This window comes from Streptosporangium sp. NPDC049248, assembly GCF_040678965.1.
Classification (GTDB): domain Bacteria; phylum Actinomycetota; class Actinomycetes; order Streptosporangiales; family Streptosporangiaceae; genus Streptosporangium; species Streptosporangium fukuiense.
The window spans coordinates 1206-231891 of sequence record NZ_JBFAQY010000009.1 but is presented as its reverse complement, the minus strand read 5'-3'; the positions used below and the strand labels follow the sequence as shown (position 1 = coordinate 231891).

Annotated in this window: 204 protein-coding genes and 1 pseudogene (1 of these 205 running past the window's edge); 69 read left to right on the top strand and 136 right to left on the bottom strand. The window is 70.5% G+C overall.

Annotated elements, in window-relative coordinates; translation table 11 throughout:
- The 4 genes from dop to AB0K21_RS19265 form a co-directional block, all read right to left on the bottom strand.
- Positions 1–903, bottom strand: the 5' portion of a protein-coding gene (gene dop / locus AB0K21_RS19280; protein ID WP_343961180.1) for a depupylase/deamidase Dop. It extends 612 nt beyond the left edge of the window; 903 of the gene's 1515 nt are visible here — the first part of the coding sequence; the start codon lies at positions 901–903; its stop codon lies beyond the left edge, outside the window.
- Between the two features lie 87 nt (positions 904–990).
- Positions 991–2148: an acyltransferase gene (locus AB0K21_RS19275; RefSeq protein ID WP_364151536.1), complete on the bottom strand. Its 1158-nt coding sequence runs from the start codon at positions 2146–2148 to the stop codon at positions 991–993.
- 285 nt (positions 2149–2433) lie between these two features.
- A complete protein-coding gene (gene arc / locus AB0K21_RS19270) occupies positions 2434–4197 on the bottom strand; it encodes a proteasome ATPase (RefSeq protein WP_030904572.1) in 1764 nt (587 codons plus the stop codon).
- A 205-nt stretch (positions 4198–4402) separates the two neighbouring features.
- On the bottom strand, positions 4403–5272 hold the full coding sequence (locus AB0K21_RS19265; protein ID WP_350919231.1) for a tRNA (adenine-N1)-methyltransferase: 870 nt from the start codon (positions 5270–5272) through the stop codon (positions 4403–4405).
- A gap of 159 nt (positions 5273–5431) precedes the next feature.
- On the opposite strand from AB0K21_RS19265, the gene AB0K21_RS19260 reads away from it, so the two are divergent.
- Complete coding sequence (locus tag AB0K21_RS19260) at positions 5432–6538, top strand: GNAT family N-acetyltransferase (protein WP_364151531.1); 1107 nt, start codon at positions 5432–5434, stop codon at positions 6536–6538.
- Positions 6539–6547: 9 nt separating this feature from the next.
- Here the strand turns inward: AB0K21_RS19260 and AB0K21_RS19255 are convergent, their stop codons facing one another.
- Both AB0K21_RS19255 and AB0K21_RS19250 read right to left on the bottom strand, forming a co-directional pair.
- A complete protein-coding gene (locus AB0K21_RS19255; RefSeq protein ID WP_343961171.1) occupies positions 6548–7771 on the bottom strand; it encodes an aminotransferase class III-fold pyridoxal phosphate-dependent enzyme in 1224 nt (407 codons plus the stop codon).
- Positions 7772–7838: 67 nt separating this feature from the next.
- Entirely contained in the window at positions 7839–8753 is a 915-nt protein-coding gene (locus AB0K21_RS19250; RefSeq protein WP_343961169.1) for a PfkB family carbohydrate kinase, read from the bottom strand.
- An 84-nt stretch (positions 8754–8837) separates the two neighbouring features.
- On the opposite strand from AB0K21_RS19250, the gene AB0K21_RS19245 reads away from it, so the two are divergent.
- Positions 8838–9437, top strand: coding sequence for a TetR family transcriptional regulator C-terminal domain-containing protein (locus tag AB0K21_RS19245; RefSeq protein ID WP_343961167.1), 600 nt, complete (start codon positions 8838–8840; stop codon positions 9435–9437).
- Between the two features lie 78 nt (positions 9438–9515).
- Here the strand turns inward: AB0K21_RS19245 and AB0K21_RS19240 are convergent, their stop codons facing one another.
- Positions 9516–10304 (bottom strand): serine/threonine-protein kinase, encoded by a 789-nt coding sequence (locus AB0K21_RS19240; protein ID WP_343961165.1) that lies wholly within the window; start codon positions 10302–10304, stop codon positions 9516–9518.
- A 119-nt stretch (positions 10305–10423) separates the two neighbouring features.
- On the opposite strand from AB0K21_RS19240, the gene AB0K21_RS19235 reads away from it, so the two are divergent.
- On the top strand, positions 10424–12415 hold the full coding sequence (locus AB0K21_RS19235) for a cation:proton antiporter (protein WP_364151526.1): 1992 nt from the start codon (positions 10424–10426) through the stop codon (positions 12413–12415).
- 75 nt (positions 12416–12490) lie between these two features.
- On the opposite strand, the gene AB0K21_RS19230 is transcribed toward AB0K21_RS19235, so the two are convergent.
- From AB0K21_RS19230 to AB0K21_RS19215, 4 genes are all read right to left on the bottom strand, one after another.
- On the bottom strand, positions 12491–13924 hold the full coding sequence (locus AB0K21_RS19230; protein WP_343961161.1) for an FHA domain-containing protein: 1434 nt from the start codon (positions 13922–13924) through the stop codon (positions 12491–12493).
- Complete coding sequence (locus AB0K21_RS19225) at positions 13921–14358, bottom strand: hypothetical protein (RefSeq protein ID WP_343961159.1); 438 nt, start codon at positions 14356–14358, stop codon at positions 13921–13923. Before AB0K21_RS19225 ends, AB0K21_RS19230 begins: the two co-directional genes overlap by 4 nt.
- A 13-nt stretch (positions 14359–14371) precedes the next feature.
- Positions 14372–15907 (bottom strand): hypothetical protein, encoded by a 1536-nt coding sequence (locus AB0K21_RS19220; protein WP_343961157.1) that lies wholly within the window; start codon positions 15905–15907, stop codon positions 14372–14374.
- A gap of 158 nt (positions 15908–16065) precedes the next feature.
- Positions 16066–17154 (bottom strand): site-2 protease family protein, encoded by a 1089-nt coding sequence (locus AB0K21_RS19215; RefSeq protein ID WP_364151635.1) that lies wholly within the window; start codon positions 17152–17154, stop codon positions 16066–16068.
- Between the two features lie 179 nt (positions 17155–17333).
- Between AB0K21_RS19215 and AB0K21_RS19210 the strand changes: the two genes are divergently transcribed.
- From AB0K21_RS19210 to AB0K21_RS19200, 3 genes are all read left to right on the top strand, one after another.
- Positions 17334–18212, top strand: coding sequence for a RecB family exonuclease (locus AB0K21_RS19210; RefSeq protein ID WP_343961155.1), 879 nt, complete (start codon positions 17334–17336; stop codon positions 18210–18212).
- Positions 18213–18680: 468 nt separating this feature from the next.
- On the top strand, positions 18681–19883 hold the full coding sequence (locus AB0K21_RS19205) for a sensor histidine kinase (RefSeq protein ID WP_343961153.1): 1203 nt from the start codon (positions 18681–18683) through the stop codon (positions 19881–19883).
- Positions 19883–20563, top strand: coding sequence for a response regulator transcription factor (locus tag AB0K21_RS19200; protein ID WP_343961151.1), 681 nt, complete (start codon positions 19883–19885; stop codon positions 20561–20563). Before AB0K21_RS19205 ends, AB0K21_RS19200 begins: the two co-directional genes overlap by 1 nt.
- Positions 20564–20643: 80 nt before the next feature.
- Here AB0K21_RS19200 and AB0K21_RS19195 read toward each other — a convergent pair whose 3' ends face one another.
- The 8 genes from AB0K21_RS19195 to metH all read right to left on the bottom strand — a co-directional run bounded on the left by AB0K21_RS19195 (position 20644) and on the right by metH (position 31808).
- Positions 20644–21660 (bottom strand): dipeptide ABC transporter ATP-binding protein, encoded by a 1017-nt coding sequence (locus tag AB0K21_RS19195; protein ID WP_343961148.1) that lies wholly within the window; start codon positions 21658–21660, stop codon positions 20644–20646.
- Positions 21661–21716: 56 nt separating this feature from the next.
- On the bottom strand, positions 21717–22754 hold the full coding sequence (locus AB0K21_RS19190) for an ABC transporter ATP-binding protein (RefSeq protein ID WP_364151519.1): 1038 nt from the start codon (positions 22752–22754) through the stop codon (positions 21717–21719).
- Positions 22751–23764, bottom strand: a complete 1014-nt coding sequence (locus AB0K21_RS19185) for an ABC transporter permease (protein ID WP_343961143.1) — start codon at positions 23762–23764, stop codon at positions 22751–22753. The genes AB0K21_RS19190 and AB0K21_RS19185 overlap by 4 nt, the downstream gene beginning before the upstream one ends.
- A gap of 77 nt (positions 23765–23841) precedes the next feature.
- Entirely contained in the window at positions 23842–25605 is a 1764-nt protein-coding gene (locus AB0K21_RS19180; RefSeq protein WP_343961141.1) for an ABC transporter substrate-binding protein, read from the bottom strand.
- A gap of 45 nt (positions 25606–25650) precedes the next feature.
- Positions 25651–26652 (bottom strand): ABC transporter permease, encoded by a 1002-nt coding sequence (locus AB0K21_RS19175; protein ID WP_343961139.1) that lies wholly within the window; start codon positions 26650–26652, stop codon positions 25651–25653.
- Between the two features lie 266 nt (positions 26653–26918).
- Positions 26919–27464, bottom strand: a complete 546-nt coding sequence (locus AB0K21_RS19170; protein WP_343961137.1) for a cellulose synthase — start codon at positions 27462–27464, stop codon at positions 26919–26921.
- Between the two features lie 202 nt (positions 27465–27666).
- Positions 27667–28317 carry an HAD family phosphatase gene (locus AB0K21_RS19165; RefSeq protein WP_343961135.1) on the bottom strand — a complete coding sequence of 217 codons (651 nt, stop codon included), beginning with the start codon at positions 28315–28317 and terminating at the stop codon, positions 27667–27669.
- Between the two features lie 26 nt (positions 28318–28343).
- Positions 28344–31808: a methionine synthase gene (metH, locus tag AB0K21_RS19160; RefSeq protein WP_343961133.1), complete on the bottom strand. Its 3465-nt coding sequence runs from the start codon at positions 31806–31808 to the stop codon at positions 28344–28346.
- Positions 31809–31902: 94 nt separating this feature from the next.
- On the opposite strand from metH, the gene AB0K21_RS19155 reads away from it, so the two are divergent.
- Together AB0K21_RS19155 and AB0K21_RS19150 are read left to right on the top strand one after the other, a co-directional pair.
- On the top strand, positions 31903–32361 hold the full coding sequence (locus AB0K21_RS19155) for a universal stress protein (RefSeq protein WP_343961131.1): 459 nt from the start codon (positions 31903–31905) through the stop codon (positions 32359–32361).
- A gap of 65 nt (positions 32362–32426) precedes the next feature.
- A complete protein-coding gene (locus AB0K21_RS19150; protein ID WP_030904623.1) occupies positions 32427–33281 on the top strand; it encodes a PAC2 family protein in 855 nt (284 codons plus the stop codon).
- Between the two features lie 15 nt (positions 33282–33296).
- On the opposite strand, the gene AB0K21_RS19145 is transcribed toward AB0K21_RS19150, so the two are convergent.
- From AB0K21_RS19145 to AB0K21_RS19115, 7 genes are all read right to left on the bottom strand, one after another.
- Entirely contained in the window at positions 33297–34046 is a 750-nt protein-coding gene (locus AB0K21_RS19145) for a CbiX/SirB N-terminal domain-containing protein (protein WP_364151509.1), read from the bottom strand.
- Entirely contained in the window at positions 34043–35212 is a 1170-nt protein-coding gene (locus AB0K21_RS19140) for a uroporphyrinogen-III synthase (RefSeq protein WP_343961124.1), read from the bottom strand. The genes AB0K21_RS19145 and AB0K21_RS19140 overlap by 4 nt, the downstream gene beginning before the upstream one ends.
- Positions 35213–35267: 55 nt before the next feature.
- Positions 35268–35621: a nitrite reductase small subunit NirD gene (gene nirD / locus AB0K21_RS19135; RefSeq protein WP_343961121.1), complete on the bottom strand. Its 354-nt coding sequence runs from the start codon at positions 35619–35621 to the stop codon at positions 35268–35270.
- 91 nt (positions 35622–35712) lie between these two features.
- Positions 35713–38160 (bottom strand): nitrite reductase large subunit NirB, encoded by a 2448-nt coding sequence (nirB, locus tag AB0K21_RS19130; protein ID WP_364151504.1) that lies wholly within the window; start codon positions 38158–38160, stop codon positions 35713–35715.
- A 119-nt stretch (positions 38161–38279) separates the two neighbouring features.
- Positions 38280–39683, bottom strand: coding sequence for an FAD-dependent oxidoreductase (locus AB0K21_RS19125; protein WP_364151501.1), 1404 nt, complete (start codon positions 39681–39683; stop codon positions 38280–38282).
- A complete protein-coding gene (locus AB0K21_RS19120) occupies positions 39680–41761 on the bottom strand; it encodes a molybdopterin oxidoreductase family protein (protein WP_364151498.1) in 2082 nt (693 codons plus the stop codon). The genes AB0K21_RS19125 and AB0K21_RS19120 overlap by 4 nt, the downstream gene beginning before the upstream one ends.
- 167 nt (positions 41762–41928) lie before the next feature.
- Positions 41929–43248, bottom strand: a complete 1320-nt coding sequence (locus AB0K21_RS19115; RefSeq protein WP_364151495.1) for an MFS transporter — start codon at positions 43246–43248, stop codon at positions 41929–41931.
- A gap of 465 nt (positions 43249–43713) precedes the next feature.
- On the opposite strand from AB0K21_RS19115, the gene def reads away from it, so the two are divergent.
- Positions 43714–44190 (top strand): peptide deformylase, encoded by a 477-nt coding sequence (def, locus tag AB0K21_RS19110; RefSeq protein WP_343961111.1) that lies wholly within the window; start codon positions 43714–43716, stop codon positions 44188–44190.
- Positions 44191–44403: 213 nt separating this feature from the next.
- Positions 44404–44607 carry a cold-shock protein gene (locus tag AB0K21_RS19105; protein ID WP_030904638.1) on the top strand — a complete coding sequence of 68 codons (204 nt, stop codon included), beginning with the start codon at positions 44404–44406 and terminating at the stop codon, positions 44605–44607.
- Between the two features lie 214 nt (positions 44608–44821).
- Here the strand turns inward: AB0K21_RS19105 and mshC are convergent, their stop codons facing one another.
- The 5 genes from mshC to AB0K21_RS19080 all read right to left on the bottom strand — a co-directional run bounded on the left by mshC (position 44822) and on the right by AB0K21_RS19080 (position 48997).
- On the bottom strand, positions 44822–46045 hold the full coding sequence (gene mshC, locus AB0K21_RS19100; protein ID WP_343961108.1) for a cysteine--1-D-myo-inosityl 2-amino-2-deoxy-alpha-D-glucopyranoside ligase: 1224 nt from the start codon (positions 46043–46045) through the stop codon (positions 44822–44824).
- A gap of 90 nt (positions 46046–46135) precedes the next feature.
- Positions 46136–46864, bottom strand: coding sequence for an NRDE family protein (locus AB0K21_RS19095; RefSeq protein WP_343961106.1), 729 nt, complete (start codon positions 46862–46864; stop codon positions 46136–46138).
- Between the two features lie 91 nt (positions 46865–46955).
- Positions 46956–47717, bottom strand: coding sequence for an SCO1664 family protein (locus tag AB0K21_RS19090; RefSeq protein WP_343961103.1), 762 nt, complete (start codon positions 47715–47717; stop codon positions 46956–46958).
- The gene (locus AB0K21_RS19085; RefSeq protein WP_343961101.1) at positions 47714–48286 is read right to left on the bottom strand and encodes a DUF3090 domain-containing protein; all 573 of its coding nucleotides are present in this window, start codon (positions 48284–48286) and stop codon (positions 47714–47716) included. The genes AB0K21_RS19090 and AB0K21_RS19085 overlap by 4 nt, the downstream gene beginning before the upstream one ends.
- A gap of 9 nt (positions 48287–48295) precedes the next feature.
- Positions 48296–48997 (bottom strand): histidine phosphatase family protein, encoded by a 702-nt coding sequence (locus AB0K21_RS19080; RefSeq protein WP_364151488.1) that lies wholly within the window; start codon positions 48995–48997, stop codon positions 48296–48298.
- Between the two features lie 65 nt (positions 48998–49062).
- On the opposite strand from AB0K21_RS19080, the gene AB0K21_RS19075 reads away from it, so the two are divergent.
- On the top strand, positions 49063–50007 hold the full coding sequence (locus AB0K21_RS19075) for an aldo/keto reductase (RefSeq protein WP_030904644.1): 945 nt from the start codon (positions 49063–49065) through the stop codon (positions 50005–50007).
- Between the two features lie 175 nt (positions 50008–50182).
- Positions 50183–51064, top strand: coding sequence for a hypothetical protein (locus tag AB0K21_RS19070; RefSeq protein ID WP_343961096.1), 882 nt, complete (start codon positions 50183–50185; stop codon positions 51062–51064).
- A 221-nt stretch (positions 51065–51285) separates the two neighbouring features.
- Here AB0K21_RS19070 and fabI read toward each other — a convergent pair whose 3' ends face one another.
- On the bottom strand, positions 51286–52050 hold the full coding sequence (fabI, locus tag AB0K21_RS19065; RefSeq protein ID WP_343961094.1) for an enoyl-ACP reductase FabI: 765 nt from the start codon (positions 52048–52050) through the stop codon (positions 51286–51288).
- Position 52051: 1 nt separating this feature from the next.
- Complete coding sequence (locus AB0K21_RS19060) at positions 52052–52756, bottom strand: beta-ketoacyl-ACP reductase (protein ID WP_030904652.1); 705 nt, start codon at positions 52754–52756, stop codon at positions 52052–52054.
- Between the two features lie 76 nt (positions 52757–52832).
- Between AB0K21_RS19060 and AB0K21_RS19055 the strand changes: the two genes are divergently transcribed.
- On the top strand, positions 52833–54332 hold the full coding sequence (locus AB0K21_RS19055; RefSeq protein WP_364151483.1) for a TldD/PmbA family protein: 1500 nt from the start codon (positions 52833–52835) through the stop codon (positions 54330–54332).
- Positions 54333–54394: 62 nt separating this feature from the next.
- Positions 54395–55762: a TldD/PmbA family protein gene (locus tag AB0K21_RS19050; RefSeq protein ID WP_364151480.1), complete on the top strand. Its 1368-nt coding sequence runs from the start codon at positions 54395–54397 to the stop codon at positions 55760–55762.
- Positions 55763–55828: 66 nt separating this feature from the next.
- Here AB0K21_RS19050 and AB0K21_RS19045 read toward each other — a convergent pair whose 3' ends face one another.
- Positions 55829–56041, bottom strand: coding sequence for a dodecin (locus AB0K21_RS19045; protein WP_343961087.1), 213 nt, complete (start codon positions 56039–56041; stop codon positions 55829–55831).
- Between the two features lie 75 nt (positions 56042–56116).
- On the opposite strand from AB0K21_RS19045, the gene AB0K21_RS19040 reads away from it, so the two are divergent.
- Positions 56117–56428 carry a DUF3099 domain-containing protein gene (locus AB0K21_RS19040; protein ID WP_343961085.1) on the top strand — a complete coding sequence of 104 codons (312 nt, stop codon included), beginning with the start codon at positions 56117–56119 and terminating at the stop codon, positions 56426–56428.
- Between the two features lie 196 nt (positions 56429–56624).
- Here the strand turns inward: AB0K21_RS19040 and AB0K21_RS19035 are convergent, their stop codons facing one another.
- The 13 genes from AB0K21_RS19035 to AB0K21_RS18975 all read right to left on the bottom strand — a co-directional run bounded on the left by AB0K21_RS19035 (position 56625) and on the right by AB0K21_RS18975 (position 69827).
- A complete protein-coding gene (locus AB0K21_RS19035) occupies positions 56625–56873 on the bottom strand; it encodes a DUF6457 domain-containing protein (protein ID WP_364151632.1) in 249 nt (82 codons plus the stop codon).
- Positions 56874–56892: 19 nt separating this feature from the next.
- Complete coding sequence (locus AB0K21_RS19030; RefSeq protein ID WP_343961083.1) at positions 56893–57498, bottom strand: molybdenum cofactor guanylyltransferase; 606 nt, start codon at positions 57496–57498, stop codon at positions 56893–56895.
- Positions 57495–58484: a GTP 3',8-cyclase MoaA gene (gene moaA / locus AB0K21_RS19025; RefSeq protein ID WP_343961081.1), complete on the bottom strand. Its 990-nt coding sequence runs from the start codon at positions 58482–58484 to the stop codon at positions 57495–57497. The genes AB0K21_RS19030 and moaA overlap by 4 nt, the downstream gene beginning before the upstream one ends.
- Before the next feature lie 216 nt (positions 58485–58700).
- Positions 58701–59888 carry an RtcB family protein gene (locus AB0K21_RS19020; RefSeq protein WP_364151474.1) on the bottom strand — a complete coding sequence of 396 codons (1188 nt, stop codon included), beginning with the start codon at positions 59886–59888 and terminating at the stop codon, positions 58701–58703.
- A 267-nt stretch (positions 59889–60155) separates the two neighbouring features.
- Entirely contained in the window at positions 60156–60887 is a 732-nt protein-coding gene (locus AB0K21_RS19015; RefSeq protein WP_364151471.1) for an aspartate/glutamate racemase family protein, read from the bottom strand.
- A 137-nt stretch (positions 60888–61024) separates the two neighbouring features.
- On the bottom strand, positions 61025–62350 hold the full coding sequence (locus tag AB0K21_RS19010) for an FAD-dependent oxidoreductase (protein WP_343978224.1): 1326 nt from the start codon (positions 62348–62350) through the stop codon (positions 61025–61027).
- A 37-nt stretch (positions 62351–62387) separates the two neighbouring features.
- Complete coding sequence (locus AB0K21_RS19005; RefSeq protein ID WP_343978227.1) at positions 62388–63263, bottom strand: family 3 encapsulin nanocompartment shell protein; 876 nt, start codon at positions 63261–63263, stop codon at positions 62388–62390.
- Between the two features lie 27 nt (positions 63264–63290).
- Positions 63291–64142, bottom strand: a complete 852-nt coding sequence (locus AB0K21_RS19000; protein WP_343978230.1) for a methyltransferase domain-containing protein — start codon at positions 64140–64142, stop codon at positions 63291–63293.
- A gap of 37 nt (positions 64143–64179) precedes the next feature.
- Positions 64180–65007: an SDR family oxidoreductase gene (locus AB0K21_RS18995; protein ID WP_343978233.1), complete on the bottom strand. Its 828-nt coding sequence runs from the start codon at positions 65005–65007 to the stop codon at positions 64180–64182.
- 42 nt (positions 65008–65049) lie between these two features.
- Positions 65050–66060 (bottom strand): sulfotransferase, encoded by a 1011-nt coding sequence (locus tag AB0K21_RS18990; protein WP_343978236.1) that lies wholly within the window; start codon positions 66058–66060, stop codon positions 65050–65052.
- A complete protein-coding gene (locus AB0K21_RS18985) occupies positions 66057–67238 on the bottom strand; it encodes an MFS transporter (protein WP_343978239.1) in 1182 nt (393 codons plus the stop codon). The genes AB0K21_RS18990 and AB0K21_RS18985 overlap by 4 nt, the downstream gene beginning before the upstream one ends.
- Before the next feature lie 2 nt (positions 67239–67240).
- Positions 67241–68650, bottom strand: coding sequence for an aminotransferase class I/II-fold pyridoxal phosphate-dependent enzyme (locus AB0K21_RS18980; RefSeq protein ID WP_364151464.1), 1410 nt, complete (start codon positions 68648–68650; stop codon positions 67241–67243).
- A 607-nt stretch (positions 68651–69257) separates the two neighbouring features.
- Positions 69258–69827 carry a PadR family transcriptional regulator gene (locus AB0K21_RS18975; protein WP_364151461.1) on the bottom strand — a complete coding sequence of 190 codons (570 nt, stop codon included), beginning with the start codon at positions 69825–69827 and terminating at the stop codon, positions 69258–69260.
- A gap of 53 nt (positions 69828–69880) precedes the next feature.
- On the opposite strand from AB0K21_RS18975, the gene AB0K21_RS18970 reads away from it, so the two are divergent.
- Positions 69881–71062 (top strand): FAD-dependent monooxygenase, encoded by a 1182-nt coding sequence (locus AB0K21_RS18970; RefSeq protein ID WP_364151458.1) that lies wholly within the window; start codon positions 69881–69883, stop codon positions 71060–71062.
- Between the two features lie 42 nt (positions 71063–71104).
- Here the strand turns inward: AB0K21_RS18970 and AB0K21_RS18965 are convergent, their stop codons facing one another.
- Positions 71105–71971 (bottom strand): UbiA family prenyltransferase, encoded by an 867-nt coding sequence (locus AB0K21_RS18965; RefSeq protein ID WP_364151455.1) that lies wholly within the window; start codon positions 71969–71971, stop codon positions 71105–71107.
- 196 nt (positions 71972–72167) lie between these two features.
- Between AB0K21_RS18965 and AB0K21_RS18960 the strand changes: the two genes are divergently transcribed.
- Genes AB0K21_RS18960 through AB0K21_RS18950 form a run of 3 tightly spaced genes read left to right on the top strand, consistent with a single transcriptional unit; the run spans position 72168 to position 75002 of the window.
- On the top strand, positions 72168–73406 hold the full coding sequence (locus tag AB0K21_RS18960) for a 3-oxoacyl-[acyl-carrier-protein] synthase III C-terminal domain-containing protein (RefSeq protein WP_364151452.1): 1239 nt from the start codon (positions 72168–72170) through the stop codon (positions 73404–73406).
- A gap of 7 nt (positions 73407–73413) precedes the next feature.
- Positions 73414–73992, top strand: a complete 579-nt coding sequence (locus AB0K21_RS18955) for an isoprenylcysteine carboxylmethyltransferase family protein (protein ID WP_364151449.1) — start codon at positions 73414–73416, stop codon at positions 73990–73992.
- Positions 73989–75002 (top strand): NAD(P)/FAD-dependent oxidoreductase, encoded by a 1014-nt coding sequence (locus AB0K21_RS18950; RefSeq protein ID WP_364151446.1) that lies wholly within the window; start codon positions 73989–73991, stop codon positions 75000–75002. The genes AB0K21_RS18955 and AB0K21_RS18950 overlap by 4 nt, the downstream gene beginning before the upstream one ends.
- A gap of 95 nt (positions 75003–75097) precedes the next feature.
- Here AB0K21_RS18950 and AB0K21_RS18945 read toward each other — a convergent pair whose 3' ends face one another.
- Together AB0K21_RS18945 and AB0K21_RS18940 are read right to left on the bottom strand one after the other, a co-directional pair.
- Positions 75098–75934, bottom strand: coding sequence for a hypothetical protein (locus AB0K21_RS18945; RefSeq protein WP_364151443.1), 837 nt, complete (start codon positions 75932–75934; stop codon positions 75098–75100).
- Between the two features lie 120 nt (positions 75935–76054).
- Positions 76055–77890: an AMP-dependent synthetase/ligase gene (locus AB0K21_RS18940; protein WP_343978267.1), complete on the bottom strand. Its 1836-nt coding sequence runs from the start codon at positions 77888–77890 to the stop codon at positions 76055–76057.
- A 180-nt stretch (positions 77891–78070) separates the two neighbouring features.
- On the opposite strand from AB0K21_RS18940, the gene AB0K21_RS18935 reads away from it, so the two are divergent.
- Entirely contained in the window at positions 78071–79570 is a 1500-nt protein-coding gene (locus tag AB0K21_RS18935) for a peptide MFS transporter (RefSeq protein ID WP_343978270.1), read from the top strand.
- 38 nt (positions 79571–79608) lie between these two features.
- A complete protein-coding gene (locus tag AB0K21_RS18930; RefSeq protein ID WP_343978273.1) occupies positions 79609–80220 on the top strand; it encodes a trimeric intracellular cation channel family protein in 612 nt (203 codons plus the stop codon).
- A 17-nt stretch (positions 80221–80237) separates the two neighbouring features.
- On the opposite strand, the gene AB0K21_RS18925 is transcribed toward AB0K21_RS18930, so the two are convergent.
- Positions 80238–81686 carry a PLP-dependent aminotransferase family protein gene (locus tag AB0K21_RS18925; RefSeq protein ID WP_343978276.1) on the bottom strand — a complete coding sequence of 483 codons (1449 nt, stop codon included), beginning with the start codon at positions 81684–81686 and terminating at the stop codon, positions 80238–80240.
- A 63-nt stretch (positions 81687–81749) separates the two neighbouring features.
- Here AB0K21_RS18925 and AB0K21_RS18920 point away from each other — a divergent pair, with 63 nt between their 5' ends.
- From AB0K21_RS18920 to AB0K21_RS18895, 6 genes are all read left to right on the top strand, one after another.
- Positions 81750–82394 (top strand): hypothetical protein, encoded by a 645-nt coding sequence (locus AB0K21_RS18920; RefSeq protein ID WP_343978279.1) that lies wholly within the window; start codon positions 81750–81752, stop codon positions 82392–82394.
- Positions 82395–82403: 9 nt separating this feature from the next.
- A complete protein-coding gene (locus AB0K21_RS18915) occupies positions 82404–84164 on the top strand; it encodes a glycoside hydrolase family 15 protein (RefSeq protein WP_343978282.1) in 1761 nt (586 codons plus the stop codon).
- A 162-nt stretch (positions 84165–84326) separates the two neighbouring features.
- A complete protein-coding gene (locus AB0K21_RS18910) occupies positions 84327–84581 on the top strand; it encodes a hypothetical protein (RefSeq protein ID WP_343978285.1) in 255 nt (84 codons plus the stop codon).
- Positions 84582–84684: 103 nt separating this feature from the next.
- On the top strand, positions 84685–85530 hold the full coding sequence (grpE, locus tag AB0K21_RS18905; RefSeq protein ID WP_343978288.1) for a nucleotide exchange factor GrpE: 846 nt from the start codon (positions 84685–84687) through the stop codon (positions 85528–85530).
- 70 nt (positions 85531–85600) lie between these two features.
- Complete coding sequence (locus AB0K21_RS18900; protein WP_364151437.1) at positions 85601–87430, top strand: dynamin family protein; 1830 nt, start codon at positions 85601–85603, stop codon at positions 87428–87430.
- A 64-nt stretch (positions 87431–87494) separates the two neighbouring features.
- Positions 87495–89420, top strand: a complete 1926-nt coding sequence (locus AB0K21_RS18895; RefSeq protein ID WP_364151434.1) for a dynamin family protein — start codon at positions 87495–87497, stop codon at positions 89418–89420.
- An 81-nt stretch (positions 89421–89501) separates the two neighbouring features.
- Here the strand turns inward: AB0K21_RS18895 and AB0K21_RS18890 are convergent, their stop codons facing one another.
- From AB0K21_RS18890 to AB0K21_RS18880, 3 genes are all read right to left on the bottom strand, one after another.
- The gene (locus tag AB0K21_RS18890) at positions 89502–92189 is read right to left on the bottom strand and encodes an Hsp70 family protein (RefSeq protein ID WP_364151431.1); all 2688 of its coding nucleotides are present in this window, start codon (positions 92187–92189) and stop codon (positions 89502–89504) included.
- A gap of 204 nt (positions 92190–92393) precedes the next feature.
- Positions 92394–93338 carry a hypothetical protein gene (locus AB0K21_RS18885; protein ID WP_343972324.1) on the bottom strand — a complete coding sequence of 315 codons (945 nt, stop codon included), beginning with the start codon at positions 93336–93338 and terminating at the stop codon, positions 92394–92396.
- A gap of 39 nt (positions 93339–93377) precedes the next feature.
- Positions 93378–94304: an LD-carboxypeptidase gene (locus tag AB0K21_RS18880; protein ID WP_343972322.1), complete on the bottom strand. Its 927-nt coding sequence runs from the start codon at positions 94302–94304 to the stop codon at positions 93378–93380.
- A gap of 30 nt (positions 94305–94334) precedes the next feature.
- On the opposite strand from AB0K21_RS18880, the gene AB0K21_RS18875 reads away from it, so the two are divergent.
- On the top strand, positions 94335–95225 hold the full coding sequence (locus tag AB0K21_RS18875; RefSeq protein WP_343972320.1) for a sulfotransferase: 891 nt from the start codon (positions 94335–94337) through the stop codon (positions 95223–95225).
- 30 nt (positions 95226–95255) lie between these two features.
- Here the strand turns inward: AB0K21_RS18875 and AB0K21_RS18870 are convergent, their stop codons facing one another.
- The 6 genes from AB0K21_RS18870 to AB0K21_RS18845 form a co-directional block, all read right to left on the bottom strand.
- On the bottom strand, positions 95256–95588 hold the full coding sequence (locus tag AB0K21_RS18870; RefSeq protein WP_343972318.1) for a transposase: 333 nt from the start codon (positions 95586–95588) through the stop codon (positions 95256–95258).
- 70 nt (positions 95589–95658) lie between these two features.
- Complete coding sequence (locus tag AB0K21_RS18865; RefSeq protein ID WP_343972315.1) at positions 95659–97533, bottom strand: ABC transporter ATP-binding protein; 1875 nt, start codon at positions 97531–97533, stop codon at positions 95659–95661.
- A gap of 232 nt (positions 97534–97765) precedes the next feature.
- Positions 97766–98569 carry an enoyl-CoA hydratase/isomerase family protein gene (locus AB0K21_RS18860; RefSeq protein ID WP_343972312.1) on the bottom strand — a complete coding sequence of 268 codons (804 nt, stop codon included), beginning with the start codon at positions 98567–98569 and terminating at the stop codon, positions 97766–97768.
- A 135-nt stretch (positions 98570–98704) separates the two neighbouring features.
- Positions 98705–98920, bottom strand: a complete 216-nt coding sequence (locus tag AB0K21_RS18855; protein ID WP_030904785.1) for a helix-turn-helix domain-containing protein — start codon at positions 98918–98920, stop codon at positions 98705–98707.
- A gap of 114 nt (positions 98921–99034) precedes the next feature.
- A complete protein-coding gene (locus AB0K21_RS18850) occupies positions 99035–100633 on the bottom strand; it encodes an ABC-F family ATP-binding cassette domain-containing protein (protein ID WP_343972296.1) in 1599 nt (532 codons plus the stop codon).
- Positions 100634–100809: 176 nt separating this feature from the next.
- Positions 100810–101466, bottom strand: a complete 657-nt coding sequence (locus AB0K21_RS18845; RefSeq protein WP_364151423.1) for an acVLRF1 family peptidyl-tRNA hydrolase — start codon at positions 101464–101466, stop codon at positions 100810–100812.
- Positions 101467–101597: 131 nt separating this feature from the next.
- On the opposite strand from AB0K21_RS18845, the gene AB0K21_RS18840 reads away from it, so the two are divergent.
- A complete protein-coding gene (locus AB0K21_RS18840) occupies positions 101598–102701 on the top strand; it encodes an EAL domain-containing protein (protein WP_364151420.1) in 1104 nt (367 codons plus the stop codon).
- Between the two features lie 210 nt (positions 102702–102911).
- Positions 102912–103754, top strand: coding sequence for a siderophore-interacting protein (locus AB0K21_RS18835; RefSeq protein ID WP_343972286.1), 843 nt, complete (start codon positions 102912–102914; stop codon positions 103752–103754).
- Positions 103755–103761: 7 nt separating this feature from the next.
- Here the strand turns inward: AB0K21_RS18835 and AB0K21_RS18830 are convergent, their stop codons facing one another.
- From AB0K21_RS18830 to AB0K21_RS18775, 12 genes are all read right to left on the bottom strand, one after another.
- Complete coding sequence (locus AB0K21_RS18830) at positions 103762–104367, bottom strand: response regulator transcription factor (RefSeq protein WP_364151416.1); 606 nt, start codon at positions 104365–104367, stop codon at positions 103762–103764.
- Complete coding sequence (locus tag AB0K21_RS18825) at positions 104364–105521, bottom strand: sensor histidine kinase (RefSeq protein WP_364151413.1); 1158 nt, start codon at positions 105519–105521, stop codon at positions 104364–104366. The genes AB0K21_RS18830 and AB0K21_RS18825 overlap by 4 nt, the downstream gene beginning before the upstream one ends.
- Positions 105518–106252, bottom strand: a complete 735-nt coding sequence (locus AB0K21_RS18820; protein WP_343972277.1) for an ABC transporter permease — start codon at positions 106250–106252, stop codon at positions 105518–105520. The genes AB0K21_RS18825 and AB0K21_RS18820 overlap by 4 nt, the downstream gene beginning before the upstream one ends.
- A complete protein-coding gene (locus AB0K21_RS18815) occupies positions 106252–107136 on the bottom strand; it encodes an ABC transporter ATP-binding protein (RefSeq protein ID WP_343972274.1) in 885 nt (294 codons plus the stop codon). The genes AB0K21_RS18820 and AB0K21_RS18815 overlap by 1 nt, the downstream gene beginning before the upstream one ends.
- Positions 107137–107239: 103 nt before the next feature.
- The gene (gene hisG / locus AB0K21_RS18810) at positions 107240–108085 is read right to left on the bottom strand and encodes an ATP phosphoribosyltransferase (RefSeq protein WP_343972271.1); all 846 of its coding nucleotides are present in this window, start codon (positions 108083–108085) and stop codon (positions 107240–107242) included.
- Positions 108086–108145: 60 nt separating this feature from the next.
- On the bottom strand, positions 108146–108409 hold the full coding sequence (locus AB0K21_RS18805) for a phosphoribosyl-ATP diphosphatase (RefSeq protein ID WP_030904803.1): 264 nt from the start codon (positions 108407–108409) through the stop codon (positions 108146–108148).
- Between the two features lie 110 nt (positions 108410–108519).
- The gene (locus AB0K21_RS18800; RefSeq protein WP_364151407.1) at positions 108520–110946 is read right to left on the bottom strand and encodes a glycoside hydrolase family 2 protein; all 2427 of its coding nucleotides are present in this window, start codon (positions 110944–110946) and stop codon (positions 108520–108522) included.
- Positions 110943–111827, bottom strand: a complete 885-nt coding sequence (locus AB0K21_RS18795; protein ID WP_343972336.1) for an ATP-binding cassette domain-containing protein — start codon at positions 111825–111827, stop codon at positions 110943–110945. The genes AB0K21_RS18800 and AB0K21_RS18795 overlap by 4 nt, the downstream gene beginning before the upstream one ends.
- Complete coding sequence (locus tag AB0K21_RS18790; RefSeq protein WP_364151404.1) at positions 111827–112768, bottom strand: ABC transporter ATP-binding protein; 942 nt, start codon at positions 112766–112768, stop codon at positions 111827–111829. The genes AB0K21_RS18795 and AB0K21_RS18790 overlap by 1 nt, the downstream gene beginning before the upstream one ends.
- Positions 112769–113629 (bottom strand): ABC transporter permease, encoded by an 861-nt coding sequence (locus tag AB0K21_RS18785; RefSeq protein WP_364151401.1) that lies wholly within the window; start codon positions 113627–113629, stop codon positions 112769–112771.
- Between the two features lie 46 nt (positions 113630–113675).
- Complete coding sequence (locus AB0K21_RS18780) at positions 113676–114671, bottom strand: ABC transporter permease (RefSeq protein ID WP_343972257.1); 996 nt, start codon at positions 114669–114671, stop codon at positions 113676–113678.
- Between the two features lie 73 nt (positions 114672–114744).
- Positions 114745–116517: an ABC transporter substrate-binding protein gene (locus tag AB0K21_RS18775; RefSeq protein WP_343972254.1), complete on the bottom strand. Its 1773-nt coding sequence runs from the start codon at positions 116515–116517 to the stop codon at positions 114745–114747.
- 154 nt (positions 116518–116671) lie between these two features.
- Between AB0K21_RS18775 and AB0K21_RS18770 the strand changes: the two genes are divergently transcribed.
- The gene (locus AB0K21_RS18770) at positions 116672–117691 is read left to right on the top strand and encodes a LacI family DNA-binding transcriptional regulator (RefSeq protein ID WP_343972251.1); all 1020 of its coding nucleotides are present in this window, start codon (positions 116672–116674) and stop codon (positions 117689–117691) included.
- Positions 117692–117779: 88 nt separating this feature from the next.
- Here the strand turns inward: AB0K21_RS18770 and AB0K21_RS18765 are convergent, their stop codons facing one another.
- From AB0K21_RS18765 to AB0K21_RS18720, 10 genes are all read right to left on the bottom strand, one after another.
- Positions 117780–119507: a DEAD/DEAH box helicase gene (locus AB0K21_RS18765; protein ID WP_364151395.1), complete on the bottom strand. Its 1728-nt coding sequence runs from the start codon at positions 119505–119507 to the stop codon at positions 117780–117782.
- 366 nt (positions 119508–119873) lie between these two features.
- Complete coding sequence (locus AB0K21_RS18760) at positions 119874–120248, bottom strand: metal-sulfur cluster assembly factor (RefSeq protein ID WP_343981579.1); 375 nt, start codon at positions 120246–120248, stop codon at positions 119874–119876.
- A complete protein-coding gene (sufU, locus tag AB0K21_RS18755) occupies positions 120245–120682 on the bottom strand; it encodes a Fe-S cluster assembly sulfur transfer protein SufU (protein WP_343981582.1) in 438 nt (145 codons plus the stop codon). The genes AB0K21_RS18760 and sufU overlap by 4 nt, the downstream gene beginning before the upstream one ends.
- Positions 120683–120800: 118 nt before the next feature.
- Complete coding sequence (locus tag AB0K21_RS18750) at positions 120801–122063, bottom strand: cysteine desulfurase (protein WP_364151390.1); 1263 nt, start codon at positions 122061–122063, stop codon at positions 120801–120803.
- Positions 122063–122800, bottom strand: a complete 738-nt coding sequence (gene sufC, locus AB0K21_RS18745) for a Fe-S cluster assembly ATPase SufC (RefSeq protein WP_343981635.1) — start codon at positions 122798–122800, stop codon at positions 122063–122065. Before sufC ends, AB0K21_RS18750 begins: the two co-directional genes overlap by 1 nt.
- 38 nt (positions 122801–122838) lie before the next feature.
- The gene (locus AB0K21_RS18740) at positions 122839–123156 is read right to left on the bottom strand and encodes a non-heme iron oxygenase ferredoxin subunit (RefSeq protein WP_343981588.1); all 318 of its coding nucleotides are present in this window, start codon (positions 123154–123156) and stop codon (positions 122839–122841) included.
- On the bottom strand, positions 123153–124274 hold the full coding sequence (gene sufD / locus AB0K21_RS18735; protein WP_343981591.1) for a Fe-S cluster assembly protein SufD: 1122 nt from the start codon (positions 124272–124274) through the stop codon (positions 123153–123155). Before sufD ends, AB0K21_RS18740 begins: the two co-directional genes overlap by 4 nt.
- Positions 124274–125686 (bottom strand): Fe-S cluster assembly protein SufB, encoded by a 1413-nt coding sequence (sufB, locus tag AB0K21_RS18730; RefSeq protein WP_343981594.1) that lies wholly within the window; start codon positions 125684–125686, stop codon positions 124274–124276. Before sufB ends, sufD begins: the two co-directional genes overlap by 1 nt.
- Positions 125683–126474 carry a metalloregulator ArsR/SmtB family transcription factor gene (locus tag AB0K21_RS18725; RefSeq protein ID WP_343981638.1) on the bottom strand — a complete coding sequence of 264 codons (792 nt, stop codon included), beginning with the start codon at positions 126472–126474 and terminating at the stop codon, positions 125683–125685. Before AB0K21_RS18725 ends, sufB begins: the two co-directional genes overlap by 4 nt.
- 104 nt (positions 126475–126578) lie before the next feature.
- Positions 126579–127811, bottom strand: coding sequence for a multidrug effflux MFS transporter (locus AB0K21_RS18720; RefSeq protein ID WP_343981598.1), 1233 nt, complete (start codon positions 127809–127811; stop codon positions 126579–126581).
- Positions 127812–128057: 246 nt separating this feature from the next.
- Here AB0K21_RS18720 and AB0K21_RS18715 point away from each other — a divergent pair, with 246 nt between their 5' ends.
- From AB0K21_RS18715 to AB0K21_RS18705, 3 genes are all read left to right on the top strand, one after another.
- A complete protein-coding gene (locus AB0K21_RS18715; protein ID WP_343981601.1) occupies positions 128058–128966 on the top strand; it encodes an ABC transporter ATP-binding protein in 909 nt (302 codons plus the stop codon).
- Positions 128967–128995: 29 nt separating this feature from the next.
- The gene (locus tag AB0K21_RS18710; RefSeq protein ID WP_343981604.1) at positions 128996–129805 is read left to right on the top strand and encodes an ABC transporter permease; all 810 of its coding nucleotides are present in this window, start codon (positions 128996–128998) and stop codon (positions 129803–129805) included.
- Between the two features lie 132 nt (positions 129806–129937).
- Positions 129938–130840: a DMT family transporter gene (locus AB0K21_RS18705; RefSeq protein ID WP_343981607.1), complete on the top strand. Its 903-nt coding sequence runs from the start codon at positions 129938–129940 to the stop codon at positions 130838–130840.
- Positions 130841–130849: 9 nt separating this feature from the next.
- On the opposite strand, the gene AB0K21_RS18700 is transcribed toward AB0K21_RS18705, so the two are convergent.
- From AB0K21_RS18700 to AB0K21_RS18650, 11 genes are all read right to left on the bottom strand, one after another.
- On the bottom strand, positions 130850–131542 hold the full coding sequence (locus AB0K21_RS18700; RefSeq protein ID WP_343981610.1) for a GntR family transcriptional regulator: 693 nt from the start codon (positions 131540–131542) through the stop codon (positions 130850–130852).
- A gap of 104 nt (positions 131543–131646) precedes the next feature.
- Positions 131647–132390 (bottom strand): ABC transporter ATP-binding protein, encoded by a 744-nt coding sequence (locus AB0K21_RS18695; protein ID WP_343981613.1) that lies wholly within the window; start codon positions 132388–132390, stop codon positions 131647–131649.
- The gene (locus tag AB0K21_RS18690) at positions 132383–133264 is read right to left on the bottom strand and encodes an ABC transporter ATP-binding protein (RefSeq protein WP_343981616.1); all 882 of its coding nucleotides are present in this window, start codon (positions 133262–133264) and stop codon (positions 132383–132385) included. The genes AB0K21_RS18695 and AB0K21_RS18690 overlap by 8 nt, the downstream gene beginning before the upstream one ends.
- Positions 133261–134223: a branched-chain amino acid ABC transporter permease gene (locus tag AB0K21_RS18685; RefSeq protein WP_343981619.1), complete on the bottom strand. Its 963-nt coding sequence runs from the start codon at positions 134221–134223 to the stop codon at positions 133261–133263. Before AB0K21_RS18685 ends, AB0K21_RS18690 begins: the two co-directional genes overlap by 4 nt.
- On the bottom strand, positions 134220–135113 hold the full coding sequence (locus AB0K21_RS18680) for a branched-chain amino acid ABC transporter permease (RefSeq protein ID WP_030904884.1): 894 nt from the start codon (positions 135111–135113) through the stop codon (positions 134220–134222). Before AB0K21_RS18680 ends, AB0K21_RS18685 begins: the two co-directional genes overlap by 4 nt.
- Positions 135110–136285 (bottom strand): branched-chain amino acid ABC transporter substrate-binding protein, encoded by a 1176-nt coding sequence (locus AB0K21_RS18675; protein WP_343981623.1) that lies wholly within the window; start codon positions 136283–136285, stop codon positions 135110–135112. Before AB0K21_RS18675 ends, AB0K21_RS18680 begins: the two co-directional genes overlap by 4 nt.
- A 273-nt stretch (positions 136286–136558) precedes the next feature.
- Positions 136559–137560: a proline racemase family protein gene (locus tag AB0K21_RS18670; protein ID WP_343981626.1), complete on the bottom strand. Its 1002-nt coding sequence runs from the start codon at positions 137558–137560 to the stop codon at positions 136559–136561.
- A 36-nt stretch (positions 137561–137596) separates the two neighbouring features.
- Positions 137597–138490, bottom strand: a complete 894-nt coding sequence (locus tag AB0K21_RS18665; protein WP_364151377.1) for a dihydrodipicolinate synthase family protein — start codon at positions 138488–138490, stop codon at positions 137597–137599.
- On the bottom strand, positions 138475–139914 hold the full coding sequence (locus AB0K21_RS18660; RefSeq protein ID WP_364151374.1) for an FAD/NAD(P)-binding oxidoreductase: 1440 nt from the start codon (positions 139912–139914) through the stop codon (positions 138475–138477). Before AB0K21_RS18660 ends, AB0K21_RS18665 begins: the two co-directional genes overlap by 16 nt.
- Positions 139915–139921: 7 nt before the next feature.
- On the bottom strand, positions 139922–140245 hold the full coding sequence (locus AB0K21_RS18655) for a (2Fe-2S)-binding protein (protein ID WP_364151371.1): 324 nt from the start codon (positions 140243–140245) through the stop codon (positions 139922–139924).
- 13 nt (positions 140246–140258) lie between these two features.
- Complete coding sequence (locus AB0K21_RS18650; protein WP_364151368.1) at positions 140259–141434, bottom strand: FAD-dependent oxidoreductase; 1176 nt, start codon at positions 141432–141434, stop codon at positions 140259–140261.
- A gap of 284 nt (positions 141435–141718) precedes the next feature.
- On the opposite strand from AB0K21_RS18650, the gene AB0K21_RS18645 reads away from it, so the two are divergent.
- Complete coding sequence (locus tag AB0K21_RS18645; RefSeq protein ID WP_364151365.1) at positions 141719–142711, top strand: COX15/CtaA family protein; 993 nt, start codon at positions 141719–141721, stop codon at positions 142709–142711.
- 79 nt (positions 142712–142790) lie between these two features.
- Positions 142791–143471 carry an ElyC/SanA/YdcF family protein gene (locus AB0K21_RS18640; RefSeq protein WP_343973741.1) on the top strand — a complete coding sequence of 227 codons (681 nt, stop codon included), beginning with the start codon at positions 142791–142793 and terminating at the stop codon, positions 143469–143471.
- Here AB0K21_RS18640 and AB0K21_RS18635 read toward each other — a convergent pair.
- Positions 143459–144754 carry a PrsW family intramembrane metalloprotease gene (locus tag AB0K21_RS18635; RefSeq protein ID WP_343973738.1) on the bottom strand — a complete coding sequence of 432 codons (1296 nt, stop codon included), beginning with the start codon at positions 144752–144754 and terminating at the stop codon, positions 143459–143461. The genes AB0K21_RS18640 and AB0K21_RS18635 overlap by 13 nt on opposite strands.
- Before the next feature lie 312 nt (positions 144755–145066).
- Complete coding sequence (locus tag AB0K21_RS18630) at positions 145067–146020, bottom strand: heme o synthase (protein ID WP_343973735.1); 954 nt, start codon at positions 146018–146020, stop codon at positions 145067–145069.
- A gap of 606 nt (positions 146021–146626) precedes the next feature.
- On the opposite strand from AB0K21_RS18630, the gene tkt reads away from it, so the two are divergent.
- Genes tkt through pgl form a run of 6 tightly spaced genes read left to right on the top strand, consistent with a single transcriptional unit; the run spans position 146627 to position 154881 of the window.
- Positions 146627–148723 carry a transketolase gene (gene tkt, locus AB0K21_RS18625; RefSeq protein ID WP_364151360.1) on the top strand — a complete coding sequence of 699 codons (2097 nt, stop codon included), beginning with the start codon at positions 146627–146629 and terminating at the stop codon, positions 148721–148723.
- Between the two features lie 2 nt (positions 148724–148725).
- Complete coding sequence (gene tal, locus AB0K21_RS18620) at positions 148726–149829, top strand: transaldolase (RefSeq protein WP_343973729.1); 1104 nt, start codon at positions 148726–148728, stop codon at positions 149827–149829.
- 8 nt (positions 149830–149837) lie between these two features.
- On the top strand, positions 149838–151469 hold the full coding sequence (locus tag AB0K21_RS18615) for a glucose-6-phosphate isomerase (protein WP_364151356.1): 1632 nt from the start codon (positions 149838–149840) through the stop codon (positions 151467–151469).
- Positions 151470–151488: 19 nt separating this feature from the next.
- Entirely contained in the window at positions 151489–153141 is a 1653-nt protein-coding gene (gene zwf, locus AB0K21_RS18610) for a glucose-6-phosphate dehydrogenase (protein WP_343973726.1), read from the top strand.
- Complete coding sequence (locus AB0K21_RS18605) at positions 153142–154053, top strand: glucose-6-phosphate dehydrogenase assembly protein OpcA (RefSeq protein WP_343973723.1); 912 nt, start codon at positions 153142–153144, stop codon at positions 154051–154053. It begins immediately after the preceding gene.
- A gap of 54 nt (positions 154054–154107) precedes the next feature.
- Complete coding sequence (pgl, locus tag AB0K21_RS18600) at positions 154108–154881, top strand: 6-phosphogluconolactonase (RefSeq protein ID WP_343973720.1); 774 nt, start codon at positions 154108–154110, stop codon at positions 154879–154881.
- A gap of 144 nt (positions 154882–155025) precedes the next feature.
- Here the strand turns inward: pgl and add are convergent, their stop codons facing one another.
- Complete coding sequence (add, locus tag AB0K21_RS18595) at positions 155026–156060, bottom strand: adenosine deaminase (RefSeq protein WP_343973717.1); 1035 nt, start codon at positions 156058–156060, stop codon at positions 155026–155028.
- A 188-nt stretch (positions 156061–156248) separates the two neighbouring features.
- On the opposite strand from add, the pseudogene AB0K21_RS18590 reads away from it, so the two are divergent.
- Positions 156249–156686 (top strand): annotated as a pseudogene (locus tag AB0K21_RS18590) (Clp protease N-terminal domain-containing protein); the annotation flags it as partial.
- A 265-nt stretch (positions 156687–156951) separates the two neighbouring features.
- On the opposite strand, the gene AB0K21_RS18585 reads toward AB0K21_RS18590, so the two are convergent.
- A complete protein-coding gene (locus AB0K21_RS18585; RefSeq protein WP_343973714.1) occupies positions 156952–157983 on the bottom strand; it encodes a GNAT family N-acetyltransferase in 1032 nt (343 codons plus the stop codon).
- 177 nt (positions 157984–158160) lie between these two features.
- Here AB0K21_RS18585 and AB0K21_RS18580 point away from each other — a divergent pair, with 177 nt between their 5' ends.
- From AB0K21_RS18580 to AB0K21_RS18560, 5 genes are all read left to right on the top strand, one after another.
- Entirely contained in the window at positions 158161–159561 is a 1401-nt protein-coding gene (locus AB0K21_RS18580; RefSeq protein ID WP_343973711.1) for an FAD-binding oxidoreductase, read from the top strand.
- A gap of 122 nt (positions 159562–159683) precedes the next feature.
- Positions 159684–161297 carry an amidohydrolase gene (locus AB0K21_RS18575; protein ID WP_343973708.1) on the top strand — a complete coding sequence of 538 codons (1614 nt, stop codon included), beginning with the start codon at positions 159684–159686 and terminating at the stop codon, positions 161295–161297.
- A 477-nt stretch (positions 161298–161774) separates the two neighbouring features.
- A complete protein-coding gene (locus tag AB0K21_RS18570) occupies positions 161775–163232 on the top strand; it encodes a DHA2 family efflux MFS transporter permease subunit (RefSeq protein WP_364151348.1) in 1458 nt (485 codons plus the stop codon).
- A 147-nt stretch (positions 163233–163379) separates the two neighbouring features.
- Positions 163380–164186 (top strand): MBL fold metallo-hydrolase, encoded by an 807-nt coding sequence (locus AB0K21_RS18565; protein ID WP_343973701.1) that lies wholly within the window; start codon positions 163380–163382, stop codon positions 164184–164186.
- 124 nt (positions 164187–164310) lie between these two features.
- Entirely contained in the window at positions 164311–165564 is a 1254-nt protein-coding gene (locus AB0K21_RS18560) for an MFS transporter (RefSeq protein ID WP_364151344.1), read from the top strand.
- Between the two features lie 107 nt (positions 165565–165671).
- On the opposite strand, the gene AB0K21_RS18555 is transcribed toward AB0K21_RS18560, so the two are convergent.
- Both AB0K21_RS18555 and AB0K21_RS18550 read right to left on the bottom strand, forming a co-directional pair.
- The gene (locus tag AB0K21_RS18555) at positions 165672–167627 is read right to left on the bottom strand and encodes a Xaa-Pro dipeptidyl-peptidase (RefSeq protein WP_364151341.1); all 1956 of its coding nucleotides are present in this window, start codon (positions 167625–167627) and stop codon (positions 165672–165674) included.
- 342 nt (positions 167628–167969) lie between these two features.
- A complete protein-coding gene (locus AB0K21_RS18550; protein WP_343973692.1) occupies positions 167970–168413 on the bottom strand; it encodes a hypothetical protein in 444 nt (147 codons plus the stop codon).
- Positions 168414–168611: 198 nt separating this feature from the next.
- On the opposite strand from AB0K21_RS18550, the gene AB0K21_RS18545 reads away from it, so the two are divergent.
- Positions 168612–171476 (top strand): BTAD domain-containing putative transcriptional regulator, encoded by a 2865-nt coding sequence (locus tag AB0K21_RS18545; protein ID WP_364151337.1) that lies wholly within the window; start codon positions 168612–168614, stop codon positions 171474–171476.
- Positions 171477–171589: 113 nt separating this feature from the next.
- On the opposite strand, the gene AB0K21_RS18540 is transcribed toward AB0K21_RS18545, so the two are convergent.
- Positions 171590–172330, bottom strand: a complete 741-nt coding sequence (locus AB0K21_RS18540) for an SDR family oxidoreductase (RefSeq protein ID WP_364151334.1) — start codon at positions 172328–172330, stop codon at positions 171590–171592.
- Between the two features lie 82 nt (positions 172331–172412).
- On the opposite strand from AB0K21_RS18540, the gene AB0K21_RS18535 reads away from it, so the two are divergent.
- Positions 172413–173021 (top strand): TetR/AcrR family transcriptional regulator, encoded by a 609-nt coding sequence (locus tag AB0K21_RS18535; protein ID WP_343978788.1) that lies wholly within the window; start codon positions 172413–172415, stop codon positions 173019–173021.
- Between the two features lie 158 nt (positions 173022–173179).
- Here the strand turns inward: AB0K21_RS18535 and AB0K21_RS18530 are convergent, their stop codons facing one another.
- Complete coding sequence (locus AB0K21_RS18530; protein ID WP_364151330.1) at positions 173180–173899, bottom strand: tyrosine-protein phosphatase; 720 nt, start codon at positions 173897–173899, stop codon at positions 173180–173182.
- A 463-nt stretch (positions 173900–174362) separates the two neighbouring features.
- Here AB0K21_RS18530 and paaN point away from each other — a divergent pair, with 463 nt between their 5' ends.
- Positions 174363–176051, top strand: coding sequence for a phenylacetic acid degradation protein PaaN (paaN, locus tag AB0K21_RS18525; protein WP_364151327.1), 1689 nt, complete (start codon positions 174363–174365; stop codon positions 176049–176051).
- Positions 176052–176072: 21 nt separating this feature from the next.
- On the opposite strand, the gene AB0K21_RS18520 is transcribed toward paaN, so the two are convergent.
- On the bottom strand, positions 176073–177050 hold the full coding sequence (locus AB0K21_RS18520) for a helix-turn-helix domain-containing protein (RefSeq protein WP_364151324.1): 978 nt from the start codon (positions 177048–177050) through the stop codon (positions 176073–176075).
- A gap of 103 nt (positions 177051–177153) precedes the next feature.
- On the opposite strand from AB0K21_RS18520, the gene AB0K21_RS18515 reads away from it, so the two are divergent.
- From AB0K21_RS18515 to AB0K21_RS18505, 3 genes are read left to right on the top strand one after another with little or no spacing between them, the layout of a single operon-like run.
- Positions 177154–178635 (top strand): carotenoid oxygenase family protein, encoded by a 1482-nt coding sequence (locus tag AB0K21_RS18515; protein ID WP_364151321.1) that lies wholly within the window; start codon positions 177154–177156, stop codon positions 178633–178635.
- The gene (locus tag AB0K21_RS18510; RefSeq protein ID WP_364151318.1) at positions 178632–179837 is read left to right on the top strand and encodes an acetyl-CoA C-acyltransferase; all 1206 of its coding nucleotides are present in this window, start codon (positions 178632–178634) and stop codon (positions 179835–179837) included. The genes AB0K21_RS18515 and AB0K21_RS18510 overlap by 4 nt, the downstream gene beginning before the upstream one ends.
- Positions 179834–180844, top strand: coding sequence for an LLM class F420-dependent oxidoreductase (locus tag AB0K21_RS18505; RefSeq protein WP_364151315.1), 1011 nt, complete (start codon positions 179834–179836; stop codon positions 180842–180844). The genes AB0K21_RS18510 and AB0K21_RS18505 overlap by 4 nt, the downstream gene beginning before the upstream one ends.
- A gap of 114 nt (positions 180845–180958) precedes the next feature.
- Here the strand turns inward: AB0K21_RS18505 and AB0K21_RS18500 are convergent, their stop codons facing one another.
- The 3 genes from AB0K21_RS18500 to AB0K21_RS18490 all read right to left on the bottom strand — a co-directional run bounded on the left by AB0K21_RS18500 (position 180959) and on the right by AB0K21_RS18490 (position 185461).
- A complete protein-coding gene (locus tag AB0K21_RS18500) occupies positions 180959–182194 on the bottom strand; it encodes an acetyl-CoA acetyltransferase (protein ID WP_364151312.1) in 1236 nt (411 codons plus the stop codon).
- Positions 182194–183891, bottom strand: a complete 1698-nt coding sequence (locus AB0K21_RS18495) for a class I adenylate-forming enzyme family protein (protein WP_364151309.1) — start codon at positions 183889–183891, stop codon at positions 182194–182196. Before AB0K21_RS18495 ends, AB0K21_RS18500 begins: the two co-directional genes overlap by 1 nt.
- A 427-nt stretch (positions 183892–184318) precedes the next feature.
- Complete coding sequence (locus AB0K21_RS18490) at positions 184319–185461, bottom strand: ROK family transcriptional regulator (protein ID WP_343969057.1); 1143 nt, start codon at positions 185459–185461, stop codon at positions 184319–184321.
- A gap of 105 nt (positions 185462–185566) precedes the next feature.
- Between AB0K21_RS18490 and AB0K21_RS18485 the strand changes: the two genes are divergently transcribed.
- The 7 genes from AB0K21_RS18485 to AB0K21_RS18455 all read left to right on the top strand — a co-directional run bounded on the left by AB0K21_RS18485 (position 185567) and on the right by AB0K21_RS18455 (position 191701).
- Positions 185567–186295 (top strand): amino acid ABC transporter ATP-binding protein, encoded by a 729-nt coding sequence (locus AB0K21_RS18485; protein WP_343969055.1) that lies wholly within the window; start codon positions 185567–185569, stop codon positions 186293–186295.
- A gap of 21 nt (positions 186296–186316) precedes the next feature.
- Positions 186317–187234, top strand: a complete 918-nt coding sequence (locus tag AB0K21_RS18480) for a glutamate ABC transporter substrate-binding protein (RefSeq protein WP_343969053.1) — start codon at positions 186317–186319, stop codon at positions 187232–187234.
- Complete coding sequence (locus AB0K21_RS18475) at positions 187234–187878, top strand: amino acid ABC transporter permease (RefSeq protein WP_343969051.1); 645 nt, start codon at positions 187234–187236, stop codon at positions 187876–187878. Before AB0K21_RS18480 ends, AB0K21_RS18475 begins: the two co-directional genes overlap by 1 nt.
- A gap of 94 nt (positions 187879–187972) precedes the next feature.
- The gene (locus tag AB0K21_RS18470) at positions 187973–188800 is read left to right on the top strand and encodes an amino acid ABC transporter permease (RefSeq protein ID WP_364151303.1); all 828 of its coding nucleotides are present in this window, start codon (positions 187973–187975) and stop codon (positions 188798–188800) included.
- Entirely contained in the window at positions 188793–189743 is a 951-nt protein-coding gene (locus AB0K21_RS18465; RefSeq protein WP_364151300.1) for an asparaginase, read from the top strand. The genes AB0K21_RS18470 and AB0K21_RS18465 overlap by 8 nt, the downstream gene beginning before the upstream one ends.
- The gene (locus AB0K21_RS18460; protein WP_343969045.1) at positions 189740–190486 is read left to right on the top strand and encodes a copper homeostasis protein CutC; all 747 of its coding nucleotides are present in this window, start codon (positions 189740–189742) and stop codon (positions 190484–190486) included. The genes AB0K21_RS18465 and AB0K21_RS18460 overlap by 4 nt, the downstream gene beginning before the upstream one ends.
- 693 nt (positions 190487–191179) lie before the next feature.
- Positions 191180–191701 (top strand): SPW repeat protein, encoded by a 522-nt coding sequence (locus AB0K21_RS18455; protein WP_343969043.1) that lies wholly within the window; start codon positions 191180–191182, stop codon positions 191699–191701.
- Between the two features lie 265 nt (positions 191702–191966).
- Here the strand turns inward: AB0K21_RS18455 and AB0K21_RS18450 are convergent, their stop codons facing one another.
- Complete coding sequence (locus tag AB0K21_RS18450; RefSeq protein ID WP_364151295.1) at positions 191967–192443, bottom strand: hypothetical protein; 477 nt, start codon at positions 192441–192443, stop codon at positions 191967–191969.
- Between the two features lie 15 nt (positions 192444–192458).
- On the opposite strand from AB0K21_RS18450, the gene AB0K21_RS18445 reads away from it, so the two are divergent.
- A complete protein-coding gene (locus AB0K21_RS18445) occupies positions 192459–192596 on the top strand; it encodes a hypothetical protein (RefSeq protein WP_343969039.1) in 138 nt (45 codons plus the stop codon).
- A gap of 88 nt (positions 192597–192684) precedes the next feature.
- Here AB0K21_RS18445 and AB0K21_RS18440 read toward each other — a convergent pair whose 3' ends face one another.
- Positions 192685–192927 (bottom strand): DUF6343 family protein, encoded by a 243-nt coding sequence (locus AB0K21_RS18440; protein WP_364151291.1) that lies wholly within the window; start codon positions 192925–192927, stop codon positions 192685–192687.
- Positions 192928–193273: 346 nt separating this feature from the next.
- Positions 193274–194185, bottom strand: coding sequence for a hypothetical protein (locus tag AB0K21_RS18435; protein ID WP_364151288.1), 912 nt, complete (start codon positions 194183–194185; stop codon positions 193274–193276).
- A gap of 141 nt (positions 194186–194326) precedes the next feature.
- Here AB0K21_RS18435 and AB0K21_RS18430 point away from each other — a divergent pair, with 141 nt between their 5' ends.
- Entirely contained in the window at positions 194327–195325 is a 999-nt protein-coding gene (locus tag AB0K21_RS18430) for a dihydroxyacetone kinase subunit DhaK (protein ID WP_343969033.1), read from the top strand.
- Between the two features lie 140 nt (positions 195326–195465).
- Positions 195466–196083 carry a dihydroxyacetone kinase subunit DhaL gene (gene dhaL / locus AB0K21_RS18425; RefSeq protein WP_343969031.1) on the top strand — a complete coding sequence of 206 codons (618 nt, stop codon included), beginning with the start codon at positions 195466–195468 and terminating at the stop codon, positions 196081–196083.
- 150 nt (positions 196084–196233) lie between these two features.
- Here dhaL and AB0K21_RS18420 read toward each other — a convergent pair whose 3' ends face one another.
- From AB0K21_RS18420 to gap, 5 genes are all read right to left on the bottom strand, one after another.
- Positions 196234–196581: an RNA polymerase-binding protein RbpA gene (locus AB0K21_RS18420; protein WP_012892502.1), complete on the bottom strand. Its 348-nt coding sequence runs from the start codon at positions 196579–196581 to the stop codon at positions 196234–196236.
- A 77-nt stretch (positions 196582–196658) separates the two neighbouring features.
- Positions 196659–196889 (bottom strand): preprotein translocase subunit SecG, encoded by a 231-nt coding sequence (gene secG / locus AB0K21_RS18415; RefSeq protein WP_030905020.1) that lies wholly within the window; start codon positions 196887–196889, stop codon positions 196659–196661.
- A 132-nt stretch (positions 196890–197021) separates the two neighbouring features.
- A complete protein-coding gene (gene tpiA / locus AB0K21_RS18410; protein ID WP_343969018.1) occupies positions 197022–197807 on the bottom strand; it encodes a triose-phosphate isomerase in 786 nt (261 codons plus the stop codon).
- Between the two features lie 7 nt (positions 197808–197814).
- Positions 197815–199002: a phosphoglycerate kinase gene (locus AB0K21_RS18405; protein ID WP_343969016.1), complete on the bottom strand. Its 1188-nt coding sequence runs from the start codon at positions 199000–199002 to the stop codon at positions 197815–197817.
- Positions 199002–200006 carry a type I glyceraldehyde-3-phosphate dehydrogenase gene (gene gap, locus AB0K21_RS18400; protein WP_030905029.1) on the bottom strand — a complete coding sequence of 335 codons (1005 nt, stop codon included), beginning with the start codon at positions 200004–200006 and terminating at the stop codon, positions 199002–199004. Before gap ends, AB0K21_RS18405 begins: the two co-directional genes overlap by 1 nt.
- Before the next feature lie 216 nt (positions 200007–200222).
- On the opposite strand from gap, the gene AB0K21_RS18395 reads away from it, so the two are divergent.
- Positions 200223–200729, top strand: coding sequence for a hypothetical protein (locus tag AB0K21_RS18395; protein WP_343969014.1), 507 nt, complete (start codon positions 200223–200225; stop codon positions 200727–200729).
- A gap of 86 nt (positions 200730–200815) precedes the next feature.
- On the opposite strand, the gene whiA is transcribed toward AB0K21_RS18395, so the two are convergent.
- The 8 genes from whiA to uvrA all read right to left on the bottom strand — a co-directional run bounded on the left by whiA (position 200816) and on the right by uvrA (position 210382).
- Positions 200816–201796 carry a DNA-binding protein WhiA gene (gene whiA, locus AB0K21_RS18390; RefSeq protein ID WP_030905033.1) on the bottom strand — a complete coding sequence of 327 codons (981 nt, stop codon included), beginning with the start codon at positions 201794–201796 and terminating at the stop codon, positions 200816–200818.
- A 93-nt stretch (positions 201797–201889) separates the two neighbouring features.
- Positions 201890–202825, bottom strand: a complete 936-nt coding sequence (yvcK, locus tag AB0K21_RS18385) for a uridine diphosphate-N-acetylglucosamine-binding protein YvcK (protein ID WP_343969065.1) — start codon at positions 202823–202825, stop codon at positions 201890–201892.
- Positions 202826–202851: 26 nt separating this feature from the next.
- Entirely contained in the window at positions 202852–203301 is a 450-nt protein-coding gene (locus AB0K21_RS18380) for an RRXRR domain-containing protein (protein ID WP_364151279.1), read from the bottom strand.
- Positions 203302–203403: 102 nt separating this feature from the next.
- Complete coding sequence (gene rapZ, locus AB0K21_RS18375; RefSeq protein WP_343969009.1) at positions 203404–204276, bottom strand: RNase adapter RapZ; 873 nt, start codon at positions 204274–204276, stop codon at positions 203404–203406.
- Complete coding sequence (gene uvrC / locus AB0K21_RS18370) at positions 204273–206219, bottom strand: excinuclease ABC subunit UvrC (RefSeq protein ID WP_343969063.1); 1947 nt, start codon at positions 206217–206219, stop codon at positions 204273–204275. The genes rapZ and uvrC overlap by 4 nt, the downstream gene beginning before the upstream one ends.
- A gap of 145 nt (positions 206220–206364) precedes the next feature.
- The gene (locus AB0K21_RS18365) at positions 206365–206817 is read right to left on the bottom strand and encodes a Rieske (2Fe-2S) protein (RefSeq protein ID WP_343969007.1); all 453 of its coding nucleotides are present in this window, start codon (positions 206815–206817) and stop codon (positions 206365–206367) included.
- A gap of 210 nt (positions 206818–207027) precedes the next feature.
- Entirely contained in the window at positions 207028–207453 is a 426-nt protein-coding gene (locus tag AB0K21_RS18360; RefSeq protein ID WP_364151275.1) for a Rieske (2Fe-2S) protein, read from the bottom strand.
- Between the two features lie 88 nt (positions 207454–207541).
- A complete protein-coding gene (uvrA, locus tag AB0K21_RS18355) occupies positions 207542–210382 on the bottom strand; it encodes an excinuclease ABC subunit UvrA (protein ID WP_343969003.1) in 2841 nt (946 codons plus the stop codon).
- Between the two features lie 270 nt (positions 210383–210652).
- On the opposite strand from uvrA, the gene AB0K21_RS18350 reads away from it, so the two are divergent.
- Complete coding sequence (locus tag AB0K21_RS18350) at positions 210653–211294, top strand: MBL fold metallo-hydrolase (protein ID WP_364151271.1); 642 nt, start codon at positions 210653–210655, stop codon at positions 211292–211294.
- Positions 211295–211381: 87 nt separating this feature from the next.
- On the opposite strand, the gene pssA is transcribed toward AB0K21_RS18350, so the two are convergent.
- From pssA to AB0K21_RS18290, 12 genes are all read right to left on the bottom strand, one after another.
- Positions 211382–212215 carry a CDP-diacylglycerol--serine O-phosphatidyltransferase gene (gene pssA, locus AB0K21_RS18345; RefSeq protein WP_343968999.1) on the bottom strand — a complete coding sequence of 278 codons (834 nt, stop codon included), beginning with the start codon at positions 212213–212215 and terminating at the stop codon, positions 211382–211384.
- Positions 212202–212849: a phosphatidylserine decarboxylase gene (locus AB0K21_RS18340; RefSeq protein WP_343968997.1), complete on the bottom strand. Its 648-nt coding sequence runs from the start codon at positions 212847–212849 to the stop codon at positions 212202–212204. Before AB0K21_RS18340 ends, pssA begins: the two co-directional genes overlap by 14 nt.
- 128 nt (positions 212850–212977) lie before the next feature.
- Positions 212978–213967, bottom strand: a complete 990-nt coding sequence (locus tag AB0K21_RS18335; RefSeq protein ID WP_343968995.1) for a TerC family protein — start codon at positions 213965–213967, stop codon at positions 212978–212980.
- Positions 213968–214278: 311 nt separating this feature from the next.
- A complete protein-coding gene (locus AB0K21_RS18330) occupies positions 214279–215394 on the bottom strand; it encodes a glycosyltransferase family 4 protein (RefSeq protein ID WP_364151266.1) in 1116 nt (371 codons plus the stop codon).
- A complete protein-coding gene (locus tag AB0K21_RS18325; RefSeq protein ID WP_343968991.1) occupies positions 215387–217036 on the bottom strand; it encodes a lipid II flippase MurJ in 1650 nt (549 codons plus the stop codon). The genes AB0K21_RS18330 and AB0K21_RS18325 overlap by 8 nt, the downstream gene beginning before the upstream one ends.
- Positions 217033–217899 (bottom strand): hypothetical protein, encoded by an 867-nt coding sequence (locus AB0K21_RS18320; protein ID WP_343968989.1) that lies wholly within the window; start codon positions 217897–217899, stop codon positions 217033–217035. The genes AB0K21_RS18325 and AB0K21_RS18320 overlap by 4 nt, the downstream gene beginning before the upstream one ends.
- A gap of 4 nt (positions 217900–217903) precedes the next feature.
- Positions 217904–218878, bottom strand: a complete 975-nt coding sequence (locus tag AB0K21_RS18315; RefSeq protein ID WP_343968987.1) for a copper transporter — start codon at positions 218876–218878, stop codon at positions 217904–217906.
- On the bottom strand, positions 218875–220086 hold the full coding sequence (gene steA, locus AB0K21_RS18310) for a putative cytokinetic ring protein SteA (protein ID WP_343968985.1): 1212 nt from the start codon (positions 220084–220086) through the stop codon (positions 218875–218877). The genes AB0K21_RS18315 and steA overlap by 4 nt, the downstream gene beginning before the upstream one ends.
- Positions 220087–220242: 156 nt before the next feature.
- Positions 220243–221955 carry a DNA repair protein RecN gene (recN, locus tag AB0K21_RS18305; RefSeq protein WP_364151260.1) on the bottom strand — a complete coding sequence of 571 codons (1713 nt, stop codon included), beginning with the start codon at positions 221953–221955 and terminating at the stop codon, positions 220243–220245.
- A gap of 90 nt (positions 221956–222045) precedes the next feature.
- The gene (locus AB0K21_RS18300; protein WP_343968981.1) at positions 222046–222951 is read right to left on the bottom strand and encodes an NAD kinase; all 906 of its coding nucleotides are present in this window, start codon (positions 222949–222951) and stop codon (positions 222046–222048) included.
- Positions 222952–223081: 130 nt separating this feature from the next.
- Positions 223082–223900, bottom strand: coding sequence for a TlyA family RNA methyltransferase (locus AB0K21_RS18295; RefSeq protein ID WP_343968979.1), 819 nt, complete (start codon positions 223898–223900; stop codon positions 223082–223084).
- The gene (locus AB0K21_RS18290; protein WP_343968977.1) at positions 223897–224070 is read right to left on the bottom strand and encodes a hypothetical protein; all 174 of its coding nucleotides are present in this window, start codon (positions 224068–224070) and stop codon (positions 223897–223899) included. Before AB0K21_RS18290 ends, AB0K21_RS18295 begins: the two co-directional genes overlap by 4 nt.
- Before the next feature lie 437 nt (positions 224071–224507).
- Between AB0K21_RS18290 and AB0K21_RS18285 the strand changes: the two genes are divergently transcribed.
- Positions 224508–224855, top strand: coding sequence for an SCP2 sterol-binding domain-containing protein (locus AB0K21_RS18285; protein ID WP_030905074.1), 348 nt, complete (start codon positions 224508–224510; stop codon positions 224853–224855).
- Positions 224856–224911: 56 nt separating this feature from the next.
- Here the strand turns inward: AB0K21_RS18285 and AB0K21_RS18280 are convergent, their stop codons facing one another.
- Complete coding sequence (locus tag AB0K21_RS18280) at positions 224912–225919, bottom strand: HAD-IIA family hydrolase (protein ID WP_343968974.1); 1008 nt, start codon at positions 225917–225919, stop codon at positions 224912–224914.
- Between the two features lie 50 nt (positions 225920–225969).
- On the bottom strand, positions 225970–226401 hold the full coding sequence (locus tag AB0K21_RS18275) for a tetratricopeptide repeat protein (RefSeq protein ID WP_343968972.1): 432 nt from the start codon (positions 226399–226401) through the stop codon (positions 225970–225972).
- Positions 226402–226522: 121 nt separating this feature from the next.
- On the opposite strand from AB0K21_RS18275, the gene AB0K21_RS18270 reads away from it, so the two are divergent.
- Together AB0K21_RS18270 and AB0K21_RS18265 are read left to right on the top strand one after the other, a co-directional pair.
- Positions 226523–227854, top strand: coding sequence for a DUF1015 domain-containing protein (locus AB0K21_RS18270; protein ID WP_343968970.1), 1332 nt, complete (start codon positions 226523–226525; stop codon positions 227852–227854).
- A gap of 143 nt (positions 227855–227997) precedes the next feature.
- Positions 227998–228924, top strand: a complete 927-nt coding sequence (locus AB0K21_RS18265) for an MBL fold metallo-hydrolase (RefSeq protein WP_343968968.1) — start codon at positions 227998–228000, stop codon at positions 228922–228924.
- Positions 228925–229023: 99 nt separating this feature from the next.
- Here AB0K21_RS18265 and AB0K21_RS18260 read toward each other — a convergent pair whose 3' ends face one another.
- Positions 229024–230082, bottom strand: coding sequence for a hypothetical protein (locus tag AB0K21_RS18260; RefSeq protein WP_364151251.1), 1059 nt, complete (start codon positions 230080–230082; stop codon positions 229024–229026).
- Positions 230083–230686 lie beyond the last annotated feature (604 nt).

The following is a 230686-nucleotide window of genomic DNA, read 5'->3' as shown; positions in this document are numbered from 1 at the left end:
GATCTCGTACTTGAGCGTCGGGTCGTGCGACACCGCGCGCAGCGCCTGGACCGGGTTGTCCACGGTGAGGTCGCGGGTGAAGTACCCGTCCTCGATCATGGCCAGGACGAGCGCGGTGGATCCCAGTTTCAGGTAGGTCGAGATCTCCGACATGTTGGCGTCACCGATGATGACGTGCAGGCGGCGGTACTTCTCCGGGTCGGCGTGCGGCTCGTCCCGGGTGTTGATGATCGGCCGCTTGAGCGTCGTCTCCAGGCCCACCTCGACCTCGAAGAAGTCGGCCCGCTGGCTGATCTGGAAGCCCTCACCCCGGGAGTCCTGGCCGATGCCGACCTTGCCCGCGCCGGTGACGACCTGCCGGGAGACGAAGAACGGCGTCAGGTGCCTGACGATGTCGGCGAACGAGGTCGCCCGGCGCATGAGGTAGTTCTCGTGGCAGCCGTAGGAGGCGCCCTTGTTGTCGGTGTTGTTCTTGTAAAGCTGGATCGGGGCGTTGGCCGGCATCGCCGAGGCGCGAACCGCCGCGTCGTGCATCACCCGCTCGCCTGCCTTGTCCCAGATCACCGCCGCCCGAGGGTTGGTGCACTCGGGAGTGGAGTATTCGGGGTGGGCATGGTCCACGTACAACCGGGCCCCGTTGGTGAGGATCACGTTCGCCAGGCCGAGGTCCTCGTCGGTCAGCTGGCTCTGGTCGGCCACCTCCCGCGCGAGGTCGAACCCCCGCGCGTCGCGCAACGGATTCTCCTCCTCGAAGTCCCATCGCGCGCGCCGTGCTCTGGCCGCCGAGGCCGCCAGATAGGCGTTCACGACCTGAGAGGAGGTCACCATCGCGTTGGCCCCCGGCTGTCCGGGCACGGAGATGCCGTATTCGGTCTCGATGCCCATCACCCGCCGTACCGTCATGCGCACCCTCTGTTCATCAGGGACTGTTTCTCTCCGAGGTATCTATTCCCGACCCTAGACCCTTCACTATGCCCGGTGGTCGGACAGTTATGGCACCGAAGCCTTTTCGCCCGTTGCGAGGGGGATCGAGGAGAACCCGGGAGGCTGTGCGGGCGACGCCTGTCCGGCCTTCCCGCGCCTTCTCGACTTGACGAACTCCTGGAGGGGACGCTCGGCCACCCGGTACACCAGGTAGGAGAACGCCATCGCGGCCAGCACGGTGACCAGGGCGGTCAGCGGCGGTGGCAGCGTGTCCCGCAGGGCCGGGACGATCAGGACGGCGGCCGCGGTGTGGAAGAGGTAGAGCGGGTAGGTGAGCGCTCCCAGGACCACCAGGCCGCGCCAGCGCAGCCGGCGCAGCCAGCCGAGCGCCACCATCGCCATGAGTACGTAGAAGCCGACCACCGTGGCGACGACGGCCCAGTCGGGCACGGGCATCGCGGCGTAGCCGACCTTCTCCACCCGCCCGGCCACCCGATCGAGTGCCGCGCTGACGGCCAGGCCGCCGCTGATCCCGGCCAGACACCACAGGACCAGCCTGGGACCGAATCTGGTCATCAGGAAGAACGCCATGCCACCGACGAAGTAGGCCGCGTACTTGGGCATGATCACGAGTTCGACCCACGCCTCATCGCTTCCCGCGAAGAAACCCGCGGCCAGGAGCCAGACGCCCATGAAGGCCAGGCAGCGGTTGAGCGTGACCCCGGTGATCACCAGGATCGAGATCAGCACGTAGAAGCGGAGCTCCACCCAGAGCGACCAGTAGACACCGTTGGCGTCATAGACGCCGAAAGCCCGCTGAAGCATGGTGAGATTGACCCCGTACTCGCCGAGGCTGAGTTTGGGGTCCAGGGCCGTGGCCGCGGTCAGTCCGTAGACCGCGGCGGTTACCACCACGCTGACCCAGTAGGCGGGAAAGAGCCGCACCAGCCGGGAGAGGGCGAACGCCCCCAGCCCCCGGCCCCAGATGCTCATCAGGATCACGAAACCGCTGATCATGAAGAACAGCTCGACACCGAGGATGCCGAGCCCGGAGATCGTGGAGATCGCCGGGAACAACTTGGCGGGACGGTCGCCCCACACCGAGGCGAAGGCGATGAAGTAGTGGAAGGCGAGCACCGCCATGGCGGCGGCGAAGCGCAGGAGGTCGAGTTCGGCGAGGCGGCCGCTTCCCCGAAGCGCCTCGCGAGACCCCGTGCCGGTCACCTGGCGGCCGGGCCGGAATGTTCACGCACGCCACTTGGACGGCGCTTCGATCATTCGGGTTCCCTGTGACGGCCGTTGATTTCCGATCGCTTTCGGGGCGGGTGTGACCGGAGATACGGATGGGGACGGATCCGCACCGCCGAATATGAATAGCGAAGGGTTAAAAAAAGCGACAAAATTCTTTAAAGCCGCAAAACATCGCAAAACTGGACAAAAACCTGGCGAGACGCTGACGGCGCGGCCTCCCGAGGGAGGCCGCGCCGTCGATCGGCACGCGTGCCGCCGTTACAGGTACTGACCGGTGTTGGCCACCGTGTCGATGGAACGCCCGGCCTCGGTGCCCTGCTTGCCCGTCACGAGGGTGCGGATGTAGACGATCCGCTCGCCCTTCTTGCCGGAGATGCGGGCCCAGTCGTCGGGGTTGGTGGTGTTGGGCAGGTCCTCGTTCTCGGAGAACTCGTCCACGCAGGCCGCCAGCAGATGCTGGATCCGCAGACCCTTCTGCCCGGTCTCCAGGAACTGCTTGATCGCCATCTTCTTGCCGCGGTCGACGATGTTCTGGATCATCGCGCCGGAGTTGAAGTCCTTGAAGTACAGGACCTCCTTGTCCCCGTTGGCGTAGGTCACCTCAAGGAAGCGGTTCTCCTCGCTCTCGGTGTACATCCGCTCGACGACCCGCTGGATCATCCCGAAGATGGTCTCCTGGCGGTTCCCGCCGTGCTCGGAGAGGTCCTCGGAGTGGAGCGGGAGCTCCGCGATGAGGTACTTCGAGAAGATGTCCCTGGCCGCCTCGGCGTCCGGCCGTTCAATCTTGATCTTGACGTCCAGGCGGCCGGGCCGCAGGATCGCCGGGTCGATCATGTCCTCGCGGTTGGAGGCGCCGATCACGATGACGTTCTCCAGGCCCTCGACGCCGTCGATCTCCGACAGGAGCTGGGGAACGATGGTGTTCTCGACGTCGGAGGAGACGCCCGAGCCTCGGGTCCGGAAGATCGAGTCCATCTCGTCGAAGAACACGATCACCGGGGTGCCCTCGGAGGCCTTCTCCCGGGCCCGCTGGAAGACCAGGCGGATGTGCCGCTCGGTCTCACCGACGTACTTGTTGAGAAGCTCGGGCCCCTTGATGTTGAGGAAGAAGCTCTTTCCGGACTGGCCGGTCTTCTCCGCGACCTGCTTGGCCAGGGAGTTGGCGACGGCCTTGGCGATGAGCGTCTTGCCACAGCCGGGCGGTCCGTAAAGCAGGACGCCCTTGGGCGGGCGGAGCTTGTGCTCACGGAAGAGGTCGGCGTGCAGGTACGGGAGCTCGATGGCGTCCCGGATCTGCTCGATCTGCCGCATCAGCCCGCCGATCTCCTCGTAGGAGATGTCGGGCACCTCCTCCAGGACGAGCTCCTCGACTTCGGACTTGGGGATGCGCTCGTAGACGTAGCCGGAACGGGGTTCGAGCAACAGGGAGTCGCCTGCCCGGATCGGCTGGCCCACCAGCGACTCGGCGAGCTTCACCACCCGCTCCTCGTCGGCATGCGAGATCACCAAGGCGCGCTGGCCGTCCTCAAGAAGCTCCTTGAGCATCACGATCTCGCCGAGCTCCTCGAAACCGAGGGCCTCGACCACGTTGAGCGCCTCGTTGAGCATGACCTCCTGGCCGCGCTTCAGCGAGTCGACGTCCACCGCCGGACTGACGTTCACCCTGAGTTTGCGACCCCCGGTGAAAACCTCCACCGTGCCGTCTTCTCTGGTTTCGAGGAACACGCCGAACCCGGATGGCGGCTGCGCCAACCGGTCTACTTCCTCCTTCAAGGCGACGATCTGGTCTCTGGCCTCCTTGAGGGTGGCCACCAGACGCTCGTTCTGGCCGGTTACGGCCGCGAGGTTCGCCTGCAAGTCATGGAGACGCTCTTCAAGGATCCTGGCCTGCCGGGGAGACTCCGTCAGCTTCCGACGCAACACGGTGATCTCCTCCTGCAGGAAGGAGACCTGTGTTGTGAGGTCAGCGACCTCCCGTTCGCGCTGCGCGGCTCGAGCCTCAGCGTCGTCGCGAGCTGCCACGGCGTCACCTCCTTCCCAGTCGAGACCGACTACTCGAAACCCTACCCATCTAAGGGCTGTCCCTTACCTGGCTGAGCAGTGTTCGTATGACTACATTAAGTGCGCGATGATTAATCCCTTTTGGTGCTTTTAGTACTAGAAGCATAAGAACACGAAGGTCCGCTCCCCTGTCACTCCCTCACGGACCGTCGTGGCCGAATCGTCATCATGTGGCGGAAGACGTGGACTCCTCACCCTGTGCACCCTTCGCCGGACGTCTACGTCGAGGTGGCGGCGTCACCCCGTCGGCCATGCGACGGGCCGTGACCAGGAAGCCGGTGTGGCCGACCATTCTGTGGTCGGGCCGCACAGCCAGCCCCTCGACATGCCAGTCACGAACCAGGGTCTCCCACGCATGGGGCTCGGTGAAACTCCCGTGCTCCCGGAGAGTTTCGACCGTACGCGACAGCTGGGTCGTGGTCGCGACATAACAGCAGATCACACCGCCAGGAGTGAGCGCCTTGGCCGCGGCGTCCACACATTCCCACGGGGCGAGCATGTCGAGGATGATCCGGTCGACGTCACTCTCGTCGAGGTCGGCGACGAAGTCGCCGACCACCAGGCGCCACTGCGACATCGGGCCGCCGTAGAACTTCTCCACGTTCTTGGTGGCGATCTCGGCGAAGTCCTGGCGCCGCTCGTAGGAGGTGACGGTGCCCTCGGAGCCCACCGCGCGCAGCAGGAAGCAGGTGAGCGCGCCGGAGCCGACCCCCGCCTCCACCACCCGGGCACCCGGGAAGATGTCGGCCATGGCCACGATCTGCGCCGAGTCCTTGGGGTAGATGACCGCCGCGCCGCGCGGCATGGAGAGCGTGTAGTCCTGCAGCAGGTGCCTGAACGCCAGATACTGGGTGCCCCCGGACGAACGCACCACCGAGCCCTCGGGCCGGCCGATCAGCTCACTGTGCGGGATCCCGCCCTTGTGCGTGTGGAACACGCCGTCTTCCTTCAGCGTCACCGTGTGACGCTTGTTCTTGGGGTCGGTGAGCTGAACCTGATCCCCGGCCTGAAACGGCCCATGCCTGCGAAAACCCATGACCGCAAGGTTAACGGCGCGCGACCGCGGCCGATCCCGCCTCGATCCGGGAGCGGCGGCCGAGTAGGGGGAAACGGACACTGCTGTCCGTAACAGACGGAGAGCTACGATCCGTAAAATAGTTAGCCCCGCTATAGGAGAACTGGTAGCTGTTGTCGCATGTTTCCCCAAGTTGTGGTTCCGGCAGGCCCCGTCGTGCTGAGGCCGCTCTCCCCCGCCGACACCGAAGCGATCGTCCGCGCCTGCGCGGACCCGGAGATCGTCCGGTTCCTCCCCCTGGTGCCCGTGCCCTACACCCGGGACGACGCGCTCCAGTACCTGGAGATGGCCGAGGAGGACTGGAAGGGCGGGGGAGCCGCGTTCGCCATCGCGGACGCGGAGACGGGCGAGTGGCTGGGCAACATCGGCCTCAAGCCCTCCCGCCTGCGGAGCACCAACGAGATCGGCTACCTGGTCGCCCCATGGACGCGGGGCCGGGGGGTGGCCACGGCCGCCACCGCCGCGCTGGCCGGATGGGCCTTCGGCCACGGGGTGGAACGCGTCGAACTCCTCGCCGACGTGGAGAACCTGGCCAGCCAGCGGGTGGCCCTGGCCGCCGGCTTCCAGCGCGAGGGCGTGCGACGCGGGGCCGAGCAGCAGCGTGACGGCACCCGCCGCGACCTGGTGTCCTTCGCACGCCTGCGGGGCGACTCCGGCGAGCGCGTGGCACCGCTCCTGCCGGACTTCCCCGGCGGCTCACTGACCGACGGGGTCGTACGGCTGCGGCCGCTCACTCCCGCCGACGCCGCCGACTACCTGGCGCTGCGCAACCTGCCCGACGTCGTGAGGTACAGCGTCCCGCCCGAGCCCCACAGCGCCGAGGACGTCGCGGAGCGGTGCCGCGCGGCGGGCGCGAACCAGCTGGCCGGCCGGGGGGTCGAGGCGGTGATCGCGGACGCCGCGACGGGCGCGTTCGCCGGGGAGATCCAGCTCTCCAACGTGATCCCGCCACTGGGGCAGGCCATGACGGGCTACAGCCTGCTGCCGGCGTTCCGCGGCAGGGGTTTCACCACCAGGGCGGTGAACCTGCTGGTCGACTGGACCTTCGAGCACACCTCCCTGAGCCGGGTCATCGCGGGCACCTCCCCCGCCAACATCGCCTCGCAGCGCGTGCTGGAGCGCGCGGGCTTCACCCGCGAGGCACTGCTGCACGGGCTGCTGCCCGGCCCCGACGGCACCCGCCTGGACGACCTGCAGTGGTACCGGCTGCGGGACGCCCCACGCTAGGGGCCGCGTTCAGTCGGCGCCGAAGTGGGCCCTGAGCCTGGCGTAGGCGGCGTCGGTGCCCTGCAGCACCCGGTCGATGTCGGCGTCGGTGTGGGCCGCGGACAGGAACCAGTTGTGCCACGGGTGGAGGTAGACGCCCTCCTGCAGGCAGGCCGCCGCCCAGAACATGCCCTTGTCCAGGGTCGCGTCCCCCTCGAAGGAGAGCCAGGGGATCTGCACCGGGCCGGTCTGGTTGACCGTGAAGCCATGGGAGGCGGCCTGGGCGGCGAGGCCCTCACGCAGGCGGGTGCCCGCGCGCTCCATCAGGGCGATGCCGTCGATGTCGCGCAGCGTCTCGATGGTGGCCTTGGCCGCGGCCATCGGAGCGGCGTTGAACCAGAAGGAACCCGTGGAGTAGAGCGTCTGGGCGGGTCCCCGCAGGGCGTCCACACCGGTGACGGCGGCGATCGGGTGGCCGTTGGCCATGGCCTTGCTGAAGGCGTACAGGTCGGGGCGCACGCCCAGCGGCTCCCAGGAGCCGCCGAGGTCGATCCGCCAGCCACCGCGCACGTCGTCGATCACCAGGGCGGCGCCGATCCGGTCGGCCAGCGCCCGCACCCCCCGGGCGAACTCCGCGGCGACGAGTTCCTGGTCCTCGAACGAGTCGTGCTTGAACGGCGTCACGATGATCGCGGCGACGTCGCCCTCCGCCTGCGCCGCGGCGGCCTCGACGCTGGCGAGGTCGTTGTAGGTGAACTCGACCAGGTCCGCGCGCTCGCTGGGGGTGGTCCCCGCCGTACTGGGCGTGCACCACGGGTCGGCCCCGTGGTAGGCGCCGTGCGCCATGAGGACCTTGGTCCTGCCGGTGGCGGCACGGGCCACCATCAGGGCCTGGGTGGTGGCATCGGTGCCGTTCTTGGAGAACATCACCCAGTCGGCCTGTGGGACGGTGTCCACCAGGAGTTCGGCGAGCTCCACATAGACGGGGCCGGGGCCGTTGAGGCAGTCGCCCACGGCGAGCTGGGCCGTGACGGCGGCCTCGACCGCGGGGTGGCGGTGGCCGAGCACGACGGGACCCCAGGAGCACATGAGGTCGACGTACTCGCGCCCGTCGGCGTCCCGCTGGCGGCAACCCTCGCCGCCGACGAAGAACTGCGGGTAGGCGGGGCCGTGCAGGGCCGCGTTGAGGTGGCCGTACATGCCGCCGGGGACGACCTTGGCGGCCCGCTCCCTGAGTCTGGCGTCGATGGACATGCGGCGTCCTTTCAGATCCGGATCGGTTCGTGCGCTTCGCTGCCGTGCCCGGCCGCGAGCGGCGGGATCACTTCTCCTCACGTAGTGCGCGCGCCCCGTCCAGGCCGGCGTCCGACCCCAGGCCTCCCGCGACGCGGGCGGCCAGCTCGGTGCCGAGCCGTGCCGCGCCGGCCACGTCGCGGCCGTCGACCAGACCGGCGATGAACCCGGCGCAGTAGGCGTCACCGCACCCCGTGGTGTCGACCACTTCGACGTCGAGGGCGGGAACGCGGGTGACGCCCTCCGCCTCGGCGATCAGACTTCCGTCCGCACCGAGCGTGACCAGGACCGCCGAGGGCCCCTCCCCCAGCAGGGCCAGCGCGGCCTCCTCCGCACTGCCCGCACCGCTCATCAGCAGTGCCTGCTCCTCGTTGGGCAGAAGGTAGTCGACGTGCGGGAGAAAGCTCCGAACCCCCTGCATGAGGTCCGGCATATTAGACAGAAGGTCCATTGTGATGATCGTGCCCGCCGCGCGCGCCTCGTCGAGCAGCGCGAAGAAGGCGGGGTCGTACAGACCCCAGGTCACGTCCATGCCCCCCAGGTGCACGACGCGCGCGCCGAGGATCCGCTCGCGTCCGACGTCGGTGACCGCTAGGCCCAGGTTTGCTCCGGGGACGTGGAAGGACGGGCGCCCGCCGTCCGGGCGGATGGGCAGGATCGAGGCGGCTGTCTGCTCTCCCTGTCTGCGGACCACCCCGGTCACGTCGACGCCGCGCCGCCCCATCATCATGACGAGCAGGTCTCCGAGCTCGTCGTCGCCGACCGCCCCCACCGAGGCCACCGGGACACCGAGTGCGGCCAGGTCGACGGCGGTCGCGGCCGCGGCACCCGCGGCCGTGACGCGGATCTGCTCCAGCAGGTGGGTGTCCTGCCCGGCGGGAATCGACTCCACCGGCCTGGCGAGCACGTCCACGATGTGCACCCCGAGGGCTACGACGGTCATAGCGAGTCCTCCTCATGTCTTCAGCGGATAATAGACGGGCGACCGACTACAATGTCAACGGATTCCGTTCGGGAGGGAACCGAGTTGCCAAAGATCGTCGATCATGGAGAGCGCCGCGAGGAGGTCATCGAGGCCGCTCGCCGCATCATCCTGCGCGAGGGCATCGAGGCCGCCACGACCAGGGCGATCGCCAAGGAGGCCGGCTACTCCAACGGCGTGCTGACCCACTACTTCGCCGACAAGGACGACATCATGCTGTCGGCGCTGCGCTCCTCGCACCGGCGCATCGTGGAGCGCCTGCGCGGCAAGCTGGCCGGCCTCACCGGGCTGGCCGCGCTACGCGAGCTCCTCCTCGACAACCTGCCACTGGACGAGGAGCGCACCCGGGAGAGCGGGCTGGAGGTCGGCTTCTGGGGTCGCAGCATGACCAGCCCGGCGATGCTGGAGGCGCAACGCGCCGAGGCCGAGGAACTGCGCTACCTGGTGCGCAGCCTGCTCGGCGCCGCGGTCGCCGGTGGGGAGATCTCCACCACCGAAGACCTCGACGACGTGACCGAGCGGCTACTCGCCCTGGTCGACGGGCTGAGTGTGCACCGCCTGCTCTACCCGGACAGGCTCGGCACCGCGCGCCTGGAGCGGGTGCTCAACGCCGAACTGGACCGCCTGCGTCCCACCGGCGCGTAGCGCCCGGCCCCGTGCCCGCTCGGCTCCCGGCAGGTACGCTCAGGGAGCCGAGGCCCCGGTCCGGGGCGCGGGCGGAGCTCAGGCCAGCAGGGTGTAAAGCCGGTCGGCCACCCCTCGCGCGGTGGGCCGCTTGGCCACGTCACCGAGGCATGCCTGGACCAGATCCGACAGCTCGGGCTCCAACCCCGGATCGATCGACGGCGGCGTGCTGTACACCTTTCGCAGGGTCAGCAGCGGGTCGTGGGTGGGCAGTTCCCCGTAAAGCCCGACGCCGCTCACCGCCCAGTGCAGCGTCGCGCCCAGCGACCACACGTCGCCCGCGGGGGTGGGCGTCTCCCCCTGCAGCAGCGTGGGGTCGGTGAACTCCACCGAACCGATGTCCCCCATCCCGGTCACCGTCACGCCCGGCGTCAGCACCTGCGACAGGCCCAGGTCGGAGAGCTTGCCCCCGTCGTCGGCGAGCAGCACGTTGCCGGGGCGGATGTCGCGGTGGACGATGCCCTCCTCGTGCAGTGCCTGCGCCGCGTGGGCGACGCAGGCGATCGAGCGCAGCACCCGCTCACGCGACGGCCGCTCCGCGGGATGCGCCAGCGAGCCGTCCGGCAGGTACTCCATCGAGTAATAGAACACCCCGCCCTGCTGACCGGCGTCGTAGAGCCGCACCAGATACGGGGAGCGCACCGCGGCGAACGCCTTCAACTCTCTCGTGGCCCGGCGGAAGGCGTCCTTCCCCGTACCCCCCACCACCTTCACCGCGACCAGATCCACCTCGATGGGTAACCGCTCGGGCCTTTTCGCCAAGTAGAACTCACCGTGATTACCGGCTCCCAGCGACCGGATGAACTCGTAATCGGCGATGCCTTCCACAACGGTCTCCCTCCATGCCTGCGCAACGTTCGCGACGACATCCCACACACGGTAACGTCGCCTTCGCCATTCTCGGGGCTTTTCTTTGCATACGGAAAGCGTGCTCGCAAGTGCTGCACATGGATCTGCTCCTGCTCGACCTTGTCATCGTCCTCGCGGCCGCGCGGCTCTTCGGAGCGCTGGCCAGATGGCTCGGCCAACCTCCGGTCATCGGCGAGATCGTGGCCGGCATCCTGCTGGGACCCACCCTGCTGGGCCCCCTGATCGGCGACGAACTGTTCGGCTCCGAGATGCGGCCCCCGTTACAGGCCCTGGCCAACGTCGGCCTGGTGCTGTTCATGTTCGTCGTCGGCCTGGAACTGGACCAGAAGCTGGTCAGGGGCAAGGGACGGATCGCGGTGACGGTGGCGCTCGGCTCGACCGTGGTGCCGTTCGTCCTGGGCTGCGTGCTCGCGCTGGCCATCGCGGGTGAGCACGTGGGAGGCGACAAGACCCTGCCGTTCGTGCTGTTCATGGGCGCGGCGATGGCCGCCACCGCCTTCCCGGTGCTGGCGCGGGTCCTCACCGACCGGGGAATGCAGCGGATCACGCTCGGCGGCCTCGCCCTGGCCTCGGCGGCCGTCATCGACGTGCTCGCCTGGACCGTCCTGGCGGTGGTGGTGGGCATCGCGGGGGCCGGAGAGTCCGAGGGGCAGTGGAAGGTCCTGCTCGCCCTGCCGTACGCACTGGTGATGTTCCTGGTCGTCAAGCCCCTGCTGGCTCGGCTGGTGCCCGCGTACGAGAAGGCCGGGCGGCTGACGCCCGGCCTGCTCTCCCTGGTGCTCCTCGGCCTGATCGGATCGGCCTGGGCCACCGAGTGGATGCACGTCCACTTCATCTTCGGCGCGTTCGTGTTCGGCGCGGTGATGCCCCGCGAGGGGGCGGAACGGCTCAACCACGAGATCCTGGAGCGGCTGGAACAGCTCGCCGTGCTGCTGCTGTTGCCGATGTTCTTCGTGGTGGCGGGACTCAACGTCAACCTGCGCGAACTCGACCTGTCCAGCCTCGGCACGCTTTCCGCGATCCTGGTCGTCGCGATCGGCGGCAAGCTGCTCGGCTCCTACGCCGCCGCGCGGACCCAGCGGCTGCCCAACCGGCAGTCTTGGGCACTGGCCTCCCTGCTCAACACCCGAGGGCTCACCGAGATCGTCATCCTCACCGTCGGCCTGCAGAAGGGCGTGCTCGACGACGAGCTCTACTCGCTGATGGTGGTCATGGCCCTCGTCACGACCGCGATGACCGGTCCGCTGGTGCGCAGGATCTACCCCGACAGGCGGGTGGCCCGCGACATCGCCGAGGCCGAACGTGCCGCCCTCGGCGTGACCGCCGCCCACCGGATACTGGTGATCGTGCCCGATCCACCCGCCGAGCAGGCCCCGTTGGTCGGCCTGGCCACCACCCTGGCCCTGTCCAGATCGCCGTCCGAGGTGGTCCTGGGCCACCTGCGCCCCTACCCGGCAGGCCGCCTGGAGGTCGGCAGCGGCCTCTCCTCGGAGCTGGCCGAGCTGGCCGAGACCCTCCACGATCTGGAGGCGCTGGCCGGCAGTGCCCGCGAGCGCGGCTCGGAGACCAGGGTGGTGAGCCGGTTCAGCGCGGATGTGGCAGGTGAGTCGCCGGAGCTGGCCGCCGGCGCCCGAGCCGACCTGCTGGTGCTGCCCGCCGGTGTCCCCGGCTATGCCGCCGTGCGTGACGGCGCGGTCTGCCGCGTGGTGACCGTGTCCTTGCCCGTGCCGGAACAGTCCGAGCCCGGTTCCGAGCCGGGGCCGGTCGCGGTACGTCACGGCTCCGGTGACGACGCGGCCGCGCACGTGGCGCTCACCCTCGCGATGCTGTGGAACCGGCCACTGGTCGTCACCGGCGGGAACCGGGCCTCAGCCCTGGCCCAGCGGCTGTCCAAGCTCGGCGTCGCGGCCGCCGCGGGTGCGATCCCCGGGAACGCACTGGTCGTGGCCGCCGACACCGGGACCGCCCCGGAGGGCGCGCACCTGCTGGTCCGCGCCGAGCAGGATCCCGACCCGGTCGACTGGGCCGAGGCCGTCTCCGCCCTGCGCGCCCCGGCCCCGCGGCTCTGAGCGCGAGCGACACGGCAAAGAGCCGGGTGGTACGGGCCGTGGCCGCACCACCCGGAAACCACCCGGAAGGCGTTCTCAGCTGTTGCGGTGTGACTCGTAGCGCATGGTGCGTGAGACGCCGATCCGCACGGTGGTGCCGGGCATGATGGTAACCGGCTCGTTCGGCGGGATGTCGTAGAAGTTGGGGTCACCGGGCGGCTGGATCTGGGTGCCGTTGACAGATCCCAGATCGACCAGGTTGACGTCCCAGCCGTCCAGCGCCACCCGCAGATGCCGGCGGGAGACCGAACCGTCGGGGCTGGTGACCTTGGCCGGACGCACAGAGCCGTCGGCCACCTCGGGTGCCCGCTCAGGGTCGCGGCCCACCAGATAGTCGGTGTCGAGCCGCAGCGTGAGGCCGTCGTCCAGGAGCAGGACCCCCAGCGGCGGGCGCGGTCCCTTGTAGGGAACGAGGGTGCGCTGGACCAGTGCGATACCGCAGACCGCACAGTAGGGCACGCGAGGGTCGTTGAAGTGGTCGTTCTTGCAGTCGACCCCGTAGACCAGCGGCCGCGCCTCGGGTTCGGCCCCGGAGCTCGGCGCGGGCCCCGGCGGCTCGGCCGCGCCGGGCGTCAGCAACTCGTACTCGAACGGCTGGTCGCGGACGTCGACGGGATCCCCGCCCATCCCGCTGGCCCTGGCCGTGTCGATGTCCTCGTGACGGACCTCTTCATGGTGGACCATCGCGGGGGCGGGTCCGGTGGAGGGCATCTGCCCCTGCGGTGAGGCCCCGGGAGGCGGCTCGGAGTGCCACGCCTGCGGCTGCGGCTCCATCGGCGGCGGGGCGGTGACCGGCGGATAGGGATCCGCCGGTCCCATCGGATAGGGCTCGGCCGGGCCCAGCGGGTAGGGCGCCGGCGGGGCGCCCTCCGGTGGGGCCGACCGCTCGGGGGGCGCGGGCATCGGGGTGGGCGCGGGAGCCACGGGCTCCATCCGGGGCGCCTGGTGGACCTGTGACGCGGCGGGCTCCATCCGCGGCATGGCCTGCGGGGCGGCCCCCACCTCCGTCAGGTCGCACCAGACGCCGCCCGCGACGATCACTCCGGCGTCCAGCCGGGACAGCGGGTGCGCGGCCCCGGCGTCGGGCAGGCTCAGCTCCACCCGGGTCACCGGGCCGGGAACCAAGCGGTCGGACCAGGTGAGCGCGTCGCGCCCGGCGAGCTGGATCTCACCGGCCGCGCCGGTCACCGCCGCGAATGCCGGACCGCTGACCAGGACGGCCACTCCCCCGTTGACCGGACCGGCGACGGCACACGCCACCGGCTCGCCTATCACGACGGCGAGGATCTGGGCGACACGGCGGGCCAGCGACCGGCCGTCGCCGCCCGAGGCCGCGGTCTCCCGCAGCGCCCCCAGCAGATCCTCAACGACGGCCTCGGCCGCGTCGCACACCAGCAGCAGGCCGCCCACATAGGCCACCAGCCCGTTGCCCGGAAGCGGACGCACCACTCCGAAGCCCTGGTCGGTCACAGAACTCTCCCTCCCCGGAAACGCCACCGGATGAACGGCACCCGCATGGGACCGTTCGTCACCAGCCAGATGCATACCCAGACGACGGTGAAGTGCGTCCAGAAGGCGGCCGGCGGGACCGGATCGATAACATCGACTGCACCGGACCGTAGCAAAAAGTACAGCACAAGGCCTTCGGGCACGAGCGTCAGCAGCCCGAAGAGGGTCGGCCAGTCCTTCTCCCATCTGAACTGCATCAGGAAGTGATATATCAGCTCCCAGACGATCCCCAGCACGCCTACCGCCGCGAGGACCAGAAAACCGTTGAGGTAGCGCTCGGAGAGCGGCCCGGAGGAGCCGGGAAGCACCGGCACGATCAGCAGGGTGATGATCGCGCCAACGGTGGCGAGCATGAAGAGGCGCGTCTGAATACGGCCCCACAGAGTCGGAACCACGGGGGACTACTCCTTACACCGACGAGTTGAAGGCCCACTTGAACCACTGCGAGGTCGAGCGCAGCGGTCCCATCTTCTTGACGAACCCTCGCCTTGCCAGGTCGTCGGCTATCTCCTGAGCCGCGATCTGCAGGCCGAGGAAGGTGTCGACGCCCGGGAAGTAACCTCCGAGCGTGGCCGATCCCGAGGCGTAGAGGGCGCCGTCACCGTTGGCCGTCCCCTTCACCTCGAAGTGGCGCTCCACCTCGAGCCTGCCCACCGGATTGCGGAACGCCCCGCCGTGCTGGAGCAGGTCCGCGAAGATCCGATGCTCGGCGATGTCGGCCTCCAGGCCGGTGCAGTCGATGATGTAGTCGGAGACCGGCTCGCGGACGATGCCGTCACTGCTGCGCACGTAGCTGACCAGCCGCCCGTCCTGGCCGTGCTCCACACGGTCGACGGTGCCCTGCACGGGGTGGTAGTAGCCGCCACTGCGCCCCGCACGCATCTGCTCCTGCCAGCGCCGCCGGTAGGGGGTGTTGGTGCCGCCCATCTGCTTGTACTTCTTCGCCCGGTCGGCACCCTCGAGCTTGCGCATCTGCGCCTTGAGCTGACCGCCCCACACCGACTTGGGGTAGTTGAAGCCCTGGTAGGCCCAGCCGTCCCCGCCCTTGCGGCGTGACCAGATGTGCGGACCGTGGGAGCCGCTGACGAACGTGCGGAAGATGTGGATGATCTGGGTCTGCAGGCCGTACCGCTCCCGGTCGTCGAACAGCCGCTGGAGCACCCGGGAGGCGACGATGCCGCCGCCGCGAATGACCACGGTGCCCGGCCTGGTCTTCAGGAACTCGTAGACCTGCTCGTGCGGCTCGTAGGCGTTGACGACGTGCTGGTAGTCACCGTGCTTGGTCCGGAACTCCTGCAGGTCGGGCAGGAACTTCAGGCCCGGGTAGCCGATCGCGATGTGCACGAAGCGCGAACGGAAGATGATGCGCTTGGTCGCCGCCGCGCCGTCCGGCGGGGTGACCACCGTGAAGTAGCCGCCCCCGGCCCGGCGGCGGACCATCCGCACCTGTCCCTTGACCAGCATGTCCCAGTAGTTGATGCGTTTGGCCTCACGCTCCAGGTTCTCGAAGACCGTGCCCGCGCGCGGGGTCCAGTAGTCGTTCAGGAGCGGCTCGGTGAGGATCTGCCACAGGTACGACGGTTTCTTCTCCTTCCACGCCTCTTCCAGGGCGTAGGAGGGGAACCCCCACAGATTGTCCGGGCGGGAGGAGGAGTCGGAGCGGATCCGCTCCCCACGGGGGATCTGCGAGCACCTGGTGAGGAACTCGTAGGTCTGCCATGGGTGGTCGATATTGGAGACCACCCGCATCTGCGAGGTGGGGACGCCGTAAATCCTCAGATAGTCGAGCGTCACGAAGGAGCCCATGCCGCCACCGACCGTGAGGAACGGGATGTCGTACATGGGTATGCCCGCGGCGGCGACCATCTGGTCGGTCCACTCGGACGCGCCGAGAAGATCCGGCGTCAGATCGCCGGCCGGAGCCGGCGTGTGGGGGGGTGCCAATTGACGTCCCTTAAGCTACATGGCCAGCCAGTTCACTAGCCAAAACCCTAGTCCTGGTACGAGCCGAAAACGAGTAGGACAAACAGGGATGATTCTCCCTGGCCGTCCCGTCTTCGGCGAGTATTCAGTGAGACGCCTGCAAGTGACATGTGGTTCGCTTAAACTCCGCTGAACACTCGATTCACGTCAGACGTCGCGAGCACGCCGAAGATCTCGCCACCGCGCTCCACCAGGAGATACTCACCCGCCGGGGACTCGCGCATGGCGTCGATCAACGGCTCCCCCTCCAGGTCTGCGGCCAGTACCAGCGACGGTTCGAGGCTGCGCGAGAGCGAGCCCGTCGTCACCCAGGGGCGGCGGCTCTCCGGGGTGGCCTCCACCGCGACCTCGTTGACGATGCCCGTGGGGTGGCCCTCGTGGTCGACGACCACCATCGCCCCCGCCTGTGCCTCCGCCGCCCGGCGCAGGGCCTCGGCCAGCGGCACGTCACCGGTGACCGCGATGGCCCTCCTGGCCAGGGCACGGGCGTTGACCTTGGGGATGCGGGCGCGCACCCGGGCGCCGCGCAGCGCCTGGGTGGCACCGAACCAGATGAAGGCGGCCAGCAGCACCGACCAGGCGAACGTCATGTCCGGCGCCGACCCGGTCGCCAGCGCCAGCCCGATGGGGATCGCGACCAGGGCCACGGCCAGCCCCCGGCCCGCCCAGGCCGCGGCCACCGTGCCCGTACCGGGCTTGCGGGTGATTTTCCAGACGCCCGCGCGGAGCATACGCCCCCCGTCGAGCGGCAACCCCGGCAGCATGTTGAAGACACCGACGATCAGGTTGGCGAACCAGAGCTGGAAGACCAGGACGCCGGGGATCGTGCCGGGGTCGATGATCCGGGAGGCGGCGAAACCGAGCGCGGCCAGGCCGAGCGAGAGCAGGGGGCCCGCGAAGGCCACCATGAACTCCCTGCCGGGCGTCTCCGGCTCGCGTTCGATCTCCGAGACGCCGCCGAGCAGGTAGAGCGTGATGCGCCGGACCGGCAGGCCGTACATCCTGGCGACCACGCAGTGCGCCAGCTCGTGCAGGAGCACCGAGACGTAGAGCAGCACCGCGAAGACGAACGCGACGACGTACGTGATCGGGACGCTCAACTCGGGCAGCCAGAAGGCCACCACGCCCTGGAACGAGTAGGTGATGAACGCCGCCACGATGAGCCAGGTCGGCGAGACGTAGACCGGAATGCCGAACGGCCGGCCCATCCGCAGCCCTGAACTGTCCCGGCGTGGGCTGTCGCTGCTCACCGCTGGCTCACCACTCCTCGTTCAACCCGTGTTCAATCCACCCTCAAGCCTCGATGGTACGCGCCGCCGGCCCACTGGCAGACGCCACGAGGGCACCTCGGGCACAAACTGTCGTCACTGTGACCTACAGTGCGGTCATGTCGCTGACCGAGCCCACGATCATCGGAGCCCTGTCGCCGTCGCGGGCGGGTGACTTCATGACGTGCCCGCTGCTCTACCGTTTCCGGGTGGTCGACAGGCTCCCCGAACCTCCGTCGCCGGCCGCCGTGCGCGGCACGATGGTCCATTCCGTGCTGGAACGGCTGTACGACCTGCCCGCCCCCGGTCGTACGGTCGCCGCGGCCCAGGACCTGCTGGAGCCACAGTGGCACCGGCTGCAACAGGAGGATCCTTCGTATGCCGACATGTTCACCGGTGACGACGACCGCGCCGAGTGGCTGGCCCAGGCCCGCGTCATGCTGGAAAGTTACTTCGCCCTTGAGGACCCCACCTGCCTGGAGCCCGCCGAACGGGAACTCTACGTGGAGGCGGTGCTCGGCAGCGGCCTGATGCTGCGGGGCTACATCGACAGGCTGGACGTGGCACCCGGCGGCGAGGTCCGCGTCGTCGACTACAAGACCGGCAGCGCCCCGGGGCCCGCCTTCGAGGCCAAGGCGCTGTTCCAGATGAAGTTCTACGCGCTGGTGCTGTGGCGGCTGCGCGGCTCGGTGCCCCGCCTGCTCCAGCTGATGTATCTGGGAGGTGGCGGCGAGGTCCTGCGCTACGCACCCGACGAGGCCGACCTGCTGGCCACCGAGAGGAAGGTCCAGGCCCTGTGGCAGGCCATCGAGCGGGCGCTGGAGACGGGTGAGTGGCGTGCCAGGCCCAGCAGACTGTGCGGCTGGTGCAGCTACAAGGACCTGTGCCCGGAGTTCGGCGGCACTCCCCCGCCGGTGCCCGAGCGCCAGCCCGGCGACACCGTCCGCAGCAACCGCCGCCCCGCCAAGACCTCAAGGGCCGCCACCGACGAGCTGTAGCGGCTGTGTCGATCGCGCCACCGCGCGTCACGGCGAGGACGTCTAGGCCCGCCCCAGGAAGACCCCGCCGGGACGCGCCGGCGCTGCTCCCTCCCGAGGGACACCCGTGAGGCCGCGCCGGGGACTGGGCCGAGGAGCGAAGCGGATGAGCGACGAGGGAAGGACCCGGATCCCAGCGGCCGAACCGCGACGCGCAGCGTCGCCAATGGCCCGTGAGGCCGCGCCGGGGACTGGACCGAGGAGGGCGGGGTCGTGAGGAACGAACGGCCCCGACCGACGAGGGAAGGACCCGGACAAGAGCGGCCGCACCGCGACGCGCAGCGTCGCCGGTAGCAGGGAAGGACCCGGACAAGAGCGGCCGAACCGCGACGCGCCAGCGTCGCAATTGAACACTGTCCTACGTGGGGATGAGGAGGATATCCGCCTGTGGCAGGGTGGCCGGGCAGGAAGGGCACCTAAGTTGGTTGTGTGCGCAACACCATCGGTAGCCTGCGGGCCTGGTTCCGCGAGCATCCGCTGATCCCTGATCTGTTCCTCGGGGGGGCGCTGGCGGCCGCCGCAGTTCCCTTCGCCCACGTCTCCCAGGTTTTCGGCGACCCGGCCCGGCTCGGGGGGCCGGACGCGATGAGCCTCGGACTGATCGTGACCGGTTGCCTGTCGGTGGCGCTGCGCCGCCACTGGCCTTTCCTGCTGCTCTGTCTGGTCTGCCTGATCGAGATCACGCTGGCCGCGGCGGAACGGAACCCCTCCCTGCTCTGGCTCGCCGCCCTGGTGCTGGTCTACACGATCGCCGTCCGGCGCGGCCTGGCGGTCAGCCTCTGCGCTCCCGCGCTGGCCCTGACCGGCCACTTCCTGTCCGCGGCGGTCGGTGGCGGGCTTGGCGAGTGGAGTACCCACCTGCTGATGGTCGTCTTCGCCGTCTCCCTGTGGATCGCCGGCCGGAACGTGCGACTACGCCGGGCCTACCAGGCGGAGCTGCACGACCGGGCACGGCGCATGGAGCATATCCGGGAGGTCGACACCCGGGCGGCCAGGGCCGAGGAGCGCTCCCGCATCGCCCGTGAGCTGCACGACGTGGTGGCCCATCACGTGAGCGTGATGACCGTCCAGGCAGCCGCGGCACGCCGGGTGCTGGCCGGGAACCCCGAGGGGGCCCGGGAGGCCCTGTCCGCGATCGAGGAGCTGGGCCGGACCGCGATGTCGGAGATGCGCAGCCTCGTGGGCGTGCTCAGGACCGACGCGGCGCCCGCCGAGCGCAGTCCGCAGCCGGGGATGCGGGAGATTCCCGCCCTGGTCGACCAGATGCGCGAGGCGGGGCTGCCGACACAGCTGTGGATCGAGGACGAGCGCGGGACCACGGGGGCGCTGCCGCCCGGGGTCGACCTGGCCGCGTACCGGCTGGTGCAGGAGGCCCTGACCAACAGCCTGCGGCACGCGGGGCCGCGGGCACGAGCCTGGGTGACGGTGCGGCACGAGTCAGGTGAGCTGGCCGTGCGGGTCACCGACGACGGCCTCGGCCAGGAAGCGGGTGAACCGAGCGAGAGGGTCACCGGTCACGGCCTGGTGGGCATCCGCGAGCGCGTTGCCCTCTATGGTGGACTTCTGAGGATCGGCCCACGTCCCGAGGGCGGATTCGAGGTTGATGCCCGGTTCCCCCTCAAGGACACATGATGACGATCAGAGTGCTGCTGGTGGACGACCAGCCACTCCTGCGCACCGGTTTCCGCCTGATCCTCGAGGCCGAACCCGACCTCACCGTGGTCGGCGAGGCGGGGGACGGCAAGACCGCGCAGGACCAGTCGCGGGCACTGCTGCCCGACGTGGTGCTGATGGACATCCGGATGCCGGGCGTGGACGGCATCGAGGCGACCCGCCGGATCGTACGGGAGGCCGCCGGAGGTGCGCACGTGCCCCGGGTGTTGGTGCTGACGACCTTCGACCTGGACGAGTACATCGTGGAGGCGCTGCGTGCCGGAGCCAGCGGCTTCCTGCTGAAGGACGTCCCGCCGGAGGAACTGGTGCAGGCCATCCGGGTGGTGGCGGCCGGCGACGCCATCGTCGCACCGAGCATCACCAGGCGGCTGCTGGACAGGTTCGGCGCACACCTGCCGGCCCACCGGCAGTCCACCCCCACTCGCCTGGAGCGGCTGACCGAGCGTGAGCTGGAGGTGCTCAAGCTGATCGCCAAGGGCATGTCCAACGCGGAGATCGCCGCCGAACTGGTGGTGAGCGAGACGACGGTCAAGACCCACGTCGGCAACGTGCTCACCAAGCTGAGCCTGCGCGACCGCGTCCAGGCCGTCGTCCTCGCCTACGAGACCGGCCTGATCACCCCCGGCTCGCCTCCCTGACCCGATACCCGGCGCGAACGGGCCCGTCCGCGCACCGGCCGGTCACCACGGCGAGTGCGCGGGCCCGGGCCGGGGATCGATCAGTCCGAGACGGCCTGCAGAGGCGGCTGCTCCTTGGGGGCGTTCTCCGGGAAGTGACAGGCCACCTGGTGGCCCGCCGCCAGCTCTGTCAGCGGCGGTTCCACGGTCTTGCAGATCTCCTGGGCCTTCCAGCACCGGGTGTGGAAGCGGCAGGCGGGCGGCGGGTTGAGCGGGCTGGGCACGTCGCCCTGGAGGCGGATGCGCTCGCGCCCCTCACGCCGCTTGACGTCCGGGATGGGGACCGCGGACATCAGCGCGGTGGTGTAGGGGTGCATGGGCGACTCGTACAGGTTCTTACGATCCGCCAGCTCGACGATCTTGCCGAGATACATGACCGCGACCCGGTCGCTGATGTGCCGGACCACCGACAGGTCGTGCGCGATGACCACGTAGGTCAGGTCGAGCTCGTTCTGCAGGTCCTCCAGCAGGTTGACGACCTGGGCCTGGATCGACACGTCCAGCGCGGACACCGGCTCGTCGGCGACGATGAGCTTGGGCTTGAGCGCGAGCGTACGGGCGATGCCGATGCGCTGGCGCTGGCCACCGGAGAACTCGTGCGGGTAACGGTTGTAGTGCTCGGGGTTGAGACCGACCAGGGCGAGGATGTCCTGGACTTCCTTCTTGATCCCCTGTTCGGTCTTGATCCCCTGGATACGGAACGGCGCGCCGACGATGGCACCGACCGTGTGTCGGGGGTTGAGCGAGGAGTAGGGGTCCTGGAAGATGATCTGCACGTCGCGCCGGAGTGGCCGGATCTTGGACTGCGACATGTGAGTGATGTCGTGGCCCTCGAAGACCACCTTCCCGCCGGTCGGCTCGATGAGCCTGGTGATCATGCGACCCGTCGTGGTCTTGCCACAGCCGGACTCGCCCACCAGGCCGAGGGTCTCCCCCTTGAGGACGTCGAAGCTGATCCCGTCGACCGCTTTGACCGCACCGACCTGGCGTTTGAGCAGGCCCTTGGTGACGGGGAAGTGCTTCTCCAGCCCTTGCACTGACAGAATTGGCTCGGTCACAGACTTTCCGTTCGTCGAACGCGCGTCCGGAGCAACAGGCTTGTCGGCTCGCTCGCTCACGAGGGCTCCAGGTTCACTTTGATCTCGTTCTCCCAGATGTCCCGCCTGACCTCGTGGGACAGGTGGCACCGGACCAGATGGCCGCCGTCGCTCTCGAGCAGCTCGGGCACCTCGGTGCTCGACCTTCCGTCGGTGCGGTCGGCATAGGCGCAGCGCGGGTGGAAGGCACACCCGGTGGGCACGTTGATCAGCGAGGGAGGACTGCCCTTGATCGGCAGCAGCCGTTCGGTCCGTTCCCGGTCCAGGCGGGGCATCGATCCCAGCAGGCCCCACGTGTAGGGATGTTCGGGCCGCTCGAAGATGTCCTCCGCGGTGCCGTACTCGATGCCCTTTCCGCCGTACATCACCAGGATGTCGTCCGACAGCTCCGCGACGACACCCAGGTCATGGGTGATGACGATCAGCGCGGCGTTGAAGTCACGCTGCAGGTCGCGCATCAGGTCCAGGATCTGCGCCTGGACCGTCACATCGAGAGCCGTGGTCGGCTCGTCCGCGATCAGCAGTTCCGGGTCGCAGGAGAGCGCCATGGCGATCATCGCACGCTGGCGCATGCCGCCGGAGAACTCGTGCGGATAGCTGTCGACGCGCTTTTCCGGCTGCGGGATGCCCACCCGGCCCAGCATGTCGATGGCGTGCTTGCGCGCGACCTTCTTGCTGACCTGGTTGTGGATCCGGTAGGCCTCCACGATCTGCGCGCCCACCGTGTAGAAGGGGTGCATCGCCGAGAGCGGATCCTGGAAGATCATCGCCATCTTCTTGCCGCGCAATGTCCGGACGTGATCCGCGGAGGCGGTGACGAGTTCCTCGCCGTCCAGCCAGATCTCACCGGAGATCTTCGCCCGGCCGCCCTTGTGCAGGCCGAGGATGCCCAGCGAGGTGACGCTCTTGCCGGATCCGGACTCGCCCACGATCCCGAGCGTCTTGCCGCGCTCCAACTGGAAGGAGAGCCCGTCGACGGACTTGACCAGACCGTCGTCCGTCGGAAAGTGGATCCGCAGGTCCCTCAGTTCGAGAAAGCTCGACGGAGCGCTCATCCCAGCCTCACCCTCGGGTCGACCACCGCGTACAGCAGGTCGACGATCAGACTGGCCAGCACGACGAAGAGCGCCGCGACCATGGTGACACCCATGATCTTCGGAAGGTCGTTCGTCACGATGGCCTGAACGGCGTAGTCGCCGATGCCCTTCAGCGAGAACGTGCTCTCGGTGAGCACCGCGCCACCGAGCAGCAGGCCGAGGTCCAGGCCGAAGATCGTCAGGATGGGGGTCAGTGCGGCGCGCAGGCCGTGTTTGAGGACCACCCTGGACTCCTGCATGCCCTTGGCCCTGGCCGTGCGAATGTAGTCCTCGCTCATGGTCTCCAGCATTCCCGCCCTGGTCAGACGTGCGTAGGAGGCGGCATAGAGGAATGCGAGGGTGATCCATGGCAGCAGGAGATTGTAGGCCCATTCCACCGGATTCTCCAGGAACGGCGTGAAACTGCCGCCCGGCGCGGTGATGCCCAACCCGTAGCTGAAGATGACAAGGGAGACGATACCGGTGAAGAAGATAGGCAGGGAGACCCCGGCGAGCGCGATGCTCATCGCCGCCCGGTCGAAGATCGTGCCTTTTCGCAGTGCGGACAGCACACCTGTCGCGACACCGCCGAGTAGCCAGATGACCGACGCGCCCAGGGCGAGCGAGAGGGTCACCGGGATGCGATCCACCAGGTCGGGCCAGACCGGCTGCCTCTTGATGAAGGAGTAGCCGAAACAGGGAGCGGGGCACTTCTCGATGGCGGCGCCGGTGTCGAACTCCGAGCCGACGAAGACGCCTGAGATCCAGCGGCCGTACTGCACGGGAATCGGGTCGTTGAACCCGAGTTTTTCCGCCGTGACCGCGATCATCTCCGCATTGGCGGATCTGCCCATGTAACGGCTGGCGAAGTCCTCAGCCGTGGCGCCCGCGATACGGGGAACCACGAAGAAGATCGAGAACGTGACCATGCTCACGATGACGAGCATGAGCACCGCGCCGATCAGGCGCCGGATGATGTAAGTGACCACAGTCCCCCCGGCTCCAGGGGCCGGCCTTGTGGGCCGGCCCCTTCAAGCCTCGACTAGCTGAACAGGATTTCCGACGGTTACTGGACGCCCAGGTTCAGGTAGTCGTACATGTCGAACGCACCGGTGACGAAGACGTTCGTCGCACCCAGGGGACGGACGAGGACGCCCTTGGACCAGACCGAGGGCAGCACATAGGCCTGCTCCATGACCCTCTGGTCGATCTCGCCCCAGAGCGCGTCACGCTTGGCGACATCGGTCTCCGCGAAGATCTGGTCGATCTTCGCGTCGATTTCCTTGTCCTTGATGCTGATGTTGTAGTTACCACCCGACTCACGGATGGTGCGGCTGTCGACGATCTGCGACATGAAGCCGAAACCGTCGTTCCAGTCGGCGCCCCAGCCGTTGGTGGCCAGGCCGATGCCGTTCTTCTTCACGAAGTCCGGCTTGCCGGCGTAGAGCGCGAAGTAGTCACCGGTGGGGTAACCCTTGAGCTCCAGCTTGATGCCGACCTTGGCCAGCGCCTGCTGGAGCGACTCGGCGGTCGCCTTCTCCTTGGGACGGTCGGCGCGGTAGGCCATGATGGTCTCGAAGCCGTCAGGCTTGCCACAGGCGGCGAGTGCGGCCTTGGCCTTCTCCACGTCGCCGGTGCCGGTCGGGTAGAGGTCCAGCTTCTTCCAGCCGCCGATCGACGGCGGCATCAGGCCGGTCGCGATGTCACCGCCGGCGAACTCGCCGCCGTAGGCGTTCTGCAGACCCACCCGGTCGGCGCCGTAGATGACCGCCTTGCGGCACTCCACGTTGTCCAGCGGGGCCACGTCGGAGACGATCGAGGTGTACCAGGTGCGGGCGCCGGTGGGGTTGTCCGCCCGGGCCTTCAGCGCCGGGTCGCCCAGCACGCGACCGAGCGCGGCGGGCTGGACGCCCGAGCCGGCGAGGTCGATGTGCAGGTCGCCGGAGAGGATCCGGTTGTCCAGGTCGTCGGCGTTGACGCCGAGGGAGATCTCGTAGCTCTCCGGCAGCGCCTTGCGGATCGGGTCGGTCGCCGGGTCCCAGTGCTCGTTGCGGACCAGGGTGTACTGCTTGCCGGCCTCGACCTTGTCGAACTTGTAGGGACCGGAGGCGACCGGGTGCTCGCGGTACTTGACGCCGGTGTCCTTGTCCTTGGGGACCGGGATCGTGCCGGGCAGGGCCGCGAAGTTGTCGAAGCCGCCGTAGGCCTTCTTCAGGTGGAAGATGATCGTCTGGTCGTCCGGCGTCTCGATCGCGGAGTCGGTGTTGACGTCCGGGGTCTTGTAGACGCTCTTGAAGTCCTTCGGCAGGTCCAGCCAGTCGTTGAAGTACGTCGGGCCGTTGACCAGCGTCGTCTTGTCCATGGAGCGCAGGACCGCGTACTTGACGTCCTTGGACGTGATCGGGGTGCCGTCCTCGAACTTCAGACCGGCGCGGAGCTTGTAGGTCCAGGTCTTGCCGCCGTCGCTGGACTCGCCCAGGCTCTCGGCCAGGTCGGGAGAGAGCTTGCGGCCCTCGGCGCCGGGGGCCGGGGTGTAGGTCACCAGCGAACGACCGTAGATCCTGACAAGGTTCCAGGAGAGGGCGTAGTAGGTGTCACCGGGGTCGATCGAGTCCCAGTCCTCGGAGATCGCCATCTTCAGGACGCCCCCCTTCTTGTCAGAAGGGTTGAACACCGCCTCGAGTCCGGCGTTGAACGCGTCCGCGGCCGCCGGCGCGGCCGACGAACCATCGGCCGGCTTCGTCTCGCTGCCGCCGCCGCCACAGGCGGAGAGCCCCAGAGAGAGAGCGGCACCCGCGGCCGCGAAGGCCAGTGCGGATCTCTTGTTCATTTACTTGCACCCCTTGTTAATTCCAGGAGAACGGGAGGTTGAGGGTCAGCGGGACGATTTCGGGTCGAGGGCATCGCGCAGCCCGTCGCCGAAGAGATTGAAGGCCAGCACCGTGATGAAAATCGCCATACCGGGGAAGAACATGAAATGCGGCACGTTGTAGAACTTCACCGCCTGCGAGAGCATGCCCCCCCAGGTCGCCGTGGGCGCCTGGATACCGACTCCCAGGAACGAGAGCGCCGCCTCGAACAGGACATTCGTCGGAATGAGCAACGTCGCGTAGATGAGGATCGGCGCGATCAGATTCGGCAGGATCTCACGGAACAGGATGTACGGCCCGCGGGCCCCCAGGCTGCGGGCCGCGTCGACGAATTCACGTTCCCGCAGTGACAGCGTCTGACCGCGAATGATCCTGCCGATGTACGGCCAGTTGAAGAAACCGATCACGAAGATCAGCAGGCCGATGCGCAGCGCGTCGCCCTTCACCCCGAGGCTCTGCTCGAACTGGCCGAGGACACCGACCAGGGCCATCGCGAAGACAAGGAGGGGGAAGGCGAGGAAGACGTCCATCGTGCGGCTGATCAGCGTGTCGACCCAGCCGCCGAAGTAACCGGCCATGACCCCCATGACGGTGCCGATGACCACCGAGAGCAGGGTGGCGAGAACCGCGATCAGCAGCGAGATCCGCGCTCCGTAGATGACCCTGCTGAAAAGGTCACGACCGTTGACCGGCTCCACCCCGAACAGGAACTCCCCGCTGATGCCCGTGCCGCCCTTGGGCGTCATGGTGGAGGTGTCGATCATCTCCTGGTGGAACTCGTTCGGCGGATGGCCGAGCAGACCCACGATCAGCGGAGCGAAGATCGCAACGACGATCAGCAGAACGACCACGCCGGCACCGACGAGCGCGACCTTGTCGCGCTTCAGGTGCATCCACGCGATCTGCCCGAGCGAGCGGCCCTGGATCGCCTTCACGCCCGCTCCCGCGAGCACTGCCTCCGGTGAGACCTCGGTGGTCTTACCGGGGGCGTCGAGCGGTGCGGTCATACAGTTGGCCCCCTGGATCCCAGACGACGTTGTCCGTCAACGCGTTTCCCGGGTCGGGTAGCGCGCCGTAAGTCTACGGGCCAGTAGTTCGTGGCCCCGTGCGCAGAATCTATGGGCTGAACTGCGCTGACCAGCCCTCTGGGGCGCTATGTGGCTTAACTGTGATTCACGTGAAATTCATTCGTTCTGATCTTGGAGCTAATGTCCGGAAGCCGTTCCGCTTCTGTCTTGGATTCGTGACACGGGAATGAGTCGATTACCCAGCGTCACCCGATCCCGCGACGCTTGAGGATGTCCTCGATATCGGAGAAGTCGTCGTCGGCGGCCGGCTTCGCGGCGGGCCTGGCCGCGGCTGCCCCGGAGGCGGGCGCGGGCGCGGCCTTGCGCTTGGGCAACGGCTGCGTGGCGGCCGTCGCGGCCCCGTCCCGCCCGCCAGGGCCAGCGGCTGCCACAGCGGGCGCGGTGGGCGCAGCGGACACCGGGGGTGCCGAGGATGCGGCGGCCCTGAGGCGGCGGCCACGCATGAACCCGGAGACCAGGAAGAGCAGCACGGCGAGTCCGGTCACCGCCACCCCGGACCACACCACGGGGTTGAACACCAGACCTGTGAGGAAACCGATGATCGCCGTGCCGATCTGCCACAGGGTGGGAAGCGCACCGGTCAGGAAGGCTGCGACGGGTAGCAGTGACCAGGCCGCGGCACGCAGTCCCGCTGCGACGCCACGGCGCCGCATCAGCAGGAAACTCAGCACCAGCCCCACGCCGGTGACCCCGGCGCAGAGCGGCAACCACGCGATCTGATTGAACGACACAGCGGACCGCCCCTCATGTTGACCTATCCGACATCCATCCTGGCACGTCGGATCGGGACGGGCCCTCCTTCTCAAGGAGGGATCACCCCCTAGGGGGATACGGTCAGGATCGTATGAAAGATCAGGGGGATCCCCCACCACGTACTCTCACGAAAGGAACGTACCGGCATCTGTCATGCCGTCCGCCGGATGACAGGGCCGCTCAGAGAGAAGCTGCGGACAGTGAGCGCAGGATCTCCACATCGATCTCGTGCAGCGACCCGACGACAAGACGGCCGGGCGCGCCGGGAATCGGCAGCACGCTCGGCACCGCCACCACCCGGCAGCCCGCCGAGGTAGCCGATGTCACCCCGTTCGGGGAATCCTCCAGCGCGACACAGCGGGCCGGGTCCACGCCCAGCAGGCGGGCCGCCGTCAGGTAGGGCTCGGGATCGGGCTTGGTCCTCGCGACGTCGTCACCGGTGACCACGTGGTCGAAGTGGTGCCTGCCGATGCTCCGCAGGCACGCCTCGGCGATCGGCCGCGCCGAGGAGGTGACCAGGGCGGCGGCCAAGCCCTCCCCGTGCACCCCCGCCAGTAGTTCGGCGGCGCCCGGCATCATCTCCACACCACCGGCGAGCCTGGAGATCATGCCTTCCATCATCCAGTTCTCCACCTCCTCGGGGGCGGCGCTGCCGCCGGAGACCTGGAGCATGTACGCCGCGGCCACCGACATCGAGCCGCCCACCATGTTCTCCTGGTGGGCGACCCCCCACTCGCCGCCGAGCCGCTCCATCACCTCGGTCTCGACCTGAAACCAGATCTTCTCGCTGTCGACGAGAAGCCCGTCCATGTCGAAGAGAACCGCTTCCATACCCTTGTAGCCCTTCCGGCAGACGGTCACACGTTGAAGTAGTTGGCCTCAGGGTGATGGACGATCAGCGCGGACGTCGACTGCTCGGGGTGGAGCTGGAACTCCTCGGACAGTTCGACACCGATCCTGGAGGGGTCGAGCAACCCCATCAGCTGGACCTGATCCTCCAGGTTGGGACAGGCCGGGTAGCCGAAGGAGTAGCGGCAGCCCATGACGTTGACCTTGAGCATGTCCTCCAGGGACTCGTCACCGCCGATGCCCAGTTCGGTGCGCACCCGCGCGTGCCAGTACTCGGCCAGGGCCTCGGTCAGCTGCACCGACAGGCCGTGCAGCTCCAGGTAGTCGCGGTAGGCGTCCTTGGCGAACAGCTCGGCCGCCGCCTCGGAGACCCGGTTGCCCATCGTCGCGACCTGGAAGGCGACGACGTCGACCTCGCCGGAGTCCTTGGAGCGGAAGAAGTCGGACAGGCACAGGTGCCGGTCGCGGCGCTGGCGCGGGAAGGTGAACCGGGTGCGCTCGTTGCCCCCCTCGTCCAGGATGATCAGCGAGTCGCCGTCGCTGACGCACGGGAAGTAGCCGTAGACGACCGCCGCCTCCAGCAGGCCCTCGGTCTGCATCCGCTCCAGCCACATCCGCAGGCGCGGCCTGCCCTCGGTCTCGACCAGCTCCTCGTAGGAGGGCCCGTCACCGCCTCGGGCGGCCTTGAGACCCCACTGCCCCATGAACGTCGCCCGCTCGTCAAGGAACGCGGCGTACTCCGCGAGCGGTACGCCCTTGATGACGCGCTCGCCGAGGAAGGGCGCCGTCGGCACCGCGTTGCCGACGGCCACGTCGGAGCGGGCCGGCAGCTCCTCCGTCGGCGTTCTGACCAGCGTGGCCCCGGTCTTGACCCGGCGCTCGCGCAGCGGTGGCAGGCTCGCGCCCTTCTCCCCGCGCTTGACCGCCATGAAGGCGTCCATCAGGCGCAGTCCCTCGAAGGCGTCGCGGGCATAGCGGACCTCACCCTGGAACAGTTCCGCGAGGTCCTGCTCGACGTAGGCACGGGTCAGCGCGGCCCCGCCGAGCAACACGGGGAACCTGTCGGAGATGCCCCTGGAGTTCATCTCCTCCAGGTTCTCCTTCATGACGACCGTGGACTTCACCAGCAGCCCGGACATGCCGATGACGTCGGCCCTCTTCTCCTCCGCGGCCTCCAGGATGACCGACACCGGCTGCTTGATGCCGAGGTTGACGACCTCGTAGCCGTTGTTGGAGAGGATGATGTCGACCAGGTTCTTACCGATGTCGTGCACGTCGCCCTTGACCGTGGCGAGCACGATGCGGCCCTTGGTCTCACCCTCGACCCGGTCCATGTGCGGCTCCAGGTAGGCGACCGAGGTCTTCATCACCTCGGCCGACTGGAGCACGAACGGCAGCTGCATCTGGCCGGAGCCGAACAGCTCGCCGACGGTCTTCATGCCGTCGAGCAGCACGTCGTTGACGATCTCCAGGGCGGGGCGCTGGGCGAGGGCCTCGTCGAGGTCGGCCTCCAGGCCCTTGCGCTCGCCGTCGACGATCCGGCGCTTGAGCCGCTCCCACAGCGGCAGCGCGGCGAGTTCCTCGGCCTTGCTCGCTTTGAGAGCCGCGGCGTCGACGCCCTCGAACAGCTCCATGAACCGCTGCAGCGGGTCGTACCCCTCCCTGCGCCGGTCGTAGACCATGTCCAGGGCGACCTGGCGCTGCTCCTCGGGGATGCGCGCCATCGGCAGGATCTTGGAGGCGTGCACGATCGCCGCGTCGAGGCCGGCGTTGACGCACTCGTTGAGGAAGACCGAGTTGAGCACGATGCGGGCAGCGGGGTTGAGACCGAACGACACGTTCGACAAGCCCAGGACCGTCTGCACCCCGGGGTGGTGTCGCTTGATCTCCTTGATCGCCTCGATCGACTCCAGCGCGTCGCGCCTGGTCTCCTCCTGGCCGGTGGCGATGGGGAAGGTGAGCACGTCGACGAGGATGTCCTCGACGTTCATGCCCCACTTCGTGGTCAGGTCCTCGATGAGGCGCAGCGCGATCCGGACCTTCCAGTCGGCGGTGCGCGCCTGGCCCTCCTCGTCGATGGTCAGGGCCACCACGGCCGCGCCGTACTCGCGGACCAGCTTCATGTTCCGGTGGAAGCGCGACTCGACGCCGTCGCCCTCCTCGTAGTTGACCGAGTTGACGACCGCGCGCCCGCCGAGCATCTGCAGCCCGGCCTCCAGCACGGCGGGCTCGGTGGAGTCGAGGACGATCGGCAGCGTGGAGGCGGTGGCGAAGCGGAAGGCCAGCTCCTTCATGTCGGCCACGCCGTCGCGCCCCACGTAGTCGACGCAGAGGTCGAGCATGTGCGCGCCGTCGCGGGCCTGCGCCCGCGCGATCTCCACGCACTCCTCCCAGTCCTGGGCGAGCATCGCCTCCCGGAAGGCCTTGGAACCGACGGCGTTGGTGCGCTCGCCGATGGCCATGTACGAGATGTCCTGGCGGAAGGGGACGCTCTGGTAGAGGGAGGCGGCACCGGCCTCGGGGCGGGGCCGGCGCGAGGCCGTCTGGAGCCCGCGTACCCTCTCGACGACCCGGCGCAGGTGCTCGGGCGTGGTGCCGCAGCAGCCGCCGACGAGGGAGAGGCCGTAGTCGCGGGTGAAGTTCTCGTGCGCCGAGGCCAGCTCCTCGGGGGTCAGCGGGTAGTAGGCGCCATCGGAGGTCAGCACGGGCAGTCCGGCGTTGGGCATACACGAGAGGCGGACCCGGGCGTGGCGGGCCAGGTAGCGGAGGTGCTCGCTCATCTCGGCCGGACCGGTCGCGCAGTTCAGGCCGATCACGTCGACGCCGAGCGGCTCGATCGCGGTCAGTGCCGCGCCGATCTCCGAGCCCAGCAGCATCGCGCCGTTGGTCTCGATGGTCACCTGGGCGATGATCGGCACGTCCCGGCCGGCGTCGGCGATGGCCCGGCGTGCGCCGATCACCGCCGCCTTGACCTGGAGCAGGTCCTGGGAGGTCTCGATGATCAGGGCGTCGGCGCCACCGCCGACCAGCCCCGCGGCGTTGTCGTAGTAGGCGTCGCGCAGCACGGCGTACGGCTTGTGCCCGAGAGTCGGGAGCTTGGTGCCGGGGCCGATGGAGCCGAGCACGAAACGCGGCCGCTCGGGGGTGGACCAGGCGTCGGCCGCCTGCCGGGCGACGCGGGCACCGGCCTCCGAGTACTCGAAGACCCGCTCGGAGATGTCGTATTCACCGAGAGCCGAAAGGTTGGCCCCGAAGGTGTTGGTCTCGACACAGTCGACCCCCACCTCGAAGTAGGCCTCGTGCACGGCACGGACGATGTCGGGGCGGGTGACATTGAGCACCTCGTTGCAGCCCTCGTGACCCTGGAAGTCGTCCATGGTGACGTCGTGGGCCTGCAGCATCGTCCCCATGGCCCCGTCGGCGACCATTACGCGCTCGGCCAGGACTTCACGGAAAGACGGGGTGCTTGTCATGAGACAAGAGTACTGGGATCCACATGGCCGTTATTGTTGTCGACAGCAATTGAACTTCTTGTCCAATTAATACGGTCACCCCTGTGAGGTACCGATGGCGACCTACCGCACCATCCTTGTCGGCACCGACGGCTCCGCCTCCTCCCTCGGCGCGGTCTCCTCGGCCGCCTCCCTCGCCGCGGCCACCGGCGCCGACCTGATCCTGGCCTGCGCCTACTCCCCCATGCGCGAACGCGACCGCAACGCCGCCGCCGACGTCCTCGGCGACCTCTCCTACAAGGTGACCGGCTCCACCCCGGCGGACGACGCCCTGCGCGCCGCCCGGGAGCGCGCGGTCGCCGCAGGCGCCCGGGCGATCGAACTGGCCGCCGAGGAGGGCGACGCGGTGGACGTGCTGGTCTCGCTCGCAGGCAGGCGCGGGGCCGATCTCGTGGTCGTCGGCAACCGGGGACTCAACAGCCTGGCGGGGCGGCTGCTCGGCTCGGTGCCGTCCGGCGTGTCCCAGCGCGCGGGCTGCGACGTCCTGATCGTCCACACCACATCCGGAAGGTGACGTGAAGGCCCCCTCACGGCATAGGCTTAGCCGGATAGGACGGTGCGGTGAGAAGGAGGGGGCGCGTGATCGAGATCGAAGGTCTGCCCGAGCTCGTCGACCCGGTGATGATCGCCGCGTTCGAGGGGTGGAACGACGCGGGCGAGGCCTCGAGCGGAGTGATCGCGCACCTCGAGGGCGAGTGGAAGGCGACCCCGCTGGTCTCCCTGGACCCCGAGGAGTACTACGACTTCCAGGTGACCCGCCCGATCGTCGAGATGGGCGAGGGGCTGACACGCTCCATCACCTGGCCGACCACGAAGCTGTCGGTGGCCAGACCACCGGGCGTCGACCGCGACGTGGTGCTGCTCCGCGGCATCGAGCCCAACATGCGCTGGCGCGCTTTCTGCGAGGAGATCGTCCTAGTCTGCCGGGAGCTGGGGGTCGAGCTGGCGGTTCTACTCGGCGCGCTGCTCAACGACTCGCCGCACACCCGTCCGGTGCCGATCGTGGGCTCGGCGACCGACGAGGGGCTGGCCAGGGCGATCAACCTGGAGCTGAGCCGCTACGAGGGACCGACCGGCATCGTCGGCGTGCTCCAGCAGTCCCTGGGCGCGGCCGGGCTGCACGCCGTGTCGCTGTGGGCCTCGGTGCCGCACTACGTGGCCCAGCCCCCCAACCCGAAGGCCACCATGGCACTGCTCAGCCGGATGGAGGATCTGCTCGACATCCCGATGCCGCTGGGCGAGCTGGCCGAGGAGGCCCGGGCCTGGGAGCACGGCGTCGACGAGCTGGCCTCTCAGGACAGCGAGGTCGCCGAGTACGTCAAGGAGCTGGAGGAGCGCAAGGACGCCGCCGAGCTGCCCGAGGCCAGCGGTGACGCCATCGCCGCCGAGTTCGAGCGCTACCTGCGCCGGCGCGACCGCGACTCCGACGGCTGAGCCCGCGGCCGGCGGTCACCGCCGGCCGTTCCGCTCCTTCAGGACCGGGTGCGCGGAGACCAGGCGCCTCCGGTCCGAGTCCGAGGTCACCGGCGCCTGGCACGCCTGGTCGAACCGGGCCCACACCAGCGCGGCCAGGTCGGCGTCCACCCCCAGGGGGGCGGCGACCAGGTCGGCACCGGACGCCTCCAGGCGGTCCTGGAAGAAGCCCGGGGCCAGGAGGTAGGAGGCGAGCGCGATCCGCGGCGCGGGTCCTGAACGCAGCCGCTCCAGGGCCTCGGCGATCGATGGGGCGCCCGTGGCTGCGAAGGCCGCGGTGACCGGGCGGGAGATCCGGACCGAAAGCAGCCGGGCCGCCGCCCGCACGTCGGCCAGCGCCGCGGGGTCGGACGACCCCGCGGCTCCCAGGATCACCGAGTCCGCCGCCCTCAGCCCCGCGGCGGCCAGCCGTCTGGCGAGCACGGCCGCGAGCAGCGGATGCGGCCCCAGCGGGGCCGTCACCGTGGCGTCCGGCCTGGCCGCGGCCACCACCGCGGGCAGGTCGATGTGAACGTGGTAGCCGCCCGCCAGCAGCAGCGGGACCACCACGAGGGGGCCGGGCACCTCGACAAGCACGTCGGCCAGCGGGGGTGAGCTGATCTCCAGGAACGCCTGCTCGACGCGCGTTCCCCGGCGGCCCTCGCGTACCAGGTCGCGCAGTCCGGCCAGGGTCTCCTCCCCCCGCGCGCTGCGCGTCCCGTGCCCGGCGAGGATCAGCGTCGTCACAGACCTTCGCCCCGGTCGCAGGCCAGGCGGTAACCGCGTTTGACGACCGTCTCGACGATTCCCGAGGGGCCGAGCGCCCGGCGCAGGCGGGTGATGGCCATCTCGACCGCGTGCTCGGCCGAGTCGCGCGACGGGCCGCCGGGAAGCACTGTCCGCAGGTCGGAGCGGGCCACCACGTGCCCAGGTTTGTCGGCCAGGCGCTTGAGCACCGCCATCGGCGCCGGCGGCAGCGGCTTCAGCTCGCCGTCCACCACGACGGCGTGGCCGCGGATCTCCAGCCGGTGGCCGCCCGCGACCAGGCGGGTGACGCTGTGTTCGGGCAGGTGCCTGGCGAGGGTACGGGCCAGCGTGCCCAGGCGGGAGCGCTCGGGTTGCACGGTGGGCACCCCGCGCGCCTCCAGGGGCCCGGCGGTGACCGAGCCCACGCAGGCGGCGACGACCGGCCCCGCGAAGGCCGCGATCAGTGCGTCCTCCAGGCCGTCCGCGCGGGCCGAGTTGAGCATGGCCAGCACGGCCGGGGCACTGGTGAAGGCCACCGCGTCCACCCCGCCGGAGATCGCCTGGCTGACCAGGCGGCGCAGCGGCGACACGTCCCGGTAGGGCAGCCACCGGTAGACCGGCACCTCGATGACCTCCGCGCCGGCTTCGCGCAGTGCGACCACGAAGTCGGTCAGCGGCTCCCCGTGCAACTGCACGGCGATGCGGCGACCGCGCAGGTCCTGGGCCAGGAGGTGCTGCTTGACCTCCTCGCACGACTCCGTGGACGGGGTCCAGTGGTCGTTCAGCCCGGCGGCCCTGACCGCGCCGCGGGCCTTGGGCCCGCGGGTCAGCAGCCGCGCGGAGGCCAGGTGCTCGGCGAGGTCGCCCGCCAGCCCCCAGCCCTCGGCGGCGGCCATCCATCCCCGGAAGCCGACCCCGGTGGTGACCACCACGTCGTCGATCGGGGCGGAAAGGCCGGCGCGCGTCGCGGCCAGCAGGTCGGCGTCCTCGGCCAGGGGTACCAGGCGGATCGCGGGAGCGCGCACCACCCTGGCGCCCCTGCGTTCCAGCAGCGCGCAGAACTCCTCGCGCCGCCGGGTGGCGGTGACCCCGATCGTGAACCCGGCCAGCGCGTCGGGCGCGGTCTCGGGAGAGTCGGCGGGGCTGTCCAGAACGGCGATGCTCATCTGTCGTTCACCACTCCTCGCTTGATCTTCTTCAGGTGTCCGGCCGCCTGCGGGCTCACCCCGTGCCCACCTCCACCGTTTCGCCGGTGAGGCGGACCGGGTAGGTGGGCACGGCCGTCGCGGGGTCGTCCAGGCACACCCCCGTCACAAGGGAGAAAGCCTGCTTGTGCATGGGGGAGGCCACCACGGGCTCGCCGGCCCTGGTGCCCATGATCCCGCGGGACAGGACGTGGGCGCCGCTGAACGGGTCGCGGTTGCCGATCGCGAACAGGGTGCCGTCGAAGGCACGGAACAGCGCGATCTGGCGACCGCCGACGAGCGCGCACACGCCGCGCTCGGGCAGCAGATCGGTGTAGGAGCAGACCGGCGTCCAGCCGGCCTGCTCCAGCTCTTCGCTCAGGACGGTCATCGGTGAGTGCCTCTCCTCGGGGTGTCGGCGGTGGCGGGCCGGAACGGGCCTCCCAACGCGCCGCGGGGGATGTGGGACATGGGGCGGCCGGTCAGGAACGGACCGCCTCCAGTGGGATGAGGACCGGTTTCACCTGGTCACGCTGGGGTTCGAAGGCGATCGAGGGGTCCGGCGTCCCGGGGGCGTTGATGAAGGAGACGAACCGCCGTAGCTTCTCCGGGTCCTCGATCGTGGCGCGCCACTCGTCGGTGTAGCCGGCCACGTGCCGCTCCATCTGCGCCTCCAGGTCGGCACAGATCCCGAGGGAGTCCTCCAGGACGACCTCCCTGACGTAGGCCGTCCCCTGTGCCTCCAGCCAGGCGGAGGTGCGCTGCAGGCGGTCGGCGGTACGGATGTAGAACATCAGGAACCGGTCGATGACCCGGACCAGTTCCTCGGTGCCCAGATCGGAGGCGAACAGGTCGGCGTGGCGCGGGCTGAAGCCGCCGTTGCCGCCCACGTAGAGGTTCCAGCCACGCTCGGTGGCGATGACGCCGAAGTCCTTGCCCCTGGCCTCGGCGCACTCGCGGGCGCAGCCGGAGACCGCCGACTTCAGCTTGTGCGGCGAGCGCAGCCCCCGATAGCGCAGCTCCAGCGCGATGGCCAGGCCGACGGCGTCCTGCACGCCGTACCGGCACCAGGTCGACCCCACGCAGGACTTCACGGTGCGCAGCGCCTTGCCGTAGGCGTGCCCGGACTCGAAGCCCGCGTCCACCAGGCGCTTCCAGATCAGCGGAAGTTGCTCGACCCGGGCACCGAACAGGTCGATCCGCTGCCCGCCAGTGATCTTGGTGTACAGGCCGAAGTCGCGGGCCACCTCGCCGATCACGATGAGCCCGTCCGGGGTGATCTCCCCACCGGGGACGCGCGGCACCACCGAGTAGGTGCCGTTGCGCTGGATGTTGGCCAGGAAGTGATCGTTGGTGTCCTGCAGGGCGGCCTGCTCTCCGTCGAGGATGTGGCCGCCGCCGAGCGAGGCGAGGATCGAGGCGACCACCGGCTTGCACACGTCACAACCGCGCCCGGTGCCGTGCTCGGCGATCAGCCGGGAGAAGGTCGTGATGGCGCGCACCCGGACGATGTCGAACAGCTCCGCCCTGCTGTACGCGAAGTGCTCGCACAGAGCCTTGGAGGGTTCGACACCCGATTTGACGAGGATCTGGTTGAGCATCGGGACGCAGCTGCCGCAGGTGGTGCCCGCGCGGGTGCACCCCTTGATCCCGGCCACGTCGGTGAGGCCGTGGTCGGCTATGGCGGCGCGCACCTGGCCCTTGGTGACGTTGTTGCAGGAGCAGACCTGCGCGTCGTCGGGAAGCTCCACGCTCGCCGGGCCGCCGCTGAACAACAGCTCGCTCGGCGATCCCGGCAGATCACGGCCGACGAAGGGCTTCAGGGTGTTGTACGGGGTGGCGTCGCCGACGCAGATCCCGCCGAGCAGGGTACGCGCGTCGTCGCTGACGAACAGCTTCTGGTAGACCCCGCCCACCGGATCCATGAAGGTCACGTCCAGCGCGCCGTCCATGGCGCCGAACTGGGCGACCTCCACACCGAGCAGTTTGAGCTTGGTGGAGAGATCCGCCCGGGTGAAGGCCGCCCCGCCGCCGAGGATGCGGTCGGCGGCGACCTCCGCCATCGTGAAGCACGGGCCGACCAGCCCGTAGACCATGCCCTCGTGCGACGCGCACTCGCCGATCGCGTAGATCGCCGGGTCGGCGGTGCGCATCCGGTCGTCCACAACGATCCCGCCGCGCCCGCCGACCTCAAGGCCGGCCTGCCTGGCCAGCTCGTCACGGGGCCTGACCCCGGCGGAGAAGACCACGATCTGCGCCTCGACGGTCTCCCCGTCCGGCTTGACCAGGCCCGCCACCCGCCCGTCCGGGCCCGCGACGATCTCCTGCACCCCCGCCTCGGTGTGCACCCTCAGACCGAGCGCCTCCACGTGACCGCGCAGGACCGCGCCGCCGCCCTCGTCGACCTGCCGGGGCATGAGCCAGCCGCCCATCTCCACCACGTGCGTCGACAGGCCCAGACCACGCAGGGCGTCGGCGGCCTCCAGCCCCAGCAACCCACCGCCGACCACGACGCCGCTCGTGGCGGCCGAGGCGGCCTCCCTGATCGCGTCGAGATCGTCGATCGTGCGGTAGGTGAAGCAGCCGTCCAGTTCCCCGCCCGGTACCGGCGGTACGAACGGGCTGGACCCGGTGGCCAGCACCAGCATGTCGTACGGCTCGCGACGGCCGTCCGCGGTGGTGACCTCCCTCTTCCGCCTGTCGATGTCGACGACCCTGGACGACAGGCGCAGCACGACCTCCTCCGGTACCGGGTAGGTGAGATCCTCGACGCTTCTGCCCGCCAGGTAGGAGGTCAGCGCCACCCGGTCGTAGGCCGCTCGGGGCTCCTCCCCCAGCACCGTGATCCGGCCCGCGAACCCCTTGGCGACCAGGGCCTCGACCAGCCGGTGCGATGTCGGTCCGTTTCCCACCACGACAAGTCGTGACATGATCGCGCTCGTCCTTCCGTCCGCTCCGTCTGCCCGTCCCCGATGGATCGCTCCGCTCACCGGGCGGGGCGGCTCCGTGTCCGCCCGGCGCCCGGCCGTTCCCCCGCCTCCAGCGCCGGTCACGCCGAGACCCCTTCCTGCTCGCAGAGCCAGCCGACGATGCCCTCGACCGCGTCGCGGCAGCCACCGCAGCCGGTGGTGGCGCGGGTGGCGGCGGCCACGGCCGTGACGTCCCTGGCGCCCGACTCCCAGCAGGCCCTGATCTGTCCCTTGGTCACGTCGTTGCACTGGCAGACCTTCGCCGCGTCCGGCATCCTGACCGGGCTCTCGGCGACCACGTTGCCCTGCAGCCCGGGGAAGAGCAGGCCGACCCGGTCTCCCGGCAGCGGCCCTCCCCGGTCGAACAACTGGGTGAGGTTGCCCACCGCCGACGTCTCACCGAGGAGGATCACGCCGACCAGGCGGCCGTCTCGGATGACGAGCTTGCGGTAGGTGCCCGCCGCCCGGTGGCTGAACCGCACGACCTCTGCGTCGTCCTCGGTCAGATGCGTCTCGCCCATCGCGGCCAGCTCCACGCTCCTGGCCTTCAACCGGGTCACCAGCCGCGATCCCCGGTATCGGGCGGCCTTGTCGGCCCCCGTGACGATGTCGGCGACCACCGCGGCCTGCTCCCAGGCCGGCGCGACCAGCCCGTAGACCCTGCCCCGGTGCTCGGCGCACTCGCCGATCGCGAAGATCGACGGATCGTCGGTGCGCATCTCGTCGTCGACGACGATCCCGCGCGCCACCTCCAGCCCGGCCTCGCGAGCCAACCCGGTCACCGGGCGGACCCCGCAGGCGAGCACCACCAGATCGGCCTCGACCGTCTCGTCTCCCGCGAGCCGCACACCGCCGTCGAGGATCTCCTCGACCACGACGCCGGTCCTGGTCCTCACCCCCAGCCCGCCCAGGGTCTGGCCGAGCACCAGCCCGGCCTCGGCGTCCAGCTGACGGTCCATCAGGTGCCCGGCCAGGTGCAGCAGCGTCACCGGCAGCCCGCGCCCGGCCAGGCCGCGCGCCGCCTCGACTCCGAGCAGACCACCTCCGATCACCACGGCGTGCCGCGCCGCGCCGGCGGCCCGCAGGATCCTCCTGCAGTCGTCCATCGTGCGGAACGCGACGGCCCTGTCCGCGCCCGGTACCGGCGGCACGACCGCCTCGCTGCCCGTCGCCAGCACGAGGACGTCGTACGGCTCGCGCCTGCCCGTGGCGGTGAGCACGGCCCGGTTCTCACGGTCCACGGCGGTCACCTCGACCCCGGGCAGCGCCGTCACCGAATGGTCGGCGTACCAGGCCGGGTCGAGTAGTCGCACCTGGTAGGGCGGCATCGTCCCGGCCACGACGTTCGACAGCAGCACGCGGTTGTAGGGCTGCGACTCCTCGGCCCCGAACACGGTCAGCCCGACGTACCGGTCACGGGCCCGGATCTCGCTCACCAGACGGGCGCCCGCCATCCCGTTGCCCACGACCACGATCCGGGTCATCCGGCACGCTCCACTCTGACCGCGCAGACCTTGAACTCCGGCATCCTCGACACCGGGTCCAGCGCGGGGTTGGTGAGCAGGTTGACGCCCGGCCAGTGGAACGGCATGAACACGGTGTCCTGCCGGATCGCCGGGTTGACCCTGGCCGGCGCCTCGGTCGCGCCACGCCGGCTGACCACCCGCAGCGTCTCCCCCGGGGCCACACCCAGGTGCTCGGCGAGGTCGGGATGGAGTTCCACGAACGCCTCGGGTGCCGCCATGTTCAGTGTGGCGATCCGCCGGGTCTGCGCACCGCTCTGGTAGTGCGCGAGCACCCGTCCCGTCGTGAGGTGGAGCGGATATTCCGGGTCGACCTCCTCCTCGGGCGGACGGTGCTCGACCGGTACGAACCGGGCGCGCCCGTCGGGCGTGGCGAAGCCGTCCAGGAAAGGCCGGGGAGTACCCGGGTGATCCTCGGCCGGGCAGGGCCAGAACACCCCGGTCTCGGCGGCGATCCGCTCATAGGTGATGCCGGCGTAGTCGGCGGTCCCGCCCGCCGAGGCCCTGCGGAGCTCGTCGAAGACCTCGCGCGGATCGGTGGGGAAACCCTCGGCTCCGGCTGTCCCGCGCAGTCTCGTGGCGAGCCCCCGGAGAATCTCAAGGTCGCTCCGCACCCCTGACGGCGGAGCGGCCGCTTGGCGGCGGAGCAGTACCCGGCCTTCCAGATTCGTCATGGTGCCGCTCTCCTCGGCCCACTGGGTGGTGGGCAGCACGACGTCGGCCATCGCGGCCGTCTCCGACAGGACCAGGTCCGAGACCACGAGCAGGTCCAGTGAGCCGAGCCGCTCGGCGACGTGCCCGGCACGCGGCGCGGAGACCAGCGGGTTGGAGCCGAACAGCAGCAGTGCCCGGGGGCCGCCGCCGGTGCCGAGCGCGTCCAGCAGTTCGTAGCCGGAGCGGCCGGGCCCCGGCAGGTCACCGGGGTCGACGCCCCACACGGCGGCGACGTGGGCACGGGCCGCCGGATCATCGATCCTGCGGTAGCCGGGAAGCTGGTCGGCCTTCTGTCCGTGCTCACGGCCTCCCTGTCCGTTGCCCTGCCCGGTGACACAGCCGTAACCCGACCCCTCGCGCCCTGGCAGCCCGAGGGCGAGCGCGAGGTTGACGAACGCGCTGACGGTGTCGGTGCCCTTGGCGTGCTGCTCGGCGCCGCGCCCGGTGAGGATCACCGCCCGGTTCGCGCCCACGAGGATCGCGACCGCGGCGCGCATCCGGGCGACCGGCACACCGGTGATCCGTTCCACTCGCTCGGGCCACCAGGCCGCGACCGAGGTGCGGACCGCGTCGAACCCGCTCGTCCTGGCGGCCACGTAGTCCTCGTCGACATCACCTTCGGCGACCACGATGTGCAGCAGGCCCAGGGCCAGCGCCAGGTCGGTGCCGGGGGTCGGCTGCAGGTGCAGGTCGGCCTGCCGGGCGGTCGCGGTGACCCGCGGGTCGATGACGATCAGCCGGCCGCCCGCCGCGCGCATCGCGGCGAGGTGACGGACGAACGGCGGCATGGTCTCGGCCATGTTCCCGCCCGCGATCAGGACCGCGTCGGCGCGGGCGAGATCGGTGATCGGGAAGGGCAGGCCGCGGTCCATCCCGAAGGCCCGGTTGGTGGCCGCGGCGGCCGAGGACATGCAGAACCGGCCGTTGTAGTCGATCTGGCTGGTCCGCAACACCACCCGGGCGAACTTGCCGAGCTGGTACGCCTTCTCGTTGGTGAGGCCGCCGCCGCCGAACACGGCCACGCCGTCGGGGCCGTGTTCGGCCTGGACGGCGCGTATCCGGTCGGCGACAAAGCCGAGCGCCTCGTCCCAGCCGACCTTCTCGCCGCGCAACAGCGGGGCGGTCAGCCGCTCGCCGGTGAGGAGCTCACCGGCGGTCCAGCCCTTCTGACACAGTCCTCCCGCATTGGCCGGGACGTCATGACGCGGAGTGATCGTGACGGTCTCGTCCACCGCGACGTTCATGCCGCACTGCAGAGCGCAGTAGGGGCAGTGCGTCGCCGTCCCACCCTTCACAGGTGTCTGGGGGGAAAGTGAGACCGGCATGGATCCGATGGTGCTTTCAGGCGGTTTCACCGCGAGGTCTCCCCTGTTACCGATGTGCTACAAGCCACTAACCGCGTTCACATTCGCAATGAGGTGGGTGTGAGTCATCCGTCGGCCAGGCCGGTGCCGGGTGTGAGCAGGGCGGGCGCCGGGCCTGGCCGCGGCGCTCACACCCGGGCCGCCGCCAGGCTCGGCGCACCGCCCGCGGCGCGCAGGTAACAGGCCCAGGTGATGGCCGCGCACACCAGGTAGAAGCAGGCGAAGGAGGCCAGCGCGGCTCCCGCCCCGCCGGTCGCGGCGATGGAGCTACCGAATCCGCGGTTGATGAAGAACCCGCCGAAGGCACCGATCGCGGAGATGATTCCGATGGCCGCGGAGGCGTCCCGCCTCCCGGCGGCCACGGCGGCGTCGTAGGCGGCCGTGCCCGGGATCACGCCCGCGAGCGCCTTGGCCCGGAAGATCGCCGGAATCATCCGGTAGGTGGAGCCGTTGCCGATGCCGGTGGTGGCGACCAGGAGCATGTAGGCGCAGAAGAACAGCGCGAAGCCGCGCTGGGACAGCCCCTGCCAGACCAGCACCGCCGAGCCCGCCATCGCGGCGAAGTTGACGAACGTCACCCGCGCCCCGCCGAGCCGGTCCGACAGCCAGCCGCCCGCCGGGCGGACCAGGGAGCCGAGCAGCGGTCCGAGGAAGGCCAGCCAGACCAGCGAGGCCTGCTCGGGAAACTGGCTCTTGATGAGCAGCGGAAACGCGGTGGAGTAGCCGATGAAGGAGCCGAACGTACCGATGTACAGGACCGACATGATCCAGGTCTGGACCCGGCCGACGACCTTCAGCTGGTCCGCGGGACTGGCCTTGGCCGAGGTCAGGTTGTCCATGAAGAAGTAGGCGCCCACCGCCGCGGCCAGGATGAAGGGGATCCAGAACAGCCCCGCGGCGGCCAGCCCGAACGCCCCGATCACCAACGGCATGAGGAGCTGGACGGAACTGACCCCGATGTTGCCGCCGGCCGCGTTGAGCCCGAGTGCGACCCCCTGCCTGTCCCGAGGGTAGAAGTGGGTGATGTTGGCCATGCTGGAGGCGAAGTTGCCGCCGCCCAGCCCCGCCGTGGCCGCGATGAGCAGGAACACCCAGTAGGGGGTAGCGGGATCGCCGACCGCGACGGCCAGCAGCACCGCGGGCACGAGCAGGAGCAGAGCGCTGACCACCGTGAAGTTCCGGCCGCCGAACCTGGCCGGGGCGAAGGTGTACGGGATGCGCAGCGCCGAGCCGACCAGGTTGGGCAGGGCGACGATCCAGAAGAGCTGGTCGGTGGAGAAGTCGTAGGAGCCGAGTTGCACGGCCACGATGCTCCAGACGGTCCACAGCGTGAACCCGAGGTGCTCGGCGAAGATGGAGAAGAGCAGGTTCCGCCTGGCCACCTTCCGGCCGTGCTTCTGCCAGAAATCCGGATCGTCGGGCCGCCAGTCACTGATCCAGGGCCTCATCGTCTGTCCTCCTGTGGTTTCGGGGGGCTTCGATCCCCGAAACTAGAAGGGCGGCGTTACGCACATTCACCGTCTGTGATGGTGCGCCGGTTACGCGTGACTAACCCTGGAAATACGCAATGCACACGCCGCACACTCGCAACATTCCGGAAACCCGGGGAGTGTGGGGCCGGCGACCGTTCCGTCACGCTCCGGCGTCATCAGGGTAGCGGTGCGGCCGGCTCCTGGGGTGCTGATCGCACTGACGATCGCGCTGCCCAGAGGCGCGGGGAGACGCCGAGCGCTCGTGGAGCCGAGGTGGGACCGGGCCTGGCGACCGGCCTGAAGCGGGAGAACGCTCATGCCGTGAGGCGCGGGCCGGTCGGAGCGCTCACCGAGGCGCATTCACCGGCAACGGCGATGGTTGAGCCGGTGCGGCAACGGGAACCGTCACCGGTGCCGATTCATCCGCCTCCGGGAGTGCGCGTGGCCGTCCAGCCGATCCGACTGTTCGACGATCCCGTGCTGCGCACGGTGGCCGAGCCGGTGACCACCTTCGACCGCGCGTTGCGCGTCCTGGTGAAGTCACTCCAGGCCACGATGCGCGCCGGCACGGGCCGCGCGGGGCTCGCCGCCCCGCAGATCGGCGTCCCGCTCAGGGTCGTCGTCTACGAGTTGGACGGCAAGTCCGGCCACCTGGTCAACCCGCGCCTGGAGCTGTCCGAGCGGAGGATCGTGGCCGACGAGGCGTGCCTGTCCGCCCCCGGCCACTGGTGGCCGCTGGAACGCTCCTACATGGTCACGGCCCGCGGCCGCGACATGTTCGGCAAGCCCGTCACCGTCCGGGCCCTGGGCATGCTGGCCCGCGTCCTCCAGCACGAGGCCGACCACCTCGACGGCACCCTCTTCATCGACCGCCTCCCCGAGGAGGAGCGGGAACGCTTCCTCGCTTCGATCTCTTGACTTGCACACCTCACAAATGTCCGATAGAGTGTTGTGGTTGCAGTCGTAATTCTCAACCTAGCCTTATCATCTCAAGTGCTTATGAGAAGTCCGCCGACAGCGGACGTTACAGTTTCTCCGGATGGTTTCCGCGGGTGCATGGTAGGGTCCGCAACGCAGCCCCGTGCCGCCGACCTGGTGGTTCGGTGAGGCTCCCAATGAGGAGAAGTAGTTTTGTCTGAGGGCACCGTTAAGTGGTTCAACGCCGAAAAGGGCTTCGGATTCATCGCACCGGATGACGGCACCGCCGATGTCTTCGTGCACTACTCGGCTATCAACTCCAGCGGCTACCGCAGCCTGGAGGAGAACCAGCGTGTCAGCTTCGTCACCACGCAGGGCCAGAAGGGCCCGCAGGCCGACAAGGTCGAGCTCATCTGACCTGGTTTGACCTCAAAGGCTTCGGGCTGAGCCCGCACCGCGCAAGCGGTGCGGGCTCAGTCGTTTTCCGGCCCCGCTCCCCCGCCGGGGAGTGCTCTTCGGGCGGCCGCCCGAAGAGCACCGGTCTCGAAGCGGGCAGGGCGGCTCTCAACGCGGCCGAGAGCCCCGGCCGGCGCCGGAGCGGGTTATGAGACACCCCGCCCTCAAGGGCCCTTCAGAGCGCGACTCCGAGCAGCGTGTCCGCGATCCGCCTGACAAGGAGCGGCGCGTCCGGGTCCCTGCCGCCCTCCGACAGGGCACGCTCGGCCCAGTCGTCGATGACCGCCAGGGCGCCGGGAGCATCCAGGTCGTCGGCCATCCGGGCGCGGACCCTGTCGAGCACGACATCGGCGTCGGGGCCGGTCTGCAGGCCCGCCGCCGAACGCCAGCGCGCCAGCCGAACCTCCGCCGAGGCAAGCTGGTCGGAGGTCCACTCCCAGTCGGCGCGGTAGTGGTGCGCCAGCAGGGCCAGCCGGATGGCCATCGGATCGGTCTCCCGGCGCAGACGGGAGACGAAGATCAGGTTGCCCTTCGACTTGGACATCTTCTCGCCGTCCAGGGCGACCATGCCCGCGTGCACGTAGGCCTTGGCGAAAGGCCACTCGCCACACGCCACGTGGCCCTCGTGGGCGCCGCACTCGTGGTGCGGGAAGATCAGGTCGGAGCCGCCACCGGCGACGTCGAAGCCACTGGACAGGTTCGCCAGGGCGATCGCGGTGCACTCGATGTGCCAGCCGGGCCTTCCCTGGCCGAAGGGCGAGGGCCAGGACGGCTCCCCCGGGCGCTCCGCACGCCAGAGCAGCCAGTCGAGCGGGTGCTTCTTGCCTGGACGGTCCGGATCCCCTCCGCGCTCGCCGAACAGGGCGAGCATCTGCTCCTCCGGATAACCGGAGACGGCGCCGAACTTGGGGGCCGCGGCCATGTCGAAGTAGACGTCACCCTCCAGGTCGTAGGTGGCGCCCTTGTCACGCAGCAACTCGATCAGGGCCGCGACCTGGTCGATCACCTCGGTCACGGCGACGTAGTCGCGCGGCGGGAGGATGCGCAACGCCTCCATGTCCGACCGGAACAGCTCGATCTCGCGCTCGGCGAGGTCACGCCAGTCGATGCCGGTCTGCTCCGCCCGCTCCAGCAGGGGGTCGTCGACATCCGTGGCGTTCTGGGTGAAGTGCACCTCGTGCCCGGCATCCCGCCAGGCCCGGTTGACCAGGTCGAAGGCGAGGTAGGTGTTGGCGTGGCCCAGATGGGTGGCGTCGTAGGGCGTGATGCCGCAGACGTACATCCGTGCCATGGGACCCGGCTTGGTGGGGACGACATCTCGCACGGCGGTGTCGAAAAGCCGCAGCGGGACACCGGCACCGGGAAGCCGAGGAACCTTCGGCGCAGACCACGATCTCATAAAGTGAGCCTATCGAGCAGACAGACCACCCCGATCAGCTCGGGGTGGCGGATACAGAGGCATTCGTCTCAACTCCGCGAAGCGCCCAGATCATTCCGTGAGAACTTCGCGGAAGGCACCCGGATCACTGGGGGCGGCGGTGAAGTCGTAGCGGACGCCGTCCGGCGCCAGGGCGAGCAGGGTGACGGAGAGAGAGCCGAAGATCCGCCCGTCGGGCAGCTCATGATGAATGATCATGGCCCGGGGGTCCTCAGGGGGGATCCCCGCCCCGGTGGCGAGTTCCCGCCACTCCTCCCAGGGCCCGTCGAGCTCCGCGGGACGGCCGGCCTTGGCGAACAGAGGGCGGAAGAACGCGACGCGCTCGTTCTCCACGCCGCGTTCCCAGCCGCTGTTGACGATCATGTGGGTTCCCGGAGGAAGGACGTCTCGCTTCAGCGCGATCCCGTCCCAGTGCCACAGGCAGGCCCCGGTGGGGTCGGCGTGCAGCAGGTGGAAGGGGTCATAGCGGTCAAGGTCGCCCTCCACCGGCCGGCCTCCGGCGGCCGCCAGGAGCGGAAGGTCGCCGCGTGAGCGGCGCGTCCCCTCCGAGGCGAGCACGCCGTGCCCGTTGAGAAGGGCCCCGACCCTCCTGCCCCGGGGGTCGACGGCCAGCCAGGTGCCGCCGCCCTGGAGATCTCGACCGCCGATCAGGCCGGGCCGGTCCTTGCGCCAGTGTTCCGCCGGCGGAACCCAGGGGCGGCCGGTGAACTCATCACGCACCCCGACCACGATCAGGGGGATCTCGGCACTCGGATCGATGCTGATGACAACCGTGCACATGCCCGGAGGCTACGCCTCCGCCGCGAGCGGGCGCGGAGCGGGGTCCTTCACCGGCAAGGGGTCCGAGGTCACGGCACCGTCACCCGGAAACTCAGATCGGCGGCCACGGGATCGCCGGCCACTCCTTGGAGGGGAGGGGGTGCAGGCCGGTGTCGAGAAGCCTGCGGACCCGCGACCAGGTCGCCTCGACCTCGGGGAGGGTGAGGAGTTCCCGGAGGCGGCGGCCGAGCCGCCCCTGCTCCAGGTCGCGTTCGAGGCGGGTCAGGACGTTCATGGCCTCGCGGGACAGGGGCTTGCCGCGCCACTGCCAGAGCACGGTGCGGAGCTTGTCCTCCGCGGAGAAGGAGACCCCGTGATCGACCCCGTAGACATGGCCGTCGGCGAGCGGCAGGAGGTGGCCCCCCTTGCGGTCGGCGTTGTTGACGACGGCGTCGAAGACCGCCATCCGCCGCAGCGATGGCTGGCGACTGCGGATCAGCACCATCAGGTCGATCTCGGGGTCGGTGTCGATCCAGAGCTGGCACATTCCCGGGCCGAACGGGCCGTCCCGGTAGACGGTGGGCGGCACGATCCGCCAGCCGATCGCCGCGGAGACCTCGTAGGCGGCGACCTCGCGGGCGGCCAGGGTCCCGTCAGGGAAGTCCCAGAGCGGGCGCTCCCCCCGCACCGGCTTGTACACACAGGCCGCCGCGAGCCCGCCGAGTTGGACCGAGCAGTAAAGCGTCATGTTGGTCGCCTCGACCAGGCGACCCGCCACATCCAGCCGTCCGTCACGGAGCAGACGCATCGCGGTCTCGTCATCCAGCCCCGCGGCCGGCGCCGTGCTCAGCGTCGGCTCGCTCTCAGCGCTCATTCGCCTCCTCCACCAGATGAAGCGCTACTACCCCGGTAACCGTTGAGCCGCACACAAATATGCCCTTCGGCATCGAGAGGCTGGGCACAGAGCGGGCAGGGCGGACGCCCGGCGGCGACGAGCGCCATGGCCCGCTTGGTGAAGGCCCTGGCGGCGCTTGGGCTGATGTGCACGCGCAGCACTGTGAGATCGGCGGACGAGGACGGCTCGAACTCCTCCTCGACCTCGGCCTCCTGTGCCTCGATGACCACCTGGTCGGCCTCGGGGTCCCAGGCCAGGGCCATGGTGCCGACGCGGAAGTCCTCACTGATCGGCATGTCGAGAGGGGCGTTGTCGGCCAGCGTGGCCGGAGCGACGGCGGGCACCGGGACACCGGCCTCGCCGCGCCGCAACACCTCGTCGAGCAGTTGGTCGAGGCGGTCGGCCAGCGCGGCCACCTGGAACTTCTCCAGCGCCACGGTGGTCAGCCTGCCCTGTCCCCGCGCCTGCAGGAAGAAGGTTCGTGATCCCGGTTGCCCCACGGCACCGGCCACGAATCTCTCGGGTGGATCGTAGTCGAAGACCGGCATAGCCCGACCTTACGTGGTCCCGGATCCGCCGCCGACTGCGGCATCACTCCCGGTGGGATTTTCTCCCCCGTCCTCGCCTTCCGAACCCTCCGCGGGACGCAATCCGGCCGTATCTCCACCCGTGTCGTTGAGCCTGAGCACGAAGGGGCGCAAGGGGGTGTAGCGAATGACGGTGAGCGAGGCCGGATCAGCGGTTATCCGTTGGAACTGGTCCAGATGCAGGCCCATGGCGTCGGCCACGATGGCCTTGATCACGTCTCCGTGGCTGCAGACGAGGTAGACCGCCTTCGGGCCCAGCCGCTCGTTCCATTCCCTGACCGCCGCCACGGCGCGATACTGGACGGCCGGCAGGGACTCTCCCCCGGGGAACGTCACCGCGCTCGGATGGGCCTGCACCACCGGCCAGAGGGGATCCTTGACGAGTTCGGCGATCGGGCGGCCCGTCCAGTCACCGTAACGGCACTCGCCGAAGCGCTCATCGGTCAGCACCTCCGCCCCCTGCCGCCCCTCGGCCACCGCCTGCGCGGTCTCCTGACAGCGTTCCAGCGGGCTGGAGACGATCGCGTCGAGCTCCAGCGAGGTCAGCCGGGCGGCGAGGGCCTTCGCCTGGGCCTGCCCCGCGTCGCTGAGGTGAACATCCGGGGTCCATCCCGCGAGGACCGGACCGGTGAGGTGGGTAAGGCCGTGTCTGGCCAGCAACAAGGTCGTCACACGGGCAAGTCTTGCAGCCCTCACTCCACTACTTTTAAGTGGCCGAGCGGTAATCTGGCCGGATCATGGAGCAGCGCTATGTGGGCCGGAGCGGCTTGTCGGTGTCCCGCCTGGGACTGGGGACGATGACGTGGGGGCGTGACACCGGCGCCGAGGAGGCCGCGGCGCAGCTCCGCATGTTCGCCGAGGCCGGCGGCACGCTCATCGACACCGCCGACGTCTACACGGGGGGCGACGCCGAACGGCTGCTCGGGCGGCTGCTACGCGACTCGGTGCCGCGTTCGGAGCTGGTGCTGTCCACCAAGGCCGTGCTCACCCCGGCCGGGCGCAGACCCCGCGACGCCTCAAGGAAGCACCTGGTCGCCGCGATCGACGCCTCCCTGACCCGCCTGGGGGTCAACGAGGTCGACCTGTGGCAGCTGCACGCCTTCGATCCCGACGTCCCGCTGGAGGAGACCCTGGCCGCCGTGGACGCGATCGTGTCCTCAGGGCGGGCCGCGTACGCCGGGGTGTGCGACTACTCGGGCTGGCAGCTGGCGACCGCCGCGGTGGGGCAACGGGCGGTTCCGGGGCGGGTGCCGATCGTCGCGGCCCAGGTCGAGTACTCGCTCCTGGCCAGGGAGGCCGAGCGCGAGCTGATCCCCGCCGCCGAGCATGTCGGCGCCGGGGTGCTCGCCTGGTCGCCGCTCGGGCGCGGGGTCCTCACCGGCAAGTACCGCACGGGCATCCCCGCCGACTCTCGGGCCGCGACCCCGCACTTCGCCGATTTCGTCACGCCCTACCTCGACGAGCGGTGCCGCCGGGTCGTGGAGTCGGTGACGACCGCCGCCGAGGGACTTGGCGTCTCGCCGCTGTCGGTGGCCCTGTCGTGGGTACGCGACCAGCCGGGAGTGGCCTCCGCCATCGTCGGCGCCCGGACCCACGCGCAACTGTCCGGGGTGCTCCAGGCCGAGGATCTGTCGTTGCCCGTGGAGATAAGGGAAGCACTCGACGACGTGTCGGCCGACTGAGACGCTCAGGACGGAAACCGAACGAGAATTCGCCTCGCGTATCACTAGTCGATACCGAATAGCAACTTTCCGTGAAAAAACCGGGCCTCCCCACAAGACTGTCAAGCAGGTGGCGGGGGCACCCGGATGTCGGCAGCACATCACGGCCGACATCCGACCGGGGGAAGGGAGACGAGTGCGAACCGCGATGTCGGCAGGCGCGCTGGCGCTGGTGCTGGGCAGCGGGATCCCGGCGGTCTCGTCGATGGACACCGCCTGGACGGACACCGTCACGCGGGTGGACGACTGCGATCACGGAGGGCTGCTGGGCACCGTGACGGGCGGGATCTGCCGGACCGTGGACAACGTGGTGAGCGGCATCACGGGCGACACCTCCCCGCTCTCCCCCCTGCTGTCCCCGCTCTCATCCTCGACCGCCGGCGACGACACCGCCGACACCACGCCCCAGACCCCCGCCGCGGAGAAGGAGACACCGGCCCCGGCCACCTCGTCCGCCAAGGCCCGCCCCACAGAGGACGAGGAGGCCTCCTCCGGCGACGGGCCGCGCCCCGAGGATCCCGCCGGTACCTGCCGGCCCACGCCGGCCTCCCCCGAGTGCTCGGACCCGTCGGAGAGTTCCCCCTCTCAGGAGGCTGCCCGGCCCGAACCGTCGCCGAGCCCTTCGCGCGACCACGGCCACCGGCCCGCGCGGAAGGAACCGGTGCCGGTGCCGACCGGCCGGACGCGACAGCCCTCGCGGTCGCTGTATCCGGAGGCCGACACGCCCGCGACCGACGTGGACGCACCGGTGACCTCCGAACCGTCACCCGTGGTCGACGCCGAGGCGCCCCGGGTGGAACTGCTCTGGCCGGCCCCGCTGATGCAGGAGTTACAGCGGCAGATGTCGAACGAACGGCCGGTGACGCCCAGCCGGCCATCCGACAAGGCGGGCACCGTGCTCACCACCGCGCTGCTCATTCTGGCCATCCTCGCGGTCCGCCTGCTGTACAGCAGGCGGAAGGTCAAGGAGTCGATCCCCTTCGAGCCGGTGCCGCCGGGCCATCACCGGGTGGCCTAGGCCCTGCCCTGTGGATCTTGCCGTGGCGAGGATCGGTCAGGTGGTGTCTCGCAAGGCGGAGGAGGGAGCCGCAGCGTGTTGCGGTGACCGACGACAACGCGGCGAGGCGCCACCTGACCGACCGCAGTAGGCAAAAGATCGCAGGACAGGGCCCAGACCCCTGCTCCCCGGATCTTCCGCCCACCTCGGTCACCGGCGCCACCTGGCCCGCGGGACAGGATCTAGGCTCCGATGGCGTGCACGCCGCCGTCGACATGGACGATCTCACCGGTCGTGGCGGGGAACCAGTCAGACAGCAGGGCGACACACGCCTTGGCCGCCGGAATCGGGTCGTTGATGTCCCAGCCGATCGGTGCCTTGGCGGGCCAGCTGTCCTCGAACTCCCCGAAGCCGGGGATGCTCTTGGCGGCCATGGTCCGGAGCGGACCCGCCGCGACAAGGTTGACCCGGATGCCGTGCTTGCCCAGATCACGGGCCAGGTAGCGGGAGCAGGACTCCAGGCCGGCCTTGGCCACCCCCATCCAGTCGTACACCGGCCAGGCCTTGGTGGCGTCGAAGTCCAGGCCGACGATCGCGCCGCCCTCCTTCATGAGTGGGAGCGCGGCCACCGCGAGCGACTTGAACGAGTAGGTGGAGACCTGGACGGCGGTCGCCACGTCCTCCCACGAGGTGTTCAGGAAGTTGCCGCCCAGGGCGGTCTGAGGGGCGAAACCGATGGCGTGCACCACCCCGTCCAGGCCCCCGAGGTGTTCGCCGACCCGGTCGGCCAGGGAGTCGAGGTGCTCGGTGCTGGTGACGTCGAGCTCCAGCACCGGCGGCGGCTCCGGCAGGCGCTTGGCGATGCGCTCGACCAGGCTGAGCCGGCCGAAACCGGTGAGCACGATCTGGGCGCCCTCCTGCTGGGCCAGTTTGGCCACCGAGAAGGCGATGGAGGAGTCGGTGAGCACCCCGGTGACGAGAAGCCGCTTGCCTTCGAGAATTCCCACGTCAGTGCCCCATTCCAAGGCCACCGTCAACGGGGATGACAGCCCCCGTGATGTAGGCGGCGTCCTCGCCGGCCAGGAATCTGACCACGCGTGCGATCTCCTCAGGGCTGGCGTAGCGGCCCAGGGGGATGTTCTTTCTGATCTGCTCTTGGTACGACTCGTCGAGCTCGGCCGTCATGTCGGTCTCCACGAAACCGGGGGCGACCACGTTGACCGTGATGTTGCGCGAGCCCAGTTCCCTGGCCGCCGACCGGGCGAAACCGATCATCCCCGCCTTGGAGGCGGCGTAGTTGCTCTGCCCCGCGGAGCCGAGCATGGCCACCACCGAGGAGATCAGCACGATACGCCCGCGCTTGAGCCGCAGCATGCCGCGGGTGGCGCGCTTGGCGACCCGGTAGGCGCCGGTCAGATTGGCGTCGATGACATCGGTGAAGGTCTCCTCCTTCATCATCGGCAGCAGCGTGTCCTTGGTGATGCCCGCGTTGGCGACGAGCACCTCGACCGGGCCGTACTCGGCCTCGACCTTCGCGAACGCGGCGTCCACGTCGGCCGTGCTGGTCACGTCGCAGCGCACGCCGAACAACCCCTCGGGGGGCTGCCCGGAACGGTAGGTCACGGCGACGGCGTCGCCTGCCTGGGCGAGTTCGCGGGCGATCGCGAGGCCGATGCCGCGATTGCCGCCGGTTACGAGAACAGATCGAGCCATGGTCAGACGGTATCGGCTACTTGGGGGTAACCCTCTTGTCCGGGAAGGACAAGATCACGGGGTTAGGATCGTTGACATGCGCCAGATCGACTCCGACTTTCTCGCCCTGCCGCTGCGGCGGCTGGCGGACGCGGCCCTGCGGCACGCCCGGGACCTGGGCGCCGAGCACGCCGACTTCCGGCTGGAACGCATCCGCGGAGAGACCGTACGCCTGTCCGACGCCGCGCTTGAGGGCTCCATCGACGCCGACACCCTCGGCTATGCCGTACGGGTCGTCAAGAACGGCACCTGGGGCTTCGCCGGGGGCGTCGAGCTCACCCCCGAGGCGGCCGTCCGCGTCGCCGAACAGGCGGTGGAGGTCGCGCTCGTCTCGGCGGCGATCAACCGTGAGCCCGTCGAGCTGGCGCCCGAGCCGGTTCACTCCGACGCCACCTGGGTCTCCTCCTACGAACTCGACCCGTTCGAGGTGCCGATGCGCGACAAGGCGGAGCTGCTCGCCGACTGGTCGCGCGGCCTGCTGGCGGATCCCAGGGTGGACCACGTCCAGGCGTCGCTGATGCAGGTCAAGGAGCAGAAGTTCTACGCCGACACGGCCGGGACCTCCACCACGCAGCAGCGGGTGCGCGTCCACCCCCAGCTGGAGGCGACGCGGGTGCTGGACGGCCGCTTCGACTCGATGCGGACGCTCGCCCCACCCGCGGGCCGGGGGTACGAGTACCTCACCGGCACCGGCTGGGACTTCCCCGGTGAGCTGGCGCGCGTTCCCGAACTCCTTGAAGAGAAGCTCAAGGCCCCCTCCGTCGAGGCGGGCCCCTACGACCTGGTGATCGACCCGTCGAACCTGTGGCTGACGATCCACGAGTCGGTCGGGCACGCCACCGAACTCGACCGCGCCCTCGGCTACGAGGCGGCGTACGCAGGGACGAGCTTCGCCACCTTCGACCAGCTCGGCAAGCTGGTGTACGGCTCGCAGGTGATGAACGTGGTCGGCGACCGCACCGTCGAGCACGGCCTGGCCACGATCGGCTACGACGACGAGGGCGTGGCGACCAGGGAGTTCGACATCGTCTCCGGCGGCGTACTGGTCGGCTACCAGCTCGACCGGCGGATGGCGCTGCTGAAGGGCCTGGGCGCCTCCAACGGCTGTGCCTTCGCCGACTCCCCCGGCAACACCCCGATCCAGCGCATGGCGAACGTGTCGCTGCGACCGGCGCCCGACGGCCCCACCACCGAGGAGCTGATCTCCGGCGTCGATCGGGGCATCTACGTGGTGGGCGACAAGAGCTGGTCCATCGACATGCAGCGTTACAACTTCCAGTTCACCGGTCAGCGGTTTTACCTGATCAAGAACGGCAGGCTCGCCGGACAGTTGCGCGACGTCGCCTACCAGGCCACCACCACCGACTTCTGGCGGTCGATGGCGGCGGTCGGCGGGCCGCAGACGTACGTGCTCGGCGGGGCGTTCAACTGCGGCAAGGGGCAACCGGGCCAGGTCGCCCCGGTCAGCCACGGCTGCCCGTCGGCGCTCTTCCGCGGCGTGCGCGTCCTCAACACCGCCCAGGAGAGTGGCAGTTGAGCGCGTACGGCGAGCGGGCGGATGAAGGCGGCGGCCGGGCAGGCCGGCAGGAGAGGAGCGGCATGAGCCCCCAGGAGATGATCGAGAAGGCTCTTGAGCTCTCCACGGCCGACGAGGTCGTTGTGATCGTGGACGAGGAGTCGAGCGCCAACCTGCGTTTCGCGGGCAACACCCTCACCACCAACGGCGTGTCCCGCTCCGCGCAGCTCACCGTGATCTCGATCGTGGGCCGGGGGGTGGGCGTGGTGTCACGGGCGGCGGTCCGCCCCGAGCAACTCGACGACGTCGTGGCGGCCGCCGACCACGCCGCGGAGGACGCCCAGCCGTCCGAGGACGCCCGGCCGCTGCTGGAGGGCACCCGGTCCGACGGCTGGGACGACCCGGCCGAACCGACCTCGATAGGGGTCTTCGGCGCCTTCGCCCCCGCCCTGGGAGAGGCCTTCGTCGCGGCCGAGGCGAGCGGGCGCAGGCTGTACGGATTCGCCGAGCACACGGTCACGACGACCTTCGTGGGCACCTCCACCGGCACCAGGCTGCGGCACACCCAGCCCACCGGCCGCCTGGAGCTCAACGCCAAGTCCTTGGACATGAAGCGCTCGGCGTGGACGGGCGTGTCCACCCGCGACTTCTCCGACGTCGACGTGGCGGCCCTTGACTCCGTGCTGGCCCGGCGGCTTGAGTGGGCGAAGAACCGCGTCGACCTGCCCGCGGGCCGGTACGAGACGCTGCTGCCGCCGACGGCCGTGGCCGATCTGATGATCTACCTGTACTGGACGGCCGGAGCCCGCGACGCCCTGGAGGGGCGCACCGTCTTCTCCAGGCCCGGCGGCGGCACCCGCGTCGGCGAGGTCCTCTCCGAGTCGCCGATCCGCCTGTACGCCGACCCCGCCGCGCCGGGCGTCGAGTGCCCGCCGTTCGTGGTGGCGCACACCTCCAGCCGGGAGAGCTCGGTGTTCGACAACGGGCTGCCGCTGGCGGCCACCGACTGGATCTCCGACGGCAGGCTGGCCAACCTGCTGCAGACCCGGCACTCCGCCGAGCTGACCGGGCTGCCGGTGACCCCGGCCATCGACAACCTGATCATGCGAGGCCCCGAAGGCGGCCGGTCGCTGGAGGAGATGATCGCCTCCACCGAGCGCGGCCTGCTGCTCACCTGCCTGTGGTACATCCGCGAGGTCGACCCGCAGACGTTGCTGCTGACCGGCCTGACCCGCGACGGCGTCTACCTGGTGGAGAACGGCGAGGTCGTGGGCGAGGTGAACAACTTCCGTTTCAACGAGAGCCCGGTGGACCTGCTCCGCCGCCTCACCGAGATCGGCGCCTCCGAGCAGACCCTGCCGCGCGAGTGGAGCGACTACTTCAACCGCGCGATCATGCCGGCGATCCGGGTGCCCGATTTCAACATGTCGACGGTCAGCCAGGCCAGCTAGGCCCTGCCCGGCTGATCGTGCCGTGCCGAGGAGGGGGCCTTCGCCGGAGGCCCGCCGCGGGCGGGCTCAGTCGTCCTCCAGCCGGAATCCGACCTTCATCCCGACCTGGAAGTGGCCGACCTCCCCCTCCTCGATGTGCCCTCTGATCTCGGTCACCTCGAACCAGTCGAGGTGACGCAGGGTCTGGGAGGCACGGCGGACTCCGTTGCGCACGGCCGCCTCGATGCTCTCCCCCGAAGTGCCGACTATCTCGGTCACCCGGTACGTTCGATCTGTCATCTCATGCTTCTTCCCGGAAAGCGATGATTACATGACCGTTCGCCATCAGCCGATATGGGGCCTAGATTGGGAATCGTGAAGGGATGGCACAAGCGCCCGGTGGTTCATCAGGTGACGGATGCCCGGCCCTCCCTGAGTGCCGACATCGGCAAGCGCGAGAAGAGCTACTTCATCAAGATGGGGATCCGGCTGATCTGCCTGATCCTCGCCTTCACCGTGCCCGCTCCGCTACCCGTCCGACTACTGCTCTTCGCCGGTGCGATCTTTTTACCATACATTGCCGTGATCGGGGCCAACGCGCCGCCACGTGGGACGACGGGAGCCCCTGACGTGGAAGATTCCGGACAGAGCGAGATTCCACGCCACCGACGCGAGATCGGGTCGTGACTAAGTCTTGACGCACTCTAAGGGTTGTAGGTGTACGCTTTAGCCAAGTGCCCTGGTCCCCCGTCGGGGCACTGGTGCCGGCGTTCCGGGCCCCCGTCGGAACGCCGATGAAGCGACGCCGGGTGGTTTGCCCCCGTAACCACCCGGCGTCGCCCTTTTCTTATGACTTTTACTTGCTCTCACCTTTTCCCTGGCATTATTTCTCACCCTGTGTATCGGTTGTCCGCTCCCAGTTACGCGCCAGCGCGGTCAGCCTTTCCACGGCATCCGGCGGCGCCGCGCCCGCCCCCAACGCCACGCCGAGCAGATAGGCCGTCAGCGGCGCGGCCGGCCGGGCCACTCCGTGCGCGACCTCCTTCGTCAGGTCGAGCACCTCGTCACGGTCGACCGTCGCGGGATCGATGCCCAACTCCCGGCAGACCAGCGCGGTCCACTCCGTCAGCACGTTCAACTCTCACTCCTTCTCAGCGGTAGCGCCCGTCCTGAGCCTGCGCCCGCGCCCGCTGTAGGTCGTCCATGGTGTCGCAATCGAACCACGGCTGCCCGGCGAGACGAAGCGTGGCCGGGTCAAGCGGGGCCAGCAGCCCGTGCAGCGACCGCCCCTCGTAACGGGCGAGCGCCCGCACCAGGCTCGCCGTATGCCAGGCCCCGGCGAGCCACTGCTCGCGACCACCGTCGTCGACGAGCACCGCTCCCGCCCGCGTCCCCTCCAGGTACGCCATCGTCCCCGTTCCCGCGCCTGCCGCGTCCAGCAGCGCGGACACGTGCTCGGCGGTCAGGAACGGGAGGTCGGCGGCCAGCAGCACCACCCACGGCGCGGTCACCTCGGCCAGCCCCGCCCGCAGCGCCGGAACGGGACCGCCTCCGGGCGGATCCTCACGGCGGAAGATCGCGTGTGGCAACCCGGGGCGGGGCGGCCCGACGACGACCAGCCTGCCGGCGCCGGGTACGGCGGCCGCCACCGACTCGACCAGCGGGCGGCCCGAGACGTGCAGGGCGGGCTTGTCCCGGCCGCCGAGCCGTCTCGCGAGACCGCCCGCCAGGACGCAGGCGTCGTGGCGGGCGGTCATCCGCCGATGGCGGACATCGGGCGGGACGGCTGCAGGAAGGTCGGGTCGTCGATGCCGTGACCGGCCTTCTTGATCCGGACCGCGGACCGCCAGCGCTCGACGATCTCGTCGTCGCTCGCCCCCGAGCGCATCGCGCTCCTCAGGTCGGACTCGTCGGTGGCGAACAGGCAGTTGCGGATCTGGCCGTCGGCGGTGAGCCGCACCCGGTCGCAGGCACCGCAGAACGGGCGGGTGACCGAGCCGATGACGCCGACCCTGGCCGGGCCCCCCTCGACGAGGAACAGTTCCGCGGGAGCGCTACCGCGTTCCACCGGGTCGGCGTCGGTCAGGTCGAAGGCGGCCTGGAGCCGGACGAGGATCTCGTCAGCCGTGATCATGTTCTCCCGGCGCCAGCCGTGCTGGGCGTCCAGCGGCATCTGCTCGATGAACCGCAGCTCGTACTCCCGCTCCAGGCAGTAGCGCAGCAGCGGCACGGCCTCGTGGTCGTTGATCCCGCGCATCAGCACGGCGTTGACCTTGACGGGGCGCAGGCCGGAGGCGTGAGCCGCCTCCAGGCCCGCGAGGACGTCGGCCAGCCGGTCACGGTGGGCGAGCTTCTTGAAGGTCTCGCGGTCGAGGGTGTCGAGGGAGACGTTGACCCGGTGCAGGCCGGCGGCGGCCAGGGAGGCGGCCAGCCGGCTCAGCCCGATCCCGTTGGTGGTCAGCGAGACCTGCGGGGTGGGGCCGAGCGCGGTGGTGCGGGTCACGATGTCGACCAGTTCGCGACGGAGCAGGGGCTCGCCCCCGGTGTAGCGGACCTCGGTGATGCCCAGCCGCTCCACCCCGATGGTGACCAACCGGACGATCTCGTCGGCGGTCAGCAGTTCGGGGTTGGGCAACCATTCCAGGCCCTCGGGCGGCATGCAGTAGGAACAGCGCAGGTTGCAGCGGTCCGTGAGGGACACCCGCAGATCGGTCGCCACACGACCGAACGAATCCTGCAACACGGGGCGCCACCTCCCAGTCGGTCACTTGTCGAACAGGGGGCCAGCCTATGGCCGGCCCCCCACCCGACCCTAAACGGGCCTCGACCACTCCAACATCACCACGAGAGGGTTGATTCCTTGGGGTGTTGCCGGGTCTGTCCGGACGATCCGGTCCCTGAGGTCCCCATGTCCTCGCGTCCTTCGAAACGGCGCACATCCTGGTCGCGGACCGACCGCTCAGCCCTTGATACAGACCAGCTGCCGCAGGTGCGCGACCACCTCGACCAGGTCGGTCTGCGCGGCCATGACCGACTGGATGTCCTTGTAGGCACCGGGGATCTCGTCGATCACCCCGCTGTCCTTGCGGCACTCGACGCCGGCGGTCTGCGCCTTGAAGTCCTCCAGGGTGAAGGTCTTCTTCGCCTTGGTCCGGCTCATCCGGCGACCCGCGCCGTGCGAGGCCGAGTTGAACGCGTCGGGGTTCCCCAGACCCTTCACGATGTAGGTGCCGGTCGCCATCGAGCCGGGGATGATGCCGAACTCACCGGATCCCGCGCGGATCGCCCCCTTTCGGGTGACGAGCACGTCCACACCGTCATAGCGCTCCTCCGCCACGTAGTTGTGGTGGCAGGAGATCGGCTGCTCGAAGGTGATGCCCGCCAGGTGGCGCCGGAGCACGTCGCAGACCAGGGCCATCATGAGCGCCCGGTTGCGCCGCGCGTAGTCCTGCGCCCAGAACAGATCGCGCCGGTAGGCGTCCATCTGCGGGGTGCCCCCGACGAACACCGCCAGATTGCGGTCCGGCAGGTCCTGGTTGTGCGGCAGGTCCCGGGCCTGCCCGATGTGGTGCTCGGCCAACTCCTTGCCGATGTTGCGCGATCCGGAGTGCAGCACCACCCAGACCACGCCCTCGTCGTCGGCGCAGACCTCCAGGAAGTGGTTACCCCCGCCCAGGGTGCCCATCTGCACCTCGGCCCGCTCCCTCCTCTGGCGTACCGCCGGGGCCAGCGTGTCGAAGTCCTTCCAGAAGCCCGCCCAGTCGGCGGCCCTGAACCCGGGCAGCCCGGTCGGGTCGACCGGCCGCTTGTGGTGCCCGAAGCCGACCGGCACCGCCTGCTCCAACTTCGAACGCAGGTAGGCCAGATTGTCGGGAAGGCTCTCCACCCGGTAGGAGGTCCGCACCGCGGTCATGCCGCACCCGATGTCGACCCCGACCGCCGCGGGCGAGACCGCGTCACGCATCGCGATGACCGACCCCACCGTCGCGCCCATCCCGTGATGCACGTCCGGCATCACCGCGACCCCCTGCACCCACGGCAGGTTCGCCACATTACGCAGCTGCTGCATCACGTTCGGCTCGACCTCGGCCGGGTCGGCCCACATGCGGATCGGCGCACGCCCGCCCATCACCTCGTTGTACGACATCTCCACATCGCCTCCTCCCGGTCACATCCCGAACGAGATCAATAACGCCAGAACCCCCTACCTCCCCGCAACTCAATAACCATACGAACAGGGCATCCGGAAGGGCTCCCCGGGGAGCCGGGCGGCACCCACGTCTCGGCCGGCCAGCCGGCCCGCCCGCGCCCATCGGACGCGGTGAACCGGACCGCCCCTGAGCCCTGGTCCTCGAAAACAGCCGGGCAGGGCACGGGTGTTCCCCGGTGACCGTCGCCGACGGGGGACGGGGCACTAGACCGTGCCGGAGGCGCCGAAGGGGCGGCGGGTCAGGCTCCGGTGGACCATTTCGGTGAGGGTCACGATGTCGAAGACCGGTATGCCGAGGTGTTCCTGGATCTGGTGGGCATAGGGCACCACGTCGGTGCATTCGATGACGAGCGCCCCCATGTCGGGGTTCTCCTTCGCCAGCTGTTCGACCTGGCCCAGCACCTCGCGGCCCAGGCGGTCTGCGTCGAGGTCCGGGCGCCGGGCTTCGAGCATGACCTCGCGGAACTCCGGCTGGTCCTCCAGGCCGGCGACGCAGACCGGGACGTGCTCGGCGCCGACGGCCGCCAGGTGACGCCGGGTGAGAGAGGGCTTCTTGGCGACCAGCAGCCCGACCTTCTGATCCGAGCGGATCATGCGGTGCACCATGGGCAGTTGGATCAGGCTTGAGGCGTGCAGCGGGACGTTGACCGCGTCGGCCAGCTGCCTCTGGAAGATGACGAGAAAGCCGCAGGCACCGGTGATGGCGACCGCGCCCCGCGCTTCGAGCTCCTGAGCGGCCTGGATGAACGGGTCGAGCAGGCGCGGGTCGGCCTGGGTCACCACGCGTTCGGCGGTCGCGCCGTCCACGACCCGGTAGATGACGGGGAAGTCGAAGGTGGCCCGGTTGCGGATGTGCCCCGGGACCTTGGTGAAGTTGGTGTCGCAGCACAGGACGCCGATCGCGACGTCATGCTCCGTTTCCGCTCCGGTGGCCATGGCGGTTCTCTCCCGTCGGATGTCGCGGTCGTATCGTCTGGCGGCGGGGCCCGGGCCGGTCACGGCGCGAGGTCCGGTGTCCCGTCGCCGCGAACGGGGGGCGGGACGCGCCCCGGCGTGAAGGGCGGGGACACCTCTCATCGCCCGGGACGCGGGCGGCGGCGCGAGGGCCCGCCACCATAGCGGCCGGGGCGCAGCGGGGTGAGGTCCATCTCGGGTCGCTCCCCGGCGACGAGCTGGGCGATCAGCCTTCCGCTGACCGGTGCGAGGCCCATGCCGATGTGGCCGTGACCGCACGCGACGGAGAGGTTGCGGTAGGGGGCGGCACGCCCCAGGAAGGGGAGACCGTCCGGGCTGCAGGGACGAAACCCACTCCAGGTCTCGAGAGTCTCGGTGCTCTCCATCTTCGGGAGGTACACCTGGACGGTTCGCAGGATGCCGTCCACCCGGCTGCGGGAGATCGCGGTGTCCATGCCTGACAGCTCCAGGGTTCCGCCGAAGCGGAGGCGGTCACCGAGCGGTACGAGCGCGACCTTGCCCTCGCCCAGCAGGACCGGCAGCCGGGGCGCGTTGCCCGGTGCCCTGACCGTGACGGAGTAGCCCTTGGCGGGCTGGAGCTTGAGCCCGATGTCCAGCCCGCGGGCGCATTCCGCCGACCAGGTCCCGGCGGCGATGACCGTCTCGCGAGGGCTGAAGTCCCCGTGGACCGTCCTGACCCGCCTGACCTCGGCTCCCGCGACCTCGAAACCGACGACCCCGGTGTGCTCGTGTATCTCCACGCCCATGTCGCCGAGCCTCCGGGCGAGACCGGTGACGAAGTCGGGGACACGCAGGTAGGCGCCCTCCTCGTTGTACAGGGCGCCGTGGATGTCGAACTCGGCGTCCGGTTCGAGCGCGCGCAGCTCCCCCGGGCCGAGGACGCGCAGCGGCACGCCGCTCGCGACCGTTCCCGGCACCGCCCGGCAGGCCTTCTCGAATCCCTGCCGTGTCCGGTACGCGAGCAGCATGCCCTGGGCCGTGAAGGTGGAGGCCAGGCCATCCGACGCGCAGAGCTCGCGGAGGATCCCGAGGCTCCGCTTCTTCATGTCGACCAGCACCCGGAAACCGGCCTTCGCGTCGCGCTCGTTGCAGGCGCGGCGAAAGTGCCAGAGCCACGACATCAGCTCGGGGTCCGGGCGCGGTCTGATGTAGAAGGGACTTTCCGGGTTCAGCAGCCAGCGCAGTCCCTGGGCCATCACGCCGGGCTCGGCGAGGGGAAGCGCGCCCTGCGTGCCGACGAAGCCGGTGTTTCCATACGAACAGGACTGGAGGCCGCCGACCGGCCCGCGTTCCACGACGGTCACGCTGTTGCCCGCGCGACGCAGGTAGTAGGCGCAGAACAGGCCGACGACGCCGCCGCCGATGACGAGGACGTCAGGGTCGTACCGGAGGGGGGCCGGGTTCGGGGAGGGCATCGTCGGCATCTGCTGTCCTTTACGGCGGCGCGATCACGGGGCGCGACTACAGGGTCACGATGAAGAAGTTGGTCAGCAGGTTGATCACGACCCGCTCGTAGATCTCGGCCATGAGCGCGATGCCGGGCTCGGCGAAGGTTCCCGGGGGCGGCTCGGCGAAGCGGATCACCGAGCGCCCCGCGTCGAACAGCTGGGCGCCGTGCCCGAAGTCGCCGACGATGGCGGTTCCCGGATCGACCAGGCGCGTCCGCACGATGAAGACGCCGTTCTGCTCCAGATCGTCCATCAGGCGGCCCTGCCCCATGAACCTGTAGTAGTCGACGGGATTGATGATGAGGCCGTCGGCGGTGCCTCCCATCTGCTCCGCCTCGTTGCACGCCGCGAGGATCGTCGAGCCGAACGGCCCCTTCGAGGTCATGCGGATGACCCCCGGGATGTTCAGCAACCCGCCCCTGCCTCGGATGATCGTGTGGTTCTCGGCCGTGCCGAGACGGACGATCAGCCGGTAGTTGATGAACGACTCGAAGGTCTCGGGGTCCTCCCACAGGTCCGGTGGGACCTGTACCCACGCGGTGGTGGGATAGAGCTCGGGGATCGGCGACCGGTGGAAGCGGTTGGCCGCCTCGCGCCTCAGGTCGGCCTCGGTGACCTGAGGGTCGCCGGGAAGGGGCGGGCTCTCGTGCCAGTAGAACCGCCGGGGATCCCTGGAGAGGTCGACGACCTTGAGCATGTTGCGCGCCGGGTAGCGCGGTTTGCGCCGCGAACTCGTCAGCGAGTCGGTGATCGTCACGTCGTACTCCACGGAGGCTTCGAGTCCCTTGGCGGCGCAGGCCTCGACGAACAGCCGGCCCGGCGACATCTGCTTCCTCCGCTCGGCGACGACTTCCGCCATCGTCGACTTCATGCCTTCTGTGCGTTGCATGGCTTCCTCGCTACTGGTGGTCCGGCGCTAGGGCGTGGCGTTGCCGGGCTTGCGGGTGACGAACATCCCCCAGCCGAACTCGCCGTCGTCGATGGCGATCTGGATCTCCGCGCAGGACTCGGAGAAGGCCAGCATCCAGTCGCGCGCCGAGGCGTCCGGCGTCGCCTCGGCGCGCTCGCGGGCGATCCTGCCCAGCACGCGGTAGGTCTGCCGGATGTGGCTCTCCAGGTTGCGGGCGAGGAGGATCTCGAATCCGGCCTCTTCCAGAGCGGCCTGGTAGCCGACGAAGGAGTAGCCGCCGTTCCATCTCACCCGGTCGTAGACGTGCTTGCGGGCGCGCTCGCCGATCTCCTTCTTGGGCTGGAGGAAGTCGGAGAAGGCGAAGACGCCCCCGGGGCGCAGGACGCGGTGGATTTCGAGGTGACTGCGCGGCTTATCCGGTACGAGGCAGAGCGCGTCCTGGCTGACGACGTGGCTGAAGGTGCCGGTCTCGTACGGCATCCGGGTGACCGATCCCTGGCGGAACTCGATGTCGAGCCCGTTCTCGGCGGTCAGGGCCTCCCGCGCGAACCTGATGCGCTCGGCGCTCAGGTCGAGTCCCCCGCAGCGGCAGCCGAACCTCCTGGCGAGGTGGATCGGGAAGTTGCCGCAGCCGCAGCCGACGTCGAGCACGAACGACGAGCCGTCGATTCCGGCGTCCGCCGCCAGGATGTCGGACGTCCGCTCGGCGGCGGCACGGTAGTCGTCGTCGGCGTCGCCCGCGAAGTAGCCGGTGTGCAGGACTCCGTCACCGTCCCAGAAACTCAGGTAGGTCTGAAGGGTTTGGTCGAAGAAGTCACTGACGTCCCTCTCGGTGTAGACGTGGCCGGTCGTTGACATCACGGGGTCCTTCCTTCGGCTGAGATGGCCTGGGTCGTCATGTGTAGGTGTCCTTGCGCGCGGACGTGAGGTGCTCCGGCTCCGGCCCCACCACGCTGGCGCCGCCGTCGATCAGGTGGAGCGCGCCGGTGACGAACGAGGCCCGCTCTCCGGCGAGGAAGGCCGCGACGGCGGCGAACTCGGCCGGGTCCCCGACGCGGCCCAGGGCGTTGTGCCGGCCCATGGCACGCAGCCGGGCTTCGACGTCGCCGTCCTCGGCCAGCTTCGCCGCCGCCCGCTCCACCGGCGGGGTACGGGTCGTGCCGGGTGCCAGCACGTTGACGGTGATGCCGTCGCGGCCGACCTCGGAGGCGAGGGACTGGGCGAAGCGCACGATGGCGGCGCGGGTCACCCCGGAGAGCGCCAGCTGGGCTATCGGGACGCTCGCCGTCTCCGAGGCCACGAAGAGCAACCGGCCCCACCGGGCGGCCCTCAGGTGCGGCAGCGCCGCGAGGGCCAGGGTCAGCGCCGGGGAGAGCACCTTGTCGATGGCCGCCTGGTATTCGGCCTGCTCGAACTGCGAGGCGGTGCCGATCGGCGGGCTGCCACCGCCGACGAGCACGATGTGAAGGACGCCGAAGTCGGCGGCGACCTCGTCGACCCAGCGGCGCGCCGCCTCCCCGTCCGTGATGTCGACGCTCGTGGCGTGGACCCGGCCGCGCGCCACCTCCTTGAGGCCGCGTTCGGCCTCCGCGAGCCGGTCGCGGTCGCGTGCGCCGATCGCGACGTGCGCGCCTTCCCTGGCCAGCTCCATGGCGGTGGCGAGGCCGAGGCCGCTGGATCCGCCGGCGACGAGCGCGACCTTGTTCTCAAGCCCCAGTTCCAAACGTCCTCCTCCTTGCCGTACGGGCTGTTCGGCATCCGGCCCCTAGCGCTCCCCGGTCGCCCGCGGCGGCGCGGTGCCGGCCCGCCGTGAACCGGTGGGAGGCGTGCCGCCGTAGCGGTAGCCATAGCGCCGGAACAGCGGCCATGACAGCGTCGCCGCGGCCAGCCTGGCGGGCAGCGGCAGATCGGTCCGCCAGGAGTCGTCCCGGTCCCTGATGACGGTGGTGCCGGTGTGGAAACGGTCGGGATTGCCGGTGACCGTGTGGTTGGTACGGAGCTCGATCGTCTGGCCCCGCATCGGGTTGGCGGCCGGGTCCTCGCCGCAGAGCCGCAGCAGCGCGCCGATCGTTCTCACCGGGTCGGCGATGAACTCCTCGTAGCGCAGGAACATCGACCGGTCCCGATGGCGGCGGACGATCGCCTGCGAGGCCACGTTGAAACCGTGCCAGTAGGCGGTGCTCTTCCTGGACGACATGACGTAGCAGTACTGCTTCTCCCGGCTCCACGACTGGGCGACCGCCCTGGGGTCGCGTACGAGATGGACGTAGTACGGCGTCACCCCGTCGAGGTGCGGCAGCAGGGCCGCCTCACCGGGGATCTTGGTGGTGTCCACGAGGACGCGGGCGCCGGTCAGTTCGGCGACGGCGTGGTAGGTCCGCGTCATCAGGGCGGCGTGCTCGCGGATCTCCTCGGAGTGCAGCCCGCGGTCGAGCACGCGCCAGGTGTGCCTCGTCCGTACGCAGGCCAGCTGGCGGCGGATGACGGCGTCCGCGTGGGCCTGCGCGGAGACCCCGGCCGGCCGCCCGAGCGGGAGGATCCTCGACCAGATGTGGCATTCGGTCAGCGGCCTGCCGCAGCCGCACGAGCTGTTCGCTCCCCTGCCCGCCGCGTTCTTCCACAGGAAGTGCAGTTCCCCGACGTGGAAGACCTCCGGGATCTCGTTGAGGATGTTGCCGATGATGGTGCTGCCGTTGCGGCACCATCCGGTGATACAGAGGATCTTGAGAGGTGTCTTCGAGAGGTTCGATCCGTTGATGACGTGCTCCTGACTCAACTCACGGCCGCCGGCTGCGCGTCCTGCCCGCGGACACAGAGCGCCACGGCCACGGCCGACATCGCGCAGACGGCGCCGACGACGAACACCGCGGGGTAGCCGAAACCGGCGGCGACCATTCCGATCAGCGGCCCCCAGACGGCCAGGCCCAGGTCCCAGAAGGAGGTGTAGGCGCCGATCGCGGCCCCCTGCCTCGACGGGTCGGTGCGGTTCATCACCATCAGGGCGAGCGACGGGTGCAGCAGCGAGAACCCGGCGCCCATGACCAGGCTGCCGAACACGGCGACGGGCAGGTTCGGCGCCAGGGCGATGATCGCAAGACCGGTGGCCTCGCCGATGCCGGACCAGATGGCGACCCTGCGCGGTCCGAGCCGGTCCGGTAGATGGCCGATGAACAACCTGGTGCCGGCGTAGACGGCGCTGAAGCCGCTGAGCACCACGACACCCGACTGGACGCCGCGGGCCTGGAGGTGCAGGACGACGAAGGCGGCGAGGCCCGCGTACCCCGCGGCGGCGAGTCCGAGGGCCAGCCCCGGCAGCAGCACCGGGCGTGGCAGCAGGGTGTGCCCACCGCTCTGCCGCACCTCGCCCGGCTGCCCCGCGCGTGCGGGGGCGGGAACCACGCTGATCAGTAGGAGGGCGACCAGCGCGGCGGCGGCACTGAAGCCCCACACCGCGCCGTAGCCGAAGTTCAGCAACAGCGCGCCCAGGAAGGTCCCCACCGAGATCCCGCCCCACATGCTGACGCCGTAGAGCCCGATCAACTGCCCGCGGCGGTCGTGCGGCGCGAGCGAGACGACCCAGACGGCGCCGGCGGTGAAGAGCGACGCCTCGCCGACGCCGGCCAGCAGGCGGACGGCGACCAGGCCGCTCAGGCCGAGCGGCAGGAAGTAGAGCAGGCCGCCGACGGCGATGACCAGCGCGCCTGCCCGCATGACGAGGCGATGGCCGTACCGGTCGGCCAGGTGGCCGGAGACGGGTCTCACCAGCAGGGCCGTGAGCGCCGTCGCCATGACCACCAGCCCGACGGCGAAATCGCCGGCGCCGAAGCTCTCCCTGACGAAACCCGGCAGCACCGGGATCGCCGCGGTGAGGCCCAGGTAACCGCAGAAGAGCCCTCCGAAGACCCCGGCGAGGGCGAGGCGGGGCATCGTGCTCTTCTCCGTGGAGGCTTCCATCGCTACTGCCCGACGGGCGCGGTGTCGGCCAGCCCGGTGACCGGATCCGCCGGCCGGGCGGAGTCCTGGTCGGCGGAGGCGTACCCGCCGGCCAGGGGGGTCCGCGGGTCGCGGGCCGACGCGACGGCCGCCGCCACCTTGCGGACCGCCCTGATCAGGTGATCGCAGTCCTGTGCCGAGAGGTTGGAGGACAGCGGGATGTCCACCGCCTGCTCCAGGTATCGCGTGGTGTTCGGCAGCAACGCCTTGATCTCCTCGACGCCCCTGGCGCCGAACATGAACCGCCAGTTCCAGAAGACCCGCACGTTGGTGTCCTCGTCGGAGCCGAGGTTGCGCGCGTCGACGCCCTCGCAGCAGAGCGCGCGGGCGAACCATTTCGCGTCCACGCCGGGAACGCGGAAGATGAACGCCTCTCCTAGATAGGCGCCGGGGGCCACGGGCTGGCGGATCGCGATCTGGGGGAGGTCGGAAAGGGCGGCGGCCACGTAGGCGTAGTTGCCACGGAAGCGTTCCAGGCGCATCGGCAGCCGGGTCATCTCGGCACACAGCAGGGCCGCGCGGATCTCGTCCATGCGGAAACTGAACAGCGGCAGGTCGAGATCGGTGGCGATCGGTGTCTCGCCGTCCGGGAAATGCCGCCGGAAGCGTCCCTCGTAGGCGCCGGAGAGCACGACGGCGCGGGCGAAGAGCACGCTGTCGTCGGTGGCCAGGAAACCGCCCTCGCCGCAGTTGAGCGACTTGTCGGACTGGGTGCTGAAGGCGCCCGCGAGGCCGAAGGTACCGAGTTTTCTGCCTTTCAGTTCCGCGCCGAGAGCCGGGACCGCGTCCTCGAACACCGGCACGCCCACGTCGGCGGCGAAGCGCGTCACCGCCTCCATGTCGGCGGCGAAGCCGCGCATGTGGACCACCAGGATTCCCTTGATCTCGGGTGTCCAGCGGCGCCGGAGATCGTCGACATCCATGTGCAGGTTCTCGTCCACCTCCACCAGGATGGGCGTGCATCCGGCGAGCACGATGGCGCTGGGGGTGGCCACGAAGGTGAAGCCGGGACAGGCGATCAGCGAGCCCGGCGGGATCCCCGCCGCCATGATGGCGAGCGCGAGCGCGGTGGTGCCGCTGGACACGGCCAGCGCGTGCTTGCTGCCGAAATAGCGGCACAGTTCCTCCTCGAACCTGCCGCATTCGGTGTCCTGCTGGGATCGGTAGTCGTAGCGGAAGTAGAGATGGCTGCGGATGGCGCGTAACGCCGCTTCCTCGTCCTCGGAATGGACGAAGACGGCCCCCTTGTCGTAGGTCGGCCAGGGGGTGCACCGGACGGGGTCACCGCCGTTCACGGCGAGCCGCCCGTCCTCGGTCTGTCCGGTCTCCGGCAACGGCCGGACCGGCACCGGACCCTCCTTGTTTCTGTTCACCGTCGAGCTCCTTGTTACTGGCTGGCTGCTTTTCTCGTCGATGTTCTCCGGGCAGGCGTAATCGCCACCACCGGCGCGGTGGTGGCGGCGTCGAAGGTGTCGGCGGTGAAACTTGTCCGTCGCTCCCCGCTGCGGCCACGGGGCTGGAGCGAACCGGAAACGGCGCTGTTGGTGGGCCGGGAAACTACGGGAGGTCGATTCTCCCGAGGGTCAGCCCGGTGAGTCCGAGGGGCTTATTGATCACATTGTCGGCCAAGGAAAACCTTTTGAATGTTCCCTAAATGTCCGGAGGGTGTCAATGGGGGAGAATGCCATGAGACCAATAATGACTAATCGACCCCGGAACAGAAAAACCCACAAAACCTATAATAAAACTCGAAAACCGGGAATGAATGTCACCGCCAAGCGGAGACATTTCCCATTTCCACTCCCGCCCGGCGTTCGACATCCCGGTTTCGGCCGACACCTTACCTGTGTTCGAGAAAAAACTTTTCGAGTGACGGCGATGATGTCGCAGCATTTTCCACACAGCCGGATCAATACCCGCCACTCATCCGAAAGGCTTTTCGGGCCATGCGGCCATCCCCCGGCGTTCACCGAGCCGGCGTCAGAGGCGGAAGTCCCAGTCGATCAGGCCCGCGCGCAGGTCGTCGGCGAGGCCTCGGACATAGGTGAGTTCGGTGTTGAGCACGGCCCGCTGGTACTCGGCCTCCACCAGGAAGAGGCGGGGAAGGAACTTCGCCCCCTCGGTCAGGTCGCGGTCCACCTCCGACAGTCGCGCCTCCAGGGAGACCAGCCGCTCGTCGAGCGCCGCACGGACCTCGTCGGGCGGCAGCACGGGCATGAAGGCGAGTGCGGCGGGAAACTCCGGGAACTCGCGGGCCCGCACGGAGAGCATCGTCCGCATCCACCGCCGCAGCGTGTCACGGCCCGCGTCGGTGGGCTCGTAGACGGTCCGCTCGGGCCGGTTCTCCTCTCGCGAGGTCTCGCGGACCGCGATGAGCCCGTCGCGGAGCAGCCTGTCGATGGTCTGGTAGACGCTGTTGCGCTGCGCGACGTTGACGACGTCGTCCTTGTGCCGCTCCTTGATCATCCGTTGCATCTGGTACGCGTGCATCGGCGCCTCACAGACCAGCGAGAGCAGCGCCATGGCCAGGGGGGATCGCCTCGTAGACATGGGCACATCGTAACGGCCTACCCAGCAATAGTTATTCTATGTATAGTCATTTTATGACTAAAAAAGCTCTGATAGCCGGCGGAGGCATCGCCGGCCCGGTGACGGCGATGGCCCTGCGGCGCGCCGGCATCGACAGCGAGGTTTTCGAGGCGTACGACCGAGGTTCCGATGGCGTGGGCGCCTTCCTCACGCTCGCGGTCAACGGGCTGGAGGCCCTGCGCCCCCTCGACCTGCACGATCTCGTCGGCGACCTGGGCATGGACTCCTCACGGATGCTGATGCTCAACGGGCGCGGCAGGCCACTCGCCGCCACCCGGCAGCCCAGCCGGACGCTGAAGCGCGCCGATCTCTATCGGGTGCTGCGCGACGAGGCCGTACGGCGCGGCGTGCGGATCCACTACGGCAGGCGCCTCACCGACGCCTCGATCACCGAGACCGGGGTGCGCGCGGCCTTCGCCGACGGCAGCACGGCTGAAGGCGATCTGCTGATCGGCGCCGACGGGCTCCACTCGCGCACTCGCGCGATCATCGACGCCGGGGCACCTCGCGCCCGGCACGTCGGCCTGCTGAACACCGGCGGTTTCGCGCGCGGCGTCGAGGTGCCCGGCGAGCCGGGAACGAGCCACTTCGTCTTCGGCAGGAGATGCTTCTTCGGCTACCTGATCCATCCGGACGGCGAGGTGTGGTGGTTCGCCAACCCGCCGAGTCCCAGGGAGCCGACGCCGGAGGAACTCGCGGCGATCACCCCGGCGCGGTGGCGCGCCAGGCTGACGGAACTGTTCGGCGACGACACCGGACCGATGCTCGACATCATCGGCGCGACCGACCACATCATGCCCGGCTGGAACACCTACGACTTCCCGACCGTGCCGAAGTGGTTCAACGAGCGCATGGTGATCCTGGGGGACGCCGCGCACGCGACCTCGCCCTCCTCCGGCCAGGGGGCGTCCATGGCGATCGAGGACGCCGTGGTGCTGGCCAAATGCCTGCGAGACGTCCCCGGCACCCGCGACGCGTTCGCCGCCTTCGAGGCGGCACGACGAAAGCGGGTGGAGCGGATCGTGGAGCAGGGCAGACGTAACGGGAGCGGCAAGGCGCAGGGAGCCGTCGGCGCCTTCTTCCGCGATCTCGCACTACCGGTGATCATGCGGCGGCTGGACAGGAGGAACGCGCTGGCCTGGATGTACGACCACCGGATCTCCTGGAACGAGCCGGCGTCCGCGGCGTCCGGCTGACCGGCGGGCGACCGGCAGACGACCGGCAGACGACCGGCAGGGTCAGGACGCGGTGATGGCGGTTCCGCGGGCCAGCAGCAGGACGACGGCGACCGCGGCGACGGCCACGGCCACGGCGAAGGGGACGCGCGGCGAGTTACGGCCCAGCGCCACCCCGCAGGCGGTGAGGGCTCCGGCCACCGCCAGCGCCGTCCAACCCCCCGTGCCCGGCGACCCGGTGGGGCCGAAGACGAGCAGGGCGGTCGCGGCCAGCAGCGGCAGCGGGATCAGGACGCGGACGCGGGCGACACCGAGCCGCTGCGGCCAGCCCCGGACCCCACCGGCGAGGTCCGCGGGGATGTCGGGGAGCACGTTGGCCAGGTGCGCTCCGCAGCCGAGCAGCGCCGCGGCCAGGACCGCCCACCAGGCGGGCCACGGATGTCCCGGCAGGCCCAGGGTCACGAACCCGGGAAGCGCGCCGAAGCCCACCAGGTACGGCAGCCAGGAGAGCACGGTCGCCTTGAGTCCGAGGTCGTAGGCCCAGGCCGCGGCGACACCGACGAGGTGGACCGCGCCTGCCGCCGGCCCCGAGGCCAGGGAGAGCGGCACGCAGAGCGCCAGGGCCGCGATCGCGGCGACCCACACCGTGCGGACGTTCACCGCGCCGCCGGCGACGGGCTTGCCGGTACGACCCGCGGCGGCGTCCCGCGCCGCGTCCACCGCGTCGTTGCACCAGCCGATCGAGAGCTGTCCGGTCAGCACCGCCGCGGCCACCAGGACGCACCCGGCCGCGCCACGCCCGCTCAGCGCGGCCAGCACGGTCACCAGGACGGTGACCGCCATGCTCGGCCCGGGGTGGCAGGCCAGCAGCAGCCCCCGCACGGCCGGCGCCGCCCCTGTCCCCGGGCACATCGGCCGGCTCGTCGTCACGGATCGATCGTAGGCCGAGAGGTCCGGGGAACCGGGTAGCGAACATCCCAAAAAAGCGGACATCACTCCAGGAAGCAGACAACTTTACGAGGCGGGATGCTCCGGGAAACGGACACCGAGGCTGTCGCGACGCATGTCACAGATCCAGCTGGGCAAAAGGCAGATGTCCGCTGTTCGCGAGCCGGGGGTCTGTTTTATGACGCGAATCGTCGCTGTCCGCGGCGCGCTCCCGCCGAACCGGCACCCCCAGGCAGAGATCACCGAGGCGTTCGCGCGGGTGTGCCTGCCCGAGGGGGCCAACCGCCGGCTGCTCGACCGGCTGCACACCTCCGCGCGGGTGGAGTCACGGCACCTGACGCTACCGCTCGAGCAGTACGCCAAACTGGACGGCTTCGGGGCGGCCAACGACATCTTCGTGGAGACGGCCGTGGAACTGGGCACCGAGGCGCTGGGCGGCGCGCTGGAGGAGGCCGGGGTCCTCCCCGAGGAGGTGGACATGATCCTCTTCACCTCGGTGACCGGCGTCGCGGCCCCCTCGGTGGACGCCAGGGTGGCCGGGCGGCTGGGGCTACGCCCGGACGTCAAGCGGATCCCCGTCTTCGGACTGGGCTGTGTCGCGGGGGCGGCCGGCATCGCCCGGCTCCACGACTACCTGCACGGCTGGCCCGAGCAGCTGGCGGTGCTGCTCTCGGTCGAACTGTGCTCCCTCACCCTGCAGCGCGGCGATGCCTCCGTCGCCAACATGGTGGCGAGCGCCCTGTTCGGTGACGGGGCGACGGCCGTGGTGGCCTGCGGTGACGAGTGGCGGCCCCGGTGTACCGGCTCGCCCGTGACCTCCAGGGCCGGCGCGGTGAGCGGCGCCGCCGCGACGACACGGCCCGTGGGACCCGCGGGGTCCTCCCCTGCGGCGAGCGCTCCCGCGGCCGCCTGGCCCGCGGGTCCCGCCGGCTCCTCCCCCTCCGGCGGCGAGCCGGCCTCCCACCGGCCCTGCGGACGGGCGGCTCCGGCGGTGGTGGCCTCGCGCAGCCATCTGTATCCCGGCTCCGAGCACGTGATGGGCTGGCAGGTCGGCGACACCGGTTTCCGCGTGGTGCTCGACGCGAGTGTTCCCGAGGTGGTGCGCACCTACCTGGCCGACGACGTGCGCGACTTCCTCGCCGACCACGACCTGAGCAGCGAGGAGGTGACGGCGTGGGTCTGCCACCCGGGCGGTCCCAAGGTCCTGGAGGCGGTGGCCGAGACGCTGCGGCTTCCCGAGGACGCGCTGGACCTCACCTGGCGCTCGCTCGCCGCGATCGGAAACCTCTCCTCCTCCTCGGTCCTGCACGTCCTGCGGGACACGCTCGCCCTGCGGCCGCCGCCGCCCGGCACTCCGGGGGTGCTCCTGGCGATGGGGCCGGGCTTCTGCTCCGAACTCGTACTGCTGCGCTGGTAGGAGCCCGATGTCCTGGCATCTGTCGTCCTGGTACCTGCTGCTGGTGCTGCTCGTCGGCCTTGAGCGGGTCGCCGAACTGATCGTCGCCCGCCGTAACGCGCGCTGGAGCACGGCGCGCGGCGGGGTGACGTACGGGCGGGGCCACTACCCGTGGATGGTCGCCCTGCACACCGCTCTGCTGGCCGGGTGCCTGCTGGAGGCGGGTCTGGCCGGCCGGCCCTTCGTGCCCGCGCTCGGCTGGCCGATGCTCGCCCTGGTGGTCGCCGCGCAGGGTCTGCGCTGGTGGTGCGTGGTCTCGCTGGGCCCTCAGTGGAACACCCAGGTGATCGTGGTGCCGGGCCTGCCGCTGGTGGAGCGGGGGCCCTACCGGCTGCGGCCGCTCCGCCACCCCAACTACGTGGCGGTGGCCGTCGAGGGGGCGGCGTTGCCGCTGGTGTACGGCGGGTGGGTCGCCGCGCTGACGTTCACGGTGCTCAACGCCGCGCTGATGAGGGTGCGGATCCGCTGTGAGGAGGACGCTCTGGCCTCGCTCTCCGCGACGGCACCGGCCGGCGCGCCGCCCGCCACCGGGCGGGCGCCGACATGATCGACATCCTGATCGCGGGCGGGGGGCCCGCCGGGCTGGCCACCGCCATCCACGCCGCTCTGGCCGGGATGGAGGCCGTCGTCGTCGAGCCCAGGGCCGTACCGGTGGACAAGGCGTGCGGCGAGGGGCTGATGCCCACCGGGGTCGCGGCCCTGCGGTCGCTGGGGGTACGGGCCGAGGGCAGGCCGCTGCGCGGCATCCGCTACCTGGACGGCCGTCACGAGGCGGAGGCGGCGTTCCGCGACGGATCGGGCCTGGGCGTGCGGCGGACCGCGCTGCACACCGCGCTGTCCCTGCGGGCGCGGGAACTGGGCGTGCGGATCGTTCCCGGCAAGGTGGACGGCGTGCGGCAGGACTGCCGTCTCGTCGAGGCGGCGGGGTTGCGAGCCCGCTGGCTAGTGGCCGCGGACGGCCTGCACTCCCCGCTGCGCGCCCTGCTCGGACTGGAACTGCCCTGCCGCGGGCCGCGCAGGTACGGGCTTCGGCGGCACTACCCGGTCGCGCCGTGGACGGACTTCGTCGAGGTCCACTGGGCGGCGGACGGCGAGGCGTACGTGACGCCGGTGGGCGAGAACCTGGTGGGCGTCGCCGTGCTGAGCTCTCGGCGGCGCGGCTATCCGGAGCACCTGGCGGACTTCCCCTCGCTCCTGGAGCGGCTGGAGGGGCCCGCCGCGACCCCGGTGCGCGGGGCGGGGCCACTGCGCCAGCGGGTCCGCGCCCGGGTGGCGGGGCGGGTGCTGCTGGTCGGCGACGCGGCCGGCTACGTCGACGCGCTCACCGGGGAGGGGGTGTCGCTCGCGCTGACGTCCGCGCGGTTGCTGGTCGACTGCCTGAGGGCCGGCGTCCCCGGGGCGTACGAGGCCGCCTGGCTGCGGCTGTCGCGACGGCACCGGCTGCTCACCGGGGCGCTGGTGGGCAGCCGCCGTTACCGGGCGGCGGGGCGGTTGATCGTCCCGGCCGCCCGGCGGCTGCCCGCCCTGTTCGGCGCGGCGGTGCATGCCCTGGCCTGACCCGGCCGGCGGGCTCCACACCGCTCCGTTCCCGGACGGAGGGCATGGACGGACGCCGCGGACGCGCGGCCGTCGGGGCGGCAGGTGACCTCACATCAGCGTGGCGAGACCTTGTGAACGACCCCCAGCCTGGGGGCGTAGTGCGTGGTGCCCTCGAACCTGAGCCGCCACTCACCGCCGGTGCGCCCCTCCACCACCCTGGTGAAGCGTCCGTGGGAGTCGGTCGTGGCACCGGCCGCCTTCGTCCAGTCGGCGCCCTTACCGGCCCGGTGCATGATCGCGACGGGCTGGCCGGGGAAGGGGGCGTAGTCGAGGTGCCCCTGAGGGTCGACCCGGTTCAGCGCGCCCGTCACGCGCACCCCCGAGCCTCCCGGTGCCACCTGGACTCCGCCGAACCTGGTCAGCCGCTTCAGCAGGAAACCCGTATGTCCGGTGACCTCGGCGCCGTCGGCGCCCCTCGCGGTCACCGAGACGGTCCAGGGGCCGGCCGGATACCAGCGGCTCAGGCTCCTCTCCGGCGCGAACCGCCAGGTCTCCCACCCCTCCCCCGGACGGAACCAGGTCATCCCCGCCGTGTCCGGGGCGAGACGGGCGGACACGGTCGGGCCGGGGACGGGGCCGGGCGCGAGGGCGGGGCCCCTGCCGGGACCGCCGCCCGGGCGGGACGCGGTGACGGGGAAGGACGTTCCCTTCGAAGCGGGGATCGCCCCCGGCTCGACCTTGATCGTCACCCCCGCGGGGCCGGTGACGCCTCGGGCCACCACCTCTATCACCATGCGTACCGTGTCCGCGGGCCCGACCACGGGATTCGCGGGACGCAGGGTCACCGAGCGGATCGTCAGGTCCTCGGCGGCGGCCGCCGGAGCTCCTGCCGGTACCGGCAGGGCCACGGTCCCCGCCGCCAGGGATGCGAGAAGGACTCTCAACGTCATGACCAGGAGGCTAGGAGTCCACCGGTAACAGGCAGGTAGAGGACACACGCCCCGTTGGGCAAAGCGGCGCCCACCCGCCGGCGCCGGAGACCGAGGTCCGGATCCGGCGCCGGCGGGCGGTCAGTCCTCGTACATGCCGTCGATGATCTCGGCGTACTTGGCGTGGATGATGCGGCGCTTGAGCTTCAGGCTCGGGGTGAGCTCCGCGGTCTCGGCGGTCCACTCCACCGGCAGCAGACGCCAGCGCTTGACCTGCTGGACACGGGCCAGTTTCTCGTTGGCGGCGGCGATGGCGCCCTCGACGGCCTTGAGGACGTCGGGGTGCTCGGCGAGGTCGGCCAGGGTGGTGAACGTGATGCCGTTGGCCTGCGCCCAGCCGGGGGCCACCTCGCCGTCGAGGGTGAGGATCGCCACCGGGTAGGGCCTGCGGTCGCCGTAGGCGAGGGCCTGGCCGATGAGCGGGTGCTCCTTGAGGTAGTTCTCGATGTTGGCCGGGGAGATGTTCTCGCCTCCCGCGGTGATGATGAGCTCCTTCTTGCGGTCGAGGATGCTGACGAAGCCGTCGGCGTCGATGGAGCCCACGTCGCCGGTGTGCAGCCAGCCGTCGGCGTCGATCAGCTCGGCGGTGGCCTCCGGCCGCCCCAGGTAGCCGTGGGTGTTGGCCGGGCTGCGGGTGATGATCTCGCCGTCCTCGGCGATGCGGACCTCGACGCCGGGACCCGCCTGGCCGACGGTGCCGAGCTTGAAGCTGTCGGGGGCGTTGGCGGTGAAGGCGCCGGTCGTCTCGGTCATCCCGTACACGTCCAGGACCCGCAGGCCGAGACCGGCGAAGAAGCGCTGGACCTCCAGCGGCATGGGCGCGGCAGCGGTGGCGAGCCAGCCCGCGTTGTCGAAGCCGATCATCGACCGGATGATCGACAGCAGCGCCGCGTCGGCCTGCTCGTAGGCGGCCAGGACCTCGGGCGAGGGGGTACGCCCGTACTGGTTGGCCTCGATGTAGGCGAGCCCGGCGGCCATCGCGTTGCGCACGCCCTCCTGCTGCTCCTCGGGCTGGGTGGCCAGCAGCGCCTGCAGGCGGGCCATCATCTTCTCCCACACGCGCGGGACGCCGAAGAACAGCACCGGCTTGACCTGGCCGAGGGTCGCGCCGAGCTGGGCGAGGTCGGTGCAGAAGTGGGTGTGGGAGAGCTTGAAGAGCGGCAGGTAGAGGCTGAGCACCCGCTCGGCGATGTGCGCGTAGGTGAGGTAGGAGATCTGGGTGCCCTTGCTGGGCAGGTCGGCCATCCGGTTGGTGGCCACGACCTCGAAGAACACGTTGGAGTGGGTCAGCGGCACACCCTTGGGGTTGCCGGTGGTGCCCGAGGTGTACAAGACCGTGAGGACGTCGTCGGCGGTCACCGCCTGCCAGCGGGCGTCGACGGCGGCGGGGTCGGCCGCGAGCCGGTCGCGGCCGAGGGCCAGGAAGTCGTCCCAGGAGACGAACCGGTCACCGGCCGGGGCCCCCTCCAGCACGATCACCTTGCGCAACTCGGGAAGGTCGTCAAGGACCGGCTCCCACCTGGCCAGCTCCGCAGGTCCGCCGAGCACCGCGATCTTCGCCTTGACGTCGCCGGCGACGAAGGCCACCTGCTCGGGGGTGAAGGTCGAGTAGACCGAGCACGACACCGCGCCGGCGTGCACCGCGCCCAGGTCCGCCAGCACGTGCTCACTGCGGTTCACCATCATGAGCGCGACCGCCTCGCCGGGTTCCAGCCCGAAGGCGGCGAACCCGGCGGCGATCTCCAGAACTCGCTGCCGGGCCTCGGAGTAGGTCAGGGTGGACCAGCCCCCCTCGACCGGGTCGGAGTACGCCGGGGCGTCGGGGTCGCCCTCGGCCGCCTCCTTCAGCTGACCACAGACCGTACGGCCCGCGATCTCCCTCTCGATGGCCGCCCGCTCCTCAAGCACACCGGTCATACAGAGCCTCCTGAAAGTGCTTACTTGCACGAGTGGCATGCATCGCACCACACGCCGTTCCTCCCGGACAAGACCCTGAAAGGGAGAAGAAACATCACAATGCGCAGTTGCCTTCGGCATCCCCACGGAGAGCACACGTAGAGTTGTCACTTGATCACACTGTGACATTCTGGGGGGCGCATGCCATCGGGGAGACGTGCCCGCGAGAAGACCTTCTTCGGGCACCCGCGCGGCCTGGCGACACTGTTCGGCACCGAGATATGGGAGCGCTTCAGCTGGTACGGCCTGCGGGCCATCCTCGCCACCTTCATGGCCGCCTCCCCCGCCATCGGCGGCCTGGGCCTGAGCCAGCAGACCGCCCAGGCGGTCGTCGGCATCTACGGCGCGCTCATCTATCTCGTCGCCCTGCCCGGCGGCTGGATCGCCGACCGGGTGCTCGGCGCCCGCAGGGCGGTGTTGTGGGGCGCCTCCGTCATCATGTGCGGCCACATCAGCATGGCCGTCCCCGTCGAGACCGGCGCCTTCGTCGCGCTCGGACTGCTCCTCATCATCGCCGGGACCGGGCTGATGAAGCCGAACATCTCCACGATGGTCGGCAAGCTCTACCCGCAGGACGACGACGCGCGCAGGGACGCCGGGTTCTCGATCTTCTACATGAGCATCAACATAGGCGCCTTCATCGCCCCCCTCGTCGTCGGCTGGCTCGCCTCGGGCAACCGCTGGCACCTGGGCTTCGGCGCGGCGGCGGTCGGCATGGCCCTGGGCCTCGCCCAGTACGTGCTGGGCAGGCGGCACCTGAAGGGGGTGGGCGAGCGGCCGGGACACCGGCTGACCCCGCGCGAGCGCAGGCACTTCGGCCTCGCGGCGGCCGTCGCCGCCCTCGTGACCTGTGGCGGCCTGGCCGTCTGGACGGCGTCGGGCACCTTCGACCTCGACACCTTCGCACTCGTGATGACGCTGTTCATCGTGGCCGTGCCGGTGTTCTACTTCGGCTACATCCTGCTGGGCAGCCACAACCTGACCGATGACGAGCACTCCCGGATGAAGGCCTACATCTGGCTGTTCATCGCCGCCGCCATCTTCTGGATGATCTACGACCTGGCGCCGACCGTGCTGCTGTTCTTCGCCCAGAACAAGACGGATTTGTCACTGTTCGGCATCCGGATCACCCCGGCCACCACGCAGTCGTTCAACCCGCTGTTCATCATGATCTTCGTGCCGCTCTTCGCGGCGCTCTGGGTCAGGCTGGGCAACCGGGTGACCGCTCCGCACAAGTTCTCGGTGGGACTGTTCATCAACGGCCTGAGCTTCATGATCATGGCCCTGGCCGCCAAGCTGGCCGAGAGCGGGAGGATCACGGTCTGGTGGCTGGTGCTGGTCTACCTCGTCCAGGTCTTCGGCGAGCTGTCGCTGAGCCCGGTCGGCCTCTCGGTCACCACCAAGCTCGCCCCCGAGGCGTTCAAGAGCCAGATGCTGGGACTGTGGTTCATCTCCATCTCGGTGGGCGATGCCGTGGGCGGGCAGACGGGGCGGCTGAGGAACCACATGTCGGAGCCCGCGTACTTCCTGACCCTCGCGCTGATCGCCGTCGTGGCGTCGCTGGTGCTGCTCGCGTTCGCCGGCAGGCTCCATACGATGATGCGCGAGCACCGGCCGCCGAACACCGCCCCGCCCCCCTAACGGAAATCCTATATATCCGGTCATGGGATGATTTATCTGTGAATAATGTCCTCGATCTCATCGGGATCTTCGTCTTCGCTCTCTCCGGTGCCCTGGTGGGCGTGCGCAGGCGACTCGACGTGGTGGGCATGGCCGTGCTGGCCGAGATGACCGCGCTGGGCGGCGGAATCGCACGCGACCTGATCCTGAACGTGCGGCCCGCCGCCTTCTCCAGCATCGGCTACGTGGTCGTGCCGGTACTGGCCACGGTGATCGTGTTCTTCTGGCACCCGCAGGTGGAGCGGGTGATGCCCGCGGTGAACGTGCTGGACGCCGCGGGCCTCGGCCTGTTCTGCGCGGTCGGCACCGAGAAGGCGATGTACTTCGGCCTCACCCCCCTGCACGCGGCCCTGCTCGGGATCATCACCGCGGTCGGCGGCGGCATCCTGCGCGACGTCCTCGCCGGGCAGATCCCCACCCTGCTGTACGACCGCCAGCTGTACGCGGTGCCCGCCATGCTCGGCTCGGCGGTCATGGCGCTGCTCTACACCCTGAACCTGCACGGCTGGCCGGCCACGCTGGCCGCCGCCCTGCTGGCCTTCGGGCTGCGCATCGTGGCCATGCGGCTGAAACTGCGGGCCCCGCTGGCCAGGGGCGTCACCTCCGAGTAAGCCCTCCCGGAGCGGACTCAGAGGGCGGGGGTGAGAGGCTCGGCGGGCCGGGTGCCGTACACCCCCCTGAGCCTGGCCTCGGCGATGCGCCGCACCGCCTCGGCGAGGACCCGGGGCGGCTGGGTGAAGGGCAGGCGCAGCCGCCCCTCCAGCGTGCCGTCCACGCCGAACCACTGTCCGGGGGCCAGCCGGACCCCCTGGCAGGCCGCCGCGTCGGCCAGCGAGGTGGCCGAGGGGTCCGGCAGCCGCACCCAGAGCGAGCCGCCGCCCCTGGGCGGAACGAAGCTCCAGTCGGGCATCCGCGCCGCCAGCTCGGCCACCAGGGCGTCCCTGGAGGCGCCGAGGAGACGGGCGCGCTCGGCCCTGGCCCCCTCTATGTCCTCGAACAACCTGGCCACCACCAGCTGTTCGAAGAGCGGGCTGGCGATGTCGATGGAGGCGCGGAGCACGGCAAGGCGGCGGACCCTGGCGGCGGTGGTACGGATCCAGCCGATGCGCAGCCCGCCCCACCACAACTTGGACGCCGAGCCGATGGTGATCACCCTCCCGTCGATGTCGAAGGCCGCCAGCGGCGTGGCCCGGGCCTCCTCGTCGAGCGCCAGCTCACACCAGCTCTCGTCGACCACCAGAACCGTGCCGTGGCGCCGCGCCGCACCGGCCAGGGCCGCTCGCGCCGCGTCGTCCATCAGGTGCCCCGTCGGGTTCTGGAAGTCGGGGATCACGTACGCGAGGCGGGCGGCCGACTGGCGCATCGCAGAGGTCAGCAGGTCCAGGTGGCGCCAGCCCTCGTCGGGAATGCCGACTCCGACGATCCTGGCCCCGCGCATCCTGGCCAGGTCGATGGCGTGCGGGTAGGTGGGCGACTCCAGCAGCACCGGGTCCCCGCGCGAGAGCAGCATCGTGGTCACCAGGTGGATGGCCTGCTGGGCTCCGGTGGTCACCAGGATCTGCTCCGGCCGGGTGGCCACCCCCCGCGCGCTGTAGCGGGCGGCGATCGCCTGGCGCAGCGGGGCGATCCCGAGCGGGTCGTAGCCCGTCCCGAGCGTGTAGCGAGGGTACTGGCCGGTGACGGCGGTGATCGCCTCGGGCAGTGTCGAGATCGCGCTCGGGGCCGCGGTGTGCATCGGCAGCAGCCCGTCGTCCTCGGCGGCGATCCACGGGTTGTCCGCGCCCAGCGAGCCCGCGTCGGGCAGCGCCGTCCAGCTCCCCGCCCCCTGCCTGCTCTCCAGGTACCCCTGCTCGCGAAGGAGGTCGTAGGCCGCGGTCACGGTGGTGCGGCTGACGCCCAGCGCCTCGGCCAGGTGGCGCTCGGCGGGCATCCGTACCCGCACCGGCAGCCGCCCGTCGAGGACCAGCGACCGCACGCTCTGGGCCAGCACCCGGTAGTACGGCCTGGCGCCGGGGCCGATCGCCAGGAGACGGGCGAGCTGGGGGCCACTGAGATATCGATCCACCCCAACCACCATAAGGCCACTTTCCACGATTGGCCCTTTTGTCCGGAAGTGGTGGCCCCGACGATTGGGACCATCATGAGCGAACTCTCCCTGCCCACTCTCGGCTCCCTTCCCAACCGGCTCACCCGTCTGTACGCGGGCCTGGCTCTCTACGGCGTCGGCGTCGGCCTGCAGATCGAATCCCAGCTGGGCGGCAGCCCCTGGGACGTGTTCCACCAGGGACTCTCCCTCCACCTGGGCCTGTCGGTCGGCAGCTGGATCATCATCGTGGGCGCCCTGGTCATGCTGCTGTGGATTCCGCTGCGGCAGAAGCCGGGGCTGGGCACCCTCAGCAACGTCGTCCTGCTCGGGCTGTTCGCCGACGCGGCCATATGGCTGGCCCCGACCCCGGACGCGCTCACCGCGCGCTGGGCGTACCTGCTGCTCGGCGTCGTCGCCACCGCGGCGGCCACCGGCCTCTACATCGGCGCCGGTCTCGGCCCCGGACCGCGCGACGGCCTGATGACCGGCCTGAACCGGCTGGGCCTGTCCATCCGCTCGGCCCGCACCGTCATCGAGGTCACCGTGCTGGCCGCGGGCTGGCTGCTCGGCGGGACCGTGGGAGTGGGAACGCTGGTGTTCGCCCTCGCCATCGGTCCGCTGACCCAGTTCTTCATGCCGCGGACCCGTCCGGGAGCGCGGTTGCGCTCTCAGCCCCCGGAGAGCGCGCCGAAGCGTTAGCTTCAAGGCATGTGGATCGAGGACTACGCTCTCATCGGCGACATGCAGTCAGCGGCCCTGATCGGCAGGGACGGCTCCATCGACTGGCTCTGCCTGCCGCGCTTCGACTCGCCCTCGTGCTTCGCGGCACTGCTCGGCACTCCCGGGAACGGCCACTGGTGGATCGGCCCCGCGGACGCCGGGCGGCCCCACGCCACCCGGCGCCGCTACCGGGGCGAGACCCTCATCCTGGAGAGCGAGTGGGACACCCCCGGCGGCACGGTCCGGGTGACCGACTACATGCCCACCCGACACACCAACCCCGACCTGGTGAGGATCGTGGAGGGCGTGTCGGGGACGGTGGAGATGGCCACCGAGATCCGCATCCGCTTCGACTACGGCCGGATCGTGCCCTGGGTACGCCGCAGCGACGGCCTCCTGCAGGCGGTCGGCGGACCCGACTCCGTGTGGCTGCACTCCCCCGTCCCGCTCCAGGGCGGCGACTACGCCCACAAGGCGACGTTCGAGGTCTCCGCGGGAGACAGCATGGCGTTCATCTTCACCTGGCACCCCTCACACGAGCCCCGGCCCGAGGAGATCGACCCGTACGAGCAGCTGGCCGCGACCGAGGAGCTGTGGGCCGAGTGGGTCGAGCGGTGCGGCTACCAGGGACCGTGGCGCGAGGCCGTGGTCCGCTCGCTCATCACGCTCAAGGCGCTCACCTACGCCCCCACCGGCGGCATCGTCGCCGCCCCCACCACCTCACTGCCCGAGGACCTCGGTGGCGTGCGCAACTGGGACTACCGCTACTGCTGGCTGCGCGACGCCACCATGACCCTGGACGCCCTCATCGGCTCCGGCTACCTGGACGAGGCCCGCGCGTGGCGGTCCTGGCTGCTGCGGGCCATCGCGGGCCGCGGTCAGGACCTGCAGATCATGTACGGCGTCGCCGGGGAGCGCCGGCTCACCGAGCTCGAGCTCGACTGGCTGCCCGGCTACGAGGACTCCCGCCCGGTCAGGATCGGCAACGGCGCCGTCGACCAGCTCCAGCTGGACGTCTACGGCGAGGTCCTGAACTCCCTGTACCTGTCTCGCGTCTCGGGCCTGGAGTCCGACCATCGGGCCTGGACCATCCAGTTCGAGCTGATCTCCTACGTCGAGGAGCACTGGGACGAGCCGGACGAGGGACTGTGGGAGGTCCGTGGCCCACGCCGGCACTTCGTGCACTCCAAGGTCATGTGCTGGGTCGCCCTCGACCGGGCCATCAAGCACATGGAGACCTTCGGCAAGCCCGGCCCGCTGGCACGCTGGAGGGAACTGCGCGACCGCGTCCACGCCGAGGTCTGCGACAAGGGCTTCGACCCGGTGCGCGGCACCTTCACCCAGTCCTACGGCTCGCCCGAACTGGACGCGGCCCTGCTGCTGATCCCGATCGTCGGCTTCCTGCCGCCGGAGGACCCGCGCGTGATCGGGACGGTGGAGGCGATCCAGCGCGAACTGATGGCCGACGGCTTCGTGCTGCGCTATCCGGTCTCGGCCGACAACGAGGTGGACGGCCTGCCCGGCGGCGAAGGGGCGTTCCTGGCGTGCAGCTTCTGGCTGGCCGAGGTCCTGGCGATGATCGGCCGCAAGGACGAGGCGGTCGAGCTGTTCGAGCACCTGCTGTCGCTCCGCAACGACGTCGGCCTGCTCGCCGAGGAGTACGACCCCCGCTACGGCCGGATGGTCGGCAACTTCCCACAGGCCTTCAGTCACGTGCCGCTGATCCACACCGCCCGCGCGCTCAGCTGAGACGACGGCACCCAACCGTCCGTTTTGTGCCCTTTAGTCCCTATAGGGCGGCCAAGCCGACAAATTTCTTAAAAAACATCAAGAAATCTGGGATTCGGCTGCAACAATCCGGTGCGAGCGTGACTCTCATCCGCTGTAACACCACCGGAAAGGAACGAACCAATGAGCGATTTCGACGTGACCACCACGGACCTGGTCGACTACGACGGCGACGGAGGGACCGACGCCCAGCTGATCGACACCGACGGTGACGGCCTCGCCGACGAGGAGCGCTACGACACCGACGGCGACGGCGTCACCGACGTCGTCTACCTCGACCACGACGGTGACGGCTACATCGACGAGACCCGGGTCGACCTGAACGGCGACGGGGTCGCCGACTACACCGAGTACTCGGGTCCCTTCCCGACCGTCTGACGGAAAGAGCCGGCGTGAGCCCGCGTGACCTCACCGGGAGGGGGACCCGGATCCAGGTCACAAGGGCCGCCGACGAGAAAGGCGATCGATGAGGGACCGACGCGTGTTCCTTCACCTGCTGTTGCTGGCCTGGCCGGCACTGACCGGCTGCGGCGCGGTGGCGGGACTCCGAGGGGAGACCGTCGGCACGCCCTCGGCATCCCTGCGAGGCGACCGTGTCGGCTCCCTGCGCCCTGAGGAGACGGGATCCATCACGGTGGGAACACCGATCGGGTTCCTCCCGCTGCCCCTGGTGCTCGCGGCGGCGGCGGTCACCCTGGCCGCGGCGGCCACGGGCCTTTACCTGTGGCACCGCAACCGCCGCCCCGCCCGGGCGCCCGTGCCGGGCACCTGGCAGACGGCCTCGTACGGGACACCGTGGCAGGGAACGCGGCCACCGGTGACACAGCCTCCGTTCCCCGCGGGCCAGGAGGGCCCGGTGCCGGAGCGACCCGCCGCCGACCATGCCGTCCCACCGGCGGATCCACCCGCCGGCCCCTCGGACGACCCGCTGTCCGAGGCACTGGCCCAGGTCTCCGGGAGCGGGATCAGCCCGGCGCTCACCCAGCAGGTGGAAAGGCTCTTCGCCGAGGGCCATCCCGGGCGTGAGGCCCTGGTCGGGGCCTGCGTGGGCTACCGGGACCAGCTCGCGGAACGCCACCCCCGGCTGGCCGGGACACTGCTGGAGGCGCTGAACCGGGCCGGCGTCCAGGAGATCGTCGCGGACGGGCAGCGCTTCGACCCGCGCCTGCACGAGGCGTTCGGCACCGCGCCGGCCGACAACCCCGAACTGCACGACGTCGTCGCCGAGACCGTCAGGCGAGGGTACGCCGACGGCGGACAGGTGATCCGCGTACCGCAGGTCGTCGTCTACCGCCACGCCTCACCGGACTCCGGGGCGGAGCGGTGAGCGGCTCGGCACCCGGCGGAAGCAGCGCGGCGGGTCGCGAGAACGTACCGGACGTCCAGGGCGGTGACGCGTGAGCACCGGACCCGCGGACCTGCTGCGCCACCTGTGCGACACCACCTCGGCCAGGCTTTCCGGCGCGGAGCTGCGCGAACGGGTGGCGCAGGTGCGCGCCGGCCTCGACGCACCACTGCGGGTCGCCGTGGCGGGCGCGGTCAGCAGCGGCAAGTCGACGCTGGTGAACGCGCTGCTCGGCCTGCCCGTCGCCCCGGTGGACGCCGGTGAGTGCACCTTCGTCGTCACCCAGTACGAGTACGGCGAGGACGACGGCCGCATCACGATCGAGCTCCTTGACGGCGGCGTGGCCCACTCCCGGCTGTTGCCCGGCCACCGGCTCCCCTCGGAGCTCGGCGTCGACGTGGCCCGGATCCGGCGCCTGCGGGTCTCTCTGGACCTGCCGTCGCTGCGCACCATCACCATCATCGACACCCCCGGCATGAACACGGTGACGGCCGCCAACGAGCGGGCGGCCAGGAGCATGCTGTTCGGTTCCGGCGACGAGGACGACCGCGCGCAAGCGATGATCTACGTGCTGCGCTACGTCCAGAAATTCGACGACACCACCCTCGCGGAGTTTCGCGGGCTGACCGATGCCTGCGGCATGAGCTGCGTCAACACCCTCGCCGTGCTCGGCCAGGTCGACCGGCGCGGCGACGAGGGCGACCCGTGGCCGACCGCCAGGCGGCTGGCCGCCAAGGGGTACGAGGACCTGCGCACCTCCGTCTTCGACGTGGTCCCGGTGATCGGCCTGCTGGCCGAGACCGCGCGTGCCCTCCCGCTGGGCGGCGAGGAGGTGGCGGCCCTGGAGACGCTGGCCGGACTCGACGAGGACGACCTGGAGGACTACCTCCTGGACCTGGACGACTTCCGCTCCGCGCCCGAGATACCCGTGCCGGCCGAGGTGCGCCACCGGCTGGTGGAGCGGCTGCACCGCTACGGCATCACCAGCGCGGTCGAGGCGGTGCGCGCGGCCGGCCCCCTCTCCCCCGAGGCGCTCACCTCCCACCTGCTGGAACGCTCCGGCTACTCCTCGGCGGGGCGGGCCGCCACCGGCTCCGTGGCCGCGGGCATCGCCCACTTCGCCCGCCGCGCCGACCAGCTGAAGGCACTCGACGCGCTGACCCGGCTCCGCGCGCTCGCCAGGACGCCGACGATGGGGGCCGACCGCGCCACCCTGGACGCGCTGGCGGCCCAGCTCGACGAGAACCGGCCGATCGCGACCTCCCTGGGCGGCCTGCGGATCTTCACCGCCGCCGAGGCGCTCGGCCGCGGAACACTGGTCCTGAACGAGGAGATGACCGCCGAGCTGCTGCGCCTGGCCCGCCACGACGGGCCCGCCGAGCAGCTCGGCCTGCCCGCGACGGCCTCCCCGGAGCAGATCGCCGCCGCCGCCACCGCGGCGTCGATGCGCTGGCGCACGCTCGCCATGATGAGCGAGGGACGCGCCGGCGGGCACCGGGCCAGGGACGTGCTGACCGTCCTGGAGGACCTCGTCTCGGCGGCGCTGGAGGAACAGGCGCCCCCCGGCGGCGACGGGGGCGGCGAGAAGCTCCCGCCGGTCCGCGTGGACCCCGCCGCGATCGAGACGCTGCGGGCCTCCCCCATGGTCCCGGCCGACGACCGGCGGGCGCTGGAGCTGCTGCTCTCCGGAGCCGAGCTGGCCACCCAGCTCGGGGCGCCCCCCGGGACCCCGCGCGCCGAGATCGCCGGCTACGCCGCCGCCCTGAGCGCCCGGTTCCGCACCCTCACCCACCGGCCGCTCCCCCTGCGGCAGCGACGGGCGGCCGAGACCCTCTGCGAGGCCTACGAGACCATCTGGTCGCACCACGCGGACGGTTCCTGAGGCGGGATACCGCCGGCAGAGCGGCACCGGCCCATCCATCCATCCCCGACAGGAGAAAAGGAACATGACGACCCCCGACCCGACCGGCCCCGTGGCCAGGCTGCTGCGCTACGCCAACGAGGTCCACGCGCTGGCCGGGCAGTGCGGCAGGCAGGACCTCGCGGAGGTGCTGGCCGCGTGCGCGGGCCGCTGGAAGGACGAGTGCACCGACATCGTCGTCGCCGGGGCGCAGAAACGCGGCAAAAGCCGTCTGCTCAACACACTGGTGGGCCACCCCGACCTGCTCCCGGTCGACGCCGACGTCGCCACCAACTGCTTTCTGTCGCTGCGGCGCGGCCCCCGGCTGGCCGCCGTCGTCCACCGCAGCACCGACTCGGGGCCGCTGCAGACACCGATCACCATCGAGTCGATCCCCGACTACGCCTCGATGCGCGGTGACGCGGGCAAGCGCCGCGACGTGGTGAGTGTGGACATCACCCTCGACAATCCCCTGCTCGACGGGTTGCGGCTGCTCGACACCCCCGGCGTGGACAGCCTGACGGTGGGGCACCGGCAGGTGACCGTGGCCATGCTCCAGCGGGCCGACGCGCTGCTGTTCGCGCTCAGCGCGCAGGACCAGCCGGTGCTCAGGCACGAGCTGGAGTTCCTCGCGGAGGCCGCCGAGCGGGTCCAGGCGATCGTGTTCGTGCTGACCAAGGTGGAGGATTCGACCAACTGGCGAAACCTCCAGGAGGAGAACAAGAGCCGCCTGAGGACGTTCGTCACCGAGGCGATCGCCGCCGACCCCGCCAGGGCCGCGACACTGGCCCCGCTCCTGGAGGCACCGTGGATCCCGGTGAGCGCCAAGCTCGCCGAGGCCGCCGAGGCCAAAAGGCGCGAGGGACGCGAGGAGCGGGCGAACACGCTGCGGGCGCGCAGCGGCATGGACGCGCTGGAGCGGCACCTGCGCGCCTTCGCCGAGGGCAGGGAGTCGGCGCGGGGCGCCACGGTGGTCGCCGCCGCCCTGTCGGTGCTGGGCTCGCTGACGACCAGCGCCAAGGACGACGTCGCCGCGGGCTCCGACGACGACGGCGACGTCGCCGCCCGGCTCGCCGAGGTGGACGCCGACCTGGCGGCCCTGGCCGAACTGTCCGCGCGGCGCAGGGCGGGCATGGTGGCCAACACCTTCATCGGACGCGAGGTGGGGGGCATCGTGGGCGCGCGGGTGGCCGAGATCCGCCAGCCGTACGAGAACACGATCGCCACGCTGAAGAAGCAGGCCCAGATCGACCAGTACATGGCGGAGCTGCCGGTGAGCGTCCAGCGTTCCCTGGAGGCCGCCTGGTCGCAGATCGTCTACGACGTGGAGAGGCTGGCCAGGACCACGCTGGACGCCTTCGCCCGCGATCTCGGCCTCGACCCGGTCGAGCTGACCGCCGACAGGCAGGCCATGCCCAACCTGTCGCAGGTCCAGGTCAAAGGCGACATGGCCGCCGAGGCCCCGGAAAGCGTGGACATCATCCGGGACGTGCTGCCCTCGGCCTCGATCGGGCTGTCCCTGGGCGGCTTCGCCACGGCCCTGCTCGGCCCGGTGGGCTTCATCCTGGTCGCCCCGGCCATCGGCGCGGCCATCTTCATGGGGCGGCGCTCGATGGAGAAGGTGCAGCGCAGCCAGGCGGCGATCAGAGGGGCGCTGCGCGACCAGTTCGCCGTGGTCACCAGGGAGATGACACTCGACCTGGAGCGGATGGTGGCCACCTGGCGGGTGAGCGTCGAGCAGGCCGCCGACGACACCCTGGCCCGGCGGCGCAGGGAGCTGGAGACCAGGCGCGCCGAGCTGAAGTCCGCCTCCGCCCGCTCGGCCGCCGACCGCCTCAAGGCCCGCAAGTCGGGCCAGGAGCGGATCGCCGCGATCGGCACCCTCACCACGCGCGGCCACGAACTCCGCAAGGAACTGGCCGGTGCGGTGGCCGCCCTGGGCACCGAGCAGCCGGTCCCGGCGGGAACCTGACCGGACGGCGGCGCCGGTCACTCCGAGCCGGCACTCTCATGTCCGTTCTCGCCCCTGGCCGAGGCCAGGGGCGAGAACGGGTCAGAGCGGCAGGTGCACCAGGGTCGCGGGCCGGTCGCGGGCGGCGCCGGTGGCGTCGTCGGGGCGGTGCAGGCAGAGCAGGCCCGTGGCGACCCGGGCGACCGGTTCGAACATCCCCGGCGTGCGATGCACCTCCCGCGCTCCGCCCGGGGTGATGTGCAGCAGCCTGCTGCGGCCCGCGTCCTGCATGGTCATCCACATCGAGTCGCCGTCGGCGACCAGCCTCGGCCGCTCCCAGCGGTGGCGGGAGGTGAGGTGGCCCGCCAGGGTCGCCGACTGCTTGCCCATCAGGAACTCCAGCGTCTGGGAACGCTGGTCGAAGATCCCGACCGACCAGCCCCTGGCGGGACTCACCTGGTCGGTGCCGACCGCGTAGATCTCGTTGCCCGCGGAGAACCAGCGCAGCGCGCCGCCCCGGGGACGCGGCATGACCAGCCTGGTCCTGCCGTCCGCCGTGTCGGCCTCCAGCCCCGCCGAGCCGGAGGTGAACCACCTGCCCCGGTGCAGGACCACCTGGTGCAGCCAGCCGCGCCCCGGCTCGCGCACCGTCGGGCGCACCACGCCGCCGGGGTCGACCAGGCACAGCACCTGCCACGGCCGAAAGTCCTGGTGCCGATTCTGGAACATCGGCTTGTTGCTGCTGAACTGCCCGAGCACCACGGTGCAGCCCGGCGCGCCCACCGAGGAGGACGGCTCGGTGCCGCTGGGCGCCTCCTGATCGAGCAGCCGGCGCAGCCTGTTGTCCTCGTTCAGGAACCACTGGGCGTAGGGGCCCAGCTCGCGCGGCTGGGGGGCCTGGAAGGCGAAACCGCCGCCCAGGTCGAGCTCGATCATGGCCAGCTGGCCGGTCTCCCCCCAGGGCAGGCCCATCGAGGCGTCGACACCGACGACCTGGCGGGAGTGGAAGAAGACCCACGCCGTACGGCCGTGGGCGATCACCGTGGGGTTTCCCCACATCTGCAGCGGGTGGGTGGCGCGGATGGCGAGGTCGCGGGTGAGCGCGCGGACCAGCACCTGCGCGGGCCCGACCTGCTCCACCGCCACGACCCCCTCACTGGAGGCGGCCCACTCCACAAGCCTGCCGAAGCCGAGCTCCCGGTCGTAGCGGCCCTCGATCCCGTCCAGCCTGCGCAGCAGGTGGCCCTGCTCGAAGGCCTGGTGGACGAAGACCTGACCCGTCTCGACGCGCGCCTCCAGCACGCCGTCCATCACCTTCTCGATCCCCTGGACGCTGGGCCCGTCGCCGCCCGCCGCGCCCCCGCGGCCCGCGGACCGGCCGCCGGGCCCCCGGTGCCCTCCGGTGGCACCGCCCTCGGGACCGGTGAGCACCCGGTGGCCTCCGGTGGCACCGCCCTCGGGACCGGTGAAGGCCCGGTGTCCACCGGTCGGAACGACCGCCGGCGCACCGGGCGTGTGGTGGCCCACGGCCGCTGCGGCCGCCACCGGGCCCGCAGGACTCGCCACCGGGCCGGTGAAGGCCCGCTGCCCCGTGCCGGCGACGCCGGGAGCACCGGGAGCACTGGACGCCTGTCCCGGGCCGGAAAGGCCCGCCGCGCCGGGCTCGTGGTGCTCGACCTTGAGCTTCCAGGCCAACTGCGCGGCGCCGTAGGCGACCACGATCTTCGGGTCGTCGTAGGTCCGCACCCGGTCGCCGAAGCGCTCGCGTACCGCCTTCTGCACCAGCGGCATCCGGCTGGGGCCGCCGGTCATGAACACCGCGGCCAGTTCGCCGGCCTCGACCCCCGCGCCGCGGATCGTCTCGTCCAGGATGTCGACCGTCCTGACGATCTCCTCACCGATGAGGTCCTCCAGGTCGGCCCTGGTGATGTGCACGTCCTCGTTGATGCCGACCACGTAGTGCGAGGAGGTGTCGAACTTCGACAGCGTCTCCTTGGCCTCCCTGGCCATCTTGAGCAGGTCCGCGGCGTAGCTGACGTAGCGGCGCTCGGGGTTGGTGGTCACCTGCTGCCACCAGTCGGCGTCGAGCCGCTCGATCTGGGCTCCGAGGAACGCGAAGACCTGTTCGTCGAACCCCTCGCCGCCGATCTCGTCGCTGCCGCCCGGCTCGCCGACGACCGCGAAGTCACCGCCGTCCACGGTGAGCACCGCGGCGTCGAACGTGCCGCCGCCGAGGTCGTAGACGGCCAGCCGCGATCCGCCGTCCGCCCGCCCGGCGGAGGCGAAGTAGCGGGCCGAGGCGACGGGCTCGTCGATGAGCACGATCCGCACGCCGCTGACGACCTTCCTGGCCGCCGCCAGCAGCACCGCCTTACGGTCGGCGTCCCAGGCCACCGGATGGGTCAGCGCGATGCAGTCGGGATCGGCGCCGTCGAAGCGCCGCCGTCCCTCGCTGACGAACAGCTCCAGCAGCGCCGCCATGGTGTCGGCGACGTCCACCGGGACACCGCCGAGCAGCATCCGGCCCCGGCCGACGTAGCGCTTGGGGTTACGCTCGACCCGCTCGGGGCTGATCGCGATGCCCCGCTGGGCGATCCTGCCCGCCACGAGCGTCCCCCGCTCGTCCAGCATGACGGCGGAGGGGATACGCCGCTCTCCCTCGACCTCCAGGACGTCGAAGCGCCCTTCGGCCGCTATCACCCCGGCGGAGAAACTCGTCCCCAGATCGACACCGAGGCACCACTGCGCCATGTCCCACTCCTCGTAGATCCAGACCTCATCATGCCCCATCTCGCGACCACGGTCAGGGCGCGGGCGGGGGCACGGGCCGATCCGGGAAGGGAGCGGCGGCCACCGAGGTGGGCGTGGAGGGGCGGGACACATCCTCTCGCGTTCGCGGTCGCCCTGGCGAACGGCCGGCGGCCGACATCGTCCCCGCACCGCAAACGGTGCCGAGGCGCGCTCACGCCGCCTCGGCCTCGGGTGGGCGGCGTATCAGCCGTCGCCGGACTCACCGTCGGGACGGCTCTCCGGACGGGCCGCCATGGCCGCCAGGACGCGCGCGAAGTCCGGCGGGGGCGCGACCACCAGCCGGGTCTGTCCGTCCTGGCTGACCAGGTCGGCCCTGATCAGGGAGAGGCGGCCGCCGTGCCACCAGTAGACCTGCGGGCTGAGCGCCTCGGCACGCAGATCGAACTCCCGCTGGGCGAACAGCCGGAGCCGCTCGATCGCGCGGACCACGCCGATGCCCTCGACCGGATGGACGATCAGCGTCGCCGGGTCGGGCAGCGCGACGAGGACCCCGTCGGAGGGGACGGGCAGGTAGTCACCCAGCCTGCGCAGGTGGGCGGCCGCGCCGGCGGTGGGTCCGGTCAGCCTGCGCACCGCCACGCCGCCGAGGTCGCCCTCCGTCACCGAGAGCCGCTCGTCCTGGCGGGCGTTCTCCAGGGCCACATCGAGCGCCTGGGCCGCGGTGATCGGCCAGCAGCCGACCTCCTCGGGGCGGACCGGGCGACCGGCGGGGCCGTAGCCGATGGTGAGCACCTCGACCAGGTCGGCGGTGAGGTGGCGGCCGACCACGCGGGCCGGGTCGAGGTCGTCGTCGAGCTGGATGCGGGTCCGCAGCATCGGGCGCACCTGGTCCAGGTCGCAGGCGTCGAGCGGTTCGTCGGCGGTGGCCAGGACGTGGGCCAGGTGCTCGGAGACGAGCACCGGCCAGTCCTCGCGGGAGCGCCTCAGCGCCTCGGCGCGCAGCCCCGCCAGTCGCACCACGACCCGGCGCGGGCCGGTGAGCGTCAGCGCGCCGCCACCGGGGTCGAAGGCGCAGGCGTAGCCGAGACTGTCCGCGACCAGGGCGAGCAAGGAGTCGAGATCGACCTCTTCGATCGGGCGCGGCAGCGCCTCGGTTCGCCGGTCACGGTGCCGCCGGAACAGTCTCACGCGTGCGCCCCCTCTGCCGGTTTCCTCCTAGGTTCGCACCTAGAGTGCCTTGTCGACGCCCCCTGTTGAGTAGGTCAGAGAGCACGATTTTGCATCAATAGCACCAAGTGCCCCAAGCAATACCGAAAATTGTGGCGCTCCATGCCCTATCGGCAGCCCCGCGATGACGGGTACCCCGAACGGCGCGAGCAGCTCCTCCAGCACCGGGTAGGGGGCGCCGCAGTCGACCCAGGAGCCCAGGACGAACCCGGCCGCTCCGTCGAGCGCCCCCGCCTGCAGCAGCTGGGTGAGCATCCTGTCGATCCGGTACGGCGCCTCGTCGACGTCCTCCAGCAGGACGATCCGCCCCCGGGCCGACAGCGCGTACGGCGTGCCGCAGAGCGCGGCCAGCAGACTGAGGTTACCGCCGGTGACCGGCGCCGTGACCTCGCCGGGAACGATCACCCGGTCACCGGTGACCGGCGGCGGCGTCCCGGCGAGGGCGGCCGTGAAGTTCTCGAAGGTGCGCGGCTCGGGCCCTTCCGGGTCGCTGATCGTGGAACAGGCCGGCATCGGCCCGAACCAGGAGGCGACGCCCAGCTCCACGGCGAACGCGCGGTGCAGCGCGGTGACGTCGCTGGAGCCGACGAGCGCCTTGGGGTCGGCGGCCCGCATCGCGTCCCAGTCCAGCAGGCCGAGGGTCCGGGTGGCACCGTAGCCGCCGCGGGCGCAGAACACCGCGCTCACCGCGGGGTCGCACCAGGCGTCCTGCAGGTCACGGGCGCGATCGGCGTCGGAGCCCGCCAGGTAACGGTCCCGGTCGAGGACATGGGCCCCGATGACGACCTTCAGGCCGAGCCCCTCCAGGACGCGGACGCCGCGCGCCAGCCTTCCGAGATCGGGAGGCCCTGACGGGGCGACCACCGCCACGGTGTCACCCGGGCGCGGCGAGGGCGGAACCGGGATGGCGGCAGCAGGTTCGTTCACTCCCCAAACGGTGCCACACTGGGCTTTCATATGCGACCTCCACCTCACATCCTGGTGGTCAACGGCATCAAGGTCCGCCACCCGGTGTTCGTGCTCGCCGCCCCGCACTCTGGCGCGGACCTGCTGGCCCGTGCCCTGAAACGCTCCCCCGGGTTCCACGTCACCATGGGACGGGCGGCGGTGGCGCACGTGGTCTACGCCTTCGCCCGGCGCCCCTCGATCGCGGGGCGGGGCATGGGCGCGACCCGCGTGCTTCGCGACGCCCTGGCCGAGTCCTGGCAGATCGTCCCCGGCGCCTGCGAGGAGTGCCCGGCCCCGTGCCGGGAAGCGGGCGGCGTGACCGGAGCGGGCCCCTGCGCGACCCCGGGTTCGGTGGCCCGCTTCGGCGATGCCAGCCCCGACCTGCTCTACAGCGCCTCGGTGCTGTTGCAGGCCTTTCCGGACGCCCGCTTCGTCCAGTTGATCAGGGACGGCCGGGATGTGGCCGCCGACATGCTGGCCGACCCCGCCTCCCTGACCTGGTTCAAACCGGCCATGCTGAGCGACGAGACGGAGTTTCCCAACCCCTTCCTCGGCGTCAGCTCCGGCGAGCACCGCGAACGCTGGAAGGCGATGCCCACCGCGGGAAAGTGCGCGTTGCGCTGGCGCAGCGCGGTCCGGCTCGCCGCCTCGCTCCGCCAGGAGCTGCCCCGCGAGCAGTTGCTGACCCTGCGCTACGAGGACCTGGTCTCCTCCCCGGCCGAGGCCACCGGCGAGCTCTCCCGCTTCCTGGAGACGCGGGTCCCCAGGATCGCCCTGCTGGGCCGGAACATGCCGAAGGTCGGCGTCTGGCGTACCCGCCTGCGCGGCCAGGACGCCGAACTGGTGGCCAAGGTGGCCCGCGAGGAGCTCACCCGCCTGGGCTACCTCCCCTCGTCCTGACGCCGGCCCGCGTTCTCCTCCGTCAACCGCTCACCAGTTGGCGACCTCGAACCTCGCACCTGGACGGATGTCCCCGGGCGGGGCCGGCCGCCGGACGGGGGCGCCCGGCAGCGCCTCCAGGATCGTCTCCCAGGTGCCGTCCTGGCACCAGCGGCGGTGCCGGTTGTAGACCGTCTTCCACTTGCCGTAGGCCTCGGGCAGCTTCCGCCAGGGGCAGCCGGTCCTGGTCCGGAAGAACACTCCGTCGATGATCGTGCGGTGATCGGCCCACCGGTTCCCCTGCCTGGCGTGAGCGGGCAGTAACGGCGCCAGCCGTGTCCACTCGTCGTCGGTCAGGTCATCACGTCTAAGCCGGTCTTCCACGCCCCCATGATCTACACCATTCACGCTGGAAGAGCCACTCGAAGGCGCGCCGCCGGCGCCGCGGACGAAGTCAGGACGCCTGACTGAACTGAGTCCGGTAGAGCTCGGCGTAGACCGCCCCCCTGCTCAGCAGTTCCTCGTGCCGGCCCCGCTCGACGATCTGGCCGTCCTGGACCACCAGGATCTGGTCGGCCTCGCGGATCGTGGACAACCGGTGGGCGATGACCAGCGAGGTGCGCCCGGCCAGCGCGATCTTCAGCGCCTGCTGGACGGCGGCTTCGGACTCGGAGTCCAGATGCGCGGTGGCCTCGTCGAGGACGACCACCCGGGGCGCCTTGAGCAGCAACCTCGCCAGGGCCAGCCGCTGCTTCTCACCACCGGACAGCCGGTGGCCCCGGTCGCCCACCACGGTCTCCAGCCCCTCGGGCAGGTCCAGCACCAACTCGGCGATCTGGGCGGCCCGCAGCGCCTCCCAGATCTCCTCCTCGCTCGCCCCGGGCCTGGCGTAGCGGAGGTTGGCCCCGATGGTGTCGTGGAACAGGTGGGCGTCCTGCATGACGACCCCCACGGTGTCGCGCAGCGAGGCCAGGGTGGCCTCGCGCACGTCCAGGCCGTTGATCCGCACCGCGCCCTCGCTGACGTCGTAGAGGCGCGAGACCAGGCCCGTGATGGTGGTCTTTCCCGCTCCCGAGGGGCCGACCAGGGCGACCATCTGGCCGGGGCGGGCGGTGAAGGTGACGCCGCGCAGCACCTCGTGGCCCGGCCCGGTGTCGGGGCGGGCCACCGCCTCCAGCGAGGCCAGCGACACCTCCGAGGCCGTGGGGTACCTGAACCGGACGTCGTCGAACTCCACCGAGACCGGCCCCTCGGGAAGGGGCTCGGCGTCGGGCCGCTCGGCGACCATGGGCCGCAGGTCGAGCACCTCGAAGACCCGGTCGAAGCTGACCAGCGCGGTCATCACGTCCACGTGCACGTTCGACAGGCTCGTCAGCGGGCCGTACAGGCGCATCAGGAGGGCGGCGAGGGCCACCAGGGTGCCGAGTTCGAAGACGCCGGAGACGGCCAGCAGGCCGCCCAGGCCGTACACCAGGGCGGTGGCCAGCGCCGCCACCAGGCCGAGCGCGACCCGAAAGACCGTCCCGTACATGCCCACGGTGACGCCGACGTCGCGCACCCGCCCCGCCTTGCCACCGAAGGAGGCGGCCTCGTCGGCCGGGCGGCCGTACAGCTTGGCGACCATCGCACCGGCGACGTTGAACCGCTCGGTCATCATGGAGCTCATCTCGGCGTCGAGCTGCATCTGCTCACGGGTGAGCCCGGACATCTTCCTGCCGACCCACTTGGCGGGGAAGACGAAGATCGGCAACAGCACGAGGGCGACGAGGGTGATCTGCCAGGAGAGCACCAGCATGGCGCCGAGAACCAGCACCAGCATGACCACGTTGGCCACGACCGACGACAGCGTGCTGGTCAGGGCGCGCTGGGCGCCGATGACGTCGGTGTTGAGCCGGGAGACCAGGGCACCGGTCTGGGTGCGGGTGAAGAAGGCCACCGGCATCCGCTGGACGTGGTCGAAGACCTCGGTGCGCAGGTTGTAGATGAGACCCTCGCCGATCCGCGCGGAGAACCAGCGCTGGGCCAGGGTGAGCACCGCGTCCGCGACCGCCAGGCCCGCGATGACCAGCGCGAGGGCGATCACCACCCCCTGACGCCTGGCGGCGATGCCGTCGTCGATGATCGCCTTCATCAGCAGCGGGTTGGCGATCACGATGACCGAGCCGACCACGACCAGCGCGAGGAAGGCGGCGATATGCCGCGAGAAGGGTCTGGCGTAGCGGGCGATGCGCCGGATCGTGCCCGGTGTCAGACGCTCCTTGGTCACCGAGCTGTCCCGCCGGAGCGAACGCATCATCTGGGGACCGAAGCCCCCACCCATCATCGCCATCTGGCCTCCTCTCCCGATGCGAGCACCGGGAGAGGCGCGCCCATTCCCTCGTCAGCTTGAGGCGAACATCGCCGGCCCGCCCGAGACAAGGGCGGCTTCCCGCCTCTCCCCGCCGACACAGGCGGCGGCCGGGCCCCGGCCGTTTCGCAGCCGGGAGCCGCGACGGGGCGGCGACTCACCCGCCCGGCGGTCTCCTCGCCGAACATGACGGGCCGCCTGGAAGCTCGATGACCTACCCGAAAAGCGCCTTGATGCGCGCCTCCTGTTCGCGCGCCTCGGCCGCGGCCTGCTCCTCCAGCGTGCGCCCCGAAGCCCCCTGGAGCAGCCGCTTGGTCGCCGTCGCGGCGTCACGGTTGGTCGCCAGCAGCGCGGCGGTCAGGTCGCGCACGGCCTCCGTCAGCTCCCCCGGTGCGACGACCAGTTCGGCCAGGCCGATCCTGGCCGCCTCCTGCGCCCCCACGACGCGGGCGGTCAGACAGATCTCGATGGCCCGGGACAGGCCCACCAGCTCGACCAGCGGCTTGGTGCCGGTCAGGTCGGGAACCAGCCCGAGGGCCGGCTCCTTCATGCACAGTTTGGCGTCGTCCGCCAGGACCCGCAGGTCACAGGCGAGCGCCAGCTGGAACCCCGCACCGACCGCGTGGCCCTGCACGGCCGCCACGGAGACGATGTCGGGACGTCTCAGCCAGAGAAAACCCCGCTGGGCAGCCGCCACCCGATCGACGAAAGTCGTCTCGTCGAGTGTCGCCAGGGACGTGAACGCCCCTTGCCCTGGCACCCCCTCCGGGGTGAACATCCTCAGATCGATCCCCGCCGAGAAGGACGGCCCCTCACCTCTGATCACGACGACCCTCACCTGCTGCGGCAGGTTGTCACCGATATGAGCCAGAGCCGACCAGGTAGCGAACGTCTGAGCGTTCCGCTTCTCCGGACGGTCCAGCGTGATCGTCGCGATCTCGCCGTCCACCTCGTAGCGCAGACCGACCTCCTTCAGAGAGATCTCCTCCGCACTCCCCCCGAACGCCACTTCCACCATCGCCCGTTCTCCCACCTTCCGTCTCCGCCTCGCCCGAGCCTATCGACTCTCCAGAATGAGGTTCTATAGGCCCGGGCGGGAACGGCTTCGGCGTGTGGGGGACGAGCGGCTGCGGTCGCGCGTTCCGAGGCGGAGTCAGCGCTTGGACTTGCCCCGGGTGGCGCCACCGCGCCCGCGCAGAGTCACACCGGACTCGCTCAGGATGCGGTGGATGAACCCGTACGACCTGCCGGTCGAAGCGGCCAGAGCACGGATGCTTTCACCCGCGCTGTAGCGCTTCTTGAGATCGGAGGCCAGTTTTTCACGGTCGGCCCCGGTAACCCGGGTGCCCTTCTTGAGAGTCTCGGCCACGAGTACCTCCTGTAGTGCCAGACTTCCGCAGCGTTACACACGCCATGATCAGTCATTTCAGCGAGATCGGCTACCTACTCCACGGGAAAAGATCCGTACCCGCTCAAATTAAGATCAGGCAAGTGCCACAAGATCGGAAAATTCGTCGCTCCATGCGTCTTCAACTCCGTCAGGTAGCAAGATCACCCTATCGGGTCGTAGAGCCTCTACAGCACCCTCATCATGCGTGACGAGCACAATCGCCCCAGAATAGGACTTCAGTGCCGAAAGAACCTGTTCCCGGCTGGCCGGATCGAGGTTGTTCGTGGGCTCGTCGAGGAGGAGGACATTGGCCGCCGACAGCACCAGCGTGGCCAGCGCCAGCCGCGTCTTCTCGCCGCCCGACAGCACCCCCGCGGGCTTGTCCACGTCGTCGCCGGTGAACAGGAACGAGCCCAGAACCTTGCGCAACTCCACATCGGGGAGTTCTCCCCCGGCAGAGCGCATGTTCTCCAGCACGCTGCGGCCGGGGTCGATCGTCTCGTGCTCCTGCGCGTAGTAGCCCAGCTTGAGCCCATGGCCGGCCTTGACCGCCCCGGTGTCGGGCTCCTCGACACCCCCCAGAATGCGCAGCAGGGTGGTCTTCCCCGCGCCGTTCAGCCCCAGGATCACGACCCTGCTCCCCCTGTCCACGGCGGCGTCGACGTCCGTGAAGACCTCCAGGGAGCCGTACGACTTCGACAGCCCCTCCGCCATGATCGGGGTACGCCCGCACGGAGCCGGCTGGGGGAAGCGCAGCTTGGCGACCTTGTCGCCGCGCCGCTCCACCTCCAGGCCGGAGAGCAGGCGCTCGGCACGGCGCTGCATGTCCTGCGCGGCCTTGGCCTTGGTCGCCTTGGCCCGCATCTTGTCGGCCTGCGACATCAGGGCGGAGGCCTGCTTCTCGGCGTTGGCGCGCTCGCGCCTCCTGCGCTTCTCGTCGGTCTCCCGCTGGGCCAGATAGGCCTTCCAGCCGACGTTGTAGGTGTCGATCACCGCGCGGTTGGCGTCGAGGTGCAGGACGCGGTTTACCGTCGCTTCAAGAAGCCCCACGTCGTGGCTAATAATGATCAAGCCGCCCTGGTGAGATCGTAAAAAATCACGAAGCCACCCGATTGAGTCAGCATCTAGGTGGTTTGTCGGCTCGTCAAGAAGGAGAGTCTCTGCCCCGCTGAAGAGAATTCGAGCCAGCTCCACCCGCCTGCGCTGCCCCCCGGAGAGCGTCTCCAACGGCTGGCCGAGCACCCGGTCCGGCAACCCCAGACTGGAGGCGATGGAGGCGGCCTCCGACTCGGCGGCGTACCCGCCCAGCACGTGCAGCCGGTCCTCCAGGCGCCCGTAGGCGCGCACGGCACGGTCTCTGGTGCGATCGTCCGCCGAGGACATGCCCAACTCGGCCTCGCGCAGCTCACGCAGCACCTCGTCCAGCCCGCGGGCCGACAGGATGCGGTCGCGGGCGAGCACGTGCAGATCACCGGTGCGCGGGTCCTGCGGCAGGTAACCGACCTCCCCGCTGATGGAGACCGTGCCCGAGGCCGCCGCCCCCTCTCCCGCGAGCACCCGGGTCAGCGTGGTCTTCCCGGCCCCGTTGCGGCCGACGAGCCCGATCTTGTCGCCGGGGTTCACCCGGAACGACGCGCCCTCGATGAGCAGGCGGGCCCCGGCCCGCAGTTCGATGTCAGAAGCTACGATCATGGTTGGAGAACACTCCCAGCAGGAAATACACAGGCTCACTTCACTGTGGCCGAACCCGCCGCGCCCTGTGTCTCCCGGCTCTCGGCTCGGCCGTCTCGCCTTCATCGGGACGACGGTCAATCGGGAGTGCGCATACCGATCAGTGTACGGCGCGGCGACGACCCGGCTCTCCTGGATTACGTGGGATCGCTCACCCTGATACGGACCGCGCGGAACTGCGCGGGGGTGTCCCGCAGGACCACCAGCCTCGGATCGGGAACCGTCAGGAAGGGCTCGGCCTCCAGCGCGAAGACCGGGGCGAGCCTGCGGTCCGAGCGCAGCGCGTCGACCGCGCGCCGGTCACCGCCGAGCACGACCGCCTCCAACTCCTCCACCCGCGTCCCCAGGACGCGCAGCGCCACCTCGGCCGCCGCCTCGTGCGCCTGGTCCACCTGCTTCTCCCTGCGCCGGGCGAAGCGCCGCTGTGACCAGCCGCCCGCCGCGCTGCGCCCGTGCACCGGCCGCGAGCCGACCTTGGAGGAGAGCAGCTCCGCTCCCTGGAAGATCCCCGCCGCGTGTCCACCCAGCCGCACCAGCAGCACCCCGACCCTGCGCTCGGTGCGCACGTGGGTGACCAGACGCGCCAGCGGGCCGCCCCCGGCCTGGACGAGCGGCGGAAACGGCACCCGGCACTCGGCGACCGCGCCGTCCGCACCCTCAAGGCGTACCTCGGAGGCCGAGGCGGTCACCCGCGGCGGCCCGTGCCTGTCGACGAAACCGTCGATCCAGCGGTTCAGGCGGTCGGGTGCCACCGAGACCCAGCGGCCTCCCCCCTTGGCCGGTCGCGACGTCATGAAACGCGACACTACCGGCTGACCTCACGGAACACACGATCGCGCTGGACAAGTCCAACGGATGGCGAAATATCAGTGAACATCGCTGCGCGTTGCTTCTGCAGCGCCAAAGGAACCCCCATCCTTTGAACGTGACGACCAGAGCGCACGTCAACCCGCAGGACTCCACAGCGGCCCCCACGAGCCTCACGCCTGTCGTCGACCTCGACACCGGAGGCGTCATCGCGCTCCAGGCGGGAGGCGCGGGGCGGGGGAACATCTCCACCACGATCCAGACCGTGCACGACGCCGCCGCCGCCGGCGAGACCCTGCTCCCGCTGGTGCTGACCCTGCCGACGGCCGCGGTGATCGGCGGCACGGCCGCGCTCGCGCCGCTCCACGAGGCCCTCCGCGCGTCCGGGCGGCGTCCCCGCGAGGTGATCCTCACCGTACGGGGTGACTTCGCCCAGTTCGAGCGCCGCTCCCTGATCGTCGGCCTGGACGGCCTGCGCGCCATCGGCTACCTCCTCGCGGTGGGCGACCTGGGCACCGGGCACATCCCGCTGGACCTTCTCGCCGACGCGGCGCCGTACCTCGCGGTGATCTCCCCGGACCTGATCGCCCAGGTGCCCCGCGACCCGCGCCGCACCGCCATCGGCGAGGGGCTGGCCCGGCTCGCCAGGGAAGCGGGCGCGCACGTGCTGGCCCCCGGCGTGCGCGACGAGGCACAGCTCTCCGCGCTCCGCGGCTGGGGGGTCCGGCTCGCACAGGGTCCGCTGCTGGCCCCCGGCCCGTCCGGCCGGGTGCACGTACCACTCCCGCTCGTCGAACAGGAGCCGTCCCGCTTCACCCTCGGTCCGCGCGTCCAGGAGTTCCTGCTGCCCGCGGTGACCCTCCCCTACGAGGCCACCGCCGAAGCCGCGATCGACGCCTTCGGCGGCGAGCCGTCCATCACCAGCGTGGTCCTCGTCGACGAGTACCAGCGCCCCAGGGGCAGCCTCGACCGCAGCCGTTTCCTGCTGTCGATCTCAGGCCGGTTCGGCCACGCCCTGCACGGCAGGAAACCCGCCGGGCGGCTGGCCGACCCCGCCCGCGCGGTCCCCAGGACGACCACCGCCATCGCGGCCATGCAGGTCGCGGGCCGCGACGCCGAGCGCGTCTACGACGACCTGGTGGTCACCGACGAGGTCGGCCGCTGCATGGGCATCGTGCGGGTCTCCGACCTGATCCGCCAGGTCGCGTCCATGCGGCACTGAGGCACGGGCACCCGGAGCAGGGGTCTCCGCACCGGCGCCAGCGCCTTTACGATGTAGATTCATAACAGCGGCCGCCGGCTCCGCGACGGCGGACCGTGAGATCATCGCCGCCCCGGAAGGGGCAGATCGGGTGGCGGCCCCCATAACTCCCCTTTGGTGACGTATGGTACGAGTTAGGTTCACCTAACTTCGACTTCCCCGGAGTGACATATGGCAGACGAGAGAACCGCGCGCAAGGTGACGAGCGGCCGGGTCCAGCGGGTCGAGCGGCTCACCCCCCACATGATCCGGGTGGTGCTCGGCGGCCCGGGGCTCGCCGGTTTCCGCGCGGACGAGTACACGGACCACTACCTGAAGCTGCTGTTCGCCCCGGCGGGAGTGAGCTACCCGCAGCCGTTCGACATGGAGGCGATCCGCCGCGACCTGCCCCGCGAGCAGTGGCCCACCACCCGCACCTACACCGTCCGCCGCTGGGACGCCGACGCGGGCGAGCTGACGATCGACTTCGTCCACCACGGTGACAGCGGCCTCGCCGGACCGTGGGCCGACCGGGTCCAGCCGGGTGAGGAGATCTGTTTCTTCGGCCCCGGCGGGGCCTACGCCCCCGACCCGGAGGCCGACTGGCACCTGTTCGCGGGGGACGAGAGCGCGCTGCCGGCCATCGCCGCCTCCCTGGAACGCCTCCCCGCCGGGGCGCGGGCCTGGGCCTTCATCGAGGTCGAGGACGCCCGGGAGGAGCAGCTCCTCGACTCGCCGGGCGACGTGAAGATCGTCTGGCTGCACCGCAAGGGGGGCCCGGTCGGTGAGCGGCTCGTCCGGGCGGTCCGCGAGCTGGACTTCCCCGACGGCACCGTACACGCCTTCGTGCACGGCGAGGCGGGCTTCGTCCGCGAGCTCAGGCGCCACCTGCGCACCGAGCGCGGCGTCCCGCTGGCTCGGCTGTCCATCTCGGGCTACTGGCGCCTGGGCCGCGACGACGAGGCCTGGCGCTCCACCAAGCGCGAGTGGAACGAGCAGATCGAGGCCGAGGAGGCCGCGGCGCTCTCCTCGTGAACCCGGCTCAGAGCCAGCCCTGGGTGCGGGCGCGCTCGACGGCCTCGATGCGGTTGCGGGCGTGCGTCTTGCGGATGGCCGAGGAGAGGTAGTTGCGGACCGTACCCTCCGACAGGTGCAGGTGCGCGGCGATGTCGGCGATGCTGGCACCGCCCGAGGCGGCGACCAGGACGTCACGCTCGCGGGGCGACAGCGGGTTGGGGCCGGCACTGAGCGCGGCGGCGGCCAGGCCGGGGTCGATGACGCGCTCGCCGCCGCGGACCCGCCGGACGGCGGCGGCCAGTTCCCGGGCCGGGCTGTCCTTTACCAGGAAGGCCATCGCGCCCGCCTCCATCGCCCTGCGCAGATAGCCGGGGCGGCCGAAGGTGGTCAGGATCATGATCCGGCAGCCGGGCAGCGCCTCGCGGATCCGCGAGGCGGCGGTGATGCCGTCGTCGCCGGGCATCTCGACGTCGAGCAGCGCGACGTCCGGCCGGGTCCGCAGGGCCACCGCGAGCGCCTCCCCGGCGTCGGCGGCCTCTCCCACCACCTCGATGTCGGGCTCCAGGCCGAGGAGCGAGGCCAGGGCGCCCCGCACCATCGCCTGGTCCTCCACCAGCAGCACCCGGATCATCGAACCCCTCTCGTCGGCGGGCGGGAGGTCTCGGCGTGCGGCACCGTGACCCTGAGGGCGAAGCCGGTCGGCTGCGGCCCGGCGGACATCGTGCCGCCGGCCGCCCGCACCCGCTCGGTGAGCCCGGTCAGCCCGCTGCCCGGCCCGTACGAGGCCGCGCCGCGTCCGTCGTCCACGATCTTCAGGGCCGCGGCCTCCTCGTCCATGGTCACCTCGATCTCGCACCGGGTCGCCCGCGCGTGCCGGACGACGTTGGTGACGCCCTCCCGCACCGCCCAGCCCAGCAGTTCGTCCAGCGCGTCCGGCAGCGGGGTGCCCGCGAGCCGGATCGTCAGCCTCGTCCCGGCGGCCTCCAGGGCGGCGCGGGCACCGTCCAGCTCGCCGGAGAGGCCACGCTGGCGGTAGCCGGTGACGGCGTCGCGCACCTCGACCAGCGCCTGCCTGGCCACCGACTCGATGTCGCGGATCTCGGCCACGGTCCGCTCCGAGCCGCTCTCCGCCAACCGCCCGGCAAGCTCGCTCTTCAGCACGATCAGTGACAGGCTGTGGCCGAGCAGGTCGTGCAGGTCCCTGGCGATGCGCAGCCGCTCCTCGCTCGCGGCCAGCCGCGCCACCTCCTCCTGCGCCTGGCGGAGCCTCGCCACCAGCATCCGGGTGTTGCGCACCCCCATGAACAGGACACCGAGCGTGATGACCTGGAAGACGAGCACCAGGGTGGTGCCGGGGTCGTGCTCCTTCAGCAGGCCGATCAGCGCGACGGCGAGGCCCATCGCGAGAACACCGGCCACCGAGAGCCGGGGACGCAGCGCCATGCCGTAGACCACGGCCAGGTAGATCGGCAGGGTCAGCCAGCCTCCGCCGAAGGCCACCGCCAGACCGATCCCCAGGAGCGTGGTCACCCCCAGCAGCCAGTACGTCAGGCGGGTCGGGTCACCGAAGTTCCTCGGGCTCAGCACCGTGGCGATGTAGCAGGCGACGAAGGCGGCCAGGCCGACGCCTCCCCAGACGGCCCTGACCCCGGACACCTCGCCGGTGATGATCTCCAGGACCGGGAAGCACAGGTAGACCAGGCCGATGGAGATCCCCGACAGCCGCCGGAGGCGGGACGGGCGCTCACCCGCCCCGCCGAAGGTGAGCGCGGAGACGCGCATCATGCGCGCGCGAGTGCCCTGCGGTAGGCGAACACCGCGGCGGTGCCGAGTACCGCGGCCCAGGCCACGACGGTCAGCACGGCGGACGGCGGCGCCGCGCCGCCGGCGACGAGGTGCTGGCCGATGTCGGCGTAGGAGAAGGAGGGCATCGCGTGCACGACGCTCTGCATGGCCTCGGGCATGATCTCCACAGGGAACCACAGCCCGCCCAGGATCGCCAGCCCGAACGTGCTGATCATCGCGGCCGACTGGGCGGCGTCCGCGGGCAGCAGCGAACCGAGCAGCAGGCCGAGCGCGGCGAACGGCACGGCGCCGATCCACAGGGCCGGAATCAGCACGAGCCACTCCCCCACCGGCAGCCGGACGCCCTGGGTGAGGACCGCGGCCAGGCAGACCAGCACCATGGACGGCAGCACCAGCAGCAGCGAGGCGATCAGCTTGGTGACGATGATCGCCCAGCCGGGCAGCGGGGTGACCTGAAGCTGGCGGAGCCAGCCGGACTGCCGCTCCTGCGCCCACGGCACGGCGGTGCTCATCAGACAGGCCGCGATCGCCCCGTACGCGGCCATGGAGACCATGAGGACGACGGCGGCCCGTACCCCGCCGGAATCCGTCTGGGCGCCCCAGATGCCGGAGAAGATCAGGTAGAACACCACGGGAAAGCCCACCACGAAGATGATGTAGCGCCTGTTGCGCAGCATCCTCAGGATCTCGATCTTGACGTAGTTCGGCATCAGGGCTCCCGGGTGAGGGCGAGAAAGGCGTCTTCGAGGTCGGCGCCGATGATCCTGAGGTCGCGGATCTCCAGCGAGGTGCCCCGGTACAGGGCCGCCACGGTGGCGTCGGGGTCGGCGGTGCGCAGCGTGGCGACGTCCTGGGAGATCTCCGCGGCGGAGACGCCCGGCAGGCCGTCCAGCCCCGCGACCGGCTGCCCGCCCAGGGTGAAGCGGACGACGTGGTCGCCGATCCCCGCCTTGATCTGGGCGGCGGTGCCGTCGGCCACGACCCGCCCCCGGGTGATCACGATGACCCTGTCGGAGTTCTCGTCGGCCTCCTCCAGGTAGTGGGTGGCGAACAGGACCGTCCGGCCCTCGGCGGCGTACTCGCGAATGCTCTTCCAGAACCGCAGCCGCGACTCCACGTCCATGGCCGCGGTGGGCTCGTCCAGCACCAGCAGTTTGGGCGCGCCCGCGATGGCCAGGGCGAACCTGACCCGCTGCGCCTGCCCGCCGGACAGCTTGTCGGCACGCCGCCGCGCCAGTTCCGTGAGGTCGGCCACCCGCAGGATCTCGTCGAGACCGAGCGGCTCCGGGTAGAGCCGCCGGACGAAGTCGACCAGTTCCCTGACCGTGAGCTCACCGATGAGCTCACCGCTCTGCAGCATGGCCCCGACCTCACCCCGGGCGACGGCCGCCTCGGGGGAGCCTCCCAGGATCTCGACACGGCCCCCACCCGGGCGGATCAGGCCGAGCATCATGTTGATCGAGGTCGACTTGCCGGCCCCGTTGGGGCCGAGCAGGGCGACGGTCCGGCCCGCCTCGACGGCGAGGTTCAGGCCGTCGACGGCGAGCACGTTGCCGTAGCTCTTGCTCACGTCTGTGAGGGCGATGGCGTCCATGCCCCAACGCTAGGAGTGCCCGGCGGGAATCCTTAGTGCCGCTTCTCCGGGTTTGGAGATGACATTTGTCAGATATGCGGACACAGCCTGGCGCGGAAGCGGGTCAGATCCGGCACGCGAAGATGGCGGTCACCAGGATGGCCTTGGCGCCGATCTCCCAGAGCTGGTCCATGACCTGCTGGTGCCCCCTGCGCGGGACCATGGCCCGGACCGCGACCCAGCCCTCCCGGTGCAGCGGAGAGACCGTGGGGCCCTCCATTCCGGGGGTGAGGGCGATGGCCTCCTCGATCCGCTCGGCGCGGATGTCGTAGTCCATCATCACGTAGTCACGTGCCATCAGCACGCCCTGCAGACGGCGGACGAGCTGCTGCAGGCCCGGGGTCTCCACGGCGCCGATCCGCTTGATCAGCACGCCCTCGGAGCGGGCGATCGGCTCGCCGAACACCTCCAGGCCGATGTTGCGCAGCGTGGTACCGGTCTCCACCACGTCGGCCACGGCGTCGGCCACGCCCAGCCGGATGGCGGTCTCGACGGCGCCGTCCAGCTTGATCACCCGGGCGTCGACGCCCTGTTCGGCCAGGTAGGACTCCAGCAGGCCCGCGTAGGAGGTGGCGATGCGCCTGCCCTTGAGATCGGCGACGGAGACGAAGTCTCCCGGGTTCGCGGCGAAGCGGAAGGTGGAGCGGCCGAAGCCGAGCGGGATGATCTCCTCGACCTGCGCCCCGGAGTCGTGGAGCATGTCGCGGCCGGTGATCCCCGCATCCAGGGTGCCCTCGCCGACGTAGACGGCGATGTCCTTGGGCCGCAGGAAGAACAGCTCACAGGAGTTCTCCGGGTCGACGACCACGAGCTCCTTGCTGTCCTTGCGGGCGCGGTATCCGGCTTCCTTGAGGATCGTCTGGGCGGCCTCGGTGAGGGCGCCCTTGTTGGGTACGGCGATACGGAGCATGGCTGGGTTCCTTACGTGTGGACGGGATCTGCCTACGAACCGGGAGCCGGGCGCACCGGCTCACAGATGCTTGTAGACCTCGTCCAGTCCGATCCCCCTGGCGATCATGAGGACCTGCACGTGGTAGAGGAGCTGGGAGATCTCCTCGGCCGCCCGCTCCTTCGACTCGTGCTCGGCCGCCATCCAGCTCTCGGCGGCCTCCTCCACGACCTTCTTGCCGATGGCATGGACTCCGGCGTCCAGCGCGGCCACGGTGCCCGAGCCCGCGGGCCGGGTGCGCGCCTTGTCGGACAGCTCGGCGTACAGCTCTTCGAAGGTCTTCATGATCTCTCTCGGCGTCGTCGGATGTGCGCGTCAAGCCTAACGGGCTCACCGACCGCGGCGTGTGCGGGCCCGTCCTCACCGGACGCGAGCCGCCGGGTGATCTCCGGAGGTCACCGCTCCGTTTGACCGTCTCGTGACCGGGCCGCCCATCCGGGCGGCCCGGGGTACGTTCGGTCGTTGACGCAGCGCAGCACCGGGCGGGTGACAAGGGCGGCCGGATCGGGCGAGCCCGTCACGTGCAGGGTGACGCTCTCACCGGGAAGCAGGGTCAGCAGCATGTCGTCCACCGAGGAGGCCGGATCGAGGCGGTCGGGGAACAGGGCCAGCTCACGCAGCAGCGTCCGGGCGGTGACGGTGACGTCCAGGCCACCGGCCACGGGGACGACCTCGGTGTCGTAGGCGGCCACCGGGAAGGCCACTCGCGGGTCCTCGGCGAAGAAGCGCAGCACCCGGTGCTCGCCCAGCCGCACCGAGAGCAGCTCGGCGGACGGGTCCCCGGGGACGGCCACCGAGTCCGGGAGCCCGACCCTGGCCACCGAGCGCGCCGCCACCTCGACCACGATCGTCTCCTTGGCCAGCGGCTCTCCTGCCAGGCCGAGCCGTAGCAGCTCCAGCTCGCCCGCCCAGGGCTGCGGGCCGTCGTTGACCACGGCCACGGCGCCGTCGCAGACGGTGAGCAGGCGGTCGGCGTAGGCGCGGCGCAGCGCGTACCACAGCGGCTTGCGCCGCCCGGCGCCGTCGACGGCCGACCAGGAGGTGACCGGCCAGCAGTCGTTGAGCTGCCAGACGATCGTGCCCGCGCAGTAAGGTGCCAGCGCCCGGAAACGCTCGATACCGAAGGCCATCGCCCTGGCCTGGTTGAGCTGGGTCCAGTAGTGCCAGTCGTCGAAGCCCTCCGGCCGGGGCAGGTGCTCGCCCAGGCCGCGCAGCAGCTTGGCGTCGCCCTCGTGCGCTTTTTGGTGGTGCAGTACGCCGGGTGAGGTGGGAGTGAGCGGATCGTCGGAGACCGAGCCGCGCAGTGTGGCGTGGGCGGGCGGCCCCTGGAAGCCGAACTCGGCGACGAAGCGGGGGCGGTAGTCGCCGTAGCGGGTGTAGTCCTCGCGGTTCCACACATCCCAGATGTGCACGGTGCCGCGCGCGGGGTCGTTGGGCGCCAGGCCGGGGGCGCCGGAGTAGGGGCTGCCCGGCCAGTAGGGGCGGGTGGGATCGAGCTCGGCCACCACCGAGGGCAGCAGGTCGTGGTAGAAGCCCGCCCCCCAGCTTTTCTCCCCCAGTTCCTCGCGCCAGCCCCAGTCGGCGTGGCCCTCGAGGTTCTCGTTGTTGCCGCACCACAGCACCAGTGAAGGGCGCCAGGACAGCCGGGTGACGTTCTGGCGCGCCTCGGCCTCCACCTCGCTCGCGAACGGCTCCTCCTCGGGGTAGGCGGCGCAGGCGAACGGGAAGTCCTGCCAGATGAGCAGGCCCAGCTCGTCGGCCAGGTCGTAGAAGTCCTCGCTCTCGTACAGGCCGCCGCCCCAGACCCGCAGCAGGTTGACGTTCGCCTCGACGGCCTGGCCGAGGCGTTCGGCCAGGCGTTCGCGGGTGATGCGGGCCGGGAAGCAGTCGTCGGGGATCCAGTTGACGCCGCGCGCGAAAACCGGCACGTCGTTGACCACGATGGTGAATCCCTCGCCGGTGCGGTCCAGGCGCACGTCGCGAAACCCGATCCGGCCCCTCCAGGTCTCCTCCCCGAGGCCTACCACCAGCTCGTAGCGGTCCTGCGCGCCGTAGCCACGCGGCCACCACAGCCGGGGCTCGGGCACGGCGAGGGTGAGGACGGCTTCGTGCTCATCGGGGGCCAGCACCGTTTGCACGGAGATTCCGGCCACCTGCGCGGTCAACGTGAGGGGTGCGTCGGTGGCGCGCTCGACCGCGACGTGCACCTCGACGCGCCCGTCCCCGCTCACCAGCGGCCGTACCGAGGCCAGCCTGGCCCCGCTCCAGGCGTGCAGCCCGATCGGCCGCCAGATGCCGGAGGTGACCACGGCCGGACCCCAGTCCCAGCCGAAGTTGCAGGCCATCTTGCGGATGAACTGGTAGGGCGCCGCATAGGCGCCGGGCCGCTCCCCCAGCTCGGCCCGGCGCGCCTCGGCGTAGGCCTGCGGGGAGGCGAAACGGACCCGCAGCGTGTTCTCGCCCTCGCGCAACAGCTCCCGCACCGCGAAGCGGTAGGAACGGTGCTGGTTGGCCGTGGCCGCGACCCGCACACCGTTCAGGACGACCGTGGCGACCGTGTCGAGGCCCTCGCAGACCAGGTCGGCGCGCTCGTGCCCGTCCGCGCTCCAGGTGAAGACCGTCTCGTAGTCCCACTCGGAGCGGCCGATCCAGGTCAGCCGGTTCTCGTTGTCGTCCAGGTACGGGTCCTCGATCAGCCCGGCGGCCAGCAGATCGGTGTGCACGCACCCCGGCACCGTGGCGGGGACGCGGGAGATCCCGCCCCCCACCTGGCGCAGGGTCCAGCCCTCGTGTAGCGCCCTTACCGCCCTAACCGTCGTCAACTCACGCTCCTTGTCGGTGTGGTGTCGCCTCGCCGGACGAAGTGCCCCGGTTCCTCCTCCAGCAGTGTGGAGGGTCCCGCTGAGACCTCCTCGGCGGGGACGGCGGGATCGCCGCCGTCCCACCGGGCGGTGAGCCTCGGCACCGACGACAGCAGCTTGATCGTGTACGGGTGGAGGGGGTTGCCGAACACCGCGGCGGTGGGACCGGACTCCACCACCTGCCCCCGGTACAGGACCACGGCCCGCTCGCTGATGTAGTTGCCCAGCGACAGGTCGTGGGTGACGAACAGCACCCCGAGGCCGCGCGACTTCAGGTCGGCGAGCAGGTTGAGCACGTCGATCCTGGTGGAGGCGTCGAGCATGCTGGTGATCTCGTCGGCGACGAGGTATCTGAGGTCGAGCAGGAGCGCCCTGGCGATCAGCAGGCGCTGCAGCTGGCCACCGCTGAGCTGGTGCGGATACCGGCCCAGGACCTGCCCGGGGTCGAGGCCGACGTCCTTGAGCGACTTCTCGATCCTGCCCTCCCACTCGGAGGCCGCGACGCCGGGAAAGTACTCGTCCTTGATCATCTTGACCACCCGGTCGGCCTTGAAGACCGGGTTGTAGCAGCTGAACGGGTCCTGGAAGACGCCCTGCACGTGCCGGTAGTACGCCTTTCCCGGCCGCGCGGGGGCCCCGTCGAGGGTGATCCTGCCCCGCGTCGGGGCGAGCAGCCCGAGGACCGTCTTGCCGAGGGTCGTCTTGCCGCTGCCGCTCTCGCCGATGAGGGAGACCACCTCCCCCGGCGCGAGGTCAAGGCTCACGTCGTCGACGGCGGTGAGGGTCGCGGCGCCGAAGGCACCCACCCGGTAGGTCTTGGTGACCCCTTCGAGACTCAGCATCATGCCTTCCAACAGGCGACGTGGTGGCCGGGAGCGACCTCGATGGGCGGGGGGTCCTCGGCGCACCTGTCGAAGGCCAGCGGGCAGCGGTCCCTGAACCGGCAGCCCTGCGGCGGATCGAGCAGCGAGGGCGGCCGCCCGGGGATGCCGGAGAGCCTGCGCTCCGCGTGGCGGACCCCGACCTCGGGCAGCGAGGAGATCAGCATTCGGGTGTACGGGTGACGCGGCTCGCTGACGATCACGCTCGCGGGGGCCTTCTCGGCCAGCCTCCCCGCGTACATGACCATGATCGTGTCGGCGATCTGGTAGGTCAGCGAGATGTCGTGGGTGACGAAGATCATGCTGCGCACGAAACCCCGGTCCCGGAACTCCACCAGGGTCCTGGCCACGGCCTTCTGGGTCGACACGTCCAGCGCGGAGGTGATCTCGTCGGCGATGAGCAGGGAGGGGTCGAGCAGCGTGGAGATGACCATCACCATCCGCTGCTTCATCCCGCCGGACAGTTCGATGGGGTAGCGCCCCAGGATGTCCCTGGGCAGCTCCACCAGGTCCAGCCGGCGTTCCAGCTCGGCCGTGTCCACGCTCTCGCCCCTGGATGCGAGCAGCTCGGTGATCATCCTGCCGATCCTGCGGGTGGGGTTCATCGCGCTCATGGAGTACTGCGGGATGAGCGACACCCGCTTGAAGCGGAAGGGGTTCATCCGCCGGTCGTCGCCGATGGGCAGCTCCGCGCCGTCCAGCGAGACGGTGCCTCCGGCCAGCCGCATCCGGCCGTCCATCCTGATCAGGCTCTTGCCGAGGGTGGTCTTGCCGCAGCCGGACTCGCCGGCCAGGCCGAGGATCTCGCCGTCGCCGACGCCGAAGCTGACGCCGTCCAGCGCCTTCACCTCGCCGCGCAGAGTCCGGTAGTGGACCCTCAGGTCGTCCACACGCAGAGTCATCTACAGCTCCCGCAGTTTCGGGTTGAAGACCTCGTCCAGGCCGACGTTCATCACGTACAGGGCGCCGACGATGGCGGTGATCCCGGCTCCCGGCGGGATGAACCACCACCACATGCCCAGGTGCAGGGCGCTCCAGCGGGCCGCGTTGTTGAGCATCAGGCCGAGCGAGACGCCCTCGCTGGGGCCGAGCCCGATGAAGTCCAGCGAGGCGGCGATCAGGATCGACCCGCCGAACAGCAGGATGAAGGTCATGAAGAGATACGAGCTCATGTTGGGCGCGATCTCCCTGGTGATGATCTTCCAGGTGCGCACGCCGCTGAGCTTGGCCAGGTCCACGAAGTCGCGCGAGCGCAGCGAGAACGTCTGGGCCCTGATCGCCCTGGCCGCCCACGGCCAGGAGGTGAGCCCGATGAAGAGCGCCTGCACGCCGACGCTGCGGACCCCGAGGTAGGCGTTGACGATCAGCAGCACCGCCAGTGCGGGCAGGACCAGGACGATGTTGGTGAGCATGTTCAGCACCTCGTCGACCAGGCCGCCCCGGTATCCGGCGGTGAAGCCGATCGCCATCCCGATGATCGCGGCCAGCCCGCCGCCGAGCACCCCCACGGTGAAGGTGACGCGCAGGCCGTAGACGAACTGGGCGAAGACGTCCTGGCCGAACATGGTGGTGCCGAACCAGTGCTCGGCCGAGGGGGGCGAGGCCGGGGTGGCGACGTAGGCGTTCGGGTCGCCCCCCGCGATCAGCGGGGCGGCGGCCGCCAGGGCGAGCAGCGGGACCAGCACGACCAGTCCGGCCAGCAGCTTCCCGTTGCGCAGCGCGAAGTACAGGGCCTCGTTGCGCCCGGTGGGCACGACCGTCATGACGCCCCGCCTCCTTCGGCCGCGGGCCGGTTCGCGGAGATGCCGGTCATGCGGCCTCCCCTCCTATCCCGGTCCTGGTGCGCGGGTCGACCAGGACGTAGACGATGTCGATGATGAAGTTGGCGACCAGCACGCCCACCACGATGAACAGGAAGGTCCCCTGCAGCAGGAAGAAGTCCTGGTTCTGGATCGCCTGGAGGATCAGGTGGCCGAGCCCCGGATAGGAGAAGACGATCTCGGTGACCAGGGCTCCGGCCACGAGCACGCCGAGTTGCAGGGCCAGGCCGGTGATCTGCGGCAGTACCGCGTTCCTGAAGGCGTAGCGCCGGATGAGCCGCCGCGAGGCCCCCAGCGAGGACAGGTAGGTGGAGTAGTCGGCCTCCAGCTCATAGATGATCATGTTGCGCATGCCGATCGCCCAGCCCCCGAACGCGACGAGGAAGAGCGAGACGAACGGCAGGAACCAGTGCAGCGCCAGGTTGCCGACGAACTCCCACGACCAGTTGGGCCGCATGGCGAAGCTGTAGCCGCCGGAGACGGGGAAGATCCCCGCCACGATGCCCAGCCCCCAGGCCAGCAGGATCGCCAGCCACATGTAGGGCGTCGCGGTGAGCACGTACCCGATCGGCAGCGCGGTGTTGTCCAGCCACCTGCGCCTGGCGGCGAAGGCGCCGAACCTGTTGCCCGCCCACCAGCTGAGCAGGATGGACGGGATGAGCAGTGCCAGCGTGTACGGCACCGCCCGGATGATGACGTCGGTCACCGGGGTGGGGAACAACCAGATGCTGGTCCCCAGATCACCCCGGAACAGCGCGGCCCAGAAGTTGCCGTACTGCTCCCAGAGCGGCAGGTCGAGCCCGAACAGGCTCGTGTAGTGGGCGCGCATCGCCTCGACGGCGGCGGGCTGTGACACGTTGGCCCTGGCCAGCATGCTCTGGACCGGGTCTCCCGGCATGAAGCGCGGGATCATCCAGTTGATCGTGACGGCCACGAGGAAGGTGAGCCCGTACACGAGCAGCTTCCGGCCGAAATAGCGTCGCACGCGATCCTCCCGAATCGGCGAGATGAGCCCCTCCCCGCGCCGCGCGCGGGGAGGGGGCGAGAATCGCGGGGGATCAGCCGCCGACGGGCTTCAGCTCGGTCAGGGTCAGCACTCCGCCCAGCTCCAGCCAGTTACGCCACATGGTCGGCGGACTCTTGGGCGTCGCGGGGTCGGAGGTGGGCCAGTTGGTCCAGACCGCGTTGCTGGTCTGCGCCCACAGGCCGTTGTACCAGAGCGGGATCACCGGCAGATCGTCGAGCTGGATCTTCTGGATCTCCGAGGCGACCTGCTTCATGCCCTCGACGTCGTCGGCCTTCTTGCCGTCGAGATCCTGGACCAGGTCCCAGACCTTCTTGTTCTCGTAGCGGCCGAAGTTGACGGTGTTCTGCTGCTTGTTGATCGGCAGCCGGAACATGTAGTCGTAGTACATCCAGGGGGTGTTGGACAGCTGCCGTTCATTGTTGAGCAGCAGGTCGAACTTGCCGGACCCGCGCTGGTCGACCAGCGCGTTGTAGTCGGGGAACTCAGGGGTGAGGTCGATCCCGGCCGCCTTGGCCCCCTCGGCGATGACCCGGCTCGCCTCCATCCAGTCGGTCCACCCGGCCGGAACGATGATCTTCAGCGAGGCCTTGGAGCCGTCCTTGTTCTCCACGAACCCGTCGCCGTCGCCGTCCTTGTATCCGGCGTCGGCCAGCAGCTTCTTCGCCTTCTTGGTGTCGAAGGAGAAGCCCTTCTCGCTCACCACGGCCTGGTCGACGTACTTGTCCCACTGGGGCAGCAGCCCGGTGGGGCCGGCCGCCTTGACCAGGTTGCCGTAGACCCCCTCGACGATCTTCTTGGTGTCGATGGAGTTGGCGATCGCCTTGCGGAAGGCGGGATCGTCCAGCGGCTTCTTCGCGGTGTTGGGCACCAGGAAGGCCGTGTTGGCCGAGAGCATGTACGGCGGCTCCGGGTAGTAGGTCTTGATACCGAAGTCGCCCTGGACCAGATTGGCCACGCCGGGCAGGAAGTTGTTGCTGAGGTCCAGGCCCTTCTGCAGCAGCAGGCCCATCGCCACCTCGTTGCTGGAGTTGACGATGTCGACGACGTACTTGGGCTTGACCTCCTTGCCCAGCGCCGCGGTGGCCCACCAGCCGTCGCGCTTGACCCAGGCCATGCGGTCCTGGTCGTGGCTGTGGTAGGTGTACGGCCCGGTGCCGACCGGCTTCTCGTTGACGCCGTTCAGCACCTCGTCCTCAGAGCGACCTTCCCAGATGTGCTTGGGGACGATCGCGTTGCTGTAGACCCAGTTGGCCCACTGCTGGTAGTTGGCCTTGGAGAAGGTGAACCTGACCGTGCCCGGGTCGACCGCCTCGACCTTCTCCAGCCAGTCCCACAGGTTGGCGTAGGGGATGGTCTTCATCTTGCCGAGCTCGACGGTGAAGACCACGTCGTCGGCGGTGAAGGGCTTGCCGTCGGCCCAGGTGACCCCCTGCCTGAGCTTGAGGTCGTAGGTCTTGTCGTCCGTCCAGGTGCCGCTCTCGGCCAGCCAGGGCGTGAACTTGTCGGTCTGGGGGTCGTACAGGAAGAGCGTCTCGTAGACGAGCCCCTTGGTACCGGTGGCCGAGTCCCAGGTCCGCAGCGGATTCCAGTTGGCCGGCGGGCCCCACTGGGTGCCGCTGGTGTACAGGGTCTCGTTGCGGGGGAACGCGGCGTTCGCCGCCCCCGCTCCCGCCGAGGGGGCCGCGGCGCCCGAACCCTGCGGCGCCTGGCTCGGAGCGGACGGTGTCGTCGACCCTCCCGTGCACCCGGCCGCGACCATGCAGGCCGCCGCCCCGAGGATCGCGAACCTTCTTCGAATTCGCATCTATGTTCTCCTCTCCAACATGGGAGCGCTCCCAAATAACTAAACGCGACCGCATGCGTTTGCTGAGCCGGATAAGTATCGTGACCGTAAAGTCCATATGTCGGCACTGTCAATAGGCGACTAGACCGGTTCAGCTGAAATCGCGGAGGGGATCATGAAACGACCGACGATCGCGGACGTCGCCAGACGGGCCGGGGTGTCCAAGGGTGCCGTCTCGTACGCGCTCAACGGGCAACCCGGCGTGTCGGAGAGCACCCGGGCCAGGATCCTGGCGATCGCCGAGGAGATCGGCTGGCGCCCCAACAGCGCGGCCCGCGCCCTGAACGGCGCGCGGTCCCACACCGTGGGCCTGGCCATGTGCCGCCCGGCGCGCACGCTCGGCGTGGAACCGTTCTTCATGGAGCTCATCAGCGGCATCGAGGGCGAGCTCTCGGCCCGCTCGTACGCGCTCATGTTGCAGGTGGTCTCCGACCACGGGCAGGAGGTCGCGGTCTACCGCCGCTGGTGGGGTGAGGGCCGCGTCGACGGTGCCATCCTGGTCGACCTGCATGTGGGCGACCCCCGCATCCCCGAGTTCGAGTCACTCGGCCTGCCGGCCGTGGTGATCGGCCACCCGTCGGAGACCGGGTCGCTGCTGCCCATCTGGTCCGACGACGGCGGCGCCGTCCACGAGACCGTGGAGTATCTCGTCGCGCTCGGCCACCGCAGGATCGCCAGGGTCGCCGGGCTGCCGCGTCTGGCTCACACCGTGCTGCGCGACCGCGCCTTCGCCGAGGCCTGCGACGGCGTCGCCGAGCAGGTGACCGTGCACACCGACTACACCGGCGAGGAGGGCGCCCGCGCCACCCGGCGCCTGCTGAGCTCGCCCTCCCGGCCCACCGCGATCGTCTACGACAACGACATCATGGCCGTCGCCGGGCTGTCCGCCGCCCAGGACCTGCGCCTGGACGTGCCCCGCGACCTGTCCATCGTCGCCTGGGACGACTCACCCCTCTCCCGGGTCGTCCGCCCCCCGCTCACCGCCCTGAGCCGCGACATCTCCGCCTACGGGGCCCACGCCGCCCGCCATCTCCTCGCCCTCGTCTCCGGTGCGAGCCCCGGCCCCCACGAGGAGGAGGCCGCCCGCCTCACCCCCAGAGGCAGCACCGCTCCCCCACCCGGGCAGGTCCGGTGACGGCGGCCCTTCTATGGGACCGGGCCGCTCCAGCCGAAGGGCCGGCACGGCGGATGCCGTACCGGCCCTTCAGGGTGCCACCAGGTGATCAGCGACCGTAGCGGCCACCGCCGCGCGGGGCGGAGCCGCGGCCGTCGGCGCGGAACTCGCCGCCGCGGAAACCGCCGCCCTGGCGGTCACCGCGGAAGGACTCACGCTCCCCCGCGGGACGCTCGGAACGGAAGCCACCGCCGGCCGAGGCCGGACGGTCGGCGCGGAACGGCTCGCGCCGCTCGCCACCGCGGTAGCCGCCCGCGGGGCGCTCGGAGCGGAAGCCGCCACCGGCCGGGCGCTCACCGCGGTCGGAGCGGTAGCCGCCGCCCGCGGGACGCTCGGAACGGAAGCCGCCGGCCGGGCGCTCGGAGCGGTACTGGCCGCCGCCACGGGAGTCGTCACCGAAGGAACGCTCGCGGGGCTGCTGACCCTCGCCGTGGGCGGGACGCTCGGAGCGGAAACGGCGCGGGCCACGCCCGCCGCCGTTGCCGCCGAAGCCGCCACGCCCCTGGCGCTGCCTGCTGGCCGGAGCCGAGGGCTCCCAGACCGGGATCGGCTCGCCGCTGGGGGTACGCGCACCGGCGACCTCCTCCAGGCGCGGGTGGCCCGGGGTGACCCTGGCGCGGAACGGCTTGATGCCCGCACGACGGGTCATCGCGTCGGTGGAGCGGCGCTCGTTGGGGAGCACCAGCGTCATGACGGTGCCCTTCTCCCCGGCGCGGGCGGTACGGCCGCCGCGGTGCAGGTAGCTCTTGTGGTCCTGCGGCGGGTCGACGTGCAGCACGAGGCTGATGTTGTCGACGTGGATGCCGCGGGCCGCGACGTCCGTGCAGACCAGGACGTTGATCGTGCCTTCCTTGAACTCGGCCAGGATGCGGGTGCGCTGGTTCTGGCGCTTGCCGCCGTGCAGGCCGCCGGCCTTGATGCCGACCTGGGCGAGCTGCTTGCACAGCCGGTCCACACCGTGCTGGGTGCGCACGAAGATGATGGTCCGGCCCTCACGGTTGGCGATCTCGGCGGTCACCGGGAACTTGTCGTCGCGGTGCACCTCCAGCAGGTGGTGCTCCATGGTGTCCACCGAGGAGGCGGCCGGGGCCATGGAGTGGGTCACCGGGTTGGTGAGGAAGCGGCGGACGAGCTTGTCCACGTCGCCGTCGAGGGTCGCGGAGAAGAGCAGACGCTGGCTGTCGGCCGGGGTCTGCTGCAGGATCGCGCTGACGACCGGGAAGAAGCCGAGGTCGCACATGTGGTCGGCCTCGTCGAGGATCGTCACCTGGACCTCGTCCAGCATGCACTCACCCTGCTGCATGAGGTCGGTCAGACGGCCGGGGGTGGCCACGACGACCTCGACACCGCGGCGCAGCGCCTCGATCTGGCGGCCCATGGACATGCCGCCGACAACGGTCTTCATCCGCAGCGACAGGCCGCGGCCGAGGGGCTCCAGCGCGTCGGTCACCTGCATGGCGAGCTCGCGGGTCGGCACCAGCACGACGGCCAGCGGGTGGCCGGGGCGCGCCTTGGCCCCGGCGATGCGGGTCATCATGGGCAGGCCGAAGGCGAGCGTCTTGCCCGAGCCGGTCTGGCCGCGGCCGAGGACGTCGTGGCCGGCCAGGATGTCGGGGATCGTGGCCCGCTGGATGGGGAAGGGACTGTCGATGCCCGCACGGGAGAGGCCGGTCACCAGCGGCTTCGGCAGACCGAGGAGGGTGAACTCGGAGGTGCCTGCGGGGGCCTGGGAGATTTCGGTGATTTCGGCGATTTCGGGCAGAACAGCGTCAAGCATGGTCACGAAGACTCGTGCCTTTCGATAGAAGAACGGGGCACGCCACTTCTGCGAAAGGACGAGCCTGGAACGCGCGGCCTGAAGCCGCGCTCGATCAACACCCACGTGGGGGCGGTGGTGCGGTGCAAGTCGAGGCGCACCGCACGGGGCGGGTCTAGCTTACCCGCACGCAGTCAAACCACGATCAAGCATACCCGGTGTTCGCAGTGCCGAGTTCGGTCGGGGCGTCCGGCGTGAGCCGGTCGCTTGTCCGTCGATTGGAGCCAACACTCCCGGCCGGGCTTTTCTTCCCGGCCTCCGTGATCCTCTCACACAATCGGGTACGGCCCGAACCCGGGGGGTGCGGGCCGTACCGGCGACCGCGTCTCAGACGTTGAAGCCGAGCATCCGGAGCTGCTCGCGACCCTCGTCCGTGATCTTGTCCGGACCCCACGGCGGGAGCCAGACCCAGTTGATCTTCACGTCGGAGACCATGCCGTCCAGGGCCGAGTGCGCCTGGTCCTCGATGACGTCGGTCAGCGGGCAGGCCGCACTGGTCAGCGTCATGTCGATGGTGGCGACCGGCCGGGCGTCCCCCTCGCCCCCCTCCGCGGGGTCGAGGTGCAACCCGTAGATCAGGCCCAGGTCGACGACGTTGATGCCCAGCTCGGGGTCCACGACGTCCTTGAGGGCCTCCATGACCTCGTCATGGGTGGTGTCCCCGTCGTACGCCGTGGTCGGCGTCTCAACAGCCTTGCTCATTTCGTGCTCCTCACGACCGCGTCCTTGTAGGCCATCCAGGCCAGTAGCGCGCACTTCACCCGGGCGGGGAACTTCGCGACCCCGGCGAAGGCCACGGCATCGCCCAGCAGGTCCTCGTCCGCCTCGATCTTTCCCCTGCCCTGCATGAGCCGGGTGAACTCCTCCACGACGCCGAGCGAGTCGTCGACGGTCGAGCCGGTGGCCAGCTCGTGCAGCACCGAGGCCGCGGCCTGGCTGATGGAACAGCCCTGCCCGTCGTAGGAGACGTCGTCGACCTTGCCGCCGTCGCCCAGTTTCACCCGCATGGTGATCTCGTCGCCGCACGTCGGGTTCACATGGTGGACCTCGGCGTCGTACGGGTCGCGAAGACCCCTCCCCTGCGGGTGTTTGTAGTGCTCCAGGATCAGCTCCTGGTACATGGACTCGGCGATCATAGGGTCGTGCTCACCTTCTCGTTCGCTGCGCCGTACGCTCGCGCGTCGCCGGGCGCCGTGCCGTGGGCGTGTGGCGCCCGCCGTTCGCTCGCCCATCGGCTCGACTGCTCGGGCATGACTAGGCGAACACCTTCCGCACGTGGTGGAGGCCGCGGACCAGGGCGTCGATCTCGGCCGTTGTGTTGTACAGGTAGAAGGACGCCCGCGTGGTCGCGGGAATTCCGAATCGCAGATGGAGCGGACGGGCGCAGTGGTGCCCCACGCGCACTGCCACGCCGAAGTTGTCATCCAGGATCTGCCCGACGTCGTGCGGGTGAATCCCCTCCAGCGTGAACGAGACGGTGCCGCCACGGTCGGCGAGGTCCAGCGGGCCGATCACCTTCAGGCCCGGGATCTCTCCCAGCGCACCGAGCGCGTAGGCGGTGAGCTCGTGCTCGTGCCGGACGATGGCGTCCATCCCGACCTCGGACAGGTAGTCGACCGCGGCGCCGAGGCCGATCGCCTCGACGATCGGCGGCGTCCCCGCCTCGAACTTGTGCGGCGCGGGCGCGTAGGTCGAGCGGTCCATCCAGACCGCCTCGATCATCTCGCCGCCGCCCAGGAACGGGGGCATGGCCGAAAGCAGCTCACCGCGGGCCCACAGCACGCCGATCCCCGAGGGGCCGGCGACCTTGTGACCGGTGAAGGCCAGGAAGTCGACACCCAGCGCGGCCACGTCCACCTGCTGGTGAGGCACCGACTGCGAGGCGTCGAGCATCATCAGCGCGCCGACCTCGCGGACCCTGGCGAGCACCGGGGCGACCGGGTTGACCGTGCCCAGCACGTTCGACTGGTGCACGATCGAGACGATCTTCGTGCGCTCGGTGACGAGTTCGTCGAGGTTCGACAGGTCCAGGCGGCCGGAGTCGGTGACGGAGAACCAGCGCAGCGTCGCACCCGTGCGCTGCGCGAGCATCTGCCACGGCACGATGTTGGAGTGGTGCTCCATCTCGGAGATGACGATCTCGTCTCCGGGGCCGAGCCGGAAGCGCGGGTCCTCGCCGATGGGGTTACCGAACGCGTACGCCACCAGGTTGAGCGCCTCGGAGGCGTTCTTGGTGAAGACGATCTCGTCGCGGTCGGGCGCGCCGACGAAGGCTGCGACCTTGTCCCTGGCGTTCTCGTACGCCTCGGTGGACTCCGCGCCCAGCGCGTGCATGGCGCGGCCGACGTTGGCGTAGTGCATCGCCATGTGCTCGCGCATCGCCTCGACCACCTGGGTCGGTTTCTGCGCGGAGTTGCCCGAGTCGAGATAGATCAGCGGCCTGCCACCGGGAAGCTCTCGGGAGAGGACCGGGAAGTCCTTCCTGATCCTCTCCACGTCAAGGCCGGCGTCCACCATCAGGCCGACGCCTTCGTGTAGGCCTCGTAACCCTCGTTCTCAAGCCGCTCGGCGAGCTCGGGGCCGCCCTGCTCCACGATCCGTCCCGCGGAGAAGACGTGGACGAAGTCCGGCTTCACATAACGCAGGATGCGGGTGTAGTGGGTGATGAGCAGCACACCGGTCTCGCCGTTCGAACGGAAGCGGTTGATCCCCTCGGAGACCACGCGCAGCGCGTCGACGTCGAGGCCGGAGTCGGTCTCGTCGAGAACCGCGATCTTCGGCTTGAGCAGCTCCAGCTGGAGGATCTCGTGGCGCTTCTTCTCACCGCCGGAGAAGCCCTCGTTGACGTTGCGCTGGGCGAAGGCCGCGTCGATGGACAGGGCGTCCATGCCGGACTTGAGATCCTTGGCGAACTGGCGGAGCTTGGGGGCCTCGCCGCGGACGGAGGTGACCGCGGTGCGCAGGAAGTTGGAGACGCTGACACCGGGGACCTCGACCGGGTACTGCATGGCGAGGAACAGCCCGGCGCGGGCGCGCTCGTCGACGGTCAGCTCCAGCAGGTCGACCCCGTCGAGCAGGACCTGGCCACCGGTGACCGTGTACTTGGGGTGACCCGCGATCGCGTACGCGAGCGTGGACTTGCCCGAGCCGTTGGGGCCCATGATGGCGTGGGTCTCGCCGGCCCGCACGGTCAGGTTGACGCCGCGCAGGATCTCCTTGTCGGCGACACTGACGTGCAGGTCGCGGATCTCCAGGGTGGAACCCGAGGGAACTCGGCTCGTGTCAGACACTTTTATGACTCCTTCGAGAGCGAGACGAGGACGTCATCGCCGTCGATCTTGACTCGGTAGACGGGGACGGGCTTGATGGCGGGCGGACCGGTGGGCTTGCCCGAACGCAGGTCGAAGCACGAACCGTGCAGCCAGCACTCCAGGGTGCCGTCGTAGACCTCACCCTCGCTGAGTTTCACCTCCGCGTGGGAGCACACGTCGTGCAGCGCGTAGACCTCCTCGCCCCGGCGGACCAGGGCGACGGGGGTCTCGCCCACCTCAACGCCGATCACGCCCTCGTCGGGGATGTCGGCGAGCTTGCAGACCTTCTCGAACGTCACTTCTCAAGCTCCGCCTCGACCCGGGCGAGCACCCGCTCGCGAAGCTCGGAGACCTCGATCTTCTCCACCAGTTGCGCGAAGAAGCCCCTGATGACGAGGCGACGCGCGTCCTCGTAGGGGATCCCGCGGGCCTGCAGGTAGAAGAGGTGCTCGTCGTCGAGGCGGCCGGAGGTGCTGGCGTGGCCGGCACCGGTGACCTCTCCGGTGAGGATCTCCAGGTTGGGCACCGAGTCGGCGCGGGCGCCGTCGGTGAGCAGCAGGTTGCGGTTGAGCTCGTAGGTGTCGGTGCCCTCGGCCTCGACCCGGATGATGACGTCGCCGATCCAGACCGCGTGGGCGTCGGTGCCCTGCAGCGCGCCGCGGTAGTCGACGTTGCTCCGGCAGCCGGGCCGGGAGTGGTCGACGAGCAGGCGGTGCTCCAGGTGCTGGCCGGCGTCGACGAAGTAGAGGCCGTTCAACTCGGCGTCGCCGCCGGGCCCTTCGTAGGAGACCGACGGGGAGAGCCGGACCAGGTCGCCTCCGAGGGTGACCACGAAGCTGCGGAAGGTCGCGTCCTTGGCGAGCAGGGCGTGGTGGTGGGAGACGTGCACGGCGTCGTCCGCCCAGTCCTGCAGGCTGATGACCTTGAGTGTGGCGCCCTCGCCCACGACGAACTCGACGTTGTCGGCGTAGAGCGCGCTGCCCTGGTGGTCGAGGACGACCACGGCCTCGGCCATCGGCTCCAGCTTCACGACCGTGTGGCCGTAGGCGGCGCCCCGGCCGGCCCCGGTGAGGGTGACCACGGTCGGGGTGGAGGTGACGGCCTCGCGCGCCACCGTGATCACGGTGGCCTTCTCGAAGGAGGCGTAGGCCTGGGCGCTGACCCGGTCGGCGGGCACGTAGGCCCGGCCGAGCCGCGCGTCGTCACGGCCGACGGTCTCCACGGTGACCTCGGGGGCGGCGTCGACGTGCACGACCACGTTCGCGGAGGCCGCGACGCCCTCGTGCAGGCCCTTGAGCCGGGAGAGCGGGGTGAAGCGCCACTCCTCCTCCCGGCCGGTCGGGACCGCGAAGTCCGCCACGTCGTACGAGGCCTTCTCGTGAAGCGTCGACAGGGGTTTGGCGGTGTCGAGGCCCATCAGCCGACGGCTCCTTCCATCTGCAGTTCGATCAGGCGGTTCAGCTCCAGGGCGTACTCCATCGGGAGCTCGCGGGCGATCGGCTCGACGAAGCCCCGGACGATCATCGCCATGGCCTCGTCCTCGCCCATGCCGCGGCTCATCAGGTAGAAGAGCTGGTCGTCGGAGACCTTGGAGACGGTGGCCTCGTGCCCCATGGAGACGTCGTCCTCGCGCACGTCCACGTAGGGGTAGGTGTCGGAGCGGCTGATCTGGTCGACGAGCAGCGCGTCACACTTGACGGTGCTGGCGCTGCCGTACGCGCCCTCCTCGATCTGGACCAGACCGCGGTAGGAGGTGCGGCCGCCGCCCCTGGCGACGGACTTGGAGATCACCGAGGAGCTGGTGTTCGGTGCGAGGTGCACCATCTTGGAACCGGCGTCCTGGTGCTGGCCCTCACCGGCGAAGGCGACGCTGAGGGTCTCGCCCTTGGCGTGCTCGCCCATGAGGTAGACGGCCGGGTACTTCATGGTGACCTTGGAGCCGATGTTGCCGTCGATCCACTCCATGGTCGCGCCCTCGTACGCCACGGCGCGCTTGGTGACCAGGTTGTAGACGTTGTTCGACCAGTTCTGGATGGTCGTGTAGCGGCAGCGCGCGCCCTTCTTCACGACGATCTCCACGACCGCGCTGTGCAGCGAGTCCGAGGAGTAGATCGGCGCGGTGCAGCCCTCGACGTAGTGGACGTAGGAGTTCTCGTCCACGATGATCAGGGTCCGCTCGAACTGGCCCATGTTCTCGGTGTTGATCCGGAAGTAGGCCTGGAGCGGGATCTCCACGTTGACGTTCGGCGGCACGTAGATGAAGCTGCCGCCGCTCCAGGTCGCCGTGTTCAGCGCGGCGAACTTGTTGTCGCCGACAGGGATCACGGTCCCGAAGTACTCCTTGAAGATCTCCTCGTGCTCCTTGAGGGCGGTGTCGGTGTCGACGAAGATGACGCCCTTCTCCTCAAGGTCCTCACGGATCTTGTGGTAGACCACCTCGGACTCGTACTGGGCGGCGACGCCGGCGACCAGGCGCTGCTTCTCCGCCTCGGGGATGCCGAGCTTGTCGTAGGTGCTCTTGATGTCGTCGGGCAGGTCCTCCCATGAGGCGGCCTGCTTCTCGGTCGAGCGTACGAAGTACTTGATGTTGTCGAAGTCGATCCCGCTGAGGTCGGAGCCCCAGTTCGGCATGGGCTTCTTGCCGAACAGGCGCAGCCCCTTCAGACGAAGGTCCAGCATCCACTCCGGCTCGTTCTTCAGCGCGGAGATATTGCGGACGACCTCTTCGGACAGGCCGCGCCGGGCCGTCGCTCCCGCGGCGTCCGAGTCGGCCCAGCCGAACTTGTAATTCCCGAGGCCTTCCAGCTCCGGGCGGTCGGTGACAGTCACCTTCCGGTCTCCTTGCTCGATATGTCGATCGTTTCGTGGGCTGCTGGTGATTGCACCGGCATGGACGCCGGGGCCTTCGTCACGCGATCCTGCACGCCCGGCCCGGAATCCCGGTGGGGACTCACGTGCGTGGTGCACACGCCGTCGCCGTGGGCGATGGTCGCGAGCCGCTGCACAGGAGTGTCGAGGATGCGCGCGAACGCCTCCGTCTCGGCCTCGCACAGCTGCGGGAACTCCGCGGCCACGTGCGCCACCGGGCAATGGTGCTGACACAGCTGTTCACCGCCGAGGCTGGCCCTGCTCGCCGAGGCGGCGTAGCCGTCGGCCGACAGCGCCTCGGCCAGGACGCGCACCCGCTGGTCCGCGGGGACCTCGCGCATCTCCGGCCGCAGGCGGGCGACCAGGCCGGCCACCTGCGATCGGGCGAACTCCGCCACGGCCTCCTCGCCCATGCGCTCGGCCAGGAAACGCAGCGCGCTCCCGGCGAGACCGTCGTAGGCGTGCTCGAAGGCGCTCCGGCCGGCGTCCGTTATGGCGAACAGCTTGGCGGGCCGGCCGCGGCCGCGCTGGCCCCGTGGCCTGGCGGTGCGCGTCTCGGCCATTCCCTCGGCCAGCAGTGCGTCCAGGTGTCTGCGGACCGCGGCGGGGGTGAGGCCCAGCCGCTCGCCGAGAGCGGCGGCGGTGACGGGCCCGTGCTCCAGGATGAGCCGGGCGACACGCGCTCGCGTGCTGCGCTCGGCGGACACGGCGGAAGGCCGCACGACGGCGGCTCCCTCGGTGCCCTGCATCCCGGTCACGTATTTCACAACATCAGTGTGCCGTAATTGCTTCCCGAGTTACAAACCAATGTTCAGTCGCCTCAAATGCGATTTGTCACGCAGGTAAGGCTTACCTAACCTGCGGAAACGCGCCGCACGCCCCTTCGCAGCCCGGTGAAGGCCAGGAGCGAGACGAGGGTGAAACCGGCCAGCACGACGGCCATCGGCAGCGCGGAGTCCTCACCTCCCAGGCCCACCAGCGGCGCGGCGAGCGCGCCGAGCGCGAACTGCAGCACACCGGTCAGGGCGGCGGCGCTCCCGGCGATCTGCGGGGGCTGGCCGGCCAGGGCGAGCGCGGCGCTGCCGGGCATGACGAAACCCGCACCGCACATGATCACGAACAGTGCGGCGACCAGCAGCGGCAGGGGCAGCTGGAGCAGTGCCGTGACGAGCAACGTCACGGCTCCGGCCACGCTCGTGAACAGCCCGATCAGGATCAACCGGGCCGGGTCGACCCGGTGCCCCGCGAGGCGCCCGCCGATCTGCGCGGTAACGGTCAGCCCCAGGGCGTTCAGCCCGAACACCAGGGAGAAGGTCTGCGCCGAGGTGTCGTAGACCTCCTGGAGCACGAAGGGCGATCCGGAGATGTAGGCGAACATGCCCGCGAAGCCCAGCCCTCCGGCCAGGGCGGGGGCCATGAAGGACCGATCGCCGAGCAGGTGCCGGAAGGTGACGAGGGTGTGCCGCAGCCCCCCGCCCTCACGCTGGTCCGCGGGGAGCGTCTCGCGCACCCCGGACAGCGCGGCGGCCAGCAACAGCAGGCCGGCGACGCTCAGCGCGACGAAGACGCCCCGCCAGGAGGTGTGGTTGAGCAGCTGCGCGCCCGCGAGCGGGGCCAGGATCGGCGCGAGACCGGTCACCAGCATGAGGGTGGCGAAGATGCGGGCGATGGCCGCCCCCTCGTACAGGTCCCGGACGACCGCGCGGACGATCACCAGCGCGGCGCCGCCCGCGATGCCCTGGAGCAGGCGGAACCCGACCAGCCCGTACACCGAGGGCGAGAAGGCGCACAGCAGTGAGGCGACGGCGTAGGCGAAGATGCCGAACAGCAGCGGCCCCCGCCGACCGCGTACGTCGCTGAGCGGGCCGGCGACGACCTGTCCGACGGAGACCCCGATGAGACAGGCGGTGAGGGTGAGCTGCACCTGCGCCTGCCCAGCGCCCAGGTCGGCGGCGATGGCGGGGAAGGCCGGCAGGTACATGTCGATCGACAGGGGGCCGATCGCGGAGAGCGCGCCCAGGATGATCAGCAACAGTCTGCGCCGCGTGCCCGGCATCACGTCCGACTCGCCGACGACCGCGGTCATACCCGTACTCCCCTTTTGATCGCAGGCCACGATGGGCCCACAGGGGCCGAAGCGTCCCAACCATCAACAGGTCATCCGAATTCCTAGATTTAGGAAATTTATTAGAAAGAGCGGCAAAGCACTGACCAGCAAAAGCCGTTCGGGAGCGCCCGGCGCCTCAGGGCCGGAACTCCCGGCCGGCACGGAACGGCCCGGACGCGTGGTCCGGGAACGTGACCGGCGGCCGCGGTCCCTAAACTCGTGGCCATGGAATCCCCAGCCGTCGAGATCGTCGACCTGGTCAAGAGATACGGCGGAACAACCGCTATCGACGGCCTGACCTTCAACGCCGCCCGAGGCGCGGTCACCGCCGTGCTGGGCCCCAACGGGGCCGGCAAGACCTCCACGCTGGAGATCTGCGAGGGATTCCGCCGTGCCGACGGCGGCGAGGTGAAGGTGCTCGGGCTCGACCCGTCCAGGCCGGAGCTGCGGGCCAGGGTCGGGGTGATGCTCCAGGCGGGCGGCGTTCCCCCGGCGACCCGCTGTGGGCAGTGGCTGCGGCTGATGGCCCGCTTCCACGCCCACCCGCTCGATCCCGCGGCGCTGCTGGAACGGCTGGGGCTGACCGAGCACGCCCGCACCCCGTACCGGAGGCTCTCCGGCGGCCAGCAGCAGCGCGTGTCGCTGGCCGGAGCGGTCATCGGCCGTCCCGAGCTGGTCTTCCTCGACGAGCCGACCGCGGGCCTGGACCCACAGGCCAGGCACGCCTGCTGGGAGCTGGTGCGCGATCTGCGCGCGAACGGGGTCTCGGTGGTGCTCACCACCCACCACATGGACGAGGCGGAGAAGCTCTCCGACCAGATCGTGATCATCGACCGCGGCCGGGTGGTCGCCGAGGGCACCCCCTCCTCACTCACCGGCGCCGAGCGTCAGCTGCGCTTCCGCGCCCGCCCCGGGCTCTGCCTGGACGAGTTGCTCGCCGCGCTGCCCGCCGGCAGCTCGGCCAAGGAGTCACCGGCGGGGCACTACATCATCGAGGGTCAGGTCGCGCCCGGCCTGCTGGCCACCGTGACGACCTGGTGCGCCGCCGAGGGCGTGAGCACCGAAGACCTCAGCATCGAGCGGCGTACCCTGGAAGACGTCTTCCTGGAGCTGACCGGGCGCGAGCTCCGGTGACGCGCCCGGCCCCCACACCTTCACCACGCATGGATCCGGGCGCGGCCCGAGCCAGACCACAGGAGAGCCGCTTGACCACCCTGGATCTCACCCCGGCCCCCGGAGCCGCGCCGCTGCGCCGGATGGTGACGGCCCAGACGGGCGCGGAGATCCAGGCGATGCTCCGCAACGGCGAGCAGCTGCTGCTCACGATGATCATCCCGGTGCTGCTGCTCGTCGGCCTCTCGGTCGCCCCGATCATCGACGTGGGCGGCGGTTCCCGCATCGACTTCATGGCCCCCGGAGTGCTCGCGCTGGCCGTGATGTCCACCGCCTTCACCGGGCAGGCCATCGCGACCGGCTTCGAGCGCCGCTACGGCGTGCTGAAGCGGCTGGGCGCGACCCCGCTGTCGCGGACCGGGCTGATGCTGGCCAAGACGCTCGCGGTGATCGCCGTGGAGGTCATCCAGGTCACGGTCATCTGCGGGGTGGCGCTCGCCCTGGGCTGGCGCCCGGCGGGCTCGCCGCTCGCGGTGCTGCTGCTGGTCGTGCTGGGCACCGCCGCGTTCAGCGGGCTCGGCCTGCTGATGGCCGGCACGCTGCGCGCCGAGGCGACGCTCGCCGCGGCGAACCTCGTCTACCTGGTCCTGCTCGCCTGCGGCGGGATCGCCTTCCCGCTGACCAGGTTCCCCGAGTCGGTGCGGCCGGTGCTGGAGTCACTGCCGATCTCCGCGCTGAGCGGAGGGCTCCGCGCGGTCCTGAGCGAGGGGGCGGGACCGCCTCTCGCCGCGCTGGCGGTCCTCGCGGCGTGGGCCGCGGTGTCGCTCTTCCTGACCTCGCGAACCTTCCGCTGGGAATGACGTCGTGGTGGCCCGTCCCCTGGCGGCCGGCCTCTTTCCTGAGCCCGTCTCGCATCGCGGACGTCACTGAGAACAGGACCTCCCGACAAGTAAGGTGCCATTAACTAATTCGCACCTGGCACAAGGAGTGTCGTGACCGCCGAAGCCCTGCCCGGGCCCGCCGAGCCCCGCAGACCGGGAGCGCTGCTGAGGGCCGCCTCCGACGCCATCCCGCCATCCGGTCTGGTGCTGCTGGCCATCCTGTCGGTACAGGTGGGCGCGGGTTTCGCCAAGGACCTGTTCTCCCAGCTGCCACCGAGCGCGGTGGTGTTCCTGCGGATCGCGACGGGTGCGCTGATCATGGGAGTGATCGCCAGGCCCAGGCTGAGGGGACTGACCCGGACGGACCTCGCGGCGGGCGCGGCCTTCGGCCTGACGCTTGGCCTGATGAACCTGTCGTTCTACGAGGCGCTGGCCCGGCTGCCCATGGGCATCGCGGTGGCGATCGAGTTCCTCGGGCCGCTCGGTGTCGCGGTGGCGGCCTCGCGCCGCCGCCTCGACCTGCTCTGGGTCGTGCTCGCCGCCTCCGGCGTGGTGCTGCTGGCCCCGTGGGGCACCTCGGCCTCCAGGATCAGCTGGGCCGGAATCGCCTTCGCCCTGGTCGCGGCGGCCTGCTGGGCCGGCTACATCCTGCTGGCGGCCTCGGTCGGCCGGCGTTTCCCCGGGGCCACCGGCCTCTCCCTGGCGATGATCGTCTCCTTCGTGCTGATCGCCCCCTTCGGGATCGCCTCGGGCGGCGCCGACCTGCTCCGCCCCGAGCTGCTGCTGATCGGTGTCGGGGTGGGCCTGCTGTCGTCGGTCATCCCCTACTCGATAGAGCTGGAGGCGCTGCGCAGGATGCCCAAGCGGGTCTTCGGCATCCTGATGAGCCTGGAGCCCGCGGCGGCCGCGCTGGTCGGCCTGCTGGTACTGGGCGAGGTGCTCCAGGTACGCGAGTGGGCCGCCATCGGCTGCGTGGTCATCGCCAGCGTCGGCGCCACCCGCGGCTCGCGCTGACCCGCGCCGCTATTCGGGGCGGCTGGCCCAGATGCCGCGTACGTGCCGGATGTGCTCGCGCATCAGCCGCTCGGCACCGCTCACGTCTCCCGCCGAGAGCAGGTCGAGCAGCGTGAGATGCTCGCGGGCGGAGTCGACCAGGCCCCCCCTTTGGTGCAGGGCGGACAGGCCGTACAGACGGGCCCGGTTGCGCAGGTCGCGGACCACCTCCACGAGGTGGGAGTTGCCCGCCAGAGCGAGCAGGTCCAGGTGAAAGCGGATGTCGGCGTCGACGTAACCGAGCAGGTCGCCGCGCTCGGCCGCGTCGACGATCGCCCTGGCCTGCGGGCGGAGCGCCTCGAAGCTCGGCGCGTCCCCGGCGCCGGCCGGTCTGCCGGCCAGTTGTGACACCGTGGGCACCTCGATCAGCCTGCGGAGCTCGGTCAGCTCGTCCAGGTCGCGCTCGGACAGCTCGGTGACCCGGAAGCCCTTGTTGCGCACCGCCTCCACCAGGCCCTCCTTGGCCAGGTCGAGCATCGCCTCGCGCACCGGGGTCGCCGAGACGCCGAACTGGGCGGCGAGGGCCGGGGCGGAGTAGACCATGCCGGGTCTCATCTCACCGGTGATCAGTGCCGCCCTGAGCGCGTGTGCCACCTGCTCCCGCAGGCTCTGCCGCTCACGCACAGCCGGCAGGTCGGGCCGGCCGTCCGCCCTAGGAGCCATCCCCAAACCTCTCGTGTCGCTCGTGTCCACACCTGGTGGGCCGAGCCCGTTACCTTCACATCCTCCCAGGCCGTGCGCGTACTCCCGAACACCCGGTGCCCTCATCAGGAAGGCACGGCACCAGCGGCGGACCCGCCTTCCTCGGCCCCGCCGAGGTAGGCCTCGACCACCCGGGGGTCCCGGCGGAGCTCGGCGGCGGGCCCGTCGAGGACGCGCTCGCCGTTCTCGATCACGTAACCACGGTGGGCGATCCCGAGGGCGGCGACCGCGTTCTGCTCGACGAGCAGCACCGAGGTGCCCTCGGCGTTGATGCCCGCGATGAGTTTCATGACCGAGGCGACGACCAGCGGCGCCAGGCCCATGGACGGCTCGTCCAGCAGCAGCAGCCGGGGCCCGGTGACCAGCGCCCTGCCGATGGCGAGCATCTGCTGCTCGCCGCCCGACAGCGTGCCCCCCTGCTGGGCGCGCCGCTCGGCCAGGCGGGGCAGCAGCTCGTACACGTGCTCGATCCGCCTGCGGATCTCCGCCTGGTCGCGGACCAGGTAGCCGCCCAGCTGGAGATTCTCATGGACGCTGAGCGTGCTGAAGATCCGGCGGCCCTCGGGGACGTGCACCAGGCCGCGGGCGGTGATCCTGTGCGGCTTCCGGCCGGTGATCTCGTGGCCGTCGAAGAGCACCCTGCCGCCGCTGGGGCGCAGCAGCCCCGAGACCGCGGCCAGCGTGGTGGTCTTGCCCGCGCCGTTGTTGCCCAGCAGGGCGACGATCTCACCCTCGGCGACGCCGAGGGACAGGCCGCGCAGGGCGTGCACGCCGCCGTAGTGGACGTCCAGCCCGTCGATGTCAAGCATGCGCGTCGCTCCCGGCCGAGTCCGCTTTCCCCGGGTCACCCTGCCCCGTGCTGTCCTGCCCCGCGATCTTCTCCTCCGGCACTGTCTCCCCCGGTGCGGTCTCCTCCAGGACGGCGGGATCGCCGCCGAGATATGCCTCGATGACCGCCGGGTCGCGCCGGACGTCCTCGGGGCGGCCGTCGGCGATCTCCCTGCCGAAGTTGAGCACGACCACGCGCTCGGAGACCTCCATGACCAGCCCCATGTCGTGCTCGATGAGCACGATGGCCACGCCGAGTGCCTGGATGCGCCGGATCAGGTCGAGCATCTCGGCCTTCTCGCCGTGGTTGAGCCCGGCCGCGGGCTCGTCGAGCAGCAGCAGGTCGGGCCGGCGGGCCAGCGCACGGGCGATCTCGGTGCGGCGCTGCTCGCCGTAGGGCAGGGCTCTGGCCTGCCCGTACCGGTCGCCGCGCAGGCCGACGAAGTCCAGCCAGTGGTGTGCCTGCTCGGTGCACTCGCGCTCGGAGCGCCGGTAGCGCGGGGTGTGCAGCAGGGCGTCCAGGACGCTCTGGCGCAACCACAGGTGCGATCCGGCGCGCACGTTGTCCAGGACCGACAGCTCGCCGAACAGGCGCAGGTTCTGGAAGGTCCGCGCGACGCCCAGGCCCGCGATGGCCGAGGGCCGCAGTCCGGACAGGTCCCTTCCGCGCAGGGTGATCCGGCCGGAGGCGGGCCGGTAGAAGCCGGTGACGCAGTTGAAGGCCGACGTCTTGCCCGCCCCGTTGGGCCCGATCACGGAGACGATCTCCGCCTCGCCCACCGAGAACGACAGGCCGTCGATGGCCACCAGCCCGCCGAAGGACAGGCGCAGGTCGGCCACGCTCAGCAGGCTCAAGGGACCTCCTTGGAACGGGCCGGCCAGAGCCCCTGGGGGCGCAGCAGCATGAAGGCGATGAGCAGGACGCCGAAGAGGAAGAACCGGTAGTCGGCGAGGTCGCGCAGGATCTCCGGCAGGATGCTGATCACGACGGCCCCGACGACGACGCCGGGCGTCGAGCCCATGCCGCCGAGGACCACGGCCATCAGCACCAGCGCCGACGACAGGAAGGTGAAGCTGCCCGGCGAGATGGCCGACAGGTGCGCGGCGAACAGCACCCCGGCCAGGCCGCCCCAGACCGCCCCGGCCACGTAGGCGGCGAGCTTGACCCGGTAGGTGTGCACGCCCATCGCCTCGGCCGCGTCCTCGTCCTCGCGGACGAAGCGCCAGGCCCGGCCCAGGCGGGAGCGGCCCAGCCTGGCCGCGCCGAGGACGGCCAGCGAGACGACGACCACGGTGAGGTAGTAGAAGGCCACCGGACCTTCGACCAGGTGCGGGATGCCGTAGATGCCCGAGGGGCCGCCGGTGACGTCCAGGTTGTTGGCGGTGATCCGGATGATCTCCCCGAAGCCGAGCGTCACGATGGCGAGGTAGTCACTGCGCAGCCGCAGCGTCGGCGCGCCGATGACGATCCCGGCGACGACCGTGACCACGATCACGGCGGGCACCGTGGCGAGCAGCGGCAACTCCAGGCGGGTGGCCAGCACCCCGCTGGTGTAGGCGCCGACCGCGAAGAAGGCGACGTAGCCCAGGTCGAGCAGGCCGCAGTAGCCGACCACGATGTTCAGCCCGGCGGCGAGCATCACCGCGATGGCCGCGCTGGTCATGACCGACAGCGCGTACGGCGTGGCGTCGACGAAGGGGGCCAGCAGCGCGACCAGCAGCCCCGCGAGCCCGGCCCAGCGGTTCTGCAGCAGCTTCGAGGCCCTGCTGGGCGGTGAGTCCGTACCGAGACGGCGGACCCTGGTCGCGCTCACACCCGCTCCGTCACACGCTCGCCGAGCAAGCCGGTGGGCCGTACCGTCAGGAACAGGATCAGCACCCCGAAGGCGAACACGTCCCGCCACTCGCCGCCCAGCCAGAACGTGCCGAACGACTCCAGCAGCCCGAGGAGCAGGCCGCCGAGCATGGTGCCGGGGATGTTGCCGATGCCGCCGATGACCGCCGCCGTGAACGCCTTGAGGCCGATCAGGAAGCCCATCATGAAGTCGATCTTCCCGTAGTAGGCCCCCGCCATCACGCCCGCGGCCCCCGCCAGGGCCGAGCCGACGAAGAAGGCGCGGGAGATCACCGCGTTGACGTCGATGCCCATCAGCGCGCTGGTGCGCGGATCCAGCGCGATGGCCCGCATGGCCCTGCCCTCGCGGGTCCGGGTGACCAGCAGGTTGAGCCCGGCCATCAGCAGCACCGCCACGCCGATCAGGACGAGTTGCTGCGGGGTGATCCTGGCGCCGAGGACCTCGAACGAGGTGCCGCCCAGCCGCACCGGGTAGACCCGGGGGTCGGCCCCGGCCACCGCGCGCATCCCGTACTCCAGGGCGAAGGAGGCGCCCACGGCGGTGATCAGCAGGGACAGCCGCGGGGCGCGGCGTAGCGGACGGTAGGCGATCCGCTCCAGCGTCACCCCCGCCAGGCCGGTGACGACCATGGTCGCCAGGAGCACCGCGAGCAGCAGCGGCAGGGCCATGGCGGAGGACACGCCGCCGACCGCGCCGAGGATGGCGAAGCCGGCGAACGCACCGAGCATGTACAGGTCGCCGTGGGCGAAGTTGAGCAGCTTGATGATCCCGTAGACCATGCTGTAACCCAGGGCCACCAGGGCGTAGAACGAGCCGACGAACAGCCCGTTCCAGATGAGTTGCGTCACTTCAGGGAGTCCTGCAGGGCGAATTTGTCGCTCTTGACGACGAGGATCTGGAAGCCTCCGTTGGCCAGGGTGTGTTCGGGGGTGAACTTCAGCGGCCCGGAGAACATCGGGAAGCCGTCGATCGCCTCAAGCGCCGCGATGACCTTGGTTCCGTCGGTGCCGCCCGCCTTGGTGACCGCCTCCGCGGCCAGCCGGACCGCGTCGTAGGCCTGGTTGGAGTACGGGCCCGGCTCGGCGCCGTACTTCTTCCGGTAGGCGTCGATCCAGCCCTCGGCACCCTCCAGGGTGTCGGGGGTCTGGGTCATCGTGGCGTAGAGGCCCTCGGCGGCCTCGGCTCCGGCGATCTCGACCAGCTTGGGAGAGACCGAGCCGTCGCCGACCATGATGGAGCCCTTGTACCCGGCCTGCCGGAGCTGGCGCGCGATCAGGCCGCCCTCCTGGAAGTAACCGGTCCAGTAGACGAAGTCGGGCTTCTTGGCCAGCACGTTGGTGATGTTGGCGCTGTAGTCGCTCTCCTTCGGGGTGACCGCCTCGGTGATCGTGGCCTCGGCTCCGCCGGGGGCCTCCAGCAGGCTCTGGGTACGCAGCGCGATGTCCTTGGAGTAGCTGGTGTTGTCGTGCATCAGCGCGACGCTCTTGGAACCCTGCTTGGTGATCCACTTCTCCGCGGCCGCGGCCTGCTGGGAACCGGTGCCGTTGATCAGGAAGACGTGTTCGAGCTTCTGGTCGACCAGCTCCTGGGAGTTGGCCGCCGGAATGATCATGGGAATGCCAGCCTTGCCGAAGATCGGCAGGGTGGGGAGCGTCGCACCGGAGCAGTAGCCGCCCACGGAGACGTCGACTCCCTCGGTGACCAGCTTGTTGGCGCCGGCGGCGGCCGACTGGGCGTCACAGGCGTCGTCGGCGGTCTTCAGTTCCAGCTGGCGGCCGAGCACGCCGCCCTTGGCGTTGATCTCGTCGATCGCGAGCTGCGCCGCGTTGCTCATGTAGGGACCGATGGCGGCCTCGCTGCCCGACTGCGGGATCAGCATGCCGAGGACGATCGGCCCGTCCTTCCCGGCCGCGGTCTGCCCGGCGCCGTCACCACCGCCGAGCAGTCCCTGGCCACACCCGGTGACCAGGAGGCCGAGAACGGCCAGCGACGTGAAGGATTTCAGGGGGATGGCACGCATGTGCTGCTCCTCACATCTGGCGATGTGTGACATTGCACGTGCACTTCGAAGGACGCGTCAAGGCCCGAAACAAGATCGTTAGCGTTAGGACATCGCTTCTTCCGCAAGCTGCGACCCGCCGGGGCACGGATCGCCGCCGGACCCGGGGACGGCGACGTCTCCGCTGTTCAGGCCGGGTGCGGCCGACTGTCGGTCGACCGCGGGCCGACCGGCCGGAGAGCGGCGGGTCAGGCCCGGTCGACCCGGATGTCAGCAGGCCGGCGGGGTGGCGGGTCAGATGAGGAACCCGGCGGGGAACGGGTCACGAGGGTCGAGGAAGTACTGGGCGGTGCCGGTGACCCACGCCCGCCCGGTGATGGCGGGGACCACCGCGGGCAGGCCCGCCACCTCCGTCTCCCCGACGAGCCGCCCGACGAACCGGGTGCCGATGAACGACTCGTTCACGAAATCGGTGTCCATCCGGAGCTCGCCCCTGGCGTGCAGCTGGGCCATCCTGGCACTGGTGCCGGTGCCGCAGGGCGAGCGGTCGAACCAGCCGGGATGGATCGCCATCGCGTGCCGGGAGTGCCTGGCGTCGGAGCCCGGCGCCGTGAACTGCACGTGATGGCAGCCCCTGATACCGGGGGCCAGCGGATGCACCGGCTCGTCCTGCTCGTTGATCGCCCCCATGACGGCCAGCCCCGCGTCGAGGATCCGCTGGCCGTGCGAGCGCTCGAACGGCAGGCCCACGGACTCGATCGGCAGGATCGCGTAGTAGTTACCGCCGTAGGCGAGGTCGTAGGCGACCTCGCCGATGCCGGGCACCTTGACGACACGGTCCAGCCCCGCGCTGAAGGAGGGCACGTTGGTGACGGTCACCTCGGTGGCGGCCCCGTCCTCGACCCTGACCTCGGCGACGACCAGCCCGGCCGGGGTGTCCAGCCTGATGGTGGTGACCGGCTCGGTGACCTCCACCATCCCGGTCTCGACGAGGACCGTGGCGACGCCGATGGTGCCGTGCCCGCACATGGGCAGGCAGCCCGACACCTCGATGTAGAGCACGCCGTAGTCGGCGTCGGGCCGGGTGGGCGGCTGCAGGATGGCCCCGCTCATCGCCGAGTGGCCGCGGGGCTCGTACATGAGCAGGGTCCGCAGGTGGTCCATCTCGGCCAGGAAGTGCTCGCGCCGCTCGGCCATGGTCGCGCCGGGGATCACCCCCACACCCCCGGTGATCACCCGGGTGGGCATGCCCTCGGTGTGGGAGTCCACCGCGTGGAAGACCCTCTTCGTCCTCATCGACTCTCCTCGCGAGAAAGGGAAAACAGGACCGGCCTACCGCAGGCCCTCGGCCAGGGCCTTCTCGGTGGCCGCGCGGACCGCGGCCTCCTGCTCGCCGAGGAGCCCGAGCCTGGGCGGGCGGCACGGGCCGCCGTGGCGTCCGGCCAGGTCCATGGAGAGCTTGATGGCCTGTACGAACACCGGTTTGGAGTCCCAGCGGAGCAGCGGGTGCAGCGCGCGGTAGAGCGGCAGCGCGGTGGCCGTGTCCCCGGCGGCGGCCGCCCGGTAGAGGGCGACCGTCGAGGCGGGCAGCGCGTTGGGGAAACCGGCCACCCAGCCGACCGCTCCGGCGGTGACCAGTTCGAGCAGCACGTCGTCGGCTCCGGCCAGCACGTCCAGCCCCGGGGCCAGCTCGGCGATCTCGTAGATCCGGCGGACGTCGCCGCTGAACTCCTTGACGCCCGCGATCAGGCCCTCGGAGTGCAGGGCGGCCAGCAGGCGTGGGGTGAGGTCGACCCGGGTGTCGAAGGGGTTGTTGTAGGCCACCACCGGCAGACCGGCCCTGGCCACCTCGCGGTAGTGCTCCAGCACCGTCCTGTCATCGGCGCGGTAGGCGTTCGGCGGGAGCAGCATCACCGCGCGGCACCCGGCCTCACCGGCCTGCTCGGCCCAGCGGCGGGCTTCCAGGGCGCCGTAGGCCGCGACGCCCGGCATGACGCGGTCGCCGCCGACGGCCGCGACCGCGGTCTCCACCACCGAGGCCCGCTCCCGGGAGTCCAGCGTCTGGTACTCCCCCAGCGACCCGTTCGGCACCACGCCGTCACAGCCGGAGGCGACCAGCCACCGGCAGTGCTCGGCGTAGCCGTCCAGATCGACCGAGAGGTCCGCGCGCAGGGGCAGCGCGGTGGCCACCGTCACGCCGTGCCAGGGTTTCACCCGGGTCGCCATGCTTCATCCTTTCGAGGGGGTACGGAGCCGGAGGGCTTCGGCCCGTCCGGGAAGGTCGGGGTCCGCGCGGCGAGGTCGCCGAGCCTGACGGGCTGGGCGATCGGGCGCCGGGGCGGCGCCGGATCCTCACCGACGAGGCAGGCGACCGCGTGGCCGCACATCCGGCCCTGGCACCACCCCATCCCCGGGCGCGCCAGCAGCTTGACCGAGCGCGCGTCGACCGCGCCCATCGCCTGGGCCTCGCGTATCGCCGACAGGGGCACCTCCTCGCAGCGGCACACCAGCGTGTCGTCGCGGAGCCAGTCCTGCCAGCCCGGCCGTAGCGGGTAGGCGCCCTGCAGCGCTCGCGCGAAGGCGGCGAGCCGGTCCCTGCGCCGGGACAGGGCGGGGTCGGGCGGCGTGGGGCGGCCCAGGTCGGCGGCCGCGGCCCGGCCCGCGATCCGGCCCTCCACCTCGGCGAGCGCGGCCCCGCCGACACCGGTGGCCTCCCCCGCCGCGTAGACGCCGGGCACGCTGGTGCGCATGCCCGCGTCCACCGCGACGACCGGGCCACCGTCGGGACCACCGTCGGGGTCGCGGCGGGTGGCGCAGTCCAGCTGGAGGGGCAGGTCGAGCTGGGGGACGAAACCGTAGCCGCAGGCGAGGGTGTCGCACTCGACGGTTCTCGTCGAGAGCGGCCGCCAGGCGGGGTCCAGGCTCGCCACGGTGACGTGGGTCAGCGCGGTCTCACCGTGCGCGGCGATCACCGCCTCGCGGCCGCGGTAGGGCACCCGGTGGCGGGCCAGACGCGCCACGTACCCGAGGGCCTCCGCCGCCCGACCGGCGGCGAGCAGCGGATGCCTGGCGAGCCCGAACCTGCGGTTGGCCTCGTGCACGCCGAGCACCCGGGCCCCCGCGTCCGCCAGGCCCGCGGCGACCGGAAGCAGGAAGGGCCCGGTGCCCGCGACCACGACCCTGCGGCCCGCGAGGACCAGATCACCCTTGAGCAGTGCCTGCGCACCACCCGCGGTGAGCACGCCCGGCAGGTCCCAGCCGGGGAACGGCAGCGGCCTGTCGTGGGCGCCGGTGGCGACCAGCAGCCCGCGCGCGGTCACCGTACGGGGCCGTTCCTCGCGGTCTCCCTCCAGGCAGCGCACGGTGATCACCCCGTCCGCGCGCTCGACGGCCCAGACCCGCGTGCTCAGCAGCACCTCGGCGCGCTCGCGGAGCGTCTCCCACTGGCGGGTGAACCGGTCGAGGCCGTGGTGGAGCGCGCCGGGCCTGGCGGCGTGGAACCCCTCGGCGGGATGCCGGAAGTACTGGCCGCCCGGTCGCCCGGACCCGTCGACCAGCACGACGTCCAGCCCGGCCAGGGCGGCGGTGAGCGCGCCCGCGACCCCGGCGGGACCCGCGCCGACGACGGCCAGGTCGTGGATCCGTGTCATCGGCCGCTCACCGCTCCCCTCCGGAACCGGGAACGTCCCGCGCCGGAGCGTCTCCGGTGGTGACCAGGTCTCCCGGGCGGGCCTCGGTCAGGCAGGCCCGCAGGGAGGGGACCCCGTTCACCGTGACCAGACAGTCGAAGCAGACCCCGATGCCGCAGAACAACCCTCGTGGGCGCCCGCCGAACCTGGTGGTGCGCCACGATCGGATGCCCGCACCGTGCATGGCGGCGCCGACACTCTGGCCGGGGACCACCGCGACGGGAGCGCCGTCCACACTGATCTCGAACTCCGGCTCGGGCCGTGCCCGCACCAGGCGGTACGGCCCGCTCATCGGACACCTGGCGTCATGGCGCCTCCTGCGGGAAACGGTCCGGTCTGAAGGGGGCGAGGTCCAGGTCGGGGTCGAGGCCGGCCAGCAGCCGGGCGATCAGGTGGCCGGTGGCCGGGGCCAGGCCGATGCCCGCACCCTCGTGGCCGCAGGCGTGGTAGAGCCCTGGGACCCGGGGATCCTCGCCGATCACCGGCAGGTGGTCGGGGCAGTAGGGACGGAAACCGCAGTAGGCCCGGATCACCCGGTACGCCGCCAGGGCGGGGAACAGCTCGACGGCCTGGCGGGCGAGGCGTTCGAGCACCGGAACGGAGATCGTACGGTCGAAGCCGACCCGCTCGCGGCTGGCGCCGATGAGCACCGGCCCCGACGGGGTGCTCTCCACGACGGCGGACGTCTCCAGCCCCTCCGAGTCGCTGGCCACCGCGGTGACGTAGCCGGCGGTGTAGACCTTGTGCCTGATGAGCGGCCCGGCGAGCGGCTCGGTGACCAGGATGAAACCGCGCCTGGGCAGGATGGGCACGCGCACCCCGGCCAGCGCGGCGATCTCGCCGCCCCAGGTGCCCGCGGCGTTGACGACGGCTCCGGCGAGAATGTCGCCGCAGGAGGTGGTGACACCGGTGACCCGGTCGCCGTCGCGCAGGAAGCCGGTCACCGTGACCCCGGTTCGCAGCATCAGGGCGCCGTGCCCGAACCGTTCCGCGCCCCGCCGGATGAGCCTGGCCGCCGCCAGCATCGGCTGCACCTGGGCGTCGTGCGGGTAGAACACGCCGCCGGCGAGCCCTTTCGCCAGGTGGGGCTCGTAGTCACCGAGCTCCCCTGCGGCGACGGCGACGCACTCGACGCCCTGCTCGCCCGCCAGGCCGGTGAGCGCCTCAAGCACCTCGTCCGTCTCGGCGACCACCAGGCCGCCCTTGGCCTCGAACTCGAACCCACCGTCGGGCCCACCGTCGGGCCCGTCGGCGGGCCCGACGGCGGCCAGGTCACGCCAGAGCCGGTTGGAGAGCAGCGCCAGGTCGAGTTCGGGGCCCGGTCCCTTGTCGGAGACCAGCACGTTGCCCTCGCCCGCGCCCGTCGTACCGCCCGCCACCGCCCCCCGGTCGACGACCACCACGTCCAGTCCCGCGCGGGCGGCGTAGTAGGCGCAGGCGGCGCCGACGACCCCGGCGCCGACGACCACGACGTCCGGCATGACTCACCTCGCTCCCGGGCTCGTCAGTAATATGTCACATACCTTTTTATGGATCAATGCATCGGACCGGACGTCCCGGGCCGGCAACCGGCTCAGCCCACCCCTACCCGTGGACCCGTGGGGCACGCCGTCCGAGGTGAGATGTCCCACACCGGCAGCCGGCGGCGGCCCCCTGCCCGAGACGCCGGGGAGACGCGAAACGACCGGGGCGAAAGCCTCCGCACCGGCCCCGGCGCCAGGGGTCCGCGGCGGGACCGCCCCCCTCGCCGCCTAGCATGTGAGCCGTGAAGCACCTCCTTGACCAGACCCGTCTGCAGACCGCGAAACTGACCTGGATCGTGGGGCCGCCGACCTTCCGCACCCTGCGCCGCTGGGCGCTGGCGTCGGTGGCGGTCAACGTCGGGATCACGGTGACGGGTGCCGCGGTGCGGGTCACCGGCTCCGGCCTGGGCTGCCCCACCTGGCCCAGGTGTACGCCGGACAGCTTCATCCCGGTGGCCCACGACGACATCTCGCCGATCAACATGGCGATCGAGTTCGGCAACCGGCTGCTGACCTTCCTGGTGCTGGCCGTCGGCCTGGCCTGCCTGCTCGCCGCCCTGCGGCTGCTGCCCCGCCGCCCCGATCTGGTCAGGCTGGCCTGGCTGCAGCCGATCGGCGTGGCCGTGCAGGGACTCTGGGGCGGCCTGGTCGTGCGCAGCGCGCTCAACCCGGTCACCGTGAGCGTGCACTTCCTGGTCTCCATCGGCATGATCGCCGCGGCGTACGCGCTGTACGCCCGGGCCGGCGAGGGCGCGGGCCCGCCGCGCCTCCTGGTCAACCGGCACATCCGCACACTCGGTTTCGCGCTCGTCGCCGCCGTGTTCGTCCTGCTCGTCGTGGGCGTGGTGGTGACCGGCACCGGGCCGCACTCCGGGGACGCGATGGCCTCCCGGTTCGACTTCGACATCGAGACCGTGGCGAGGATCCACGCCGACGTCGCCTACGTGGTGGTCGGCCTCACCTTCGCGCTGGCGTTCGCACTGCACATCACCGACGCGCCCGGGCACGCCCGGCGGGCCGCCTGGACGCTGCTCGGCGTGGAGGCGGCCCAGGGCGGAATCGGATACGTCCAGTACTTCCTGGGCGTGCCCGCGGCCCTGGTCAACCTCCACGTGCTCGGCTCGGCCCTGGTCTGGGTCTGCGCGCTGCGGGTGGTGTTCACGATGCGCTCGTGCGGCCCGGTGGGCGCGACGGCCGCCGAGAGCGCGGACGAACTCGACCGGGTCCCGGCCTGACCGCCGGCCCCGCTCCCGCCGGAAAAGCCCGCGACGGCCGCGTTCGACTCGGCCGGCACCTGACCGCGACAATGGCCGGATGCCGCTGTCGCGAAGGTTCTTCCGGCTCTCCTACCAGGGCGCGGTGCTGCTGAGCGTCCTGGCCGTCGCACCGCTGACCTGGGCCTGGCTGGCCAGCTCCGGACACCGGGTGGTCGCGGACTCCTCACCCGGCTGGATGGCCGGGGTTCCCGAGGCGCCGGTGGCGCTGGTGCTGGGGGCGGCCGCCTTCGGGGGCACCCCTTCCCCGATGCTGGCCAGACGGCTGGACATCTCCGCCGAGCTGTACCGGGCCGGCAAGGTCAGGGCGATCCTGCTGTCGGGCGACAACGGGCGGATCGAGTACGACGAGCCGACCGTGATGCGCGACTACCTGCTCGCCCGTGGGATACCGGCCAGGGCGCTCGTCCTCGACTACGCCGGTTTCGACACCTGGGACTCGTGCGTGCGCGCCCGCGCCGTGTTCGGCGCCACCCGCCTCACCGTGGTCACCCAGCTCTTCCACCTGCCCAGGGCCGTCACCCTGTGCCGTACGGCGGGTCTGGAGACCTTCGGCGTGGGCGACGACTCCTCCCGGCGGTGGGCCTCCACCTACGCCTACGCGGCCCGCGAGTTCGCCGCCGCCGCCAAGGGCCTCCTCGACGCCGTGGTCCTCGACTCCGCTCCCGTCTTCCCCGGGCCGCGCGAGACCTCCCTGGAGGCCGCGCTTCAGTCGGGGTGAGCGCCACGCCCGGGGGACGGACGCCCCTGGGCGGCCCCGGGGTGCCCCGGGGTTCCGGGGGCACCGCCCCACGGATACGGCGAGCCGCCAGACGGCCGGGCCCCGGGCCCGTACCCCGGCGGGACGTTGCCGCCGCCGGGGGGCTGCGGCGGTGGCGGCGGCTGCGGGGGAAACTGGGCGCGGGAGGCGGCCATGCACTCCAGCAGCGCCCGCTGCTCCTCGTTGAACGTACGCTCGTCGATCACGTGCCCCCTGGCCCGCTCGTGGAGCAGGCCCAGCTCGGTGGCCGCGAGCTGGTAGTCGCTCATCGCCCGCAGGCCCGTCCTGCCGCCGTTGTCCCTGGCCCACTGCCTGGCGTGGCGGCGCCCCGGCAGGGAGGAGAGCATCGCGACGTCGTACGAGGAGACCAGCCCCGTCGCCCAGTAGGCGGGCAGGTAGGTCTGGATGAGCCCGATGATCCGCTTGCGGTCGCGGAAGATGATCCAGATCAGCACGAACAGCACGATCATCAGCAACAGGTAGGCGATGGCCAGGCCGGCGAAGCCGACGTAGGAGGCGAAGCCATTCCAGATGCCGTGCAGCAGCATCGCGCCGATCCACCCGGCGGCGATGACGAAGATCCGGCCGGGCCCCCGGCGCTGCGCCGCGTAGGCCACCGCGACACCGATCATGGAGGTGAACAGCGGGTGGGCGAACGGCGAGAGGACGCCGCGCAGCACGACGGTCACCGCCAGGCCCTGCGCGCCCATGTCGTCGAGCGCGGCCACGTAGTAGCTGACGTTCTCGCTCATGGCGAAGCCGAGGCCGACCATGCTGGCGTAGATGATGCCGTCGGTCGGCCCGTCGAGCTCCGCGCGCCTGAACCTGAGCAGGCCCAGCAGCACCAGGCCCTTCATCGTCTCCTCGACCACCGGGGCGCCGAACGTGGCGGCGATGTTGCGCGCGTAGTCGTAGCCGAGCCCGGCGGCGTTCTCGATGTAGACCAGGCCGAGGGAGTTGACGATCCCGGCGACCAGGACCGCCACGCCCGCCCCCCAGGCGAACGCGAAGATCAGGTTGCCTCGCGGCTCGGGCTCGATCCGGTCGAGCGCCAGCACCGCGGCCAGCAGCACGGGAACGGGCGCCAGCGCGAGGATCAGGGCGATGAAGAAGTAGACGGGGTCGCCGTTCAGCACGTCGAAGGAGAGCGACACCAGGCCGCACAGTCCCGTCAGGACGAGTCCGGTGATCAGCGCGAGCGACGGGCGGTCCCTGAGCACCCACCGGGGGTCACGGCTGGCCATGAGGTAACCGTAACCGTTGACTTCCACCCCACGAATCAAACCGGCATATCCCAGCGCGAAGGTCCACGGCCGGCGCCTGACGGCCGGCGCCCCGCCCCCCGGATACGGAGACCAGACCGAACGCTGGAACGATCCCGGGGCCGGAGCGCTGATCCGGCTCCCGAGGTTTTCCGACGACCATGAGCTGCCCTCCCCACGACCAGGCCCGACCCGGGCCGGCCAAGAAAACGTGTTCCCCACCCGGGAGACGTCTCCCCCTCGAACGAGACGCGGAAACGGGCATGTGGCAGGAGAGCGTACCTGTGAGAGGGCTCAGACGAACATCGAGTCGATGGCGACGGCGAGGAAGAGCAGCGCCAGGTAGGCGTTGGACCAGTGGAAGAAGCGCATCGGGCGCAGATCGACCCCGGTCTTGCCCGCGTTGACCCGGCCGAGGAGGCGGTGGACCTCCCACAGGCAGGCGGCACCGAGGACGGCGGCCACGACGGGGTAGAGCAGGGTGGTCCCGGCCACCGGCCACAGCAGCAGCGAGCAGAGCACCGTCGCCCAGGTGTAGACGATGCTCTCCAGCACCACCCGGCGCTCGGTGGCGACCACCGGGAGCATGGGGACCTTCGCCGCGGCGTAGTCCTCCTTGTAGCGCATGGCGAGGGTCCAGGTGTGCGGAGGCGTCCAGAAGAACACCACGCCGAAGAGCACCACGGGGGCCCAGTCGAGGCTGCCGGTGACGCCGGCCCAGCCGATCAGCACCGGCATGCAGCCCGCGATACCCCCCCACACCACGTTCTGCGGGGTCCGCCGCTTGAGGATCATCGAGTAGACGAGCACGTAGAAAAGGTTCGCGGCCAGCGACAGTCCGGCGGCGAGCCAGTTCACGGTCAGCCCGAGGCCGAGGGTCGACAGCGCCCCGAGAATGACCCCGAAGATCAGCGCGTTGGTCGGCGGCACCATGTCGCGGGCGAGCGGGCGACGCCGGGTGCGGCGCATGGCCGCGTCGATGTCACGGTCGATGTAGCAGTTCAGGGCGTTCGCACTGCCCGCCGACAGGGTGCCGAACACCAGGGTGTTGACGGCGATCCACAGCGGTGGCAGGCCCTTGGCCGCCAGGAACATCACCGGCAGCGTCGTGATCAGCAGCAGCTCGATGATCCGCGGCTTCGTGAGGGCGACATAGGCCTTCACGACGTCGCCGAAGGAGCGAGGCACGACGCCTGCGGTCGTGTCCGCCTCGGGCAGGACCGTCGATTGCTTGTCGGTGAGCACCATCTAAGGCGCTTCCAGCACGTGCGGGGTCAACGCGTAACCTCTGATTAGAGCGGATCCGTGAATGCGGGCACCAGCCAGCCTTGAGGACTCACTGTAGTTGCAGGGGAGGCCGGTCCCGGCACGGGGTGCGGAAGCGGCGCGAGGCGACACCCGCCGTGCCGGGAAAACGCGCCGATCGCCGATCCGACGGAACCGCCCCGGACCGACCTACGCCACGTTGACGTCCTCTCCGGCAGGAACGCCGAAGATCCCTGCCATGCCGCCTGCGCGACATCTCGGTGGGTTCCTGTTTCACAGCCGAGCGCCTGGATGAGTTCAGGTCTTCTCTCAGCTCCGCAGGCGTTCAACGTCTCCGCCCGCCCGGCGGCGACCCGAGCACTGTACTGGATTTCGCCCTGATCGACAGCGAAACACGGAAGGGCAAGGCACGCTTGCGCCCTGGCAGGCACTTTCTCGCAAACCTTCCCCACCGCGAAGCTCGAAGCGCTGGCCCGTACTCAGCTAACGCGGCCGAAACCGTTAGGGTCCAATGTGGGCGGGAAATACCAGACCGGCGCCACCATCACACTATTAGATCCGGAGACCGAGCAGTTGAGCAGCGAACTCGTGCCAGCCCTTGAATGGAGCGACCTGGACCGCCGCGCGGTCGATGTCGTGCGGGCCCTGGCCATGGATGCGGTAGAGAAGGCGGGCTCGGGCCACCCGGGCACCGCGATGAGCCTGGCGCCCGCCGCGTACCTGCTGTTCCAGCAGGTGATGCGGCATGATCCGTCAGACCCCTCCTGGGTGGGCCGTGACCGGTTCGTCCTTTCGGCCGGCCACACCAGCCTGACCCTCTACATCCAGCTCTACCTGTCGGGCTACGGCCTGAGCCTGGACGACCTCAAGGCTCTGCGCCAGTGGGAGAGCCTGACCCCCGGCCACCCCGAGCACGGCCACACCGTCGGCGTCGAGACCACCACGGGGCCGCTGGGTCAGGGGCTGGGCAACGCGGTCGGCATGGCCATGGCCGCCCGCCGCGAGCGCGGCCTGTTCGACCCGGACGCGGCGCGGGGCGCGAGCCCGTTCGACCACCACATCTGGTGCATCGCCTCCGAGGGGGACATCGAGGAGGGCATCAGCCACGAGGTCAGCGCCCTCGCGGGCCACCAGAGGCTGGGCAACCTGACCGTCGTCTTCGACAGCAACCACATCTCGATCGAGGACGACACCCAGATCGCGCTGAGCGAGGACGTGGTCAAGCGCTACGAGGCGTACGGCTGGCACACCCAGACCGTCGACTGGACGCAGACCGGCGACTACGTCGAGGACGTCGAGGCGCTGCACCAGGCGCTGGAGGCCGCCCGCGCCGAGACCGGCAGGCCGTCGTTCATCCGGCTGCGCACGATCATCGGCTGGCCCGCCCCCAACAAGAAGAACACCGGCAAGATCCACGGCTCGGCGCTGGGCGCCGACGAGGTCGCCGCCACCAAGAAGGTCCTGGGCCTTGACGAGGCCAAGAGCTTCGACGTTCCCGCCGAGGTCCTGGAGCACGCCCGCGGGGTCGTCGAGCGCGGCCGCGCCGCGCGGACCGAGTGGGACAAGCTCTACCAGAGCTGGCGCGAGGCCAACCCCGAGCGCGCCGCCGAGTTCGACCGCATCTCCGTGCGGCAGCTCCCCGCCGGCTGGAGCGAGGCACTGCCGGTCTTCGAGGTCGGCTCCTCCGTCGCCACCCGCAAGGCCTCCGGCGAGGTGCTCAACAGCCTCGCGCCGGTGCTGCCCGAGCTGTGGGGCGGCTCGGCCGACCTGGCCGAGTCCAACAACACCACGATGAAGGGCGAGCCGTCCTTCATCCCCGAGGAGTTCCAGACCAGGGACTTCCCCGGCAACCCCTACGGCCGCACGCTGCACTTCGGCATCCGCGAGCACGGCATGGGGGCGATCCTCAACGGCATCGCGCTGCACAACGGCACCCGCCCCTACGGCGGCACGTTCCTGGTCTTCAGCGACTACATGCGCCCGGCCGTGCGGCTGGCGGCGCTGATGAAGCTACCGGTCACCTACGTGTGGACGCACGACTCCATCGGCCTGGGCGAGGACGGCCCGACGCACCAGCCCGTCGAGCACCTGTGGGCGCTGCGCGCCATCCCCGGCCTCGACGTGGTCCGCCCCGCCGACGCCAACGAGACCGCCGCCGCCTGGCAGGTCGTGCTCGAGCACAACGACCGCCCGGCCGCGCTGGCGCTGACCCGCCAGAACCTGCCGGTCTACGAGGGCACCCGCGACGCGACGAAGGTCGCCCGCGGCGGCTACATCCTGCGGGAGGCCTCCAACGGGCAGCCCGCGGTGGTCCTGATCGGCACCGGCTCCGAGGTCGAGCTGGCCGTCGAGGCCCGCGAGATCCTGGAGGCGGAGGGCATCGCCACCCGGGTCGTGTCGATGCCGTGTGTGGAGTGGTTCCACGCCCAGGACACGGCCTACCGGCAGACGGTGCTGCCCTCCTCGGTCCGCGCGCGCGTGGCGGTGGAGGCGGGAATCTCGCTGGGCTGGCGGGAGTTCGTGGGAGATGAGGGGGAAGTGGTCAGCCTGGAGCACTTCGGTGCCTCGGCCCCCTACAAGACCCTCTACGAGCAGTTCGGCCTGACCGCCGAGCGCGTGGTCGCCGCAGCCAAGGCGAGCCTCGCCAAGACCGGAGCCGACAAGGGCGAGACGACGGGAAACTGATCATGAGTGAGATCCTGAGGAAACTCTCCGCGCAGGGCGTCTCCATCTGGCTGGACGACATCAGCCGCGAGCGCCTGCGCACCGGCAATCTCCAGTCGCTGATCCGCGACCGGCAGGTGGTCGGCGTCACCTCCAACCCGACGATCTTCGCCTCCGCGCTGAGCAAGGGCGACGCCTACGACACCCAGCTGCACGACCTGAAGATCCGCGGCGTCGACGTCGAGGAGGCGGTGCGCTCCATCACCACCTACGACATCCGCTGGGCCGCCGACGTGCTGCGCCCCGTCTACGACGCCACCGGCACCGTGGACGGCCGGGTGTCGATCGAGGTCGACCCGCGCCTGGCCCGGGAGACGGAGAAGACCGTCGCCGAGGCGCGCGCGCTGTGGTGGCTGGTCGACCGGCCCAACCTGTTCATCAAGATCCCGGCCACCGTCGAGGGCCTGCCCGCGATCACCCGGGCGATCTCCGAGGGCATCAGCGTCAACGTCACGCTGATCTTCTCCCTGGAGCGCTACCGCGCCGTGATGAACGCCTGGCTGAGCGGCCTTGAGCAGGCCAAGGCCAAGGGCCTCGACCTGTCGGGCATCGAGTCGGTGGCCTCGTTCTTCGTCAGCCGGCTGGACGGCGAGATCGACAAGCGCCTGGACAAGATCGGCACCCCCGAGGCCCTGGCGCTGAAGGGCAAGGCCGCGCTCGCCAACGCCCGGCTGGCCTTCGCCGCCTTCGAGGAGGTCGTCGACTCCCCGCGCTGGCAGGCGCTGGCCCTGGCCGGAGCCCGGCCGCAGCGCCCCCTGTGGGCCTCCACCGGCACCAAGAACCCCGACTACCCGGACACCCTCTACGTCGACGGGCTGGTCACCTCCGGCATCGTCAACACGATGCCGGAGAAGACCCTCGAGGCGACGGCCGACCATGGCAGGATCACCGGTGACACGGTCCGTCCCTCCTACGAGGAGGCCTGGAACACCATGGCCGCGCTCAAGGAGATCGGCATCGACTACGACGACGTCGTGAGGTTCCTGGAAGAGGACGGCGTGGACAAGTTCGAGGCCTCCTGGACCGAGCTGCTGGCGACCGTCGCCGCCGAGCTGAAGAAGGCATGAGGGAACACATGTCAGTGTCCGTGACGTTCGGTGAGGACGACCTCACCGAACAGGCCTCGGAGACGGCCGGCCGGCTCGTCTCCGAGGGGGTCCCCCAGTCCCTGGCCGCCGGCGACCCCACGCTGTGGGGCCCGGAGGCCGCGCCCGAGGCGGCCGTCCGGCTCGGCTGGCTCAACCTCCCGCTGACGAGCAGGCCGCTGCTCGGTGAGATCGGCGAGCTGGTGGAGTGGGCCCGTGCCGAGGGCCTGGACCACGTGGTCCTGGCGGGCATGGGCGGCTCCTCCCTCGCTCCCGAGGTCATCACCGGCTCCGCCGACGTACCGCTGACCGTGCTCGACACCACCGACCCCGGCCAGGTGCGCCGCGCGCTGGAGGACCGGCTGGAGAGCACGCTGCTGGTCGTCGCCAGCAAGAGCGGCGGCACCGTCGAGACCGACAGCCACCGGCGGATCTACGAGAAGGCCTTCCGAGACGCCGGGATCGACCCGGCGAGAAGGATCGTCGTCATCACCGACCCGGGCTCGCCGCTGGAGCTCAGCGCCCGCGAGGCGGGCTACCGGGTGGTTCTGGCCGACCCCAACGTGGGCGGCCGCTACAGCGCCCTGACGGCGTTCGGGCTGGTGCCCAGCGCGCTGGCGGGCGCCGACGTCGAGCGGCTGCTCGACGACGCCGCCGAGGTGCTGCCGCTGCTGTCGCGCTCGGAGGGCAACCCCGGCCTCGACCTGGGCGCCGCCCTGGGAGCCGCCGCGGTGGCCGGGCGCGACAAGCTCGTGATCGAGGACGGCCTTTCGGAGATCAGCGGCCTGCCCGACTGGATCGAGCAGCTGATCGCCGAGTCCACCGGCAAGTCCGGCAGGGGCATCCTGCCCGTCGTGGGCGCCGACCCCGGCGACGCCGACGACGAGCTGCTCGCCGGGATCGACACCGACGGTGTGGTGACCGTCGCCGGCCCGCTGGGCGCGCAGTTCCTCGTCTGGGAGTACGCCACGGCCGTCGCCGGGCGCGTCCTGGGCATCGACCCGTTCAACCAGCCGAACGTGGCCGAGTCCAAGGAGAACACCGCCAAGCTGCTCGACCGGAGCGAGCTGCCGGTCGGCACCCCGATCCTCGTCGACGGCCCGGTGGAGGTCCACGGCGAGCTGCCGCCGGGCATGGAGGCCCCCAAGAACCTGTCCGACGTGCTCACCGGGCTGCTGGAGGCGATCCCCTCCGACGGCTACCTCGCGGTGATGGCCTACCTCGACAGGGAGGCGGCCTTCGACGCCCCGTACCCCGAGGGCGCCTCGTTCGAGGAGATGACGGACGTGTGGAGCGCGGCCGACCCGGCCACGCTCCGCGGGATGCTCGCGGTCCGCACCGAGCGGCCGGTCACCTTCGGGTGGGGACCCCGCTTCCTGCACTCCACCGGCCAGTACCACAAGGGCGGCCCGCAGAACGGGGTGTTCCTGCAGATCACCGGGGCCGTCGAGAACGACCTGGAGGTTCCCGGCAAGCCTTACACCCTGGGCCGCCTCCAGCTCGCCCAGGCGCTGGGCGACCTGGGCGCCCTGGCCAGCCGGGGCCGCCCCGCCGTGCGACTGCACCTGACCGACCGCGCCGCCGGTGTCGCGCACCTGCTCGCCGCCTCACGGGAGGTCTGATGGGTCGCCGGAGGTTCGAATGAGCAAGGAGAACTCCCAGCCCCAGGCCGACCGGCCTCGGGCCGAGGAGCTCACCACCACGGGCACCGCGCACGAGGGAGCGGTCACCACGGCCACCGCCGCCTCGACCGCCGGCATCACCGAGGCCCTGATCGAGTCCAACCCGCTGCGCGACCCGCGCGACAAGCGCCTGCCGCGCGTGGCGGGGCCGTGCGTGCTGGTGCTGTTCGGCGTGACCGGCGACCTGGCACGCAAGAAGCTGCTCCCGGCGATCTACGACCTGGCGAACCGGGGGCTGCTGCCCCCGGGCTTCTCCCTGGTCGGCTTCGCCCGCCGGGACTGGGAGGACCAGGACTTCGCGCAGCTGACCCACGACGCCGTCAAGGAACACGCGCGCACGCCGTTCCGCGAGGAGGTCTGGAAGCAGCTGTCGGAGGGCATCTTCTTCTGCCGCGGCGAGTTCACCGACGACGGCGCCTTCGACGCGCTGGCGATGATGCTCAAGGAGATCGACGAGACCCGGGGCACCGGCGGCAACTACGGCTTCTACCTGTCGGTGCCGCCGAAGTTCTTCCCCGTGGTGGTCCAGCAGCTGAAGCGGACCGACCTGGCGGACGGTCCCGGGGACTCCTGGCGCCGGGTGGTGATCGAGAAGCCGTTCGGGCACGACCTGCGGAGCGCCCAGGAGCTCAACGCGATCACCAGCGCGGTCTTCCCGGAGAGCTCGGTGTTCCGCATAGACCACTACCTGGGCAAGGAGACCGTCCAGAACATCCTGGCGCTGCGGTTCGCCAACAACCTGTTCGAGCCGATCTGGAACCGGGGTTATGTCGACCACGTGCAGATCACGATGGCCGAGGACATCGGCATCGGCGGCCGGGCCGGCTACTACGACGGCATCGGCGCGGCGCGCGACGTGATCCAGAACCACCTGCTGCAGCTGCTGGCCCTGGTCGGCATGGAGGATCCGACGTCGTTCGGAGCCGACTCGCTGCGCAGGGAGAAGGAGAAGGTCCTCAAGGCGGTGCGGCTGCCGTCGGACCTGTCGCTGACCACCGCGCGCGGCCGTTACGGGGCCGGTTGGCAGGGCGGCGAGCCGGTCATCGGCTACACGCAGGAGGAGGGCATCCCACCCGACTCGATCACCGAGACCTACGCCGCCATCAAACTGGAGATCGCCAACCGGCGTTGGGCGGGGGTGCCGTTCTACCTGCGCACCGGCAAGAGGCTCAGCCGCCGGGTCACCGAGGTGGCCGTGGTGTTCCAGCGCGCGCCGCACCTTCCGTTCAGCAAGGACGACACCGAGATTCTCGGGCAGAACGCCCTGGTCATCCGGGTGCAGCCGGACGAGGGCATCACGGTGCGGTTCGGTTCCAAGGTACCGGGCACCGCCATGGAGGTCAGGGACGTCTCGATGGACTTCGCCTACGGCGAGTCGTTCATGGAGTCCTCCCCCGAGGCCTACGAGCGGCTGCTGCTCGACGTGCTGATCGGCGACCCTCCGCTCTTCCCGCACCAGCGCGAGGTCGAGCTGTCCTGGAAGATCCTCGACCCGATCGAGGACTTCTGGAGCACCCAGGGCCCGCCGGAGGAGTATCCCTCGGGTACCTGGGGACCGGCCTCGGCCGACGAGATGATGGCCCGCGACGGACGCGTCTGGAGGCGGCTGTAGATGACCAGCTTCATGCTCAGCGGCACGACCGCCTCGAAGATCTCCTCCCAGCTCACCCACCTGCGCCACCAGATGGGCACGCCGGCGGTCGGCATGGTGCTGACCCTGGTGGTGGTCTGCGGCGAGAGCGACCAGTACGACGCGGTCCGGGCGGCGACCGAGGCGGCCAGGGAGCACCCCTCCCGGATACTGGTCGTCATCCCTCGCGACCCGAACGAGCCCAACCGGCTCGACGCCGAGATCCGGTTCGGCGAGTCGACCCCGGGCGAGGTGATACTGCTCCGTCTGTACGGGGAGCTGACCAGGCACGCCGACTCGGTGGTCAGCCCGCTGCTGCTCACCGACACCCCGGTGGTCGCCTGGTGGCCCAGCGACTGCCCCGAGGTCCCGGCCGCGGATCCGATCGGCATGCTGGCCCAGCGCCGCATCGTCGACGCGCGTTCCGCACCCGACTCGGTCAAGGCGATCGCCGGCCGGGCCCGCGGGTACGTGCCCGGCGACACCGACCTGGCCTGGACCCGGCTGACGACGTGGCGGAGCCTGCTGGCCGCCGCGTTCGACCAGCCGGTGGCCAAGATCAAGCGGGGCACCGTGGAGGCCGTGCCCGGCCATGCCAGCGCCCTGCTGCTGGCGGCCTGGCTCGGTGAGCGCCTCGGCGCGCCGGTGAAGGTATCCGACTCCCCCGGTCCCGGCCTGACCTCCGTCAAGCTGGTCTCGGGCGACGGCGACATCACCATCACCCGGGGCGACGGGCGCCTGGCCATGCTCTCTCGTCCCGGCCAGCCGGACCGCCGGGTCGCGCTGGCCCGGCGCCCGACGTCGGACCTGCTCGCCGAGGAGCTGCGGCGGCTGGATCCCGACGAGATCTACGCGGCCGCGATCCAGCGGCTCGCCCGGGCCCGCAAGTCCTGAGCCGTAAGCGCCCCGCGGCCTGCCGCGGGGTGCCTTTCTTCGAAAGAGAAGTTCGTGAGCGTTCCCACTGTGATCATCCATCGCGACGCCGACGTGCTCGCCAAGGCCGTCGCCGCCCGGGTGATCATCCGTGCCCTCGACGCCCAGGCGGCCAAGGGATCGGCCCAGCTGGTCCTGACCGGCGGCACCGTCGGCCTGGCCACCCTCGCCGAGATCGCCGCCTCCCCGGCCAGGGACGCCGTCGACTGGCGCAAGGTGGACATCTGGTGGGGCGACGAGCGTTTCCTGCCGGCCGGTGACCCCGAGCGCAACGAGACCGGCGCCCGCAAGGCCCTGCTGGACCACATAGACCTCGACCCCGAGCGGGTGCACGTGATGCGCGGCCCCGACTCGGGCATGACCGCCGAGGAGTCGGCCGACGCCTACGCGGAGGAGCTCCGCCGGGCCTCGCGCCCCGAGGACCACGGCCCGGCGCCGTCGTTCGACCTCATGATGCTCGGCATGGGCCCGGACGGCCATGTGGCCTCGCTCTTTCCCGGCCTGCCCGCCCTGTACGACACCCGTCCGGTGGTGGCGGTGCACGGCTCGCCCAAGCCGCCGCCCACCCGCGTCTCGCTGACGATGCCGGTCATCCAGGGCTCCCGCGAGGTGTGGGTGATCGCCGCCGGTGAGGAGAAGGCGAGAGCGGTACGGCTGGCACTGTCGGACTCGGGAACGATGCAGGTCCCCGCGGCCGGTGCCCGGGGTAGCCGGCGGACCCTCTTCCTTTTGGACCGGGCCGCCGCCTCCAAGATCCCCTCCTCCCTGGGCCGGATCTCCTCCCCCTGATCCCGGTCCCCGCTTTCACCTCGGTCCGGCCCGTGTCGACCGCCGTGGTCGCCTCGCTCGACGGGCCGGACGAGGCACCCGTGCTCCGTGAGGCCGCGCTGCGACGGCGCGCCTATCGCGAGTCGAGACGGTCGTCATGAGCTGTCAGGGCGCCGTCCCGGAGGGCTGGGTGGTGAGGGCGTCGATCTCGTCGAGGATCTCCTTCTTGCCCGCCGGGTCCATGGAGGAGGCCTCGACGGCGTTGCGGGCCAGGGTGGTGAGGGTGGCACGGTCCAGGCCCAGATGTTCGGCGGCGACGCGGTACTCGTCGCTCAGGGTGGTGGCGAACATGGGCGGGTCGTCGCTGTTGAGGGTGACGAACAGGCCCTCCTTGATCATGCGGGGCAGCGGGTGCTCCTCGATGCGGGCGATCTGGCCGGTGCAGACGTTGGAGGTGGGGCAGACCTCCAGCGGGATCTGCGTCTCGCGCAGGTGGGCGATCAGGCGGGGGTCCTGCACGCAGGCGATGCCGTGGCCGATCCGCTCGGCGCCCAGGTGGTCGAGGACCTCCCAGATGGTCTCCGGGCCGCTCATCTCGCCCGCGTGCGGCAGGCTGCGCAGCCCGGCGGCGGTGGCCGCGCGAAAGGCGTCCCGGAAGGCGTCGCGATATTTCGGACGCTCCTGCTCGATCCCGGCCAGCCCGAAACCTACCAGCGCCCGGGGAGGTTCTTCGAGCGCGTGGTCCAGGGTGACCCGGGCCGCCTCGACGCCGTACTCGCCGGGAATGTCGAAGATGTACGCCATCCGCACGCCGTGCTCCTCGTGGGCGCGCCGGGAGGCCAGGTCGAGTGCCTCGGTGACCTCCCGCATCGGCATGCCCATGATGTGGTGCGCGTACGGGGTGACGGTCAGCTCGACGTAGCGCCCGTTCTGCCGGGCCAGGTCCGCGGCCAGGCCGAGCACCAGGGTCGCCACGTCCTCGGGCTCGCGGACCAGGGCGTTGATCGCCTGGTAGATCTCGGCGAAGTGCGGGAAGTCGCGGAACCGGTAGAACGCGCGCAGTTCCTCCTCGCCGGTGGGAACGCCCCCGCCGGGGTGGCGGCGGGCGAGTTCCAGCACGGTGGCGGGCGAGGCGGAGCCGATCAGGTGGACGTGGAGTTCGACCTTGGGGAGGGCGTCGATGAACGCGTCGATCGTCATGCGGAGGACCCTACGCATCCCCTCCCCCGGCACGAAAGCCATTTCCAGCAAATCTAACACTAAAATGTACGATTAAAACGGCGAATGTCGGACAGCGCGAGAATTTCGCCGGAGCTTTTCCTCCCGCGCACCGGACGTCTGGCGCATAGTGGGGGCAAGCACCTCGACACCCCTCACGGAGGCTCACAGTGTTCGAGCGCTTCACCGACCGTGCCCGCCGCGTCGTGGTCCTGGCCCAGGAGGAGGCCCGCAGGCTCGGCCACGACCACATCGGCACCGAGCACATCCTGCTCGGCCTGGTCCTTGAGCGGGACGGCGTCGCCGGCCGCGCCCTGCGGGCCCTGGACATCGACGGCGAGCAGGTCAGGAACGACGTGGAGGAGATCATCGGCAGGGGTGACGAGACCCCCGGCAGCCACATCCCCTTCACTCCGCACGCCAAGAAGGTGCTCGAACTGTCGCTGCGGGAGGCGCTCGGCCTGCACCACACCTACATCGGCACCGAGCACATCCTGCTCGGTCTGATCCGCGAGAGCGAGGGCGTGGCCGCCCGGGTGCTGGCCGGGCGGGGGGCGCGCCTGGACGCCGTACGCGCCCAGGTGATCACGTTGCTCGGGCGGCGCGGCCCCGACCGCGCGGTGACCGCCGAGGAGGGCTTTCCGGTGATGGGCGCGTCGCTCTCGGCCAGACTGGAGCGCATCCAGGAGAGCCTGGACCGGATCGAGCGCAGGCTGGACGCCATCGAAGGCGCCGACGCACCCGGAGAGTCGGGCCCCCCGAAGGAGCAGGCTCCCTGAGGACCCGGGGGAACACCCGGATCAGCACAGGAGTGGGCCCTCCCCGTTTCGGGACCCCTGAGCGATCCCGAAACGGGGAGGCCGAATGATGGGTTCAACTCGGGGATGCCGTCGCCATCACTCCCACGGCCAGCCTGGCTTCCACCACGCCGGGGTCCTCGGTCTGGCTCAGGGTCGCGCCAAGCGAGACCAGGAGCCTGCGCATCCGCACGTTGTCGGCGAGCAGGGTGGCCCTGACCTCGGCGAAGCCCAGGTCCCGGGCCTGGCCGACGAGCATCTGGGCCAGTGCGGCGCCCAATCCCCTGCCCTGCCAGCGGTCCTCGACCAGGAAGGCCATCTCGGCGATGCCCGGATCGGGGGTGAACATCAGGTTGGCGAGGCCGACGACCTGGCCGTCGTACCCGGCGACGATGGAGTAGCCCTTCGTGCGGTCGCAGAGCCGGTCGAAGACCTTCGGCGGCAGCACGGGCATCGCGGTGAAGTAGCGGAACCTGCGGGCCTCGGGTGAGCAGCGGTCGTGCAGGTCGCGTACGGCCTCGCGGTAGAGCCGGGTGAGCGGGCGGACCTGGACCTCGACGCCGTCGGAGAGCGTGATGTCGCGGTCGGTGCCGGACTGCTCGGCGGGGGGCTGCGCCAGCCGCACGAAGGAGGCCGCGCGGGCGGCCTCGGTCAGGGTGAAGGGCAGCTCGGCCCGGCGCACCCTGATCGCGCGGCGCGGGGCCACGGGCACGGTGAGCAGCGTGGGGTCCGGGAGGTCGCTCATCTCGGCACCATAGACCCAGCGGGAGTCGTCGGCGCGCAGCAACTCCCCGAGCAGCTCGGGCAGCCGCCAGGGGGTGGTGCGCAGCCGGGAGGCGAGCAGGAGCACGCGGGTGGGCTCGTCCGTCAACTCGTGCGCGGTGGCGGGGACGACCAGGACCTCGCGTCCGCCGGCCGCCTCCAGAGCCTCGCGCACCGCCTCGGCACCGGCGGGGATGTCCGTGACGAACTCGTCGACCGTGCCGTCCGCGTCGGTCTGGACGCTCAGGCCCAGGATGTTGCCGCCCTTGGCGGCGAGCGCGGCGGCCAGCGAGGCGAGACGCCCCGGCCGCTCGTCAACGGTAGTACGAATCCTCAGAAACCCCATCAGAATGCTCCCTCTGTTGAGGGATAGCCTTACCTGACCCTGTTACGGGACTGCTACACATGAGTGAGCCTGCCGTTACATCTGGCGGATCACTCATTACGTGGCAGGACTGCTTTTCTGCAACGGTTTCCGTTGGCAGGCGCATCACAATAGACGGATATAGCAGGATATGAGGCCATGAGCACGCGTGTTCCCCTGGCTGGGGATTTCGTCAACGGAGACGTCTCCTTCTGGTACCGCTCCCTGGGCATCCCCACGGCCGGCACTCCCCTCGGCGGCGACCTCGACGCCGACGTGGCCATCGTCGGCGCCGGCTACACCGGCCTGTGGACCGCCTACTACCTGAAGAAGGCCAGCCCCGCCCTGCGGGTCGTGGTGCTGGAGAAGGAGTTCGCCGGCTACGGCGCCTCAGGGCGCAACGGCGGCTGGCTGGTCGGCGAGCTGGCCGGTACCCCCGAGCGCTACGCCAGGACGCACGGCGCGGACGCGGCCAAGCGGCTGCAGCGGGTGATGTTCGAGGCGATCGACGAGGTCATCACGATCGCCGAGGACGAGAACATCGACGCGGACATCGTCAAGGGCGGCGTCACCACGGTCGCCACCAACGCCGCCCAGGACCGGCGGCTGCACCAGTTGCTCGCCCACGAGCGCCACTGGGGCTGGACCGAGGACGACGTGCGGCTGCTCGATCCGGCGGAGCGGGAGGAGCGCCTGCGGGTGGCCGGCGCGGTCAGCGCGATCTGGAGCCCGCACTGCGCCAGGATCCAGCCCGCCAAGCTGGCCCGCGGCCTGGCCCAGACCGTGCGGGACCTCGGGGTGAAGATCTTCGAGCACACCCCGGTCACCGAGATCGCCCCGCGCGAGGCCCGCACGCCGCACGGCACGGTCCGCGCCGACTACGTCATCCGCGCCACCGAGGGTTTCACCGCCGAACTGAAGCAGTACCACCGCGCCTGGCTGCCGATGAACAGCTCGATGATCGTCACCGAGCCGCTGGGCGGGCTGTGGGACGAGATCGGCTGGGAGGGCCACGAGCTGCTCGGCGACATGGCGCACTACTACATGTACGCCCAGCGCACCGCCGACGGCCGGATCGCGTTCGGCGGGCGTGGCAAGCCCTACCTCTACGGCTCCCGGGTGGACGAGCGGGGCCGCACCCACGAATGGACGATCGAGGCGCTCTGGGAGTTGCTGACCGGGATGTTCCCCGCGGTCAGGGCCTCGAAGGTGGCGCACGCCTGGTCCGGGGTGCTCGGCGTGCCGCGCGACTGGTGCGCCACCGTGCACGTCGACCACGCCACCGGCATCGGCTGGGCGGGCGGCTACACCGGCCACGGGGTGACCACGACCAACCTCGCCGGCCGCACCCTGCGCGACCTGATCCTGCGCGAGGACACCGAGCTCGCCTCCCTGCCCTGGGTGGACCGCAAGGTACGGGGCTGGGAGGTGGAACCGCTGCGATGGATCGGCGTGCACACCATGTACGACCTCTACCGGCGGGCCGACGCCAGGGAGAAGGCGGGACTCGGCCGTACCTCGGTGCTGGCCCGCGTCGCCGACTCCATCACCGGACGCTGAGCGCCGGACGCCCGGCGAAACTCACGCTGGACCTCGGCCGGTCCAGCGTGCAGTGTAGGTGATCAAGCGGCACCCCGGAGCGTCAGCGGCCTCCGGGCCACCGACAGAAGGATGGTGCAACAGTGCGCGACCTGCTCTTCCGGGGCGGCCGGGTCTTCCTCGCCGCCGACGCGTTCGCCGAGGCGGTGCTGGTCCGTGACGGCCGGATCGCCGCCGTCGGCGCGGAGTCCGACGTCGTACGACTGGCCGCCCCCGGCCACGAGGTCGTCGACCTGGACGGCCGCCTGCTGACCCCCGGGTTCACCGACGCGCACATCCACCCGGTGCAGGCGGGCCTGGAGCGGGCCAGGTGCGACCTGTCCGAGGTCTACGGCCTGCCGGAGTACATGGAGAGAATCGTCGCCTACGCGGACTCCCACCCCGGCCACGAGTGGATCGACGGCGGCGGCTGGGACATGTCGGCCTTTCCCGGCGGCCTCCCACACCGCTCCCATCTTGACGTCGTCACCCGCCCGGTCTATCTGATCCAGCGCGACCACCATGCCGCCTGGGTCAACAGCCGGGCCCTGGAACTGGCCGGGATCACCCGCGACACCCCCGACCCCGCCGACGGCAGGATCGAGCGCGACGCCGACGGCACGCCGAGCGGCGTGCTGCACGAGGGCGCGATGGACCTGGTCGGCCTGCTCACCCCGCGTCCCAGCGCCGCGGACCTGCACGAGGCGCTGCTGGCGGCCCAGGACCACCTGTTCTCCCTCGGCATCACCGGCTGGCAGGACGCCATCGTCGGCTCCTACGCGGGCTACGACGACCAGCTGTCCACGTACGTCTCGGCGGCGGCCTCCGGCGCGCTGCGGGCCCGCGTCGTGGGCGCGCTGTGGTGGGACCGGACCCGCGGCGCCGAGCAGATCCCCGAACTGCTGGAGCGGCGCGAGTCGGCCACGGGCCTGGAGCGGTTCCGCGCCACCTCGGTGAAGATCATGCAGGACGGCATCGCGGAGAACTTCACCGCCGCGGTGATCGAGCCCTACTGCCGCTGCGGCGGCACCGGCCTGTCGTACGTGGATCCCACGCTGCTGAAGGAGTACGTCGCCGAGCTGGACCGGCACGGCTTCCAGGTCCACTTCCACGCCATCGGTGAGCGGGCGGTCCGCGAGGCGCTGGACAGCTTCGAGGGGACCGACCCGGCCAACCGGCACCACATCGCGCACCTGCAGATCGTCGAGCCGTCGGACGTGCCGCGCTTCGCCGAGCTCGGCGTGACCGCCAACCTGCAGCCGCTCTGGGCCACCCACCACGCCCAGATGGACGAGCTGACCCTGCCCTTCCTGGGCGAGGAGCGCTCCTCGTGGCAGTACCCGTTCGCCGACCTGCTGCGCTCGGGCACCCGCTTCTGCGCGGGCAGCGACTGGCCGGTCTCGGTCGCCGACCCGTTCCAGGGCATGCACGTGGCCGTCAACCGCACCGAGCCCGGCGGCTCACTGCACGCGGACTACCCGACGGCGCAGACCCCGTTCCTGCCCGGCCAGCGTCTGGACCTGGCCACCGCGCTGACCGCCTACACCGCCGGCTCGGCCCGGATCAACCACGACGACGACGCCGGCACCGTCGTCCCCGGCAACCGCGCCGACCTGGTCGTCCTGGACCGCGACCCGTTCACCGAGCCGCAGGCCGACATCTGGCGGACGAAGGTCGCGATGACCTTCGTCGGCGGCGAGCAGGTCTACCGGCGCTGACCCGGAAACGACACGGAGCGCGGCGGTCGTCCCCCTCGACGGCAACGGCGGTGGCTCCTCCGCTCCCCTGAGGGAGCGGCTTCACGAGACCCGCGACCGGTCTCGGCGTGCGGGGTTCCATCGAGCGAGGACAGCGGGCTGCTCCAGGCTGCTCCGGGCTGACGGCCCGGAGCAGCCCGGCCCGGAAAAAATGATTTGCGGGCGATAACCTAAAATGTCATGGTTGCTCTTCGCTTCCTGGGACCCGGGTGACGCCAACGCCCTGGGAGCGCTGCTGGGACGGTTCAACGCGATGTCCGCCTCATGACGGTGTCGTCTGTGTGAGATTCCCGTTGTCTCCCGCCTCCGCTGACCGCGCGGAGATTCCCCCAGCCCGCTGTCCGACCGTTCCGCTCCGCCACGCCCGGCTCTCCCCCAAGTTCCCGTCGGTGGCCCCTTCTGCTTGCGAGGTACATCATTTCCGCGTTTCCCCAGTCGGTGAACGACACTGCGGTCGACGAGTCCCGGGGCACCGGCGACGCCGCGGTTCCCAAGGGGGCCATGATGATGATCGCCACGCTGGTCGCATCGGCCTTCGTGATGATCCTCAACGAGACGGTCCTGAGCGTCGCGCTGCGCGACCTCAGCGTCGACCTCGGCGTCGCCACCACGACCGCGCAGTGGCTGACCAGTGGTTTCCTGCTGACCATGGCCGTGGTCATCCCCACCACCGGTTTCCTGCTCGAGCGATTCACCCCTCGGCAGATCTTCCTGGTCTCGCTGACGTTGTTCAGCGCGGGCACCCTGATCAGCGCGCTCGCCCCGGGGTTCGCCATACTGCTGGCCGGGCGCGTCGTGCAGGCCTGCGGCACCGCGGTCATGCTACCGATGCTGATGACCACGGTGATGCGTCTGGTCCCCGTGTCCAAACGCGGCGCGACCATGGGCACGATCACCATCGTCATCGCCGTGGCTCCCGCGATCGGGCCGACGGTCGGCGGCGCGGTGCTGTCCTCCCTGGGCTGGCGCTGGATGTTCTGGCTCGTACTACCGCTGTCCCTGCTGGCACTGGCCTTCGGCGCCGTCCGGATGCGGCTGGGCGGCGAGACGCGCACGGTGCCGCTGGACGTGTTGTCCGTGCCGCTGTCCGCCGTCGGTTTCGGCGGCATCCTGTACGGCCTCTCCTCCGTCGGCGAGTCCGGCGGCGGCCACCTGGTGGCGCCGTGGATCCCCATCGCGGTCGGTGCCGTCGCCCTCGCCGGGTTCGTGGTACGCCAACTCCGGCTGCAGCGCCAGGACCGGGCGCTGCTGGACCTGCGCCCGCTGACCCACCGCGCCTTCGTCGTCGCGCTGACCCTGAGCGCCCTGCTGTTCATGTGCCTGCTGGCGGTCTCGGCGATCCTGCTGCCGCTGTATCTCCAGACCGTCCTGCGCACGAGTACGTTCGTCAGCGGGCTGGCCGTGCTCCCCGGCGGGCTGGTCCTCGGCCTGCTGGGACGGCCGGTGGGGCAACTGTTCGACCGCTTCGGCGCCCGCCCGCTGGTGATTCCCGGCGCACTGGCCACAGCGGTGGCGCTGTGGCTGTTCACCGCCCTCGGACCGGATTCGCCGCTGGCCCTGGTGATCGGCATCCATGTGCTGCTCATGGCCGGGCTCGGGGCGATGATGACCCCCCTGATGACCGAGTCGCTCGGCGCGCTGCCCGAACACCTCTACTCGCACGGCAGCGCGATCCTGTCCACGCTCCAGCAGGTCGCGGGCGCGTTCGGTACCGCCATGTTCGTCACCGTGGCGTCCCTGGGCACCACCCACGCGTCCGGCGCCCCCGACGCCGCAGGCCTGCACACGGCCTTTGTCGTCGCGGGTGTGCTCGGTGTGTTCGTGTTCGTCACGGCGCTGTTCGTACGCCGCCCCCGGTCTGTGCCGCAAGCCGCCGCAGGGCGCGACGCCGGTTGAACCACGGCGGGGCCGGCGAGCGTGCGAACCGGGGGAAGGCGACTTCGCGTCGATGATCGAGAGTGAGGCCCGGGTCCCGCGGGTCCCGGGCCGTCCGGCCCCACCGCCGCCGTAGCATTCCCGAACAGCCGATCAGCGGAGGACGTCGTGAACGATCTGCCCATCTGCGTCACCTGCGGGGTCCAGTACGCCGCGGCGCGGGATGACTGCCCGATCTGTGAGGACGAGCGGCAGTACGTCGGCTGGGAGGGCCAGCGTTGGACCTCTCTCGACCAGCTGCGCGAGAGCGGGCACCGGGCGCACCTCGCCGAGGAGGGCACCGGGGTGGTCGGCATCGGCACCGACCCCGCCACCGCCATCGGGCAGCGTGCCCTGCTGGTCCGTACCCCGGCCGGCAACGTGCTGTGGGACATGGTCACCCACCTCGACGACGAGCTGATCAGGCAGGTCGGCGAGCTCGGCGGGATCGACGCCATCGCGATCAGCCACCCGCACTTCTACGGCTCGATGGTCGAGTGGGCGCACGCCTTCGACGCGCCGATCCACCTGCACGCGGCCGACCGCGACTGGGTGGCCCGCCCCGACGAGTCGGTGGTCTTCTGGGAGGGCGGCACCTGCGAGATCCTCGAAGGAGTGACGCTGGTCAACGCGGGCGTGCACTTCGACGGCGGCCAGGTCATGCACTGGCGTGACGCCGAGGACGGCCGGGGCGCGCTGTTCTCCGGCGACATCCTCCAGGTGGTGGCCGACCGCCGCTGGGTCAGCTTCATGTACAGCTACCCCAACCTGATCCCCGAACGCCCCGCCACGATCCGCCGCGCCCTGTCGCTGCTGGAGCCGTACGCCTTCGACCGCGTCTACGGCGGCTGGTGGAAGCGGATCGTGCACACCGACGGCGCCGAGGCCGTCCGCCGCTCCGCCGACCGCTACCTGTCCTTCGCCCTGGACGATTGACTCCGTACGCCGCACGTGCCCCCGATCGACCTGGGATGATCACCAATGGTCCCCGACCTGCGACGACGCGGAGAACGGGGTTAACCGCTGGAAAAGATCCCCCACGGTGAGGGATAGTCCCCTGATGCCGCAACCAGAGGAAGCAGAAAGCGCGCGCCCGCTGTGGCGGGACCGGAACTTCAACGTCTTCTGGGTCTCCCAGACGCTCTCCGTCGCCGGGGACTCGTTCGCCTACATCGCCATTCCGCTGCTGGTGCTGAACGTGACCGGGTCGGTCGCGCAGATGGGCCTGCTGACGGGCGTGGCCGGTGCCGCGTCGATCTGCGCCGGGATCTTCGCCGGGATCCTGGCCGACCGGCTCGACCGGCGGACCCTGCTGATCTGCTGCGACCTAGCCCGCCTGGTGCTGTACGGGCTCATCCCGCTCGTCTGGGCGTTCGGCCCCCAGGTCTGGCTGCTGTACGTGGTGCTGCCGCTCAGCGAGGCGATCGGGATGGTCTTCCAGGTCACCTACGTGACCGCGGTGCGCAACCTGGTCGAGGGCGACCGCATCACCGAGGCGAACGGGCGGCTCTACGCGACCGCGGCGGCGGCCGGTGTCGGCGGCCCGTTGCTCGCCGGGGTGGTCTCCGGACAGTTCGGCCCGACTGCGGCGATCGCCATCAACGCGGCGAGCTTCGCGGTGTCGGCGGCGAGCCTGTACTTCGTCCGGTTCAACCGGCCCGAGGCCGGCGCGCCCGCGCCGGCGCGCCAGAAGCCCTGGCAGGAACTGCTGGCCGGTGCCCGGTTCCTCTGGCGGCACCCGGTGCTGCGCTCCCTGACGATCCTGCTCTCCTTCTTCATCTTCTTCACGCTCGGTATGACCGACGTTCTGATCTACCACCTGAAACACGACCTGGGTCACTCCGACGGCACCGTCGGCACGGTCCTCGCGGTCGCCGCGGCCGGCACGATCGCCGGCGCCGTGCTCGTCGCGCCCGTCCGCCGCAGGCTCGGTTTCGGCGTCGCCTGGATCGGCGCCCTCGCGACCAGCGGGCTCGCCATGGCGGGCGTCGGCCTCTCCGGGCGCGTCCCGGTGATCGCCGCCCTGATGGCCGTCTACCTCTGCGGCGTCAGCGTGGCCGGGATCTGCTCGATGTCCCTGCGCCAGCAGGTGACCCCGGACCATCTGCTCGGCCGCGTCACCTCGGCGTTCTGGACGATCCACTTCTCCCTCGGCCCGGTGGGCGCGGCCGTCCTGACCTGGGGCGCGGGCGGCTACGGCGTCACCGTGATCTGCCTCCTGGCCGGCACCGCCTGCCTGCTGATCGCGACGACCGCGCTCTTCACCCCGATTCGCCGCCCCGCCCCCGAGCAGTCGGCGCCCACCGTCTCATGAGGCCGGAGATCCGGCGGCGGGGTGATCCCAGCGACCCTCAGGTCAGTGTCCGGCCGGGTTTCCGGTACCCGCGGGCTGGGCGGGCCGCCCAGCCTGCGGGGCCCGGGTCAGTTGCTTGCCGCAGTGAACGCGGCCGCCCCGCCGACGAGCGGCAGCGTGACCGTGCTCTTCGTCGTGTCGAGGTGCAGCGTCGCGCCGGGGGTGGGCCGGATGGTGTACTCGTAGTCGCTCGACAGCAGTACGATGCCGATGCGGTGTCCCGCCGCGAACACGTAGTCGTGCGGCTGCATGTCGAAGTCGAGGCGGTAGGGGCTGCCCGGCTTGACCGGCTCGGTCTTCGAGATCGACGTGCGGTTCTGCGGGTCCGTCCAGCCCCGGGTGATGATCTTCGCCTTGCCGTTCTGGTCGTAGTCGACGAGCAGCGCCGTGACGTTGGCGGCCGGCTGGTCGAAGGACATCCGCAGTGATATCTGCGGCGTGCCGCTGAGCCGGACCGCGTCGGTCAGCGCCCCTGACTTGTAGGCCAGGCGGTTGGGGGACGTCACGGCGTCGGCGAGGGTCAGCGCCCGCTTCGACGCGTCGTCGACGATCGTCTCGGTCACCGGCTTGCCCAGGCGGGTCTTGTCGCCGGTGAGGACACCGGCGGCACCGTCCGTGCCGGGCGCCAGGTTGAGCTCGGTGTCCGCCGCGGTCGGTTCCGGCCACTCGGGGTATTCCACCAGCGTCCTGTTCTCGCGCTGGATCAGCGCCCGCTGGTCGTTCTCCACGCCGTTCTGCTGGTCCCACAGGTAGCGGGTGAACCAGCGGTTGAGCACGTTGACGCTCGGGGAACCGCCGTGCCCGCCCTGGTGCAGATAGATCTTGTGCGGCACTCCCCGCGCCTTGAGCGCCTCGTACCACTGCGCGGCGTGCTTGGTCTTGACGTTCCAGTCGTTGAGCCCGTGCGCGACCAGCGTCGCGGCGCGGACCTTGTCGACGTCGTTCAGGTAGTTGCGCTCGTCCCAGAAGGCGCTGTAGTCGCCGGTGACCCGGTCCTGCTCCTTGGCGAGATCTTCGATGACGCTTCGGCAGATCTGCCTGTCCGCGCGGGTGTAGACGTACTCCGCGAGCACGTCGGCGTCCTCGCCCTGGTAGCCGCCCGGGGCGACGACGGCACCGTTCGCGCGGTAGTAGTCGTACCAGCTGGAGATCGCCGAGATCGGCACGATGGCCTCGAGTCCCTCGACGCCGGTGCTCGCGACCGCGTTGGGCAGGGTGCCGTTGTACGAGGTGCCGATCATGCCGACCTTGCCGGTCGTCCAGGTGGCGCTGACCTCCCTACCGGTGGCGTCGTAGGCCTTCGCGCGACCGTTCAGCCAGTCGACGACCGCTTTCGCGCCGATGGTCTCGTTGCGTCCACCGGTGGTGGGACAGCCGTCGGACTTACCGCTGCCCAGCGACTCGGCGTGGACCACCGCGAAACCGCGAGGCAGCCAGTTGGACTCGTGGCTGGTGCTGATCGCGGGCTGCGGGCCGGTGCCCGTGACGGCCTCGTCCCCCTCGGCCACGCCTGCCACGCCGGCGGCGGCCAGCCGCTCGTCGGTCGCCGGGTCCTTCGTCGAACCACCGCGGTTCATCCAGCCCTTGCCCGGACGGAGTGCCTCGTGGAGCTCGTGATCGACGTTGTGGTTCGCGACCGAGTTGCCGCCGGCGTAGTAGGGGCTGACCTCGTACACGACGGGCGACTTCAAACCGGCCGTCTCCGTCTCCCGGAGGCGGGTGACCTCGGCGTGCACCCGGTCGTTCCGTCCGTCGCCGTCACTGTCGATCGGGGTCTCGACCCACACTTCCTCGCGAAGCCAGTCGTTGCGGTTCGTCGAGAACACCGGCTGGGCCATGCCGTCCGTGAAGACCGGTCCGACGGCGGGATCGGCGGCCGCGCTGACGGGGGCCGAGGTCGCCGCTACCCCGGCGAAGGTCATGGTGGCGGCGAGACCCAGCGCCGCGGCGCCGCGGCGTGCCGACCTCGGGCTGCGGAGGGCGGTTGGCGCCCCAGAACCCGTCACCAGGCGTGTTACAGACATCGACAAACCTTCCCGAACGATCAGCGCGGGGCGGGAAAGGCCCCGACCAAAGGTCAAGGGACAGTAAAAACTGCCCCAAGAAGGCTTGATGTTATGGGCAGGAAGTACGAAATGTCTATGGATGGGTCCCCTGTCTCGATCACTACAATTTCGACACATATCGAGCTAGATCTCGGCGGCTCGAACGCCGCAGAGTATGCGGCGAGCCCATCCGGCCCGGCCACCCGGTGGGCGCGGAACTCCCTTCTACCGGCTCCCCGTCGTCACCAACGCCCCGGGCGCAGACCAACGGGTGGCGCCCCCGATCCGTCGATCGGGGGCGCCACCCGCCAGACGAGACGATCAGCCGCGCAGGCCCTTCAGGCAGCCGTAGACGGCCACGGCCAGTACCGCCTCCGGATCGGTCAGGTCTCCGCCGAACTTGTTCCAGACCTCGGTCACGGCGCCGGTGGCGCACTTGCCCGCCTTCCACCACGCCCACTCACCGGCGGCCTTGGCCGCGTCGACGATCTGACGCCAGAACCTCTTGACGAACGCCAGGACCGCGCTCCAGGAGCGGGGGGCGTCCTGGAACTCCTCGTCGGGGAAGCGGTACTCGTCCTCCGGGTCGCTGCTCACCAGCGACACCGCCATGGAGTAGGCGGTCTCCTCCGAGACTCCCGCGGCCTGTGCCACGGCCGCGAGCTCCCGGGAGAACGAGGCCGCGCCGGCGGGAGCGGGGGCGGCGGTGAGCATCACCGCCGCCGCGATCACCGCCGCCACGATCCCGGTTACACACTTGAACATGAGGTGCCCTTCCTGTCGGGTGAAGACCAGCCGGGCGCGTCGCCCCGCCGTCACCGCACACCGTGCCGCCGGCCACTCACTCGCCGGTCACCTCGCGCTCACCCCTCGGCGCCCGTCACCGGTCGCTCGCCGCGCATCCGGGGCGCACTTGACGTACACACCCGATCGCGGAGAGAAACATTGTGATTACATTGGGTGGTGGAAACGGCAGGCTCGGGTTTCGAGTTCAGGGTTCTGGGGCCGTTCGAGGTGCTGCGAGACGGTGTTCCCGTGCCGATCCGGGCGGCCAAGCTGCGGACGTTGCTCGTGTCACTGCTGCTCGACGCCAACAGGACGGTCCCCGTCGAGACGCTGATGGACCACCTGTGGGGAGAGGTCCCGCCCCGCGGTGCCCGGAACACCCTGCAGAACTACGTGCTGCGCTGTCGGCACCTGCTGGGGTGCGCCGGGGATGACGGTCCCCTGCTGACCTGCCCGCGCGGCTACCTGCTCAGGGTGGACGGCGACCGGCTCGACCTGCACCGCTTCGACACCCTGACCGGCCGCGCCAGGGCCGCGGCCGCGGCGGGCTCCATGAAGGCGGCGTCGGCGCTGCTGGCAGAGGCGCTGCGATCGTGGCGCGGGGAACCGCTGCAGGACATCCCGTCGGAGACGCTGCGACGCGAGGTCGCGCCGGTGCTGGCCGAGCGCAGGCTGGACGCGCTCCAGTCCCGCATCGAGGCCGACCTGGCGCTGGACCGCCACGAGGAGGTGCTCCCCGAACTGCGGAGGCTGACCGCCGCGCATCCGCTCCGGGAGCGGTTCTGGGCACAGCGAATGCTGGCGCTTTACCGGTCGGGGCGCCAGGCCGAGGCCCTGCGCTGCCACCACTCCGTCCGGGAGATCCTCGCCGAGGAACTCGGCGTCGATCCCGGCGCGGAACTGCGGGAGCTGCACCAGCGGATTCTCAACAACGATCCCGCACTCACCGCCAAGGGGCCCTCCGGCAATCTCCCCAGTGAGATGACGACGTTCGTGGGCAGGGAACGGCAGCTCGCCGACGCCGGGCGGCGGCTGGAGACCAGCCGCCTGGTCACGCTGACCGGGGTGGGCGGAGTGGGCAAGACCCGGCTGGCGCTGCGGCTGGCCGCGCAGGTGTCGCCCGCCTTCCCTGACGGGGTGTGGATCGCCGACCTCGCCCCGCTGACCGAGCCCGGACTGCTCGACCGGACGGTGGCGCAGGCTCTCGGAATCCGCGACCAGTCCGCGCGCCCCTGCGTGGACATCCTGATCGAGCGTCTGCGTGACAGCAGGACGTTGCTGGTGCTGGACAACTGCGAGCACATGGTGAGGGCGGCCGCGACCTTGGTGACCGTGCTGCTGCGCGCGGTGCCCGGCCTGCGGGTGCTGGCCACCAGCCGGCAGCGGCTCGGCGTCCAGGGCGAGCACGTCCTGGCGGTGCCACCCCTCGCCGTACCGCCCGTAACCCCTCCGAGCGAGGAGACCGAGCCGCCGCTGACCCGCTACGAGGCGGTGACCCTGCTGGCCGACCGCGCCGCGGCCTCCGCCCCGGACTTCCGGATCACGCGACACAACCGCGGTGTCGTCGCACAGCTGTGCGGACGGCTGGACGGTGTCCCGCTGGCGATCGAGCTGGCGGCGGTCCGGCTGGGGACGCTCTCGGCGGAGGAGATCCTCGACCGGCTCGACGACCGGTTCCGGCTGCTGGCCGACAACGACGCCCAGAACACGCCCCGCCATCACCGCACTCTGGGAGGCGTCGTCGGCTGGAGCCACGACCTGTGCACCGAGCACGAGCGGCTGCTCTGGGCACGGCTGTCGGTCTTCTCCGGCGGGTTCGACCTGGAGGCGGCCGAGTCGGTGTGCTCCGGCGCGGGCATCGACCGCCACGACGTCATCGACGTTCTGGCGTCCCTGGCGCACAAGTCGATCCTGGTCGTGAGCACCCGGGGCGGCAGGACGCGTTACAGCCTGCTGGAGACCATCCGCCAGTACGGCAGGCAGCGTCTGGTCGACCTCGGTCAGGAGACCGCGGTGCGGCGACGCCACCGTGACCACTACCGGAGCACCGTCGCACGGGCCGCGGCCGACTGGTGCGGTCCCCGCGAGGTCGAGTGGCTGTCGCGGCTGCGGCAGGAACTGCCGAACCTCCGGACGGCACTGGACTTCTGCGTCACCGAACCCGGCGAGGCCCGTAGTGGACTGGAGATCACCGCCAACCTCACCCGGACCCGGTTCTGGTTCTTCAGCAGCACCATCGGCGAGGGCCGCCACTGGCTGGAGCGCGGGCTCGCGCTCTCTCCGCGCCCGCCGGACCCGCTCCAGATCGGCGCGGTGGCCCTGGCCGCCTGGATCGCCCTCTGCCAGGGCGACAGGCGGGGCGCCGAGGAGTTCCTGACCCGCTGCCGCCGTCTGACCTCGCGGTTCCCCGATGGTGACGCCCCCGCCACCGTCACCTATGTCGAGGGCGCCCACGTGCTGCTCATCCACGGGGATCCGCGGTCCATCCCGCTGCTGGCGCGGGCGAGGGACCGGTTCCTGGCGGACGGCGCGACCGGTGACGCCCACATGGCGACGATGCTCTGGGCCATGGCCTGCGCCTTCCTCGGTGACCGGGACACCGCCGTCGCCGCCGGTGACGCCTACCTGGCCGACGCCGAGGCGCTCGGCGGGGCCTGGGCCTACTCCTGGGCGCTGTGGGGCCTCGGTCTCGCGGAGCTGCGCCACGGCGACCCGGTACGGGCCGCCGCGCTTTTCCGCGACTCGCTGCGCCGCCAGTACGACATCGACGACCGCTGGGGGCCCGTATGGGGTCTTGAGGCGCTCGCCTGGGCCATCGCCGCCACCGGTCGGCACGACCACGCCGCCGAACTGCTCGGCGCCGCGCACCGGTTGCGGCGCACGACCGGGGTGGCGCTCATCGGACTGCGACCGTTTCACGACGCCCACGCCGAGGCCGGCCACCTGGTGCGGCATGCACTCGGTACGCGCGCCTACACCGCGGCCTTCGAGCGGGGGGCCAGGCGTGAGAACGTCATCGGCCTCGTCTGCGCGCCCCCGTGACAGAGTGTCGCCCACCCGCTCGGGCCCCGTGGGCCGGTCGAACCGCTCGGCGGCGGACCTGGCCGAACGCCCCGGTGAGAAGGACGGTCTTCCTCGGGTAAGCCGTTCCGGGTTCAGACGATTCCGCCGTTGACCCGGAGCACCTGGCCGTTGACCCAGCGGGCGGGGCCCGCCAGGAAGGCCACCGCCTCGGCGATGTCGGCGGGCAGGCCCAGCCGCTCCAGTGGCGGCTGGGCGGCAAGCCTGGCGACGGTCTCCTCGTCCTTGCCCTTCAGGAAGAGGTCGGTGGCGGTGGGCCCGGGGGCGACGGTGTTGACGGTGACGTCCCTGCCGCGCAGCTCGCGGGCCAGGATGAGGGTCAGGCCCTCGACGGCCCCCTTGGACGCGGCGTAGGCGCCGTATCCGGGAAGGGCCAGCCCGATGGCCGAGGTGGAGAAGGTGATCAGGGCTCCCCCTCGGCGCAGCCGCCGTGCGGCCTGCTGGGCGACGGCGAAGGTGCCACGTACGTTGACGCGCAGCACGCGGTCCAGCACGTTCAGGTCGAGCTCGGCGAGCGGGGTCGGCGGGTTCATGATCCCGGCGGCGTGGACCACCACGTCGACGCCGCCGAAGGTCTGTTCGGCGGCGTCGAAGAGCGCGGCGACCGCCTCGGGGTCGCCGACGTCGGCCCGGACGGCGATCGCCTGGCCACCCCTGCCGACGGCCTCCGCGACGGCGGCCCGCCCCTCGGCGTCGTTGCTCGCGTAGTTGACCACGATCGCGTATCCGTCGGCGGCGAGCCGGGCCACGACCTGGCGTCCGATGCCGCGTGAGCCTCCGGTGACGATGGCGACGCGGGCTGCTGTGCTGCTCATGATCGACGACTCCCTCAGGAATTTGTGTACACTAAGTATATATATGAATGTAAACACAATGTCCATATATTTCAGGAGGTAGATGGTGACGCAGCAGGCCCCCGAACCCGCCCGTCGCGGACGCGGACGCCGCCCGGCCGCCGAGGTGCGCCGCGAGGTCCTGCGCGCGGCCGGTGAGCTCCTGCTCACCGAGGGAATGGCCGCCTTCACCATCGAGAAGGTCGCGGCCCTGTCGGGCGCGAGCAGGGTGACGCTCTACAAGTGGTGGCCGTCCAAGGGGGCGCTGGCACTCGACGGTTACTTCGACGCCGTCGGCCCCACCCTGGCCTTTCCCGACACCGGCGACATCGCCGCCGACCTCACCGCGCAGCTGCGCGCCTTCGTCCACCTGATGCGCGACACCCGGGCCGGGCGCGTGATGCCGGAGCTCATCGGCCACGCCCAGACCGATCCCGAGCTGTCGGCGCTCCTTCGCGAACGCTATTCGGCACCGCGCAGAGCACTCGCCGTCGAGGCGCTGGAGCGCGCCAAGGAGCGCGGGCGGCTACGCGAGGACGTCGATCCCGAGGTGGTCGTCGACCAGCTCTGGGGCGCCTGCTACCACCGCCTCCTCATCCCCGACCAGCCCCTCACCGACGAGTTCGCCGAGGCCCTCGTCAGGAACCTGCTGGCCGGGATCGGCCGCCCCTGATCCGTGCTCAGGCCACCGGCACTTCTCACCTGGAAAAGCCTGATTGAAGCCCTCGTTCCACCTTACGGGCGATATCTGGCACTCTCTTCTCCATCGTCTCGACCCTTGAGGCCGCGTCCGCCCAGAAAACGGCGCCGGCCCCCACCGGACCCGCGCTCCTATCCGGTGAGGAGCCTGGCCCGGACGGCCGCGAGATCACCGGAGCCCAGGCCCGCCGCGCGCAGGTAGGCGTCGGCGTCCAGCGACTCCAAGGTGGCGAGAACGACCGCGCGGACGGAGGTGTTCTCCCGCAGCAGGACTTCCCGGACGATCGGCCCCTGGTCGGCCACGCCCAGCGTCGCGAAAAGCGGCCTCAGGCGGTCGGCGCTCAGCTCGTAGTCGGAGGCGATCTCCTCGTGCGCGACGCCCGCCAGGGCGAGCAGCAGCAGGGTGATCAGCCCGGTGCGGTCACGGCCCACGGCGCAGTGGATGAGAACGCCGCCGGGCCTGGCATGGGCGACGGCCGCGACGGCCGCGGCGCACCGCTCCGGGAAACGGTCGAGAAAGGGCCGGTAGTAGAGCGGCGTACCCTGCAGCCCCTGCCCCCAGACCTCCCAGAACTCGGTGTCGGCCAGGTCGTCCAGCGGGGCGTGTACGACGTCGACCCCGATCGGGCGAGCCTCGGCGGCCGCCTGGCGTTCCTCGTCGTTGCGCAGATCGACGACCGTGCGGACGCCGTACGCGGCGAGCGCCGACCAGCCCGCCGGGGTGAGCCGGTCAGGGCTGTCCGAACGGACGACGGCGCCCCGGCGGGTCACCCGCCCCTCCCCGGTCCGGAAACCGCCGAGGTCCCGGACGTTGTAACAGCCGTCCCAGTCAAGGTGACGATCGACGAGCATGCTTTCTCCCCACCGCCGAAGTCCAGATGCTCCTGATATGACGACCGCCAGGTACCTGTAGTTCGTTTCCCGCACCTTCTCCCGTACGGGTACCTCCGACGAGAGCACACCTCACACCTGATCTGGGGCGAGTCATCCCTGAATCGCCCGGTCGGCCACACCGGGCAGAGGTGCGGTCGACATGGCCGCCGTCGCCGAGGTGGCCGATGTCCCCGGTGCGCGGCCGGCCTCCGGCGAACGCCTTGCCCAGGTCGTCACGGTTCTCGGCGTTCGGGGAAAGCCGCACGCCCCGTCCGGGCTCGGCGGTGCGGGCCGATCACCGAATCGGGCGGCCGGCCGGTGCGGGAGCAGGCCGATGACCACGACCACCTCCGGGGTTTCGCCGGCGGAATATTAGTACTATAAACGAAGCCAGATGGATGGGACCGGGGTGACCCCCGTACGAGCCGGACGGAATGGCGACATGGCAACGGATCTGTTCGACAGGCACCGCGCGACCCTCGACCGCGCGATCGAGGCGTGCCGCTCCCGCGAGAGCTGGACGGCGTTCGGCGAGTCGCCGGCCGACCATCCCGGCGGGGAGCGGGCCCGGGCGGAGGGGAGGGCCGCGTTCGAGGCGCTGCTGGGCCGTCCCTTCGACCTCGGCGGGCCCGGCGCCCCGGTGGCGCAGCCCGACGAGGTCTCCCCCTACACCGGTGAGCCGCTGGGCGTGTGCTACCCGCGGGCGGACGTCGAGGAGTTGTTCGCCGCCGCCACCCGGGCGTGGCCGCGCTGGCGGGAGGCCGACCCGCGGACCAGGGCCGGGGTGTGCCTGGAGATCTGCGAGCGGATCTACCTCCGTTCCTTCGAGTTCTCGCACGCGGCGATGCACACCGCCGGGCAGAGCTTCGGGATGAGCTACACCGGCAGCGGAACCAACGCGCTCGACCGCGGCGTCGAGGCGATCGCGCAGGCGTACGCGGCGATGTCCCGGGTGCCCGGCACGGCGCGGTGGTCGCGCGCGTTCGGCACCACCACCGTGGAGATGACGAAGCGGTACCGGCTGATGCCCAAGGGGGTCGCCGTGGTGATCGCCTGTGCGAGCTTCCCCGCCTGGAACGTCTACCCCGCGCTGTTCGCGAGCCTGGTCACCGGAAACCCGGTGATCGTCAAACCGCATCCCGGCTCGGTGCTGCAGATGGCGCTGGCGGTGCGCGTCTGCCGTGAGGTCCTCACCGAGGCGGGTTTCTCCCCCGAGTTGGTGGGGCTGGCCGTGGACACGGCGGCCGAGCCGGTCACCAGGCTCCTGGTGCGGCATCCGGCGACCCGGATCGTGGACTTCACCGGCTCGGCCGCCTTCGGCTCCTGGGTGGAGGCCAACGCCTTCCCCGCCGTCGCCTACACCGAGACCTCGGGGGCGAACTCGGTGCTGGTGCACTCGGTCGGGGAGCTGCAGCCGGTGCTGCGCGCGCTGGCCGGCTCGCTGTGCCTGTTCTCCGCGCAGATGTGCACCAGCCCGCAGAACATCTACGTGCCGCGCGGCGGCGTGCCCACCGCCGGAGGCACGGTGAGCGCCGCGGACTTCGCGGCCGGGCTCGCCGAGGCCGTACAGGCCATCAGCACGGTGCCCCGGCGGGCCGCCGCGGTGCTCGCCACCGTCCAGTCGCCGAACACCCTGCGACTGCTGGAGGAGGTGCACGACCGGGCGGCCGCGCGCGGCCGAATCGTCCTCGAGCCGCGCCCCTACCGGCATCCCGACCACCCGAAGGCGCGCACCAGCGGACCGCTGCTGGCGCAGGTGGACATCGCCGACCACGACCTGTACGGGGAGGAGCGGTTCGGACCGGTCGCGTTCGTGATCGACTGTGACGACGCCGACCAGGCGCTGGAGCGGGCCACCCGGGACGCGCGGGAACGGGGGGCGATCACCGCGTTCGCCTACGCCACGGACGAGGCGTACCTGGACCGGGTGGAGGCCGGCTACGCGACCGCCGGCGCCGCGGTGACCTGCAACCTCACCGGACCGATGCCGCTGAACTTCTCCGCCGCCTACAGCGACTACCACGTCACCGGTCTCAATCCGGCAGGCAACGCCTCGCTCACCGACGACTCCTTCGTCACCGGACGGTTCCGCGTCACCCAGTCGCGACGGCCGGCCGTCACCGGTCACTGAACGGAGACCGGGCGCCGCCGGTCAGCGGCGGCCGTCGCCACTCGCCAGGGGGTGGGTGGCGGCGGCCGTCGCGGCCTGCCCGTCGCCGAGCGCGAAGCGCACCTCGGTACGGTTCAGCGGAGTGCCGCACGACAGGCAGCGCAGGTACGGCCGGAAGGGTCGGCCGCAGGCGCGGTGGGTGATCAGCAGGTCGGTGCCCGGCGGGCCGGCGTACCACCGCTGGGCCCAGTCGACGATGAAGGCGAACACCCCGAAGAAGGCCAGGCCCTTGTCGGTCAGCAGGTAGCGGGGACGCCCGCCGTCGCCCTCCCCGGCGCTGAGCACCCCGAGCTCGGTGAACCGCCGCAGCCGGTCGGACAGCACGGACGGGGCCATGCCGAGCTCGGACTGGAAGTCGGCGAACCGGCGCACCCCGAGGAAGGTGGCCGCGAGCATCACGGTGCTCCATCGGTCGCCGAGCAGCTCGAACGTCTCCGGGAAGTACGACAGCGGGTCGCGCTCGACGTCGTCGCGGACCGTCCTGCGGTGGTGGCGCGGCACCGCCACCTGGGCGAAGGTGGCCGAGCCCCGCAGGGTCTCGGTGTCGCGGGCGGTGACCGGGGCCCGGTCACAGGCCGCGCAACCGAGTTCGACGTCGGTGTGCCTGCCGCAGGCGTCGTGGACCAGCTCCGGCAGCCCGCGGCGCCGGGGCACCCAGCTGCGCTCCCAGGACCAGATCTCCACCAGCAGCGGCCACAGTTCCAGCGCGCGCTCGGTCAGCAGGTACTCGGTGCGGGTGCGGCCCTGCTCGCGGTAGGGGGCCGGGCGCAGCAGGTCTCCGGCGACGAGCTCCTTGAGCCGGTTGGCCAGTACCGACTCCGACATGCCCAGCTCGTCACGCCAGTCCGCGAACCGGCGGGTGCGCATCAGGAAGGCCCGCTGCAGGATCAGCAGCGTCCACTGGTCGCTGATCGCCAGCAACGCCTGCCCGATCGCGCTGGGCCGTCGGTCTTCCGCCACCCGTTCCGCCTTTCCGTGCTTTCCGTCGTCAGACGGTCATGCTACTTTGGCCTCTGACTTCTCTTATAGAAGTGTTTGGTCGTCGCACGAAAGGGGCGTCGAGATGACACAGCAGCCGCAGCCGATCGCCGTGGCCCGGGCGGTCGCCGAGAACGGCGACGAGCCGAACCCGTACCTGATGGGAGTGTTCGCCGCCGTTCAGGACGAACTGACCGCCGAGGACCTGGAGGTGGTCGGCGAGATCCCCGCGGACCTCAACGGGGTCTTCCTGCGCAACGGGCCCAACCGCCGCTTCGAGGCGCCCGGCCGCTACCACATGTTCGACGGCGACGGCATGATCCACGCGATGCACTTCGAGAACGGCCGGGCGCGCTACCGCAACCGCTATGTGCGCACCGCCGCCTACCACCAGGAGTCCGCGGCCGGCGAGGCGCTGTGGACCGGCGTGATGGAGAATCCGAAGGGCAACCCGTTCGGCAACGGGCACGGCCTGGGCATCAAGGACTCCGCCAACACCGACGTGACCTACCACCGGGGAAAGGTGCTGGCCACCTGGTACCTGTGCGGGACCCCCTACGCGATCGACCCGCTGTCGCTGGAGACCCTGGGCGCGGAGAACTTCCTCGGCACCCTGAACGGCGACATGATGGCCCACCCCAAGGTCGACGAGGCCACCGGTGAGCTGCTGTGGTTCGACTACGGCCCGGACGGCCCGCCGTACATGCGCTACGGCATCGTCGGCCCGGAGGGCGCGGTCACCCACGTGACCGACATCGACCTGCCGGGGCCCCGGCTGCCGCACGACATGGCCATCACCCCGAACCACACGATCCTGATGGACCTGCCGCTGATCCAGGACCAGCAGGCCCGCGCCGCCGGGAAGTACCGCATCTCCTTCGAGCGCTCGCTGCCCGCCAGGTTCGGCGTGCTCCCCCGGTACGGCGCCGGCGACACGATCCGATGGTTCGACGCCCAGCCCTGCTACATCTACCACGTCATCAACTCCTGGGAGGACGGCGACGAGATCGTCCTCGACGTCTGCCGGGTGAAGAACCCGCAGCACCAGGCGACCTACACCTCGAAGATCGCCCAGATGCTGGCCTACCTGCGGCTCAACGCGCACATCTACCGCTACCGGTTCAACCTGCGCACCGGGCGGACGTCCGAGGGCCCGCTGGACGACGACAACATCGAATTCCCCAGCGTCGACTCGCGCGTCATGGGCCAGCCGCACCGCTACTCCTACAACATGCACCTCGCCACCGCGGAGACCCTGCTGTTCGACGGGCTCGTCCGGTTCGACTCGGCGACCGGTGAGAAGCAGGAGCACAGGTTCGGGCCCGGACGGTGGGGCTCGGAGGCACCGTTCGCCCCCCGTGACGGCTCCACCGGCGAGACCGACGGCTACCTGGTCAGCTTCGTCAACGACGAGCGAGCAGGGCGCGCCGAGGTCGCGATCTTCGACGCCGCCGACGTCACGGCAGGGCCGGTCGGCAGGGTGCTGCTGCCCCGGCGCGTTCCCATCGGGTTCCACGCCACCTGGGTCCGCGCCGACCAGCTGCGCGCCGCGGGAGGCGCCCGATGACCGACGTCTACGTGCTCGCCACCCTGCGCACCCCGCGCGGGAAGGGACGTCCGGGCGGCGGCCTTTCCGGGATCACCCCGCTGGAGCTGCTGACCCGGCTGCTGGCGGGCGTCGGCGACCGGGCCGCGGCGCTGCCCGGCCTGGTCGAGGACCTGATCGTCGGATCGGCCACCCAGACCGGGGAGCAGGGCGGCGACCTGGCCCGCACCGCGGCCGTGCTGGCCGGCTGGGGCGAGTCCGCCTCCGGGATGACCCTCAACCGGTTCTGCGCCTCCGGCGTCGACGCGATCAACACCGCCGCCGCGCACATCGCCTTCGGCTCGGCGGGTCTGATCGCCGCCGGCGGCGTGGAGTCGGTGTCCCGGGTGCCGATGTTCGCCGACCAGGCGCCGATCTGGTCCGACCGGGAGGTCGTGGAGCGGGTCGGCTCGGTGCAGATGGGCATCGCCGCCGACCTCATCGCCACCCTCGAAGGGCTGGAGCGCGAGCAGCTCGACGGTTACGCGCTGCGCAGCCAGCGCCGCGCCGCCGCCGCCTGGGAGCAGGGCAGGTTCGCCGGCTCGCTGCTGCCCGTACGGCACGGCGACCAGGTCGTGCTCGACCATGACGAGACCGTCCGGCCGGGCACCACCGCCGAGAGCCTCGCCGCGCTGGAGCCCGCCTTCGCCGCGCTCGGCGCCAAGGGACAGGACGACCTCGTCCGGCGCAGGCGCCCCGAGGTCGGCGAGATCCGGCACCTGCACACCGCCGGGTCCTCACCGGCGATCGCGGACGGCGCCGGGATCGCCGTGCTCGGTGACGCCGCCGCGGCGGCGGCGTCCGGACTCCGCCCCAGGGCCAGGGTGGTCGCCGCCGCCACGGCCGCGGTGGACCCGGTCATCATGCTCACCGCCGGGCAGGCCGCCGCGGAGAAGGCCCTGAAGCGCGCGGGGCTGGCGCCCGGCGACGTCGACGTGTTCGAGATCGCCGAGGCGTTCGCGGCGACCTGCCTGAAGTTCCAACGGGACCTCGGTGTCACCGACGAGCAGCTCAACCTCAACGGAGGGACGATCGCGATGGGGCACGCCTTCGGCGCCACCGGCCCGATCCTGCTGGCGTCCTGCGTGGACGAGCTGGAGCGGACCGGTGGGCGCTACGGCGTGATCGCGGTCAGCGGCGCCGCCGGAACCGGGAGCGCCACCGTGCTGGAGCGCGTGCCATGACCCGATCAACCGACGTGCTCCCGCGGACCCCCCGGCCGGCGGTGTCACTGGGGTTCTGGCAGGACCGGCCGCCCGGCGAGGCCCTGCTGACCGCCCGCGCCGCCGACCGGCTCGGCTACGACGAGCTGTGGGTGGGCGAGATGGCCACCTACGACGCCTTCGCGCTCGCCTCGGCGATCGGCCTGCGGACCGAGCGGATCGGGCTGACCGTGGGCCCGCTGGCGGTGGCCGTACGCGACCCGATGACGATCGCCCGCGGCGTGGCGTCGGTCGCCGACCTGACCGGGCGCCGGGTCGGCGTCGCGGTCGGCACCTCCAGCCCCCTGGTCGTGGCCGAATGGCACGGCCGCGACCGGAGCCGCCCGGCGACCAGGCTGCGGGAGTCGGCCACGGTGCTGCGGGAGCTGCTCGACGGGCGCAAGCCCTCCTTCGACGGGGAGACCGTCCATGCCCGCGGCTACCACCTGCGGCTGGACGCCCCCCGCTCGGAGCTGACCGTGGCGGCGTTCGGCCCGGCGGCCGTCGGCGTCGCCGCCGCCCTCGCCGACCGGATGGTGCTGAACCTGATCACCCCGGCCTCGGCGGCGGCCCTGGTCCGGCGGCTGCGTGACGCCGCCGCCGTGGCCGGGCGCGAGACCCCCCGGGTGGCCGCCTGGGTCTGCGCCGCGGTGAACCCCACCGAGGCCGCGGTCGAGCAGCTGCGCCGCGCCGTGGTCGGCTACCTGGCCGCCCCCGGCTACGGCGAGATGTTCACCGAGGCCGGGTTCGGCGACGTCGTCGAGTTCGCCCGCACCAGGCCGCACCCGAGGGAGCTGCTGGCCGCCGTCCCCGTCGAGCTGATCCAGTCGGTCGGTCTGGTGGGCGACGAGGCGACGGTCCGTGACCGGCTCGCCGATTACGGCCGCGCCGGCGTGGACGAGGTGGCCCTGGTGCCGGCCTGTGTCGAGGCCGATCCAGGCGGGGAGAAGACCCTCGCGGTCCTTCGGCCACCGGTGGCCGAAGGCTGATCCGCTCGGCCGGCGAAGCGGTGAGACACCGGGCCCTCGCCGGAGGCGACCCACGGGTCGCCTCCGGCGAGGGCCCGGTCCGTACCGGGTTCCGCCGGCCCGCGCCCCAGCGGCTCAGCGGGAGACGACGAAGATCGCGACGGTGGTGCAGCTTCCGCCGATGTTGAGGGTGAGAGCGGTGCGCGCCCCCTCCACCTGGCACTCCCCCGCCTCTCCGGTGACCTGGTGGGCGGCGTCCAGGAGCATGCGGGCGCCCGTCGCGCCGACGGGGTGTCCGAGGCCGATGAGCCCACCGGAGGGGTTGACCGGCAGCGGCCCGTCGCGCTCGATCACGCCCTCCTCGATCGCCCGGTGTGCCTGGCCCGGCTGGGTCAGCCCGAGATGGTCCAGCGCCGCGTACTCGGTGATCGTGAAGCAGTCGTGCGTCTCGATCACGTCGAGGTCGTCCGGGCCGGCGACGCCCGCGCGCCGGTAGGCGTCGAGGGCCGCCTGCCGCAGGTGCGGGAAGAGGTAGGGCCGCCCTTCGGCGAGTGCGAGCTTGTCGGCCAGCAGCATGGGCGCGCTGCGGTGCCCCCAACCGGTGATCTTCGGCAGGTCGTCCGCCGACCGGCCGTGGCGGCGCGCGTACTCCTTGGCGTACCGGGGCGAGGCGAGCAGCACGCTCGCCGCGCCGTCGGTGATGCGGCCGCAGTCGTACTTGCGCAGCCGGCCCTCCACCGGGGGGTTGAGCACGTCGTCCGGGCCGAAGCACCCGTCGGGGAAGGACCAGCCGCGGGTCTGGGCCAGCGGGTTGCGCAGGCCGTTGCCGTGGTTGATCTCGGCGATGCGGGCGAGGTTCGCGCCGAGGCGCTCGTCGTCGAGGCCGTCCCGTTCGGCGACCACGTCGGCGAGCTCGGCGAACAGGCTGGGCCAGGGGAAGGCGGCGCCGACCGCCTCACGCCCGACCCAGGCGGCCGAGCCCAGGTGCTGGGCCGCCTCCTGGGCGCCGACACCGCGCATCAGCTCCACGCCGGTCACCAGGGCCAGGTCGTAGCGCCCCGCCTCGATGTCGGCCATCGCGGCCAGGGCCGCCACGCTGCCCGAGGCGCACGCGGCCTCGTGCCGGGAGGTGGGCAGCATCGCCCAGGCCGGGTCGATGGCGGCGACCATGCCGCCGAGCTGCGCCTGACCGCAGAACAGTTCGGCCGCGAGGTTGCCGACGTGCGCCACCTCGACCTCCGCCGGGTCGATCCCGGTGTCCGCCAGCGCGCCGAGCGCGCTCTCCCGCAGCAGGTCGTAGACGCCGAGCCCCTCCTTCGTCCAGTTGCGGGCGAAGTCGGTCTGGTGTCCGCCGAGCACGTGGACGGTCATCAGGCCGTCTCCCAGACCGAGCGCAGGTCGCGCTTGAGCAACTTACCGACCGGGTTGCGGGGCAGCGATTCGGCCACCTCCAGCCGCTCGGGCAGCTTGTAGGAGGCGATGCGGCGCTCCTTGAGGTAGTCCACCAGTTCCTCCAGGGTGACCTGCTCGCCCGGACGGGGGACGACGAACACGCAGGCCTTCTCGCCGAGCACCGCGTCGGGGTAGCCCACACAGGCGACGTCGGCCACCTTGGGGTGCCCGGCCAGCAGCGACTCGATCTCGGCCGGCGCGATGTTCATGCCGCCCCGGATGATCACGTCCTTGGCACGGTCCACGTAGCGCAGGTACTGCCCGGCGTCCCCGGCCAGTTCGAACACGTCACCGGTGTGCAGCCAGCCGTCCTCGTCGACCGACTCGCGGGTGGCCGTGCCGGCCAGGTAGGCGGAGAACACCGTCGGACCGCGCATCAGCAGTTCCCCGGGCCGGCCGAGCTCGGTGATCTCCTCCCTGGTGGCGACGTCGACCAGCCGGGTCCGGGTCCCGGCGAGCACCGGGCTGGGGTAGTCCACGCCGGGCAGCCCGGGGCGCGGGAAGAAGCGGGCGCGCTCGACCGGGTCGGGGATCGACACCGGGTCCGACAGCATCGCGACGCCCTCGTTGGAGCCGAAGAAGTTGATGACTGCGATGCCGTACTGCTCCTGCCAGCCCTGCACCATCGACGGCGGGAGCGGCGCGGAGCCGGAGCCGACGCGGGTCAGCGACGAGATGTCGGTGGCCGCCAGCACCTCCTTGCGCTGCAGCAGCATGGTCAGCAGCGCCGGCGGCACCAGGGTGTAGGTGACCTTCTCCGCGGCGATCTGGCCGAGGAAGACCGGCAGGTCGAACGGCTGGTGCTGCACCAGGGTGCAACCGGAGATCAGCCAGGGCAGGAGGACCCCGGCGATGCCCGCCATGTTCACCATCGGGAAGGGGTTGAGCACGATGTCGTCGTCGGTGAGCTTCGGCGCGGCGGCGCAGACCCGGGCGGTGGCCAGCCAGTCGTGGTGGCAGCGAGGCACCCCCTTCGGGGTGGCCTCGGTACCGGAGGTCCAGCAGATCGTCAGGCATTCGCCAGGGTCGACGGTCAGCTCCGCGAGGTACGCCGCCAGCGTGTCCGCGTCGCCGCGCGCCTCCTCCAGCGGGACCAGGCCATCGGCGACGCCGTCGCCCCAGGCGGCCACCGTGTGCAGCCCGTCGAGGTCGGCGGCCATGTCGCGGACGATCTCGGCGTTGGGTCTGTCGCCGACGCGGGTGGCGGTGACGAAGGCGCGGGCGCCGGCCAGCCGCAGCAGCTGGGACAGCTCGTACTCGCGGTACTGGACGGGGAAGGGCGTGACGACGACGCCGATCCGGAAGGCCGCGAAGAAGGTGACGCACAACTCGACCGTGTTGGGTATCTGGACGGCCAGCACATCGCCGTGGCGAAGGCCCCGCTCCAGCAACACCGCCGCCACCCGGTCGACCTCGGCGTCGAGCTCGCGCCAGGTGAGCCTGCGTGGTCTCCCACCGGTCAGCTCGGCTTTGTTGGGCGCGTCGACGACGGCGAGCGCGTCCGGACGCGCCGCCACCTGACCACGCAGCAGCGCGTCGACGGTGTCGTCGGTCCAGAGCCCGGACCGCGTGTAGTGGTCGACACGGCTCGGCGGATGGAGCCTTCGAGGGGTCATCGGGTCTCCTCTTGGCATGGAACTGATGATGTGACGACAGACACTATGAAAAGAGAAGTCAGGGGTCAATAGCACCGGCTTCTTTCGGAGCGCCCGGTTGACCTTTCGGAGCGCCCGGTTCACCCGAGGTGGCCGGTCCCCGAGGTGAGCGTGCCGAAGCCTTCGGGCAGGGCGTTCACCGGGCCGGTCGCCGAGGCCCCTCCTCGGACACGAGTGACGGGCCGACCGCGCCGGGAGGCGGCCGCTACGCGCACGGTCCCGCCGTGCTCGCCGATCACCTGCCCGCCACGCTCATCCGCGCGAACGCGGATCGGTTCGCCTGGAGCCGGCACGACACGGCGAGATGCGTTCGAGGGCTGGAGCCGAGTTCGCGGACCCGGCCGAGAGGGCCGGTCGTACGCCTGCCGCACCTCGCCGGTACCGCCCCTCAACCGAGGACGGCGTCCAGCAGGAGGGAGCCCGCGCCGAGGAGGGCGGTATCGGGGCCGCCGCGGGTGACGGCGATCTCCAGGTCGCGGGTGGCCAGCGGGAGGCAGCGCTCGTAGACGGCGGCGCGGATGGAGGAGATCAGCGGCTCGGCGGTGGATAGGCTGCCGCCGACGACGATGGCGTCGGGATTGAGGAAGTTGACCAGGACGGTGAGCACCTCGCCGATGAGGCGGCCCGCGTTCCTGACCAGGGCGGTGGCCTCGGGCACGCCGTCCTCGACCAGGGCGACGACGTCGCCCGGGCGTCGCGTCGCGATGCCGAACTCGGACAGAGCGCCCATGAGCGCGGCACCGCTCGCGTAGGCCTCCAGGCAGTCGGAGTGGCCGCACGAGCACATGGTGGAGGAGTCGGCCCTGACCCGGACGTGGCTGATGTCGCCGGCCGCCCCCCTGCCCCGGTGCAGGCGGCCGTCGACGATCACGCCGCACCCTATGCCGCTGCCGGCCTTCAGCACCATGAGGTTGTCGCACCCGGGCCACGAGCGGGCCTCGCCGACGGCCAGCAGGTTGGCGTCGTTCTCGACGAGCACCGGCAGGTCATAGTGCGCGCCGAGATGCTCGGCGACGGGGAAGTTGTGCCAGCCGGGCATGCGCGAGGGGGACACCACCCGACCACTGGCGGGATCGACGGGGCCGGGCATGCCGGTGCCGACGCCGCGCAGCGGGACGCCGGGCGGGCCGTGGGTCAGCAGTAGCTCGTCGAACGAGGCGGCCATCCAGTCGAGGGTCGCCTCGGGGCCGAGCGCTATGTCGCAGGCGCGCTCCTCGACGACGAGGGGGGCGCCGCTGAGGTCGAGCAGGCCGAGGCGGGCGTGGTGCGCCCCGAGGTCGGCCACCGCGAGCAGGCCGGCCGTCGGGCTGACCCGCAGCCGCCGGGGCCGGCGCCCACCCCTGGAGGTGCCCGAGCCCTCCTCGACGAGAAGCCCGGCGTCGATCAACTCCTCGACCCGCAGGGAGACGCTCGACGCCGCCAGGCCGGAGATGCGGGCCAGCTGGGCGCGCGACTCGGCATGGCCGGTGGCGACGAGACGCAGAAGATCGCCCTGCGCTCCCCGCACCGGCAGCCGCTCTTTGCCTGACATGGACTAGAGGAATACCACGTCTGTACTTACTACGGCAACGTGTTGACTTCCACAAGAATCATCTATTACCTTCCGCTTTATCTTCGATTTCGAAGGAAGATGGCAATGATTCAGGTCAAAGGGTTGAACAAGTGGTTCGGTGAACATCACGTGCTGCGCGACATCGACCTTGATGTGGCGCGGGGCGAGGTCGTCGTGGTGGTCGGCCCCTCGGGGTCGGGCAAGTCCACGCTGTGCCGCTGCCTCAACAGGCTGGAGCCCGCCGGGTCCGGAGACATCCTCGTCGACGGCGTACCCGCCCCCGTGGAGGGCCGGGAACTGGCCAGGCTCCGGGCCGACGTCGGCATGGTGTTCCAGTCGTTCAACCTCTTCCAGCACAAGACCGTGCTGGAGAACATCGTGCTCGCGCCGATGAAGGTCCGGGGCGAATCCCGCGCCGAGGCCGAGGCGTCGGCGCGGGAGCTGCTGGCGCGCGTCGGCATCGCCGAGCAGGCGGGAAAGCTGCCCGCACAACTGTCCGGTGGGCAGCAGCAGCGGGCCGCCATCGCCCGCGCGCTGGCCATGCGGCCCAAGGTGATGCTCTTCGACGAGCCCACCTCCGCACTCGACCCGGAGATGGTCGGTGAGGTGCTGGACGTGATGGTCCGTCTCGCCGCCGACGGCATGACCATGGTCGTCGTCACCCACGAGATGGGCTTCGCCCGCAGGGCCGCCGACCGCGTGGTCTTCATGGACGCCGGCCAGATCGTCGAGACGGGCGAGCCCGGCGCCTTCTTCGAGGCTCCTCGGACAGACAGGGCCAGGGACTTCCTGGCCAAAGTTCTCACGCACTGATCGAAAAGGATGGTGGGCCCGATGGTGTCCATGAAGCGGCTGGCCGCTGTCGCCGCTGTGTCCGTGCTCGGCCTCTCGGCCTGCGCCGGTACGGACTCGGGAAGCCCGGCCGTACCGGGTGAGGTCAAGGGCGGCGACCTGATCGCCTCGATGCCGGTCGCGGCCGCCGCGGACATCCTGCCCGGCTCCACGATGGAGAAGATCAAGCAGCGCGGCGAGCTGATCGTCGGCGGGTCGCTCGACGCGCCGCTGCTGTCGCAGCAGAACCCGACGACCGGCGAGGTCGAGGGGTTCGACGCGGACATGGGCAAGGCGCTCGCCAAGTACATCATCGGCGAGCCCAAGGTGAAGATCGTCAACTCCGCCTCGGAGACCCGCGAGGCGCTGCTCGGCAACGGCACCGTGGACGTCGTCTTCCAGACCTACACGATCACCCCGGAGCGGGCCGAGCAGGTCTCCTTCGCCGGGCCGTACTACTCCTCCGGACTGAGCCTCGCGGTCAGGAAGGGCACCACGGGCATCACCAGGCCCGAGGACCTGAACGGCAAGACCGTCATCGCCGGAGCCAACACCCCGGCCATCCCGGCGATCAAGAAGCTCGCCCCGCAGGCCAAGATCGTGACGTTCGGCAGCGACCCCGAGTGTATGCAGGCCCTCAAGCAGGAACGCGGCGACGCCTACGTCCAGGATGAGACGCTCCTGGTCGCCAACGCGCAGAAGGACCCCTCGGTCCAGGTCGTCGGCAGCCCGTTCACCACCGACCCGTACGGCATCGGCCTCAAGCACGGTGACGACCAGTTCAAGAAGTTCGTCAACGACTGGCTGAAGAAGATCCAGGCCGACGGCCTCTGGCAGAAGACCTGGAAGCAGTCTCTCGGCACGGTCGTGCAGGGCGAGGCTCCCACCCCGCCGCAGATCGGATCGGTGCCGGGGTCCTGATGTCCGCCCTCCTGGATCACCTGCCCGAACTCTGGCAGGGGCTGGTCGTGACCCTCCAGCTGACCGCGGCGTCCTTCGCCGGCGCCGCGCTCGTGGGGTTCGTGATCACCGCCATGCGGGTCAGCCCGGTCGGCGTCCTGCGCGGGATCGGCACGGCCTATGTGGAGACCTTCCAGAACCTGCCGCTGCTGGTGCTGCTGGTGCTCGCCGTCTTCGGTCTGCCCGAGATCGGCCTCAAGGCTGACCTGCTGGTGACGGCCATGATCGTCATCGCGCTCTACGAGGCCGCCTACATCGCCGAGGCCCTGCGCTCCGGCGTCAACGCGGTCTCCGCGGGGCAGGGCGAGGCGGCCCGCGCGCTCGGGCTGACCTTCGGCCAGTCCCTGCGCCACGTGGTCCTGCCGCAGGCGCTGCGCACGGTGATCCAGCCGGTCGGCAACATCTTCATCGCGCTGACGATGAACACCTCGCTCGCCGCCGCGGTCGGCGTGGTCGACCTGACCGCCGCGGCCAACCGGGTGAACCTCATGGAGGCGCAGCCCATCCCGATCTTCGTCGGGGCAGGCCTGGCCTATGCGCTGATCGCCGCCTGCGCCGGGTTCGTCACCGGACGGCTCGAACGACGGCTGGTGGTGGTCCGGTGAGCGCGCCTTCTCCCGACGGGGCGGTGAGTGTCCGGGCCCCTGGCGGGCCGGTCTCCGCTCAGGCCGCGGGCTCGGGCGAACCGGCGGTGGCCCGGTGAGCAACCTGCTCTTCGACCAGCCGGGGCCGCGCGCCCGCCGCAGGATACGGATCGCGACCGCGGTGGGGGCGGTCGCGGTGCTGGCCCTGCTGGCGCTGGCGGTGCGCCAGTTCGCCGTAGGCGGCCAGCTCGACGCCGACCGCTGGTCACCGTACGCGACCTGGCCGATGTGGCGCTATCTGCTGAACGGGCTGTGGGCCACCGCGCTCGCCGCCGTCGTCTCGGCCGCGCTGGCGATGGCCGCCGGACTGGCGCTGGCCCTCGGGCGGCTGTCGCGACGCAGGTGGGTACGCATGTCCGCCGGGGCGTACGTGGAGGTCGTGCGGACCGTCCCGGCGCTGCTGCTGGTCTACGTCGTGCTGTTCGCGCTGCCCCGCTACGGGCTGGACCTGCCGCTGTTCTGGAAGCTCGTGGTGCCGCTGGCGGTCTCGAACGCCGCGGCGTTCGCGGAGATCTTCCGCGCCGGGGTGCTGTCCGTGGAACGCGGCCAGGGCGAGGCCGGGCTCGCGGTCGGGCTCACCCAAGGCCAGACCATGCGCCTGATCATCCTGCCGCAGGCCGCCCGGCGGGTGCTGCCCTCGATCGTCAGCCAGTCGGTCGGCCTGCTGAAGGACACCTCGCTGGGCTTCGTGGTCAGCTATGCCGAACTGCTCTACAGCGGCAAGATCCTGGCGACCTACAACGGCCTGCTCATCCAGACCTACATCGTCGTCGCGCTGATCTACCTGGTGGTCAACGCCTCGCTGTCCAAGCTCGCCCGTACCCTCGACGCCCGTGACATCCCGGGGGTCCGCCGACTCAGAGAGAGACCCGCCCGTGCCTGAACTCGTCCCGCTCGCGGAGGTGGTGCGCTCCGGATTCGTGGAGAGCGTGCACTTCGGCAGCGCCGTCGCCCTCGCGCCCGACGGCACCGTGGCCGTCTCCAGGGGAGCGGTCGGCGCGCCGGTGCTGCCGCGCTCCTCGGCCAAGCCGTTCCAGGCGCTGGCCTGCCTGCTGTCCGGGGCGGACCTGCGCGGTCCCGGCCTGGCCATCGCCGCGGGCAGCCACACCGGCCAGGACTTCCACGTACGGCTGGTCGCCGAGATGCTCGCCGGGGCCGGGCTCGGCTTCGAGGCCCTCGGCTGTCCCGCAGACTGGCCGGAGGACGAGGCCACCCGGCACACGCTGATCCGGGCGGGCCTCACGGCCTCGCGCGAGCGGATGAACTGCTCGGGCAAGCACGCCGCGATGCTCGCCGCGTCCGTCGCGTCCGGCTGGGAGACCGCCTCCTACCTCGACACCGACCACCCCTTACAGCGGCGGGTACGTGCCGTGACCGAGGAACTGTCCGGGGAGAAGGCGGCCCACGTCGCCGTCGACGGGTGCGGCGCCCCGCTGTTCGGGCTGTCGCTGACCGGACTGGCCCGGGCCGTAAGGGCTCTGGTCGTCGCCGAGCCGGGGACCGCGCCGCGGGCGGTCGCCGACGCGATGCGCGAGCACCCCGAGTACGTCGGCGGGACCGGGCATGTGAACACCTCGCTGATGCGGGCGCTGCCGGGGGCGGTGGCCAAGGGCGGGGCCGAGGGAGTTCTCGTCGTCGCGCTCGCCACCGGGCACGTGGCGGCCGTGAAGGTCATCGACGGGAGCCCGCGGGCCACGAGCGCGATCGCGCTGGCCACGCTCGGGGCGGCCGGTGGGGACGTCGCGCCGGCGGCCGGCTTCGCGAGCGTTCCGGTGCTGGGCGGGGGCCTAGCAGTCGGTGAAATCCATGCTTTGGAGGAAAAATGAGTCTTAGCTATGAAATCTGCATTGACAGCACCGCCGGCGCGCTCGCGGCCGAGCAGGCCGGGGCGCACCGCGTCGAGCTGTGCTCGGCCCTCTTCGAAGGGGGCCTGACCCCGACCCTCGGCACCGTCGAGGCGACCCTCGCGGCGGTCTCGACGATCCGGGTCCACGTGATCATCCGCCCCCGGGGCGGCGACTTCATCTACGACGAGCACGAGGTCGCGGCCATGGAGCGCGACGTGGCCGCGATCAGGGACGCGGGCGCGCAGGGCGTGGTGATCGGGGCGCTGACGCCGTCAGGCGAAGTGAACGTCGAGGTGGCCAAGCGCCTCATCGGTGCGGCCGGAGGCCTCTCGATCACCTTCCACCGGGCCTTCGACATGACCGCCGACCCGTTCGCCGCCCTGGACACCCTCGCTTCCCTGGGCATCGACCGGATTCTCACCTCAGGCCAGGACGTCACCGCTCTGGAGGGCGCGCCGCTGATCGCGTCCCTGGTCGAGCGGGCGGGCGACGACCTGATCGTCATGCCCGGCGGCGGCATCACGCCCCGCAACGTGCACCGCGTGGTCGAGGCGACGGGAGCCACCGAGATCCACTTCGCCGCCCTGGTCGACGCGCCCAGCCCCGCCGTCCACCGCAACCCCCACCCGTTCATGGGCGGGGAGCTGCGCCAGCCCGAGTACAGCCGCCTGGTCACCTCCTCGCGCCTGGTCTCCGAGGTGATCGCCGCCTCGGGTGCCTGACCCCCGGAACCGGAGTTCCTCACCGCCGGGGCGAATCGGCCGGGCGGCCCCATGAGCGGATCGGACCTGGGGCAGGTCCGCATCGCCGCTACGAAGAGTCCGTCCGGAAACTCCGAAGCATTTCGATGAACGTGCGGAGGTGTCAGCCCTGACGGGCCTGCGCGAGCTCGTTCGGCAGGGCGTCGACGGAGGCCAGGGGAAGGTTGTTCGACGGGAGCGCATGCGGGTGAGCATGTCCGGACCGAGCCGCCGAGCGAGCGCCTCCAGGGCTGCGGCGACCTCCTCGACCTCCCGCGGATCATCGGCGGCGAGGGCGGCGTTGATCGTCGTTGCGCGAACGACGGCGGTCCGCTCAGAGACCTCGGGCGCCTGCCGGATGAGGAGACGGCGGCGCTCCTTACCGCCTTCGCAGCCCGCCTGCGTGAGGTCTTGACCGGCAACCCGACCGATTCGGCACACGGGTCGGGCTGAGGAAGGCGGGGTCGGCGCCCGACGGGTGAGCGGCGGATGCGGACGGGGGCCATGCCGCGATGCCGCGGCGAAACAGGGCCGCCTTCGGGTGCCGTGTCCAAAGGATTTCATTGTCTAGGTTTGTCATTCTTTGGGCTGTTTGGAGCTTATGTCGGGTATACCGGTATAAATTCGCTTTCGTAGGAAAACGAATTTCGCGTGGAATCGGAAGGGGGCTGGGTCATGATGAGACCCGCAAGCCTGGAGCAACACCCCGATCTCATGGAGATGCGGGCGAGGTACGAACGGGCGGGATCCAGCTCGGTGGCGCAGGTCATCGACGGACTGGTGCTCCTGGCGGGACTGTATCTGGCGATCTCCCCATGGGTGGTCGGCTTCAACGGCCTGTCCAGGCTCACCGTGAGCAACCTCATCACCGGCCTCGCGCTCGCCGCTCTGGCCGTGGGATTCGCGTCCGCCTACGGCCGGACGTACGGGATCAGTTGGATCGTGCCGATCATCGGGATCTGGACCATCGTGGCCCCCTGGGCCACCAGCTCGGCAACGGTGGGGAACATCTGGAACAACGTCGTCACCGGCGTCGTCATCCTCCTGCTCGGACTGGGAGCGGTGGCGGTGGGCAGCAAGAGAATGCCCGGCATGTCCCACCGTGGAGACATGTCCCACCGCGGAGACATGCCGCACAGGTCGGATGTACCCAACAGGCCGGACATGCCCAACCGGGACTTCCCCAACAGGCCATAGTCGATGTGGCATCGGTGCGGCGGCGGAGGACCGCCCCGCCGGTGCTGTACGGGACATCCGCCTTCAGGCCACCCACGTTCCGGCCGCCCCTCCGAGGGGCGTCAGGGGTGCGCAGCTCAGCACCAGCGATATCCGCCACGTTCCACCAGGAGAACGATCTCACCACGGCAGCGGCCCAGTCCGGCCTGAGACAGCGGTGGTAGCGCCGCACCCAGCATGAGCCCGGCCCCGGCCGGGCTTCCGTCGTCTTCGAACCGGCAGCGGGTCAGGAGACGAGCTCGCGATCCAGATAGGCCCGGAACTCCCTGACCTGGATGGTGTCGTACGGCTCCAGCCGGTCGGAGAACTTCCGGACGCGTTCGATTGAGCGGGTGGACGTCAGTGATCTGCCCATCGGAATCGCAACCCTCGCCGAGTCGACCGCCTGTTCCACCTCCCCCATGGAGAGGTAGGCATCTGCGGCGTTCACCCTGTTGAGCTGCGCCGAGCGGGGACGCTTTCCCGCGAACTCACGCACCGCCGGTTCCGCGCAATCGGCCGCCCGCTGGTGCTCTCCGAGCAACTCCCAGCACATACCCATCTCGGCAGTCAGCTCTGGAGCGTCGTACCAGGCGATCCAGGCCGGATCACGATCAGTACTTCCCTGGGCATAGGCTCGCTCGGCTTCGCCGAGAAGCCGTTCGACCTGTTTCGCGCTGTGCTCGTCGCCGGTTTCGGCCGGCCTGCACACAGTCACCGACAACAACGGAGTGCACACATGCGGCCAACCTCCTGCGGCCCGGCGGACCCGAGGGGACACTGCCGCGCCTACGCCACGACGGCCTTCGCCGCCGAGGCACCGGCCAAGGCCGTCGCCTTCGCCCTGCCGACCCGTTCGGGCAGCCGCCTGACCTGACCGCCCCCGTTGCGTCTGGGGCGCCGTTCAGTCCGTCTCCGGCTGACGGACCCCGCTGACGCGGCCGAGCGCGGCCAGGACGGATGACCTACTCGAAGAGGGTGTGCCGCTCACCGCGCCGGCGTCTCCGTACGATCCGGCCCCCGACCACCACGATGTCCACGATGGCGATGGCCGCCAGTACGGCAAAAGCCACGGTAAGCGGTGTGAACCCACCCTGTGCCGCGAAGACCGCCAGAACCGTACAGACCACCAGGCCGAAGCTCGCCAGAGCGAGCCGCAGGTTCAGCGCGCTCTTCGGATGGTCATGCGTTCCCGGCTGCTCCTTCATGAGACCACCTCCGGGGCAATATCGATCTCCCCACCTGCCCATACCTGCGCAAGGGGGCATCTCCCAGCCCTTACCCAGGACATTCCGGATAACCCACGGCATCATGGTCTTCACCCCGATTTTTCAGCAGACCTCCAAGGTTTCCCGCACTACCGGAGGTCCACTGCAAAACAGCACCGGATTCCCTCGGCAACCAGGCCACCGACATGTGCGTTTACCTTGGGTCTCCGTCGCCCCTACGAGGCGATCCTCGACCGTTCACGGGCCCCGGCGAGCCCGGCGACCGGCAGAGACCGCCAGGAGCGCTCTAAAAGGGGCCGGGTACAGACGTCGCGCCGAAGACGGCTCACGGTTCGGCGGGGGTCGACGTGGAGGGCTCATCGGGGGTGAAGCGCCAGTATCCGTACGGGTTGAAGAAGAAGCTGTCTTCCTCGTAGCCAAGGCACGGGTGTCTTTCCATGATCCATCGCGGGCCGTCGGGGGTGGATCGGTAACCCTCGCCGTCGCTCATCTCCCGCGCCCGCCGCTCGGTCAGCAGGTATAGCGCCACCTCGTCGATCAGATCCACGACTTCGCCGACCAGCGTCGCGGGCAGCGGTTTCCCCGCGGGCGACCCGATGTCGATCTGCACATCGGGTGCGCCCAGCAGATGCATGCCGCAGCTCTTCAACAGGCTGCCATCCAAAAGCGGCCGTTTGACCCAGGCGTGGAAGAGGATCACGGCCAGCATTTCCCGATCCCTAGCCTCGGCCGCCCGATCGGCCAGGGTGAGCCACCGCTCCCGGCCGTGCGCGAGACCGCTGCTCTCGCCCTTCGCGGCCGTGGCGCCGGAGCGCAACAGCGCGGCCGTCACCGCCAGCATCCGCCGCGAGACGTCGAACGTTCTGTCCCACACCTCCTCGAAAACCCCGTCACCATGACCGACCATCACTCTTCGATGGAGATCGAACGCGTTGTTCTGCCTCATCGGCGGCGACAGCACGTACACCACCGAATCGTGTGTCTCCACCGCCCCCCAGTCGGATTCGGTGAAGGAGACGTTCGCCAGGGAGGCGTCAAACGACCGGGGCATCCGCGGATCGTGAGCCTGCTGAAAGTGCTCCAGGTCGACGCTGAAGCCAGGCCCCCCGACCTCTGCTACGACCTTCTCCACCACGTCGAAATCCAGACCCGAGCCGAGCACGCAGAGCACGTGGCGTGGGTACACCTCATAGTTTTGCCGGAACATGCTGGCGAAGGTACTGAAACCCACCGACAAAACATACCTGGCCGATCACATGCTTCGGGGCTCAGGTACGCACCAGGCTGGACAAGGCGGACAGCAGAGACTGATCTCCGGGGACGTCAGGGGTCTGAAACCGGGTAGGAACAGAGCGTTCGCGAGGCAAGGAGGGGCCAGGTGGCCGCACATCAGCTGGTCAACGACCCGCAGGAGCTCGTCGGCGAGGCGCTCGAAGGGCTGGAGCTCAGCCAGAGGGGGCGACTGCGGTGGAACCGCGACCCCAGCTTCGTCATCAGGGCCGATGACCGGCGGCCGTACAAGGTCGGCGTGCTGTCCGGCGGCGGCTCCGGGCACGAGCCCCTGCACACCGGTTTCGTGGGGTACGGCATGCTGGACGCCGCGGTGCCGGGAGCGGTCTTCGCCAGCCCCACCGCGATCCAGATCCAGGCGGCCACCGAGGCGGTCGACGACGGCCGAGGGGTCGTCCACGTGGTCAAGAACTACACCGGCGACGTGCTGAACTTCACCATCGCCGCCGAGATCTCCGGCGCCATCCGGATCGAGACCGTGCTCGTCGACGACGACCTGGCCACCGACACCTCCGTCGAGGGCGGCCCCGGGCGGCGGGGCACCGCCGCCGTCGTCGCCGTCGAGAAGATCTGCGGCGCCGCCGCCGAGCGGGGCGCCGACCTGTCCACGGTGGCCGCACTCGGCCGCCGTGTCGCGGGCAACGCCCGGACCATGTCCCTGGCCCTGCGGGCCTGCACCCACCCCGGCCAGTCCGTACCCTCGTTCGACCTGGAAGTGGGCCAGGTCGAGTTCGGCGTCGGCATCCACGGCGAGCGGGGAGTCCGGAAGATCCCCGTCGCCCCCGCCGACGAGCTGGTGGCCGCACTGACCGGGCCGGTCGCCGACGACCTCGGGCTGAACAGGGGCGACGCGGTCTTCGTGATCGTCAACGGCCTCGGCTCCACCCACCAGCTGGAGCTGCTCGCGGCCTACCGGCAGGTGACCCGGCTCCTTGACGCGCGAGGTGTGACGGTCGCCCGGCAGCTGGTGGGCTCCTATGTCACCGCCCTGGACATGGCGGGCTGCTCGGTCACCCTGATCCGCGCGGACGAGGAGCTCGTCGGCCTGTGGGACGACCCGGTGCGCACCGCCGCCCTCACCTGGTGACCCGCCCACGGCTCCGGCGATCGGCGACGGTCACCCGACCGGCCCGGTTCTCCGCGTATGAGCATCGTCACGGGTCAGCCACCGGGTAAGACCGGATCGACCGGCCTCGCGTCCCGGCCCGGTACTCGAAGGAGAAATCCATGAACGACCTCGAACCCCAGGCCGTACTGTCGTGGGTCGAGCGGTTCATCACCCGGATCGACGATCAGGTCCAGGAGTTGACCGAGCTGGACCGCCGCAGCGGTGACGGCGACTTCGGCACCAACATGGTCACCGCGCTCAGCAGGGCCAAGGCGAAGTTCTCGCCCGCACCCGCCGACGCCGGGGCGCCGTTCTCCAGCCTCTCGACGGCCTTCCTCGAACACTCCGGCGGCACCAGCGGGCCGCTGTTCGGCATGTGGTTCCGCGAGTTCGCGCTGGCCGGGGAGGGCAGTCCCGCCTTCAGCACGGCCCTGCTCGCCGACGCCGCCAGGAACGGGGTGGCCACGGTCCGCAGGCTGGGCTCCGCCTCGGTGGGCGACCGGACGATGGTCGACGCCATGGCCCCGGCGGCCGACGCCCTGGCCGAGGCCGTGGAGGACGACGTCCCCGCCGCGCGGGCTCTGCGACTGGCGGCGGAGGCGGCCCGCGCCGGAGCCGACTCCACCTCCTCGATCATCGCCCGCCGGGGCCGGGCCAGCTATGTCGGCGAGGCCGCCCTGGGAGCGCCCGACCCCGGGGCCGTCGCGGTCGCCCTGTTCTTCGAGTCTGCGGGCTGACCCGCGACCGGCGCGGAGGGGGCTCAGTGGCCCCCGTTCCGGTGGACGAAAGGCGCCTCGACCTGGCCCGGAAGACGCGAAAGACCCCCGTGGGCGATCCCACGGGGGTCTTCGGCGTGCTCACCGGCGGACCACGCGCAAGGGGTCCGGCTAGTAGATCGGGCGCGAGGAGGAGCGCAGCCGCTCCAGGGCCTCGGCCAGGATCTGCGCGCCGTCCTTGTCGCTGCGGCGCTCCTTCACATACGCGAGGTGCGTCTTGTAAGGCTCGTTACGCGGCGGCGCGGGCGGGTTGGCCTCGTCCTGACCTGCGGGGAGACCACACCGGGGGCAGTCCCAGAACTCGGGAACGGCCGCGTCGCTGGCGAAACTGGGGCGCGTCTCATGCATGTTCGCGCACCAGAAAGGGACCCGCACACGGGGGGCCGCCTCGCCACGCTCCGCCTCCCCCATCGGGCCGGCACCGACACGGCTGCCACGGATCGCGTTGCCACTACCCACGGATGAACTCCTTGCTCGATGGCCCCGCCGCTTGGGGATGCGGGGACTGAACCACTGTCACGCCTGTCAAAGCCAGGTCAGGGCCTCAGGAGCAGGCCCAGCGCGATGATGCAGACGAACCAGACCACACCGGTGATGACGGTGAGCCTGTCAAGGTTACGCTCCACCACGGAGGAGCCTCCGAACGACGACGAGAAACCGCCACCGAACAGATCCGAGAGACCACCGCCCTTGCCCTTGTGGAGCAGGACGAGCAGCATCATCAGCAAGCTCGACAGGATGAGGGCGATGGAGATTCCGATTGTCACCGTTGACCTGTTCCCTATGTGCGCGTGTCCCGCGTCCGGGCACGACCCTTGTGTACGCCAGAGGCGTGACGATTCAAACCTGCTCTAAGAGGGTATGACGTGCTGTCAAATCACACCCCCCAAATGGACCAGTCAACTCGACAATTCGCCAAGACGGCAAATTTTGACGAATTCCCCGGCATCGAGGCTCGCGCCGCCGACCAGGGCACCGTCGACATCGGGCTGTGCCATGATGCCCGCGATGTTGTCAGACTTGACCGACCCACCGTAAAGGATACGGACACCCGCGGCCACATCGGCGTCGTACAGTTCGGCGAGTCGCTCCCGGAGGGCCCCGCAGACCTCCTGCGCGTCGTCGGGGGTGGCCACCTCGCCGGTGCCGATCGCCCAAACCGGCTCGTAGGCGAGCACGATTGAGGCGACCTGCTCGGCGGTGACCTTGCGAAGCGCCCCTTCGAGCTGCGCGACGCTGTAGGCCACCTGGCCGCCCGCCTGGCGCACCGGCAGCCCCTCCCCCACACACAGGATGGGGGTGAGCGAGTGCCGGTAGGCCGCCTGCACCTTGACGTTGACGACGTCGTCGTCCTCGTGGTGGTACTGGCGGCGCTCGGAGTGCCCGATCGTGGCGAAGGTGCAGCCGAGTTTGGCGAGCATGGCCCCGGAGATCTCACCGGTGTAGGCGCCGCCGTCGTGCTGCGACAGGTCCTGGGCACCGTAGAGGATCCGCAGCTTGTCGCCGTCCACCAGGGTCTGCACGCTGCGCAGATCGGTGAAGGGCGGCAGCACGGCCACGTCGGCCCGATCGAAGTCCTTGTCGCCCAGCGCGAAGGCGAGCTTCTGGGTGTGGGCGATGGCCTCAAGGTGGTTGAGGTTCATCTTCCAGTTGCCGGCTATGAGCGGCTTGCGAGCGGTGCTCATCTGACCTCTACCTCTCCAGCGCCACGAGTCCGGGGAGGGTCTTGCCCTCCAGGTATTCCAGGCTGGCCCCGCCACCGGTGGAGATGTGCGAGAACCCGTCCTCGGGCAGGCCGAGCCTGCGCACGGCGGCGGCCGAGTCTCCCCCGCCGACGACCGTGAAGGCCTCCGAACCGATCAACGCCTCGGCGACCGCGCGGGTTCCGCCGGAGAACGCCTCGAACTCGAAGACGCCCATCGGGCCGTTCCAGAACACGGTCCTGGCGTCGGCCAGCTTGCTCGCGAAAAGCTCGCGGGTGCGCGGGCCGATGTCGAGGCCCTGGCGGTCGGCCGGGATCGCGGTGGCGTCGACCACCTCGTACTCGGCGTCCTCGGCGAACTCGGTGGCCGCCAGCACGTCGACCGGCAGGACGAGCTGCACGCCGCGCTTGGCCGCCTCGTTCAGGAAGCCCCGCACCTGGTCGAGCTGGTCCTCCTGGAGCAGCGACCGGCCCACCTCGTACCCCTGTGCCTTCAGGAAGGTGTAGGCCATGCCGCCGCCGATGAGGAGCCTGTCGACCTTGGTGAGCAGGTTGCCGATGACCCCGAGCTTGTCGGAGACCTTCGCACCGCCCAGCACCACGGCGTACGGCCGTTCGGTGGTCTCGGTCAGCCTTTTGAGCACCTCGACCTCGGCCAGGACCAGCCGGCCCGCGGCGTGCGGCAGCAGGGCGGGCACGTCGTAGACGCTGGCGTGCTTGCGGTGCACCGCGCCGAAGCCGTCGCCCACGTAGAGGTCGGCGAGGGCGGCCAGCCTGGCCGCGAACTCGGCCCGCTCGGCGTCGTCCTTGGACTCCTCGCCGGGCTCGAAGCGCAGGTTCTCCAGCAGGGCCACCTGACCGTCCTGAAGCGCCTCCACGACCTCCTGCGCCGACTTCCCGACCACGTCGGTCGCGAAGGCGACGTCCGCGCCCAGGAGCTCGCCCAGCCGCTTGGCGACGGGGGCCAGGGAGTAGTCCGGGTTCGGCTTGCCCTTGGGGCGCCCCAGGTGCGCGACGACGATCACGCGGGCGCCCCTGCGGGCGAGTTCCTCGATCGTCGGCACCGAGGCACGGATGCGGCCGTCGTCGGTGATGACGTCCCCCTCCAGGGGGACGTTGAGGTCGGCGCGTACCAGGACGCGCCGACCGTCCACGTCGAACTCGGAGATGTCCTTCATCAGAGGTCGGCGCCGACCAGCTCGATGAGGTCGGCGAGACGGTTGGAGTAGCCCCACTCGTTGTCGTACCAGCCGACGACCTTGACCTGGTTGCCGATCACCTTGGTGAGGGCGGAGTCGAAGATGCAGGACGAGGGGTCGGTGACAATGTCGGAGGAGACGATCGGGTCCTCGGTGTAGGTGAGGTAGCCCTTGAGCTCGCCCTCGGCCGCGGCCTTGAGCGCGGCGTTGACCTCCTCGACCGTGGTCTCGCGGCCGACCTCGACGGTGAGGTCGGTGGCCGAGCCGGTGGGGATCGGCACCCGCAGCGCGTAGCCGTCGAGCTTGCCCTTGAGCTCGGGCAGCACCAGGCCGATGGCCTTGGCCGCGCCGGTCGAGGTCGGCACGATGTTGATCGCGGCGGCGCGGGCGCGGCGCAGGTCGCTGTGCGGGGCGTCCTGCAGGTTCTGGTCCTGCGTGTAGGCGTGGATGGTGGTCATCAGACCCTTCTCGATACCGAAGGTGTCGTTGATGACCTTGGCCATCGGCGCCAGGCAGTTGGTGGTGCAGGAGGCGTTGGAGATGACCGTGTGCTTGGCCGGGTCGTACTTGTCGTGGTTGACGCCCATCACGACGGTGACGTCCTCGTTCTTGGCCGGGGCCGAGATGATGACCTTCTTGGCACCGTTCTCGGCGTGCACTCGGGCCTTGTTCGCATCGGTGAAGAAGCCGGTCGACTCCACCACGACGTCCACGCCCAGGTCACCCCAGGGCAGCTTGGCGGGGTCGCGCTCGGCGAAGGCCTTGATGGCCTTGCCGTCCACGATGATCTCGTCGGCGGTGCTCTTCACCTCGTACGGCAGGCGGCCGAGAATGCTGTCGTACTTCAGCAGGTGGGCGAGCGTGGCGTTGTCGGTCAGGTCGTTGACCGCCACGATCTCGATGTCCTTGCCGCTGGCAGCGACCGCGCGCCAGAAGTTGCGGCCGATGCGGCCGAATCCATTGACGCCTACGCGGATGGTCACGGTGCCGATCTCCTCGTACGTCGGTGCGCCGGTCATGAGGACCGGCGACTTGGGGCTGGCTGAAACCTCAACCACGAACCTTATCGGACCTAAATTGGTGTAGACCACTGGAGGGGGGAGGTCCGTTATTCCTTAACCCATGAACAGGTATCGCACCATTCAAGTAGAGTGCCCGACTCATCACCGGAAAACCCTTAGACCCCATGAGGAGCTGTTGTGACAGATAACGATCCACATCTGGCAAACGGGCTTCTACCAGGTATTTTTACCGGCCTCGGCGCCACCCTGGTCGGTGCCGCGGCCTACGGCGCGCTCATCGGCTTCAGCGGGTACGAGATCGGCTTCGCCGCCATCGGCGTCGGTCTCCTCGTCGGCCTCGCCATGATGGCGGTCAGGCCGACGAGCCCTGTGCTGCCGCCGCTGGCCGCCCTCTTCTCCCTGATCGGCGCCGCGCTCGGCCAGGTCGCCGGATACGTGATCGTCTGGGTACGAGCCTCCGGCGACGACTACGGCTCGGCGCTGACCCAGGTCCTCAACACCTTCCCCGAGGATCTCAGGCGCGATCCCAAGTCACTGCTGTTCTGGGCGATCGCCGCCTACGCGGGCTTCGGCTTCGTGAGCAGAAGAGTCAAGGCCGCCCGCGAAGCCCACGCCGCCTCGTCCGTCCCGCAGCCGGGCGAGGCCGACCACGTGGACTACTTCGCTCCCAGGAAGCAGCCCTGAGCGGGCCTTGAACGGCGCGTGTCGGCGCCGCGTTCCCGGTGCGGTCACCGGGAACGCGGCGCCGCCCTGCCAGGTCGGGGAGCGCGTCAGGGGGCCAGCATGTCGACGGTGAGATTGGCCTCGGTGTTGGGGATGCCGATGTCCTGAGCGCGCTTGTCGGCCATGGCCAGCAGCCGGCGGATGCGACCGGCGATGGCGTCCTTGGTCAGGGGCGGGTCGGCCAGCTGGCCCAGCTCCTCCAGGGAGGCCTGCTTGTGCTCCACCCGCAGGCGGCCGGCGATCACCAGGTGCTCCGGAGCCTCCTCCCCGAGGATCTCCAGCGCCCGCTGGACCCTGGCTCCGGCGGCGACCGCGGCGCGGGCCGAACGGCGCAGGTTGGCGTCGTCGAAGTTGGCCAGCCGGTTGGCCGTCGCCCGGACCTCGCGGCGCATCCGCCGCTCCTCCCAGGCCAGCACGCTGTCGTGGGCGCCCAGCCTGGTCAGCAGCGCGCCGATGGCGTCGCCGTCACGGACCACCACCCGGTCGACGCCGCGCACCTCGCGGGCCTTGGCATGGATCTTCAGCCGCCGCGCCGACCCGACCAGCGCGAGCGCCGCCTCGGGCCCCGGGCAGGTGACCTCCAGCGACATCGAGCGCCCGGGCTCGGTGAGCGAGCCGTGCGCCAGGAACGCCCCCCGCCAGGCCGCCTCGGCATCGCAGGCCGCCCCGGCGACGACCTGGCGGGGCAGGCCACGGACCGGGCGCCCGTGGTTGTCGATCAGGCCGGTCTGGCGGGCCAGCGCCTCCCCGTCGCGGTAGACCCGCACGAGGTAGCGCGATCCCTTGCGCAACCCCGCCGGGGCCAGCACGAGCACCTCCGCCTTGTGCCCGAAGACTTCACCGATGTCTTTGATAAGCCGCCGGGCGGTGACATTGGTGTCCAACTCGGCCTCGATCACGATCCGGCCGCTCACCAGGTGCAACCCGCTCGCGAACCGCAGCAGCGTCGACACCTCGGCCTTACGGCAGCAAGGCTTCAGGACCGTCAGCCTGCTCAGCTCGTCCTTGACCACACCTGTCATCGCCATGCGCGTTCGTCCTCCCCCATACAGACCCCATGCGGCCCGAGATGAATCGGGCTCACAGCAGTTTCTCGCACTCCTGGGCACCGCTGACCAGGATCAACGCTTCGCACGGAAAATCTCGTCCAGGACGGAGGCAAGACGTTGTGCATCGTGTCGCGGCGAGCCGTCCTCATCCGCCACGGAGGCCAGGACCAGCCGCCCGCCCAGGCCGGCCACGGCCTTCTCCAGCTCCTCACCGTCGTCGGTCACGCCGGTGTCCGCGACGACCACGTCCACCTCCAGGGAGGGCGCGTGCTGGCGCAGCACCTCCAGGTGCTTCTGGGGGGAGAAACCGTCGGTCTCCCCCGTCTGGGGAGCGAGGTTCAGCGCGACCAGGCGCCGCGCGCGGGTGGTGTGCAACGCCTCGGCCAGCTCGGGCACCTTCAGGTGCGGCAGCACGCTGGTGAACCAGGAGCCGGGGCCGAACACCACCCAGTCGGCGTCGAGGACCGCCTCGACGGCCTCGGGGCACGCCGGCGGGTCCTCGGGGACCAGCGAGATGGCCCGGACCCTGCCCGGGGTGAGCGCGCAGGCCACCTGGCCGCGCACCGTGCTCACCAGGCCGTCCAGTTCCACCTCGGCGGCGATGTCGAGCGGCACCGAGGACATCGGCAGCACCCGCCCGTGCGCGCCGAGCAGCCGCCCGAGCCAGTCGAGCCCGGCGACCGTGTCGCCCAGGCGCTCCCAGAGCGCCACGATCAGCAGGTTGCCGATCGCGTGGCCGTCCAGGTCACCGTCGCTGCGGAAGCGATGCTGGACGACCTCACTCCAGGTGTGGCCCCACTCGTCGTCACCGCACAGGGCGGCCAGCGCCATCCTCAGGTCTCCCGGGGGCAGCACGCCGAACTCGCGACGGAGGCGGCCGCTGGAGCCTCCGTCGTCGGCCACGGTGACCACCGCCGTCAGCCGGGAGGTGACCCTCCGCAGTGCCGACAGCGAGGCGTACAGCCCGTGTCCTCCACCCAGCGCGACGACCTTGAGACCTTCATCAATTACCTCCAGCGTGGATACTCCTGCCTTCAGGCGGGGGAGGAAACGCGGCACGGCGCCGCACTTCGGGATGGGTGGTGCAGCCGTAGCCGTCGGCTCGTTGAAGCAGGCACAGCCGGATGACGAACGCCGGTGTGCCGGTGAACCACGGCCCGGCCTGCCGTCAGCAGGCGGCGGGCGCGGGCGGGGTGGCACGGGTCGAGCGGGTGGCCGCGGACGTCCAGGACGAACACGACCGGGTGAACCTCACGGTTCTCTCCCTCGGACACCGAAGCGCCCTCGGCGTGACGCCGGATCGGGCGGGTGCCCTCTGATCCGATCTCCCCTCGCCCATGTTCCACGCCGGTTACCGCCAGGTGGCAGTGCCCGCGTCCCGTTTCGTCCCCACCCTCGGGGTTGTCTGCTGACTCGGATTCGAGAGCCCGCCGCTGAGGAAGCACGACGGGGTCGGTCTGCTGGCCTACGTGAAACGTAGTCATCTGAATGCACCTCCCTAACCAGATGACTCGGGCTGGTCAACGCGGGGCTTCAAAGCGCCTTACGGCGTCTCAGGCCCCCTCCTTCAGGAGGGGGTCGTCGACTCACTCCCGGCCCACATCCCGATGGCTCACCTGCACCTCCATGCCGCCCCGATCACGCAGCCGGCCGCCGATCTGCTCGGCCATGGCGACGCTGCGGTGCTTGCCACCGGTGCAGCCGACGGCGAGCGTGGCGTAGCTCTTGCCCTCGCGGGTGTAGCCGGAGGCGATGATGGCGAACACCTCGTCGTAGGCGTCAAGGAGTTCCTTCGCCCCCGCCTGGTTGAGAACGTACTCCCGTACGGGGGTGTCCAGACCGTTCATGGGGCGAAGTTCGGGAACCCAGTGGGGGTTGGGCAGGAACCGGCAGTCGACGACCATGTCCGCGTCCACCGGCAGGCCGTACTTGTAGCCGAAGGAGACGACGTTGACCCGCAGGCCCGGACGGTCCTCGCCGCCGAAGAAGGCGACGATCTTCCCCCTGAGCTCGTGGACGTTGAGGTTGGAGGTGTCGATCACCAGGTCGGCGTTGGCCCGGACCTCACGCAGGATGCCGCGCTCGCGGGCGATCCCGTCGACCAGCCGGCCGTCGCTCTGCAGCGGGTGCGGGCGGCGGACGTTCTCGAACCTGCGGACCAGTTCCTCGTCACTGGCCTCAAGGAACACCACGCGCACGCCGACGCCGCGCCCCTCCAGCTCCTCGATGGCACTGTTGAGGTCGCTGGTGAAGGCCAGGCTGCGTACGTCGACCACCGCGGCCACCTTGTCGGCGGCCAGCTTGGCCCGCCCCGCCTCCTCGGCCATGGCGAACAGCAGCCCCGGCGGCAGGTTGTCGATGACGAACCACCCCAGATCCTCCAGAGCCTTGGCGGCGGTGCTCCGCCCCGCCCCCGACATTCCGGTGACGAGGACGAACGCGGACTCTCTTTCGCTCATGGGTTCTGCCCCTTCAAGACCGACACGATCGTCTCGGCCGTCGAGGGGCCGATCCCGGGAACCTCGCAGATCTGCGCCGCGGTCGCCTCCCGCAGCCGTCTCACCGATCCGAAATGCTTGATCAACGCCTGCCTGCGGGCCGGGCCGAGTCCGGGAACCTCGTCCAGAGCGCTTTCCTTGACGCTCTTCGACCGCTTGGATCGATGGTAGGTGATGGCGAAGCGGTGAGCCTCGTCGCGCACTCGCTGAAGAAGGTAAAGGGCCTCGCTGGAGCGGGCGAGGATCACCGGCAGGTCCTCACCGGGCAGCCAGACCTCCTCCAGCCGTTTGGCCAGGCCGCACACCGCCACGTCGTCGACGCCCAGTTCGTCGAGCGCCCTGCGGGCCGCCGCGGCCTGCGCGGGACCGCCGTCGACGACGACCAGGTTGGGCGGGTAGGCGAACTTGCGCGGCTTGCCGGTCTCCGGGTCGATGCCCGGCGTCCGCAGCCCCTCGCCCGGCCCCTCGCCCGGCTCTGCCATGGCGTCGGCGTCGAGGTCCCCGGTGGCCGAGCGTTCCTCCAGGTAGCGCTTGAAGCGGCGGGAGATCACCTCGTAGATGGAGGCGACGTCGCCCTCGGTGGAGCGCACCGAGAACCTGCGGTACTCGCTCTTGCGGGCCAGGCCGTCCTCGAACACCACCATGGAGGCCACCACGTCGGTGCCCTGCATGTGGGAGACGTCGTAGCACTCGATGCGGAGCGGCACCTGGTCCAGGCCGAGGGCGTCGGCGACCTCCTGCAGCGCCCTGCTCCGCGCGGTCAGGTCGCTGGCCCGCCTGAGCTTGTGCTGTTTCAGGGACTCCACGGCGTTGCGCTCGACGGTCTCCATCAGCGACCTCTTGTCGCCCCGCTGCGGAACCCTGATCTCCACCCTGGCCCCGCGCTGCTCGCCGAGCAGCTCGGAGACCGCCTCCGTGTCGGGTGGCAGGACGGGGACCAGCACCTCCCTGGGCAGCGCCTCGGCGGCCGCGTCACCGTACATCTGCAGCAGGAACTGCTCGACCAGCTCGCCGGGCGTGGCCTCCTCGACCTTGTCCACCACCCAGCCGCGCTGGCCCCTGATCCGCCCGTCACGGACGTAGAAGACCTGGACGGCGGCCTCCAGCGGATCCTCCGCCAGGGCGATCACGTCGCAGTCGGTGTTGTCGCCCAGGACCACCGCCTGCTTCTCCATCGCCCGCTGCAGGGCTCCGATGTCGTCACGCAGCCTGGCCGCCCGCTCGTACTCCTGCGCGGCGGCGGCCTCGCGCATCTCGCGCTCCAGCCGCTTGACGAACCGGCCGGTGTTGCCGGCCATGAACTCGCAGAAGTCATCGGCCAGCTTCCGGTGCTCCTCGGCGGTGACCCGGCCGACGCAGGGGGCGGAGCACTTGTCGATGTAACCCAGCAGGCAGGGGCGCCCGACCTGCGCGGCCCGCCGGAACACCCCCGTCGAGCAGCTCCTGATCGGGAACACCCGGAGCAGCAGGTCGACGGTCTCCCTGATCGCCCAGGCGTGGGAGTAGGGGCCGAAGTAGCGGATGCCCTTGCGCTTGGCCCCGCGTAGCACCTGGACCCGGGGAAACTCCTCTCCCATGGAGACCGCGAGGTAGGGATAGGACTTGTCGTCGCGGTATTTGACGTTGAACCGCGGGTCGTACTCCTTGATCCAGGAGTATTCGAGCTGGAGCGCCTCGACCTCGGTGCCGACGACGGTCCAGTCGACGTCCACGGCGGTCGTGAGCATGGTCTGGGTGCGCGGATGCAGGCTCGCGAAGTCCGCGAAGTAGGAGTTGAGCCGCTGACGCAGGCTCTTGGCCTTGCCGACGTAGACGACCCGGCCTCCGGCGTCCTTGAACCGGTAGACGCCGGGGGACTCGGGGATCGACCCCGGCTTCGGCCGGAAACTCGCCGGACCACCCACAGATCTCGCCACACGGAAAGCCTATCGGCCCGGACCGACAGGTTTCCTTACCGCTTTTCCCGGCACGGCCTCCGCGCCCGGAGAATCGGTGACCGCGCCCCCGCCGCCGGGGCGAGTTCTTCCGGCGGCGGGGGCATGACCGGATTCAGGCGAGGCTGATGGAGTCGCCGTCCACCTTGATCGCCTTCTCCTCCAGTGGCTTCGAGGCCGGGCCGTCCGCCACGGAACCATCAGCGATCTTGAACTTGCTGCTGTGGCACGGGCAGTCGATGGTGCCGTCCGCGACCTTGTCCACGTCGCATCCCTGGTGGGTGCAGACGGAGCTGAACGCCTTGAACTGGCCCGCGGTCGGCTGGGTGATCACAATCTTCTGGTCCTTGAAGACCTTGCCACCCCCCTCGGGGATGTCCGCGGTCTTGGCCAGAACGTTCGCCCCGGAGTCGCCCGCGCCGGCCTCCGGCGCCTGCGAGGACGCGGTCGACGAGGTGTCGCCACCGCTCGTCGCGGGCTCTTCCGAGCTGCCGCACGCGGTCAGTACCGCGGCCACCCCGGCCCCTCCGGCACCCAGTATCACCGTGCGACGTGTCGTCTCAGTCATGTATCTCCTCCAGGATCATCATCTTCAGGTACGGCTGGCACCCCGATGACGGTTCAGCATGCCGTACGCCGTGTCAGGAGACTGTGAAGAATTAAGCCCTTGGCGCTCTTTCCGGATCATCCGGAGAATCCCCCGGTAACCCTCATCGCGGATTTCGGCCCCGGCGAGCTCGACGAATCCGCCCCCTGGAGGAGATGGCCGCGCGAACCGTCAGACCACGATGATCCCGTCGCCCTCGAGCTTCAGCGCGTACTGGACCAGCGGCGCCTCCGCCGGGCCCTTGAGGCATTTGCCGGAGTCGGCGGCGAACTCGCTGCCGTGGCAGGGGCAGTGGATGACGCCGTCCCCGACTCTCCCGACCGCGCATCCCCGGTGCGGGCAGCTCGCCGTGAACGCCCTGAACAGTCCGGAGGTCGGCTGGGTGATCACGATCTTCCACTTGGTGATCACCTTGCCGCCGCCGACCGGGATGTCGGCGGTCCTCGCGATGACCTTCCCCTTGATCCCCGGCGGCACGATGGCGGCGGCGGGCTCCCCGCTGCCGCACCCGGCCAGCGCCGCCCCGCACGCCACGGCCCCCGCGGCGGCGATCACCTGCCTGCGCGCGGGCATGGCGGAGGTTTCCTGCATGCTCATTGCGGCCCTTCTCGCAACGTCATCCCCGTCAGAACCGGGCTCTCGCGTCAAGGGTATTGACGTGGGAGCCCGGTCCTGAATCCGGCCTTCAGGTGCCGAGGATCTTGCGCAGGAAGCGGCCGGTGTGACTCTCGTCGACCAGGGCGACGTCCTCGGGCGTGCCGACGGCGAGCACGGTGCCTCCCCTGGAGCCGCCCTCCGGGCCCATGTCGATCAGCCAGTCCGCGGTCTTGATCACGTCGAGGTTGTGCTCGATGACGATGACCGTGTTGCCGCCGTCGACGAGCTTGCCCAGCACGCCCAGCAGCCTGCGGATGTCCTCGAAGTGCAGGCCGGTGGTGGGCTCGTCGAGCACGTAGATCGTCCGGCCAGTGGAGCGGCGCTGCAGTTCGGAGGCGAGCTTGACGCGCTGGGCCTCACCGCCGGACAGGGTCGTGGCGGGCTGGCCGAGCCTGACGTACCCCAGGCCGACGTCGTAAAGCGTCTGCAGGTAGCGCTTGATGGACGGGATGGAGTCGAAGAAGCCCAGGGCCTCCTCGATCGGCATGTCGAGCACCTCGGAGATCGTCTTGCCCTTGTAGTGGACCTCCAGGGTCTCCCGGTTGTAGCGCGCCCCGTGACAGACCTCGCAGGGCACGTAGACGTCCGGCAGGAAGTTCATCTCGATCTTGAGAGTGCCGTCTCCCGAGCACGCCTCACACCGGCCGCCCTTGACGTTGAAGCTGAAGCGCCCCTTCTGGTAGCCCCGGACCTTGGCCTCCGTGGTCTGCGCGAACAGGTCACGGACCTTGTCGAAGACGCCGGTGTAGGTCGCCGGGTTGGAACGGGGTGTGCGGCCGATCGGCGACTGGTCCACGTGCACGACCTTGTCGACCAGATCCATCCCGTTGACCCGCGCGTGCCGGCCGGGGACGGTACGCGCGCCGTTCAACTCCTTGGCCAGCGCGTTGTAGAGGATGTCGTTGACCAGGGTGGACTTGCCGGACCCCGAGACCCCGGTGACCGCGGTCAGCAACCCGAGGGGGAACTCCACGTCGACGCCCTTGAGGTTGTGCTCGCGGGCGCCCTTCACGGTGAGCTGCCGCTTCCTGTCGCGCTTGCGGCGTACGGGGGGGATGGCGATGGTCCTGCGGCCGGACAGGTAGGCGCCGGTCATCGACTCCTCCGAGGCCAGCAGGTCGGCCACGGTGCCGGAGACGACGACCTGGCCGCCGTGCTCGCCCGCTCCCGGGCCGATGTCGACCACCCAGTCGGCGGCGGCGATGGTGTCCTCGTCGTGCTCGACCACGATGAGCGTGTTGCCCATGTCGCGCAGCCTGATCAGGGTCTCCAGCAGCCGCTGGTTGTCGCGCTGGTGCAGACCGATGGAGGGCTCGTCCAGCACGTACAGCACACCGACCAGGCCGGAGCCGATCTGGGTGGCGAGCCGGATGCGCTGTGCCTCACCACCCGCGAGGGTGCCTGAGGCCCGGTCCATGGTCAGGTAGTCGAGGCCCACGTCGAGCAGGAAGCCCATCCGGGCGTTGATCTCCTTGACCACCCGCTCGGCGATGTGCATGTCACGGTCCGACAGCCTCAGCCCCGCCAGGAACGTCGCGCAGTCGCCGATCGACATCGCCGAGACCTCGGCGATCGAGCGGCCGTCGACCGTGACGGCCAGCGAGACCGGCTTGAGCCTGGCTCCCTCGCAGGCCGGGCACGGGATCTCCCGCATGTAGCCTTCGTACTTCTCCCGCATGCCGTCGCTGTCGGACTCACCGTGGCGACGCTGCACCCAGGGGATGGCCCCCTCGAAGGTGGTGTAGTAGGAGCGCTCTCGGCCGTAGCGGTTGCTGTAGCGGACGTGGACCTGCTCGTCGTGACCGTGGAGCAGGGCCTTCTGCGCCTTCTTCGGCAGCCGCTCCCACGGGGTGTCGAGGCTGAATCCCATGTTCAGGCCGAGCGCCTCGACGAGGCGGACGAAGTAGTCGCTGGTGTGACCCCCGGCCCACGGGGAGATCGCGCCCTCGCCCAGCGGCTTCTCCGGGTCGGGCACGATCAGGTCGGGGTCGACCTCCATGCGGACGCCCAGGCCCGTGCACTCCGGGCAGGCGCCGAAGGGCGAGTTGAAGGAGAACGAGCGGGGCTCCAGCTCCTCGAACGACAGGTCGTCGTAGGGGCAGTAGAGGTGCTCCGAGTAGAAGCGCTCGCGGTTCGGGTCGTCCTCGGGCAGGTCGACGAACTCCAGGGTGATCGTCCCGCCCGACAGCTGCAGGGCGGTCTCCACCGAGCCGGTCAGGCGGCTGCTCGCGCCCTCCTTCACCGCCAGGCGGTCGACGATCACCTCGATGTCGTGCTTCTCCTGCTTCTTCAGCGTCGGCGGCTCGTCCAGCCGGACCACCGTGCCGTCGACGCGGGCCCGGGCGAAGCCCTTGGCCTGCAACTGGCTGAAAAGCTCGGCGTACTCGCCCTTGCGGCCGCGGACCACCGGGGCGAGCACCTGGAAGCGGGTGCCCTCGGGAAGCTCCATCACCCGGTCGACGATCTGCTCGGGACTCTGCCTGGCGATCGCCCGCCCGCACCGGGGACAGTGCGGCTTGCCGATGCGCGCCCAGAGCAGGCGCAGGTAGTCGTAGACCTCGGTGATCGTGCCGACCGTGGAGCGCGGGTTGCGGCTCGTCGACTTCTGGTCGATCGACACCGCGGGTGAGAGACCCTCGATGAAGTCCACGTCGGGCTTGTCCATCTGCCCGAGGAACTGCCGCGCGTAGGCCGACAGCGACTCGACATAGCGGCGCTGGCCCTCGGCGAAGATCGTGTCGAAGGCCAGACTGGACTTGCCCGAGCCGGACAGCCCGGTGAAGACGATCAGAGAGTCTCGCGGGAGGTCCAGCGAGACGTCCTTGAGGTTGTGTTCGCGTGCACCACGCACGATGAGGCGGTCAGCCACGGTAGTCCCGACGTCGATTTAGAGGGTTGGAAGCGGTCGCGGGAAGACTAGCGAGAGGGACCGACAATTTTCCGGGCCGGCGTCCGGAGCTCAGGGGTTCCCCGCCCTCTCCAGACTACGGTCTTCCCTTGGATGTGGCAGGTCGTCCCCGGTTTCAACAGTGTGAACACCCCCCTTATGCCCCGCCCCACCCGCCGGGCGGCGATGATGAGGGTGGGGACGGGCACCACCCGCGCCCCGCCCTGCCGTGACAGCATCCGAGGAGAATCCGTGACGTACACCGGTGATGTGCAGGTCGGCGGCCCCGCAGACCTGCGTGAGCTGCCCGGCCTGACGATCGCCAAGCTGGCCGTCGGCCCGTTCGACAACAACGCCTACCTGCTCCGGTGCACCCGGACCGGTGACGGCGCGCTCATCGACGCGGCCGCCGAGCCCGACCGGCTGCTGGAACTCATCGGTGACCGGCCGATCAGCAAGATCATCACCACCCACCAGCACGGCGACCACTGGCAGGCCCTGGCGGAGGTCGCCGGGGCGACCGGTGCCTCGGTGATCGCCCACCCGCTCGACGCGCCGGGGCTGCCGGTGCCGGTGGACCTGGAGGTGGAGCACGGCGAGGAGATCACCGTCGGCGAGGTCGGCCTGGAGGTGATCCACCTGCGCGGGCACACCCCGGGCTCGATCGCCCTGTACCACCCCGGCCACCTGTTCACCGGCGACTCGCTCTTCCCCGGCGGCGTCGGCAACACCAACAAGGATCCCGAGCGGTTCGCCCGGCTCTTCGCCGACGTGTCAGAGCGGATCTTCGACCGGCTGCCGAACGACACCTGGGTCTATCCGGGCCACGGCAAGGACACCACGCTCGGCGCCGAACGCCCCCACCTGCCCGAGTGGCGCGAGCGGGGCTGGTGACGCTCGCGGCGCGGGGGTCGCACCGCCCGCGCCGCCGGGGATCCTCCGCCCGCGGGGACCGCCGGTCCCGGCGGGCGGTTCCGGTGGTCAGCCGACTTCGGCGGACGCCCTGCGCTGCTCCTTGCGCTTCTCCCGCTTGAACATCAGGACACGCAGCGGGATGGCCGCCACGATCGTCATCTGCATGACGGCCCCGACCTTGATCAGCGTGTCGCCACCGGCCAGGCCCGCGACCCAGATGGTCAGGCAGGCAACGTTGATCATCATCCAGGCGAGTACCCCGGCGGCCACGTTGCCCTTGGGCTTGGGGTACTCGATCCGGCTCACCATGAGATACGCCACACCGAAGATGGGCAGGATCGTCCAGATCGACGGGGGGAACAGCAGTACGACCGAGACCACGGTCATGGCGCCCATCGGGATGGGCAGGCCCATGAAGTCGCCGCTCTTGGTCTTCACACAGGCAAAACGCGCCAGCCGGATGACCCCGGCCAGCAACACGGACGCCGCCGCGGTCATCACCAGCAGGAACGGGATCTGCTGATTGAACCCCGCCCAGATGACCACCATGAAGGCGGGGGCGAAGCCGAAGCTGATCACGTCGGCGAGGTTGTCCAGCTCGGCCCCCATGGCCGAGGCGCGGAACTTCCTGGCCACCAGGCCGTCGAACAGGTCACAGGTGGCACCGATCAGCAGGAGCACCACGGCGGTGCCGAAGAACCGGGGGTCGGCCGCGAAGGGCTTGCCCTCCTGCAGCGCGTTGATGGCCGACCAGGAGAGCACGCAGACCGCCAGGAAGCCACAGAGGGCGTTGCCCAGCGAGAGGGAGTCGGCGGCCGACAGGCGGAACGCCTTGCCCACGGGTCCTCGCGGCTCGTCGTCCGTCTCGTCCATCGGCCAGCTCGCGTCAGCCGTGGTCAAGACCGGTCACCCCCGCGACGGTCCGCTGGCCCACCGAGACGGCCGGGGCGATCCCCTCGGGGAGATAGACGTCGACCCGCGAGCCAAGCCTGATCAGGCCGATCCGCTCGGCTCTGGCGACCTTCGCCCCCTCGGCCACGTAGGGCACGATGCGGCGGGCGACCGCACCGGCGATCTGGACGAACTCGATGTCGCCGAGCGCGGTGTCCAGGTGCCAGACGACCCGCTCGTTGGTGTCACTGTCCTTGTTGAACGCGGGCAGGTACCCCCCGGAGACGTGCTTCACCGAGGTGACCGTGCCGGCCAGCGGCGCCCGGTTGACGTGCACGTCCAGTGGGCTCATGAAGATCGCCACCCTGGTCCGGCCGTCCGGCCATGGATCGATGCTCTGCACCACACCGTCCGCGGGCGACAGGATCCGCCCGGTGCCCGGAGTCCGATCCGGATCGCGGAAGAACCAGAGCATCCCACCGGTGAGCGCGGTCAGCGGAACCGCCGCCAGCGCCCAGCGCCGGTCACGGCGGCTGAGCAGGGAGGTCACGGTGGCGGCGGCCACGGTCGGAAGCAACCACGGGGAGACGCCACGTGCCAGGCCCAGCGGACCTGGCCGGTGGCTTGCTGAATCGTGGGACACAGGGAACCTTTTGTGATGTCTTGCGGCATTAGACCGGTATGTCTACCCGCTCTGGGGCAGGATGTTACCCATCTCTTAGCCCTTATAAGGCGCAATGAGACAAGCAAAGCGCCTCACACGCCGATTCGCTAGCCCTGCTCGACACTCGCCGGGGTGGTGTTTTCCTTGCCTGCGCGAGCATCACGCCGGACCTTCGCGAGGCTGATCACGGTGGTGACGGCCATCGTGACGACGATGACCGACAGTGACACCCAGATCGGCACCTCGGGAGCCCAGGAGACGCCACTGGAGTGCAGCGCCTCGAGGATCAGCTTAACCCCGATGAAACCGAGGATGAACGCGAGACCGTAGCTGAGGTAGACCAGCCGCTGGAGCAGACCTCCCAGCAGGAAGTAGAGCTGGCGCAGACCCATCAGCGCGAACGCGTTCGCGGTGAAGACGATGAAGGCGTCGGTGGTCAGGCCGAAAATCGCCGGAATCGAGTCGAGCGCGAACAGCAGGTCGGTGGTGCCGATGGCGATCATGACGATCAGCAGCGGGGTGACCATGCGCCTGCCGTTGACCTTGACGACGACCTTGGAACCCACGTAGTCGTCGGTGTGCGGCAGCACCCGCCGGGCCCAGCGCAGGACCGCGTTCTCCGGAAGGTCCTCCTCCTGGCCGAACTGGCGGACGAGCTGGACCGCGGTGTAGATCAGGAACAGGCCGAAGACGTAGAACAGCCAGCCGAAGTTGGCCAGGGCGGCGGCGCCGAGAGCGATGAAGATGCTGCGCATGACCAGCGCCATCAGGATGCCGATCAGCAGCACCTTGTGCTGGTAGATCCTCGGCACCGCGAAGCGGGTCATGATGATGTAGAAGACGAAAAGGTTGTCGACGCTCAGGCTGTACTCGGTGATGTAACCGGCGAAGAACTGTCCCGCGGAGGTGGGGCCCGCGAAGATCCACAGCACGATACCGAAGATCACCGCGAGGGTGACGTAGAAGCTGACCCAGAACCCGGCCTGCTTGAGGGAGAACTCCCGCGGCTCACCCCGGTCGACGATCCACAGGTCGAAGGCGAGAACGACGAGCAGACCGCCGATAACGGCCAACCATGCCCAGACAGGAACAATCACAACTGATAAACCTCCGGCGGCGCGCACGACAGACTGCCGGAGGTCTCTCCCGCCCGCATGAGGCATCAACTGAGTCAGTCGAAGTGCGGACCGACAGCCCCGGGGGCCTCGTGGAGCGAGGCAACACCGTGATGACGAGACTGCCGCGAAGGGATACTCCCCCCCTAAACACGCCAGTATAGGTCTCCGGCATGGTGGCACCTAATCCAACATCACGGCCTCTCCGCCTGTTCCGCCGGGCTTCCCGCCTCGCCCGCCGCAGGCTCCAACCCCCCTCCGGAGGACCTGGTGCGGACCGCGAGCGGGCCCCTTCAACCCCTCGGGGAAAGCCCGGCGTAGACCACCAGCACCGCCTCCAGCGCCTCCGGTTCACCCGGCATCCCACGGCCTCGCCTGGCGGCGGCGGCGGCCAGTTCCGCCGCGAGAGCGTCGTCGGCGAGCACCCTCGCGACCGCGTCGCGCATCGCCGCGACATCCCCGTACGGCACCAGCAGCCCCGCCTCACCCACCATCGCCGGAATGCCCCCCACCGCGGTGGCGACGACCGCCGTCCCCGCCCGCAGGGCCTCCTGCACGGTGAGCGGCTGCCCCTCCCAGCGGCTCGGCACCAGCAGTGCCCTGGCCACCCCGAGCAGATCCCCCACGTCGGTACGGGCACCGAGCAGCCGCACCGGCAGGTTCTCCCGGTCGATCCGTTCCTGCAACTCCGCCCGCAACGGCCCCTCCCCCGCCACCAGGAACACCGGCCCCGGCGCGCGCCCCGCGTCCCGGCGAACCTCCGGCAGTGCCTTCGCGACATCGAGCAGGGTCTCCAGGCCCTTCTGCTGGGCGAGCCTGGCGACCGTCAGGAAGATCACCCGCTCTCCTGTACCGAGCTCCCGCCGGATGTCCCCGGCCTCACGCCCGGAAGGGGGCAGCGCGGGCGCCGGGACCACGGCGGCCTCGACGTGCCCGGCCCCCAGGTGGGCCATCCGCTCCCCCAGATCGGGGGAGACGACCAGGATCCGGTCGGCACGGCGGGCCACGATCCGTTCCAGGAGGCCGTAGACCGCGCCGACCACGCCACCCGCCGTCGCGGCGTTGTGCAGGGTCACCACCAAGCCGGTCCCGGTTCCGGCCAGCGCGATCGCCGCCAGCGCCCCGGCTCTCAGCCCGTGGGCGTGCACGGCATGCGCCCCGCGCAGCGTCCTGAGCGCCGTGACCGCCCGTAGATCGTCGAGCGGGCGAGGTCGATCGGAGATCGGCACCGGCACGAAGCGCGCGCCGAGTGCGGCGAACCCGAAGGCCCGCTCCGTGCTCGGGGGACCCGCCACGACCACCCGGTGGCCGCCGCGCACCAGCCCTCCGGCCAGCATGGCGACGTGCCTGCCGACCCCTCCCTCGCTCGTGCCCAGCACGAACGCCACCCGCGTCCCCTGATCAGCCATCGAAGCCGTTCCCCTCCTTCACCGGTCCCCCGCGCAGTCGTGCCAGCAGCGCCCGGGCGTCTCGCCTGTCGATCATCATCGCCACGGCCGTGAACACGGCCGTCCCGGCGATCGCGGCGGCCAGTCCGACCGCCACGGACTCCCACCTGGACACCGCTCCGAAGGCGTCGACCAGGGTCAGCCCCGCCCCCCAGGCCGCGACACCGCCGACCAGGGCGGCCAGGAAGGTGCGCGGCGTTCCCTCCAACGCGGCCGCCCCCCTGGCCCGGAGCACCGCGAGGACCAGCAGCAGCCCGCCGACGGTCATGCCGATCGTGCTGCCCAGCGCCAGTTGCCCGACCACGTCGGCCGGACCCGCCGCGGCGTGGGCGAGCACGACCTGTGCCGCCAGTGCGACGGCCCACCCGGTCACCGAGGCGACCGCCGCCGACCGCCCCAGACCGCAGGCGTACAGGATGCGGGCCAGGTGCAGCATGAGCGCGTACCCGACCACACCGGGCGCGAACAGCGCGACGGCCCTGGCCATCTCGGTGGGCTCCCCGCCCGGGGTCTCCTCCAGGAAGACCCGCGACACCGGCAGCGCGACCGCCGCCATCACTCCGGCCGCGAGCCCCGTCACCAGCAGCACGATCCGAGTGGTGGAGGAGGTCAAAGCGTTGAACCCGGGCAGATCCCCCTCTTCGGCGCGGGTGGACAGCACCGGGAAGGAACTGGTGGCGATCGGCATCACGAGCACCGCGTACGGCAGCTGGTACAGCGCCCAGGCGTAGGTGTAGACACCGATCGCGCCCTTGCCGCCCAGGTCGTTGGCCAGATGGATGACGACGAGCAGCGCGACCTGTTGCGCGATCAGCACGGCGATACCGGCGGTGGCGAGCCCGCGCGCCCGGGCCGCGACCCCGGGCGGGAACGACAGCGAGGGCCGCAGCCGGAGCTTGAGCCTGGCCACCGGGACGACCACGGTGAGCACCATCGCCGCGGCGGCGACGGTCGCGCCCAGGGAGAGCGAGAGCTGCCCCGCGGCGGTCAGGTCCGCCAGGTCCCCGGCGGCCGTCCCGTTGAGCACCTCGAACAGCAGCATGGAGCCGACGATGAGCAGGCTGGAGACCAGCGGAGCCAGGGCCGGGCCCATGAACCGCCGGTGTGCCTGGAGCACGCCGTACAGGACCACTGCCAGCCCGAAGAAGATCATGCGGGGGGCGAAGACGACGAGCATGCCGGTGCCGACCTCGACGACCTCCGCCAGGTCGCAGCCGCCCGGACCGCCCACCAGCAGCGCGACGACCGGCCCGGCGAACGCCACGATGAGCAGCGTCAGCGGCACCATGACGAGCATCACCCAGGTGAGCAACGCCGAGGTGATCTGGCCGGCCTCCGCCCTGGCCTCGGGGTCGTCGTCGGCCCGGGAGGCCGCCGAGGCCAGCACCGGCACCACCATCCCGGCCAGCGCGCCGCCCGCCACCAGCTCGAAGACGATGTTGGGCACGTAGTTGGCGGTGTTGTAGGCGGTGCTCAGGCAGAGGTTGCCGACGGTCTGCGACTGGACGAGATAGCGGCCGAACCCGACGAGCCGGGCCAGGACGGTCACGATCCCGATGAGAAGTGCCGCTCCCGCGACCCCCCGGGCGATCCTGCTGCTCATCGGGTGGCGGGTGCCTGCTCCACGGGACGACGGCCGAGCATGTCGAAGCGGTGCAGGACGGGGTTGCCCGCGATCACCTTGGTGAAACTGACCTTCTCCGAGGCGGCGGTCAGCGCGACCACCGTGCCGAGCACGGCCAGGCGTCCCGGACGGCCCAGGGTGACGGCGGCGGTCAGGCCGACAAGCGCGCCCAGCGCGTTGGCCCCCGCGTCGCCGAGCATGGCCCGCTCGCCGAGGTCCTCGGGCAGCAGCGCGGCGGCGGCGCCCATGGGAAGCGCGGCCAGGGTGGCCGGGACCGGGTCGCCCCTGAACAGAGCCGCGGCGAGCAGGGGTGCGCCGGCGAGCAGCCCCACCTTGACGGCACGCCCGGGACGCAGATCGAAGAGGTTGGCCAGGTTGGCGCTCCCGGCGATCAGCGTGCCGTTGACGGCGACGTCGAGGGGCGCGCGGGAGACGGCGGCCGCGGCGGCCAGGCCGGTCGCGCCGATACCGAGGATCTTCACGGCCCCGCTGGTGACCTCCCCCTTGGCCAGGGCGCTCAGATGCCCCTTGAACCCCTTGGAGGAGGTCGCGCCGTACAGGTCGTCGTAGGCACCAAGACCACCGGCCCCCACGGCGGCCAGCAGCGCCGCCACCCGGGCCCTGCCGGTCAGACCGGGGATCACGGCCGCCGCGGCACCGGCACCGGCGACGAACGCCGGGCCCTCCAGCAGGGTGATCGGTTCGCCCCTGTGGTTCGTGCGCGCCCAGGTCTCCACATCGCCGACCGGAGGCCTGCGGGTGAAGGCCGCGTACGCGGCACGCGCGGCGACCGCGCCGAGGAGCGCACCGGTGAGGGCACCGAGAAAAGCACGACGAGCCATCGGGTCATCCTCCGGAGGTGGCCGTGACGGCCGTGGGGGTGGGCGTCGCGCTGGGCTTGATACCAGAGACGCCGGAGCCTATGCCGTACTGGCCGGCGAGCCCGGCCAGTTGCTCTCGGAGAGCGTAGACCACCACGACCCGCCCCGCGGGCATATCCGCGGTGTCGACACTGGAGACCTTCTCCGTGAAGGAGGTGTCCTCGCGGAGCGCGGTGATGATCCCACCGGCCGCGGCGGAGGTCTGCGTACCGGCCACCACCGTGCCCTGGCCCACCTCGTCGAGGCCCAGCGCCAGTGCCACGAGCGCGCCCGCTCGCCCGGCGGCGGTCTCTCCGGTGTACGCCTCCGCGGGGGCGATCATCAGGGCCAGTTCCGCGCGCTTGGCGGGATCGTCGGTGACGGTGAGCAGGCCGGCGCGCTGGAAGGCGTCGAGGATGCCCACGCCGGCCGGATGCTCCTTGCCCGCCTGGACGGGGTCGCTGGTCACGATCGCGTCGGCGAGCACCTGGGCCGCCTTGTCGTATGCCGTGTCCTCGACGGGGAAGACGGTCTCGGCGGCCTTGGCCCCGACGGCCAGCTTGTCGACGAAACCCGTCTGGGCGGGGTCGATGTACCTCTCGGTCAGGGTGATCCGGCCGGTCACGATCGCCCCGGCCTCCTCGATCACCTGCTGCGCCGACTCACGCACGCTCACCGTGGCGCCCGGCGCCTCGACGACCACGACGCGCCTGCCCACGAGCGCGTCCTGGACCAGCCGGGGGGTGTCGGCGGCCACGAAGGCGTCGTTGCCCGCCTCGCGCCGCTGCAGGGCCTCCACTTGGGTGCGGAGCTCGTTGTTGCCCTCGCGAAGCTGGTTGGCCAGGCCCTCGCTCGCCTTGATGACGGGGTCTTCGAGGAGGGTGGTGCCCAGCACGATGCCCACCGACAGCGCGAGGAAGATCGCGACGATGGAGACGAGGTGATAGCGGAAATCGATCACGAGAAGAGTCCGACCAGCCAGAAGATGAAGCCGCTCCAGATGTCGCGGACGCTGTCCAGCCAGATCTTGCCCACCGGAGAGACGACGATCGCCACTCCCATGGTGATCAGCGTGGTGGCGACGAGCAGGAGCAGGGACGGGGTGGAGATCCGGCTGCGGTAGAGCCGGCTGACGCCCTTTGCGTCGACGAGCTTGCTGCCCACCCGCAGGCGGGTGAGGAAGGTGCTGGCCATGCCGGAGCGCCCCTTGTCGAGGAACTCCACCAGCGTCGCGTGGGTGCCGACGGCGACGATGAGGTCGGCGCCCTTGTCGTCGGCGAGCAGCATGGCGATGTCCTCGCTGGTGCCGATCGCCGGGAAGAGCACCGCGCTGCGGCCGAGCTGCTGGACCCGTTCCAGTCCCGGCGCCCTGCCGTCGCGGTAGGCGTGCACGACCAGCTCGGCACCGGTGGTGAGCGCCTTGGTGGAGACCGAGTCGAAGTCGCCGACGATGATGTCCGGCAGGTAGCCGGCCTCCAGCAGCGCGTCGGCCCCGCCGTCCACCCCGATCATGACCGGGCGGTACTCACGGATGTAGGGACGGAGGGCGGCGATGTCCTCCTTGTAGTGGTAGCCGCGCACCACGATGAGGACGTGCCGGCCCTCCATGACGGTCCGGATGTCGGGAACGCCGATCCCGTCGATGAGGAGGTCACGCTCGCGGCGGACGTACTCCATAGTGTTGACCGCGAACGCCTCGATCTGCACGGTCAGCCCGGCCCGCGCCTCGGTCATCGCGGCCTCGACGGATTCGGGGGTCTGCACGTCGCCCTTGCCGACCGCCTCATCGTCGAGGTAGACGACGCCCTCGTGCAGCCGGACCAGGTCTCCGTCCTTGATCCGCTCGAACAGCTCGGAGGTGGCGTTGTCCACGAACGGCACTCCGGCGTCAACGATGATCTGCGGGCCCAGGTTGGGGTAACGGCCGCTGATGCCCGCGGCGACGTTGACAACGCCTGCCGCACCGCACGCGACAAGCGCCTCCGCGCTGACCCGGTCAACGTCAACGTGATCGATAATCGCGATTTCCCCGGCCCTGAGGCGCTTGGTCAGCCTCTTGGTCCGCCGATCGATTCTCGCCACTGCCGTCACCCCGGGAAGGTCCGTGACCTTCCTGCGGCGGAGGTACCCGGTGAGCCTGTCTTGAAGCCCGTCAATCGGCACCTTCATCACGACCATCCTGCCAGAGTGAACGACCAGGAGAGCCAAACAGTCGGCAGCGTGTCAGGTACGTCACCAGTGACCCCCGCCACCTGCTCCCCCGGAACATACGGATTACTCTTTCAAACCGCTACTTACTCCCTCGTCCCTCCCGGGGATGTCCGGTCACACCTTGTCGGCGGCCGCGATCGACAGGAGCTCCTCCGCGTGCGCGCGGCCCAGCTCGGAGTTCTCAAGCCCGGCGAGCATGCGGGACAGCTCCCGCGCCCTGCCGTCCTTGTCGAGAGCGATCACGCCGCTCCGCACCACGCTCCCGTCATCGGCCTTCTCCACGACGAGATGCTGGTCGGCGAAGGCCGCCACCTGCGGAAGGTGGGTGACGACGATCACCTGGGAGGTCCTGGCCAGCCGCGCCAGCCTGCGGCCGATCTCCACCGCGGCCTTGCCGCCCACGCCCGCGTCGACCTCGTCGAAGACGAACGTCGGGACCGGGTCGGCGCCGGCGAACACCACCTCGATGGCGAGCATCACCCGGCTCAGCTCGCCGCCCGAGGCGCCCTTGTTCAGCGGCAGGGGCGGCGAGGCGGGGTGTGGCGACAGCCGCAGCTCGACCTCGTCGACACCGTGCGGGCCGAACTCGGGGGCGGCGGCGATGGTGACCACCACCCTGGCGTGCGGCATGGCAAGCGCGGTGAGCTCCTCGGTCACGGCCTGCCCGAAGCGCTCCGCGGCCACCGACCTGACCCGGGTCAGGTCGGCGGCCAGCTCGGTGAGGCGCCCGGTGAGCTCCTCGTGCTCGCGGGTGAGCTCACCGATGCGGTCGTCGTCACCGTCGAGCTCCGCGACACGCGCGGCGGCCCGAGCGGCCCAGGCGAGCACCTCGGCGCTGTCCTGGCCGTACCTGCGGATGACGTGGATGAGCGCGGCCCGCCGCTCCTGCACCGCCGCGAGCCGGCCCGGATCCGCGTCGATCGACTCGGCGTACGCGGCCAGCTCGGTGGCGACGTCGGAGATCAGGTAGCCCGCCTCGGCGAGCCTTTCGGCGATACCGGCGAGCGCCGGGTCGAAGTCGCGCACCGCCTCGACCGTCGTGCGGGCCTCGCCGACCAGCGCGATGGCGTCCGGCATGGCCTGCTCACCGGACATCGGGTCACCGAGCAGCGCCCGGTGCGCCGTCTCGGCGGCGCTCCGGAGGGAGTCCGCGTGGGAGAGCCGTTCCTCCTCCTCGCGCAGCTCGGTCTCCTCGCCGGCCTTGGGGTCGACCCTCTCGATCTCACCGAGCCCGAACCTCAGCTGGTCGGCCTCCTGGGCACGCTCCCTGGCTCTGGTGGTCAGCTCGGCCAGCTGTTCCGCGATCTTCCTGTGCCGCTTGTACGCCTGCTCGTAGGCGCGCAACGGCTTGACCAGTTCCTCGCCCGCGTAGCGGTCCAGCGCGGCGCGCTGGCGGCCGGGCTGCAGCAGCCGCTGCTGGTCCATCTGGCCGTGCACGGCCACCAGGTCCTCTGCCAGGTAGGTGAGCGTGCCGACGGGGACGGTACGCCCGCCCAGCCAGGCACGGCTGCGCCCCTCGACGGAGACGGTCCGCGAGATGATCAACTCGCCGTCCTCGACCTCGCCGCCCACGTCCTGGACCTGCTGCGCGACCCGTCCCGCCGGATCGACGATCAGTGTGCCCTCGATGGTGGCCCGCTCGGAGCCGGGACGGACCCGGGCGGGATCGGCCCGGCCGCCGAACAGCAGCCCCAGACCGGTCACCACCATGGTCTTGCCCGCACCCGTCTCGCCCGTGACCACGGTGAATCCCGGCGATAGCACCAGGACGGCCTCGTCGATCACGCCGAGCCCCTGGATTCGGACCTCCTCGACCCTGGGTCGCACTGGTCCCTCCCGTCACATCGAATTCACCGAACATCAGTGCGGTGCGCGGGCACGATCCTACGCGCTTGAGACGTCACCCGCCCTGCCGTACTAGGGCCTCACACGTCCGCGCCACCCCTGTACAGGGAGATCGAACTTGGCGACCAACCTGTCGGTGAACGGCGCGCCCGTGTCCTCCAGACCGTGCAGCCGAGCCAGTCGTACCGGTAGCTCGGCCCGTCGCAGTTCCACCCTCGCCCCGGCGGGCAGGTCGAACCTGCGGCGCCCGTCGCACCACAGCACCGCTCCCGCGGTCTCCGTCTGGACCTCCAGCGCGAGCCTGGAGCGGGGCGAGACCACCAGGGGCCGGGAGAACAGCGCGTGGGCGCTGATCGGCACCAGCAGCAACGCCTCCACCTCGGGCCAGACAACCGGCCCTCCCGCGGAGAAGGCGTACGCGGTGGAACCGGTCGGCGTGGCGCAGATCACCCCGTCACACCCCCAGCGCGACAGCGGGCGCCCGTCGATCTCGGCGACCACCTCGAGCATCCTCTCGCTCTTCTCGACGGTGGCCTCGTTCAGCGCCCAGCTGTCGGCCAGCAACTTGCCGTTGAGGCGGGCGGTGACCTCGATGGTCATCCGCTCCTCGACGTCGTAGCGACCTTCCACCACGCTGTCGACCGCGACCGCCAGGTTCTCCACCTCGGCCTCCGCCAGAAAGCCCACATGCCCGAGGTTCACCCCCAGCAGCGGCACGCCGGCCGGGCGGGCGAACTCGGCCGCCCGCAGGAGGCTCCCGTCGCCGCCGAGCACGATCATCATCTCGGCGTCGTCGACCGCCGCCGAACCGGCGGGCACCACGTCGGCCCCGGCGCAGGCGATCTCGTCGGCCTCGGCGCTGAGGACGCGCACGGTCAATCCGGCGTCCAGGAACCGCTGGATCACCATCCGGGCGCTGTCGACGGCCGCCGGCCGGCCGGTGTGCGCGGTGACCAGCACGACGCGCTTGGCAGTCATCTCATCTCCTCGAGCGTGGAGACCCCGAGCCCTGGCTCTGGGGAGGAAGTCCAACTCAGCTCTTCCAGTGTGGGTGCCCCGAGTTTCGGCTCCGGGCAGGATGTCAGGTCGTGTTCTCCCAGGTCGCCCGCTACCGGGGGCCCTCCGCCACCGCTCGCTCGATCTCGGCGCCGAGGTCGGCGACCGGCGGAGCCCCCTCCCCCTTACCCAGCCAGATGACGTACTCGACGTTGCCCGACGGGCCGGGCAGCGGGCTCGCGGTGACCCCTCGCACGGCCAGGCCGAGCGCCCGCGCGGTTTCGGCCACGTCCCGGACGGCCTCCGCGCGGAGCGCGGGATCACGGACGACGCCGCCCGCGCCGACCCGCTCCCTGCCGACCTCGAACTGGGGCTTGACCAGCATCGCGAAATCGGCCCGCTCGGCGGCGCAGCGCACCAGGGCGGGCAGCACCAGGCGCAGCGAGATGAAGGAGAGGTCCCCGACGACCAGGGTGGGCGCCTCGCCGACCATGTCCGGCGTCAGGTCCCTGACGTTGACCCGCTCCATGACCGTGACCCTGTCGTCGGTCCGCAGCGACCACGCGAGCTGGCCGTAGCCGACGTCGACGGCCAGCACGTGGGCCGCACCGCCGCGCAGCAGCACGTCTGTGAAGCCTCCGGTGGAGGCGCCGGCGTCCAGGCAGCGGCGCCCGGCGACCGTGAGGCCGAGGGGACCGAACGCCTCCAGCGCGCCCAGGAGCTTGTGCGCCCCTCGCGAGACGTAGTCCGGGCCCCCGGTCTCCTCCACCACCACGATGGCCGAGGCGGTGTCGACCTGGGTCGCCGGCTTGGCCGCCACCCGGCCGCCGACGCTGACCCTGCCTGCCTCGATGAGCTGGGCCGCCTGTTCCCTGGAGCGCGCCAGCCTCCTGCGGACGAGTTCACTGTCGAGGCGTACCCGCCGGCTCACGGGTGCCGGTCCGGGGCGTCGTCCACCGAGGCGAGCGCCTGCTCCAGTCCGGTGAGCACCTCCTCGAAGACGTCCGCGTGCGCGGAGACGGGCAGGGCGCCGAGCCGGGCGAGCCCGCCCAGCGCGGCGTCCGCCCGCTCGTCGCCCGTCTCCTCAAGCAGGTCCGTCATGCGCCCCCTCCGGATCCTCTCCTGGCCGCCTCGGCCGTCGTGGCCGTCCCGGCGCCCCTTGCCGCCGCACGGACGCGACGCTCACCGGTCCCGTGCCCGTGAATTCCCCGACCGTATCGGAACCCGCGTCCCCCGTCGCCCCGGCGGGCCTCCCCGGTTCCGTCGCCTCCCACCTCCGGCCGCCCTGACGTGGGCCGGGAGTGCGGTTTCTTCAAAGCTGGGTAAAGCGCGAACTATCGCGGGGGGCTCGCGCGTTGTCATCTCATTAAGATCGGCGGCCGCCCAGGCACACCCTCCTCGGGGTTTCGTGCGCCGCGGCGTACGCCTCTTTCCCGGCACACCCCCGCGCCGGATTGCATGCCGTACCCATGTGGAACGCTACCGTCCGTACCTGAAAGGGATTCAGGCCGGTCCGGAAGAGAAGGGAGCGCCACGCGATGGCGACCGTCGACGAGTGCCGGGCGGCACTGCGCAAACTCGGCGAGCAGTTCGACGAGGTTGACCAGGCAAGCCGCGCCAAGCACGTGGTCGAGCGCAGTATCAGCTGCCACATCAAGGATCTCGGCGTGACCTTCTACGGCCGCATCCACCACGGCGGTCTCGGCCCCTTCGAGGATCTGCCCTCGGACGACGGCAGGGAGGCAGAGGTGAAACTGACCATCGGCAGCGATGATCTCGTCGCCCTGGTCAACGGGGAACTCGACATGGGGCGGGCCGTGTTCGGCGGCCGGGTCAGGGTCGACGCCAGTTTCGGCGACCTTCTCCGCCTGCGCAAGCTTCTCTGAGGGTCCCGCCCGAGGGCGGGATCACCTGGGGGGCCGTCTGGACGAGGACGGCACTCTCAGCCTGCGGGCGAGAACGCGGAGTCGAGTGCCGCCTTCACCGCGTCCTCGTCCGCCCGGCCCTCCCCCGCGGCCTCCCAGGTCGCGGCTGAGGCGGCGCGGAGGCCGTCGAGCGGCTCGCCTCCTCCCTCAAGGGCGAGGGCGCCCTCCTGCCAGCGGGCCGTCCACCCGTCGCAGGTCCACCCGTCCCGAGCCCGCCGTACCACGGGATAGGGCCGGTGCAGTGCGGACAGATCGTCGGCGACATAGGTCGGCCGGTGTCCGGGAGCCGCGGTCAGCACGTCGAGCGCGTTCGCCACCCCCGTCAGAACCAGCAGGCTGTCGACTCCGGCGTTGGTCGCCCCCTCGATGTCGGTGTCGAGCCGGTCGCCGACCACCAGGGGGCGCCGTGATCCGGTACGGAGCATCGACTCCCGGTGCAGGGGCGGCTCGGGCTTGCCCGCGACGATCGGCTCCACTCCGGTCGCCGTGGCGATGACCCTGACCATCGCGCCGTTGCCGGGAAACTCGCCTCTGCCGGTCGGCATGGTCGAGTCGGCGTTCGCGGCCACGAAGAGCGCTCCCTCACGCACCGCGAGTGTCCCCTCGGCCAGCAGACCGTAGGAGAGGTCGGGGGCTATGCCCTGGACGACCGCGACCGGGCTGTCCAAGGCGGTGCTGACCGGACGCAGACCATGGGCGCGCAACGCGGTGCGCAGTCCCATCCCGCCGACCACCAGCACCGCGGCACCCGGCGCGACCCGCTCGGCCACGAGCCGTGCGGCTGCCTGGGCGGAGGTGACGACGTCGTCCGGGGTCGCCGGAGCGCCCAGCGCGCTCAGGTGCTGGGCGATGGCGCCGGGGGTGCGTGAGGCGTTGTTGGTGACGTAGGCGAGACGCACACCGCGCTCCGCCGCCCGGCGTAGCGCCTCGGGCGCCCCGGGTACGGCGTCGCGTCCGAGATACACCACCCCATCGAGATCAAGGAGGAGGGTGTCATACAGGTCGATCAGCGCGTCTGTGTCCACCGACCTATTTCATCATCCACGTTCCATTGCTCGCACAGATCACATACGGATCACATCCGGCGGGCCCGTAACGTGGCGCGCACGCTTTTCAAAGCGGAGACGTAGTGCCGCTGGTCGGGCCGCATCGCGACGGCGATGGCCAGCGGCTCCTGGGCTCCTTCCATGTCCCCGGTCCGCCACAGGGCGAGCCCGAGACCGAAATACGCGTAGTCCTCGGCTGGATTCGCATCGATGATCCAGCGAAAGCTGTCGACCGCGTCGGCGTACTGCCGGGAGTTGAACTGCGCCCGGGCGAGAGCCTCACGGATGCTCCGGGACTCCGGCTCCGCGTAGGCCGCCCGCTCCAGCAGCGCGGCGGCCGCCGCCGGGCTCCCCTCGGCCAGCAACCTCATCCCTCGTTGAAACCATTCGTAGACGTCCCCGACCGGAGCGCCCGTCTCGGGGTTGGGGGAATCAGACGGACCGCTACGTCCTTGGACCATTGTGTGAGGCCTCCTTCATCGACAGACGACAGATCTGGCCGACTCCCTGACGGGACCGGGCACCACCGCAGCCTCGAGACGGCGCCCGGCCGTTTCAGGCCTTTATGGCAGCATGCCCTCTATGGCGAATCCTGAACTGCCGGTGCCCGACGGGCTGGTGCTACGCCCGTTCCACGGCGTACGGTTCACGGTCGACGATCTGGCCGGGGTCACCTCGCCGCCTTACGATCTCATCGACAAGGCGGGCGTACGGGAATTGCTCGACACCCACCCCAACAACGTGGTGCGTTTGATCCTTCCCGGCATCGACCAGCCCAGGTACGCCGAGGCACGGGAGAGACTTCAGGAGTGGCTCTCCTCCGGGGTGCTGGCCGCCGACGAGACACCCGCGATCTACGTCTACGAGCAGTCCGGGCCCGGGATCCTGCAGCGCGGACTCATCGGCGACGTGGGCCTGGCGGGGCCGGAACAGCACATCGTCCTGCCTCACGAGAACGTGATGCCCGGACCGGTCGCCAACCGGCTGGCGCTGATGCGCACCACGGAGGCCAACCTGGAGCCGATCTTCCTGCTCTACGACGGCGCGGGCGGCGCCGCCACCCGCCTCGTCGACCGGATCGCCACCTCCCGGCCTCCGCTGGCGGAGGCGGTGACCGGCGACGGGGTCAGGCACCGGCTGTGGGCCGTCACCGACACCGGTGAGCTCGCCTCCATCAACGCCGATCTCCGCCCCCGCCAGGCTCTGATCGCCGACGGGCACCACCGCTACGCCACCTACCTCGAACTCCAGCGGGAACACCACGCCGCGAGGCCCGAGCCCGGGCCCTGGGACTTCGGTCTCGCGCTCCTGGTGGACTCCAGCGCCTATCCCCCGCATCTGAAGGCCATCCACCGGGTCATTCCCGAACTGCCGCTCGGGGAGGCACTGGCCAAGGCCAGGAGCTCCTGGCAGGTACGGGAGCACGCGGGCCTGACCGAGGGGCTGGCCGCGCTGGAGGAGAGCACCGGACCGGCCTACCTGCTGTCCGGCGGGGGTCCCGCCTACCTGCTCACCGATCCCGACCCCGACAGGCTCGCGCACGCCATGCCGACCGACCGCTCGGCCGGGTGGCGGGCGCTGAACACCTCCATCCTCGCGGAGTTCCTTCTGCCGAAGGTGTGGGGGATGCGGGACGACGAGCGTTCGGTGCGCGTCGTCCACCACGATCCGGAGGCCGCCGTACAGCTCGCGCGGGCCTCCGGCGGGACTGCGGTGCTGCTGCGCCCGCTGGCGGTCGAGGACGTGCTCGCGATCGCGGCCCGGGGGGAACGGGTACCCCGCAAGTCCACCTCCTTCGGCCCCAAACCCCGCACCGGCCTGGTGCTGCGTCTGCTCACGAGCGGCCCGGCCCCTCAGCAGGCCGGGGCTTTGAGCGACTCTGAGGTCTCTGGCTCCTGGAGGTCCGAACAGTGACCGGGTTCACGCGTTCACCTCCGAGACGACACCTTTCTTCACATACGGAAGTGAGCGGACGAGGACGACTCTCTACGATGTGAGCTGCGCCGGAATGGCCGAATACCGTTCTGGGGACGCCGGTTCCAGATATGAGGTGACCTGTGGACAACATCACCGCCCTCGGCGGAGACGTCTATGAGATCGACACGAGGATGGCCGGATACTCCAGTATCACGGCCGGATACCTGATCCTCGGAGATCGGCCCTGCCTGGTGGAGACGGGCACCTCCACCTCGGCCCCCGTGGTACGCGACGCCCTGACCTCGCTGGGCGTCGGCCCGGCGGATCTCGCGACGATCGCTGTCACGCACATCCACCTGGACCACGCGGGCGGAGTCGGGGACCTCGCCGGTTTCTACCCGGACGCGGAGATCGTGGTTCACGAGAAAGGCGCCCGGCATCTCGCCGACCCGGCCAGGCTGATGGCCAGCGCGCGAATGGTCTGGGGTGACAAGCTGGACATCCTGTTCGGCGAGCTCTCCCCCACCGAAGCCTCGCGGATTCGCGCGCTAGGCGACACAGGCACCATCGACCTCGGCAACGGACGCACGCTGAGCAGCCACTACTCCCCGGGACACGCCAAACATCACGTGGGGCTCATCGACTCCGGTACCGGTGACCTCTATGTCGGCGACGCGGCCGGGGTCTACCTTCCGGAGACGGGCGACCTACGCCCCGCCACGCCCCCGCCGGACTTCGACCTGCAGACCGCGCTGGACTCGATCGCCCTGTTCAGGGCGCTGGGCCCGCAACGGCTGCTCTTCAGCCACTACGGACCGGTCACGGACGTGGAGGAGATTCTGGGACGCTCCGCCGAGGAGTTGCGCGTCTGGGTCGACCTGACCCGTCAGGCTCGCTCACAGGCCATGGACCTGGACCACGCGGTGGCCATGGTCAGGGAGCGGACCCGCGACCGCTATGCGGCGCTGAAGGCGGACGAGGCCACCGCCGAGCAGTTCGAACTGCTGAGCGGCGCCCCGTCCAACGTGGCCGGCATCCTGCACTGGCTGGACCGGACGGAGTCGTAAGGACGCGTCCTTACCAGCCAGGACCGCGCTGGAATCGCCGTTTCGGGGGAACGGGCCGTTCGCCCGCTCCCCCGAAATACCGCGAAGTCCCCCGGGGAACTACTTCTCCTCGGGCTTGCTCCGGCGATTCTGGCCCTGCTCGTCGTCCTCGTCCCGATCGTCGTTGACGTCGGGGGCGTCCCGGAGGATGTCGCCGAAGTCAGGTTCGATGAAGGCCGGCTCGACAGCCTCCTGGATCTTCCGCTCGGTACCGGCCGTTCCGTTCGGGTCAGCAGTGCCGTTGTCCAGGGCATCACCGATCACGGGCTTTCCCGTGCCGAACGCCTCCTCGTAGAGATCGTCTTCGTCCTCGATGTCCGCGTCCAGCGTCGCCACGTCGTCGAGATCGGCGTCGATCTCGTCATCGTCATCATCGTCGACGTCGTCCAGGAAGCGGTCGTCGTCGGCTTCCTCGTCCTCGAAATCGTCGTCCTCTTCGAGATCCTCGATGACAGCCCCGGTCAGCTCCGCGTAACGCTCGGCCGCATCGGTCTCACCGTCCTCGTCGAAAGCCATCGCCCGGCCGAACCACTCGGTGGCGGGCCCCTCGTGACCCGCCTCGAACAGCGCGTCGGCGTAGGCGAAGGCGAGACGGGCCGACCAGGGCTGGGGACGCGTGTCGCGCAGCTCGGGCAGGCGCTGGAGGGTGATGACCGCGGCATCGTGCTGACCGAGATCACGCCGGGCGCCGGACTCCACGATGGCGAGCTCGATCTTGCCGACACGGTCGAGCCGCTCGGCCTCCTTGGAGCGGACCAGATCGAGGGCGCGCTCGGGGCGGCCGAGGCCACGCTCGCAGTCCGCCATGATCGGCAGGAACGAGTCAGAACCCGTCATCCGGCGGGCCGCGCGCAGGTCGCTGAGTGCTTCGGAGAAGTGGCCGGCATGGTAGGCCGCGATGCCGACCGCCTCGCGGATCACTCCGATCCTGGCCGCGAAGCGGCGGGCGACCTTGGTGTGCTCGTACGCCCGCTCCGCGTCGCCCTCGCCCAGAGCCCTCTCGGCTGCCACGAGGTGGCGGGAGATCAGCTCCGCGAGGTCGAGCGGGAGGGAACGGAGCTCCTCGCGAATCTCCTTGTCGAGCTCCTCCGCGGTGATGTCCGGGGCGAGCTCCGGCAATTCCTCACGCTGGCGACCGGGAGCCTCGTCACGGCCACCGGACCGGTCATCCCGGCCATAACGGGTGCGTGACCCCTCGCCATCGCGGTCTCCCCGGTAACCGCCACCGGGACGGTCGTCGCGGTTGAACGGCCTGCGCTCACCACGATCGTCACGGTTGAACGACGGCCTGTCCCCACCCGGACGGTCATCCCGGTTGAACGGCCTGCGCTCACCGCTGTCAGGACGCGAACCATAACGGCTACGAGCCTGGTCACGGTCACCGTACGAACGACGCTCCCCACCGGGACGGTCATCACGGTTGAACGGCCTACGCTCACCACGATCGGGACGCGAACCGTACTGACCACGAGCCTGATCACGGTCACCGTACGAACGACGCTCCCCACCCGGACGATCGTCACGGTTGAACGGCCTGCGCTCACCACGATCATCACGGTTGAACGACGGCCTGTCCCCACCGGGACGGTCATCACGGTTGAACGGCCTGCGCTCACCACGATCGTCCCGGTTGAACGACGGCCTGTCCCCACCGGGACGATCGTCACGGTTGAACGGCCTACGCTCACCACGGTCATCACGGTTGAACGACGGACGATCTCCC

Excerpts from the sequence above, each read along its gene's own strand:
- AB0K21_RS19265 (WP_350919231.1), bottom strand. The coding sequence starts at position 5,272 with ATGGGTTTTCGCAGGCATGGGCCGTTTCAGGCCGGGGATCAGGTTCAG.
- AB0K21_RS19260 (WP_364151531.1), top strand. The coding sequence starts at position 5,432 with ATGTTTCCCCAAGTTGTGGTTCCGGCAGGCCCCGTCGTGCTGAGGCCG.
- AB0K21_RS19255 (WP_343961171.1), bottom strand. The coding sequence starts at position 7,771 with ATGTCCATCGACGCCAGACTCAGGGAGCGGGCCGCCAAGGTCGTCCCC.
- AB0K21_RS19250 (WP_343961169.1), bottom strand. The coding sequence starts at position 8,753 with ATGACCGTCGTAGCCCTCGGGGTGCACATCGTGGACGTGCTCGCCAGG.
- AB0K21_RS19235 (WP_364151526.1), top strand. The coding sequence starts at position 10,424 with ATGGATCTGCTCCTGCTCGACCTTGTCATCGTCCTCGCGGCCGCGCGG.
- AB0K21_RS19215 (WP_364151635.1), bottom strand. The coding sequence starts at position 17,154 with ATGGGCCGGCCGTTCGGCATTCCGGTCTACGTCTCGCCGACCTGGCTC.
- AB0K21_RS19210 (WP_343961155.1), top strand. The coding sequence starts at position 17,334 with ATGTCGCTGACCGAGCCCACGATCATCGGAGCCCTGTCGCCGTCGCGG.
- AB0K21_RS19200 (WP_343961151.1), top strand. The coding sequence starts at position 19,883 with ATGACGATCAGAGTGCTGCTGGTGGACGACCAGCCACTCCTGCGCACC.
- AB0K21_RS19190 (WP_364151519.1), bottom strand. The coding sequence starts at position 22,754 with ATGAGCGCTCCGTCGAGCTTTCTCGAACTGAGGGACCTGCGGATCCAC.
- AB0K21_RS19180 (WP_343961141.1), bottom strand. The coding sequence starts at position 25,605 with ATGAACAAGAGATCCGCACTGGCCTTCGCGGCCGCGGGTGCCGCTCTC.
- AB0K21_RS19175 (WP_343961139.1), bottom strand. The coding sequence starts at position 26,652 with ATGACCGCACCGCTCGACGCCCCCGGTAAGACCACCGAGGTCTCACCG.
- AB0K21_RS19165 (WP_343961135.1), bottom strand. The coding sequence starts at position 28,317 with ATGGAAGCGGTTCTCTTCGACATGGACGGGCTTCTCGTCGACAGCGAG.
- metH (WP_343961133.1), bottom strand. The coding sequence starts at position 31,808 with ATGACAAGCACCCCGTCTTTCCGTGAAGTCCTGGCCGAGCGCGTAATG.
- AB0K21_RS19155 (WP_343961131.1), top strand. The coding sequence starts at position 31,903 with ATGGCGACCTACCGCACCATCCTTGTCGGCACCGACGGCTCCGCCTCC.
- AB0K21_RS19140 (WP_343961124.1), bottom strand. The coding sequence starts at position 35,212 with ATGAGCATCGCCGTTCTGGACAGCCCCGCCGACTCTCCCGAGACCGCG.
- nirD (WP_343961121.1), bottom strand. The coding sequence starts at position 35,621 with ATGACCGTCCTGAGCGAAGAGCTGGAGCAGGCCGGCTGGACGCCGGTC.
- nirB (WP_364151504.1), bottom strand. The coding sequence starts at position 38,160 with ATGTCACGACTTGTCGTGGTGGGAAACGGACCGACATCGCACCGGCTG.
- AB0K21_RS19125 (WP_364151501.1), bottom strand. The coding sequence starts at position 39,683 with ATGACCCGGATCGTGGTCGTGGGCAACGGGATGGCGGGCGCCCGTCTG.
- AB0K21_RS19120 (WP_364151498.1), bottom strand. The coding sequence starts at position 41,761 with ATGCCGGTCTCACTTTCCCCCCAGACACCTGTGAAGGGTGGGACGGCG.
- AB0K21_RS19115 (WP_364151495.1), bottom strand. The coding sequence starts at position 43,248 with ATGAGGCCCTGGATCAGTGACTGGCGGCCCGACGATCCGGATTTCTGG.
- mshC (WP_343961108.1), bottom strand. The coding sequence starts at position 46,045 with ATGAGATCGTGGTCTGCGCCGAAGGTTCCTCGGCTTCCCGGTGCCGGT.
- AB0K21_RS19095 (WP_343961106.1), bottom strand. The coding sequence starts at position 46,864 with ATGTGCACGGTTGTCATCAGCATCGATCCGAGTGCCGAGATCCCCCTG.
- AB0K21_RS19090 (WP_343961103.1), bottom strand. The coding sequence starts at position 47,717 with ATGAGCGCTGAGAGCGAGCCGACGCTGAGCACGGCGCCGGCCGCGGGG.
- AB0K21_RS19085 (WP_343961101.1), bottom strand. The coding sequence starts at position 48,286 with ATGCCGGTCTTCGACTACGATCCACCCGAGAGATTCGTGGCCGGTGCC.
- AB0K21_RS19075 (WP_030904644.1), top strand. The coding sequence starts at position 49,063 with ATGGAGCAGCGCTATGTGGGCCGGAGCGGCTTGTCGGTGTCCCGCCTG.
- AB0K21_RS19060 (WP_030904652.1), bottom strand. The coding sequence starts at position 52,756 with ATGGCTCGATCTGTTCTCGTAACCGGCGGCAATCGCGGCATCGGCCTC.
- AB0K21_RS19055 (WP_364151483.1), top strand. The coding sequence starts at position 52,833 with ATGCGCCAGATCGACTCCGACTTTCTCGCCCTGCCGCTGCGGCGGCTG.
- AB0K21_RS19050 (WP_364151480.1), top strand. The coding sequence starts at position 54,395 with ATGAGCCCCCAGGAGATGATCGAGAAGGCTCTTGAGCTCTCCACGGCC.
- AB0K21_RS19045 (WP_343961087.1), bottom strand. The coding sequence starts at position 56,041 with ATGACAGATCGAACGTACCGGGTGACCGAGATAGTCGGCACTTCGGGG.
- AB0K21_RS19030 (WP_343961083.1), bottom strand. The coding sequence starts at position 57,498 with ATGACCGCCCGCCACGACGCCTGCGTCCTGGCGGGCGGTCTCGCGAGA.
- AB0K21_RS19020 (WP_364151474.1), bottom strand. The coding sequence starts at position 59,888 with ATGTCGTACAACGAGGTGATGGGCGGGCGTGCGCCGATCCGCATGTGG.
- AB0K21_RS19015 (WP_364151471.1), bottom strand. The coding sequence starts at position 60,887 with ATGGCCACCGGAGCGGAAACGGAGCATGACGTCGCGATCGGCGTCCTG.
- AB0K21_RS19010 (WP_343978224.1), bottom strand. The coding sequence starts at position 62,350 with ATGCCGACGATGCCCTCCCCGAACCCGGCCCCCCTCCGGTACGACCCT.
- AB0K21_RS19005 (WP_343978227.1), bottom strand. The coding sequence starts at position 63,263 with ATGCAACGCACAGAAGGCATGAAGTCGACGATGGCGGAAGTCGTCGCC.
- AB0K21_RS19000 (WP_343978230.1), bottom strand. The coding sequence starts at position 64,142 with ATGTCAACGACCGGCCACGTCTACACCGAGAGGGACGTCAGTGACTTC.
- AB0K21_RS18985 (WP_343978239.1), bottom strand. The coding sequence starts at position 67,238 with ATGGAAGCCTCCACGGAGAAGAGCACGATGCCCCGCCTCGCCCTCGCC.
- AB0K21_RS18975 (WP_364151461.1), bottom strand. The coding sequence starts at position 69,827 with ATGTCTACGAGGCGATCCCCCCTGGCCATGGCGCTGCTCTCGCTGGTC.
- AB0K21_RS18970 (WP_364151458.1), top strand. The coding sequence starts at position 69,881 with ATGACTAAAAAAGCTCTGATAGCCGGCGGAGGCATCGCCGGCCCGGTG.
- AB0K21_RS18960 (WP_364151452.1), top strand. The coding sequence starts at position 72,168 with ATGACGCGAATCGTCGCTGTCCGCGGCGCGCTCCCGCCGAACCGGCAC.
- AB0K21_RS18955 (WP_364151449.1), top strand. The coding sequence starts at position 73,414 with ATGTCCTGGCATCTGTCGTCCTGGTACCTGCTGCTGGTGCTGCTCGTC.
- AB0K21_RS18950 (WP_364151446.1), top strand. The coding sequence starts at position 73,989 with ATGATCGACATCCTGATCGCGGGCGGGGGGCCCGCCGGGCTGGCCACC.
- AB0K21_RS18945 (WP_364151443.1), bottom strand. The coding sequence starts at position 75,934 with ATGACGTTGAGAGTCCTTCTCGCATCCCTGGCGGCGGGGACCGTGGCC.
- AB0K21_RS18940 (WP_343978267.1), bottom strand. The coding sequence starts at position 77,890 with ATGACCGGTGTGCTTGAGGAGCGGGCGGCCATCGAGAGGGAGATCGCG.
- AB0K21_RS18935 (WP_343978270.1), top strand. The coding sequence starts at position 78,071 with ATGCCATCGGGGAGACGTGCCCGCGAGAAGACCTTCTTCGGGCACCCG.
- AB0K21_RS18925 (WP_343978276.1), bottom strand. The coding sequence starts at position 81,686 with ATGGTGGTTGGGGTGGATCGATATCTCAGTGGCCCCCAGCTCGCCCGT.
- AB0K21_RS18920 (WP_343978279.1), top strand. The coding sequence starts at position 81,750 with ATGAGCGAACTCTCCCTGCCCACTCTCGGCTCCCTTCCCAACCGGCTC.
- AB0K21_RS18915 (WP_343978282.1), top strand. The coding sequence starts at position 82,404 with ATGTGGATCGAGGACTACGCTCTCATCGGCGACATGCAGTCAGCGGCC.
- AB0K21_RS18910 (WP_343978285.1), top strand. The coding sequence starts at position 84,327 with ATGAGCGATTTCGACGTGACCACCACGGACCTGGTCGACTACGACGGC.
- AB0K21_RS18895 (WP_364151434.1), top strand. The coding sequence starts at position 87,495 with ATGACGACCCCCGACCCGACCGGCCCCGTGGCCAGGCTGCTGCGCTAC.
- AB0K21_RS18890 (WP_364151431.1), bottom strand. The coding sequence starts at position 92,189 with ATGGGGCATGATGAGGTCTGGATCTACGAGGAGTGGGACATGGCGCAG.
- AB0K21_RS18875 (WP_343972320.1), top strand. The coding sequence starts at position 94,335 with ATGCGACCTCCACCTCACATCCTGGTGGTCAACGGCATCAAGGTCCGC.
- AB0K21_RS18865 (WP_343972315.1), bottom strand. The coding sequence starts at position 97,533 with ATGGCGATGATGGGTGGGGGCTTCGGTCCCCAGATGATGCGTTCGCTC.
- AB0K21_RS18860 (WP_343972312.1), bottom strand. The coding sequence starts at position 98,569 with ATGGTGGAAGTGGCGTTCGGGGGGAGTGCGGAGGAGATCTCTCTGAAG.
- AB0K21_RS18850 (WP_343972296.1), bottom strand. The coding sequence starts at position 100,633 with ATGATCGTAGCTTCTGACATCGAACTGCGGGCCGGGGCCCGCCTGCTC.
- AB0K21_RS18845 (WP_364151423.1), bottom strand. The coding sequence starts at position 101,466 with ATGACGTCGCGACCGGCCAAGGGGGGAGGCCGCTGGGTCTCGGTGGCA.
- AB0K21_RS18835 (WP_343972286.1), top strand. The coding sequence starts at position 102,912 with ATGGCAGACGAGAGAACCGCGCGCAAGGTGACGAGCGGCCGGGTCCAG.
- AB0K21_RS18830 (WP_364151416.1), bottom strand. The coding sequence starts at position 104,367 with ATGATCCGGGTGCTGCTGGTGGAGGACCAGGCGATGGTGCGGGGCGCC.
- AB0K21_RS18825 (WP_364151413.1), bottom strand. The coding sequence starts at position 105,521 with ATGATGCGCGTCTCCGCGCTCACCTTCGGCGGGGCGGGTGAGCGCCCG.
- AB0K21_RS18820 (WP_343972277.1), bottom strand. The coding sequence starts at position 106,252 with ATGCCGAACTACGTCAAGATCGAGATCCTGAGGATGCTGCGCAACAGG.
- AB0K21_RS18815 (WP_343972274.1), bottom strand. The coding sequence starts at position 107,136 with ATGGACGCCATCGCCCTCACAGACGTGAGCAAGAGCTACGGCAACGTG.
- hisG (WP_343972271.1), bottom strand. The coding sequence starts at position 108,085 with ATGCTCCGTATCGCCGTACCCAACAAGGGCGCCCTCACCGAGGCCGCC.
- AB0K21_RS18805 (WP_030904803.1), bottom strand. The coding sequence starts at position 108,409 with ATGAAGACCTTCGAAGAGCTGTACGCCGAGCTGTCCGACAAGGCGCGC.
- AB0K21_RS18795 (WP_343972336.1), bottom strand. The coding sequence starts at position 111,827 with ATGCTGAGTCTCGAAGGGGTCACCAAGACCTACCGGGTGGGTGCCTTC.
- AB0K21_RS18790 (WP_364151404.1), bottom strand. The coding sequence starts at position 112,768 with ATGACTCTGCGTGTGGACGACCTGAGGGTCCACTACCGGACTCTGCGC.
- AB0K21_RS18785 (WP_364151401.1), bottom strand. The coding sequence starts at position 113,629 with ATGACGGTCGTGCCCACCGGGCGCAACGAGGCCCTGTACTTCGCGCTG.
- AB0K21_RS18775 (WP_343972254.1), bottom strand. The coding sequence starts at position 116,517 with ATGCGAATTCGAAGAAGGTTCGCGATCCTCGGGGCGGCGGCCTGCATG.
- AB0K21_RS18770 (WP_343972251.1), top strand. The coding sequence starts at position 116,672 with ATGAAACGACCGACGATCGCGGACGTCGCCAGACGGGCCGGGGTGTCC.
- AB0K21_RS18765 (WP_364151395.1), bottom strand. The coding sequence starts at position 119,507 with ATGCTTGACGCTGTTCTGCCCGAAATCGCCGAAATCACCGAAATCTCC.
- AB0K21_RS18760 (WP_343981579.1), bottom strand. The coding sequence starts at position 120,248 with ATGAGCAAGGCTGTTGAGACGCCGACCACGGCGTACGACGGGGACACC.
- sufU (WP_343981582.1), bottom strand. The coding sequence starts at position 120,682 with ATGATCGCCGAGTCCATGTACCAGGAGCTGATCCTGGAGCACTACAAA.
- AB0K21_RS18750 (WP_364151390.1), bottom strand. The coding sequence starts at position 122,063 with ATGGTGGACGCCGGCCTTGACGTGGAGAGGATCAGGAAGGACTTCCCG.
- sufD (WP_343981591.1), bottom strand. The coding sequence starts at position 124,274 with ATGGGCCTCGACACCGCCAAACCCCTGTCGACGCTTCACGAGAAGGCC.
- AB0K21_RS18725 (WP_343981638.1), bottom strand. The coding sequence starts at position 126,474 with ATGCAGGGCACCGAGGGAGCCGCCGTCGTGCGGCCTTCCGCCGTGTCC.
- AB0K21_RS18720 (WP_343981598.1), bottom strand. The coding sequence starts at position 127,811 with ATGACCGCGGTCGTCGGCGAGTCGGACGTGATGCCGGGCACGCGGCGC.
- AB0K21_RS18715 (WP_343981601.1), top strand. The coding sequence starts at position 128,058 with ATGGAATCCCCAGCCGTCGAGATCGTCGACCTGGTCAAGAGATACGGC.
- AB0K21_RS18710 (WP_343981604.1), top strand. The coding sequence starts at position 128,996 with ATGGATCCGGGCGCGGCCCGAGCCAGACCACAGGAGAGCCGCTTGACC.
- AB0K21_RS18700 (WP_343981610.1), bottom strand. The coding sequence starts at position 131,542 with ATGGCTCCTAGGGCGGACGGCCGGCCCGACCTGCCGGCTGTGCGTGAG.
- AB0K21_RS18695 (WP_343981613.1), bottom strand. The coding sequence starts at position 132,390 with ATGCTTGACATCGACGGGCTGGACGTCCACTACGGCGGCGTGCACGCC.
- AB0K21_RS18675 (WP_343981623.1), bottom strand. The coding sequence starts at position 136,285 with ATGCGTGCCATCCCCCTGAAATCCTTCACGTCGCTGGCCGTTCTCGGC.
- AB0K21_RS18670 (WP_343981626.1), bottom strand. The coding sequence starts at position 137,560 with ATGAGGACGAAGAGGGTCTTCCACGCGGTGGACTCCCACACCGAGGGC.
- AB0K21_RS18665 (WP_364151377.1), bottom strand. The coding sequence starts at position 138,490 with ATGGCGACCCGGGTGAAACCCTGGCACGGCGTGACGGTGGCCACCGCG.
- AB0K21_RS18660 (WP_364151374.1), bottom strand. The coding sequence starts at position 139,914 with ATGACACGGATCCACGACCTGGCCGTCGTCGGCGCGGGTCCCGCCGGG.
- AB0K21_RS18655 (WP_364151371.1), bottom strand. The coding sequence starts at position 140,245 with ATGAGCGGGCCGTACCGCCTGGTGCGGGCACGGCCCGAGCCGGAGTTC.
- AB0K21_RS18650 (WP_364151368.1), bottom strand. The coding sequence starts at position 141,434 with ATGCCGGACGTCGTGGTCGTCGGCGCCGGGGTCGTCGGCGCCGCCTGC.
- AB0K21_RS18640 (WP_343973741.1), top strand. The coding sequence starts at position 142,791 with ATGCCGCTGTCGCGAAGGTTCTTCCGGCTCTCCTACCAGGGCGCGGTG.
- AB0K21_RS18635 (WP_343973738.1), bottom strand. The coding sequence starts at position 144,754 with ATGGCCAGCCGTGACCCCCGGTGGGTGCTCAGGGACCGCCCGTCGCTC.
- AB0K21_RS18630 (WP_343973735.1), bottom strand. The coding sequence starts at position 146,020 with ATGGTGCTCACCGACAAGCAATCGACGGTCCTGCCCGAGGCGGACACG.
- tal (WP_343973729.1), top strand. The coding sequence starts at position 148,726 with ATGAGTGAGATCCTGAGGAAACTCTCCGCGCAGGGCGTCTCCATCTGG.
- AB0K21_RS18615 (WP_364151356.1), top strand. The coding sequence starts at position 149,838 with ATGTCAGTGTCCGTGACGTTCGGTGAGGACGACCTCACCGAACAGGCC.
- zwf (WP_343973726.1), top strand. The coding sequence starts at position 151,489 with ATGAGCAAGGAGAACTCCCAGCCCCAGGCCGACCGGCCTCGGGCCGAG.
- AB0K21_RS18605 (WP_343973723.1), top strand. The coding sequence starts at position 153,142 with ATGACCAGCTTCATGCTCAGCGGCACGACCGCCTCGAAGATCTCCTCC.
- add (WP_343973717.1), bottom strand. The coding sequence starts at position 156,060 with ATGACGATCGACGCGTTCATCGACGCCCTCCCCAAGGTCGAACTCCAC.
- AB0K21_RS18585 (WP_343973714.1), bottom strand. The coding sequence starts at position 157,983 with ATGGGGTTTCTGAGGATTCGTACTACCGTTGACGAGCGGCCGGGGCGT.
- AB0K21_RS18580 (WP_343973711.1), top strand. The coding sequence starts at position 158,161 with ATGAGCACGCGTGTTCCCCTGGCTGGGGATTTCGTCAACGGAGACGTC.
- AB0K21_RS18560 (WP_364151344.1), top strand. The coding sequence starts at position 164,311 with ATGCCGCAACCAGAGGAAGCAGAAAGCGCGCGCCCGCTGTGGCGGGAC.
- AB0K21_RS18555 (WP_364151341.1), bottom strand. The coding sequence starts at position 167,627 with ATGTCTGTAACACGCCTGGTGACGGGTTCTGGGGCGCCAACCGCCCTC.
- AB0K21_RS18550 (WP_343973692.1), bottom strand. The coding sequence starts at position 168,413 with ATGTTCAAGTGTGTAACCGGGATCGTGGCGGCGGTGATCGCGGCGGCG.
- AB0K21_RS18540 (WP_364151334.1), bottom strand. The coding sequence starts at position 172,330 with ATGAGCAGCACAGCAGCCCGCGTCGCCATCGTCACCGGAGGCTCACGC.
- AB0K21_RS18535 (WP_343978788.1), top strand. The coding sequence starts at position 172,413 with ATGGTGACGCAGCAGGCCCCCGAACCCGCCCGTCGCGGACGCGGACGC.
- AB0K21_RS18530 (WP_364151330.1), bottom strand. The coding sequence starts at position 173,899 with ATGCTCGTCGATCGTCACCTTGACTGGGACGGCTGTTACAACGTCCGG.
- paaN (WP_364151327.1), top strand. The coding sequence starts at position 174,363 with ATGGCAACGGATCTGTTCGACAGGCACCGCGCGACCCTCGACCGCGCG.
- AB0K21_RS18515 (WP_364151321.1), top strand. The coding sequence starts at position 177,154 with ATGACACAGCAGCCGCAGCCGATCGCCGTGGCCCGGGCGGTCGCCGAG.
- AB0K21_RS18510 (WP_364151318.1), top strand. The coding sequence starts at position 178,632 with ATGACCGACGTCTACGTGCTCGCCACCCTGCGCACCCCGCGCGGGAAG.
- AB0K21_RS18505 (WP_364151315.1), top strand. The coding sequence starts at position 179,834 with ATGACCCGATCAACCGACGTGCTCCCGCGGACCCCCCGGCCGGCGGTG.
- AB0K21_RS18500 (WP_364151312.1), bottom strand. The coding sequence starts at position 182,194 with ATGACCGTCCACGTGCTCGGCGGACACCAGACCGACTTCGCCCGCAAC.
- AB0K21_RS18495 (WP_364151309.1), bottom strand. The coding sequence starts at position 183,891 with ATGACCCCTCGAAGGCTCCATCCGCCGAGCCGTGTCGACCACTACACG.
- AB0K21_RS18490 (WP_343969057.1), bottom strand. The coding sequence starts at position 185,461 with ATGTCAGGCAAAGAGCGGCTGCCGGTGCGGGGAGCGCAGGGCGATCTT.
- AB0K21_RS18485 (WP_343969055.1), top strand. The coding sequence starts at position 185,567 with ATGATTCAGGTCAAAGGGTTGAACAAGTGGTTCGGTGAACATCACGTG.
- AB0K21_RS18480 (WP_343969053.1), top strand. The coding sequence starts at position 186,317 with ATGGTGTCCATGAAGCGGCTGGCCGCTGTCGCCGCTGTGTCCGTGCTC.
- AB0K21_RS18475 (WP_343969051.1), top strand. The coding sequence starts at position 187,234 with ATGTCCGCCCTCCTGGATCACCTGCCCGAACTCTGGCAGGGGCTGGTC.
- AB0K21_RS18460 (WP_343969045.1), top strand. The coding sequence starts at position 189,740 with ATGAGTCTTAGCTATGAAATCTGCATTGACAGCACCGCCGGCGCGCTC.
- AB0K21_RS18455 (WP_343969043.1), top strand. The coding sequence starts at position 191,180 with ATGATGAGACCCGCAAGCCTGGAGCAACACCCCGATCTCATGGAGATG.
- AB0K21_RS18445 (WP_343969039.1), top strand. The coding sequence starts at position 192,459 with ATGCGGCCAACCTCCTGCGGCCCGGCGGACCCGAGGGGACACTGCCGC.
- AB0K21_RS18440 (WP_364151291.1), bottom strand. The coding sequence starts at position 192,927 with ATGAAGGAGCAGCCGGGAACGCATGACCATCCGAAGAGCGCGCTGAAC.
- dhaL (WP_343969031.1), top strand. The coding sequence starts at position 195,466 with ATGAACGACCTCGAACCCCAGGCCGTACTGTCGTGGGTCGAGCGGTTC.
- tpiA (WP_343969018.1), bottom strand. The coding sequence starts at position 197,807 with ATGAGCACCGCTCGCAAGCCGCTCATAGCCGGCAACTGGAAGATGAAC.
- AB0K21_RS18405 (WP_343969016.1), bottom strand. The coding sequence starts at position 199,002 with ATGAAGGACATCTCCGAGTTCGACGTGGACGGTCGGCGCGTCCTGGTA.
- whiA (WP_030905033.1), bottom strand. The coding sequence starts at position 201,796 with ATGGCGATGACAGGTGTGGTCAAGGACGAGCTGAGCAGGCTGACGGTC.
- AB0K21_RS18380 (WP_364151279.1), bottom strand. The coding sequence starts at position 203,301 with ATGACTACGTTTCACGTAGGCCAGCAGACCGACCCCGTCGTGCTTCCT.
- rapZ (WP_343969009.1), bottom strand. The coding sequence starts at position 204,276 with ATGAGCGAAAGAGAGTCCGCGTTCGTCCTCGTCACCGGAATGTCGGGG.
- AB0K21_RS18365 (WP_343969007.1), bottom strand. The coding sequence starts at position 206,817 with ATGACTGAGACGACACGTCGCACGGTGATACTGGGTGCCGGAGGGGCC.
- AB0K21_RS18360 (WP_364151275.1), bottom strand. The coding sequence starts at position 207,453 with ATGAGCATGCAGGAAACCTCCGCCATGCCCGCGCGCAGGCAGGTGATC.
- AB0K21_RS18330 (WP_364151266.1), bottom strand. The coding sequence starts at position 215,394 with ATGGCTGATCAGGGGACGCGGGTGGCGTTCGTGCTGGGCACGAGCGAG.
- AB0K21_RS18325 (WP_343968991.1), bottom strand. The coding sequence starts at position 217,036 with ATGAGCAGCAGGATCGCCCGGGGGGTCGCGGGAGCGGCACTTCTCATC.
- AB0K21_RS18320 (WP_343968989.1), bottom strand. The coding sequence starts at position 217,899 with ATGGCTCGTCGTGCTTTTCTCGGTGCCCTCACCGGTGCGCTCCTCGGC.
- steA (WP_343968985.1), bottom strand. The coding sequence starts at position 220,086 with ATGAAGGTGCCGATTGACGGGCTTCAAGACAGGCTCACCGGGTACCTC.
- AB0K21_RS18300 (WP_343968981.1), bottom strand. The coding sequence starts at position 222,951 with ATGACTGCCAAGCGCGTCGTGCTGGTCACCGCGCACACCGGCCGGCCG.
- AB0K21_RS18290 (WP_343968977.1), bottom strand. The coding sequence starts at position 224,070 with ATGACGGACCTGCTTGAGGAGACGGGCGACGAGCGGGCGGACGCCGCG.
- AB0K21_RS18285 (WP_030905074.1), top strand. The coding sequence starts at position 224,508 with ATGGCGACCGTCGACGAGTGCCGGGCGGCACTGCGCAAACTCGGCGAG.
- AB0K21_RS18275 (WP_343968972.1), bottom strand. The coding sequence starts at position 226,401 with ATGGTCCAAGGACGTAGCGGTCCGTCTGATTCCCCCAACCCCGAGACG.
- AB0K21_RS18270 (WP_343968970.1), top strand. The coding sequence starts at position 226,523 with ATGGCGAATCCTGAACTGCCGGTGCCCGACGGGCTGGTGCTACGCCCG.